Source organism: Gloeobacter kilaueensis JS1, assembly GCF_000484535.1.
In the GTDB taxonomy this organism is placed as follows: Bacteria; Cyanobacteriota; Cyanobacteriia; order Gloeobacterales; family Gloeobacteraceae; genus Gloeobacter; species Gloeobacter kilaueensis.
Map to the genome: position 1 here is coordinate 230,687 of NC_022600.1, position 226,283 is coordinate 456,969.

The window sequence follows — 226,283 nt, forward strand, 5'->3', positions numbered from 1 at the left end:
CAGGGCGATTACAGATGGAACCACTGCTGATGTCCAGGCTGTGACTGAGGAGCGATCGCTCTTCAGTTACTTAACACCCGCTTTTCGTTGGATTACAGGCGTATACGGACACTAAGACTTACGCAGAAACCGGGTTTCTCTCAAAGTGGTAACGCGCAACTCATTTTTTTATTGGAGCCTCACAACCATGCAATATTCTAAAAGACGCACAAGATGGTGGGTTTGGTGGCTGAAGTGGTGGGTGGTTGCCGGCGCGATCGTGTTTATCTTGATGGTTTTTAGTGAACCGCCCCAGCTTTGGTTCTGGTTAGTCACATTTTTCGCACTGCTTATATATTCCATTGAACGCGCTATCAATGAGTAAGGTTTGGATACTCAACGCTCACTGATAATCAAACAGGGACTGAAATTTTCCCTCGGTGCTGCTCTGCTAGGGAGCTTCTTTTGGCATCGGGGAGATGTACTGGATAACTATGTTTATCCTACTTTTGGCTATGTCTCTGTCCTGATTGAACCTGCCGCTGGAGGCGCAATTATTGCAGGCTTGGGGCGGGTTGGCGGCAGTGCCCTGGGGGGATTCATCGCTGCTATCTTACTGAATTCCTTTGGTCTCTATGGTTCAGGCTTGTTTATCATTCCATCAATCACCTACATCCTATCTGCTTTCATTTGTGAAACCTATCGCTGGCAGGCAGCCTATTCTCAAGCAACATTGATTGGAACGCTGATTGCAATGAGAGCCGTTGGCACATCCGATCAGCAAGATATATGGTTGTATCTAAAATCGCGTCTCATTGATAACTCGATTGGTGTTGCTGTCGGAATTGCCGTAGCACTATTGTTTTGGCGGCAGGATACGCGCACTGAGTTAAACAAAAACTTGAAACAATTTTTGCAAAGTGTACCCCGTTTGTTTCAAGGCATCGTGAATCAGTATGCCATGCCTCTCCAGTTGAAGAGTACGGAAAACAATCATTCTCCCGTTCTTCCCGCCGACCTGCCGCTGTCCTCTCTGCTCAACCAGCTGACAAAATCCACTCAAGCCAGCCTTGCGACTTTAACAAAAGCAGCATCTGAATTTCAGAGTCAGAGATTGGATGAGGAGAATTGGAGTGCTATCTTGGCAAGTCAAAATCAACTTTCTCGGCAGTTGGGAGATATGTTGGCGCTGGCTGATCAAGATCAGCAAACATTAACGCGTCAGTTTAGGACTGAACTGAATCAGTTTGCTCAGCATCTGACAGAAAGCTGCAATCGCTTAAGCACGATCGCCAATACATCCCATGATTCTGATGACGCTCTTGCTGATCTGGAGCAAGACTTAGCCATTATCAAAGATAAACTCAATCACCTGCGCTCCACTGGAGAAATTAGCCAATACAGCACCGCCGAAACATTGCAATTCTTTCAATCGCTCCAGCTTCTCACCCAATTTATCCAGGGGTTGCGATCGTTGCAAAATCGACTCCTCCATAAACAGACTGTTGCTACCCACCATCAGCGAAGGAAATTATTGACCTTTCCGAAGCGCACGCCTATATCGATGAGGCGAGTGATTGAAATTGTGGGTTTGGGCATGGCGATCGGTATGATAATCGCGATTATTCACCATATCGATTTTCCCTATCCTTCTGCCTATGAGCAAGCGTCTAAAGTGATTACTGTTGCCCTAGTTATAACACTCGTTCAACCGACACGGGGACGGGCGATCGCGCTCAGTCTGGTTGCCGTCATTGGTTTTTGGCTCAGCCTTTTCTTGATCTATCTCCTGGGGATTTCCTTTGGCTATAATCCCATCACTGCCTGTGTGGTTTACTTTTTCATTTATGTTTGCTGTGCCACACTGGGATTTACCCCGATTGCTCGCGTGGGTGCCATTATTGCAGCCGATTGGCTCTCAAAAGACATTTTCCCTTTCTTTTATCAGGGACTGGCAGCGGTGGCAATTGCCATTCCCTGTGGCGTGTTGATTGCCTTATTGATTACAACCGTGTTCATGGGTGGCTCTGCTGCCAATGAATTAGAAAAGAGTTTTGCTCAAACCTTTAAGCAACTTGGACAACTGTACCAGTCTCTGTTGACAACGTATCTTCAAGGTGTAACCCCATCCCCAGAAACCACTCAACTAAAAGCAACCCTTGCAAAGACGCTTGCCCAACATCCAATGGGTTTAAAGATCGCGGGTCTTGAGGAAGGTTCAGGTGGATTGGCGACCAGGCATAAAAATCTGTGGAACTTCTTGCTGGGTTGCGAACAAACGCTTTTTGCCCAACTGGGAACGTTGGCAGATGAGTTGCAACAACCGATGCCAGATGCAATTCGACAACAGTATTCATCAGAACTCCAGGCGATCGCCCAACAAACGGTCAATGCGTTTGATCAACTATCGGCAATGATTACGGCTCCAATGCTCCTACAATCTTCTCAGACAGCATCCTTAGTCCAGAAAATTGAGTCGATTGAACAGCAGCTTTTGAGTCAACGGGTTGAAAGTCGCAGCTATCCCCTGGAGCAATTAATCGCGTTCAGTTCAGCCTTTATGACGATGAAAGCGATCGCCAGTAATCTGAACCAAATCAGCCATACGTTGCCGGTCTACTAAAGAAGGATATTGAATGGTGTCCAACTACTTCGTATCAAAGCATCACTCTTCGGGAAGGCAGCAAACCGCCAAATTTTGGGCTCATTAGGATGGGTTGGATTCTAGATAGGTAGAACACCACCCAGAGAGATTACCATAGAAATTCAGTCTAAGATGCATAACGGATAATGCACCCAAGGAGGTGAGATTGCCCGAGTTTCGTGGCTACCCTTAGTAGACTTGGAACCGAGGAGGAGTCCATACCACCTAAATCTCATCAGCAATACACCGACGAACAAAAACAACAGGCCATCCGGATCGCTCTCGAATCCGACAAATCAGTCTCCCAGGTCGCTCAAGACCCCGGTATCAGGCAGACCGCCCTCTGCCGCTCGTTGCGTATCCCATGAGCTAGACAGGGGCAGCATCATTCAGGATGTAATGAATGGGTCATGCTAAGCCCTCTTTTGATTTCTGCTGTGCGGCATACGCCTTGCCAGCCGACGTGAGCCGATATTTCTGCAAGCGGCTGTTTGGGCTATTGGGGATGGTCATTTCCACTAATCCCGTAGTCACTGCTCCCTGTTGATAGTTCTTACGAAAGTGCTTTTCGTCTTTTAGCCCGAGTACAGCCATGATTTCCCTCCGACTCATTTCGCCATTCAATACGGACAAGAGCCTAGCTACTTCGGGGGTGACTTCGGGGGTGACTTCGGGGGTGACTTCGGGGGTGACTTCCCCGATGGGGTTCTTGGATGTTAACCGCTGAATGACCACACGGAATTGGTTGGCGGCCACATCGTCAATCAGTTCAATTGCAGGCCAGTCATGCAAGGCGCGGGGGATGCCCGTACCCAGCCCGCGATAAGGCAGAATGTGTACAGCGTGTCCGGTGAGCGTCGGGTTGCGGCGGTTAGCGGCTCCATGGCGAATAGCTTCAGTATTCAAGCTGTCGGGCAAGTGGCCGGGACTGATGATTTCCACCCGGTCGGCAAATATCATCAAGCGGATCGAGGCGCTGGTGAAATAGTCACGGTGGATCAGCGCGTTGACCAGCAACTCTTCCAGCGCCTGTTCCGGGATTTCCAACTGCCCCGATGTGTTGAAGCCCCGCTTGCCCTGCACATGATGCAGGTTGCGGCGGATGAAGGCAAAGCTGCGCCGGTATTGCTCCAGCAGCGTGCCATCGATGTCTTCGTTGTCCAAGTAGTGCGTATCGTGCAGCACTGTGCCGGGGAAGGCCACGGCCTTCACTTCAAAAGCCGGACGGTAGCGTTGCGGGTGCTTGCCGAACAGCAGCAACCCGGCCAGGTTCAGCTCATGCCCGTTGCCCAGACTGAGGTTTTGCAGCACCTGCTCCAGCGTCTGCCTGGTGAATTCCGTGCTTTGGCCAGAGCGGCTGCTCAGATAGGTTTGGAATACCCTCTCGTCAATGTCCGCCGCCGAACTGCCGGCAACCGGTACCACGTCGGCATAAACCAGCCCGGCACGCTGGAATATACGTTGAAGTTCCTCATGGGCCGTCACGTGCCGTTTGTCAGACCCGTTCTTCACCCACACCCGCCCTTGCAAGTCCATGTAGGGTTTGTTTAGGCCATCAGGTACCGTCATCACAATTACGATGCCATGCTTCGCCGTCTGTATGTTCTCGGTCAGCGGATGTACGGACGGGCGTACATTCTGACTAGCGGCGTTGCTGAGCAACTGGTTTATTCGCCGCACCGCTGCGGCATCTAATCCTGTGATGCTGCCGTCATCGGCCACGCCGATAAACACCTGACCGCCGCCACTGTTAGCAAGGGCAGCGAGTTCGGCGGCTACACTGTCAGCATTGGTAATATCGCGCTTAAATTGCTGGCAGCTATCTTCGCCGCGCACTAGCACTTGCTGCAGTTCTGCCTCATTCATTGTGCTTATAACAGCTGCGCCGTTCCGGTCGGCACTCCTGCATCATGGCTCATAAGTAGCGAAGGTACGGTATTGGAAGTCAAACGGGCTTCTCAACTCTGATAGCGGGCCACTACCCAGCCAGGCACGTCCTCCCATGCTCCGGGTCGAAGCGCTCACCCTTTCTCACCACTGCCCAGGGTCGTTAGCCCCAACGACACCCAGACGATGTGTAGCAGTCTGCGTGCCGCTCCTCGCTGTCTTCCTGGTGGTGACCGTTCCCATTGTCGGAGTGCGCGCCGCTATGGTTGGAGTCGATCACGATCGCCATGCTGGTGGTGCTCGCCGCCGGTAGCGGCCTCCGGCCTATTCGTCGGTCCCTGGCCCGCTTCCCGCCCCCCGCCGCAGTCTGCCTGCTTGCTACCGGCACCACCGGGCGATCACGCCTACCCTTGAGCTGCTCACCCTGCTCGTCCTGCGCACGCGTGGCCAGCCAGATTGCCCCCGTCGCTCTGCTCATCATCTTTCGCTGTCATGATCGAAGCGGATTTTGATCGACGCTGCAGCTCGTCCACGTCGCTGCCCTGGATCTGGCCGCCGGCCCCCGGCCCGCTACTCGTCGTCTCCCAGCTGTTGACGGTCGCCGTCTTCGCGGTGCTCGCCACCGTCGATTCGGATCTGCCCGGTCCTGCTGGCCGACTTCCTGTCCCGCTGCTCACTGGTCTGCTCCCTACAAGTTGGTCCAAAAATTTGGAGGCAGACCAGGAGCACTATCCGATGAGAACCCCAGATTTTTCTACGATGAGCGCTGCCCACCGTCTGTCCTCAGGGATTACAGACCGGGCAATGCATCGGTTGAGCAAATTCCTGGCCTCCCGGAAAGTGTTCTTCCTGCTCGAAACCACAGCCTTTACAGCCATAAATGTCAGTTAAAAGCAGCCCGGTCGGCGTGAGGCACCACTCGCAGGGCAGCCCCTGCCGCCTGCGGACAACCCTAAAGCCCGGCAGACCGCAGCGCGGGCAGCAGGAGCGGACCTTTGCGATCAGATCGTGGGTGGCCTGGGCAATGTTGGCCATGCGCGTCGGATTGTAGAGTGCCCGCATGTCTGTCTCCAGGCGCACCTTGATCCTGCGCTGCAGTTTCTGCTGGAGTACTGTCAGCAGATGCTCTGTCTCGACGATGCCCTTGACGCACTCAGATTCACCGAAGACGACCAGGCCATGCTCTGGGAAACCCGCTTTGTTCGCAAACAGCAGCGCTTCTTTGAGGCTTGTGATTTCCTGCTGGGCGTAGTTGGTCTGCGTCGTCAAAGACTCGCCCACGATCTCGATGCTGTTCTCGGCGTCCAATAGCAGCACCATCTCGAGATTGGCCGCGAGAAACGGGCACTCCGGATGGGGGCCAAAGCTCCCCTCGCTCGCCACCGCCAGCGTTGCGCCCGTGACTGTCAGGGCTTTTTGCGCTTTGAGGCGGGCGGTCTCCCGCTGCGAGCCGGGGCGGTTGACTTCGCGGGTGAACGTTCCCAGCCAATCGGTGTCGAAGTCCGGAGGCACGACGACGTCGATGCCCAGCTCTTGCTTGAGGATTGGCTGGATGACCTGCTCCTTGCGATGCATCGTGGCGAGCACCGCCAGCCTGTCTTTGAAGAGGTTCTGATCGTGGCCCATCGCTGCGCGCCGCAAGTCGTCCAGAACCCAGTTTATGTCACAAGATTGCATCGGCCATGCGCGTTAACTGCGCTCTTGAAAGCGATCTGCCAGGTGGCCTGAACGTGTTGATCGCCTCGATCAGTTGCTGCTCGTGAAATACAGGCACAGCGGTGCTGTAGGCCAGAACATCGACGCCAGCGCCTTCGATCGCAAAGCGGGCCCGGTCGGGAAAGAGCACAATGCCCTTGATAAAAACCTCGAAGCCCTGTTTGGCAAAAAAGTTCTTGAGGGCCAGCACCTGAGCGTCGCACTGCTGGAGTGGATTGTTGCCACGGCTGGATTTGATCGGATCGCCGGTGCTGGTGCGCCAGACATTGTTGAGATTGCCCTCGATCGTACCGGTGTAGCTTTTGCCCTCGATCACAAAGACGCCCCGGTCGCACAGCAGCACATTGTCCAGGCGCAGGATGTCGTTCTTGTAAGGAACGCTCACGCCGGTCAGTAGAATGCCCTCGACGGTGAGCTGGCTCACGAGCAACCTGCCAACCTGGGCATCGTAGGGATCGGGATTGCTCACCCGGTGCTCAAGGCGGACCTGTTCGCGGTTACGGTTGTCAGGCCGCCAGGCCGGATTTTTAATCGCGACGGTTTTCCACTGCCAGCGATATGCCTCTTGAAACCATTCAAACGGACCTCCCAGAAGACAGACCGCCAGCACTAGCCCCACCACAGTCAGGTAGAGGTAGGCGACGGGCAGCGGCGGGACGGCGGTTTTCAAAAACAAACGAATCCCCCCAGCGGTGGCAGCGATCAAGGCTGCTCCACCCAGATTTAAGAGATACAACCGCAAAAAGAGCTTCGAGGGCTGCAGCAGCGTCGCCCCTACACCGAGGAGAAATACCCCCCCTGCCAGCGGAGCAAGCGGCAACCTGAAGCCGGAGGGAAAGGTATAAAAACCATTCAAATTCAGCAGCAAAGCGCTGATGCGCGTACCGCCCTGCCAGGCCAGTGCCCCCCACTCCTTGAGGTAGACCGCCTGAAACCACCCGGCAATCCAGAGCAACAATCCGCCGTACAGCGACAGGATGGCTGCCAGAAAGACCAGTGCCATCGAAAAGCGGGCCAGAGCAACCAGCGACTGCCCCAGAACGTCGCGCAATCGCCCAACGAAGCGCCTCAGCATCGCTCCTACCTTGCGTGCGTGCGATCCAGCAGCATCTGCACTGCTCGTCTTGAACTCTGCCTCACTTTAGACGATGGTGCGGTCGAACGGCAAAATGTGCCTGCATACCGCGACATGATCTCAATATTTGATTGGGCGCGGGGAGACACAGGGATTGGAGAGGCGCGCCACAGGCCATCCCCCGCGAAAAATATCCGTATCGGAGAACACGTAGGTGGCCCGGCGGCCCCCCAGGCATTGCCAGGATCTTTGAGTGAGGTAGCGCACCCGGTCCACCTGCCAGCCTGCTGCCACCGCAACGACATCGAGCACCGCCTCCAGGGAGGTGCGGTTGTGTAGCCGCAGCTGCAGATGCACTTCTCGCCTTCCAGCCGCCGCTGGGCGGATGATCCGTCCTGGCTCGATGCGCTCGAAGTTGCCCTGGTAAAGAAGAATTTCTGAACGGTTGCCGATATTGTCGCGCAGCCTCGCGGTGCTCACGGCCTCGTCCAGATGGCCTTCGCGGTTGATGGTTCGATAAAATGTCTCGATCGTCCTGTCGATAGCCTGAGCGGTGCTCAGGCGATTGGCCGGGGGCCGGGCGGGCCGCCTGGAGGATAGAGCCTGCTGCTGCAAGGCTGGCAGGCTTTGGGAAAGGGGCTGCTGCGGCCACCAGGCTACCGTCACCACCACTACCAGCGCTACTGCCGTCACAAGCCAGTTCAATGTGTCGGCGGTCGGCAGCGCGAGCTGCCAGTGCGTCCTGCGCGCGTACCAGGGCAGTGGGCGCGTTGCTGGGACAGACATTTCCGGAGCGTTTGGGGGCAGTACTGAGCTGCGCTCGGACGTATTGCTGCTGCTGGTTTTGCTGATGACCGTCTTTTGTCTGGCTGCCGGTGTCGGGCCAGGTACGAGTTCTTTGGCAGGGGTGGGCGTCGAGGATGCGGGGACAGTTGGAGTGGCTGCCGGTGCAGGGGCCGCCTCGATCGTCGGAGCCGGTGCCTGGGGGAGCCGCGCTTGCAGACGGGTATAGCCTTTGATTCTGCCGCACCAGATCTGGCCTGTGCGGTCTTCGAGCAGACACTGCACGCCCTCTGCCAGTTCCGGCTCCTCCAGCTTCTGCCAGCTCGCGCCCTTGGAGCGATATAAACCGGCCTCGGTTCCGCAAAGCACGTCACCCGCCCGGTCAGCCAGGAGAGCCTGAATGCGCTCTTTGATCGCCGTTTTTTCCCAGTGGCCACCGCTGCTGGGCCGGCGCAGCAGACCACCGCTGGTACCGCACCAGAGATCGTCCTCAGAATCCAGGAGCAGGCAGGTAACGTTGATATCAAGATAAATACTTTCGTAGCGATGACCGTCGAAGCTGGCCAGCCCCGCCTCGCTGCCGCACCAGAGCAACAGTTCCTGACCCGGCTCCTGCCGCAGAGCGTTTATCGGCAGATCGATGGTTGCCTCGATTGTGCGCCACGCGCCTGCCGTGCCTCGTACCAGACCGCGATTGGTGCCGCACCAGAGATCGTCCCTTTGCTGGAGCAGGCAGCGCACATCCTGGCCCGCCAGCTTTTCTACCGCCTGCCAGCTACCATTGTTCCATTGCAAAAGACCGATGCTTGTCCCGCACAAGGGTTTGGTGGATTGTTCGCTGGCAAGCAGGCAGTGAATGTTATCGGCGGGAAAATCGTCTTCGCGCACGAATGCCGAGTCTTGCCAGTAAAAAAGCCCGTTGTCTGTCCCGCACCAGATCTGGCCTGTGTGGTCTTCGAGCAGGCACTGCAGGTTTTTGATCATGTTGCTACGAGCTTCCCTTTCTGGTGGATCTTCAACCGTCCCCCCGCTCCATCGCTGACAAACAGCGCTGGCCGGACCAGACTCGTAATGTAGGAACCACTCCCTTCGATCTCAAAGGCTGCCTCCACCATCTCAGTTTCGACCGAGAAGCTGGGATCAAGATAAATCTCGTACAGCCCCTCTTCTGGAACGGCATAGAAAATACCATTCGTATTTGCATAAAGAAAAACCTGTTCGCGAACCCGGTACACTTCGATATCCAGGGACATCTCGATGAGCGAAGGCCAGCGCTTTTGTATTTCTTCTTTGATGACGGTATTATTTCCTAGTGCGAGAGTTCGATTATAAAATCCCACCCGTTCGCGGGTGGCGGGTTTGATCGGCGCGCTATCCTGGCGGCTCACAAAAGCGGGAGGCGCAAAGCTGCTGGAGGGGCGCTGGGGAGGCAGGGCCGTCGGTGGTGGGTAACTTGTCTGGGTTGGAGAATTGCGCAGGCTTTCTACCTGGGCCTGCACCTGCTGCAAACCCTGCTGGAGTGTCCGGAGCTGCTGATTGAGCCCGTCGATGTCCAGCTCCTGCCTTTTGGTGACGCCTAGAGCCTGTTGCCCCTGGGCAGCTAGCCTTTCACCCTGCTTGTTGAGCCGCTCGCTGGAGCGTTTGAGCGCCTCCAGGCGTACGAGGGCGACGACCAGAGCAATGCCCAGGAGCGCTTCCACCCCAAACGCGATGTAGATGAGCCAGTCTGGAGCGCGGCTGAGGGCCGTCTCGGGGGCTGTTGGTTTGGCAAGCACTGCCTGGATGGCAGCGCTCATCAGTAGCAGGCTCCCGGCGACAACGAGGACTTTGCCGTTGCTGGGTTTAATCATCTTCCTCCTCCCAGCCAGCGCTCCGCTTCGACTTTTAACAGTGCCTTCAATGCCGTGATAAACAGCGGTTTGACGACGATCGAGTGAGGGTCTTGCTCCTTGTATTCGTTCAGTTCGTCCTGCACAATGTCGCGAATCGACTGGGCAACCTCGTTGAAATTCACCGGGCTTGCCAGGCTTTCTTTGGTGGCTGCATAGGCGTTATAGGCCGCGACAAAGCTGCGCAGATGGGTAAAGTCCTCGGGAACGCTCAAGCCGGCAGCGAGAACTTCGGGCTTGAGATTGCTGCTCCAACCGACGATGGTGCCGGAGCCATCGATGCTATCTTCACCCGCCAGTTCGATAATCGCCTCCTCTTCTTTTTTGAGGGGGCGCTCGGACTTTAATAGCCCGTAGGCCACTTCCGCCTTGGGCTGGGAGCTGATGCGCAGATCCAGCCTGCCCTGGCCGCCAATCTCAGCTGCTGTGCGCAGCACACTGGTAAAAAGTTCGGTCTGCTTTGTGTTTTTGTTAAAAGCTCTTCCCAAACTCAACCAGTTGAAGATCCGCGCCCCATTGCCACCTACGCAAAGATAGGGCAACTCGTCGCTCGTCCATTTTTCTTCCTGTCGCAGGCGTCTCAATAACAATCCTGCGTAAAAAACCAGCCCTGACAGTCCCAAAGCAAGCAGATGAATAAATTGATACAGCGGTTCGCCAGGGCGCGAGGACGCAAGCAAGATCGGTAGCTTCTTAAACAGATCCTCCCGCTGTGAGGCGCGGAAGAGGGAGACTGCCTCGGCATAGAAACTGCGATCTTTGTTGACATTGGAAAGTTGCTGCGTCCACTCGGAACCAAAAGCACCTAATGTCGCCGGGTAATGGCGCAGTAGATCAAGAAAGATGCTTTCTCCAGCGAACTTGATCGAAGATTGCTGCAGAAGCACACTATTGTTCCAGATCGAGATATCGGAAGTCCCACCGCCGATATCGATGCAAACGGTGCGCACCAGTGAAACGCGCTCTCCGTGTTGAAAGTAGCGTGCGGCTGCCTCGCTCTCGGTCTGGTAGCGCAGGTCGGCAACAGGCACGTTCAACCGCTCCGTTATCTCCTCCCAGATATTCCTCAAGGAGGCTTCTGAGAAGCTGGAGAACGCACTCGGATAAGAGATAGACCAGCGGATAGCCGAGGCTCCCCGCTCAACGGCGTAGGCCGCGCTCTGAGCGGCAAGCTGGATGAGAAAGCCACCGATCAATGCCTGATCTTCTGACCATTTGAAGCCGGAAGCAATGCCGTTGCGCTTGAGATCGTTGAGCATGGCCAGTGCCGGCTTGACGTAGCGAATGTTGCCCTGCCAGAAGGGCCAGTTCTGCGAAGCTCCGCTGTCGGGCCGAAACAGGGTCGGGAAGGGCCGCTCCGGCAAGAACGGCGGCAAGAAAAAATTCGTGAGTCGATCGCGCTCCGAGTCACCGATAGGAGTGATCTGGAGAAGCTGGTCCGACCAGGGAAGTGGACTCGGTTCATCGCCGGGGGCGGCTTGAACGTAGACGTGGGTGGCGGAGGTGCCAAAATCGACGCCCAGCGACCAGATGCTGCCGTTCGATTCTTTAAATTCCAGCTCCTGCAGCAGCAGGCAGCCTACTTCCAGTTCCTCGCGCCGCTCCGGCAAATAGGCGCTGCAGACAAAAGCGGTGGGCGGTGCCTCCAGGCGCGTCACCTCCCGACGGTCGCTCTCGCCGCGCTGGAAACTGCGGCAGTTTGCTTCTAGATCCAGCGGCACACCGGCAATACGGGGCCGGGCAACAAAGATGTCCTGGGGGCGGCGCAGGGCTGCGTCGTAGTAAGTGTAGTACAGATGCCAGTGTTCCGAGCGAAAGTGGGGCCAGATCTCCAGCACCGGAAAGTTGGAGCGGCGGTCGATCGAGTTGGCGTCGTAGGTATGGCGCACCGGAAAATCTCGCGCCTGCCCATCGGGACCGGCCAGCGGCAGGCGCAACTCGACGGTGATCGCGTTGTTTTTTTCTGGAAAGAAACTGAGGCGCTTCTCCAGTTCAGGAGCGCTCAGATAATCGAGCAGTTCGCTCGCGATAGGCAGAATCGGGATGACCGGACGCTGCTCGTAGGTGAGGTTGCGCTGCCCCTCGACTTCGCGGACGCCTCGAAATGGCTGGTTTGAGCTAATCAGTAACAGCCGTTCGCTAAAGAGCATCGCTGCGGTGCGCCACTCAGCGTTGCGCAGCACCTCCTGGCCCAACTGGCGCAGTTTGTCTTTGTCGCCCCGGCGCACCTCCTGCAGGGCAGCAAAGTCGATGCTCGCTAAAGTTTCACGGCCAAAGAGGGGAACTTCGCTGGGTTTGACGCGCCAGTACTCGGCGATGGTCGGATCGACGATGAGCAGGCCAATCGGCGCTTTGAGGCCCGGAGTGGTCACCAGTCGGGCGGCGGACTCCTCCAGGCTCACCTCCCGCGCCCGCAAGGGTTTATCAAGATAGGTATAAAATCCTGTGTTCAGGCCCAGAAAACGATTGCTGAACTCGTGGTTGACCGGCGGCGAATTCAGGCTTTCGGCAAATTTTGAAAGTTGACCGCCCAGCCGATTGAGCAAATCCCCGGCCTCTCGACCACTGATCGCCGGGTGGGCGTTCAAGTTGGTCACCAAAATCACCAGCCAGTGGGCCAGGGCCGCTTTCTCGGTGGCGGTCAAAAAGGGCACCGGATCTTGCAGCCCTGCTTCGGTGGCCCAACTGACCCGACTGTCGAAGCGGCCCCGGCAATCGGCGGCAGTGCAGACGAGGGTAGTCGGCGAGGTGATGCCCACTGCCCTGCCCCTGTAAGTAAAGATATACAGGTTCGTCCAGGGGGTATCTTCTGAGAGCTGTCTGCGCGGAAGCAGGCGGGTGGCCGCCTGCACGAACGCCGGTGCCCGGCCCAGGTTGGCCGCACTCGCCGGCAGTTCGAGCGCCTCGGCCTTAAAATCGAGGCCGCGCACTTCCCGCAGAGCAAGCAGGGCCAAAAGCCCCCGCCACTCGCCCTGGACCTGTTTGTGCAGCGGGTGTCTGCTATCCAGCAACGCCAGCTCAAACAGCAGTGGCCTGGCCCACAGATCCGGAATCGAGTCGATCGAATGCTCACCGGTAAGAAGGCCAGGTACCTTGATGCTGGTGGCCACCTGGCCCAGCAGACCGTCGGTGGTGGCTGACCATTGGGCCGGAGGCACCGCCGGTACTCTGCCGGTGGCGCTGTCCAGTTCCGGTAGCAGGGGAACCGCGTCCCCAGGAGTGGTGTTGTTGGCTTGCATCGTCATTTCTTTTTGCTAGCTGGGACGGCATTCGTAGTACAGAGCGTGCAAAAAGCGGCTAAGACCGCTAAGCGAATCGCTGCCCGGTCGCGGGCGGTTGCGCTGATCGAGGGCACCTGAGAGGCTGTCGAGGGTCGGGTTGGGGGCATTGAGACCCGGATAGACCGTAAAGTTGCCGGTGTTGAGCAGGTCGATGCGCAGGCCGCCTTCGAGCTTCTGCAGATCCCTCAGCCAGACCAGCAGGAGATCGCAGTAGGAGCGCACCAGCTTCGCTGTCCGTTCGTCTTCTTGAGAAAGGCCCCTGGCAAAAAATTCTTTGCTGTACCAGCGCGTCCAGCGCAACTCTCCGTTGCCTAAGATCTGCCGCTCGAGCTTTGGATAAAAGTAGCTCGAATAGGCATAAGCAAAGCGCAACAGGTTGGCAAGTTTTGCGCGCAACTGCTCACCGTCCGGGATGCTGTTCCACGACAGGCCGGTACCGGGAGCACGGGCGGTTATATACGTCTGGCCATTCGCTTCTGCTGCATTACTAAAAAAGTGCAGGGCTGCCGCTGCCGCGTACAGCTCTAAAAAGTGGGGAGGATTGCGCTGCTCTTTGGAGCCTAATCGGTTGAAGCCCACCGACGGCTGATCGTCGCTGCCCAGCAGGTAGAGCGCATCGTAGACAGGTTGAGTCGTATCGCCCAGTCGCGCCTGGTAGTAGTTGAGGGCAGCCTGGGAGCGCAGCAAAAATTCGTCCGCCCGCGCCTGCAATCGCGTCGGATCTTCGCCCGGCGGAAAAGAAAAGTACGGCAAAAGCAGCCCGCAGCCGAGGCGGTACTGCCGCCGCCGGTCCGCCAGAGCATCCGCCAGTAGCCGCGCCAGGGTCGGCAACCCAGCCGCCCCAGTGCCACCAAAGATCGATCCGACCAGAAAGATCCGCGCCTGGTTGTCGTTGCGCAGCCGCTCGCCAAAAAACTCGCGCCAGGGCGGCTCGCCTAATAGATCGACCGCATCCGCCAGCACCGCTACGCCGATCGAAGGCCGGCCCAAAAACCCCTGATCGAGGGGAGCGGTCTTTTCTTGCTCACTGTAGAGCACATCCATCAACCGGGCCGCTGCCGGATGCTGCTGGCTCAGGTATTCATACTGAAACAGGTCGCGCAAGACAGGCCGCTGCTCGCTACTGAAGGGCGACCAGACGCGGGGGGTGGCAGGGCGAATCTGGGTCTGCAACAACTGGGCAGTGCTGGATTTAAGCGGCGCGGCGGCGGCCAGGTACGCTTCGAGGGTTTGCAGCGTGCGCTCAAGACTGCCGTTGGCCGTGTCCGGATCGACCAGCAAAACATTGAGCGGCTGATCGAGGGGAATGGCTGCCGCCAGATGGATGAGCGCTTCGACGCACTTGGCTCCTGTGCCGCCGATACCGACAATGTAATAGCTCAAATCGCCCTCCTTACTTGCGCATCAGTTGCCAGCCCGGCGGTATGCAGGCCAGAGTTGCCGGTGGACCAAACAGTGTGGGTGCATAATAGACCAGCAAAAAATTCAGAAAGTACAACCCATAAGCGCCCCACTGATTTTGCGCGGCGGGCAACAAAAATACCGCAGGCACGATCCCAGCCGCGAGAGCCAGCAGCGCCAGGATGTACCAGAGGGCGACGATGCCGCCGGTGACAATCTTCCAGACAAACTCGCCCATCAGATACCAGAACAGGGCGAGGCTGGAACCCACGAACACTCCGACCAGCCCCCAGGTGCGAAAATCCTTCAGCCAGCCTGCGAGAGTAACGCGGCCCGAAGGTCGGATCCAGGCGGACGATTCGAGAAGCGACGGCCAGAGCAGGGCGGTGAGAAACACGGCCACAGCCGCACCGCCGATGATCCAGATCAAGCCCGAAACCTTGTTCACCTGCCCTTTACCTCCGGATGTAAAAGTACATTGAGAGATCGCTGCCGGCATTTTCGTTGAGCGCCACCGCCGCCAGACTGCGCAGAAATTGTTTGAGATGGAGGGTGCGGCTGGGTTCGTTGACGGCATCGTCGGTGTTCCAGCTATCCCACCAGCGCGGAAAAGTGTTCAGTTCTGGATGGGCAGCAAGGGCAAAAAAATAGTCAGCGCTCTGCTCAGAATTTAAAGCTTTTGTCTCAACCTGCACCGCCACTCCGAGGGGCCGGCTGGGTGGGTTGTCCTTCGCAGCGGTCTCACAGCTGCCCGCATCGGTGCGCACCTGGACCACTTCCGCCGGTAGTGGCCTCGGTTTGGTACCGGTGGGCACGGCGAGAACCTGAGCGCGCCAGTCGCCTCCCACCTCGGCTGCCAGCGCGTAAGGCAGCGGTTCCACCTGCCCACAGGCTTTGAAGGTGGCAGTTGGTGGTTCTCCCTGCAGCCGAAACCAGTAGGTGCGCTCGTCTTCGAGCAATCCCATGTCGATGAGACCGCCGTCGCCAGCTTCCACCGCCGGTGCTTCGCTAAAAAAATTGACTCGCGAGCGAAAGGGCCGGGCCGTAAAGATCAAAAACTGGGCCTGCTTTTGAAGGTTGCTGTCGGCCTGGTTGATCCCATCGAAGTAGTGGGCCACATCGACGTAGCTCCCGAGTACCAGGGCGTAGACGGGCCGGTTGGCACGAATGGACTTTTTGGCTTGCTCGGTGTCGAGATCGAAGACCACCCCGTCGAAGGCACTTTCGACGCCGACGATGCCCACGACCCAGCCTTTTTGGAGATAGCGGTTCTTCAAAAGACGAATCAGGCTCGTGACGTCGGTGTCGCGCTGGAACAAGTCCGTAACGATCACCCCCAGTTGACCTGATCTGGACGGCAGGTAGCGGTCGTTGAGCACCTGCTCAAGCTCAGTGTATAGACCAACACCTTTATAAAAATCCTGGTTTTTCCCGGCCAGGACGTTCAATCGCCGCTCGGAGGGAACCGCCGCAACACTGGTTCCGAACTTAAAGCTCTGTCTTTGGACCTGGGGAAACTGCTGCAGGCCGTCTTCGAGGGCGCGCAGCAACTGCTGATAGCGGGTAGTGGCCCCGGTGGCATTCACAAAGCCGCGCATCGAATCGGTGCCATCCACAAATAAACGGGCCTGCAGATTCTGGGAGGCTTCTGCCCTTTGAAAACTGGCTAAAGCCTGACAGGCACTGCCGCCGATTAAGCCCTGGGCACAGGGGGCTGGGGGCGGCGGCGGGCTGGAGCAGGCGGCAAGCAGAGTAAGCAGGGCAAGCGGCACAATTGGAATTTTCAAGTGGACAGGTGCGAGCGCAGCAAAGTAGTCCAGGTATAACTTTCGCCGCTGCATCGCTGACAGAATTTTAGAAAGGATTAACAAAAATATGTATCTCGTCGCCGCTCTGGCAGGTGTGCCATCTCGCTTTCAAGCCTGCCGGAAGTCTTCAAGCAGAGCTTTGGAGACGAGAAACATGCAATTTTATGGCAAAGAGCTGTCCAGCAGTTTAGGGTCAAAATAATCCAGCGCATCGATGAGCATCTCCTGCCCGGTCACAGTCAAAAAAGCAGCCCCCCGAAAAAGCTCCCCCTGCCCGTCGCGCAGTTCGATGCGCACCATCGCTCCGCCGATCTCCCCCGGCACCACCCGCAGCGTCCCAAGGTTGCCGACTTTGAGCAGTCGATCAAAGTCGGCATCGCTATGCAGCCGGGCGCGCATTCTGGGGCCGAACCACAATTGCAGCCGGGCAGTATCCCGGTCTGGATCATCGAGCATCTGGTACAACTCGACGATGCGTTTGCGGGCAGCTTGCAGCGCGTCGGTGCTGAGGGGCGGCAGCTTCAGCAGGCGGACGGTGTTGAACAAACGGTCGCTGCTGGTGGGCAGGCCCGTATCGGTGCGGTAGGAACGCCGATCCGACTGGTGCATACTTGCCGAATCGAAGCCGTCGATCTGCCACTGGTTGAGTACGGGAATCAGGCGCAGGCGCAGGATGCGGGGGAGGGTGCTGCTGGCAGGGCGAGTCTCGACAGCATAATTAAAATCCTCGCCCGGCAAATAGCGCCCGTTGAGCAGTTTTCCCAGGCCGCCGGGAGCGATGGGAGCGCTGCGGCCTGCGACAAATTCGTTCTCGATTTCGTCTCGAAATTCGGCACTGAGCAGTCCCGCCGCCCAGCGGCCTTGATCGAGCTGCAGGAGAAACTGTTTGACCAGCGCATACTTTGGATCGCCAGCTTGAGCAGCGCCAGGTCGAGGCGAAGACGCCCGTCTGGGGGTGCGGCGGGTTGTAATGGGGAGGGCCGTGCGGCGAGTGGCAGCCGGGCGCGACGGCGCGTAGTCAGGCGCGATCGGAGCCGCAATCTGTGCCTGGCCAGGCTGGACGAGCGCCACAATCCACAACAGCACCAGCAGCCATCTTCCCATCGCGCCTTGACTTCCTGCCTGCGGCTTGCTCTGATAATTGGAGAAATACAGAGACTACCAGCCGTTACGATAACCCTGATGGTTGTCTGTTCGTCAGGGCGTAGACCACGGATTTTTTGCAGGTCCGGTTCTCTATCTTCGCGATCAAGGCGCACGGTGAAAGTTGTCCTCGAACCCAGTGTCTACGTCGGTAACGTTCCTGTGCGCTGCACCGTCTGCAGCGGTCGGGTTCACCCCCTGCGCCTGCGCGGCAGGCAGCATCTTCTGGCGATTATCTACAACGACCGGGGCAAAGTCTGCGGTGAGCTGTGCCGCGACTGCCTTGCTGCCGGCCCGGAGGCGATTCGCCAACAGTTGCAGGAGCGCCTGAATGCTCTGCAGGCGAGTGTGCAACAGCTGCAGGAACTGGTAGCGGAACCGATCGATCTGCCCACGGTCGAGCAGGAATTTCGGCAATATATGTGACAGCTGGTCTTTATAATCAGCGGTACAGGTCAATCACACCTGTGATGTTTTGCTCGCCCACTCCCTGGGCAAGTGCGCTGCTCTACCCGAGCCGGGCCTATCTACCCGGCAAGGTGCGTGCGGCCATCAATTTTTTGCGCCAGCACCTGGGGCAGGGCAAGTATGTGGACGAAGCTCAATAAGCAGCAGGTTTTGGGCTGGAGTTTTGAGTACTTCTAAAACCGTCCCCACCCCTCCACACCCCCCCTGCCCCCCGCTCTCCTCCCCTGCCCCGCCGGGCAGAGGAGAAGAGGGGGGGTTCACTGTCACTGGGCTGCAGGGGGGATAAGCGAGGACAATCACGGAGTCTGGCAGGAGCAGTGGCAGGCGGGATGGGTGGAGTCAGTTGCAGCCTCGTCTTGTTTTTCTTTTGCTGCAAGGGACGTAGGGCTGCTTGGAGCTGACGTTTAATGGCCTTCGGCTACTTAGCTCTTCGCAAAGGTTCGAGAAAGCAATTATTTTTATGGGCTTAAGCAGGTGGCAGCGAAGCCTACATGGTCGCGGCGAAATTAACAGCAGCCGGGTTGATCGCTGAAGCAACCGCGAACAGCTTTGTCTGGAACTGCAGCCAGCGCTGAAGAGATTGTCCCAGCCCGGTCCCACCTGTTTTGCATAAGTTTCGACGCTCAAATCCATGATCTTTCAGGCGCTGACTCCATTGAGAGTCAAGCCCGAAAGGATACCCCCACACTTGGAAAGGAAATTGACGTGGAAGACGAAGAAGAACAGCAAAGCTGGAGCAACCTGGATGAGGAGGAATCGGCCAGCGATTGGCAGGCAAAAGCGAGTGCGACCGCTGGTGAATCTGAAGCGGATTCGCAAATAGAACCATCAGCTCAGGAGTACGAAGACGAAACCTGTTGCGAAGAAGGTTATGCCGCCGGGTACGGGTACGAACAGACTGCGCAAGATTGGGACGGCGACAGTGAGGCGGATCCGACTGGCTTCTGGGAAGGAGAAAGTGTAGCGGCAAGTGAATCAGATGCCGGTTACGAGGAGCCATACCAGGCAGATGGGTACTCAGCGGATGTCTGTTATGAGCAAGAAGACGATCCCGGCCAGGATGTATACGGACAAAGCGAGCGAACAAGTTGGTCTGAGCCGAGCGCATCGCAAAGCAGTGAATCGGGCGATACGTTCGACACCGTGAGCAGTGAGGAGACAACTGCCTACGAGGCGGATTCTGCCTCCGAAAGCGAACCTCACGAGGAAGGTAGCTGGTGGGATCGGCTGGTCGATTCGGGCGAGAGTGCGATCTCCGATCTGGCCCACGGTGCGGCGGACGTGGTTTCGGACATTCCTGTGCTGGGGGATATCGCTGAGACGGCTGCGGACGGAGTGGAGCAGATTGCCCAGTTCGACGGGGGCATCCTCAAAGGTGCCGGTACCTTCGTCGGCGGTGTCGTCAACATGGTCGAGCATCCGCTTCAGACGGCCCAGGGTCTGGAGGCGATGGCCGAACATATTCCAGGCACTGGCGATCTGTTGCGGACGGCCCATGCCGGTATCGCTGCAGCGATCGACGGTGAGGATGTGCTGGGGGCGGTGACGGAGGCCGCTAACCCGATTCAGTCCCTGCAAGACGATCTGTCCTTCTGGGGGCAGGTGGGCGGGAAGATCCTCGATCCCTACGCCCAGGAAATCGACCAGGGCAAGTACGCCGAGGCGGCGGGCCGGGCGGTCTTCGACATCGGCGGCATCGTCCTCAGTGCCGGTGGCGGCGCAGCGGCAGAAGGCGCAGTGGACGCCGGAAGGTTGGCGGTCGGAGCCGGTGAGGCGGCGGAGGCGGCAGCGACGGCTGGTAGAACCGCCGAAGGCGTGGAGGCGGCGGCAACCGCTGCCAGGACGGTGGAGGGGGGTGAAGCGGCAGCGACGGCTGCCAGAACCGCCGAAGGGGTGGAAGATGCGGCCCAGGCGTCGAAGGCCACCGAAGGAACGGGTTCTTCTGCCGGAGCAGCCCAGGCAGCCGAAGGGAGTGAAGCAGCGGAAGAGACTGCCCAGGCGGCAGCAGGGGGCGGCGGCTCCGGGGGCAAAGGTCCCGGTGGACCGGGAGGCGATGGCCCCGGTGGTGGCGGGGGTGGCGAGCCGGGTGAGCCCGGCGGTGGGGAGTCAGGCCGTTCCGGCGGTGAAGGGCCGGAAGGATCTGGCGGCGATGGTCCTGGTGATGGCCCGGAGAATCCCGGCGGCGAAGGCGACGGCAGCACGCCCAAAGAAGAACCAGAAAAGCCGGATGTCGGCACCAAGGGCAGCAGGCGCAACCCGGATGGAACAAGAAAGCCGCCCGACGACCAGCTCGATCAGATCCGTGATAAAGCTGTGCGGGACCAGCGCGCCCGGCGGCAGGCGGATCTCGAAGGAAGCGACGAGGCCGAAGGTGCAGGCACACCGGATCTCGACAAGATGGGCAAGTCGAGGCAGATTCTGCGGGAGAAGCTCAAACCCCACAACTACGATCCGGACGACTGGGAGTAATCTCAGTCGAGGCTGCGCCAGAAGTACCAGCTCGCCACACTGCAAAAGGGATGCCACGGTTCAGCGATGGCAATCACCTGTTTGGGCGTGGGCAGCTTCTCCAGGCCGTAGGCCAGCTGGATGCCTTTTTGGACGCCCAGATCCGCTTCGGGTAAGACGTTGAGCCGTCCGAGCCGAAAGAGCAAAAACATCTGGGCCGTCCAGCGCCCGATGCCCCGCACCTGGGTGAGCGCCTCGATGATCGCCTGGTCTTCGAGCCCGTCGAGCGCTTCGATCGACAGTTGCTCGGATTCGACCAGCGCTGCGAAGTGCTTGAGGTAGGAGAGCTTCTGGCGAGAAAGACCGACGCTGCGCAGTTGGGCTTCTTCGCTCGCGGCCAGTTGGGCCGGCAGCGGTGGACCGCCGTAGAGCGCTTCTAAGCGCCGGTGGATCGTGGCGGCGGCTTTGCCGGAAAGCTGCTGATAGACGATCGCCCGTACGATCGCATCGAAGTGCGTTCCTGTATTGCGCACGGTAAGCTGACACTCGCCGACCCGCTCGATCACCCCGGCCAGCACCGGGTCCGCCGCCTTGAGGTGGTGGACGGCTTCGATGAGCGCGCTCGCAGTGCTACTCGTCATCGACAAAGATCCGATCCAGTCCCCAGGCTTTGAAGACCGATTCGCAGGTGTCCTCGATCTGCTCGACGATTGGGCTGAAGTGGAGATCGACCTGGCCTAACACCTCATCGACGCCCTGCTCGAAGCTGTCCATCACCCGGTCGATCGTCTTGAACGCCTCGCCGATGCCCAGCGGATCGACCGGCAACGGCATCACGCCCTGGGGCGGAAAGGCCCACCAGCGGCCACCGAGCACCTGATCCGGTTCATCGACCCAGCACGGCTCGCTGTAGCCGTTCTGCCTGCACCACTCTTCGAGCCACCAGGGAGTCTCAGCCATGATTCTCCCCGCGCACGTAGGCGTGGATCGTCTTGTCGCCGATGTCGCCGGGCACCGGGTAGAAAAATTTGCGAATCGTCACGAGCAACAGCGCCAGGGCGCAGGCGGCAAAAAGGCCCGTCCCAACTGCCGGTGCCAGCATTCCGCCCAGATAGCCGAGGATGAGTACAGGCAGGCAGAAGGCGACCAGCGCCGTCTCCCACCAGCCAAAGCAGAACGATTCTTTGATGCAGATACCGGTGAGGGCGGCGAAGACGAACCCAGGAGCAAGGACCGTGAGCGGATTGGCCGCTACCAGTTGGGCGATCGGAGCCCCGAGCGCAAACGAAAGGGCGACGCTCGCGGCCACCCCCACCGCCCACAGCGCCCACAGCGCCCGATGCAGGGCAAGCATGTAGATGTGGATGGTAAAGAGGGCGACGGCCAGAGCGGCGGCAAAGAGGGCAAACAGCGCACTGACCAGCCACGGCGAGCCGCCCGCGATCACCGCAATTCCTGCAAGGGTGAAGCTTATCGCCATCGCCAGCAGGGCCAGCCGATAGGTGAGCACACCCCGGCGGTCGGCAACGGTGATCTGATAGGTGCCAAAGCGGCCAGTAAACACTTCCGAGGCAGTATCGACGGTCATAGTCCGCGCCAGGTGAACGTTCGCACCGCAATTCTAGCTTTCTTGACAGCTCAATCTATAGCGGGTGGGCAGACGGTCTGTCACTGGGCGTACCGATGGAGGAAGATAAAATGTAAAGGATGAACAGGGAAAGACGGTCTCTATGACAGCCCTCTGGCGGGAGATGCGGCGGGAACTTGCAGCCTGGCTGGGTTCTGTGAAGCTGGCAATTGTGCTCTTTTTGGCTATCGCTGCTGCGAGCATCACCGGTACTGTCATCCCCCAGGGCGAATCGCTCGGCTTTTATCAGCAAAATTATCCGGAGGCAGGTCAGGGACCGGTGGTCTGGGGCTTTGTCACCTGGCGCTTTTTGCTCGGGTTGGGCCTGAACGATGTCTACCGCAGCTGGTGGTTTGTCGCGCTGTTGCTGCTACTAGCCGCCAATCTCACCACCTGCACCTTCCGCCGCCAGCTGCCGATGCTCAAGTCGGCGCGCAACTGGAAGTTTTATACAGAACCCCGCCAGCTCACCAAGTTCGCCCTGCGCACGGTCTTTCCGGCTGAGGGCAATGGCCTTTTAGCCGAGCAGTTGCGCGCCGCCCGCTACAAGGTCCACGAGCAAGACGGCCTGCTCTATGCCCACAAGGGCGTGGTAGGCCGGGTCGGCCCGATCGTCGTCCACGCCAGCCTGCTTTTGATCATGGCCGGTGCCCTGGTGGGTGCCTTTGGCGGCTTCAAGACCCAGAGGCAGGCGATGCCCGGCCAGAGCTTCGATCTGATCGACGTCGATCGTTCGCGCCTGTCGCTGGCCCGCACGCCCGACTGGAAGGTGCGGGTAAACCGCTTCTGGATCGACTACCGTCCCGACGGTTCGGTGGAGCAGTTCCACTCCGACCTCTCGGTCCTGAGCCCGACCGGCAAAGAACTCAAGCGCAAGACAATCTCCGTCAACGACCCGCTCGTCTACGACGGCGTCACCCTCTATCAGGCCAGTTGGGCGGTCGGTGCCCTCAAATTGCGCGTCAACGACAGCCCCCTCATTGCCATCGACCTCGTGCCGGTCAAAGCGCCCAACAATCAAGAAGCCTGGGGCCGGGCGATTCCTTTTGACCGTCAGGGCCGGGTGGCGCTGCAGGTAGTGACGCGGGGCCTGCAGGGCAGCCTGATGCTGTTGCCCTTCAACGCCCGCAGCGGTGAACCGATCCGGGAGGGCATCGCCCCGGCCAGGGTCGGAAGGCCCGTCACAGTGCTGGGCCAGCGCCTGGTCGTCGAGCAACTGGTCGGCCAGACCGGCATCCAGATCAAGGCCGACCCCGGCATTCCCCTGGTGTACACCGGTTTTGGACTGCTGATGATCGCTCTGGCGATGAGCTATCTTAGCCATTCGCAGGTCTGGGCCATCTACCAGGATGGCCGCCTGCACGTTGCCGGGCGCACCAACCGGGCCCAGCTCAGCTTCGAGCGCGAACTGGTCCGTCTGGTAAATGCCGCCCAGTCTCCAGCCATCCCGCTCGCACCGGGCACCTTATCCCCTGCCCAGGAGTAATAGATGAATACAAGCCAGCTGGTCAGCATCCAGGTTCTCCTCGACAACGTTGCCTTTGCCGCTTTGATGGTGGCCACCGCCCTCTACTGGTTGAGCGCCGCTTTTCGGCGCGTGCCGCTGTTGCACGAATTGGGGACGGGAGCGGCGGCGGTCGGAATGCTGAGCGTTACCGGATTGCTCACCGCCCGCTGGATCGAGACGGGCCATTTTCCGGTGAGCAACCTCTACGAGTCGCTGTTTTTTCTGTGCTGGTGCGTGCTCACCATGCATCTATTCGCCGAGAGCTTCGCCCGCCAGCGATTGGTGGGCGTGTTCACCCTGCCGGTCGCCCTCGGCATGGTCTCCTTCTCTTCTTTTTATCTGCCGGCGGCGATGAAGCTGGGCGGGCCGCTGGTGCCGGCGCTCAAGTCCAACTGGTTGATGATGCACGTGAGTGTGATGATCTTGAGCTATGGCGCGCTGCTGGTGGGTTCGCTCACCTCGATCGCCTACTTGATCGTCACCTGGAAGCAAAAAGATCTTGAGCTAAGGGGCAGCTCGGTAGGCACCGGCGGTTTTCAAAAAGCTGAGTATACGGCGGCGGTCAGCTTCAGCACCACCGGCGACGGCACCGCCGTTCTGGCCGGTGCGCCGGTAACGGACGCGGGACTGCGCCGATCGAGCCTGGCTGAAACCCTCGACAACGTCAGTTACCGGCTGATTGGCCTCGGTTTTCCGCTGCTCACCGTCGGTATCATCGCCGGGGCGGTCTGGGCCAACGAAGCCTGGGGTTCTTACTGGAGCTGGGATCCCAAAGAAACCTGGTCGCTCATCACCTGGTTTATCTTTGCCGCTTACCTGCACGCACGGATCACCCGAGGCTGGCAGGGGCGACAACCGGCGTTTCTGGCGTCGGTAGGCTTTATCTCGGTCTGGATTACCTACCTGGGCGTCAACTTTCTGGCCCAGGGGCTGCACAGCTACGGCTGGCTGTTTGGCAAGTAGTTTCCGCACGGGAGTGGCGCGTGACGAGTCCCAATTCCACCGAGCAACGACCGGTCCCCTTCGCCCTGCCTGGCTGGCTTAAAAGCCAGCGGCAGAATGTCCAGACCGTCGCCCTCGCCGTTCTGCTGGCGCTTTTTATTCGTTCCTTCGTCGCCGAAGCGCGCTACATTCCTTCCGGCTCGATGCTGCCGACGCTGCAGGTCGATGACCGGCTCATCGTCGAAAAGCTCAGCTATGAATTTCAAAGGCCCGATCGCGGCCAGGTGATCGTCTTCATGCCGCCCCGCAGCACCCACATCGAACAGGCGTTCATCAAGCGGGTGATTGGTCTACCGGGCGATACGATCGCCGTCCACAATGGCCGGGTGATCGTCAATGGCCAGCCGCTCAGCGAGTCCTACATCGCGGCACCCCCCAGCTACGAGATGCCCGCCCGCCGGGTGCCTCCTGGCGAATATTTCGTGATGGGCGACAACCGCAACAACAGCTACGACTCGCACCTGTGGGGCTTTTTGCCCCGCGAGAACGTGATTGGCCGGGCGCTGTTTCGCTTCTGGCCTCCTGAACGCATCGGCCCGATCTCTTGAACAGGATCGACGTCGAGCGCGCCCGCCGGGAGACCCCCGGCTGCGCCAACGTCCTGCACTTCAACAACGCCGGGGCAGCGCTGTTGCCTGAGCCGGTGCTATGGGCCGTCAGCGCCCACCAGCAGCGGGAGGCGGCGATCGGCGGCTACGAGGCAGCGGACGAGAGCCGCGAGGCGATCGAGCACACCTACGGCGCGGTCGCGGGGCTTATCGGGTGCAGCTCAGAAGAAGTGGCGATCGTCGAGAACGCCACCCGCGCCTGGGACATGGCCTTCTACGCGCTGCGCTTCGCACCGGGAGAGCGCATTCTCACCGGCGTCTCGGAGTACGCGAGCAACTATATCGCCCTCTTGCAGGTGGCTCGGCGCACCGGCGCGGTGATCGAGGTCATCCCCAACGACGCGGACGGCCAGATCGCGATTGCGGCCCTCGAACGGGCGATCGACGAGCGCACGCGGCTCATCGCCCTCACCCACGTCCCGACCAACGGCGGCCTCGTCAACCCCGCCGCCGCCGTCGGTGCGGTGGCCCGCAAGGCCGGGGTGCTCTATCTGCTCGACGCCTGCCAGTCGGTGGGACAACTCCCCATCGACGTCGAGCACATAGGCTGCGATCTGCTGTCGGCTACGGGCCGCAAGTACCTGCGCGCTCCTCGGGGAACGGGCTTTCTCTACGTGCGCGCCGGGCTTTGTGCGACCCTTGAGCCCCCTTTTCTCGACCTGCGCGCTGCGCGCTGGACGAGCGCCGACACTTACACCGTCCGCCCCGATGCCCGCCGCTTCGAGAGCTGGGAGTCGAACGCTGCGCTTAAAATTGGCCTCGGGGTGGCGGCTGATTACGCGGCGAGTTGGGGCATAGAGGCTATTGCAGAGCGGATCGGCGCGCTGGCAGCCAGACTGCGCAATGGCCTTGGGGCGATCCGGCGCGTCGAGGTGATGGACCTGGGGCGGAGGCGCTGCGGCATCGTCAGCTTTCAGGTGGCGGGCATCGCCGCCGAGACCATCAAGCGCCGCCTGCGGGCCCAGGGCATCAATGCCAGCGTCAGCGACAGCCACTCGACGCTGCTCGATTCTGAGGCGCGGGGACTGGGCAATCTGGTGCGCGCCTCCGTCCACTACTACAACACCGAGGCAGAAGTCGAACGCTTTTGTGAAGCGCTTTCTGACTTGATAGACGCCGACTATGGCCCGGCTGATTGACTCGAACCTGGGGCTGGCAACCAAAGATAGAAAACCGCAAAAACGGTAACATTGGCAAAATTTTTCAACGAGTCCTGTCATTTTTTATAAAAGATACATCCGGGGATGGAGAAACATTTTTATCTCAATCGGGCATCTTTTTTCTACAATAGAAGTAATAAGGCTCCGCTCGATCCCGAGCTTTTTAGATTTGGTGTAGGAGAGTTGCCCAGCGTAAGAGGGTGAGGAGAGTAGGTGATCCCCATTTGCGACTCTCGTAGGAGGACCATTAAAAATGTTTACTCCAGAAACTTTTTCTGACAACAGGCCGATCCACGCGCCGGAGCTTTTGCAGACCAGTTTTGAGCGCCTGTGGTTGGAGGCGACCGAATCTCTCGATCAGATGATTGCTCTTAAGGTTGTGCAACTGGTGCGCCAAACTGTCGAAATTACCTATGCGATCGGCTATACCGACGGACGGCACACCTGTTTGAACCTGCCGCAGCTTACTTAGCAGTAGGCGCGGCGGTTGCGCTTGCAATCGTTTCTCTGGTGAGCGATACCAGGGGCGGGCTATCCTGGAAACAAACGCCCATTTGAAGGAGCACTCGCTATGACCTCTGCCACTCCGCCGCGTACCCGTCTGACGCGATTGGGCCACATCGCCGTGTGTGTGCAGGATGTCGAGCGGGCGGTCAAATTTTATACCGCCCTCGGCATGGAAGTGGCCTGGCAGGACGACGACTGGGCCTTCGTCAAGGCAGGCAGCGACGGTCTGGCGCTGCTTGGCCCCAAGTATGCCGCCGCCGGGCCGCACTTCGGCTTTGTGCTCGACGACGAGGCGGCCCTTGAGCAGTACTTCGCCCAGCTCAAGGCCCAGGGAGCGACGACCACGACCATCCATGCCCACCGCGACGGCACCAGTTCGTTTTACGCGCGGGATCTCGACGGCAATACGTTCGAGTTTCTTGCCCCCCGCACCCCAGAAGCGGCCCATCTGCTCGGCTGCGCCTGAGCGTTTTTCGGACATAATTGAGCACAGGCTGGGATCGCGGCACTCACTTCCCGATCCAGCAAATGCTCGGAGGGACAATGCTCAAAGGGTCGATCCTCTATCAATTGCGCGAGCAACTGGGCGCGGACCCGCCCTCCTTTGGCGTCTATTACAAGAACACCCTGGTCGCCCTCTGCCACGCCCTCGAAGATCACATCCTCAGTTGCGGCAGCCCGCCGCTGGTGCTCACTGCCTTTCAGCGCGGCAAGTGGTACGCCCAGGAGGCCAAGCGCTACCGGCAGATTGCCCAGCACAGCCGCGAAATCTTGATCATGGCAGTGCCGGACGCCGGGTTCCTGCAGCCGGACAACCCCGCCAACCTGCTGCAGCTGTCGCTCGACGAAGCGGACCCGGTCGCGGCGGAGTGGCACCTGCTGATTCTTGCCCCCAATTATGCGGCGATGGTGATGTGCCAGGAACTCTCCGATCGCGACTACGGCGAGGGCAACCTGCCCCAGCAGGATCTGGAGCGCAAATTCTACGGTTTCTGGACCTTCGAGGAACCGCTGGTGCTGCAGGCGGTCCGGATCGTCCTCGAACACGTCCGCAGCTACGATCCGGATTTAAGTGAGCGGCTGAAGGCCCAGGCGGAGGCGATTGTCCGTGAACCGGCGGCGACGCGCACCGATCTGAGCGGCGTGGTCGCCCGCGTCGTCACCTACCTGCAGACCAGCCAGCAACAACTCATCAACCTGAGCAAGCCCGCCGCTCCGGTCTGGGAAGCAGGCTCTGACCGGCTTGGAGGCAACCTCACCGCCAATCGTCTGCAGGCTTTTTTGCGCATGGCTCAGCGCATCGACGCAGGCGATCCGAGCAATCCGGATGCCTCGCTGCAGGTAAGCAACCTGGTCGAAACCCTCGGGCAGCTCATGCACCTGCCCTTTGGCCGCCTGAGACGGCTTCGCCTTGCCGCCCTGCTGCACCGCATCGGCCTCTCGGAGATCCCGGCGACCCTCATCGACCCCGATAGCCCCGCCACTTACCAGGCTTTTGCCCAGGCCGCCCAGTTCGGTTGCGAGCTGTTGCGATCGATGAACGAGCTGCGCACCGTCGCCCGCATCGTCGAACACCAGTGCGAGTGGTGGGACGGCAGCGGCGCACCCGAACACCTGGCAGGCGAGGAGATTCCGCTCGAATCGCGCATCCTGGGGCTGGTGAGCTACTTTCAAGAATGGCTGGTGCCGCGCGGCGAGAGGCCCGCCTGCACGCCCGCCGAAGCCCTCGCCCTGTGCGAAGCTGGAGCCGGTTCGCGCTGGGATCCGCAGCTTCTGGAGCACCTGGCCAATCTCGTGCGCCTGATGCAGGCAGGCATCTTGATCGAGCCGGGCCGGCCCCAGGTGAGCACCAGCCAGTGGCTGTTACTGGCCACCGATGCTCCGTCCACCAGCGCTTCGTGAGGCAGCATGGACAATCTAGAACAGATCAAAGCAGGACAGTGGCAGGATCTGCGCGGAGCCAACCTTGACGGCACCGATCTCGCTGGGGTCGTGCTCGATCAGCTCAACCTGGCCGGGGCGAATCTGGCCGGAGCCAACCTGGCCCAGGCTGTCCTGCGCTGCGAACTGTGGGGAGCGAACCTGGTCGGGGCGAATCTGGTAGAGGCCGACCTGCGCGCCGCCAACCTGCGGGGGGCGAACCTGATGAGTGCCACGCTCCGGCAGGCGACTCTCAGCGGGGCGAATCTGGCCGGAGCCAGCCTGGTGGGCGTCGATCTAAGCGGCGCAGACCTGACAGGAGCCGATCTGCGCGGAGCACGCCTCAGCGGTGCCAACCTGGCGGGAGCCGATCTGACCAACAGCGATCTGAGCGGCGCAGACCTGGAGGGGGCGAATCTCGAAGAAGCGAACCTTGCCCACGCCCTCATCGCCGCCACCAACTTCAGCAATGCCAATCTGCTCTGCGCGGTTCTCACCGGCACCGATACCCATAGCGCCATCTGGCAGGATGCCTGCTTGATCGGCACCCTGCTCGACGGTCAGGCAGATTGACCGGGGCATTGAAGATGAAAACCCCGATCGGCGAGATTATCAAAAATGGGGTTCTTTTCGACATGAAGAACTGGCGGGAGGGAACTCCTGATCCCGAGCAATTGCCCCAGGCTGTGGAAGCGCTTTTTGAGATTCTTACTGAGCGCCGGATCAACTATCTTATCTTTTAGTGGGCGGGGTAGCTCTGCTCAGCTACATCGATGGCCGCAACACCCAGGATATCGACTTTATTTTTGAAAGAGAAGCGCTAAGTAGACGAAGGCCATTAAATGTCAGCTCCAAGCAGCCCTACGTCCCTTGTAGCAAAAGAAAAACAAGACGAGCCTGCAACTGACTTCACCCATCCCGCCTGCCGCTGCTCCTGCCAGACTCCGTGATTGTCCTCGCTTATCCCCCCTGCAGCCCAGTTACAGTGAACCCCCCCTCTTCTTCCCTGCCCAGCGGGGGCAGGGGAGGAGAGCGGGGGGCAGGGGGGGTGTGGAGGGGTGGGGACGGTTTTAGAAGTACTCAAACTCCAGCCCAAAACCTGCTGCTTATTTAGCTTCGTCTACTTAAAACAAATCCTGGCCGGTATTCAGCACCGTATCCAGAGAAGCCAGCACAATTTCACCAGCAGATAAAGGTCGGACCATAAGGGGCCCCCAGCCCCCCGGCTTACAATTTTGGTGGTGTATCCCAAACTTCCAATAGCCGCAGGGTGTGGCCGTCGTCTAACTTGGAGCGCAGGTTTTCTACGTCTGCCCAGGTATCAAAGTCGCCCTGCATGGGCAACAGTCCGGCGCTCAAGTCTAGCGCCCGGCAGCGGTCGAGGGTTTTTGTCAGTAACTGATCGGTGGACATCGGCATATCGATAAAGAGGGGCTGGTAGGTGTTGAGGCCCACCAGACAATAGCCGCCGTCGAGGGCAGGGCCAAGGACGACCGGGTGCTCTACGAGCCGTTCTGCGGCCTTGCGAAGATAGGCGCTGCCCAGATGGGGGCTGTCGGAGCCGATGCACAGCAGTGGACGATGTTGACTCAGCACGAAGCGCACAGCGCGGTCGAGCCGTTCTGCCAGGTCTACGCCCTGCTGCTCGAACAGGCACACATCCTCTGGACAGTGGCGATCGAACCAGAGGCGCGGGCCGCTGTAGGCGAGGTAGCGATGGGCAGGCAGGGCGCGCACGAGGGTGAGGGTGTCCAGCAGCAGCGCCTCGTGCAGACAGGCGGCCTGCATTGGAGTGAGCGGCGGACACAGCCGCGTCTTCACCCGGCCCGCCTCGGGAGCCTTGGCCATAATGAGGATGGCGATCATGGTTGGCGATGTGTCCGGCGTCTCCATCATTATTCCTGTCTTAAACGAGGCCCGTTGTCTGGAGCGGACGTTGCGAGTGTTGCAATGGCTCGAACCGCCCGCTTATGAGGTGCTGGTGGTCGATGGCGGCAGCAGCGACGGCACCCCAGCCCTTGCCCGGCAGGCCGGGGTGGAGGTGATTACTGGCTGTGGCCGGGGCCGCTCGATTCAGATGAACGCTGGAGCGGAGGCGGCGAGCGGCGAAATTCTTTGCTTTTTGCACGCCGACACCTGGGTACCGGACGATCTGGTGGCGGTGATCGAGGCGACGCTTAAAGACAGGCGCGTCGCCTGCGCCGGCTTTATTTCCCTGATGGTGGGAGCTGAGAGCACGCGCTGGGGCATATCGCTGCACAACTACTTAAAGACGTACTACGCGCCGCTGCTTTTTCGCCCGCTGCTGTTCTGGCGGGGATTGCGTCTGCTGTTTGGGGATCAGGTGATTTTTTGCCGCCGCGCCGATTTTTGGGCCGCTGGTGGCTTCGATCCCCAGATTGCGATCCTGGAGGAGGCGGATCTGTGCCTGAAGCTGGTGCGCTTTGGCCGCATCCGCCAGATCAATCGGATCGTCCAGAGTTCGGACCGGCGGGTGGCCCGCTGGGGATCGATCAAGGCGACGGCAATCTACATGGCGATCGGTTTTTTATGGGGCATAGGCGTCTCACCGGCGTACCTGCAGACGTTCTACCGGGATATTCGATGACGACGGGCGGTTTGGGCTTCGCCGATCTGGAGGACTGGTATAGGGGGCCCCTTGGCGGGCGCTACCTGGAGCGCTGCTGGCAGGTGGCCCGAGAACTGCTCGAACCGCTGGCTGGAATACAAGTACTCGACGCCGGTTGTGGAGCGGGCCACTACAGCGAGCGGCTGGTAGAAGCGGGCGCACGGGTGCAGGGGATCGATCCGGACGCTGGGCTTGTGAAGCAGGCGCAGCAGCGCGTTCCCCAGGGCCAGTTCACCGTAGCCCCGATCGAACAGTTGCCCTTCGAGCCGGGACCATTTGAGCGACTGCTCTGCAGCAACGTCCTGGAATTTGTGGCCGACCCGGTAAGGGCTCTGGCCGAACTGCGGCGGGTGAGCCAGTCGAACGCCTGGGCAGTTGTGATCGTGCTTGCCGAACACAGCCTCTGGCAGTGGCAGCAGCAGCTTTTTCGGCCCTTCAGTACCCATCCGTATTACCAGGGACAGTTCTTCAGTGCGACGCGGCTCGAACAACAGAGCCGGGCGGCGGGCTGGCGTCTGGAGAAGTTGTTGCCGGCGGTGCAGTTCCCGCCCCTGCCCGTTGCGCCCCTACTTGATTGGAGTGAAGGCCATTTTGCCAACGCCTGCTGGGTGGCCCGTCTATGTACCGATTGAGGAATGCGCTGTGCTGGAACCGCCGATAGATACCTACGATCGGGCGCTAATCGCCAATGTCCATCCGCCCGACTGGGTGAACCCCGCGCCCGCCGACCGCTACAACCTCGTAGTCATCGGTGGTGGGACCGCCGGGCTGGTGGCGGCGGGCGGCACCGCTCTCCTGGGGGGCAAAGTCGCCCTCGTCGAGCGGGACTTGCTGGGCGGCGATTGCCTGAATACCGGCTGTGTGCCCTCCAAGACGCTGATTCGAGCCGCCCGCGCCGCCGCCGATGTGCGCGACGCCCACCAGTACGGAGTGAAGGTACCGGCGGGGAGTACGGTCGATTTTGCTGCGGTCATGGAGCGGCTGCGGCGGGTGAGAGCCGAGATTAGCCCCCACGACGCCGCTGCGCGCTTCCGCGATTGGGGAGCGGATGTCTTTTTGGGTGAAGCGCGCTTTACCGGCCCGGAGGCCGTGCAGGTCGGCGCGGTCCAACTGCGCTTTCAAAAGGCCATCGTCGCCACCGGGGCGCGGCCCGTCAGACCCAGGATTGAGGGACTGGCGGAGGCGGGCTTTCTCACGAGCGAAACGGTCTTTTCACTGCGGGAGCGGCCCGAGCGCCTGGCAGTGATTGGCGGCGGTCCGCTTGGCTGTGAGCTGGCCCAGGCATTTGCGCGCCTGGGTTCCCAGGTTGTGCTGTTGCATCGTCGAAGTCGCCTGCTCGATCGCGAGGCGGCTGAGGCAGCCCAGATCATCGAGGAAACCTTTGAGCAGGAGGGCATCCGCCTGCTTCCGGGCTGTGAGATTCTGCGGGTGGAGCGGACAGCAGATGGCAGGGTAATTCACTACCGCACAAGAGCGGGTACGGCCCAGGTGACAGTAGATGCGATCCTGGTCGGGGCTGGCCGCACCCCGAACGTCGAAGCGCTCGATCTGGAAGCGGCAGGGGTGGACTACGACCGTGAGGGTGTGAAAGTAGACGATTTTCTGCGCACGACGAACCCGCGCATCTACGCCTGCGGCGATGTCTGCCTCGCCCAAAAATTTACCCATCTCGCCGACGCCACGGCCCGCATCGCCATCCAGAACGCCCTGTTTTTGGGACGGCAACGGCTGAGCAGGCTTGTCATCCCCCGCTGCACCTACACCGACCCGCAGGTTGCGAGCGTCGGCCTGCCGTACCAGGAGGCACTGGAGCAGGGTTATGCCATCCAGACCCTGCGCGTCCCGCTAGAAGAGGCGGATCGGGCTCTCACCGACGGCGAGGTGGCGGGCTTCGCCCAGGTTCACCTGCACCAGGGCAGCGACCGCATCCTGGGAGCGACGATCGTCGCCCGCGAGGCCGGTGAGATGATTAGCGAAATCACCCTGGCGATGGTAGCGGGCCGGGGTCTGGGATATCTGGCAAAGGTGATCCATCCCTACCCCACCCAGGGGGAGGTGATCCGCAAGCTGGCGGATCTGTACAGCATGGAGCGCCTGCAGCGCTTCCGCAAGCTGACCGGGGGTTGGCTCAGCTGGCTGCGCCGCCGGTGAGAACCGGCATTTCAGAGCGCGCCTGATCGAGATGGCGGTCCAGCAGCGACTCGCTCAAACCCGTGCGCAGGTGCTGCCAGGGCAGCGTTGCGCCGTCCGGCCACTGGGCGTGGACGTAGTAATCGAGGGGCGGCAGCTGGCCTTTGAAATCTTTGAAGGCGCGGCGAAAACTCCCCAGGGTGCTGCCGTAGTGGCGGGTGCGCTCCAGCACCTGGGCAACGCGCCTGTCTCCCCGCGAAAGGAGCGCCTGGATTACCGACCAGTTGTAGCTCTCGGGCCGAAAGTCGATGCCCTGGGGCCGGAGGGCTTTTTGCAGCGACTGTAGTTTTTTTTCTGCTTTTGGATCGACGCCGTAGCGCTGAAAAGGCGTGTGGGCCTTGGGCACAAAGGTGCTGCAGCCAAAGCTGAGGCGCAGGCGCGGATTTTGCTTTTTAAGCCGAACCAGCAGTTCCGCCGTCGCGTCGAGGTCGCTCTGGATTTCGCCTGGAACGCCGCACATGCCGTAGAGCTTCAACCCCTGCAGCCCGGCAGCGGACGCGGTGGCAGCGGCGCTAAAGATTTCGTCGTTGCTGAGCTTTTTATTCACGATCCGGCGCAGGCGCTCGGAGCCACTTTCGATCGCAATCGTCACCGACTGGCTGCCGCGTGCGGCCAGGGTGCGGCAGAACTGGGGGCTGAGGGTGTTGGTGCGCACCGAGGAGACGCTGAGCCGCACATCGGCGTGTTCCGGGCGGGCCAGATAGTCGATGATCTGGGCAAACTGCGGATGCTGGGTAACGGACGCTCCCAACAGGCCGAGGCGGTTGGTCACCTGCAATCCCTTTTCGATCGCAGGCAACAGTCCGGTTTCGACATTTGCGCTCCGAAAAGGCAGCGTCAGATAACTCGCCAGACAAAAGCGGCACATCTCCGGGCAGGAGCGCGCCACCTCGACCATAAAGATGCCCGGCCAGGCGCAGCGCTCGGTCACCACTGCCGAGTGCGACAGTTGCCCGCCCCGAAAGGTGCGCCGCTCAAGGGTGGCTGGAATTCCCTCTACAACTGGCTCGATCCGCGCTTCGCCCTCCCGATAATCCCCCTCATAAAAAGCAGGCACGTAGACGCCCGGAATCTGGGCGAGGCGCAGTAACTTTTGCCGGCGCGAGGCGGTGCGCACCTGCTGATAAGCGGCAATTACCTCGGCAATCAGCTCCTCGCCATCTCCGAGCAAGAAAAAATCAAAAAAGAGGGCAAACGGTTCCGGATTGGCCGTAAAAACGGGGCCACCGCCGAAGACGAGCGGGTGCTCTTCCTCGCGCTCCGCTGCCCAGACAGGAATGCGCTGCTTTTCTAATAGAGCGAGCACATTGTCGTAGTCCAGTTCCCATGAAAAAGAAAAGCCAAACAACTCTGGCCGGGCCGGCAGCGTTTCGTGAATATCGGTAAAAAGTCGCGCCACCTCGACGCCCGGACAACTCGCCAGCAGCCGCCAGACCACCTGGTAGCCAAGGCTCGTGATCCCGATTTCGTAAGTATTTGGAAAGGCAAAGATGACCGGAACCGCGTCCGCGTCTCCAGCCGGCAGATCAAAGAGGCGAATTTCATCGGCGAACACCCCAAGATCCTAGCATCGGTCGGTAGCGAGTCCTCGTAGAGCCAAAGGTGAAAAGTCTTGCAAGAGCGCTTGACAAATAATTTGGCAGCGAAGGATACTGTTTGAGTCCTGAGCGTGCAGGTTTCCCAGATGTTAACGACGTCAAAATCTGCTTTTGTTCTAAAAAGAGCCTTGGCTGTTGGTTTAGCCATGAGTCTGCAGCTTCTTCAACCACTTTCATTGAAAGCGCAGAGTAATGATCTTTCGCTTGGGCAGGCATTTAACATGGGGGACATTACTGCCCCTAAGCGTTTTCGAGGAAATGTTGGATATGGGCGCACCAATCTCTGGCAGTTCAGCTTGCCTACCAATACCAATCAAGTCACAATCACACTCTCTGATGCAACCGAGTTCATAATGGCAGAACTTTTTCAAGACACAAACAACGATGGACGACTCCAACAGGAAGAAATCCTCTTTCAATGGGATAGGAACAATCCATCAATTACCTCTGATCTCGAGGCCGGAACTTATTACATTGTTACTAATAGCAGCAGCGGGAGAACAAACTATCAAATTACTCTGACAGGTGTTCCCAGACCTGCTGTACCGGCAGAAACACCCGGTCAAGAGTTAGCATCCGCTCTGGATTTGGGTAAATTCTCTGGAGTAACAAAGGTAACAGGTTTTGTTGGAAAAACCCATCCTCTCAGTTTTTATCGCTTTACTGCTGAAACCAACCTCGATAATTTTACGATGACGTTCTCGGGTTTGAACGCCTTGAGTACCTATATTTCAGCACTACTCTTTCGGGATTCAAACAACGATGGGCAGTATCAGCAGCAAGAAAGGCTGCTTTTTATTGATCGCAATAATCTTTCTTCTTCAACGGCTCTCGAAGCAGGCCCTTATTACATACTGGTTGATCATGGTTCTAGTAATTCTAATTACCAGTTGACACTGTCTGCAACCTCCCGGCCTGCATCCACCGCCGCTCCTGGTGCGGATCCTGAAACTGCTTTGAATCTAGGAACCTTGGGACGAACCGTGAAGATTACTGGGTATGTTGGGCAAACTCACCCAGTTAGTGTTTATCGTTTTCAACTATCTAGAGCCAGGAAGAACTTTTCCATTTCACTTTCTAAAACGTCTAGGTACATTGATATAGGTTTGTATCAAGATCGAAATAGCGACGGTCAGCTTCAACAAAATGAAAGATTGCTGGGCTTCGGTCTAAACCCATCTGCCTCGAGCGGCACGACAGGTAGTTTGCCTGTTGCACCTGCTGGTACTTACTATATTCAAGTTAATGCTGGCATAAATAACAGCAACTACCTTCTAACAATTGCACCTTGAAGTATTAAGGGACAGGATAGATAGCTACTCATCCGGCAGGTCGAAGAGAACTGTGCCCATGTAGCGCTCTGCCCAGTCTTCGCCAAAAGCTTTGACCAGGATGCGGCGGGTCTTGTCGTTTTTTTGTTGTTGCTCGCTGTAGTGGCGATGGCCAGAACGAATCTCAGCTTCTATTTCGGCGCTCACTGGTTCAGCTTGATTGGCCTGCTCGCAATAAAAGCGCAGGTACGCCTGGGAAATCTCGATAAATAGATCGGCTTCCGACTGGTTGACCAGGCGCGTAAACAGGCAGCGCGGCGAGAAGATCGTTCCCCAGGGGGGCAGATTGCGCAGTTCGCTAAAGCCATTGCGGCGCTGGTATGCGGGTTTGAGTCCTGAGAGGTACGGCTCGCCCAGCGGACCGCGCACGGGGGTGAGGTCGATGATCGCGGCACTCACGACGTGGGAGTTGGCGACGATGTCGGTGCCCAGGATCGGCAATTCGTACTGCGGACGGGGGTACATGACGCAGTGCAAAATATCGAGATCGCTGCCGACGGTGGCCAGCTCCAGGTGCAACTTGCGAAAGACACGGCTTTGATAGCAGCGGTTGGCGATCGTCAGCCGGTCGCCTTCGAGCTGGCCCTCGACGAAACCGAGATCGGCTGGCAGATGGTAAGGTTCCAGCTGCAGGTACGCCCCCCAGGTTGAAACCAGCAGATCAGCCAGTGAGCTGACCAGCGGGTGCAGGGGTTTGATCGTCTTCGCTTCCATCGCCATCGGTCGTAAACTCCGGTTGCATTCTGACATCTCGCTGCCGGCTGGGCCTAGAATTGGGGCAGCCTGTTCGCTAGTAAGCTCTGTTCTTCTTATCTTGAAGGATTATGCCTGAAACTTCATCTATGTTCGGGACGCTCTCGGGTGAATTTACCGAGCGGGCGCGGCGGGTGCTCGATGCGGCTCGCGAGGAGGCCCAGGGACTGGGCTACCAGTTTGTCAGTACCGAACATCTGCTGCTCGGGTTACTGGTAGAAGGCAGCAGTGAAGAAGCCCGCTTTCTGGTCGAAAAAGGCATAGTCCTGCCGGAGACGCGCCAGCTCATCGAGCGGATGATAGGCCGGGGACCGGGCTTGATCCCCAAGGAGATGCCCTTTACCCCGAGGGCGCGCTACGCCTGGGAGATCGCCTACGACCAGACCGAGCAACTCAAGCACTCTCACATCGACACCTGTCACATCTTCTTCGGATTGGTGCGCGAATGTTTGTTTGCAGGCAAGCGGGGCGGCGGGGCGGCGAGCGTCTTCCGGCACTTTGGCGTCGATCTGCGCGAATTCGAGGAACGTTCGCTGGTGCTGATGCGGGCCTTCGGTAGCGGAACGGGTGTCCCGGCTGCTGTGAAGAACCTGGGCAACGAGCGCATCGACGATGGGGCAGTCTCCGAGACGCTTACCGTGTTCCATGCGCCGGTGCCCGTCCCCGGTGAGGTTATCAGTTCACCGCCGGAACTGGCAGCAGGAGAAGTCCGCGCCCGGCTCATCGCAGCTCTGCTCAGCTTTGTCGAAGCGCACAAGCTGGGCAGCGTGGCGAGCAACGCTCCGATCTATGCAGGCAGCGATGTGCTGATGGTCGATGTGCTCTATTTTGGGCGCGAGCGCCGGGCCGGTGGCCGCTATCGTCTACCGGACCTGGCGGTGCTGGTGGCCGAGCCGCAGGCCGATCGCGCTCAGTCGGTGGCTGTATTGAGCGCCAAACTGCAGCTGCTATTCGAGCTGGGCGTTCGCTATGGCCTGCTTATCGATTCAGAGGGCGAGACTGTCAGGATCTTTGCTCCCCAAAAAGCCCCGGTTCTCCTCCAGGGCGAACAGATGCTGCAGTTGCCGGAACTGTTGCCAGGCTGGCAGATTCGCATCGATCAGCTCTGGTCCCGCGCGCTATAGCACCTGGCAGCATAGAGCGGTCACTCCTCCGAAGGAAGTAATTCATCCGGGGGAACTTGATCTTTGCGCTGAACCCCCTGCTCCGGGGCTGCACCTAAACGTAACGTGAACTGAGATGAAAGGTTGCCCATTGCGTGGGCTGCCTGACATCGAGCCGCAAAAAATAGCAGGAGACGATCGTATGATTCGCCAAATTGCCACCGCTGTGCTGGTGACGGTCTGCACCTTCGGGGCAGCAGCGCTGGTGTCAGCCCAGACGGAGACAACGACGACGCCCAACGGCACCCAGGTAACCGAGGGTCCGAACGGCGGCAAGGTGATCGAAGGCCCGAATGGCGGCAAGGCTTACACCGGCCCGAACGGAGGAACGATTTATTCCGGCCCCAGAGGTGGACAGGGCTACGTCGGCCCTGAAGGGGCCAGGGGCTACACTGGCCCGAATGGCGGCCAGGTGCGGGTCGGCGAGGAGGGCCGCAAGTACTACAACGGCCCGGCGGGTACCCAGGTCTACTCCGGCCCGCGCGGCACGGTAGTCGAAGGAGCACGGGGCCGGGAGCGCCGGATCCCGCGCTAACTTCTGCTAATTGCCTGGCGTCGAGGCACTGCCTGCATCGGCAGGTGGTGCCTTCTGCACCTGCCAGATATTGGCGAGGATGCGGCCAGTGTAGGCACTTTCGACGGCGCTGAAGCGGCCCTCGCGCACGTCGGTGCGGATGGCAGCGATCGCCAGAGGGCGGACCAGTTCGATGAGCGGTTGCTGGGCTACAAGGAGTTGCTCGCGGCGCATCCGGCCCGCCTGGGGATCGGGCGCATCGAAGGTGGCGTCGATCTGGCGTTCCCAATCGCTCGCCCGCCAGTCCTTGCGATCCGAAGCTGGCAGGTTAAAAAAATGCCAGGGCGAGTCGCTGCGCCAGAAGCGATCCCCGACGCGGGGATCCGCTCCGAGCGTCTTGAGATCGACGACGGCGGCCTGCCACTGTCGGGTTTTTAAGATCCGGTTGCGCAGTGCCAGCTTCGGGAGAGGCCGAATCGTAGCGCTCAGCCCGACAGCTTTGAGTTGCTCGCCCACGCTATTTGCCAGCCGCAACTGGAGAGGATCGTCGCCGTTGACGACAAGTTCAAAGGCAGGTGGCTGACCCTGGCCCGGCTTGAAACCGGCGGCTACGAGTTGCGCTTTTGCCTGCTTGGGATCGAACTTTCCCTGGCCCGGTTCGCCGGTGGCAAAAAGCGCGTCCTGCACCAGTTGCCTGCGATCGATGGCAAGCGCCAGAGCGCGCCGAAGGGCGGTGCCGGCAACCCCGTCGCCTGCGGTAGCCGGTGGGTTGAGGTTGAAGGCCAGGTAGACGGGCGGTTCGGTGCCGCCATTGACCAGCACAAAGCGTCCTTTGCCCTGGGCCGCGCTCAAAGAGGCGTAATCTTCGCTCACCAGTCGGTAGGCGTCGCTGGTGCCTGAGCGAAAGCGCGTCAGGGCCGCAGCCCGGTCCGGCACGATTGCACAGGTAATTGCTGCCAGGTAAGGCCCTCCGGGCTGCCGCCAGTAGCGGGGGTTGGCGGTGAGCTGCAGGTTCTGGCCGGGCGTATAACGGCTTATCTGAAACGGGCCACTTACAGGCAGGCTGGTGGGATCGGTGTCGAGCCCCCAGGCGGCCAGCGGGTCGGTTCTATCCTTAAAGGCGTGCGCAGGCAGCACCGGCAGCGTCAGGTAGGCGGCAAAATCTGAATCTGCACGGGGCAGAACAAATTCGACGCTCTCATCATCGATGGCGCTCATCTTGAATTGAAGATCCAGACTTCTCTGGGCGCGGCGGTCCCGGTAGACGCGGCTGTAGCTAAAGACGACATCGGCAGAAGTGAGCGCTGCGCCGTCCGACCAGACCAGGCCCGGTCGCAGGTTCACCCGATAACGGCGTCCCCCTTCGAGTGTCTGAAAACCGGTTGCCAGGTCCGGCTGGAACTGGCCCTGCGCGTCCACCATGAGCAACCCGGCAAACAGCAGACCGCTCACCTCAAGAGCGCTGCCGGTGCGGGCGAGGGCCGGATTGAAGGTCGCCGGATCGCCGGTGAGCGTCAAAGCGAGAATCCCTCCGCTTACCGGTCGGGTCGAAAGGGGGATAGCAGAGCTGCAGCCCGCCAACAGCAGAGCGGCAGCGAGGGCGAGAAACGGTCGCATAACGAGGAAACTTATCACACTTCAAAACGTCGAAGCGATCAGCGCTCCGCCGGGTATCGCCTCGCGGACCTACAATGGCAGGTAATCCCGGATATTTGCAATGCTTGAGCCCCGCAGAAGTACTGTTCTTGCTCCCCACTCCCTGCAGGCCAGGGCGGTGCTGACCGGATCGCTGGTCGATATCGGCGGTACCATTCATGCCCAGATCGTCACCAGTTTGCTTGCGGGCCTGCTCGCCACTGCCGGCGGCATCAGCGTCGAGGCCAGCTTTGCTTTTTATTTGATCAATCTGGTAAGCGGCCTGTTCTTCACCGGGTTCGGGGGCTACACTGCCGCCCGCACTGCCCGCTACCAGCCGCTCCAGCACGCCCTTTTCACCGGGCTGATTTCGCTGGCGGTCTCAGTGGCTCTCACCATCGGCACCCCCGGTACCTTCGTACTCTCCTGGCCGGTGCTGCTCGGCTTGCTCTCGGTCGTACCGATTGCCCTTCTGGGCGGCTGGCTTGCCCAGGCAGAGCGCGAAGTTTAAAAGCCCGTATCGCCCGGTTGGGTACGCACGATGAGCTCCGCCTCCCGCTGGGCAGCTTCGAGCGCCTGGGCAGGGGTGCGCACGTGCTGCAGTGCCTGCTCGACCGCCTGACCGAGCGCATCGGAAATCTGGGGGTAGGTCGGGTCGAGGGGGCGGTTGTGCCCGTGGGGCAACTGGTCTAAAAACACCTGCAACTGGGGATTGCGCTTCAAGAATGCCCGGTAGGACGGGGAACGGGCTGCCTCGATCGTTACCGGCAGATAACCTGTGCCGGTGGCCCAGGCGCTTTGAAATTCGGTGCTGAGAATGTACTTTGCAAACTGCCAGCTCGCCTGCTCGCGCCGGGCACTGGTGCGCATCAAAAACAACTGCTCGCCGCCGATCGAAGTAGCGGCCACCGCCCCCTGGGGCAGGGGAAAGATGCCGTACGACATCTGGTTTTGCGCCAGCTCCCTGAGGGTCCAGGGACCGCTCACCTGCATCGCCACCCGCCCGGCAAAAAAATCGTCGAATAGATACCCTTGCTCCGGCTGCGAGAGGCTGGCGGCGGGCCGGCTCGGGTCTAAAAAGCGCTGCCAGTAGGTAAGGGCGGCCACACCGGCCCCTGAGGCGATCTGGGGCTTTCCCTGCTTGAGCAGCTCGCCCCCCGCTCCCCAGTACCAGGCGAGCCAGTTAAAGACCGTCCACTCGCCCTTACCCAGGGGCAGCCGAAAACCGTAGCGCTCCGGGCGACCGTCGCCATTTTGATCGACGGTGAGTTTGCGGGCCAGATCAAAAAAAGCTTCCCAGGTGCGCGGAAAAGTTTTGATCCCGGCAGCAGCGAAGAGCCGTTTGTTATAAAAAACCGCGAGGTTGTTGGTGTCGAAGGGCAAGGACCAGGTCTGGCCCCGGTAGCGGGTGGCCGGAAGCAAGTTTGGAAAGACCTGGCCCAGAACCGGTTCGCGGGCCAGGTAGGCGTCGAGGGGCACGATCGCGTCGGCTTTGACCAGCTGGCCGGTGAGGGTAGCGTTGTACCAGAGCAGGTCCGGCGGCGAGCCGCCGATCACCGCCGCCAGGATCTTCGGTATCTGCTGATCGGGCTGACCGGCATCGACTGCCCGCACATGGATATCCGGGTGCCGCCGGTTGAAGCGCTCGACGAGTCCTTCGAGCACGATCCGGTTGGCCTGGGGATTGGCCCCGTGCCAGAACACCAGCTCGATCGGGCCATCTGCAGGCGGCGCTTTTTGACAACCGGCCAGCAGCAGCCCCAGGGCTGTGAGCAGGAACACTCCCCGCTGCCGTCTCACCCGTTTAACTCGCGCTTAAAAAACTGCAGCGTCCGCTCCCAGGCATCCTGGGCGGCGGTCAGATTGTAGCGGTCCGTCCGCGCCGGGTTGACAAAGCCTGCCTTCACGTCCGGATAGACCTTAAAGTCGTAGGACTTGCCCGCTTTTTTGAGGGCCGCCTCCAGTTCGGACACTTTTGCTATCGCCGCCACCTCCTGACCGGCGTAGTTGCCGAGTACCGGTGCGTCCAGGTTGAGCACCCGGTCTAGCGGGTCGAGGTTGGCTCCATAAAAGACGGCGACGGCGGCGATGTCGGGGTTCTCGCTGGCGTAGGTGAGGGCCTTGCCCGCTCCCCAACCGAATCCCAGAATGCCGAGCTTGGATTGGGGTCCGACCAGCTTCTCAAGGTAGGCGTAGCCCAGATCCAGATCGCGCAGAAGCTGGGTATCGTTGATCTTTGCACTCGCCGCTGTCGGGTCCGCTCCGACAGCCGCCGTTCCTCCCAGCCGCGCATACGGATCGGGGGCGAGGGCCGCATAACCGGCTGTTGCCAGTTGGGCCACTGTCAGCTCGACAAAACTGCTCAGCCCCGATTCTTCTGCCACCACCAGCACCCCCGCGCGCGGATGCCCCACAGGCAGTGCCCGGTAAGCTTCGATCGCCCTGCCCTCACCGGCAAAGCGAATCAAACTCGCCTGCGGTGCCGGTGTCGCTGTCAGCCCGCGCTCAAGAACCGTCCAGAAGCTACCAGTTGCGATCAGATGTCTGAGAAAATTTCGCCGCTCCATCTCTCTTGCTGCCCTCACTGCCGCCTCTATTATCGGCCAGGCCGCCAATCAAAAATCTCGTAATAGTGATAATCGTTATCGTTTTATTCGTGCTTAAAAGCGCGGGTTATTAACCTTCGATTAACCTGCCCCCTTTACAATCAGCTGGGGTTGAAGCGAAGCGATCTGCAAAGACCGGAACGCGGGCCGGGATCGACCCTGGGCCACGGGTTTCTCAGAATAAACAGGCAGCTACACCTGGCCGCGACGAGGCAGGTAGTGAGTTGTTCTTGACAGTACATTTGCCAACTTAGGGAGAAGCACGATGAAACGTCTCAAGCAGCTGTGGAGCCTGGGGTTCCTGGCAGCGACTGTCAGTCTGGCAGCCACACTTGCAGCCGGACCGGTTCTTGCCGGTACCGACGACGACACCCAAAAGAATAATGTCGCCCCGGTGCTCGGCACCCCGCCATTTTCGGACAATCCGACCAACGCCAGTCCGACGGTGGGCCTGCGCATCTTCCCGCCCACCAACACGACGCTCATCAAGGGCCAGCGCTTCGATCTGCGCGTCGAGACCCAGGTGCCTTCCACCAACGGTGCGGCCCCTGTCCTCAAGAGCCTGACGATCAACGGCATCGAGGCGAGTGGTGCCTTTAATCGGCGAATCACAGCCCAGGGCCTGGGCCTTGAGAGCGGTACCCCCTCGGTGGCTGGTCTTTATGGAGCCTCGGTGCGCAACCTCGCTTTGCCGATAGCGGGAACTTACGTCGTCAAGGCTGTTGTGACCGTGGACGGCGTCGATTACACGATCTCCAACCAGTACACCGTCAGTCCGTTTTCTCTCAAGCCAGGGATCAAGCACGTCGTCTTCTTCCTGGGCGATGCGATGGGCCTGCCGATTCGCTCCGCCGCCCGGATTCAGGGCAAGGGCATCTTCGAGGGCCGGGCAAAGGGACGGCTGAACATGGACACGATGGACACCTACGGCCTGGTTTCCACCGCTTCGTTTGACAGCGTGATCACCGACTCTGCGCCGGGGATGACCAGCTACGTGAGCGGCATGAAGCAGTCCAACAATGCGCTCAACGTCTCGGTAGACAACACCCCTGAAAATAACCTCGACAACCCGCGCATCGAGACGCTCTGGGAATACATGAAGCGCAACTACGGTTGGGCGACCGGCGTCGTCTCCGACGCTTTTATCACCGATGCCACCCCAGCCGCCGAAGCAGGCCACAGTCGGGCCCGCTCGGCCCGCACGGCGATTGCCCAGCAGTTCCTCGATTACTACGTCGATAGTGCCCCGAGCGGTACTCCGGCCCAGCCTGCGACGGGCTATGTTGGCTTGAGCACCCTCACCCAGCCCCTCGATGTCATCCTCGGGGGTGGCGCGGTGGACTGGCTGCCGGTAAACGATCCGACCTTGAGCAGCTTCTATCAGTACGCTGCCGGCAAGGGGCGCGCCGACGGTCTCAACCTGTTTAGCGTTGCTACAAGCCTCGGCTACTCCGTCGTCAAAGACAAAAATGAGCTGGCCGCTGCCCCAAACAACAAGTCCATTCTGGGCATCTTCGTCGGCGATGTTCGTCCAGGTAACGCGCTGGGCCTCGACAGTATCCCCGGCGTGCTCGATCGGCTGGTGGCGCGCGGTCAGGCGACGATCGGCGGTCGCACGGCAAGCGATCCGTCCACTGGACTCAGTGTGGCCCCACCCGTCGGTACCGGTTGTGGAGCGACGGTCCAGACCTGCTTCGCCAACATTCCATCCAAGCCCGAACTGGTCGCCAAGGCGATCGACGTGCTCAACGCCAAAAACCCGAACGGTTGGGTGCTCCTCGTCGAGCAGTCGCAGACCGACAAACTCGCCCACCCCCTCGAATACGAGCGGGTTGTCTACGAGGCGCTCGAACTCGACAACACCCTCGGTTTCGTCCTCGACGGCCAGGCAAGCGACAACCAGACCCTGACGCTCGTGAGCGCCGACCACGCCCAGCCTGAGACGATTATCGGCATCACCGTACCCAGCGCCCTAGACGGCCTGCCCGGTTATTTCGGCAATCCGAGCGGGACGGACCCGATTACCCCCGGTGGCTGCTTCAGCAACACCCTCAGCAGCGACAGCACCAGCGGTGCCCTGACGCTCACGGTGAACGGCTCCGGCACCACCACCAAAGCCTGCGCCCTGCAGGATGCGATCGGGACTTTTAACGACGGCACCTTCCCCACCTACGTCGATGCCAACACCGACGGCTTCCCGGACGATCCGGATCCGACGGTGAAGCTGGTGCTCGACGACGGCGGTCGCCCGACCTACACCCAGGACTTTCTTACCAACCCGATTCCCCTCAGTCCGGGCGGAACCACTGCGGCGGTCCCCAACCCCAGCCGCGATCCGAACGGCCTGCTGCTCACCGGCAACATGCCGACGACGAACGTCTCGCCCATCAGCAAGAACGAGGGCAACATCGGCGTCGCTCCCCACTCCGGCGAAGATGTGGTGCTGAGCGCCAGCGGTCCGAACGCCTTCCTGTTCGGCGGCACCTACGAGAACACCGACGTGCTCGTGCGCATCGCCCAGGCCCTCTCCATCGGTACGACCAACTTCGGCAGCCGTCGTGCCCTGCTGCGCGACGCCAGCCCCAAGAATGCACCGGCGGTGAGTCCGGAGCAGCTCTTCAGCCGCTGGGAGAAAAAGTAGTGCGGGCGCACGGACTGGTGCTGGCGGGCCTGGGGCTGTTGCTGGCCCTGCCTGCCCAGGCTGAGACGGTCTACGGACGGGTCTTCGAGACGCTCCAGGGCAGTGTCTTCACCGGCGCAAAGGTGATCTTGCTGAGCAATCCGCCCCAGCAGACCACCACCGACGGCCAGGGGCAGTACTGGTTTCGGGATGTCAAACCGGGCGCTTACCTTGTCCGGCTTGTGATCGCAGGCCGGCCCGAGATCACCGGTCGGGTGATCGTCCATCGGGGTACGACAATCGCCCACCTTGATCTCAGCAAGATCGGTACCCCCGGCAGCGAGGACGAATACTGAGCGATGCAAGCGGACGCGGCGGGGCCAGTACTACCGGCCCCGCCGCTTTTTGTTGGTCGAGGTAGCTAAAACGGGATGTCGTCGTTGTCGGGCTCCGCCACCACCGGCGGTCGCTGGGCAGGACGGGAGGCGGGGCGCGCCGCAGCAGGAGTGCCGTTGGTAACAGCAACTGGAGCGGGGCTGGCAGAACCTACGCTCGCGCCGGTTGCACCCGCGTAGATTCGGCGGGCGACCAGTTCGGTCACTTTTTCTTTGGTGCCGTCGGGCTTGTTGCGCGTCTCCGCCTGCAGCCGGCCCTCGATAATCACACCATCGCCGTGATGGAAATTTTTGCTCACTTCCTCCGCCAGATTGCCGAAGGCAATAGCCCGAATCTGGTAGTCCGCTTCCTCGGGACGGCCCGCGCTGAAACTGACGATGACAGACAGGCAGGCAAGCCCGTCCTGGGTGAAGCGCAGTTCCGGCTCAGACTGGAGGGTTCCCATCAAAGCAATGGCGTTCATCTGATTACTCCTCTTCTCGAACAGTGAGAAACTGGATCACTTCTTCGCTGATGCGAAAGGACTTTTTCAGTTCTTCTACTGCCGCCGCTGGGGCAGTGTAGTTCATCTGAATATAGATGCCCTCTTTGCACTTTTTGAGTTCGTAGGCCAGCCGGCGCTTGCCCCGGTGCTGCGTCTCGATCTCGGTGACGCCCTGATCGTTCAGGATCGTCTGGTAGCGCGCAATTGTCTGGTCGATCGTCTCCTCCGGCAGATCGGGGCGGAGGATGTACATGGTCTCGTAGCGTCTGGACATTTTGATCGCTCCTTACGGTCAATAGTGGCTCCCCACCTTCTGGGGAGCAAGGAACACTTTCATCACGGTAACAAAAAGCGGTCTGTGCCGCGAGAGCAGCCTGCTTAAAAGCTGGTACCGTGAGTGAGAACATTTTTTGATCGGCCTCCATGAATTTATCGCTTATCCTCGATCGCCAGGTCCAGCTTCGCCCCGATGCACCGGCATTTTTAAGCGCTGAAAAGTCCCTCAGCTTTATCGAACTGGCGCGCGCAAGCGCCGCTGTGGCGGGTGGTCTGGCCGGTTTGGGAGTGATGTCCGGCGATCGTGTGGCGGTGATGCTGCCGAATGTGCTGCCCTTCCCGATCGCTGCCTTTGCGATCTGGCGGCTGGGGGCACAACTGGTGCCGGTCAACCCGCTTTTTAAGCCCCAGGAGGTCCGCCACCTGCTCGTCGATAGCGGAGCGCGGGTGCTCATCGTCCTTGAACAACTGCTGCCTGCTTTAGGCGAACTGGTGGCCGAGTTGGGCGTGCAGGTGGTGAGCGTCGGCGGTGAGAGCGGTACACCGTTTATCCATCTTTTTGCTGCGCCGCCTCTGGCAGAGCCCGCCGCCATCCAGCCCGAGGACGTGGTGGCGGTTCTTTATACCAGCGGCACTACCGGCAGGCCCAAAGGCGCAATGCTCACCAGCCGCAACCTCGATTACGACTCCGAGGCGTGTGCCCTTACCCTCGAAATTTCCCCGGCGGACCGGCTGTACCTGGTATTGCCGCTATTTCACGCCTACGGAATGACCATCGGTCTACTCGTCTGTACCCGCAACGGCGGCAGCGTGTTCTTAGAGCCGCGCTTTGCGCCGCTCCTGGCGCTGCAGCACCTCAAGCAATTCGATTGCAGCGTGTTTTTGGGTGTGCCCGCCCTGTTTGCCGCCCTTTTAGGCGCAGAGGGCAGCTCACTGCAGGCGCTGCGCTTTTGCATCAGCGGCGGCGCGCCGCTGCCGGTATCGCTGCTGACCGCCTTTGAAGCCAAATTCCAGACGGTCATCCTCGAAGGGGACGGGCCGACCGAGTGCTCGCCGGTCACCGCCGTCAACCCTCTGCGGGGCGTGCGCAAGACCGGCTCGATCGGCCTGCCTCTGGCAGGTCAGCAGATGGCGATCCGCGACCCGGAGACAGGAGCGTTTTTGCCCGACGGCGAGGTGGGTGAAATCCTCGTGCGCGGTCCGAACGTCTTCAAGGGCTATCTCAACCTGCCCGAGGAGACTGCCGGCGTTTTCTTCGAGGACTGGTTGCGCACGGGGGATCTGGGCTACCGCGACAGCGACGGGTACTTCTACATCGTCGATCGCCTCAAGGACCTGATTATCGTCGCCGGGCTCAACGTCTATGCCCGCGAAGTAGAAGAAGTACTGCAGGCCCATCCCCAGGTGCGGATGGCCGCCGTCGTGGGCGAGTTCGACGAGTTGCGCGGCGAGGTGGTCCACGCCTTTGTCGAAGCCGTCGGCGATCAAGACTTTCCCGATGCCCAGGAGATCATCCGCTACTGCCGCGAACGGCTCGCCGATTACAAGTGCCCCCGGCGGGTAACGGTGCTCGCTGAGTTGCCGCGCTCGACCACCGGCAAAATTCTCAAGCGCGTCCTCAAAGAAGGCTTCAAGGGCCACCCGGCTACCTGATCCTACCGCTCCACACTGTCTATTAATAAACTCCGATTTCTTTACCTAGAATCTGGCCAATCAGTCGTGCGCGTCGCTGCTGGCGGCGTGTGGGAGTCACCAGGAGACAGCGATGGGCGAAGAGCAAGAGTATTTTTCCGATGACTACGCACCCGGCGAAGAAGAGGAGTCCTACGACGGGGATGGCGAGCAAGTCGCCGATGCCAGCGGCGACGAGGAGCCGTTGGAAGCATCTGAATCAGAGTACGCTCTGGCCGACCAACAGGGCACAGAAGAATACGATTCCGGTTCTGAAGGAGAGTTCTTCGATAGTCCGCTCACCTTTTTGCCGGACGGTGAGCAGGACAGCGACAATCCGGACGACAGCTACGGGCTTTTGACCACCTTCGATAGCGATCAAGACGACAATGGCTCTTCGTTATTGAATACCTTCGATCCGCAGACCGACGAAGGTTTCGGTAGCGCTGAGCACCCCGAAGACCAGCCCTTTAACTTGAGCCCAGCCGAGGAAGAGAATGGGTCAGAGCGAGCACCGGGCTTCAGCGAGACCCGCGACGCGGACGGCAATATCACGATCACCGGCACCGACGGCGACGACAACCTGCGCGTCAGCCAGCACACGAGCACGATCGACCTGGGCTCGATCAACCTCTTCGGCAGCGAGATCGACCTCGGTCAGATCAGCATGGTAGACGGCGTAACTGTTACCGACGGCGAAGGGCGCAGCCGCGACTACCTGGGCGACGCGGCCAACCGTCTGTCGATCCACGGCGGCGACGGCGACGACAACCTCCAAGTCGATGCCAACGTGCGCAACAACATCGGCCTTTTCGGCGATGGCGGCAACGACGTGCTCACCGGCGGTGCAGGCGACGATGTCATAAAAGGCGGCGACGGCAACGACACGATCGCCGGTGGAGCCGGGCGCGACTACATCGAAGGCAACGCCGGGGATGACAACATCTATGGCAACGAGGGCAACGACATCATCTACGGTGGCCGGGGCAACGACAACCTCAACGGCAACGAAGGGGACGACTACCTCGAAGGGGGCAAAGGCGACGATTTTGTTACCGGCAACGAGGGCAACGACACGGTCTCCGGCGGTCGCGGCAACGATGAACTCTGGGGAGCCGAAGGCAACGACGTGATCTACACCGGCGAGGGCAACGACCGCGCCTTCGGTTCGGCGGGCGACGATCGGATCTACGCCGGAGCGGACGACGAAGTAGATGGCGGTGCCGGTACCAACGATATTCAGCGCATCGAATTTGGCGGCGATCTCGGCACCCGGCTCAACTTCGATCGCAACGTCGATGTCGATGGTGACGCCGTTACCGACCGCCCACTTACCGACGAAGAGTACGACGAATTTCGTGACCGCGTCGAAGATGACATCGACCAGCACCGCTCCTCGCCCATGGGCCAGCAGATGCTGCGCGACTACGATGCGAGCGGCCACGACGTCACCTTCCGCCGCATCGACAACGACAACGGCTACGCCGACTGGGCCAACCGCCTCAACCCCAGTGCGCCGCAGCCCATCCTCGGGCCGAACGGCGAACTTGGCACCGGCCAGGATGTGACAATTGGCTACAACCCCAGCTTCGCCCCGATCCTCTCCGGCAAAGAAGAAACCCCCAACGAGGTGCTGCACCACGAGATGTCCCACGGCTGGGACATGCTGCGGGGAATGCTCCAGCGCGGCACTTACACGGGCAGCGACGAGGCGCAACCGGTGCCCAACTCCGAACGCCAGGCAGTGGGTTTACCTCACACCGGACCGGCCTTCGACAACGACCTCAACCCCTCCACGCCGCCCCAGAACGGCAACCCGGACTACGCCACCGAGCGCGGTTACAGTCAGGAATTGGGCCGCAGCCTGCGGCCCAGCTACAGCGGCAGCTTCGAGGCGAACGGCCCCGGTCCTAGCCGCTAGTTGCCAATAGCAGGCGGTCAGGACTGAGCGGAGGAAGCTGGCCGCCTGCTGTCTGTTTCAGGAGAAACCTTCGATGCGATCGTTCTGCTTCAGCAGCATCGCCGCCCTGCTCACCCTTTGCTGCAGCCCGGCGATGAGTCATTCCAAGCCATTCAGGAGTTTTCAGATGAACGAACAAGCCCTTGCTCCGAAGCTGGATCTACAGCTGAGTGTCCGCAAGGAGGGCAATCAGGTGGTGCTGGGCTACCACTTTACCAACGGCGACGAGCAGCCGGTCGTGCTCGTCAACTTCGTCGCCGAGGCAGGGCTGACCCCTGAGACGGACCTGCAACCGGTCTACGTCGAGCCACAAGCAAAGGGACTGGTGACGGTGAGCCAGCGTGCCCTCGAAGAACCGCAACCGCCCCTCTCGATTCGGCCCCTGCACAGCTACCTGCTGGTTCCAGCCGCAAAAAGCCACGATGTCGAGTTGCGCCTCGCCCTGCCGCTGGCGCGCCGCGCTCCCCGGCTGGGCGAGGTGGCCAGAGCGATTTCGCCTGCTCCCACCCGCCTGCAGCTGTGTCTGGGAACGGTTCCCCTCGCTGCGCTTGGAACGGGCCTTGCCCAGCAACTGGTCGCCGGTGAGCTGAAGATCGCCCCCATCAGCCCTACCCTCGCCCAAAAACAGCACCGCGTCTGCAGCAACACGGTGGCCATCGATTAACGCCGACAGAAGCGCTTGCTTTCGAGATGTTATCCTCTGGCAAGAAAAAGCGTTTGGGAGCGGGTCCATGCAGGTTGCAAGAGCGTTGGTGCCGGTGCTGGCCGGTTTGCTCGCAGGCGGTGCAGTCTCTGCCGCACCAGTGCCGGTCGCTGGGCAGGTCAAAGAGGTGGCGGAGCGGCTGACGGGGATCATGGCGACGACGCAGCAGTCGCTCGCCGATCCCAAGCGGCCAGACGTGCGGATGACGACCTGTGGGGTGAGCCTGAGTGGCGCTGCTCCGTCGGCGATCTATCTCTACCAGGAGCAGGCGATGTCGAAGGAACTGGGGGATCCCTATCGGCAGCGCCTGCTGCGCATCGCCCCCAGCCCGGATGGCCAGGCGGTCGAATCGGCGGGCTTCAAACTGGTCGATCAAAAGGCTTTCAGCGGTTTTTGCAACAAACCTCCTGCCGAGCGGCTCGTGCCCCAGGCCGCCCTCGATACTGCCCCTACCTGTGTGGTGCTTATCCAGCCAGAAGGAGAGAACTATCGAGGCAAAACCCCCGGCGACGGTTGTCCGACCAGAGTGCGGGGAGCCGAGCGGATCACCAACGAGATCGTGCTCTACAAAGACGGCATGGATACCCAGGATCGCGGTTTCGATGCCCAGGGCCATCAAGTCTGGGGGGCAAAAGAACAGCCCTACCAGTTCCGGAGGCTCACTCCCTGAACCAATCAGAAAGAACGCAGCGCAAGCCGCTCTCTATACTGGATACTGAAACGACCTGTCTTTGAGGACACGGCCTATGGTTTCCGAGCACAACAGCCTCCCACAGGACAGCGCCAACGGCAGTCCTGCCCCAGGCTCGGAGGAGCAAAAAGCGTCGGTCCAGCAGCGCATCGACCAGGCAATCCACGAGGCGGCCCGCAAACTTGAGCAGACGGCTGAGCAGTTCGAGCGCATCGGCTCCCAGGGCAGCCGCGCCAGCGAATATTCGCAAAAAGTGGCTTCCCAGCTTCGGTCTGGAGCGCGCCTTCTTGAGGGCACCCAGACGGAGAGCCTGCTGGATGAGACCCGCACCCTGGTACGCCGCCACCCGATGGCCAGCCTGGGCGTTGCCTTTGGCGTGGGCTTCGTCGTCGCCCGGCTGCTCAGGCGCTAGGAGGCAGCCGTGCAAAGACCCGCCGAGCCGAGCCTCAAAGAACTGATCGCCGAACTGGTGGGCCAGTTCGAGCGGCTGGTTGCCCAACATATCCAGCTGGCGCGCCAGGAGTTGACCGCCGATGGCCAGAGGCTCGCTTTCTGGGCCGGTGGGGCAGTGCTCGGGCTCCTGCTGCTGGTGCTCGGGCTGGCCTTCGTCGGCGTCGCTCTGCTCGTCTGTCTACAGCTGGTGCTGCCGGTGTGGGCAGCAGCGATCGCCGTCGCTTCGCTATTTTTGCTGAGCGGTGCTGTAATTGCCAGTGGCTCGCTGCGCAACCTCAGGCGCAACACCGCAGGCAGAGCCCTCGAAGAAGCCCAGGAGACGATTACATGGCTGACACGCAGGAAATAAGCGTCGTGACCAACGGCAAACTCGCGGCAACGCCGGCAGACGAGCTGCCCCTGAGTGAAGCGGATCTGCAGCGCACCCGCGAGCGCATCGCCCAGACTGCCACCCAGATCGAGAAGCGGGTCAAAGAAGACCTCAACTGGCGCACCTGGGTGGGCCGCTACCCCCTCACGGCGGTGGGTCTGGCAGCAGCAGCCGGGGCTCTCGTCGCCATGGGCCTGCCCGATCGCCGCAACAAAAATCGAACTGGCGAAGCGGCGATCGTCCGGGAGGCAAGCAAAAATTCGCTGCTTGCCACCGTCGTCTCGACGGTGGCCACGATCGCCCTGCGCGAAGGGATCAAAGTCGTCTCCGAGCGCCTGCTGGGCGAATCGAACCGCGAAAAGAATTAGCGGGCCGCTGCTTCGAGGGCGGCGATCTCGAACTTGTAGACTTCGATTACCGGGTTGGCGAGCATCTGGTCGCAGAGGCGATCGATCTGCCGCCGCGCCTCGGCATCGTCGGTGGCCTCCAGCTCCAGTTCGATGTATTTGCCTATACGAACGTTGGAAACGCCGGTGTATCCCAGCTGCTGCAGCCCCGAACGCACAGCGACGCCAGCAGGATCGAGAACGGAGGGCCGCAGCGTCACTCGAATCGTTGCTTTGTAGTACATATCCCACCTGCCTTGCCTGGCTGCCAGGCCGATCTTATCGCAACTTGATACTGCGCAGATATACTGCTTTGAGCAGCGGGAGGAAGTAGCGATGGTAGCAGATCTGGCGGCAATTGTTCTGGCGGCGGGCAGGGGCACGCGAATGCGCTCGTCCCTGCCGAAGGTGCTCCATACCCTTTCAGGCCGAACGATCCTCGAGCGGGTGCTGGCCAACTTAGAAGCGCTGGCGATCGAGCGCTGCTACGTCGTCGTCGGCTATGGCGGCGAACAGATCGAAGCGCACCTGGGATCGCAGTCTCAGGTTCACTTTGTCGAGCAGGCTGAGCAGCGGGGAACGGGCCATGCCGTGCAGCAGGTGCTGCCGTATCTAGCAGGCTTCGGCGGTCAGGTGCTAATCCTCAACGGCGATGCGCCCCTGCTGCGCCCCGAGACGCTGCGGGCCCTGGTCGAGGTCCAGCGCGCCAGTGGTGCTGAGGCGACGATCCTCACAGCCCGGCTGGCAGATCCGACAGGCTATGGCCGCGTGTTCTTGGGCGACGACGGCTGCGTGCAGCGGGTGGTCGAGCACCGCGACTGCAGCGACTTCGAGCGCCGCAATCCGCTCATCAACGCCGGCATCTACTGCTACAGCTGGCCCCACCTGGCGGCGGTGCTGCCCGACCTGCGCCCCGAGAACGACCAGGCGGAATTGTATCTGCCTGACACGCTTGCTCTGCTCGCCCAGGTGCGGGCTTTTGAGGTTGGCGACGCTCAGGAAGTCTTTGGGATCAACGACCGCGTTCAGCTCGCTGAAGCGGGCCGCATTCTCAACGAGCGCACCCTGGCGCGGCTGATGCGTGCCGGAGTGACGATCGTCGATCCGGCGAGTGTGACCATCGACGAGACCGTCGAAGTGGCCCCGGACGCAGTGATCGAGCCGCAGTCCCATCTAAGAGGTAGAACCCGCGTCGCCGCCGGTTGCCGGATTGGCCCCGGCAGTCTGCTGGAGGATGCCGTCATCGAAGCCGGCGCAGAAATCTTCTATTCGATCGTGCGCGGCTCACAGGTGGGGCCGGGCACGAGCGTCGGGCCTTACGCCCACCTGCGCGCCGCCAGCGAAGTAGGCGCGCACTGCCGGATCGGCAACTTCGTCGAGATCAAAAATACTACCGTCGGTGCCCACACCAACGCCGCTCACCTGAGCTACCTGGGCGATGCCAGCGTGGGTGAACGGGTGAATTTTGGGGGCGGGACGGTTATTGCCAACTACGACGGGCGCGACAAGCACCGCACCGAGATCGCGGACGGCGTGGGTACCGGAGCCAACTCGGTGCTGGTTGCTCCCCTCAAGCTCGGTCCCGGCGTCTACGTCGCCGCTGGTTCTACGGTCACCGAAGATGTGGCCGCCGGAATGGTGATCGCCCGCCCTCGCCAGCAGGTCAAGCCCGACTGGCAGCCCAGATGGCAACGCGACACCTAATCGAGCAGCTTCGCCAGATCCCAGCTTTCAAGTTGACCAAGACCGGGCTCGTAGGTCAGATCGTACTTGAGGGGGGTGATCGCGATGTAGCCCTCGCGCACCGCTACCACGTCGCTGTCCGCTGCCTCCGCCGACTCGATCACCTCGCCGGCCAGCCAGTAGTAGGTAGCTCCGCGCGGATCGGTGCGCTCGATGAACTGATCGCGGTAGCGGCGCATCCCGAGCCTGCAGACCCGGCTCCCTAAAATCTCGCTCTCCGGCAGCGCCGGCACGTTCACGTTCAATAAAAATGTCTCGGCGAGAGGCCGCAGCGAAAGGGCGCGCACCAGGCGGCAGACAAAGCGGGCGGCGGGCAGAAAATCGAGGTGGCTGCGCCCTGCCAGCGAGACAGCGATGCTCGGCAAACCTTCGATCGCCCCTTCCATCGCCGCCGAAACGGTGCCCGAATAGAGCACGTCTGAGCCAAGATTGGGCCCCCGGTTGATCCCTGAGATCACCAGATCGGGCTTCTCGCCAAGGAGAGCGTCGAGCCCGAGCTTTACTGAGTCCGAAGGCGTTCCGTTTACGGCCCAGGCGGCCAGACCGGGCGCAAAAAGATCGCCGAAGGGCTCAGCGCGCAGCGGTTTGTGCATGGTGAGGGCGTGACCGGTGGCGGAGCGCTCGCGGTCCGGACAGACCACCGTCACTGCATGTCCCGCCTCAAAAAGGGTATTGGCCAGGATGCGGATGCCCTGGGCGAGAATACCGTCGTCGTTGCTGACAAGGATTCGCATGGGTCCATTATTTCATCTCGCTCATTGCGCCGCTGGAAGCCCGTCTACTAAAACGCCTTAACCTGTTCTTAATCAAATACCGTTACCCTGGTGGCGCTCAGTGTTTACGACTGTGCTGGCAACAGACATTCCCCAGATAAAAGGTTAACGAATCCATGCAGACCCACAAATGGACCCGCAGGGCTTTCGGCGCGGTGATTGCAGCGGCGGCACTCGCCTCACCTTTGATGACGCAGATGGCGCTTGCCCTCACTCTCAGTGGGGCCGGTGCCACCTTCCCGCAGCCCCTCTACGAAAAGTGGTTCTTTGAGTACAACAAAAAAAATCCGGACGTCAAGATCAGCTACCAGGGCATCGGTAGCGGCGGTGGGATCAACCAGTTCACCAACAAGACCGTCGATTTTGGCGCTTCCGACGCGGCGATGAACGACGAGCAACTGCAAAAGGCGGGCGGTGCCCAAAAAGTGCTGATGCTGCCGCTCACCGCCGGGGCCGTCGCCGTCACCTACAACCTGCCGGGTGTCAAATCTGGTCTCAAACTCACCCGCCTGGCCCTGGTCAACATCTTCCTGGGTAAGATCACCAAGTGGAACGATCCGGCGATCGCCTCGGTCAACCGCGATGTCAAGCTGCCGGATCTGCCGGTGGCCGTGGTGCGGCGCTCCGACGGTTCCGGCACAACGTTTATCTTCACCAACCACCTCTCGGCGATTAAAGGCTCCGATTGGGGCGACAAAGTGGGCAAGGGCACCTCGGTCAACTGGCCCACCGGCATCGGTGCCAAGGGCAACCAGGGTATCTCCGCCCAGGTGCAGCAGACGCCCGGTGCGATCGGTTACGTCGAGTACGCCTACGCCACCGAGAACAACCTGCCGGTCGCCGCTGTCGAAAACCGCGAGGGCAAGTTCGTCCTGCCCTCGGTGCCCGCTACCAAGGCGGCCCTCGATGGTACCAAGTACCCCGAAAACTTCCGCGTCTTTATCGAAGATCCCGACGGTCCCGCTTCCTATCCGATCGTTGGTCTCACCTGGCTATTGGTCTATAAGGACAATGCCGACAAGTCGAAGGCTGCCGAGATTGGCAAGTTCGTCGACTGGGCACTTACCGAGGGCCAGCAGTACGTCGAGCCCCTCAAGTACACGCCGCTTCCTCCCGCCCTCGCGGAGCGGGTGAAGAAGGCCGCCGACCAGATCAAGTAACCAATCGGTTACGATCGCTACCGTCATCCAGTCAGGGAGTTTATGCAGACACAACCGACCAGTCAAATCCCCCTCGCCCAGGATCTCAAATCCGGCGGTGGAACGTTCCAGGCCGATACCCTTGCCCGTGGGCTTTTTCAGGTAGCGGCTCTGGCGGTGGTGGGCACTCTTATCTGGATGACGGTGGTGATCGCCATCAACGCGATGCCCGCCATCTCTAAATTTGGCCTCCAATTTCTGGTCAACACGACCTGGGATCCGGTTTCAGAAGAATTTGGTGGCCTGAGCTTCGTCTTCGGCACGATCGCCAGCTCCCTCGTCGCCATGCTTCTGGCGGTGCCCGTCGGTCTTGGGATCGCTATTTTTTTGACCGAAGACTTTCTACCGGAGGGGCTGCTCACCCCGATCGCCTTCATGGTCGAGCTGCTTGCGGCGATCCCGAGCGTCGTCTATGGCCTCTGGGGCATCTTTGTCATGGTGCCTGTGATTCGGGTGGTCGAGACGTTTCTCAACCAGTACTTTGGCTGGATCAAAGTCGGTGACAAGTCGATCTTCGGCACGCCCTACGGCCCTGGCCTGCTCACCGCCGGGGTGCTTCTGGCGATTATGATCTTGCCTACGATCGCTTCGATCAGCCGCGACGTCCTCAAGGCGATCCCCCGCAGCCTGCGCAACGCCTCGCTTGCCCTCGGGGCGACCCGCTGGGAGACGATCTTCAGAGTCATGTTGCCGGCGGCCTCCTCGGGGGTTGTCGGTGCCTGCGTGCTGGGTCTGGGCCGGGCCCTGGGCGAGACGATGGCGGTGACGATGGTGATTGGCAACACGCCGCAGATCGACTGGTCGATCTTTGCTCCTGCCTACACGATCTCAGCCCTGCTCGCCAACGAATTTGCCGAGGCCAACACGCCTGTACACATTGGTTCGCTGTTTTTTGCCGGGCTGCTGCTTTTTATCGTGACGCTGCTGGTCAACATCTTCGCCGAACTGTTCGTGCGCAAAGTTTCGCTGGAGCGCCAGTAAATTTCCATGACAGCTACAGCTTCTTCCAGACCCGCGTCGGACGATCTCACCCAGCCGCTTGAGGTTGGGCGTTCGCTTTTTAATAGCGGCATGACGGTCCTCTCGGCGATCTTCACGCTGCTTGCGATCGTCCCGCTTTTTTCGGTGCTCATCTACGTGCTCATCCAGGGCTTTTCTTCCCTGAGCCCGGCTATCTTCACCGCACTGCCGGCCCCCGCCGGCAGCCCCGGCGGCGGGTTCGGCAACGCGATCGAGGGTACGCTGCTCATGGTCGGGATCGCCACTTTAATAAGCGTTCCCTTCGGTGTGCTCTCGGGCATTTATCTTTCGGAGTACGCCCGCGACGCCGGAGGGCTCATCCAGGCGATTCGCTTCGGGGTCAACGTTCTGGCAGGCGTGCCGTCGATCATCATCGGCGTCTTCGCCTACGGCGTCGTGGTGCTGTCCACCAAGACCTTCTCGGCCTACGCCGGCGGTTTTGCCCTGGCAATCTTGATGCTGCCGATCATCGTGCGCACCACCGAGGAGGCGCTCAAGCTGGTTCCCTGGGAGTTGCGCCTGGGCTCGCTCGGGCTGGGAGCCAACCGCTTCAATACGATCGCTCGCGTGATTGTCCCGGCGGCTCTGCCGGGGATCGTCACCGGTGTGATGCTCTCGGTCTCGCGGGCCGCCGGTGAGACGGCCCCGCTGCTATTTACGGCTCTTTTTAGCCAGTACTGGGTAGAAAAGCCTGGGCAGCCCACAGCGTCGCTGGCGGTGCTTATCTTCAACTACGCAACTACCCCTTACAGAGATCTGCAGCAAAAGGCGTGGGGAGCTTCCCTGTTGCTGCTCATCCTGGTGCTCATCATCAGCATCACCGCCCGCTTTGTCTTCCGGCGTCGTTTTTAAGTTCACCAAGGACTCAGTGTTTATGAACAGCGACCAACTGCAAGCAGATCCTACCGGCACCAGAGTCGGTATCGCCTACAAAGTCCGCAACATGGCCTTCTTCTACGGGGGCGTTAAAAAGGCTCTCGACAACATCAACGTCGATCTCGCTTCCAGGGCGGTGACGGCGATCATCGGCCCTTCCGGCTGCGGCAAATCTACGTTTCTCAAGTCGCTCAACCGCATCGCCGAAGCGGAGACCAAGGTGCGCATCGACGGCCAGATCGAGCTATTCGGTCAGAATATCTACGATCCGGTCGTCAACCTCACCAGGCTGCGCCGCCGGGTCGGCATGGTCTTCCAGCGGCCCAACCCCTTTCCGATGTCGATCTTCGACAACATTGCCTACGGGCCCCGCGTCTTCGGAATGAAGGGCAACCTCGCTGAAATCGTTGAATCGAGTCTCAAAAAGGCCGCCCTCTGGAACGAAGTCAAGGACAACCTCAAAAAATCGGCCCTGGGCCTCTCCGGCGGCCAGCAGCAGCGGCTGTGTATTGCCCGCTCGCTGGCAGTCAACCCCGACGTGCTGTTGATGGACGAGCCCTGCTCGGCCCTCGACCCGATCGCCACCCTGCGCATCGAAGAATTGATCGAGTCGCTGCGCGAGCAGCTCACGATCATCATCGTCACCCACAACATGCAGCAGGCTGGTCGCTGTTCGCAGTACACCCTGTTTTTTAATACCGACGAGAGCCGTATCGGCCAGCTGGTCGAAGCCGGGCCGACCCGCGATATTTTCTTCTCACCCAAGGACAAGCGCACCGAAGATTACATCACCGGTCGCTTTGGCTAGGGGCACGCGGATGGGCCAGCTCACAAATGCGGCGCAGACCCTGGGGTGCCAGGGGCCGGTGGTTTAGCGCCGCAGCCGCACTGCGGTGGCCCACGAGCACCTGCACGATCTGAGCGTCTGCGCCGCCAGCGAGCAGGTGGGCTATGTAACTGTTGCGCAGCAGCTGGGGCGAGAGGCCGTAGTGGCCCAACCGCTCCTGTAGGGCACGGGTACTGAGGGGGCTTCCCCGCTGCGAGAGAAAAAGTGTGTCCCAGCGGCACTTCCCCAGCAACGCGGGGCGAGCAAGGCGCACGTAGTTGCTCAAGGCTCTATAAAAGGGCGCATCGAGGGGGATCGTCCGCGCACCGACCCGCCAGAGGGCAGCGGCAAAATCGAGATCTCCCAGGCGGCTACCGGCTACCTCCGCCAGTTGCAGACCGCCGGCGTAACAGGCCAGCACCACTGCCCGATCTCGTAGACCGATGCGATCCCCCGGCAGTCCGGCGAGCACCTGGGCAATCTGCTCCGGTTGCAACTTCTCAGGCAGCACAGCCACTGTCCCAGCTAGGTCAGAACCTTGTGGGTATGGGAGTGCTGCTTGATATTGTCGCTGTCGCTCACCGTGCGCTCAGCCCCCAGGATACGACGGAAGGCGGGATCGTACTGGAGCTTGAAGGCACCTTCTTCAGCGCTGCAGACCGTACCGGACGGCACCAGCCGCAGATGGGGCTTGGCCTTGTAGGTGCGGGTGGCAGCCTTGACGCGTGTGGCAAAATCGCGGCAGGCGTAGCTGTCACTGCCAAAGATATCTGCAGGGAGGAGCGGATGTTCGCCGTCCAGCACCTCGCCCAGGGTCGCAGCGTAGATCTTCTCAAAGGATGTCCGGATGCCCCGCCCCATCGCCTCAAGAGCCGTAGCGGGGATCGGTTCGGCAATGCGCACCGGATCGGTTTTGCCGTCGGCATTTTTCTGGTAGCAAAGGGCAACGCCTACCACGACGTAGTCCAGGCCGTTGATCTCAGACAGTTGCTGAATGTGGCTCACAGGTCGCCTCGCTGCGGGTCGGGTGCGAACAGGTCGAGTCTAGCACCTCTAGATAAGCTGGCTTTAACGCGCCAGTCCTACTCCACGGCTCATGCGGTAGGTGAACTCGCTGACCGAGGGATTGGGTAAGTGGGGATGCACCGTACCGGTGGTGCGCTGCCAGTCCTGCTCGGAGGGCAGACTGGCTCTCAAACAACCCGCGCCGTCCTGGCGAACCAGCATCCACATCTTGCCGTGCTCGCCGCAGAAAAACTCCTCAATCCAGGCGGTGCTATCGACGTAGTCACCCCGACTCATCAGCGCCGCTGCCTGTTTGCGGTGCATGCCGGTGCTCTGGACCATATCTGTCAACTGCGTGTAGAACAGGCGGTGCTTCTCGCTACCCAGCCGCCATAGACGAGAGTCGCAGTGAGGACAGTCGAAGCGCTGAACCTTTCCTCGCTTGCTGCGCTTACCAGACATAGAATCACCTCTGGCCATACCCTAGGAATGCAATTCAATGAACACCAAAGCAGTGGCTATCAGAAAGGGGGTTTAACGCAAACTACGATAGGTAAAAGAAATATGACCGATTAGCTTAGAGATAGAGACAAAAATCAGTGAAATGATGCATCTGCACCGACCCTGATTGTAAACGCACTGAACCTGATTGTAAACGTAGCTGCTCGTACTTTCTTGAGGACTCCCATATATTGATGAAGGACGACAGCCCCTCCTGCCTGTCATCTCTCTTTCGGTAGAGAAATCGCCCGTTGCTCTGCTTTTGGCTGACGGCAGAGGCGTTCGAGCCGCCGCGAGCTGTCCCAAAATAAATATCTCCGAAGACAGATCAGCGCCTGGGGTTCGTCAGATTAGTCTAGGGCGCATGTACCTACTGCTCAGTAGCTTGTCTGACATAATTAGCGGTTGTGTAGGTTCCCTGTCTACCTTTTTGCTCTTGTGTTCCTTGATGCCGAATCGCGAATGAAGATGAGCTAGAGAACCTTCTTTGAGGATGAGACGATCGAGCTTGAGTGCCCAGATTCTAAAACCAGCAGATACCTATGTGCGAAAGTAGTGCTGAGGACTGATCCCAGTTCTTCAGTTTGCTAGCTGCCGTAAATCGCGGCGATGTAGCACTGGATTCGTACTTGTAAAGAATGGCTGCTTTGTGCAAAAATGTTATCTGTGATACTGAATGTGGCTGGTTCACTCGTTAGCTTATTTACACAACGTCATGTTTTTTAGGCGCAGGGGCCAGGGAAGCGAGCCACTCTGCAACTGACATTCTTCCAACGCAGTTGAGCCCTGGGGGGCCTTGGTTCTCTGCAAATAGGCGATGAAGCTGAGATCGATCGAGAAGACACCTTTGAGTGCACTCGACCGGTTTCTGGGAGGAGCTTTTGTGCGATAACGCTCAGGTTCCTGCTCTGGCTGACGCCTGCTCGCCTCCAGGTAGCAGGTCCAGCCCGTATTTTTTTTCGAGGTCCGCTATGGCATCTTCAAAACCACTGTCCATTCTTCGACGCACGCTCCGCCTGGGTATGGCCGGTAGCCTTTTGTGTACCGCGCTAGCCGTACCAGGTATTGCTTCCACCCTTAGCGCTTATGACCGGGTAGCAGTCAACGTCGTTAATGGCGATGAATTCAGCTCCGATGCTGCGGGCTACCTCGTCGGCACCGATGGCAACATCTTTGTGCCGCAGTTGGGCCGCGTTCCGGCTGCCGGGCGCGAAGAGGCAGATTTGCAGGAGGAGCTGACAAAGCGTCTGAGCGCTTACCTGCGGGTGCCGGATGTTACAGTCCGCCTGGTATCGGTAAGTCCGGTCAATGTCGATGTAAGTGGCGCTGTTTACCGACCCGGATTGGTAACACTCAGTACAGGTACAGGAAGTGGAAATCTTGGTGCAAGCGCCGGTGGTGCCTCTCGTACGGTCTACAATGCCATTCAGGCTGCTGGTGGTGTCAGGCCGGACGCTGATCTTGCTGGTATCGAACTTGAGCGCGATGGCAAACGTACCCGTCTTGCAGTTGGGCAGGACATGCCGGTTATCAACAGCGACAAGATTATCGTCACTAGTCTTGGTCCTGGGCACTACACCACGAACAATACCCCCAGCCAACTGGCCCCGACCACAATCACTGTTTACGTATCTGGCCAGGATGTTCCCAGCACCAACGGCCCGCTTCAGCTCAAGCCGGGAACGACGGTCTCCGGTGCTCTGAGCGCCGCTGGAGGGGCAGGTGGAAACTTCTTGAAGGGAGATCGCGTAGTGTCGCTCATCCGCACCGATCCGGTTACTGAAAAACGTATGAGTCAGGAAATTCCAATCGGTCAGGTCATAGATGGTAGCAACGACCCTAAACTGGTCCAATACGATCGAGTCGTTGTTCAGGCGGGTCCATCTGCGAATGCTTCCGGCTTCCTGCAGTTTTTGCAACCGATCCTCAATCCTCTCGTATGGTTGTTCCGCTAGCACCTGCTTATTTGCCTATCTAGAACGAGGCTTTTGCGTATGAGTACCCTTGCTATAGCGCGCAGACATCTACGTCCCCTGCTGATCCTAAACGGCGCGATTTTGACGACGGCGATCGGTATCGCGCTGTTTTTTCCAAAAAGCTGGACGGCCACAACCCAGCTGATCCTCCCGGATACAAGCAGCAACCTCAGTGCCAGCCTTGGTCCTCTGGGCAATCTTCAGCAGCAGGGTCTGACATTCTCAACCGAACTGAGCCCGACGACAATCCAGTCCAATATCTTACTAAGCGATAGTGTGCTGCGTCGGGTTTGGCTAAAAGATCCCGAAAAGCAAGAGAAGTTTCCGCGCTTAGAAGACTATACCAAGCTCTTCAAAAGCAAAATCGAAGACCAATCGACGATTGTTCAGGTGCAGGTGAAAGGCTCAAGCCCTGAGATAGCCAAAAATAGAGCAAATGCGCTCCTGCAGTCCTACCAGCGGCGTCTCAACGAGCTACGTCTCGACGATGCCAGACGCCGAGATCAATTCAGCCATGAAGAGTTGGAGCGGGCAAAGCGGACGCTGCAACAGACGCAAAGTGAACTCGCTAGCTATCAGCAGACCACGGGGCTTGTCAATGTCGATGAGCAAACGCGGGGACTCGTCGAGACACTCAATACTTTGCGCTCCTCTGCAACCCTGGCCCAGGCTCAAGCAAAAGCCGCAGAAGATCGATCCAGAAGCCTTGAGCAGGCGGTCGGCATGGACTTGCGACGTGCCACCTCGGCCTTGAGAGTGGGTGAGGACAAGGAGTACCAATCTTTGCGCCAGAAGCTCACCGACATCGAGACTCAACTCGCGCAGGCGCGCGGCATCTACACAGAAAAGAACCAGCGTATTCAATCTCTGCTGCTCCAGCGCGAAGAATTGCTGTCCAAAATCAAGCTTCAGCTAAGCAAGCTCGTACCGGATAGCGAAAAAGTTGACACGACCCTGGGAGGCAATACTTATCGCGACTCCCGCATCGATTTGATCTTGCAGCTCATTCAGGCGCGCTCGGAGGGTCTTGCTCAGAACAGTCAGGCAAATCAGATCACTGAAAAAATTGATAGTATCGACAGTCAGTTGCGGACAATGGCACCTCAGCAGAGCAAATTGCTCGAACTGAATCGACGCTATGGAATAGCGGAGGGCGTCTACAAGGCTATGCTCGCCCAAGTGCAGCAGGCAAAGATCAACGCCTTTGACACCTACCCAAATGTTCAGGTTCTCGATCCACCCGCTGTCGATCCCAAGCCCAGTCCAAGGCTCTTCTTGATTGTTCTGGGCGCACTTCTGGCGATGATTGCCGGTAGCGTTGCCCTGGCGCTTCTGCTCGAGCGGCGCAATCCATTGCTTGCGAAGCGCGATATCGAGGTCACTGGTCTACCGGTGCTGGCTCGTCTGCCGAAGTTCAAAGACAACGAACTTATCGCTACAGCTGAGGAGTTTTTGCAGCTCGCCTCAATTGTGAGCTTGATGCCTCTTGAAGGCCAGCGCCTGATGATTACCAGCTCTACCTTTGGCGAAGGAAAAACCACCGTAACCCTTGGTCTAGCACGAGCACTGCGTTCGCTTGGCTTTCGAGTTTTGGTCGTAGATGCAGATTTCCGTCAGGCGGGCCTCGGTCGCTTGCTTCAGGTGAACCAGGGCAACGAGCCAGTCGCACTGGCTCCCTCGCTCAACTTCCTGCCAGCAGGACAGCCTGACGGTGACGCGAGCATTGGCGAACATATCGTCAAGGGCAATTTCACCCGCCATCTCGACAGGCTCAAGCAAGAAAACGGCCACGACTATATTCTTATCGATACTGCTCCAGAGCAGTTGGTGGCTGAGACCAAGCTCATCGCCGCTGAAATTCGCAACGTCCTTTTTGTCGTACGGCCTGGTACGAGTGACCGTGATATGGTCAACAGCAGCCTTGAAACCCTGAAGCGCTGTGGTGCCAACATCAACATTGTGATTAACTCCAGCGAGTCACCCAAGGATGCCTACGCCTATCGCTATGGTCGGTCGTCTCAATCAGTTTGACCCGGGTCTAATGACCCTTTAAGCAAGGTAAGCCAATGGAACAATCACTGGATATCAGCAGGGGGAGAGTTGGTACATTCCTATCAACCTGGCGAAGTCTGAGCTTTGCCGAGAAGACAGTCAGTGTGCTCATCGTCCTTCTGCCCGTCTGGTGGTTCATAGGCTTAGACTACATCTATCTGCCTCTACTTCTCGGAGTTGCTGGTTGCGAACTCTGGCGATACGGACGCATTCGTCTGGGTCCTCCACGCCCTGAGATCTTGGCGTTTCTAGCCTTTGCCGCATATGTCGTGATCAACGCCAATGTTCAGGGAGACAAAATCACTGGTCACAGCATTCTGTCCCCACTTTTGCAGTGGGGCGGTGGAGCGTTGTTGCTCTGGTATATTCAGAGCAATGGTATCCGTGTTCGCCTCAAGGTCGTCCTCTGGGCGATGGCTATTTTGATCTCCGAGATGCTGCTTGTCTGGGCATTTGGTCAATTTGTGTTGGGTGAAGAAACGGTACCTATCGTACGTTCACTTACTGGCTATCTACTTGACAAAGGCGAGCGTTATGTTGAAGGAGCAGGCTCGAGCAATTACCTTCGTCTGCTTGATTCAGCAAATGGCAGCAACTTTTTAGGTAGGGGACGGTTCACGGCGTTTATTGGACATCCGGAATTTGCCGGGCAGGCTCTAGCTTGCGTGTGCCTGCTGGCTTTAAGTGGCGGTGGATCCTGGCTATTGCTGCTGGGCTCCTCAAGCTTGTTTTTGCTGCTGCTTACAGGGACTCGCTCGGCACTTGTCGGACTAGTTGTCGTAGTTGCAATCCGCTACTTCTTTAGTGTTAGCAAGTTAGGTGGTTTAGCAACGCTATGGGGTCTAGTAGCGATCATCAGCTTTTCTGTATTATCAATCCCACCGATTACTGAAACTATTGTTGACTCCTTCAGTGGAACTGTTCAATCGACCGGAAATTTCAGACGCAGATCTACAGAGGTGCGCCAACTTATCTACCAGAGAACAATTGAGCGGCTAGGTGAATCCCCACTGTTTGGTCATGGCGTTCCAGGGCGAACAGTCCTGCCTGGATACGCTCCAGCCCAAATCGGTAGCCATAGCTTTATTCTTGGCTCCCTGTTTTACTGCAGCGGAATCGTGGGAACCATCTTGTTCGTTGCCTTCTGGACTTTGTTTACAGGATGGCTGTGGCAGACGCGTTTTGACCGCCCAGATTGTGCGGTACTGTCCATTTTGATGTTTACAGGTATGTCAACGGTCGTTGCCTTTGAAATTTCCCGCATGTCCATAATCCTGCTGTTTGTCATGATAAGCGCTGCCAGAGACATGTCTACGCAAGACAGGATATAGAGGGGGATACTGTGATAGGAACAATAATGCAAGATACAGAGCAAACTTTGCAGCCGCTCGTTAGTGTCATTCTTTGCAATTATAACTATGGCAAATATATCGGCCAAGCGATCGAGAGTGTTTTAGGGCAAACCTATCAAAATTTTGAGCTGATTGTGATCGATGATGCCTCCACTGATAATTCTGCAGAGGTAATTACTTCCTATCGAGACAAACTGCAATTTATCGGTCTCGAACGTAATTCTGGGCAAGGTGCAGTCTTTAACATCGGCTTGCGGCAGAGCAAAGGGGAAATCATCTGTTTTCTTGATTCGGACGATTATTTCCATATCCAAAAATTACAAAAAACTGTACACGCTTTTCGCGTTCACCCTGAATGGGTTCAAGTTTCCCATGCCTGGACGTCCGTTGATTCAGAAAATAGGATTACTGGTAGTGGAACAAAGAGTTTTGTACAGGGTGATGTCCGCAGAATGCTTTTGAAGTGGGGACGTTATCCCTGTGCCATTACTTCTGGCTTATCATATCGCCGTTTCGCCCTTGAAAAAATTAGTCCTATTCCTGATCGAAGTGTTATAGTTGCTGGCCAACCGTACAATAATGGCGCAGACTGCTACATGGTGGCTACCGTGCCGTTTTATGGCCAAGTTGGTTATATCAATGAGGCTCTAATGTTTTACCGCGTGCATGGTAAGAATAGACGAGCATATACAGACGACTATAGCTATCCTGTTCAAGGCTGCCGTGCAATAGGTGAAATTATTAACGCGGAAGCCGAGAAGCACGGTTTTGGTGAGCGTTTTGACCTTGAGAACGACGGAGACTATCTCTCACTACAAGCGTTACAGCTCAATCAACCGTATCCTCTTTGGAAGATGATTGTCTTAACCTTACAAGAGGCGATTGACTGCAACGTTCAACCAAGGGATGCTTTGGAGAGATTGTTGCGACGGGGAATTTGTGCGGCTTCACCTCGAAATGGAAAAGATGTTATACGTCTTGGACTGCGTCGGTATTTGCGCTCCAGACTTGCAGCCAGACAGTATGATGCGATTGATGGTACTCCTTCCTCACACTCTTGAATACCGATAATTTGTGAGCACAGTTGTGTGATTGCTCTTCGTAGATGGTTGATCTCTGTAGCCCAACTATTACCCCTTCACGATCATCTTGCCCTCGGCAGCCTCTGGTTGATTGGTGCTTTTGCCTTAACCAAGGGCTCCCAACTGATCACCCAGATTCTCTTGTCGCGGCTGCTGGTGCCCAGCGATTTCGGACTGTGGGCGATGGTTCTTGTCTTTTCCAGCTTCTCAATGCTGTTTCGCGACAATGCGATTGCAGCAGTGCTGGTGCAAAGGGGACTCAAAGACAAGTCCTTGGTAGATGCGGTCTATAGCCTCGGGATCAATGTTTCCATAGGGCTGTTTCTGCTGCAGGCGCTTGCCGGTTATCCACTGTCATTGTTCTTCCACGAGCCACATCTGTGGCTGCTAACGGCTTTACATGGAACGATCTTCCTGCTCGGCGCTGGTGCTGGCAGCCACGACTCTGTGTTGTTGCAACAGATGCGTTTTAAGGAGATTGGTATTTGCGATACGCTTGCTGGAGTTGCGCGACTGTTAGGAGCGGGGCTCTGTGGTCTCTGTGGTGGCGGGGTATGGGCATTTTTAGCTGGTGAGATTGCTGCTAACGCTACCGATGCAATCTCTCGACGGGCCTTCAGTGGTTATCATTTCCACTATTCTCCAAAAATTAACCACGAAGCGATTCGGGAGGTGCGCAGTTTTATCGCTGGTATCTTGAGCATCAACCTTGCCGTGCAGTTGAATACCAACGGCGACAATGCTGTTATCGGACGCGTGTTAGGCTCGCAGGCACTCGGCTATTACAACGTCGCTTATCAGTTGGCGATGGTACCCGTCTTCGTGGTCGGAAAAGTTAATCGCGTTCATTTCTCGGCGCTGTCGGCAATGTTGCCTGCTGAGAGACAACCTTATCTAACTGGTGCCCTAGAAAAATACTCTCTGATTGCGGCTCCAGTTTGTGCTCTTGGCTTCGTGCTGGCTCCCTGGCTCATCCCATTTCTTTACGGTCCAGATTGGGTACATGCTGTGATTCTCTTTCAGCTGGTTCTGGGTTTTGCCTATGTGCGGGGGCTCATGTCGATTCTTGGAACCGCCCTCAATGCCTTTGGAAAACCAGGTATCAACGCTCTGATCAACTGGGCACTGGTGCCGTTGACCATTCCGGCATTCATTCTTGGAGCCTGGCTGGGAGGGACGACGGGTGTCGCTGTCGCTGTCGCTCTGGTGCTGGGAATCGTTGCAGCGATCTGGTTCTGGTACGCTGTTGGCCGTGTTTCTCAATGGTCACTCTGGCTGCTGGCTAAGCCTGTGCTTTTTCCGACAGCCGCTGCCGCTACTGCTTTGTTTTTAACCGAGTGCTTGTCCCTGCAGATAGTTGCTGCTGCCACACTATTTAGCGTGCTTTATCTGCTGTTTGTCGCCGTTTTACTTTCGCGTTTCTCCTCGTTGAATCCTGCAAAATTCTTGTTGTCCAGTCAACGTCACTAGTTCCTATTCTTTGACTAAAGGTTAGAACCTATGGACACCACTACACCAAAAGTTGAAGCTCGTAGCCTTCAGCTTCAAATAGTCAGTAAACGTCTGGTGGACCTTGTCGGTTCACTATTTGGATTGATACTGCTTGCTCCTGCATTTGTCGTGATTGCAATACTGATCCGTACGGATTCACCGGGGCCAATCTTCTTCCGCCAGAAGCGCATGGGCTTGAATGGACAGCACTTTCAGGTTTTAAAGTTCAGGACGATGGTGGTGGATGCCGAAAACCAACTCGTTCGTCTCGAAGCGCTGAATGAGTCGGAGGGGGGCATTCTCTTTAAGATGAAAAATGACCCACGCGTCACCCGCATTGGCGAATTCCTGCGTCGGACCAGCATCGATGAGTTGCCTCAACTGATCAATGTTCTTCTTGGCGAGATGAGCCTGGTTGGCCCTCGACCGCTACAGGAGCGAGATTGTGAGCGCGCTCGCGGGCTTGTCGAGCAACGCAAGCTGGCCTGCCGCCAGTCCGTACTTCCTGGGATGACCGGTCTGTGGCAAATCCGGGGCCGCAGTGAGTTGAATTTTGACCAGATGCTTCAGCTGGACCTGGAGTATGTAGACCGCTGGTCATTGTGGCTTGATCTCTATATTCTCCTGCGCACGGTTCTTGTCGTGCTTGCCAGTGAGGGGGCTTATTAAGCTTACGCGGTCATTTAGCTTCAGCTAAAGAGAGGCACAATGCAGGTAATTGCTCGGAAGGCGACACGCAAGTCGCCCGTACTGACAATTTTTTATCAGTTCAATCCCTGGGGCAACAGCATCGGCGGTATCCAGACTGTCATTCGGACCTTTGTAAAGTATGCGCCACCAACGTTTGATATCCGATTGGTAGGTGTAGGCGAGCAAGGTTCTACACCTGTGCACACCTGGCAAGAACGTGAACTAGAAGGGCGGCAGATTCACTTCCTCTCCCTATTCAACCTCGACGAAAGAAACGTTAATTTCCGCAGCCGTAGTCGCATTCCTCACAGTGTTCGCTACACTGCCGCCCTATTGGGACGTGATTACAGTTCCGATTTTCTACATTTCCATCGAATCGAGCCAGCAGCTCTGACCCGGCACTGGCCAGGAGTAAAGACGCTCTTCATTCACAATGATATCCGCCAACAGATGCAAACCAACCACCGCAACGCCATGTTGTGGCAGCAGTGGCCAGGTGCATACTATCTGTTTGAACGTGCTTTAGTTGGCCAGTTCAACCACATCTATGCCTGCAACAACGCAGCTGTTCATCTATATCAACAACTCTATCCCCGCCTAGCAGCCCGCGTACAGTACTACAGAAATACTGTTGACAAAACTGTCTTCTATTGTCCTAGCTTACAGGAGCGTGAGCAGCAAAGGCGGCTACTTAGCACCCGCCTCAACCTTGCAGAGCAAACCCGCTTTGTACTGTTTGCCGGGCGGCTGCATCCTCAAAAAGACCCCCTGTTGCTTGTACAGGCTTTCGCCATCTTGCCGCCCGAGTTAAAGGTGCATTTGCTGATCGCCGGTGAGGGTGAACTTCAGCAAGAATTGCAAGAAGAGATCGTCAAACTCAACCTACAGGGGCAGGTCACCCTTTTAGGTAAAGTCAATCAGCCGGAACTCGCAGCGCTCTATCGTCTGGCGAGTGTCTTCGTCCTCACCAGCGCCTACGAAGGTTTACCACTTGCGGTACTCGAAGCCCTTGCTTCCGGCACACCCGTTGTGAGCACACGCACGGGTGAGACACCAAACTTCTTGAGCCCAGCCAGTGGTGAACTGACTACCGAGAGAACTGCAGAGGCGGTTGCTGCGGCTTTGATGCGTGTTATCTCTTCTCCGGAAGCGTACCCTTCCAGCGCTTGTACGGAAGTTGCCCGTCCTTACGAAGCTGAGAGCGTGGTGCAATCAGTTTTCGCTGACATGTGGGCGTGCTGGGAAGGGAGCCTGATTGGGCAGGCTCGTTGATTCTGAAACGTTGTCAACTCTTTTAGGGGAAACCTGAATTATGAGGATTGCTGTTATTGGTGTTAAGGGACTTCCAGCAACCCAGGGAGGAATCGAGAAATTCTGCGAAGAGATCTATCCGCGCATGGTCCGTCTGGGGCATTCAGTAGATCTATTCGGTCGCATTTCTTATACAGACTCTCCCTGGGGGCATCACTACTTTGAAGGTGTGAGGGTCTTTTCGCAGGCCAGCATCCCATTCAAGGGTCTGGATGCCCTCTTTAGCTCTACCCTTGGAGCGCTTTCAGCTAGCTTGAGCCAGTATGACATCGTGCATTTCCATGCTCTGGGACCGGCTCTGCTGTCGTGGCTGCCGAGTTTTCGCTCTAGGCGCGTCGTCGTCTCTGTACAGGGTCTCGATTGGCAACGGGCAAAATGGGGAGCTTTTTCCAGCAGAATGTTGAAGCTCGGAGAACTTGCGGCTGTGAACTACAGCGATGGGCTGGTCGTCTGCTCCGAGGATCTGCGCTCGTATTACAAGCAACAGTACGGACGTGAAACTATATATATTCCTAATGGACCAGGCAGTTTTCCTCCGTCCGACTCCAAGGGCCATTTCGTTCACTCACACGGCCTTGAGCCAGGACGTTACGTTATTTTCCTGGGTCGGCTGGTTCCGGAGAAGTGCCCTGATCTTCTCATTCGCGCCTTTCGTTCTCTGGCCCCCGCCGGTTGGAAGCTCGCCATCGTTGGCGGCAGCAGCGATACCGATCGCTACAGCCAGGAGTTGACCCAGCTTGCCGCTGCGGATCCGGCTGTGGTCTTCACAGGCCGTCTACAGGGGGTCGAGCTAGGCGAAGTGCTGCGCAACGCAGGTCTATTCGTGTTGCCCTCCAAGGTTGAGGGGCAACCTCTGGCGATGCTCGAAGCGATGCAGGAAAATGTGCCGGTGCTGGCCAGCGACATCCCGCCCCATCAGGAATTACTGGCCAGGGAGCGTGGCTTGCTGTTTCGGACAGGCGATCTTGAAAACTTGATTGAGCGCCTCGGTTGGGCAATCGACAATCAAGAGATGCTGGCGCGCATGGCCGTGCGGGCCAGCGCTTACGTCCAGGAGCACCACAGTTGGGATAAGATCACCGCCGATTTGCTCAAGGTTTACTGGACGCTGCTCAATGCCTGGTCCAAACCGGTGCCCTGGACCCATTCTCCTGCCGAGGGTCCGCGGACTGCAGCGGCCAGTTTAGAAAGTTCCCAAAGAGTGGCCGCGCTCGACCTTCGCAAGACCACTGTTGTTGGTGAGAGAGGAGTGGCAGAGTGAGGCGATTGCTCGTTGGCTTGCTTCTGGGCCTGGGAATTTTCGGTAGTGTTTGCTCGGCCCAGGTTGCAACCGACCCTTTTCCTCCAGATGTCTCCTCTGCCCATCGTCGCGGTTATGTCCAGGACATGTCTCCCCCATCTGGTTGGAGTGCAATTACCTGGTGGGGTATTGCTTTGCAAGATACTAGACAAAATGCGACTAGCACCGTCGAAATTGACTACGTGCGGCTATACTGCACCGTCGATGGCAGACGCACGCAGCTCAGCGAGACAAAGAGTGCATTGGGTGGAGGGCTGTACCTCCGCTCTCCCTGGTTTGGCAACAACGATTATCACGAGCCGATGCCAATGCTCCCGCAAACGGCAAGCAATCAGGGCTCTATATCCTTCCATCCCAGCGATCGTCCCGATCGCATCTGGCATTTCTGGTCCCCTGGCAAACGCCTACAACTGCCCGCAGGTCAAGTCAGCAACTGCGGCCTAGAGGCTCGACTACGGCTAAGTGGGCCGGCGCTTGCTCAATTTGGAGTCGATTTTTGGCGCGATCCCCAGGCGCGGTGGGCAGGCCATGAGGTCAACAACCATGAAGCAGGCCGCAGTCAGTGGCTCTTTGCGACCTCGCCCCCAAGCTGGCAAACTCTTACTTTTCCTCAGAATTTTTGAGGCAGCTCAATCTATATGCTTTCTTCTCAACTGCTGGCTGCTGAGGGCCGAACGCGTCCTTACCGGGTAGTGCTTATCCATCCAAGTGCGGGTGTGAACTGGAGCGGCGGCTCTGAGACCTTCAGTATTGAGATGGCCAGGCGGTTATCTGAGTACTTCGAGGTCGAGCTTCTAAGCGGTGGCCCCTGTGGTGCCTGGAGCACCCGCAGTGGCGGTGTTCCGCGCACACGTGCCTGGAGCGCTTTTCGCCATCCCTTGCTCGTTCCGCTCTGGCAACGCTTTACCGATATTCCTGAAATCTGGTGGGAACACCTTACCAATTATTTTCCCTGTTTATTGCATCTGCTCAAACAACCAGCGGACCTGATTTTTCCGAACGATGGCGTAGGCGGTCTGGCGGTGGCGTGGACAGTTCGGGCTCTCGTGGGCACTCCCATGCTTTACACCGAACACTGCGGCCTTCTCCATGATGGTCGCATTCTCGCCCGCAACCTCGCCTTTCAGCCGGATCAGCTCGTGGTGTTCTACGACGAGATGGCACGTTTTGCCCGCAGCAGGCGGCCCGAGCAGGCTGTCAGCGTCATTCATAACGGGGTGGACACAAGACGTTTTTCGCCGGAAGGAGAGCGGGTTGAACTGGACCTGTCTGGCCCAGTCGTACTGTGCGTGGCCTCTCTACGGCGCGATGGCCATAAACGTCTGCATCTGGCTATCGAAGCGATGGCAAAAGTACCTGAGGCCAGCCTGCTCATCTGCGGCGACGGCCCTGATCGGACGTATTACGAACAACTTGCGAGCGAGAAGATAGGAGCCGGGCGCTATCGCATCTGTACTTTCCCCTTCGAGCAGATGCCCGCAGTCTATAGAGCCTGTCATGCCTTTACTCTCCCTTCGATCGACGAACCTTGTGCGCTCTCTCAACTGGAGGCACTGGCCAGTGGTCTTGGGATCGTCGCAACCGACGATTCATCGCGACGACAAATCGTCGGTGAAGGCGGCCTTCTCTGCGATGTAACCGATAGCGATGCCTACGCCGAATGCTTGAGACGGATACTGAGCAGTGAATGGAAGGACAAAGCCGTTCGAAGCGCAGAACGCTTTAGCTGGGATCGACTCGCGCTCGTATACCGGGATGTTATCGTCCAGACAATTAGCCGAAAAAATTCCCGCTTCAAGAAGCGGGAGACCGATTGAGGTTTTTGGTGAGTTCAAGGGAAGGAGACATCCTGCCAGTCTGGAGAAGCAAAGTACCAGTTGCTCACTCCCATCTGGTGGTTGTTCACATCCAGTCCTCCGTAGGAGGCAGTCGAGTTGATCCAGTAGTCTGCGCCAATCTGCACCAGCACCGGACCGGTAATCTTCAAGCGGCCCTTCACCGAGCAACTGCTCACCGTGTTCGCCGCAAAGGATGGACGCGGATAGGCCGTTCCATAAAAATGCCAGACTTTGTCCGCTGCCGTGGTCGGTGTAAATGTCGTCGAGTTGTTGGCGGCGTTGTAGCTCCAGGGCATCGGGTCGTGGGCGTCGTTGTTGCCGTACCAGGGGTCGCGCACGTAAAGACCACCTGCCATTGTTCCCTCGTCGTGCTGCATCAAGGTATTCTTGCCGCTCACGACGCACCACAGCTCCATGTAGTCGATCTCCACACTGCCTGGACTGCTCGGCTGGTTGGTATCGACGATCGACTGGCCCCAGTAGGTCGCAGACGTCCAGCCGGACGGGGCAGATGTCGGGCTATCGACATAAGCCGAACCGCTCGGCACATCCGCTGGTACCCCGGCGTCCGGCAGGGTAAAGTTCTGGCTGGTGCTCACCTGGCTATCGCCCATTGAGAGGGTGATAGGTCCACTTCTGGCGGTAGTAGGAACAGTTGCTGTCACCTGGCTGGAGGAGTCCCAGGTGTACTCGCCATAGGCCGGGTTGCCGTCTGCTCCTTGAAAGGCAACGCTGGTAACGTTGATGAGGTTAGTGCCTTTGATGACGACCTGGGTGTAGATGGTGCCGTTAGTGGGTGAGAAACTGCTGATGCTGGCAGGGGCACTGCTGAAGGAGGAACTGCTGGTGGCGGTGCCGGTGCTGGTTTTGACAGTGACGGGTCCACTGAAGTTGCCGGTGGGTGTGGTGGCTGTGATCTGGTTGGTGGAGTTGATGGCGTAGGTGAGGTAGGTGTTGCCGACTTTGACGGAACTGGCACCGTTGAGGTTGGAGCCTGTGACGATGAGTTGGGTACCGGGAGGGCCGCTGGTGGGTGAAACACTCGTAATCGATGGTGTCGAACCACCGACGCTAAAAGGCGTCGAACTGTAAGCCTTGCCTACACTGCTTTTAGCTATGATGCTGCCAGTCGAGGCATCGCTGGGAAGGGTGGCGGTAATCTGGCTGTCGGAATCGACGGAGTAAGTAGCATAGCCGTCGCCGAACTTGATGGAGCTTACAGCGTTGTAAAAGCCTGCGCCCTTGATCACAATCTTGGTGCCAGGCCAACCGCTGCTGGGTGAAAAGCTACTGATGTAGATAGGAACGTTGAAGCTGCCGCTGCTGCTGGTCAAAGAACCATTGACGTTGACAACGATCTTACCGGTAGTAGCGTTATTAGGCAAAGTAGCAGTAATCTGGCTGTCAGAATCGACGGAGTAGGTAGCGTAGCCGTTGCCAAATTTGACAGAACTAGTGCCGGTGTAAAAACCGGAGCCCTTGATCACAACCTTGGTGCCGGGCATCCCGCTGGTGGGTGAGAAGCTGCTGACCGTGGCAGCTTGTGCGAGAGCCACAGAGGGAAACGCTACGAAGGAGAAAGTCTGGATGGAGGCAGCCGTTGCATTCAAAGCGAGCAAAGCAGCAGCACATACAGAAACTTGATGAAGCGCAGACATAAATGACCTCTAACGTGAATGTGGGTGGATGCAATCGTGTGCGCATTGCAAAATTTGCCCTGGCGATGCGCGCAGGAGCTTTAAGCAAATGAGGAGATTAAGCCCCCAATGCGAAAGTAACTTTCTTCACACAACTGATTTGCGGTGAAGAGAGTTGCTTATGTTAGACACCTTTGGACGGCAGGAGTAAGCATAAATTCGCAAGCGATGAGTCAACATAATAAGGAAGAATGCTACGACAGCAGCAATCCCCATTGGCTTGCTTAATCGTCCATAAAATTTCCAGGGGGAATCGCAATGGAAATTAGACAAAGGCTTGAATTTTACAGGAAGGTGCAGCGGGGGATGAGGGTTACATAATTTGTTAGGGATGGAAAGGACACTTCTACGAGGAAGCTACCACATTCCTGGATTCCTTTGCCAAAATTCCTATAAATGTGGTAATTATTGTTTCGGAGAACAATCCGGTTAGTTCGCGGCTTTGCAGATTGAGAGTCAAGATTTCATGTATTTCCCCCATAATCTGAAAGAGACAGGCCGACCATGAAAAGCGTTGCAAGAATGGTGAATGTTAGCAGTAGGTATCTTCGAATCATTCGCGAAGTATTTGTTACAGCTAGCGAAATTCGATCACAGCCCAAAAACTGCCTGACCAGTAACGGATTTGAGGTTGTTCATGAATTCCTCCCTCAAGACACCTGTAGCGAATATATTGCACTCGCTCAGAAGTACCTGCACGGCTATAGCTACATCGTCCCTGCTCAATTCTACGAAAACTTAGCAAATGATTCCAGCAAATGTTTCGTGCATTACCGATCAGAAATCAAAGACGTTAATAAGGGAATGGTGCAAATCATTAATGCCCAAAAGCTAGATAGCCGGATTTCACAGTTGCTGACGACTGTCCAGAAGATACTGGAAGAGCGCACAGGTGAGGCTATTCATCCGCTTGGAGCAATTATTCAGCTCGATCAGCCTGATACAAAAACGAAGCGCCGATTACACACCGATGGAACAGAACCTGGGTATAAAGCGTTTATCTATCTTACCGATGTTGGGAGCACTAAAGACGGACCATACACTGTCATTCCTGGGTCGCATCGCCACATCCTGCGCAAACTTATCAACCTGTTCTACGTGCGCTGGCGCACCCTGAATTGGCGCGGCGAAAAATTGAACCGCTCGGACATGTTTGGAGATATGTTACTATTTTATAACGACGAGCAGAGTCTTCCCAATCTTGGCAATGCTGGTACAATGACATTGACGAACCAGCTTATTGTTCATCGGGGAGGGCTGAATGAAAATCCGAGATGGGCTTTGATTCTTCACTTTATCCCCAAAGCTTATTGGGATGGTAAACCCTTCTCCATGTGGTTGAGGGAAGTGGAAATGAGCAACAACCTCGTGCCAGAAACTTTGAGAGTTTCACTGCCTTAAAAAGCAGATGAACGACAAGGAGAGAGTGTTTCCTGTGCAATCTCTCCTACGCCAATTACTCAGTACCAACATTGCCGAAGATGTGGAGGTTAGTATGCGCAAGACGATGATCGGTGTTCACCGCAATCTTGGATTAAGGTTACTTGCTCTTAGCTTGGGATTGGTTCCCGGACTCAGTCAACCTGCCATGGCTCAGGCTTCAGGAGCATTAACAGTAAGTACTCCCAATTCAAGTATCGTGGCTGGACGGGTGGTTTTCTCTACGACCAATGAGCAAACCACTGCCTCGAAAACTGTGACGATCGCTAACAACGGCTCTGCCCCACTGACGATTACTGGCATCAGTACTGGTAATTCTGCTGAGTCAGTCAATGGCCCCTCCGGCACTTCCACTAATTACCAACAGGCAGGTTCTTTCCAGCTGCTTAATCTGCCTGCACTACCTCTTGTTCTCTCTCCTGGTGGGAGCTACAGCCTATCCATCGCATTTGCCCCTCAAAGGGTGGCGACGGTCAGCTCGAATGATAGCCCTACCCATACAATTAATGGAGAAAATTACGCGACACTCACAATCACGAGTGATGATTCTGCAAACCCGAGTGCCAAAGTTCAACTTGCGGGATTAAACGCTGCAGACTATCAGGGAGTGAATGAGCCATCAATCGCTGAGATAACGAGGATTTTCGGTTTTGGTACGTACATCGGCAACGAGAAAGATTATAATCCGGCTAGCATCCCGATGGGAGAGCAGATCTACACTCCTTATTTGCTTAGAGCGGATACAAGTAAATCCGTATTAATGTGGCCGCTCGCAGCATACAGCTCACCTGGCACATCTCCCCATGGTTATACCAACTTCAACGCTCAAGCAGGCAGTGGGGGCAATTCGGGCTTTTTCTACGCTCTGCCTGGCGGTAGCAACCCAAATGGTGGTGAAAACCAGAAGCTTTTGCCAAACATTACAAAGGACAATGGTGCGACTATTCTAGTCCCGTCTACGAGTAACGTCGGTCAAAATCCGACCAAAGCCTTCAACCTCGTCGTCGATGGTACTTATACCGACGCTGCTCTCAACTCTCCTGACGATCCGATTAACTGGCGGCTTTTCCCTTTGCGCGACGTAAATGGGCGGATTATTCCGAACAGTTGGATTGGGGCAGTGGATCTTGGCAATACTCTGCCTACCCCGAGTAACAATGGCAAAAACTACGATTTTCAGGATGACTTTTACCTGATAGCCAATGCGAAACCTTCCAACTCGGCCCTCAACCCTTTCACCGCTGGTCCGAATCCGGGTTCATCGAGTGTCAAATTGTTCTTCCAAGGTCCAGTTTCGGGGACGTTAGCCGATGCCAATGGTCAGGGTACTGGTTTTACCAGCACTCAGCGCAACAAGAACGACACCTTTACCAGTACACCTTCCTATAACCCGAGCCTGCTAAGACTCGATCCAACAAGTGGTAGCGGCATACTCTATATCACTACAACTAGCGGTAGCCCTAGCGGTACCACCAATACGCTTGTGAATGGCTTGCAACTAGCCTTCAACGGCCAATCGGCACCTTTTACGGCTACAGGTACTCTTGCTGGTCCCCTAACCCAGCTGACAACTCCCTATCAGCAGGGCGGGATCTTTCTTGGGCCAGACCAGGACAACTACATCAAACTGGTGGCGTACGCCCAGGGCAGTGGCAAGGTGGGAATTGCCTTCGTGCAGGAGAAGGCTGCGGTTGCAACGACGCTTGGTACAGTCACCCTATCCAGTCCTTCAACTATCAAGACGCTCCAGTTATACCTGCTGGCCAATCCGAGTACTGCAACAGTGACTGCAGCTTACCGGGTCATCTCAACCTCGGGTTCAGATTCAGGACAGCTGAACCTACCAGGAAGTGTCACCCTCTTCGGCGCAGATGTGGGGCGCTACTTTGACCCGAGAAGTAAAGCTGGGATCATTGCCTACAGTACGAATGCTGCCGCTGTCCAAATTGCCTACGAAAATTTCCAGATTCTGCAGACAGCTCCCTAAACCCATTCATCTACGAGGAGGAAGTCTATGAAAGCCTTCATTCTTGCCGCTGGCAAAGGCACGCGGCTGCGTCCCTTCACTGACGCCTTACCCAAGCCACTGATGCCTGTGCTCAATAAGCCGGTGATGGCCCATATTCTGAATCTGTGCCACAAACACGGCTTTGATCAGCTCGTGGCGAATCTGCATTATCGGGGCGAGAAGATCAGCGCCTTTTTTAGCAACGGTGCCGATTATGATGTTTCTCTGCAGTACTCATGGGAGGAGCAATTGCTGGGCACTGCCGGTGGAGTGCGACGGCAGGCGGACTTTCTGGCAAACGATACCTTCTTGGTGATCTCGGGGGATGTTATGACAGACATCGACCTCACCGCCTTGCTAAAGTTTCATCGTGAAAGCGGCGCTGTCGCTACTATGGCCGTCAAGGAAGTTGGCGACCCTAGCCGTTTTGGCATCGTTGTGACAGAGACAGACGGACGGGTGACACGTTTTCAAGAAAAGCCTGCCCGTGGTACAGAACAATCGCGTCTGGCAAACACGGGAATTTATGTCTTAGAACCCGAGGTGTTCAACTGGATACCGCCGATGGCCTTCTTCGACTTTGGGAACGACCTGTTTCCAATGCTGGTGGCAAAGGGAGCACCCGTCTACGCCATGCACACCGACGCCTACTGGTCAGATGTCGGCACTCTGGGTCAGTACCTCTATACCCACTGGCAGTTGTTGACCCATCCGGGCACGAAGGAGCGAATCGGCAACAATACGCTCATTGAGCCAGGGGCAGTTGTCTCTGAGCAGGCTCTAGTTGGCAGTAACTGCGTAATTGAGGCTGGAGCACGGGTGCTTGGTTATAGTTGTGTGAGCAACTCTTGCGTCATCCGCTCTGGAACTGTTGTATGCGATAGTGTTGTCTGGACAACGGAACAATTCGCCCACATTCTCTCCGGCGAACTGGTCCGCTCGATTTGGGGAGATGGAAAACAGGTCTCTCTCGACATGCCAAATTTGTGATTCTTGATTCCTAAACGTATAAACCCAGCGATGAATCTACGCCAGAAAGCTGTAAAGGGAGTAGGGTGGTCTGCTGTCCAGAATTTCGGGAGTCAGGCTGTCGGCTTATCAGTCTACTTGATCTTGGCTCGCCTGCTCGGGCCGGAAGTGTTTGGACTGGTGGCCCTCGCCAGCATTTTTGTGGCTTTCGTACAGGTCTTTCAAGATCAGGGCCTTAACGAGGCCATCATTCAGCGTCAGAAGCTGGATGAGTTGCATCTGGATACAGCTTTCTGGACCAATTCTGTTATGGGGCTGCTTCTGACGCTTTTGGGTGTCATCGGCAGCAGTTGGGTGGCCCTGTTCTTTCGTGAACCACGGCTCAGTCCAGTGATCTGCGTTTTGTCCCTTGGGTTTGTCATTGGTTCTCTAAGTGCAGTTCAGCAGGCGATCCTCACCCGCGACTTTGCCTTTAAGGCGCTGGCGGCTCGTTCACTCAGTGCAACCTGCTGCGGTGGTGTGGTCGGCATCGCTATGGCTATAGCTGGCTTCGGCGTCTGGAGCTTGGTTGGTCAACAGTTAACCAACCAGTTCATTGGCCTTGCCATGTTATGGCGAGCAAGCCCTTGGCGTCCGAAGCTGCGCGTCTCCCGTAAACATCTGGGTGAATTGCTCGCTTTTGGCGCGAATGTTACAGGCTACAACCTGTCCAACTTTTTCAATCGTCGTTCCGACGATTTCTTAATTGGTTACTTTCTTGGCCCTGTAGCTCTAGGTTACTACAGCATCGCCTACCGTATCTTGACGGTAATGGTTCAGTTGCTCACGACAACAACGACACAGGTGGCATTGCCTGCATTTTCACAACTCCAGCAGCAACCAGAACGATTGCGCTCGGCCTTTTATACGGTCACGCAGTTTACTAGCTTGATCTCTTTTCCGATTTTTCTTGCTGTCGCTGCGCTAGCTCCAGAACTGGTCGCAACCCTTTTTGGCAGCAAATGGACAGCGAGCGTTTCTGTTATGCAGGTGCTCTGTCTCGTCGGCATTCAACAATCTATATTTTTCTTTAACAGTACGGTCTTAATGGCAATGGGAAAGCCATCCTGGCGTCTGTGGCTCAATTTGTTGAACTCTGCCTGCGGGGTGGTTGCCTTTGCTCTGGCAGTTCGTTGGGGTATTGTAGCAGTGGCAGCAGCCTACGTTCTGCGCGTCTATCTGCTCTCACCTTTTACGTATTGGGCAGTTGATCGGCTCATTCACTTGGACTGGAAAATGTATCTCCGTCAGTTTCTCCCGGCTCTAGCTGGCTCAATAGCGCTACTTCTGGTCATTACAGCGATCAAAAGCATTGTCAGAGAGTCATTAATCCCTTACCAGTTGCTGCTAATCTGTAGCGGTGCCAGTTTGGGTACTTATCTGTTTGTTCTGCGCTTCAGTTCCCCCAACTTGTTCAAGCGTATGCTCGACACCTTACGTCTGTTTCTGCCAAGGGCTGCAGCACGGGTTCCCTAGCTTCAGCGGCACGCTACTTGCGATATGCGTCTGAGAAAGAATCGATTGAGGGAAATTGAGATGGTCAACGTAATTTCCTTAGACTCAAATCAACTTTCAACTTTCCGAACCCATCATCACTTTGAGCATTACGGAGAGTTTCACGATCTTGATGAATTTGCAAAGTACTCTCACTGGGCTGCCTTGAACAATGCAAAAGTGTACATCCTCGGTAATGGATCGAATACGCTCTTTACGGCTGACACGATTCGTGCGCTGGTGCTTAAAAATTGCATCCCCAAATTACTGAAATCACTTCCTGATAACAGGCTTGAGATCAGCTCAAGCGTACAAATCAATGATGTCTTGAACTACTGCTATCAGCGCTCTCTCACCTCCTTTTATTATCTGGCGTCTGTACCGGCGAGCATCGGAGGAGCCTTAGCCATGAATGCTGGACGTGGCAGGAGTCATAATTGCACCATCTACGATTTCGTCGAGAGTGTAACGTTTTTCGACGGAGAGACAGTAAAGACCCTCAAGAACGATGAAATTGCAAGAGGCTATCGCAAAACAATCTTTACAGGGATGCACGAGAAGCTGATCTTGAGCGCAATTCTACAATTTGAGAGAACGGAATTTGGGATAAGCCCTATTTCAGAGCGTCGCCAATTTGCAAAAGAGCACCAAGACAATACTCAACCCAATTGCGGTACGGTTTTTAAGTCTGCCTGCTATCCCATCATGGATCGGCTGCGCGGCATACGGGTTGGAGAGGCACAGTTTTCCCAGAAAACTAGTAACTGGATTCTCAACAAATCTGCGAGCAGCAGGAATATCATGCGCTTGATTGCAATTGCCAAGTTACTGCATCTGGTTACATTCAGGAAGATTGAGCTTGAAGTAATTAGTGTCAATTAAGTTATCTATTGTGAAAGTAACAGAGTCAGCTCAAACCCACCCACAGGAATGCCAGTCATGAAAGTAGGAATTCTGACATTTCACCATACGACTAACTATGGTGCTATGCTTCAAAATTACGCATTAGCTAAAACAATTGCAGCTATGGGATTTGACGTTGAGGATATAGATTACCGTCCCTACAGAGCAGTTCGATACTACCTGAAGGAGAATTTTTTACCAGGCCGTCCACTACTTAGCAATCTGATTAAGTACTGGAAAATGAGCGAGTTTAGAAAAGCCCATATCAAGCTCAGCAATTCTACCTGTTACACTCGCGAAGGTCTGCAACGGTATCGTCGAAATTATGATGCCGTCATCTGTGGTAGTGATCAAGTCTGGTGCATCGATTCATTTCGCAGATATGATCCCTCCTACTTTCTCGATTTTATCGACCAACAAGCAACTCGCAAGATAAGCTATGCTGCCAGTGCTGCCTGGACCACCACCTTTGGGCAACATAAGCAAAAGACGGCGAATTTGCTGCGCCACTTTTCTGCTATTTCTGTCCGCGATGCGAATACTCGACGGCTTGTTAAAGAGGAATGTGGTCTCGACGCACCTTGCGTTTTAGATCCGACCTTTTTGGTGAACTACGATGAGCTCTTGGCCACAAATACTATCCCCCAAAAGAGCCCATACCTGCTTATTTATAAAATGGGACCAATGCAGAGAGACGAAGAGAAGTTCATTCTAGAACTCGCTCGTTCTAAAAATCTGGAGGTTCTTTCTGTTGGATATTCCCATAAAATCGCTACTAGAAGAAATTTTATCGGGATTGGACCTCAAGAATGGGTAAATTACTTTGCTAATTCCCAGTATGTGTTTACCGATTCCTATCATGGAACCATTTTTTCGATTATTTTTAGAAAGCCCTTTAATGTTTTCGTAGACACTACCAAGGCAACCAAGACCGGTGATTTGCTCCTCGAATTAGGATTGACCGACCGGATTTTCGGTACTGGAGCCACTACTGACCAAGTGGACTATACCTTTGCGGCTGAAAAGTTGGCCAGGCAAATTCAGTTGTCCAAGGCATTTTTATCTCAAGCGTTAGCGGATGTTTCTCAAGTCGCCATCCTCGAATCAGGTGGAAAGATAAACATCTCTGGCTGAGTGGTCTTCTCGTTTATAGAGTGCGTGAAGCGTCAAAAGTTATAAGTACTATGGCTGCGATTAAATCTCGAGCAATCAAATGGGCGCGCTATGCCTCCAGTTTTTTACTCGATGGAATAGATTTTCTACATCGTCAAATGCTGGCCGGACGAGCACAACGCACGCTTGCTCGATTGCAGTCCTGCGGCGTCGGTGTTCGTGTCCTTGGAAAGTTGTACGTCTCAGAGCCAGAGGCTGTCGCTATCGGAAACAATGTCCACATTGGTGACAACGCCTACTTCAGAACAGAGGGCGGCCTGACGATCGGCGACAACGTTCATATGAGCCGCAACGTCACTATATATACAACTAATCACAACTTCACAGGTGCTGTCCTGCCTTACGACAATACTGACTTGCTAAAGCCGGTCACTATTGGCAAAAATGTCTGGATCGGCATGAATGTGTCAATTGTATCGGGTGTCCAGATTGGCGATGGTGCGATCATCGGCATGGGAGCCGTGGTGACACGGAATGTTCCTGCTCTCGCTATCGTTGGCAATCAGCCGATCCGTGTTCTCAAGCATAGAGATGCGGAGCACTACGAACAGCTAGAGCAGGCGCGCGAATACGGTGGTGTCAACGGCAAACCTTTAGCAAGAACGAATGTGCAACAGTTTGAGCCTAGTGCTGCGGATGCACAGATGTTTTTTGTTGCTACTGCCGAAGGGACGAGTAGCAAGATGATACATAATCTGCTTACTCAGCTGCCTGATGTTACCTGTATACACGAAGGAAGACCTCAGCTTGTGCGGCTTGCAACAGAGTTGGCCCACGGTTTGAAGCAAAAAGAGCAGGTTAAAGAAGAATTGAGGGCTCTCTACTGTAATAGCAGTGTTTTTTCGGGTTACTTGCACGGCGAGATCGATCACAAGTTGTGTCAGCTAATCGGCGTTTTGGCGGAATTGCTTCCGGCGGGTAAGATTATCTGGTTGATTAGAGATGGTAGGAACGCTGTAGCTTCAACCTGGACAGAGGGTTGGTTTTCCTGCGAAGAAGCCGAGCAGATCGTTCCAGTTAACTATAATTCTGGCAATCCAAAGCTACGGTGGATCAGCTATCGTCTGGATGGGGCAAAGTGTGGTTGTTTCAGTGAAGAAGAGTGGAATCGGCTGTCTACTTTTGAGCGCAACTGCTGGTATTGGTCCTACAGCAACCGAGAAATCGAGAGGCAACTTTCTTCACTTCCTGCTTCGCGAAAGGCGTTCTTTCGGCTAGAGGAACTGCAGACACAGCTCGGTAATTGGCTCACTTTTTTGGGACTTCAGCAACAGCAGGATCTATCTTTGATCGCACCAACCCAGGGCACTGGTGCTCCGGGCTGGCAGAGTTGGCAGGCAGATCAGATCGCTGCTTTTGAACGCCAGTGCGCTGGGGAGATGGACCGCTGGTACCCTGGCTGGCGACGAGGGACTCCCTGGCAGGTGGGTCATCCATCAAAAGCAGAACCGCTCCCGTCCTGATAGAAAGCGGCCACAGAATTTTGCTCTGTAGCCGCTTTATGGGATGTGTTTTTTCTCGATTTTAGGGGAAGGAGACATCCTGCCAGTCTGGAGAAGCAAAGTACCAGTTGCTCACTCCCATCTGGTGGTTGTTCACATCCAGTCCGGCATGAGGAGCGGTCGGGTTGATCCAGTAGTCTGCGCCAATCTGCACCAGCACCGGACCGGTAATCTTCAAGCGGCCCTTCACCGAGCAACTGCTCACCGTGTTCGCCGCAAAGGATGGACGCGGATAGGCCGTTCCATAAAAATGCCAGACTTTGTCCGCTGCCGTGGTCGGTGTAAATGTCGTCGAGTTGTTGGCGGCGTTGTAGCTCCAGGGCATCGGGTCGTGGGCGTCGTTGTTGCCGTACCAGGGGTCGCGCACGTAAAGACCACCTGCCATTGTTCCCTCGTCGTGCTGCATCAAGGTATTCTTGCCGCTCACGACGCACCACAGCTCCATGTAGTCGATCTCCACACTGCCTGGACTGCTCGGCTGGTTGGTATCGACGATCGACTGGCCCCAGTAGGTCGCAGACGTCCAGCCGGACGGGGCAGATGTCGGGCTATCGACATAAGCCGAACCGCTCGGCACATCCGCTGGTACCCCGGCGTCCGGCAGGGTAAAGTTCTGGCTGGTGCTCACCTGGCTATCGCCCATTGAGAGGGTGATAGGTCCACTTCTGGCGGTAGTAGGAACAGTTGCTGTCACCTGGCTGGAGGAGTCCCAGGTGTACTCGCCATAGGCCGGGTTGCCGTCTGCTCCTTGAAAGGCAACGCTGGTAACGTTGATGAGGTTAGTGCCTTTGATGACGACCTGGGTGTAGATGGTGCCGTTAGTGGGTGAGAAACTGCTGATGCTGGCAGGGGCACTGCTGAAGGAGGAACTGCTGGTGGCGGTGCCGGTGCTGGTTTTGACAGTGACGGGTCCACTGAAGTTGCCGGTGGGTGTGGTGGCTGTGATCTGGTTGGTGGAGTTGATGGCGTAGGTGAGGTAGGTGTTGCCGACTTTGACGGAACTGGCACCGTTGAGGTTGGAGCCTGTGACGATGAGTTGGGTACCGGGAGGGCCGCTGGTGGGTGAAACACTCGTAATCGATGGTGTAGGCGTGATGAAGGTAAAAGGCGTGGAACTGGAGGCTTGAGCGATGCTGGTTTTGACGACGATGTTGCCGGTTGTAGCGTTACTGGGCACAGTGGCCGTAATCTGGCTATCAGAGTTAACAGTGTAAGTGGCATAGCCGTTGCCAAACTTGACAGAGTTGGTGCCGCTATAAAAGCCTGCGCCCTTGATGACGACCTGGGTTCCTGGCAAACCACTGGTGGGTGAAAAGCTGCTGATATTGGCAGAGACCGTGAAGCCACTGCTGCTACTTATATAAGAGCCACCAATGTTGGCAACGATGTTGCCAGTTGTAGCACTGCTGGGCACAGTGGCCGTAATCTGGCTATCAGAATCAACAGTATAGGTGGCATAGCCATTGCCAAACTTGACGGAGCTGACGCCGTTATAAAAACCGGAGCCTTTGATCGCAACCTGTGTACCCGTCGAACCATTCGTTGGAGAGAAGCTGCTGATCGTGGCAGCAGTCTGAGCGAGGGCAGAAGACGGAGGAAGATTGAAGGAGAAAGTCTGGATGGAGGCAGCCGTTGCATTCAAAGCGAGCAAAGCAGCAGCACAGACGGAAACTCGATGAAGTACAGACATGGATGACCTCTAACACGAAGGTAGATGCAAATAGACACACGAAAACCGCGTTGTTCTGATGAACCTTCTGGTATTCAGTGAGTTCATTCAGCAGGATTGGGCAAAGCTAATAGTTGCTCTGGCCATCGGTTAATTGATGGGCTTTCGTCTCGGTTCTTTTGTTATTCGTATTCTGCAATCTGAAACATGATAGACACTACCGTCATCCGACTAACTTTAGGGACTCATAAAATTCCTGGCAGCTATCCGCCTGGTTAGCTCCTGCAAGCCCAAACTCTGCTGCAGAAGGGTACCGATACAGCCCAAATAGGACAGCCACCTGGCCAACCATCAGCAATGGGTCGGCATCTCGGGTGAATCTCTCAGGTGGCAGTTCTGGCTTCTACCGTTCCATCCGTCCAGCGTCCGTATTATCCTGGTGAGAATTGCTCACTCAGTCACAGCGACTCCGGAACAGTGGCTCAAAAGGAAGGAGATGGATACGTGAGAAAGGCTTTGATCACAGGCATAACCGGCCAGGACGGCTCGTACCTCGCCGAGTTCTTGCTTGAAAAAGGCTACGAGGTACACGGACTGCGCCGCCGCTCCAGTAGTTTCAACACTGGCCGCATCGACCATCTCTATCTCGATCCCCACCAACCGGAGGCACGCCTTTATCTGCACTACGGCGATCTATGCGACGGCACTGGCCTGCGGCATCTTGTTGAGCAGATCCAGCCGGACGAGGTCTATAACCTGGCCGCCCAGTCCCACGTCGCTGTCTCCTTCTTGCAGCCTGAGTACACGATCGAGGTAAATGCCACCGGCACCCTGCGATTGCTGGAGGCGGTGCGCGATCTGTGTGATCGCAGTGGCAGGCAGGTGCGCTTTTATCAGGCGGGTACCTCGGAGATGTTCGGTTCTAGCGCGCCTCCCCAGTCGGAGATAACACCCTTTCACCCCCGCTCACCCTACGCCGTCTCGAAGGTGGCAGCTTACTGGCAAACGGTCAACCACCGCGAAGCCTACGGCCTGTTTGCCTGCAACGGTATCCTGTTCAACCACGAGTCGGAGCGGCGCGGCGAAACGTTCGTCACGCGTAAGATTACTCGGGCTGCCACGCGCATCAAACTCGGTCTGCAGGAGCATCTGTACCTGGGCAATCTCGGTGCACGGCGCGATTGGGGCCACGCCCAAGATTATGTACGGGCCATGTGGCTGATGCTGCAGCAGGATGCCCCGGACGACTATGTCGTCGCCACCGGTGAGTCCTACGCAGTGTCGGACTTTGTTGAGCGGGTATTTGCGCGCCTGGAACTCGACTGGCAGGAGCATGTGCGGGTAGATCCGCGCTACTTTCGACCGGCAGAGGTGGAGTTTTTGTGGGGCGACCCGGCCAAAGCCCAGCAGCGTCTGAACTGGCATCACCACGTCAGCATCGATCAGCTAGTAGAGCGGATGGTCACCAGCGACCTGATGCTTGCCCAGCGCGAGAAAGTACTAAAAGAAGCAGGTGTGCTCGGCTCTGCGACTGGTTCTGCTTATATGTTCTAAGGAGGAAATGCCGGTGAGCGATGCTTAATGAGGGGTCTAAGCGATGAGCGAGCTTCAAGATCAGCGAGCCAAAATTTATGTTGCTGGCCACCAGGGTCTGGTAGGCAGTGCAATTTTGCGCCAATTGAACAAACTTGGATTTTCAAATATTGCGACCCGCACCAGCCACGAACTGGATCTGCGCGATCAGGCTGCGGTCAACACTTTTTTTGAGGCGGAGCGACCAGATTATATTTTTTTGGCAGCGGCTCGCGTCGGCGGCATTCTTGCAAATAGCACGTATCCGGCCCAGTTCATCTATGACAATTTGATGATTGCGACCAATGTCATTCATGCAGCCTGCGTCTACAAAGCTCGCAAGCTGCTGAATCTTGGCAGTAGCTGCATCTATCCAAAACTGGCACCGCAGCCGCTCAAAGAGGAATACCTGCTGACAGGACCACTGGAACCGACCAACCGCGCCTATGCCCTGGCCAAGATTGCAGCCATCGAGCTTTGCGATCACTACCGCACCCAGTATGGCTGTAATTTTATCTCGGCAATGCCCACCAACCTTTACGGCCCCGGCGACAACTTTGATCTCCAGTCCTCCCACGTTCTGCCCGCGTTGATGAGTAAGATCGTTGCTGCTAAACACGCTGGCGCAGCGGCAGTGGAAATTTGGGGAACAGGCCAACCCCTGCGGGAGTTTCTGTACGTCGATGATCTTGCGGATGCTTGCATCTTTTTGATGAAACACTTCGACGATCCTGGGCCAATCAACGTGGGTACCGGGGTCGATCTGAGCATCAGGAATCTTGCTGAACTGATCTGCGAGATCGCCGACTACGGCGGTGAGCTGGTCTTTGACAGCAGCAAGCCGGACGGCACACCGCGCAAGTTGATGGACGTCTCACGGCTGACAGCGATCGGTTGGCAGGCCAGAACGAGCCTCCGTGAAGGCATTCAAAAGACACTGGCGTGGTATTTGTCGGAGCACAGGCTCTCAGGACTACTATCAAAAACTTCCTGATCGGGGTGGCTCACTGTCGAGCTGATGATTCTGGTTGTACGAGCTTTGTGCAATACGGCAACCAGGATCGCGCTCAGCCTGAATGCGCGTACCGGCCCACTTGAGCTTTTCGCGCAGGGTGCGGAAGTAGGAGTGGCGCTCCTCAAGGATGACAAGACGCGCCGGATGGCGGGCCGCTTCGATGCGCACCGTCTGGCAGGGATGGATGGCTGCAGCGAGGGTGCCGTCGCTCCAGAGCTTGATGTTAAGGTCCGGGTCGTAGAGGGGGGCAACTTCGATGATCCCGGTAGCCGGTAGGACGACCGGGCGGCTCGACAACGAGAGCGGGCAGATGGCCGTGATCGTAATCGCCTCCAGCGAAGGAGCGACGATCGGGCCGTTTGCCGCCACGGTGTAGGAGGTGGTGCCAGTCGGGGTTGAGATGAGCAGGCCGTCGCCGTGGACCTGATCGACCACTTCGCCGTTGATCGCAAGCTCAAGGATGATGCTGGTGAGACGACTCTCGCCTGCGATCTTGAGGCAAAATTCGTTGAGGCAAAAAAACGGTTGCCACTCCGGCAGTGGAGCCGCACCGGTGAGCTGCGACTGCAACATCATTCGCTTTTCGATCTCGTAGTCACCTGCGAGCAACCGCTCCCAAAAAGGCGGCGTCAGCACCTCCGGCGGCTGGGTCAAAAAGCCCAGGTGGCCGCCGACGTTGACCGCCAAGATCGGCACATCGACCGTCGAGAGGTGCCGAGCGGCAGCCAGAGCCGAACCATCGCCTCCCAGCACGATGGCCAGATCGATCTGGCCATCGGTGGCGTCGAGAAAATCAGGATAAGGGTTGCAGCGCGGACCGGCAGGCCCGGTGTACACCTGACAGCCCGCCCGCCTGAGTAGCGCCTCGCACTGCTCAGCCTGGGCTTTGCTGCGCGCATCGTCGCCCCGGTAAGCGATCACCACCTGATCAAAAAAAGACATGCAGAGTTGGCCTCAGTTGCTGCATTAGGTAGCCCTTAACACAGCATATCCAACCCGGACACGGGTGTACTGGGACGAGACACCCTTCTTGCAGGATGAACGGCGAACAGTACCTCAATCATCCGATGTTCGGATTACTCTATCTCATCTGCCCGGCAGGGGAGGGAGCGGCGCTGTATTCGACGCTCTACACCCAGCAGATGTTTTTTCTGGTCGTCACGGGCGCAGCCCCTTCCTTTGAACCTGTGGGCCGCGAGCAGGCCCGCCGGGTGGTCGAGAACCGGATCAAACTCTTGCGCACCCTCAAAGGCGGCTACGACGAACTTGAGCGTCTCAGCCAGTTTCAGCAGCGCCACTTTTAGACAAAGCGGGCGAGCAATTCGCCGGTCTGCCAGGCGGTGTGCTCCCAGCTAAACTGAGTAGCGCGCACCAGACCCCGCTCGCGCAGTTCGGTGCGCAGGCCGGGTTCAGTCAAAATGCGCTGCATCGCGTCGGCAATCGCCTCCACCCGGTAGGGATCGACCAGCAGGGCGGCACCGGTGGCAATCTCGGTCAGCGAAGCAAGATTCGAGGTGATCACCGGTGTGCCGCAGGCCATCGCCTCCAGGACCGGTAGCCCGAACCCTTCCCAGAGGGTCGGGAAAAGCAGCGCCTGGGCGGATTCGACCAGGGCCGGCAGCTGGGCGTAAGGAACGTAATCGAGAAAGCGAACGCGCCTCTGGAGGCCCAATCGATCGATCTGGGCCACCAGGGGCGGTCTTTGGCGCAGATCCTGGGGGCCTGCGATCCAGAATTCGTAGTCGTCTGCCCGCAGACGGGCGAACGCCTCGATCATGCGCGCCAGATTTTTGTGGCGGTCCTGGCGGCCCACGTAAAGAAAATAGTTGCCCTGATCCAGCCCACGGGGATAAAAGTGCGCCGCGTCGTGGGCCAGTGCGATCGGCGTGATCTTGTGGGCAGAGATGCCGTAGAAGCGGATGATGTCGCTGGCAGTCGCCTTTGAGTCGCACAGGATATGCTCGGCGCGCTCCAGCACGCGTGGCACGTAGTACTGGAAGTAGCGCGTCAGCAGAGACGGGAACGGCCCTGGAAAACGCAGCGGGATGAGATCGTGGACGGTGACCACCGAGCGGCACTGGGCACTGAGGGGACTTTCTGGCAGCGGTGAGAAGAGCAGATCGGCTTTGAGAGCCCGGTAGAGCGCCGGCAGGCGGGTCTGCTGCCAGCCCAGGCGCGCCAGATGCCCCCAGCGCCCGCCATCGGAGGCGAGAAAGGCCGGTACGGCACAGCAGGGATATGGCTCGACCGCTCGGGGCGAAAACAGCGTCACCAGATCGCCCCAGTCGAGGTGAGCGAGCAGATTGAGGGCGTAGGTGCCAAGACCTGTCGGTTTCTCGGGCAAAAAGGCCAGGTTGATGCAAAGATGCGCCCTGACCATTACCCATCAATCCGGTCATGGACATCGCAAGCGACTGGCACGGCTGGTCCCTCAGGCATGAATGAGGTCGGGGAAGACCTGCTGGACAGCCGGATGTACCAGCCGGCCATGGGCAATATTGATGCCCAGCGCCAGGGCCGGATCGTGGTCGGTGGCGGCTGGAAAGCCGAGTTCTGCCAGCTTGACAACGTAGGGCAGCGTGGCGTTGGTGAGCGCCTGGGTGGCTGTCCAGGGCACCGCCCCCGGCATATTCGGCACGCCGTAGTGCAGGACACCCTCGTCGATATAGACCGGCGCGGAGTGGGAAGTAGGCCGCAGCGTCTCCACGCAGCCGCCTTGATCGACGGCGACATCGACGATCACAGAGCCACTGCGCATCCGACGCACCACCTCGCGGCTCACCAGCTTGGGGGCGCGCCGCCCGGTGACGAGCACTGCCCCGATGAGCAGGTCTGCCCCCGGCACGACCTGCTCGATCGTCTGGCGGGTGCTGAAGAGCAATTCGACGCGCGAGCCGAAGAGATCCTCAAGGTAGGCCAGCCGATCGAGGCTGACATCGAGGATCGTTACCCGTGCTCCCATCCCGACGGCGATGCGGGCCGCCTCGGTGCCGACGATGCCGCCGCCTAAGATAACGACGTGACCAGAGGCCACCCCCGGCACGCCACCCAGGAGCACGCCCCGGCCTCCCTGCTGCTTTTCGAGAAAGCGCGCACCGAACTGAACGGCCAGACGGCCAGCGATGGCACTCATCGGCGTAAGCAAGGGCAGCCGTCCGTCGGCCAGAGCCACCGTCTCGTAGGCGATGCAGGTGGTGCCTGACTGAAGCAGCGCTTCGGTCAATTCGCGGCTGGCTGCCAGGTGCAGGTAGGTAAAAAGAATCTGGTCCTTGCGCAGCAGAGGGTACTCGGCTAGCAGGGGCTCTTTGACCTTGACGACCATCGGCTGCTCGTAAACGGCGGCAGCGTCGGGGGCAATCTGGGCTCCCGCTTCGATGTAGTCTTGATCGCTAAAGCCAGAACCGATCCCCGCCTGCGTCTCGATGGCAACCCTGTGGCCATGATCTGTAAGGGCGCGCACCGCTGCTGGCGTGAGGCCGATGCGAAATTCTTGATCTTTGATCTCTTTTGGAACACCAATGTGCATGGAGGGACCGTTAACTCAAGGTATCTTTGAGAACCGTCCGGGCTGCCAGATGCTTGAGGGTCGTCTGCAGAATGTCGATCTCGCGCTGGAGGCGCTGGGAAGTGTTCTGCAGTTCCAATAGAGCCTGTTGCTCTTCTGCGGCACCGTAGAAACTTCCCCCGATCCAGTAGGAAAGTTCCAGAGGATCCTCCGGCAGTGTCGGCAGCGGGATGGGCTTCTCCATCAGCTTACTGGACAGGCGCACCACATCGGCGAGAAGTTTCTTTGCCTCGAAACTCAGCGCCGAGAGATCCGACTCCAGGGGCTCATCTTCTAACCACTGTACAAGTCCGACCCGATAGGGCTTCTGGCGGGTATATTCGAGCACTCTGAAACGCTTGACACCCACGGTCATCACGTTCATGCGGTGATCCGGCAGGCGATCGACCTGGGTGATCTCAGCACAGCAACCCACCCGCGCCGGCTGCCTGGCCTCTCCATCCCACAAGAGCACCCCGAAGCGGCAATCGGTGTCGAGCACCGTGTTCATCATCATCCGGTAGCGCGGCTCGAAGATATGCAGCGGCAGGGGGCGTCCTGGAAACAGCACAACATCTGGCAAAGGAAATAGCGGCAGCTCCTGGACGGCGAGTGAGAATGAAAGACTCATTACTGACCAAACTCCAAACGGGCTTGCTGGACCAGTTCGACGGTGACGAGGTCCGCCCCGCTGGCACGGGCCAATTCCTCGATGCGCAGACGGGCCTGGGAGCGGACGAAAAAAGGAATGTTCCGCAGCTTGACAAGTGCCTGCGGCGTCCAGCGCAGCTCGTCCATCCCCCCTACATTTTTCTCTTCGAACAATTCAGGATGCACGTCTTAGCCCTCCTGTGTTCCTTCATTCTAAACCCCTGTTACATTCTCGAAACCGGACCCGGTGCGCCCCCGCCTCCGTCCTGATGACAAACGTCCTCAAAAGCCCTAAAATAGAGAGCAAGACGCCAAAGACATAAAAATTGCCAAAAACATCGGCGGGCTGAAGAGCGGTTGTAGGCGGATTCTGCCCGCCCGCCACCCGGTGTTCCTCTTGCAGGCGGTTGACGCCGGTGGGCAGGCCAAATAAAGTGTTCCATATCCGATATCCGCAGCTTCGGGCACTAGATGCGGATTTTCGATATTTCGGATAGGCAGCATTTGAGGAGCACACGCTATGGCGATGGATGGGGCAGGAAGCCTGGAGCAGCAGATGGTGCTTTCGGAAGCCCAGAAGGCGGTGCTTCAAAAGTATCTCGTCGCGGACGAGCACAGCTGGGAAGAGGTCTGTCGGCGCGTCTCGCGCTTTGTGGCCAGTGCAGAGAAAACGCCTGAGCTGCAGCGCGAGTGGGAGCAAAAGTTTTACTCGGTCCTGGCACCGATGAAGATGATTCCGGGCGGCTCGATCCTGGCCAACTCCGATCATGGCACCCACGGCCTGCTCAACTGCTTCGTGCTCTCCGCCGAGGACAACATTCAAGACATCGCCAAACTGGTCACCGACGCCATCCTCACCACCAAGTTCAGGGGCGGCGTCGGCATCAACATCGGTGCAGAAGGCCAAAAAGGCTATATTCGTCCCAAGGGCTTCCCCTTCGCCGATGGCAAGGCGCTCGGGCCGTGCGCCGTTCTGGACATGATTTCCGAGACTTCCAAGAAGATCACTACCGGAAATAAAAGTCGCAGAGGTGCATTTATGTTCTCAATGCACTGGAAGCATCCGGACGTGCAGGAATTTGTTCAGGCAAAGACCCAGTCGGTAATGGACGCCCAGGCCGCCCGCCAGTTACTCGAACAGATGGCGGAGCTGGTGGTCGATAGGAGCCTGAGCGACGAGCAAAAAAATGCCCGGCTCGCTCAGATTCGATCCGAACTCGGCACCGCCTGGAAAGAAACCCACCTCTCGCCCCAGGGCACGCGGGACCGGCGCTGGCACAACGCCAATATCTCCGTGCAGGTGGACGACGAATTTTTTGAGCGGCTCGATGCGGGCGATCCAGCGGTCGTCGAACTGTGGGACAAAATTGCCGAATTTGCCCACGACACCGCCGATCCGGGTCTCCTGCTAAGTGACAACGCCAGGCGGCGCTCGCCGCTAAGAAATTTCATTACAACTACCAATCCTTGCGGCGAAATTTGGCTCCCTCCGAACTCTGCCTGCAACCTCGGTTCGATTGTGATCTCTCGATTTGTGTATCACACCGAGCAGGGCGCACAGCTCGACTGGGACGATCTGGGCCGGACGATCGAGATTTCGACGCGCTTTCTCGACGACGTGCTCGATGTCGCCGAATTTGCCACCCCGGCCCAGAAGCACAACGTCCGTCAGGTCTTTCGCCAGCTGGGCCTGGGGATCATGGGTTGGGCGGACTGGCTGAAGGTGCGCCGCATTCCCTACGACTCGCAGCTGCACCTGCAGGAGATCGACCGTGTGGGCCGATTTATTGCCGAGCGGGCCTACCGCGCCTCCGAGGCACTGGCAGCCGAGAAGGGTACCTGCGGCATCTGGGATGCGATCAAGGACGTGCGCACCGGCAATCCCTTCGAGCGCTGGACCGACGCTGCGGGCAACTTTTACAGCGGCGATGAGGCAGCAAGGGTAAACCTGCCGCTCACCCAAATGCCCCGGCGCAACTCGACGGTTCTGTCGATCGCTCCTACCGGTTCGATTGCCCAACTGGCGGCCTGCTCCTGGGCCTTCGAGCCCGACTTTGGCCTCACCATCTGGAAGCAGGTCTACGTCGATGCTTCGCGCTCCCAGCAAAATTGGGTACAGATTCTCAGCCCCTACGTCGAGGATTTGCATCTGAGCGAAGCCGATCGCGATCTGGTGCTCAAGACCGGCTCCCTGCAGGGGACAGCCTTTGCTCTTGCCCAGCCGGAGGAAGCAGCGGCCTTCAAGATCTCGCGCGAGATTCCCTGGCAGTGGCACGTACTGGCCCAGGGCCGCTGGCAGCAGTGGGTCGATTCGTCGATCTCAAAGACGATCAACTGCAGCGGCGAGACCACCGTCGAAGAGATCAAGGAGATGTACCGCTTTGCTGAGCGCAACGGCCTCAAGGGGATCACCGTCTACCGCGAAGGCACCCTCGAATCGGAACCGGTCAAGATCGGGGCGATCGAGGATGACAAACCGGCGATCATCCTGCCCACCCAGATAAGCAACAACGGCAACGGCAACGGCAACGACCCGATGCTGCCCCGGCCCTTCCTGGCGGGCGATGTCAGGCCGGCGATGCTCGACGAGGAGGTGTCCCAGGCGGCTTCGCTCATCGGCATTCACTACGATGACGGGCCGATGTACCTGAGCGAGCAAGCGCCGATCGATGACTGGACCAGCAGCGAGTTCAAGGGCGGCTGCGGCGGCGGTGTGCTGCACTACCAGATCTGGAGGCGCGAGAACGGTCGCAGGCTGCTGGTGGTGCGCAGCGACTCCTACTCCCAGTGCTTCATCAAAAATTGAATCCCCGGCCCGCCTGGAGCTGATCTGGAGCCTCAATTTTGTCCGGTTAGCTTGGTATGCTTGGATCTTGGATGCTTGTCGCCCAGGGGGCGGAGCTTTCAGATTCACGGTGCGTGTCTACCGGCTACAGGAGGGCCAATGGAACTCGGATCTGTCACTCATAAGGAATTGTTCTGTCGCAGCATCATCGATACGCACAAGCAATACGATCCACTGGAGATGCCCTGGCCGGAACTGGACGAGCCGGCCCTTGAACTGGTGCGCAGCATTCCTTTTTGGGAGGAAGCACTCTACCGCGAAATTCAGGCGGGCCGCCTGGTGAGCGCCTATGCCGAGACTGTAGACGATCCGCTCGTGCGCGAGGCGATCGCCATGCAGGGCGTCGAGGAGACCCGCCACGCCCGCTTGATCGAGGGGCTGATGCGCACCTACGACATCAAAGTTCGCCTGCGCCCGGTCGAGCCACTGCCTGCCGACCTCGAAGACGCTTTTATGGCCCTCGGCTACGAGGAGTGCCTCGACTCGTTCTTTGCCTTCGGCATGTACCGTCTGGCCGCCGACGCCCATATCTTTCCTGAAAAGATCTTCGCTATCTTCAACCAGCTCATCGACGAAGAAACGCGCCACAACCTCTACTTCATCAACTGGGCTGCCTACCACCAGATTCGCACGGGCCAGGGAGCAGAAATCATCCGTTCGTTGCGCTCGCTCTGGTACTACGGCCAGGCGCTGACCCGGCTGGTCAGCGGCTTTGCAAGCGGGACTGCCAATTCACCCGGATTTACCGCCCACGGCATCTCATCTTTTGCAATCGACCTGACTCCCGAAAAATTCATCCGCACCTGCCTCCAGGAGCAGGAGCTGCGGATGACAGCCTTCGACAGGCGGCTGTTGCGCCCCCAGCTGATGCCGACTCTGGCCGGGCTCGCCTCTCAGCTTCTCTCACTGTGGCCCTCCCCCCAGCCCCACTCCAGATCGGCGTAGAGGACCCCTGCAGCCCCACCGCAACCTTGTCTTAATCTTCCCTTCAACGAATCATTACCTTTAGCTATTACGCTAGCAGTAGTGTGCGAGGAGAAGAGATGCTCCAAGCGATCGCGTTGGCCTGGTTGTTGCTGGTTATCGGTGATGGCGTTTCTACTTTCTGCTATCACGTTCCTGAACACGTCCTCGGTCGATTGCACGTCCAGGTCCACCACGCCCCGCGCAAAAACTTTCGCCACTACGCGGTGCTATCTGGAAAACCGGTGGTAATGCTCGACGGCATTCTCGGGGCATTGCCCTACCTGCTGGTGGCGGCAGTGTTCTGGCCGCTGAGCGGGCCGGGGGTGCTTCTGGGTCTGGCCTTCGGGCAATTTCACGTCTGGTGGCGGCATACGACGGCCCTGGGCTGGCAGACGCCCAGAGCAATTGCAAAGCTGTGCGGCTGGCTTGGGATCACCACACCCGAGCAGCACTGGCAGCACCACTGCAACAGCTATACGGCCTACGGCGACATCTTTACCTTCTTTGACGCTCCCGCTCGCCTCTGGCTGAGGCAACTGCGGCGCTGGCGGCTCAACCGACGGCGCTACTTTTTTGCTGGTTGAAGCGTATCCAGACCGCTGGGGTAAAAGGCAAAGGCTCCGGCAGCGGCCAGGGCCAGCATTCCTGCCACGGGCCCGACCAACTGGATGCCGAGGGGATGGGCCGGGGTATAGCCGAAGGTGGCCTGCAGCCAGCCGAACTGGGCTGCCGCCAGGCCGTAGCTCACCTTGATCAAAAAACCCTGCAGGCCAAAGAACAGAGCGGCCCGCCCCTGGCCGCTGGGCAGGCTGTCCTGCTCGGCCTGCTCGGCCACCAGCGGATTTTGAACGGCACTCAAGATGCCCAGGGGTAAACCGAGGGCGGCAAAGATGAGCGAGGCCCAGCCCGTGGGAGAAAGCCCGCCCACCGACTGGCCAATCGTCGCCAGCAGCGGCAATAGACAGGCAAACAGGACGAGCGCCACGAGCATGATCTGCCGTTTGCCCAGCTTCGGCGTGAGGACGCGGGCAGCGAGCACAGAGAGGAGCGTCGTCGCAAACAAGATGCCCAGATAGGTTGCTGCCGCCTCCTTCGGCTGGCCCAGTAGAACGGTGACAAAGTACGTCGCTCCCGTGCGCACCATCGAAAAGCCCAGCCAGAAAACAAACAACATCGCCACCAGAGCCCGGAAGCCCCGGTTGCCCAGCAGGATCGTCCCCATTTCTTTTAAGGCCAGTCCCCCCGCTGCCACCGTCGGCAATTGCCGCACCGAAAGGGCACAGAGCACCATGACAGCGACTGCGCCACCGACAAAGAACAGGGCCGTCACCGGCAGGCGGCCTCCCAGGTACTTGAGGGCGATGCCGGAGAGCACCTGACCCACCAGTACCGCCACCAGAATCAACAGCGCCTGGGTGTTGGTGAGGCTGACCTGCTTGCCGGGGCTCTCGGCCATAGTCGGGATGAGGCCCAGGTAGGGCACGATAAAGCACGCCTGGCCCACGGTCATCAAAGGCAGCAGACCAAAAAGCCAGACGCCGATCCCCCCGCCTGTCTGAATAAATTCGGGAAGCCAGAATAAACCCATACCCACACCGCCGAAGACAATCGCCCCGAGCGCCAGAAAAAGCCAGGGCCGCCCTGATCGCGCTGCCCAAAAACCGACCAGCGGATTGGCCACCGCCTCCAATACCCGTGCGGCCAAAAAGGCATTGCCAAAACTCTGGGGATCGACGAGCCCCGCGCCCCGCTCCACCGGCGGCACGAAGAAGATTGTCAGCCACGTCTGCAAAAAAGCGTCGGCCACCGTGTAGCCGAAGACCCCCAGCAGGTAGGGCCAGATCGATAAACGCACCGGAGCGCTCATGCTCTCAGAATGCCCCGATTTCACCTCGATCGCAGTCGGGAAGACGACAACGATATATAAAGTATGTCTTATTCTCAGCCGTTCTGCAAAATTTTCCTCAACAGCATCTAAACATTATTAAAGTTCACAAAAAATTTGCTCACGCTGCGTCCGATTAACCCTTGCGGTAGATGGCGCACAGGCGATTCGGTTTGCTGATCTGCGCCTTGAATAGAAAGTTTGCCGGAACGTTGATCACGACGTACTCGCTGGACTTGTAGTAGGGCTCGAACTCGCGGGCCATGCCGTAGGGTGTCTGGGGGCTGTAGGGCACCGGCTGAAAAAGTAACTCCGTAAACTGCACCGCCGGTAAGCCGGTCGCAGCACAGATCTGAGCAGAGAAAGCCTCACCTGTGAGCAGGGCAAAGAGGGTCTCTTTTGCTTCCGGCTCCAGGACAAAGGCTCCGTCAAAGTGCATCGGACGCAGGTTCATGGGCTTATTCTCAGCGCACTGTTATCTTGCCACGGGTCTGAGGAGCAGACCAGATCTGCCGTTTCGTTGTACCGCCCAATCTGGCAATGCCGTTAGCCTGGAGGGACGTAGGGTTTGTGCGATGGGCCGCTGGCAACTGCCTAAAATTCCAACTGCGCCTTTTTGTCCCTCCGAGATCGAGGGGACGGTTTCTGTGCCGGAAGGGGCGAATACCTGGCAGCGCTTTTTGGCCTTTCTGGGGCCGGGCTATCTGGTGGCGGTGGGCTACATGGACCCCGGCAACTGGGCCACCGACATTGCCGCCGGATCGCAGTTCGGCTATGGGCTATTGTCGGTAATCTTGATTTCAAACTTTATTGCGGTGCTGCTCCAGACCCTCAGCGTCCGCCTGGGACTGGCCACCGGCCTCGATCTGGCCCAGATGTGCCGGGCCCAGTTTCCGGCCCGCCTCAACTTTGTGCTCTGGGTCTTCGCTGAGATCGCGATTGTCGCTACGGACCTGGCGGAGTTGCTGGGAAGCGCCCTTGCGCTCAAATTGCTCTTTGGCCTGCCGCTTGCCTGGGGAGTCTGCCTTACTGCCCTCGATATCGTCGTCGTTCTCGCTCTGCAGAGCCGGGGATTTCGCTGGCTGGAGGCGATGATTATCGGCCTCATCGCCACGATTGGCCTGTGCTTTATTGCTGAGATCGTCCTTGCAAAGCCGGACTGGGGAGCGGTGGCGGCGGGTTATCTTCCCCAACTCAGCATCGTCGAAAATCCCGGCAAGCTCTACCTCGCCATCGGTATCCTGGGGGCGACGGTGATGCCCCACAACCTCTACCTGCACTCCGCCATCGTCCAGACCCGTGCCTGGGACAAGGACAAGCGCGAGGCGGTGCGCTTTGCGACGGTCGATTCTACCATCGCCCTCTTCGCTGCCCTGCTCGTCAACTCGGCGATCTTGATCGTGGCGGCGGCCAGCTTTCACTTTCGGGGCTACCAGCAGGTGGCCGAAATTCAAGATGCCTATCGCCTCCTGGCACCGCTACTGGGCACCGGGGCAGCGAGCTTTTTGTTTGGCCTTGCCCTGCTCGCCTCTGGCCAGAGTTCGACTTTTACCGGTACCCTCGCAGGCCAGATCGTCATGGAAGGATTTCTCGATCTGCGCATTCCCTGCTGGCTGCGGCGGCTGTTGACCCGTGCCCTCGCGATCATTCCCGGCCTGTGCGGCATCTTGATCTTTGGCGAGGGCAGCATCGGCAAGATGCTCGTGCTCAGCCAGGTGATCTTGAGCCTGCAGTTGCCCTTCGCTGTCTTTCCGCTGTTGCTTTTTACGGCGAACCCGGCTTTGATGGGCCGCTTCACCAGCCCCGCCTGGATACAGGCGTTCGCCTGGATGGCCGGATTCGCCATCGCCGGGCTGAACGCCTGGCTTTTGATCCAGATTCTGTTTGTCTCGAATCCGGCTGTCTAGGAAATCCCCTGATCCTTGCCCTGACCCAACCGAAATCAGGCGCAACGACCGGCTGAAGTTGGTGAGTTTGGCCACCCCTTGCCCTGGGACGAAGGGGCAAAGGGAGGGAGCGGACGATGATTTATCGGTTTCTGAGACTGCCTGGTTCTTATAGAATCCGACTTTTTGGAAAATCCGAAGTTGGCAGATGAAGACTGTTTGCTCTGGACCAGGGTTTTAAAAGATTCATCAGCCTGGACAGTGGTTGAGAACGTATGGCAAAAACTTTATCTATGCCTCAAATTCTGGAGCTGTTTCTACCGGAATGCGTACTACCAAATACTGAGGCGGCAGCAGTCCTGGCGGACAGAGAATTATCTCACACTATCGACGGATGTAAGCGCAACAACTTCTCGTGAAGCTGGAAAGAGAACGAATTTTGCTCCCAAAGCCAGGAGGTTCTTATGGCAATCGGTACAAGCGATACCGTTGCAGCCCATGGCAATCATCGAGTCAGTATCGAGATTGCCGCGCCTCCAGAGCTTGCCTACGCACTCTGGACGCAGTTTGAAAAATTCCCCCGCTATTTCCGTCATATAGAGGCGGTAAGAGTGGATCCGAGCAACCGTCTGCTCCAGCAGTGGACCGGCAAGTTTCTTGGCACCAGCCAGACCTGGAACGCCGAAATTACCAACCTCACCCCCAACCGGATCATTGCCTGGCGCTCGGTAGACGGTTTCGAGAACAGCGGCTCGCTCACCTTCGAGCGCAACGAGGCGACCGAGCCCGCCGGTGAGGGCACGACGACGCTGACCCTCCAGATTGGCTACAACCCGCCCCTGGGCTTTCTAGGCGATGTGGCGGAGGCCGTCTGGTACAAGCAGCGCTTCGATGAAGCACTAGAAGAAGACCTTTCGCGCTTCAAAGATCTCTGCGAGGCACTTTATGCGCGCATCCTCGCCAGACGCGGCGAGGGCGACTCGCTCGACGCGGCGATGCAGGCGACGTTGATCGACGAAGGCATCCCCGAGCAGGCTTTGCCCAGCAAGATCGAGCGGGGCGAGTACGAGATGAACCACATTCCGTATCCGGGGGTGATCACGACGACCGAGCTCGGCAACCGGCTTGCCTGGGGCGAAGTCGCCTTTACGATCCTCGATGTGCGGCCCCTCGAGTACTACCAACAGGCCCACATCCAGGGCGCTTCCGCTGCGCCGCTGGAGTCGCTCGAAGAGCGCATCCAGCAGATTACAGCCCCCGAAACTTCCGGCTGGGACCGCCAGATCATCGTCTACTCCAATCGCGGCGACGGCTTGAGCGCTCTGGCCGCCGAGCGGTTGCGTGCCATCGGCTACAGCCGCGTCTTCGACTACGTAGACGGTTTTGAAGCCTGGCGCTCCACCCACGGACCGATCGAGACCCAGACCACCGGCCAGATCCCGAGCAAGGGCCTGCCGGAGCGCTCGGACTATCTGGAGCGCGTCACCGCCGCTCCGAGTGTCAACGACAACCCGATTGTCGGTGGCAGCGAGAGTGAGATGAGTCAGGAGAAGGTCTCGCCCAAATTTGCCGGGGGCGTGCCGGGGGCGCGCATCGCCGAGCAGCCTGCCAAGAGCGAGGAGCAGGTCCTGCGCGAGGCGGCCATGCATGAGCGGACGAGCGAAGAACTCGACCCGCGCGAGGACGAAGCAGCTGGCCATCGCCAGCAGAGCTGACCGCCTCTGGAGCTGCCGCCCGGAGGACAGGTCAATCTTCCGGGCGGTTTTGCTACTCCAGTCCTGCCGCCATCAGGCATTTAATCACGTAGGGGTGCAGTCCCTCTGGGATCGCCTGCACCCACCGATATTCCAGGTGAAAGCCGTCCAGCACCGGCACCGCGTTCGCCTCCACCGGATAGAGAAAAAAGCAGCTATTGATGCTGTGGATCGCAATCCCAGAAGGACCATCCGGGAAGATGGTCTCGGCTGTGTGGATGATGGGTCCGACGTGGCAATCGATGCCGACTTCTTCGAGCGCCTTGCGCCGGGCGGCGTCCTTCATCATCTCGTCCTTGAGCACCCGTCCGCCGGGTACCCACCACTGGCCCATCGCTGGGGGCACCTTGCGCCTGACGAGCAGGACCGCGCCCTGGGCGACGATCGCCACGTCCACGCAGGCGATGGGCAGGTTGGACAGGATCTGATCGTAGAGCGGCTGGGGAATATAGGGCCGTTCGGTTTTAGCAGGCGCGGCCTTCGGTGGAATACGCTTCATAGATAGACAAAACACTGCTGGACAGGCCATTGTCGCGGCAATCGCCTCTTCCCGTCAAGGGAGCCACGGCAGTAAAGATTTTTCTTGCTATACTGAGCGCATTGCGCATGCACTGTTGGCTAGCAGCGCGAGGAGTGCTAATCTCATTCCCGCGCTGTTTTCATGGGCATGGCGATGGAGTCGGAAATGCAAAGTTTGTGGCGGACCCTCGAGCGCCGGACGCTGGCGGCCAACCCTTACTGGAGCTACTGCTGCGATCGCTACCTGGCTCCAAATGGCGAGGCGAGCGACTATTACTACGTCCATACGCCGGGTTCGGTCCTCGCTGTGCCGCTCTTCGACGCGCAGACGGTGCTGATGGTGCGCCAGTACCGCTATTTGAACGGGCGCACCAGTCTCGAATTTCCGGGAGGCGGCTGTAAGGCGGGGCGCACACCGCTCGCCTGTGCTCAAGACGAATTGCAGGAGGAAACCGGCTATCGGGCCGCTCACTGGCAGGAACTGGGCGGCTTCAACCCCTGCAAGGGGCTCACCGACGAGTGGTGCTCGGTGTACCTGTGCCGGGATTTGCACGCTGCTCCCCTCGCCAATAGCGATCCTTTCGAGATCACTGCTGCTGAGGTGGTGACGATGGCGAGCATTCCCGAGCGCATTCGCGGCGGGGATATCTGGTGCGGGATGACGATCGCCGCCTGGTACCTGGCGGGTGCTAGTCTTTGAAGGCGGCGAGGAGCCGGGCGGCCACCGGGTCGAAGAATGCTGCTTGTTCGCGGGGGTACTGCAAAAAAAGATTTTTGAAGACGCCGTCTTTATAAATCATCTTGCGATGAAAGCACCAATGGCCCTCGAAACCGGAGACGACGAAGGCATTGTCCTTGAGTTCTTTGGCGGTGACGACCCGGTGGGAAGCGGTGTCGCTGCGGCCCGCCTCGCGGTACTCGATTTTGAGCGTCGTATCGAGCATGGCGCTCGTAAAGCCCCAGACGCGCAACTCCGCTTGACCGTCGCGAGTCACAAAGCGTTGGCCAGTGCCATTTTCTGCCTCGCCCAGAGGCACGAACAACCCTCCTGGGTAGCTTAGACAGAAACCAAAACGGCTGTTGCAGTAGGTTTCGGTCCGCTGAGTACCCGGCGATGCCACTTGGGCCGAGACGGCGGCAGCACAGACGAGAAGTGGTGCCAGAAACACCGAAAACTTTCTCACAAGCGATCTACAGGCAGGATCGTCGTCTATTGTTAGCACAGCGGCGGGTGGGCTCTGCATCTGGATAGACAGCAGCGATAGGAGCGGCAGCACTGCGTCCCTTGCAGCAGAAGAAAAACAAGACGAGCCTGCCACTGACTCCACCCATCCCCCCCGCAGCCCAGTTACAGTGAACCCCCCCTCGTATATTGCTATTGGTTCCAAGGTAGCGGTGAGGACTGTGCCCCCCCTTGCGGCTTTGACCGCGTGGAAGAGATTGTCCCCCGCTATCAAGGACCGGCAAAGCTGAACCGTATCGAGTGGCACTGACCACGTATCACGAGGCTAGACTTTTGCCGTCCTGCGGAACTTGCCTACCTCCTCTGAAGCTTCAACTGGAGACACTCATGCAGCGAGACGGTTCACAAAACGACTATCAGCTATTTGTCGGTATTGATGTGGCGGCACTCACTGTCACTGCCGCCTGGCTGCTCACCCACGCAAAGCCTACCGCTGCCATCACACTGCCCCAAACCCCCGAAGGACACTGCCAATTGGCCGAACGCTTACTCGCCGTCTGTCCCACCGCCGCTGAGGTGTTAGTGGTCATCGAAGCCACAGGCTCCTACTGGATGCGACTGGCCACATTTCTGGCGCTCAAAGGTTTTGCCGTCAGTGTGGTCAACCCCGCTCAGTCTCATTACTTTGCCAGGGCACTGCTCAAGCGTTCCAAAAGCGATGCGCTTGATGCCCAGACGCTTGCCCAACTCGCTGCCGCCCTGCAACCTGGTCTTTGGCAGCCGCCGCCTGAGATTTATTACCAACTCCAACAGCGCCTGCAGCATCGCGATGCCTTGCTGCAGCAACGCCAACAACTGCACAACCAGTTGCACGCTCTGCGGCAATTTCCGTTGGTGGTGGCGGCGGTACAAGCGAGTCTGGAGCAGTTGAGCCACACCTTCGATGAGCAGATTGCGCAGATGGAAGCTCAGCTAGAAGCGCTGCTCGCCCAAGACTCGCTTTGGCATCAAGCTGCAACCAAGCTGCGCACTATCAAAGGCATTGGGTCTGTCACCGCTGGGTGGGTGTTGGTGAGTACCCTCAACTTCGGCTGCTGTGCAACGGTGGAAGCGGCGGTGGCCTACGCGGGTCTCGCTCCCCGCTCCCACCGTAGCGGCACCAGCCTTCATAGACCAGAGCGCATCGGCCATGCAGGCAATGCCCGCTTACGCACGGCGCTGTATATGGCGAGCTTGAGTGCGATCCGCTGCAATCAGCAGATTAAAAGCTTTTACCAGCGGCTACGAGCAGCCGGTAAACCGGCAAAGGTAGCGCTTTGCGCTGCGGCTCGCAAACTCTTACACATTGCCTGGGCGGTTGTGAAAACAGACACGCCTTTCGATGCAGAGCACGGCAGGTTGGTTTGCTTGCAGTAGGGCGGAGGAAGAGAAGAAAGGAGGAGGCTGCTTGACTCTCAATACCGTATCTCTTCTCCTCTGCCCGGCGGGGCAGCCCCCCATTCGGGGGGCAGGGGAGGAGAGGGGGGGCAGGGGGGGTGTGGAGGGGTGGGGGACGGTTTTAGCAATACCCAAAAGCGCAAAAGAACAACCAACTCCCAAAAAGCCCGCTTCCCCCATCCAGCCCAAAACCTGATGCTTTTTTCGCTTCGTCTCCTTAGCAGTGAAGGTTAAACGTCGATGCTTCTGACTGAGAACGAAATTAATGCTGCAATAGAGACAGTAAAAGCTGCATTTCCCAACCTCAGCAATTGGCAGTACCAGAACACAGTGAGCAGCGAGTGCCCTGGATTCTCCCTGTGGGGCCAGTTCGTCCTCAAGCCTGATGGGCCCTGGACTAAAGACTTCTTCATCACATTCTATATCTACCAAGTCCAATGGCGTGGAAGCCTGACGGTAGGCCAACATGCTTACTTCTGGTCCAGCACGGAAGAGGGAGACTCCTACTTACTGAACACAGAATTGTGTGATTCTCTTGAAACAGCTATCGCAGCGCTCAAAGCAGAAATTTCCAGGCTTTTTGCAGCCTTCCTGGCTCTATAATCTGCGATATGATTTTCGGCTTATCAAGCGCTCCTTGTAACTCCTGACGTCCCGCGCAGCGATAGGCCACCCACCCCAGCGGTGAGCGTCTTGGGCGAACACCTGTGATGCTACGCCGATTCGGGCTTGGGCAGGGAACTGGGCAGGATGAGCAACTCGGAGGTCGAGCGCTTCTCGACCATCTCGCGGGTGATGATGCATTCGCGGATATCGGAGCGCGAGGGGATCTCGTACATCACCTCGAGCATCAACTCCTCGACGATGCCGCGCAGGGCACGCGCCCCGGTCTTGCGCCGGAAAGCCTCTTGGGCGATGGTCTTGATCGCCTCGGGCTCGAAGGTGAGCTTGACCGCGTCCATGCGCAACAGGCGCTGGTATTGCTTGAGCAGGGCGTTTTTGGGCTCGGTGAGGATAGCGATGAGCGCCTCCTCGTCGAGGGGTTCGAGCACGGCGATGGTCGGGATGCGACCGATAAATTCGGGGATGAGGCCAAATTTGACCAGATCGTCGGGTTCGAGCGCCTTGAGCGATTCGACCAGGCGCTTTTCACGGTTTTGGGGTTCGCCGCCCGCCTGAACAAAGCCCATGGCGCGCTTGCCGCTGCGCTGCTCGACCACCCGCTCCAGGCCGACGAAGGCACCGCCGCAGATAAACAAGATATTCGTCGTGTCGATCTGGATGTATTCCTGGTAGGGGTGCTTGCGCCCACCCTGGGGAGGCACGTTGGCGATCGTGCCTTCGAGCATCTTGAGGAGCGCCTGCTGGACACCCTCGCCCGACACGTCGCGGGTGATCGAGGGGTTCTCGGACTTGCGGGCAATCTTGTCGATTTCGTCGATGTAGATGATGCCGCGCTGGGCGCGCTCGACGTCGCCGTCGGCCACCTGCAGGAGCCTGAGCAGGATGTTCTCGACGTCCTCGCCCACGTAACCCGCCTCGGTGAGGGTGGTCGCATCGGCGATCGCAAAGGGCACATCGAGCAGATCGGCGAGCGTCTGGGCCAGGAGCGTCTTGCCGCAGCCAGTGGGACCGATGAGCAGAATGTTGGACTTGGAAATTTCGACTTCGTCGCCGTTTTCTTCGAGCTTGGAACTGAGGCGCTTGTAGTGGTTGTAGACGGCCACCGAGAGGATCTTTTTGGCTTCCTGCTGGCCAATCACGTGCTGATCGAGGAAGGACTTGATCTCCTGGGGCTTGGGAATTTTTTTAAGGGACGGCTCGCGGCGGCGCTCGCGGGAACCGGCTTTGACCTTGGCTGGTTGCGGCTGTGGCTGGGTCGCCCCTTCAAAGAGTTCTTCGTCGAGAATCTCGTTACACAGTTCGACGCACTCATCGCAGATATAGACCCCAGGCCCGGCAATCAGCTTGCGGACTTGCTCCTGGGACTTGCCGCAGAAGGAGCACTTGAGATGGGAGTCGTACTTGGGCATGGGGCCGCCTTGGTTGCAAGGGTTTACTGAACGGGAGGCGATTCGCCGGGTGCGGGTGACTCCACATCGCTGTTGTCTGCTTCGCCGGGCGAAGAGACAGCCTCGGAGGAGAGGGAGGGATCATCGCTGGGGGCCGCTTCTGCCGTCTCCGGCGAAAGCACCTCTATTGTAGAATGCCCGGCGAGCCAGTCCAAAATCTTCTCTGTGAGCATTTCCTCACGGGCAAAATCGGCGAGCGCCTGCTCGGAGACCGGCTCATCGAGATCGGCGCGCAGTTGCTCGACGCGCTCACTTACCTGGGATTCATCGACCTGGAGGTTTTCGAGGCGGGCCACCTGGGCGAGGGCGAGGGTGCGCTTGAGGCGATTTTCAGCGTCGCCTCTTAAAGTCTCCCGCAGCCGGGGCATGTTCTCTTCGGTGAAGATCCGGCTCGGATCGATGCCGCGCTGCTGCAGGTCGCGGATGCTCTGCTCGGCGAGAAACTGCACTTCGCGGTTGACGAGCGTATCGGGCAGATCGACGGTCGTCTGCTCGACGATCGCCTTGATGATCGCCGCGTCGCGGTTGGCGCGGGTCTGCTCGGTGGCCTGCTCCTGCTGCTGCTTTTCGAGAAATTCTCTTAACGCCTCAAGCGAATCAAATTCGCTGATGTCGCTGGCAAAATCGTCGTCGAGGGCAGGCAGGTCTTTGATCTTGAGGTCTTTAAGCGTCACCTCAAAGCGCGCCTCGACTCCCGCCAGTTCTGTCTGGGGATAGTCCGCCGGGAAGGTGAGATCGAGGGACTTGCTCTCGCCGATATTCATGCCGACGATGCCCTCGGTAAAGCCCGCGATGAGGCGGCCCGGCACCAGCTCGACTTCAAAATCGCTGGCTTTAGCTCCGCTAATCTCGCTGCCGTCGTCTCTGCGGCTGCCGCTAAAGTCGATGATCGCCGTGTCACCCGCCTCCGCCGGGCGGTTTTCGACCGGCACCAGCACCGAGCGCTGCTCGCGGTAGCGTTCGAGGGTGGCATCGACACTGGCCGGGTCGTAGGGCACCTCTTTGTACTGGATGGTGAGGCCGGTGTAGGTGCCCAGCGTCACCTCCGGCTGGACATCGACGGCGGCGTTAAAGCTCAAGGGTTCGCCCGGCTGGTAGCGGCCCAGCAATTCCTCGAACGAGTCGCGCAGTTGCAGGTTCCCCAGCGAGGCGATCGATTCTTGTTCGATCGCTTCTTTGATCGAGGAGTCGATGAGATTTTCGAGGGCAAGGGCTTTGAGGCGCTCCTTGCCATAAAACTGCAGCACCAACTGGCGCGGCGCTTTGCCGGGGCGAAAGCCAGGAATGCGCGCCTTGCGCACGTAGTCGCTCACCAGTTTTTCGTAGGCTTGTTTGGACTTGTCGCCTTCGACTTCGACGAGCAGGCCCATCTGGGAGCGCGGGAGTTTTTCTTGCGTAACTTTCATCGACTCAAAAAATATGAAGGACGGCGGCCAGCAGGCCAGACAGAGGCCCATTGTACACGCTCCATTGCCGCGCTGCCGACTGCGCAGACGGGGACGAAGCTGCAGCAAGACGAGGTTAAGATCGACAGCAAAGCATTTTAAGCACAAGAGCAATGGCAGAGAACGAGAGTGTAACCGAGAACTCCCAGCCGCCCGTAACGGCGGCAGCGGCGGCCCCGCCCACCGGCGATCCGGCGGGAACAGCAGGCAGCGACATCGACCAGGCTGCCCAACTCGAACAACTTGCCGCCACAAACACCCAGCTGCAAGAAAAGCTGGGCGAGCAGGAGCAGAAATATCTCAGGCTGCTGGCCGACTTCGACAACTTCCGCAAGCGCACCCAGCGCGAGAAGGACGAACTCGGCGCGTTCGTCTCCGCAAGGCTACTGCAGGAGATTCTGCCGGTACTCGACAACTTCGATCGGGCCCGCACCCACGTCCAGCCCGAAAACGAGCGCGAAGAAAAGCTACACAACAGCTACCAGCAGGTCTACCGCCAGTTTCTTGCCATCCTCGAAAAACAGGGCGTCCAGCTCCTTGAGGTGGTGGGCCAGCCCTTCAACCCGGCTCTGCACGAGGCGATCCTGCGGGAGGAGTCGAGTGAAGTGAGCCAGGAAACGGTCGTCGCCGAATTGCAAAAAGGCTACAGCCTGGGCGAGCGCGTGTTGCGCCCGGCGATGGTCAAGGTGGCCGTACCGGCGCACCCGGCCTGATTATGCTGGAGCGGTGTAGCGCCTCTGGATCGCCTCTAAGATCCGCTCGCGGCTTTGAGCGGCATCGAGGCCGGGTTCCGATTCGACTTGGGCCACCTCGTCGGCCAGATCCCGGTCCTTGATCGCCTCGCCAAACCAGCGGGAGTAATCGTGAGCCTGGAGGTGAAACAGCCAGGTCTCATCGTCGATGCCCTGGGCAAGCTGGCCAAAGAGGACCAGATTCTGGGCGCGCAGGTTGAGGCGATTGTCGGGGCCGCGAAAATAAAAGCTCTTGTCGGTGCCCAATTCCCCCTCCGCGTACTTGCGCAGGTGGCGGCGGCGCTCCATCTGGGGCGGCTTGATCTCGAAGCGCTCGGTTTGGCCGTCGCCGGTGCGGTGCCAGGCGAATACCTGCCCCGGCTCCAGTTTTTGGGGCTCTAGATCGGGGGGGACGCGGCCAATCGCCTCACAAAAAGCGCCGATCGTCCGTTCAGGCGTCTGACCGACGGCAAAGACGCTATCGACCGGCAGCAGGGCCGCCGGTGAGACGCTCTCCGGATGGACGGTGACCAGGATCATGCCCTTGAGCGCCTGGGGCAGGGTCAGGGTCGCCGGATCCCAGGTGGAAGGAAGCAGGTGGTGCGCCTCATCGACGACGATCCAGTGGGGCCGGGCGGTCTGGACGCGCAACTGCTGCAGTTGCGGCAGCAGGTCCGCAAAGAAGGCGGGCCGATCCGCGAGTGGAATACCGAGGAGGTTGACGACGACGTTGTGATCGGGCCGCTCAAGCAATTCGAGGACCTTTTCTGGTACCGGCGGCTGGTGGCTGTCGCCGATCACGAGTGCCCCCTCGAATTCGGCGTAGTCGCCCTCCGGGTCGATGATGCAGAACTGGTAACCGCGCTCGACCAGTCGTTCGAGCATCCCGGTCGTAAAAGTCGTCTTGCCGCCGCCGGAGGTGCCGGCGAGCAGCACGCTCGTGCCGTAGGGTCTGAGATACACTTCTGAGCCGTCCTCGCGGTTGCCGAGCAGGATGTCGTGGCGGCTGATCGAAGGCTCGATATCGGCCAGATCGCTTTCTACCAGCCGCTCGATAAGTTCGATCACCCCTGCCCCCCGCGCGCCCCCGGTGACAAAATCTGCCAGATCCTTGAGGGCCGGCAGGGCGTTGGCGACGGCGACGGCGCACTCGCAGGCGCTCAAAAAAGCGTGGTCGTTTTCGGCGTCTCCGACACCTGCGACGTTGTGAGGAGAAAGGCCCAGTTCTGCTAGAGCCGCCGCGAGGCCGCTTGCCTTGTTGATCCCGGCGGGCAGGACCATCACCGCCCCCTTGTTGAAGATCACCTGCAGCTCAAGGCCCAGGTCGCGGATCGCAGCGAGCACCGCCGTCTCGTTGGGCTCCCAGGTGGCCACAATCACATGGCCCACCGACAGCGGCGAGACGTTCTGTTCTTTGAGCCGCTCGACAAAGGCTTCCGGCGGCGCAGCGGCCAGCGGCACCGCCTCGCGGCTGGCAGGCCGATACAGAAGCGCCCCATTTTCGGCTACCACCCGCTCAAAAAGTTCGAGGTGCGGAAAGGCGCGTTCGAGATCCTCCAGTTCGCGCCCGGTCACCAAGAGCAACTTGCGACCAGAATTGCGCAATTTTCGCAGCGCCTGGAGGGTAGCTTCGTCCACGCGGCCATCGGCAGCGAGGGTGCCGTCGTAATCGCAGGCCAGAGCCAGGTAGTGCATAAAAGGTCCGCCTTGGGCTCAGACAGTGCCCTCAGTGTCCGATGACAATCTGGCGAAGCGGATGTGTCCAAGGAGAGATTCGTGCCCGGTTCCTACCACCGACAGACAAGCAGGCGGCGCGGTCTCTATCGGAATGTAGCTCCGGGGCGAGTTGGGAGGACTCTACAGTGTTGGGCGTAGTGATAAAAAGGCGGCACCGATGCCCGAGAACGATAAGCAGCCCGGTCTGGCGGAGCAGGCACTCAACAAGGCGGCAGAAATGGGCCTGACGAGCCAGTTGCGCGACGTCGAGAAGATGGACGTGGCGATCAAGACCAATCCCCTCAAGCTCATCCAGGGAGAAGTCGAGGCGGTGAGCGTCGAGGGCGAAGGGCTGCTGATGCAAAAGGATCTGCGCGTCGAAAAGCTCGAAGTGCAGGCGGGCCGCATCTCGATTAACCCCCTCGCCGCCGCCCTGGGCAAGATCGAACTGGAGCAGCCCACCGAAGCGACCGCCCGCGTCCTGCTTACCGAGGCCGATTTGAACCGCTCGCTCAACTCCGAGTACATCCGGGGGATGCTGCAGAATTTGCAGATCGAAGCCGAGGGCAGAGCGCTCAGCGTCGATGTCCAGCAGGTCGAAGCGAAGCTGCCGGGCGAGGAGCGCCTCTGGATGCGCTCGCGCCTCTCCATCCACCAGACAGGCGAGACCCAAGAAGTCACCTTCACCGCCCGTCTGGTGCGCTCGGGCAATCGGATCGCCCTCGAAGACATTCAGTACCCCGAAGGCGGCGATCTTTCGCCCGAGCTGACGGCTGGACTGCAGGTCAAGGCGAACGAACTGGGCAACATCAGCAACTTCGAGCTGGACGGGATGTCCCTGCGCCTCCAGACGCTCGAAGTGCGCCGGGGTGAAATCGATCTTACCGTCGAGATCTACGCCGAGCAGTTTCCGAGCTAGTTAGAGTCCCTGCTTCTCCGCCTCGTACTCCTGGACTTTTTCGACCTGCTTTTTCTTGAGAACGAGCAGCAACTGGCAGACGAAGGCCGCCGCCAAAAAGGCGATGAGCCAGGTCACCCGCTGCGGATCTTGAAGCACGATGTCGCCCTCCTCCTGACCAAAGCCACCGACGTTCGGGTCGTTGGTGAGGGGGTCGCCCGCCTTGAGCTTGGCTCCGACTTTGAGCGTCTCCAGCAGCTTCGGTCCGGGGGGAATATTGACGACGGTCGGCTTTCCCTTCTCGTCGGTGATCGTCACCCGCTCGCCGTTCTCGTACTCAAAATCGACCGGTTCGGTGCCGAGGCCGTACTGGAGCTTGGCTGTAACCTTGACGCCCTTTTCGATGTTGGCCACGGTACCGGCGACGGGGCTCGTGTACTGGGCATTGTTGCTCGCAGTGCCGTTGGAGTAGACCTGGCCTCTGCCCCGGTTCGCCCCGACGTAGAGCGAGTACTTGCCAAAATTTACCCGCTCCTCTTTGCTCACGCCCTTAGCGTTCGGATCGGGCGCTTTGATCGGGACGATAAATTCCTGGTCTTTGACCTGGTCGGAGCCGATCTGATTGATGATGTAGGTGGTCGGGTGCTCCTTGAGCTTTTCGGGCTTGTCGGCGTAGAGCTGTACGGCGGGGTACTTCTCCATCGCCTCCTTCGCTTCTTTGTCCCACTCTTTTTCGGGGGCGAGGTTAAAGCCCTTCGGCAGCTGAATATAAGCGCCCAACTGCACGACTGCCGGGCTGCCGTCTGCGCCGACTTCCTGGACTTTGGGATCCCAGGGCACCTTGACTTTGAGATTAAACACCTGCCCCGGCTCGACCGACTGCGGAAACTCGACCTCGGTCTGTTTCAGGCCGAGGTGACAGTTCGAGCAGACAATTTTGCCCGAGGCGTCGCGCGCCTCCGGGTAGGCGGCGGCGAACGCCGGCCAGGCTGAAGCCTTTTGAGGCACACTCCACAGGCCCGCCGCCGCAACCAGGGCCCAGGCCATCCATTGCTTTTTCATTGCATTCTCCACCCGAATCTGCGTCGCTTACTTCTTCCAGTACGGATCTTTGTTGCACCAGAGATCCGAGCAGCGAAAATCCTGCTCGGTCCAGGGCGAAAAGACGACATGGTTATCCTGGACCGCTGCCTTGACCAGGGCAAGGGGCATCGGGGCCGGACCACGGTGCAGGCTACCGTCGGCATTGTACTGTGAACCGTGGCAGGGGCACTTGAATAGCTGCGCGCCAGTGTCCCAGGGTACGACACAGCCAAGGTGGGTGCAGACGGCGTTGATGCCGTAGTTGGCGATCTGCTTGTCGTTGATGACGATGTAGGTCGCATCGCCGCCGTTGACATCGATGCCGAGACTGATCACCCGGTCGATGGGAGCAGAATCGGCGAGGAGCTTATCGACGGCGATGTCTTTGCCGGCGCGATCTTTGGCTGTCGCCCCACCGCCGCCGCCCGAACTGGAAGGCGGCAGAAAATACTGAACAACTGGATAAAGGGCGGCAAGGGTCGTAGCCGCGATCGCCCCGCCCGTCACGTACGAGAGCAGCTGGCGGCGGCCCATCGAGATCTCTTGTGCTGCAGATTCGCTCATGGTTCTCCCTTTAAGGAGTGTGCTGTAACAAAAGGACTTGAAAAGATATTAACGACTGATCCCCGAGATTGCGAACAATTGCTTAACAGAGATTAACATTTCTTTGCATGAGCACTCATGGCGGGCCGGTGCGGCCAGGGGAGCGGGCCTGCGAGGTTAAGATTGCAGAGTAGCGACCGGCGGGTGGGCGGTGAAAAAGGCACTGGTGGTTCTATCCGGCGGGCAGGATTCGACGACCTGCGCGGCTCTGGCCTGCCGGCAGTTCGACGCGGTGTACGCCGTTACCTTCGAGTACAACCAGCGCCACGCCATCGAGCTTGAAAGTGCCCAAGCCGTGAGCGAAGCGCTGGCTCTAGCGGGACAGGAGGTGATCCGACTGGGCCCGGTGCTCAAGGGTACCAGTCCCCTCGTGAGCGACGCCCCCGTTGGCGAGTACGATTCGCCCGAGCAGTTGCCCGGCGGTGTGGAGCCGACGTTTATTCCTGGGCGCAATATTTTGTTTCTCACCATCGCCGCCAACCGCGCCTACTGCCTGGGCTGCCGCGACATTTTTATCGGCGTCTGCGAGGCAGATTTTGCCGGTTACTGGGACTGCCGCCAGCTTTTTATCGATGCGATGGCAAAGGCGCTGGGAGAGGGCATCTACGGCGATCCGGCGGCCCTGCGCATCCATGCGCCCCTGATGCATCTGAGCAAGGCTCAAACCGTCCGCCTCAGCGCCGAAGTGTTGGGCGAGCGCTTCGAGGAGGTGCTGGAGCAGACCCATACTTGCTATCAAGGAATAAGAGGCGGCTGTGGCCGATGCCACGCCTGCATTCTCCGCGACCGGGGTTTTCGAGAAGCGAAGATTGCCGATCCGATCTGGAAATATCGAAAAGAGCCGATAAAACTGTGAATACATCCACCACACCGATTTTGAGCACTGCCACCCAGAGCCTGCTTGTCCAGGAGTGCTTTGGCCCGACGATCCAGGGCGAGGGCTACTGGGCGGGGACGCTGGTCGATTTTATTCGTCTTTATGGTTGCCCGGTGGGCTGCCCCTGGTGCGACACCGGTTACGCGGGCGGTGGCTCCCACCTGCCCTGCGAGCGGCGAACGATAGGCGAACTGGTTGCCGCCCTGCAATCGCCCCGCACGGTGATCTCGGGGGGTGAGCCTTTTCTCCACGCGGGCATCGTCGCCCTCGTAGAAGCGATCGGCAAAAGTGGCCGGGCCGTCTCGATCGAGACTTCCGGCGCGTTCTATCAGCCGGTGGCCGATTGGGCCTGGGTGACCCTCAGTCCCAAGCAGCACCTCTCGCCGCGCTACCCGGTGCGGCCTGAAATCTGGCAGCGGGCGAATGAGGTCAAGATCGTGATTTCCACGGGCGAAGAAGTCGAGTACTACCGCCCCTACCTGCTGCCCGGTGTGCCCGTCTCGCTGCAGCCGGAATGGGAGGAGCGCGAGCGCACCCTGCCTCTAACGCTCTCGCTGCTCAGGAACTATCCCCGCTACCGGCTCTCGGTCCAGCTGCACAAGTACATTCAGGTGCCCTGATGGAAGCGCCCTACCTGACGGTAGTCGCCCCCGACCGGCAGGTATATCCCGGTACGATTCGCTATGAGTACCGGATCGCCGCCGGTTTTCGTCGCCGCCACGCCAACCCGCCCCTCTGGCACGACCGGCACGAGCACGAATTTACCGTCACCCTCGAACTGGCTGCCTTCCGTCCGCCCACCGGTCTTTACGGCCTCGACATGGTTGCCCTCGAAGAGCAGCTCAAGCGCTGGACAGCCGCAATACCGCCTGTGCTCAACGATTGCCCGCTCTGCCCCCACGGCACCACCGAGGAGCTGTGCCACTACTTTGCCTCGCTGCCCCTCGAAAGCCACGTTCAGCTATTGGCAGTGAGCGTCGCCGAATCGCCGGAGCGGGTGACAATCTTGCGGCTGGCCCACCCGGACCGCTAGCGGACACGCCTGGTAGATTGGCACTTTCGGGCAGAAGAACTGTATGGAATTTCGATCTTTCTGATACACTCTTCTGTGGCCCTCCGGGGCTGCCCTTCAAAACTGTGAGGAGTAATACATGTTTGTGCCTAAGGCTGGCCTTTCGGGCCAGGCGCTCGTTTTGGCTGGCATCCTGACTGTGAGCATCCCGATGGCAGCGCTGGCCCAGAGCGCGCCGCCCTCCGCCTACCAACTGGGACGCCCACTCTACATCGACATTAAAGGGGGTGCCGCCTTTCCCACCGCCCAGAGCAGCAGTGGGTTCCGTTTCGCCCCAGATACAGGCTTCAACGTCGGCCTGGCGGTCGGTTATCGCTTCTCCAACAACCTCCGCGCCGATCTGGAATTTTCGTACTTTAACTCGAACGTGCCCGGCACTCGGGGATTTGTTTTTGGCTCGCTGGGGTTTACATCCGGACCGCCGGTGTTCGCACCGCTGTCCCCGATTACGACCAATAGCAAAGCCGAAAATTTTGCTGGTCTGGTGAACCTCTACTATGACTTCGACACCGGTTCTGCGATTCGGCCCTACCTGGGTGTGGGCATCGGCTACAGCAGCTTTAACTACACGGGCAGCGGCAGCTTCAGCCAGGGGCTATTTGCCTACCAGGCCCGCGCCGGAGTGAATTTTGGCCTCTCCCCCGAACTCGAACTGCTTTTGGGCTACCGCTTCTTTGGCACCACCTCGATCACCTTCCCGGCAGCTGCCACAGGTTTCGGTACAGCGATCGATGTTGGGGGCCAGGCCATTCACAACGTCGAACTCGGACTGCGCTTCAATCTTTAGGTGAACGGCCCGGCTTTTCTGCTACGGTCCTCGCCATAAAGCATGTACTCAAACTGTCAGGATTTAGGCAGTTGGCGTCCCGTTCCTCAAGCTTTTTTGCTGGCATTTAGCAAAATCGAAGACGCTGCATGTCCTGCAGCGTCTTCGATTTTGTTGAGGGAACAACCTCTGGGACAGGACTATGCCTGTTTCTATTTTGTTGATAGTGACGGTAATCTTTGCGAAAGATGCGATTTACACCGGTTATTTAAATTCAGGATGCTATAACTACAGTGCGTAAAAAAATCCATACGCATTGTTTTAACTTTTAGTAGTTACTTATGACCTCTGATTCACCTTCTGAGCCAATCGATGCCCAGGATACTCTCTTTGTAGAAGAGCAGGACGATTCTCCGTTTCCGGTCGCCGGGATTGGCGCTTCGGCAGGCGGCCTGGAAGCGTTTACGGAACTGGTCGGGGCGCTGCCTGCTGCCACCGGTATGGCCTTTGTTCTGGTCCAGCACCTGTCGCCGGATCAGCCCAGTTTGCTGCGGGACATTCTGGCGCGGACGACGGAGATTCCGGTTCTGGAAGTAACGGACGGGATGGCCGTCGAGCCGGACCACATCTACGTGCTGCCCCCGAACCGCCAGATGACGATCGCTGAGAATACCCTGCGGCTATTTCCGCGCCAGCGCACGCGGGGCCGGTTTATGCCCATCGATGCCTTTTTTATCTCCCTGGCCAAAGAGCGGGGCCGCAAGGCAATCGGGGTCGTACTTTCCGGCACTGACGGGGACGGCTCGGTGGGACTTGAAGCGATCAAGGCCGCCGGGGGCATGGCCTTTGCTCAGGACGAACAGTCCTCCCAATTTACAGGAATGCCACTATCAGCGGCAGCGACGGGCCACGTCGATTTCATCTTGCCGCCGGCGGCCATCGCCGCCGAACTGGCCAGGATCGGTCACCATCCCTACCTGCACCGTCCGGTTCTCAACCGGACGAGGGCGAGCAGCGACGAGCAGTCCCTCAGCGCAATCGTCCGGCTTTTGCACAATGCCACCGCTGTCGATTTTAGCGAATACAAGCGGCCCACCTTCCTGCGGCGCGTCCTGCGGCGCATGGTGCTGCACCGACTCGAGAACCTCGACGATTACGTGCGCTTTCTTGAGCAACACCCGGAGGAGGTGCTCGCCCTCTACCGCGACGTGCTCATCAACGTCACCAGCTTCTTTCGCGACTGGGAAGCGTTCGATGGCCTCAAAAGCTCGGTGTTTCCGACCATTATCGAGCGCAAACCGCTCGATATACCGATTCGCATCTGGGTGCCGGGGTGCGCCACCGGCGAGGAGGTCTACTCGATCGCTATCTGCCTGTACGAATATCTCGAGGACAACAAAGTCAAGTCCACCGTGCAGATCTTTGGCACCGATATCAGCGAGTTGTCCATCGAGCAGGCCCGCTCCGGAGTCTATCAGCCCGGTCAGGTAAAGGGGTTGTCTCCTGAACGGATGCAGCGCTTTTTTATCCAGCACGAAGGTGCCTATCAGGTCGCCCAGCACCTGCGGGAGATGTGTGTCTTTGCCCGCCAGAACCTGATTGCAGACCCGCCCTTCTCGCGGCTGGATCTGATTAGCTGCCGCAACGTGCTGATTTATTTTTCGCCTGCCCTGCAGCGCAAGGCTCTTCTTACCTTTCACTACAGCCTCAAACCGGACGGTTTTTTGTTGCTCGGCAGCACTGAGACGCCGGGCGATTCTTCGGGTCTATTTACCCAGATCGACCGCAAACAAAAACTCTACGCCCGCAAGCTCGTCCCCTCGCGGCTGCCGGTCGAGATCATACCCAACACCGCCCTGGCCACCGTGCCGAGCAGCGAGCGGCGAATAAGTGACGAGGTTGCAAGCGACTTTAACCTCCAGCAGGAGGCGGACCGGCTCATCCTCGATCGCTACTCGCCCGCCGGGGTAGTCATCAACACAGACCTCGACATCCTGCACTACCGGGGCGAGATCGGTCCTTTTATCAAACCGGCAGCGGGCCGGGCCAGCCTCAGCCTGCTCAAGCTGGTGCGCTCCGAGTTGCGGCCCGAACTGCGCACCGCCCTGCACCAGGCAAAAAAGCAGTTGCTGCCGATTCGGCGCGAGGGGGTGACGCTGCGCGACGAGAACCGCAGCCGCAACATCCGCATCGAGGTCATTCCCTTCAAGTCCGCTACCCGCGAGAACTATTTTCTGGTGCTCTTCGTCGATGAGCCGCTCATCGAGGCTCCCGAGCCGCCCGTTTCGAGGCCGCGACGCCAGAATCAGCAGGAGCAGCGGATCTTGGAGTTGCAACAGCAACTTCTGGCCAAAGAAGAGTACCTGCGCTCGACGGTCGAAGAACTGGAAGCGAGCAACCAGAGCCTCAGGGTCGCCAACGAGGAGATTCTGTCGAGCAACGAGGAGTTGCAGAGCACCAACGAAGAACTGCAGACCGCCAAAGAAGAGATCCAGGCGGCCAACGAAGAGCTGAACACGGTCAACGACGAATTGCAGCGCCGCAACCACGAATTGTCCCTGGCGAGCAACGACCTGCAGAACCTGCTTGTGAGCACCCAGATTCCGATCTTGATGCTCGACGGCGGCCTGCGCATCCGCCGCTTCACACCACCGGCAGGTGTCCTGTTTAACTTGATCCCGACGGATCTGGGCCGCCCGCTGCGCGACATCAACCACCAGCTCAATATCAGCGATCTTACCGAGCAGATCGCCAGTGTGATCTCTAGCTTGAGCCCGCTCTCGCAGGAGGTGCGCGACCAGCAGGGCCACTGGTACGAGCTGCGCGTCCGGCCCTACCGCACCCTCGACAACAAGATCGAAGGGGCAGTGCTGGTGCTGATGGACATCGACGGGCTCAAGCGCAGTGCCGAAGAGCTGGCCACCGCCCGCGACTACGCCGAGGCTCTCGTCGATACGGTGCCCGAGCCGCTTCTGGCCCTCGACACCGACTTGCGGGTGCTCAGGGCGAACCGGGCCTTCTACGACGAACTATTTTGTGTGCCCCAATTGATCGAAGGCCGCCTGCTCTTTGAGATCGGCGACGGCCAGTGGGATCTGCCTGAGCTGCGCGCCGGGCTTGAGAGCCTGGTCCAGAACGAAGGCCAGATGGTGGATCTGGAGATCGAGGGTGATTTTCAGGGCGTCGGGCATCGGGTGCTCGTGCTCAACGCCCGGCGCACGTCCAGGTCCCAGGGCGAAGGGTCGCAGATCTTGCTCGCTTTTAGCGATATCACCGTGCGCAAGCGCCTGGAGGCCGAACGCGCCCAACTGCTCGATATCAGCGAGACCGCCCGCCGCGATGCGGAGCAAGCCAACCAGGCAAAGGACAACTTTCTTGCCACCCTCAGCCACGAACTGCGCACTCCCCTCAACCCGATCATCGGCTTTGCCCAGTTGCTGCTGCGCAGGCCGGATCTCCCAGCGGAGATGAGCCAGGCGCTGCAGGCGATCGAGCGCAACGGCAGACTGCAGGCGCAACTCATCGATGACATGCTCGATGTCGCCCGCATCGAATCAGGACGATTGCGCATCGAGCGGCGAGCGATCGAGATGGCCGCCATCGTCAGGACTGTCGTCGAAGGATTGCAGGCGAGCGCAACCGCCAAGGACCTCACCATCGAGACCGAACTTGAACGCGAATGCCCACTCTTTGCCGATCCGCTGCGGATGCAGCAGATAGTCTGGAACCTGCTCACCAACGCGATCAAGTTCACCCCAGCCTCGGGGCGGATCACCATTCGCCTCACGCAGGACGATCGGCAGGTGCAGCTACTGGTGCGCGACACGGGCATCGGTATTCAGCCTGAATTTCTGCCCCAGGTCTTCGAGCGCTTCCGCCGGGCCGACACCTCCACGACCCGCCGCTACGAAGGGCTGGGATTGGGGCTATTTCTGGTGCGCCACATCGTAGAGGTCCACGACGGTTCGGTAAGGGCCGAGAGCGACGGCGAAAATCTGGGCAGCACGTTTACGGTGATCCTGCCCCGCTACGATGGTCCCCTCTGATCCTTACCCTGCGGCTTCAGCCCATCAGTTTTTGCAGCTGAGCAAAGGCAAGGCCGTCGTCTATGGCACGGCTGGCGGTGGGGATCGCTTCTCTTAGGGACGGGCTGAAGCCGGCTTCGGCGAGTAAAAAGGTGCTATTGAATATCGCAGCGCGACGCAGGGGGGTATCCTCGCCTTTGAGCGTCGCCATCATGAGGCCGCGCAGGCGCTCCAGGTCGTGGCCGTCGCCGGTGAGAGCCAGATCGTCGTCTGCCAGATCAAAGTCACCCGCCACCAGGCGAAAGGTTTCCGGGGCAGCCAGATCCGAACGCCAGCGCACGCCCAGGTTGGGGTGAAAGAGGGTGCAGTTCATCGAACCCTGGACGCCCCGAATCAGGGTAAGCGCACTCTGAGCGCGCAGTTGGGCGGTGGCGACAGCGAGGGTGATCGTCTCGCGGTGGGTGTAGCCAATCACAGGCAGGCCCAGGCCCACCGGGTTCCAGAACAGTTCGGCGGTGGCAAGGGGCGGGCGCTTGCCAATCTCGTCGCGGTAGGTCTGCAGCTCAAAAGCTTCCGGAAAGTGGGCGGGCAGGTACACCCAGCCGATCGCGGTTTCTTTGTACTGTTCGCTTAGCTCCTGACTATCACGAAACAGATCGATCCCCAACGCAGCGAGCAGATCGAAGCTGGTGAGGCCGTGCTTGGGGGGCATGTCGGTGCTGCCGTGCAGGACGACGCCCAGACCGAGGCTGCTTACGATCAAGGCGGTGAGGGGGGTGATGTTGGCGAGGCGGTCCTGACCGTCGTAGGGGCTGCTCAAGATCACCGGGCCGGGAGCACCGGGGGCAACGCTCAAGGGCCGGGCCACCGCGTCGAAGGCATCGAGGATGCCCGCCAGTTCCTCCGGCGTCGGGCGCTTGATCCGGTGGGCAATCAGAAAGGCACCGGCCTGGGCGGGAGTCGGTTCGCGGTCTAACAAAAGCCGCATCGCCCGGCAGGATTCCTCGCGGCTCAGGTCGCGGCCCGTCAGACGACCGGAGCCAATTTTTTTGACGAACTCGCGAAAGACGGCGCTCATCAGCCGGCGAGGGCAGAGCGCTCGGCAAGCCAGCTTTCGGCCCCGGCGCGCACCCAGCGCTCGAAGGCGGCGGGCAGGTGCTCGGCCACCAGTTGCCGGAAAGCGGCGACCACCGGCACCTGGTAGTTGTCCTTGCGGCAGACCAGCTCGACGGTGCGGCTCAGGCGCGGTTCCTCGATCCGGGCGATGGCCAGATCACTGTTCAGGTTCTGCACGGCACACAGGGGCAGAATCGCTACTCCTACCCCCTGGCGGACCATCTCCTTAAAGGCTTCGAGCGTGTTCAGTTCGACGGCGACCTCGATCGAGACGCCAATGGCACGAAAGTGTTGTATCAGGGCAGTGCGCATCGCGTAGCCTTCGCGGAAGACCACCTGGGGATAGGCGGCCACCTCCTGCAAGCGGACGCGGGCGCGGCGGGCAAGGGGATGGCGGCCCGGCAGCAGTGCTACCAGTTCCTCCTCATAAAGAGGTGTGCTCACCAGTTCCGGCGAGTGGATGGGACCCATCAAAACGGCCATGTCCACCAGCCGGTCCAGGAGCACCTTGGTGATCCGCTCCGAGCCGAGGGAGGTGAGCCGGAGCTGCGTGTCGGGATAGCGCTCGCGGAAGACGGCCAGAATCGACGGCAATAAATAGGTGTTGACCGAGTGCAGCCCGGCGATGCAGATTTCGCCCCGATCGGGGCGCAGCAATTCGCCGATCGCCTCGCGGGCCTGCTCCAGGTCGCGGTGGGCGCGGCGGGCGTAGGGCAAAAAGCACTCGCCCAGGGGGGTGAGGGTGGCCCGACGCCCGGTGCGGTTAAACAAAGGACCGCCCAGCTCGCTTTCGAGGGCCATGATCTGCTTGCTCAGTCCCGGCTGCGAGACGCCGCACTGCTCGGCGGCGAGCCTGAAACTGCCACAGCCATTAAGAGTCAGAAAATACTGCAACTGCTTTGAATCCACACCCTGTTACCCCAACACGCGGTCCCCTGTGCATCAGACGATACCCGGCTGTCGGGAGGGCGAATGTATCTGAGGTTACGTAATATTACTCAGCTGTAGATGCCTGTCGAAGGCTTGATTGCTGCCGGTTATCGAAGCGATAGCGGTTCGCTTTCGTCGGCACAATTTTGTGCGTTTGCACACACTTTCTGGGGAAGGGGAGCGGTTTTTTGGAACAAAGCCGGATTGAACGGGAAGGAATCGTGGCAAACCCGATCGAAAAGATCAAAGAAGAAAAGCCGGGGCTGGCGGTCAGGGCAGAGCTGGACGAGTTGGCCCGCCTCGGTTGGGAAGCGGTGAGCAAGGGGGATCTCGAACGGCTCAAGTGGATCGGCTGGTTTTTTCGCAAGAAGACCCCTGGCCGCTGGATGGTGCGCCTGCGGGTGCCGGGGGGAATTCTCACTACTTCTCAGATTCGGGTAGTAGCAGGGATTCTCGCCGCATTTTCGGACGTACAGCAGTGCGACATCACCACCCGCCAGAATATCGAGTTGCGCGGCCTGTGCCTGGAGGATAGCCCTGAGATCCAGCGGCGGCTGGAGGCGGTGGGGCTGAGCACGGTGCAGTCGGGCATGGACAACGTGCGCAACGTCGTCGGCTCACCCGTAGCCGGGCTCGATCCCCACGAACTTATCGACGTGCGGCCCCTGGTGCAGCAGATTCAAGATGCGATCACAGCTGGCGGCGAGGGCAGCTTCGAGTTCAGCAACCTGCCGCGCAAGTTCAACATCTCGATCACCGGCGATCGCGAAAATTCGGCCCACGCCGAGATCAACGACATCGGTTTTCTACCGGCCTGCCGGGAGGGCCAGTTGGGCTTCAACGTGCTGGTAGGGGGCGTGCTCAACTCCCAGCGCGCCACCCCGGCCTTGCCCCTCGACTGCTTCGTGCTGCCCGATCAGGTGGTGCCGCTGTGTCTGGCGATTCTCAGGGTCTACAGCGACTACGGTCCCCGCGAGGCGCGCACCCGCGCCCGGATGATCTATCTCATCGAAGATTGGGGAATCGAAAAATTTCGCGCCGAGGTGGAGGCGGCGGCAGGTTTCTTGCTCACTCCGGCGGCCAGCGAAGAATTTATCGACTTTGCCAGGCGCGATCACATCGGCGTCTGGCCCCAGAAGCAACCGGGGTTCTTCTTTGTCGGCCTGCACGTGCCGATCGGGCGGCTCTACGCTCCCCAGCTTGCCGAGCTGGCCCGCCTCGCCGAGCAGTATGGCGAGCAGGAAGTGCGCCTCACCGTCGAGCAGAGCCTGCTCATCCCCCACGTCCGGGCGGAGCAACTGGAATCGCTGCTGGCCGAGCCACTGCTACAAGTTTTCTCCCCCGAGCCGGACCCGCTCCTGAGGGGCCTCGTTTCCTGCACCGGTGCCCAGTTCTGCAATCTGGCGATTATCGAGACCAAGGAGCGGGCGCTGAAGCTGGCCCATGTGCTTGCAAGCGAACTGGAACTGCCCCGGCCCGTGCGCATCCACTGGTCAGGGTGTCCCAATTCCTGCGGCCAGCCGCAGATTGGCGACATTGGCCTGATTGGCACCAGGACAAAAGTCGGTGGCCAGAGCGTCGATGCGGTACACATCCTGATGGGGGGCCGGGTCGGGGCTGATGCCCGCCTGGGGGAGGTGGTACAGGAGAACGTGCCCTGCGACGAGCTGGCCAGTGTCCTCAAGGGTCTACTGATCGAGCACTTTGGAGCCGAGGAGCGCTACCCTCCGGCCCTGGCAAGCTGAAGGAGCGCGTCAACAAAGGCAGACATCCGGTCGGCACAGCCCCTGTTATGATCTGGCTGGCCAACCGCGAGTGCCGCGAGAATCTCGAAGGGACGTTTGCCATTACCGGCATTGGCGTCGCTCGCGGCAGTACGGACGAGTACTTTTTCAGCCAGATCTTCTTGAACGAGCAGTTAAGATAGCCTCGGAAAGTCTCAAGACAGCGGGGCGCAATGCGGGCGAAAAAAGTGGTGCTTGCCTACTCGGGCGGTGTGGATACGAGCGTGTGTATTCCTTATCTCAAGCACGAGTGGGGCGTCGAGCAGGTGGTGGCTCTGGCGGCGGATCTGGGCCAGGGCGAAGATCTCGAGGCGGTGCGCCAAAAAGCGCTCGCCTCCGGCGCGGATCAGGCGATCGTTCAGGACGCCCGCGATCAGTTCGTCTTCGACTACGCCTTTGCCGCCCTGCAGGCCAACGCCCTCTACGAGGGGCGCTATCCGCTGGCCACGGCCCTCGCCCGGCCATTGATTGCCCGCCTGCTCGTGCAGTGCGCCCACGCCGTCGGCGCGGACGGCGTCGCCCACGGCTGCACCGGCAAGGGCAACGACCAGGTGCGCTTCGACGTGTCGATCGCCGCCCTCGATCCCAGGCTCAAGGTGCTCGCTCCAGCGCGGGAGTGGGGCATGTCGCGGGAGGAGACGATCGCCTACGGCGAGCGCTACGGCATTCCGGCCCCGGTCAAGAAAAAATCGCCCTACTCGATCGACTTCAACCTGCTCGGGCGCTCGATCGAGTGCGGCATCCTCGAAGATCCGTGGGCTGAGCCGCCGGAGGAAGTCTACGCGATGACCCGGCCCATCAACCAGACGCCGGAGGAACCCACCTACGTAGAGATCGACTTCGAGCGCGGCATCCCGGTCAGCCTCGATGCCAACCCGCTGGAGCCGGTGAAGCTGGTGAGCGAACTCAACCGCCTGGCGGGCGATAACGGCGTCGGTCGCATCGACATGGTCGAAAATCGGCTGGTAGGGATCAAATCCCGCGAGATCTACGAGTGCCCGGCGGGCGTCGTGCTCGTCCTCGCCCACCAGGCGCTGGAAGCACTCACCCTGCCTCGGGAGGTGACAAACTACAAGCGCGGCATCGAGGACACCTACGCCCAACTGGTCTACAACGGCCTCTGGTACAGTCCGCTGCGCGGTGCCCTCGACAGCTTCATCGACTTTACCCAGAAGCGGGTGAGCGGCACGATCCGGGTGCGGCTGCACCGGGGGACCGCCACCGTCGTCGGTCGCAGGAGCACCTACTCGCTCTACGACCCGGACCTGGCCACCTACTCCGAGGGTGACAGCTTCGATCACCGGGCTGCCGAGGGCTTTATCTACGTCTGGGGACTGCCCACCCGCGTCTGGGCCAGGCTGGACAATCCGTAGCGGCTGCTACTGGCGCGGATACTGGGTCTTGACAAAGCCAATTTCGTAGAGCTGCTGGTAGGCTTTTTGACCCAACTCGCGGGTCGGGTTCTGGCTGGTGGTGATCCGCACCAGCAGAGGCACCGCCAGCTCGGGCTTGCCCTGGGCGCGGTGGATCAAGGCGAGCTGGTAGGTCGCCTCGTCGCGGCGAATCGCTGCCTGCAGCGCCAGTTGCTTTTCTTCGTCGGCGATGCGGTTGTCGATCCCGGCAAAGGACTTGGACAGTTGCTGATGAAAAGTCGAGATCTGGTTGAGCATGGTGAGCGCCTCCTGGTTGCGGGAGATCGCCTCGGTAAAGCGGCCATCTTGAGCGGCCTGCTGGGCATTTTTAAGAAGCTGATCGGCCCCAGAAAGACTGAGAACGCTGCTGGTCTGTTCGAGCTGGCGGTACTTGCTGCCGTCAGGAATCGAAGGGGCCGTCGCAGGTTCGGAGGCCGTGGTCGTACCGGGATTTTGCTTGAGGCCGCCCGCCTGTTGGGCTCCGGCTGCCGTCGCCCCCAACAGGGCCAGGGCGAAAAAGAAAGTCCCCACCTGGGAGAATGTTCGCATGGGGTGATTCCTTGAAACTTCTGTATCTTACCACCCCACCCGATCGCCCCCTGGCCATCTCCCCCAGCAAGGAGCCGCCAGAGGCAACAGTCCTGCAAATTTTGGCAATAGATTGTGATGACTCCTCTGGGCCTTGCAGGGCTCAAATCTAGTGCTGGCGGCAATTACAGGCATCTTAAATAATGTTAAGCGAAGCCTGTATGTTTTTGGGCTGGCCTATAATGCAGCGTAACTGCGTATGCTCTTTGGTCGATTTTGGCCATCATCATCTGTCATCAACAGATCCGAAAGAGCAAACGTCGGGGTTCTCATTCCGAAACCGGGCAGTGCCGGTCTTACCGGTAGTGCCTCAAGCAAGGAGATCCTCAATGTCTACAACGCCGCAGGAGCGAGAGAAGCCCGTAAGGGTTCTCGTAGACAACGACCCGGTACCTACCTCCACCGAAAAGTGGGGCAAGCCGGGTTGGTTCGAGCGGAACCTGGCTCGCGGACCCAAGACAACCACCTGGATCTGGGATCTGCATGCTCTTGCTCACGACTTTGAAACCCACACCTCCGACAAGGAGGAAATTTCCCGCAAGATCTTCTCGGCTCACTTTGGCCACCTGGCGGTGGTCACTGTGTGGCTGAGCGGCATGTTCTTCCACGGTGCGAACTTCTCCAACTTCAACGCCTGGATGCTCGATCCGCTCAAGCTCAAGCCCAGTGCCCAGTTTGCCTGGCCGGTCTTCGGTCAGGAGATCCTCAACGATCCGGGCACGGCGGCAAAAGGCTTCGAGCACGGCGGTCTGGTGTTGACCTCGGGGCTGTTTCACCTGTGGCGGGCGGTCGGCTTTACGACCACCGGCCAGTTGCAGGTCATGTCTTTTGGCCTTCTGGCCCTTGCGGCGATTTTCCTGTTTGCCGGTTGGTTCCACTACCACAAGCGCGCCCCCAAGCTCGAGTGGTTCCAGAACGTCGAGTCGATGCTCAACCACCATCTGGCGGGGCTCATCGGTCTTGGTTCGCTCTTTTGGACCGGCCACTTGATCCATGTCGCGCTGCCGGTCAAGGCCCAACTCGACGCCGGTATCGCCCCGGATCAGGTCAATCCCTTTTTGGGGCTCGACTACGCGGCGATGGGCAAGTACTTCCCGAGCGGCTTTGGACCCAACGGCGGCTTAGGGGCGTTCTTTACCCTCAACTGGGGCCAGTTCAAGGACTTTTTGACCTTCAAGGGCGGCCTTGAACCGGCAACCGGTGCCCTCTGGCTCACCGACATCGCCCACCACCATCTGGCGCTGGCGGTGCTGTTTATCGTCGCCGGGCACATGTACCGGACCAACTGGGGCATCGGCCACTCAATTAAAGAGATGCTCGAAGCCCACAAGGGTCCGCTCACCGGCGAAGGGCACAAAGGTCTCTACGAGATCTTGACCACTTCCTGGCACGCCCAGCTGGCGATCAACCTGGCGATCGTCGGTTCGATCACGATCATCGTCGCCCACCACATGTACGCGATGAATCCCTATCCGTACATGGGCGTCGATTACGCCACCCAGATCTCGCTGTTTACCCACCACATGTGGATTGGCGGCTTCTTGATCGTGGGGGCGGGGGCGCACGCGGCGATCTTCATGGTCCGCGACTACGACCCGGTGCAGAACCAGAACAACCTGCTCGATCGCACCCTGCGCCACCGCGATGCGATCATCTCGCACCTCAACTGGGTCTGCCTGTTCCTGGGCTTCCACTCGTTCGGACTCTACGTCCACAACGACACGATGCAGGCGCTGGGCCGTCCAAAAGACATGTTCGCCGACTTTGCCATTCCCCTGCAGCCGGTCTTCGCCCAGTGGGTGCAGGGCATCCACACGGCGGCAGTCAATGGCCTCACCGGCGCGCCGGGCGGTGTCACTGCTCCCTGGGTCACAGATACCAGCTACACCTGGTACGGCAGCCTGCTGCCCACCGCCGGTGCAGCGGCGATCCAGGCCAATCAGGTGCTGGCCCTCGCCAACGGCAAGATCGCCGCATCTCCGATTCACCTGGGCACGGCGGACTTTATCGTCCACCACATCTTTGCCCTGTGCATCCACGTCACGGTGCTCATCTTGCTCAAGGGCGTGCTCTTTGCCCGCTCCTCGCGCCTCATCCCCGACAAGGCCAACCTCGGTTTCCGCTTTCCCTGTGACGGCCCTGGCCGGGGCGGCACCTGCCAGTCCTCCGCCTGGGACCACGTCTTCCTTGGGCTCTTCTGGATGTACAACACCATCTCGGTGGTGATCTTCTACTTCAGCTGGAAGATGCAGTCGGATGTCTGGGGGACGGTCGCCGACGGTAAGGTCTCCCACATCATCGGCAATACCGACGTGTTGCTCGGTGCCGACCAGACGATCACCCTGTCGCAGTTTGCGGCGAGTGCGGTCAACATCAACGGCTGGCTGCGCGACTTTTTGTGGGCGCAGGCTTCGGCGGTAATCAACTCCTACGGGGGACCGCTCTCAGCCTACGGCCTGCTGTTTTTGGGTGCGCACTTTATCTGGGCCTTCTCGCTGATGTTCTTGTTCAGTGGTCGCGGCTACTGGCAGGAACTCATCGAGTCGATTGTCTGGGCGCACAACAAGCTCAAGGTAGCCCCCGCCATTCAGCCTCGCGCTCTGAGCATCACCCAGGGCCGGGCGGTCGGTGTGGCCCACTACCTGCTGGGAGGGATCGTCACCACGTGGGCGTTCTTCCTGGCGCGATTCCTGGCCTTGCCATAGGGAGTGACATCAATGGCAACACGTTTTCCAAAATTCAGCCAGGACCTTGCACAGGACCCGACCACACGTCGCATCTGGTACGGCATCGCCACCGCCCACGACTTTGAAAGTCACGATGGGATGACGGAGGAGGCGCTCTACCAGAAGCTGTTCGCCACCCACTTTGGACACCTGGCGATCATCTTCTTGTGGTCCTCGGGCAACCTGTTCCACATCGCCTGGCAGGGCAACTTCGAGCAGTGGGTAGCCAACCCCACCACCGTCATTCCGATCGCCCACGCGATCTGGGATCCGCACTTCGGTGCCGGTGCGGTCAAAGCCTTTACCCCCGACGGGGGGGCCGGACCGGTCAACGCCGCCTACTCGGGGCTGTACTACCTCTACTACACCCTCGGGATGCGCTTCAATTCGGACCTCTACGAAGGTTCGATCTTCTTGATGATCCTGGCGACGATCTTCTTGCTCGCGGGCTGGCTGCACCTGCAGCCGCGCTTCCGCCCGTCGCTGGCCTGGTTCAAAAACGCCGAGTCGCGCCTCAACCACCACCTGGCGGGCCTGTTTGGCGTCTCGAGCCTCGCCTTCGCCGGTCACATGATCCACGTCGCCATCCCCGCCGCGCGCGGTGTGCGGGTCGATTGGAGCAACTTCCTCTCTGTCAAGCCGCACCCTGAGGGGCTCGCCCCCTTCTTTACCGGCCAGTGGGGGCACTACTCCGACCCGCAGTATGGTCCGCCGATTCTCACCTTTATCGGTGGGCTCAACCCGGCCACCCATACGCTCTGGCTCACCGACATCGCCCACCACCACCTGGCTATCGCCGTGATCTTTATCATTGCGGGCCACATGTACCGGACCAACTTCGGCATCGGCCACTCGATCAAAGAGATCCTCGATGCCCACAAGGGACCGCTTACGGGTGAGGGGCACCGGGGCCTCTACGACACGATCAACAACTCGCTGCACTTCCAGCTCGGTCTGGCCCTCGCCTCTCTGGGTGTCATCACCTCGCTGGTCGCTCAGCACACCTACGCCCTGCCGGCCTATCTCTATATGCCGCAGGACCACACGACGATGGCGGCCCTGTACACCCACCACCAGTACATCGCTGGTTTCTTGATGGTCGGGGCCTTTGCCCACGGGGCGATCTTCTTTGTGCGCGACTACGATCCGAAGGCCAACGAAAACAACGTCCTGGCCCGGATGCTCGAGCACAAGGAAGCGTTAATTTCGCACCTGAGCTGGGTGAGCCTGTTTTTGGGCTTCCACACCCTGGGTCTTTACGTCCACAACGACGTGATGCAGGCGTTCGGTCGCCCCGAAGATCAGATCCTCATCGAGCCGGTCTTCGCCCAGTTCGTCCAGGTGCAGTCGGGCAAGATCATCGAGGGCATCCCCGCCCTCTTTGGCGGTATCGGCGTCACCGCTCCCAACCTGGTAGCCAACGCAGGCTGGTTGCAGTCGCTCAACGCCAACGGCTCGCCCATCTTCCTGCCCATCGGCCCCGGTGACTTTTTGGTGCATCACGCCATCGCCCTGGGCCTGCACACGACGACCCTGATTCTGGTCAAAGGTGCCCTCGACGCACGCGGTTCCAAGCTGATGCCCGACAAAAAGGACTTCGGCTTTGCCTTCCCCTGCGACGGTCCTGGCCGGGGCGGCACCTGCGACATCTCCGCCTGGGATTCCTTCTATCTCGCCATGTTCTGGATGCTCAACACGATCGGTTGGGTGACGTTCTACTGGCACTGGAAGTGGATCTCGATCTGGGGAGACAACATCTCCCAGTTCAACAACAGCTCGACGTACCTGATGGGTTGGTTGCGAGATTATCTCTGGGCCAACTCTGCCCCGCTCATCGGCGGTTACACCCCGGCGGCGGGCACCAACGCCATCTCGGTCTGGGCCTGGATGTTCCTGTTCGGCCATCTGGTCTGGGCGACCGGCTTCATGTTCCTCATCTCCTGGCGCGGCTACTGGCAGGAGTTGATCGAGACCCTGGTCTGGGCCCACGAGCGCACCCCGCTCGCCAACCTCGTCCGCTGGAAGGACAAGCCGGTAGCGATGTCGATCGTTCAGGGCCGCCTGGTCGGTCTCGCCCACTTCACCGTGGGGTATATCCTGACCTACGCTGCCTTCTTGATCGCTTCGACAGCCTCCCTCTACCCGAGGTAAAGGCGCAGGTCAGCGACTAAAAAAGCCCCTGGTTTTTGCCGGGGGCTTTTTGTTGGGATCTGACGGCCTTCAGGCGAGGGGACTGGAAAGGCTGCTGGTCTTGAGGGGCACCAGATTGCCGTGCTGGGTAAGGCCAAGCAAGATCGATTCGTTGGTGCGGATATTGTTGCCGGTGAGGGCGCAGCGCTGGTCTTGATGGGCGGTGGCCACGATCGTCGTGCGAATGTCGGCGGCGCTGATGCGAATGTGATAGTCACCAGATTTTTCGCGCACGTAATTCCAGAGGATTTCTCTGACCAGAGCCTGGTAGCCCTGATCGCCGGAGAACTGCTTGAGCTTTTCTTTTAACTCGCGCTCCAGACGAATGCTGGTCACTTCCATTTCGGTGGTGGAGGTGCGCGGTAGTGCTTGCATGGTAAGACTCCTTGGCTCGCGGAAACGACTGTAGTACCCGTGTAGTATAGCTTTTCTGGCTTTGGCGCGCTACTGGTTGCGCAGCCCGGCAGGCACGATCCAGTGCTCGGCCAGATCGAAGCCGAACTGGACGACGAGGGCGAGAGCTGCCGCCGGGATCGCTCCACTGAGGAGGGTGGCATTGTCGTTGAGGGCGAGGCCGGTAGCGATGCGCTCGCCAAAGCCCCCCGCGCCGATAAAGGCGGCGATCGTGGCGGTGCCGACGTTGATCACCGCCGCTGTCTTGATCCCAGCCAGGATCGTCCGGGAGGCGAGGGGCAATTCGATGAGCCGCAGGCGCGCAAGAGCCGGCAGGCCCAGGGCCATGCCCGACTCGCGCAGGTTGGGCGGAATATCGGTGAGCCCCGCGTAGGTGTTGCGCACGATAGGTAAGAGCGAGTAAAGAAACAGGGCGACCAGGGCGGGAAGGGTGCCGATTTGCTGCAGCACCGGGATCAAGAAGGCGAGCAGGGCGAGCGAAGGAATGGTCTGGATAAGCCCGACCCCAGCCAGGATCGTCTGGGAGAGGGCGGGGCGGGAGGCGGCCAGGATACCGATGGGCACACCGGCGATGACGCCAAATAAAAGCGAGACAAAGACGAGCAACAGGTGCTGGAAGGTGAGGCGGCCAAAATCCGGCCCAAATAATTGAGCGATAAAGCCGGTCGCAGCCGGGTCGGGGGCACCGTTTCCAAGAAACTGAGAGGCAATCGCAGCAAAAGATTCGCCGCGCAGTTCGGCGTCGGCGTTCATCTGGATCATCTGTCGGGCGCTGATCTTGCCTTCGAGCTGGCCGATGGCTGCCCAGGCTGCCGGTAACCGCCGGGGGAGATCCAGCCGGTAAAGGAGCACCGCCCCGTAGGCCGGAAAGAAGTGGCGGTCGTCTTCGAGCACCCGCAGGTGATAGCGCTCGATCTTGGCGTCGGTCGAGTAGATGTCGATTACATCGATCTGGCCGGTGGCAATCGCCTCGTAGGCGAGGCCGTGCTCGATGGCGCGGGGCTGGGCGTTCAGGCCGTAGACCCGCCGCACACCGGGCCAGCCGTCCGCCCGGTTCAAAAATTCCTGCGACAGGCCGAATTGCAGTTCGAGATGGCGGCTCAAGTCTGTGAGAGTACGGATGCCGAGCTTTTGGGCCTGCTCCTCGCGCATCGCGAGGGCGTAGGTGTCGTCAAAGCCAAAGGGCACCGCTGCGCCCAGGCCCAGGGGGGCAAGCTGGCGGTTGAGGGTGGCCAGACTTGCCGGAGCCGTGTTTTTGAGGATCTCGCGGTCGATCGTGCCGGTGTACTCCGGGTAGAGGTCGATTTCTCCGGCCCGCAGGGCAGCATAAAGAATGCCCGTATTGCCCAGCCCCTGGCGGTGAATGGCCTGGGTCCTGCCCGGACCTTCGGCCTGGGCACGGACGATCTCCGCCAGAATATAGGACTCGGTGAAGCGCTTGGAGCCCACTTTTAACGGACCTTCGGCCCAGGCAAGGGGCTGGAGGACGAGCAAGAACAACCAGACGAGCCGCAGGGTGCGCACAGATCAACCGTCCGGTGGCAGCAGGTCGGGGCGGCGCTCGCGGGTGCGAGCCAGTTGCTGCTCGCGCCGCCAGCGCTCGATCTGGGCATGGTGACCGCTCAGGAGCACCGGCGGCACGGACCAGCCTCGAAAACTAGCCGGGCGGGTGTACTGGGGGTATTCGAGCAGATTGTCTTCAAAACTTTCGGCGGCGAGGGAGCGCTGGTTGCCGACGGTACCAGGGAGCAGGCGCACCACGCCGTCGATGAGGGCGAGGGCCGGGATCTCGCCGCCGGTAAGCACAAAGTCTCCCAGGGAAATCTCGTGGGTCGCCAGGTGCTCCCGTACCCGCTCGTCCACGCCTTCGTAGTGGCCGCAGACGAGTACCAGTTGTTGAAATTCGACCAGCGACTTGAGGAGCGGCTGGCGGAGGGGCACGCCCTGGGGAGTCAGCAGGATCACCGCACGGGGCGATTCGACCGGCAGCGACTCGACCGCCGCAAATAGCGGCTCCGGTTTGAGCACCATTCCCGCTCCGCCGCCGTAGGGCGTGTCATCGACGGTGCGGTAGCGATCGCCGGCAAAGTCGCGGGGATTGGTGAGCGCAACGCTTACGATCTGCTGGGCAACCGCCCGGGCGAGCAGGCTGGTGGTGAGGGGCGTCTCAAAAAATTCCGGAAACAGGGTCACGACATCGATTCGCATCGCACCGACCGGGACTTACGATCAAATTATGATAGCGAATCCTTTTAATCCACCCCAGCCGCTCGTCATCGATCCCCTGCTGCGCAGCTGGCTCGCCGAGGACTGGGGCCGGGGCGACCTTACCTCCGAGACGCTCTTTAACGAGCACAACCCGCTCGTCACCGGCCAGATTCTCCTCAAGGACACCGGCGTCATCGCCGGGCTGCCCATCGTCCAGCGGCTCTTTGCCATCGTCGATGAACGGGTGCGGATTGCGCCGGTGGTGAGCGAAGGAGCGGCCATAGAACCCGGCACGATCGTCGCTGTGCTCGAAGGGCCGGTGCGCTCGGTGCTGATGGGCGAGCGGGTCGCGCTGAATCTGCTCCAGCGGCTGAGCGGCATCGCGACTCAGACGCGCCGCTACGTCGAGCGGCTGGTCGGTTCCACCGCCCAACTGGTCGATACGCGCAAGACGACGCCGGGACTCAGGCTCCTTGAAAAGTACGCCGTGCGCGTCGGCGGGGCGCTCAACCACCGCTTTGGCCTCGACGATGCGGCGATGATCAAGGACAACCACATTCTTGCCGCCGGTGGCATCCGCCCGGCAATCGAGCGGCTGCGGGGCCGGATTCCTTTTTTGACGCCCATCGAGGTCGAGACCGAATCGCTTATCCAGGTGGAGGAAGCCCTCGCCTGCGGTGTGCAGGTGATTATGCTCGACAACATGCCCCTTGAATTGATGCGGCGGGCGGTCCTGCTCATCCATCGCCGCGCCCTCACCGAAGCGTCGGGCAACATCACCCTCGAGACGATCGCTGCCGTCGCTGAGACTGGCGTCGATTATATTTCCACCAGCGCCACGATCACCCGTGCCCCCTGGCTCGACATCAGCCTCGATCTCACCCTTTAGGGCCATCAAGAACGATCCAGGGAAAGTAGGGCGTCTGGCAACCAGCACCGATCGAAACGAGCCTGAGGGGCAGTTGGCTCGTTCGCCAGTAGGCTACTGGGGGGCAATCTTGAAGATTGTTCCGAGGCTCGGAAGATCTGAGGTGCCCAGGGTCGTGCCGTAGAGGTTGCCCTCTGCGTCGAGCAGCAGGGGGGCCACTGGATAAGCGCCCTGCAGCTGAAAATTTTCGATCGTCGTCAAGGACTGGCTACTGGTATTGAATTTGAAGGCGGTGCCCAGGCCACTCACACCGCCCCTGAGGGTAGTGCCGTAGAGATTGCCAGTGCTGTCTGCGATCAAGGTGGCGTAGGGGTTGGCTCCGCTCACACCGTCGAAGGTATAGAGGGGCGTCAGTTTGCCCAGCAGCGAGAGCTTGTAGAGGATGCCGACGCCACCGGCCCCACCGCTGATCGTCGTGCCGTAGAGATTGCCCTTCGGATCGCGCACCACCCCGCCGTAGGGTTTGGACCCGTCGCTGCCGTCGAAGGCATAGAGCACCGAGAGCACTCCGCTTGGATCGAGCTTGAAGATCGTGCCGTAACCGGGACCGCCTCCAGCGGTGGTGGTGCCGAAGAGGTTGCCGTTGCTGTCGAGCAACAGCCCCGCGTAGGGGTTGGCTCCAGTCGGTCCATCAAAAGAATACAGCGTCGTCAGCTTGCCCTTGAGCGTCAGCTTGAAGATCGTCCCGAGGCCAAAGGCTCCGCCGCTGTAGGTCGTGCCATAAAAGTTGCCGACCTTGTCGCGGATGAGAACAGAACTGGGCTGACTGCCGTCGGAACCCTGGAAAACATGGACGACCTTAAAATTGCCGGCCCCATCGATCTTGTAGAGGACGCCGTTGGCCTTGGGGCCGCCGCTGGTGGCCGTGCCGTAGAGGTTGCCCGAGCTATCGATGAACACACCGCCGTAGGGAACGGCACCGTCGCTGGTACTGAAGGAGTGCAAAAGCGTATACTGACCCGCAGCAGAAAGCTTGTAGACAGTGCCGAGGTTCTTGCTGCCCCCGACGCTGGTCGTGCCATAAAAGTTACCCGCCCCGTCGCGGGCAAGACCGGCGTAAGGCAGCGCTCCGTCGCTGCAGAACGCGCCCGAGGTCTGACTGCAGAAGGTGTAGGAAATGCTCAGAGTCTGGGCAATACTGGCGCTCTCCCCGGCAACCAGCAGCAGGCCAGTGAGCATCAGAGTCGAGAGCGAGGCACAGAACCCTCTGACGTGCTGTGCAGGCTTGGACGGAAGCAGGAGGCTTTTCATGAGGGAGACCTTGATCGTGGCATCGGGATTATAGAGAGTACATCCAGCCAGCGCAAGTGAGCTGCATCACACGTCCTAAAAAATCTTGATCGAGATCGCAAAACACCTCCGACCGAGAAGAACCCTCAGCGCCAGACCTCGACGGCGACCGTGCCTGTAAATCCCGCCAGAGGGGGCTGGGGCTTGTGGACCTCGACGCGCACGGCGCTGAGCCGTTTATCGAGCTGGCGCAGGCGGCAGGCAATCCGCTCGGCCATCGCCTCGATCAAGGCGAACTGCTCCTGCTCGACGATCGAGCGCACCAGGGCGATCGCTGCGGCGTAGTCGAGGGTGTCATCTAAGTTGTCGCTGGTACTGGCCTCTTTAAGATCCATCTGCAAGTCGAGATCGACGATGAAGCGCTGGCCCAACTGGCGCTCCTCGGCAAAGACGCCGCTGTGGCCGTAGGCGGTAATGCCGCGCACGCGGATGCAGTCGGCCATCGCCTAGCTCGGAAAGACGAGTTTGTTGCGGTGGTGACTTGCCACCGACTCGACTAAGCCCAGGGCCGTAAAACAGGTGATCAAGAACGACCGGCCAAAGGTGACAAAGGGCAGCGGAATGCCTGTAACCGGAGCAAGCCCGATCGTCATGCTGATGTTGATCACCGTCTGGAACAAAAGCATCGTGAACACACCGACCGTAAGCAGCGAACCAAAGTCGTCGGAGGCGTTGCGGGCGATCACGATGAGCCGGAAAAACAAGCACAAAAATAATCCCAGCAACACCAGCGCCCCGACAAAGCCCCACTCCTCGCCGAGGGCCGAAAAGATAAAGTCGGTGTGCTGCTCGGGGATAAAGTTGAGCTGGGTCTGGGTGCCCTGAAAAAATCCGCGCCCCAGGACACCGCCCGCTCCAATTGCGATCTCCGACTGGAGGATGTGGTAGCCGGAGCCGAGCGGATCGCCGCTTGGATCGAGAAAGACGACCAGCCGCTGCTGCTGGTAGGGTTTGAGCAGGTGCCAGAACATCTGGCCGAGGCCGCCTGCGAGCAGATTGGCTGCTCCCACCGCAAGCGCACTCCACCAGCCCCAGCTGAGGGAGCGCCAGGCAAGCAGAGCCATCGCCAACCCCCAGCCCAGCCAGACTGGCAGCGACAGGGCGTAGAGAACGGCGGCAACCAGCGGCGAGGCGAGGACGATGAGCCAGCTCGCCCGCGCCCCGCCCCAGTAGAGCATCCCCAGGGCAATCGCGCCAAAGACCAGAGCCGTTCCCAGATCCGGTTGCTTGAAGACAAGTAAAAAGGGCACCGCCAGCACCGCCAGCACCAGCCAGATCTGGCGGAAGCGGCGAATGGGATAGCGATGGAGCAATGCCGCCAGGGTCACGATCACCCCGAGCTTGGCAAACTCGCTGGGCTGCAACTGGATGCCGCCCAACTCGATCCAGCGCTGGGCTCCTTTGGCGGAGCTACCGACGAAGAGCACCCCGAGCAGCATGGTGCAGGCAGCAGCGTAGATCCCCCAGTACCAGCGCAACAGCCAGCTATAGCCAAAGCGCGACAAAAAAAGCGTCCAGCCGATGCCCACCGCACCCGTCGCCAGCTGCGCCTTCCACTCGCTGCCCTCCGGGCGGGTGCTGAAGATCGTGAGCACCCCCGTCGCCAGAAGCAGCACCGCGAACAGTAACAGCCAACCGTCGAAGCTGCGCAGAAACTTTTGAGCCGAGCTGAACCAGCTGTTCCAGGGCAGTTTCAGTTCCATAGGGCGGCTTGTAAGAGGACAACCACTTCAAGACGGTGTTTTTTGTAACTCCGGCTTTTCTTCGGGCAGGATTGCGCCAGTGACCGGGCAGACCTGCAGGCAGATGCCGCAGTCGATGCAGGTCGAAAAATCGATCCAGTACCAGTTGGTACCCTTGGCGTTTTTGCCTGGTCCTTGATCGATGCAGGAAACCGGACAGGCATCGACGCAGTCTGCAACCCCTTCGCAAACATCGGTGACGATCGTGTGGGGCATCGCTCGTTTCTCCCTCTCGCTCCATTCAGTATAGGACGGGCCTACTCCTCGCCCCGGATCTCCTTGACGATGCCATCTTCGAGGAGAATCTCGACGTTCATCTTGGCGACGAGATTGTCTCCGGGCTGGACATCGAAGTAACTCTCGACCTGCCCCTGGACCACTTCTTGATCCATCTCCCAGGCAGTGACCTGCGAGAGTTGCTGCAGGAACTGGTTTTTTTGCTGCAGGAGCTGGTTTTTTTGTTCGTTGACCTGCAGGCGAACGTTGTCGATCTGACTTTTGGCCTCGGGACCGAGGGGCTTGAGGCTGGTGCGCTCAATCTCAGCTATCGCCCGTTTGCCCTGAAAGTCGAGCTGCTCAAGCTGGCGGTCTGCCTGAGAAAGAAAACTCTGCAACTGTGCCATCATTTCGTCTTTCAAGCGAGCGGTCACGATCGCCTTGATGGTCACGTTGCGCTTGATGTTGAGCTTCATTGAACTCGCTACGGTAAAGTCGCTTGCGTATTTTACGCCTTCGCCCGGTCAATGTCGATCGACGCCCGGCGCTTAAAAACAGCCTTAATAGAGAAGAAGCACTCTGCAGATAGGACCCTGGCAACGATCCTGCGCGACTGGAGCTTTCGCTACGCCCCGCTGTACGAGGCGATCACCTGGCTTGCGGCGACTTTGGCGGGCGGGCAGGCGTATTTTCGACGGGCCGCCTGGCAGGATCTGCCCCTCGACGAGCGCTGGCAGGTGCTCGATCTGTGCTGCGGCCCCGGCAGTGCGACGCGCTATCTGGCCGCCACCGGAGCGCAGGTGACGGCCCTGGACGCTTCAAGGACGAGCCTCCGCTACGCCCAATCGCGCCTCAAAACCGTTCAATTTGTCTGGGGCCAGGCGGAGAGGCTGCCCTTCGCCCCGGCCAGCTTCGACCTGGTACACACCAGCGTCGCCCTCCACGAGATGGAGCCAGGGCAACTGGAGGCGATTTTTCAGCAGGTGTATCGGGTTCTCAGGCCCGGCGGCTCCTTTGTGTTCATCGACTACCACCAGCCGACCAACCCGCTTTTTTGGCCGCCGCTGGCGATTTTTTTGTGGCTCTTTGAGACCCATACCGCCTGGCGGTGGTTAAGAGCAGATCTACCGGCTCTGCTCTCTGCTGCCGGAAACTGGCGAGCTCCCCAGAAGCGCCTGATCGCCGGTGGCAGCCTGCAGATTGTGCGCATCGAAAAGGGCCCCTAGCTTACGGCCTTTTCCAGTTCCTGCTGGTCCCACAGTTGGCGGTACGCGCCGCCCCGGCGCAACAGTTCAGTGTGGGAGCCGCCCTCGACGATCTGGCCTCTTTCCATGACCAGAACGCGGTCGCAGGCGGCGGCGGCGCTCAGCCGGTGGGTGATCAAGATGAGCGTGCGCTGCTGGTCTTCGAGGCGGTCCAAGATCTCTTCGGCGGTCTGGTTATCGACGCTTGAGAGCGCGTCGTCGAGCACCAGGACCGGCGCGTCCATCAAGAAGGCGCGGGCGAGGGCGACGCGCTGGCGCTGGCCGCCGGAGAGGGTAATCCCCCGCTCGCCCACCAGGGTCTGGTAGCCCCTTGGAAAAATGTCGATCTCCTCGTGGATGCGCGCCTGACGGGCAGCTGCCACCACCTCGGCGTCGGTAGCGGTGGGACGACCGTAGCGGATATTTTCGGCGACGCTGGTGCTAAATAGAAAGCTCTCCTGGGGCACGTAGGCGATCGCCTGACGCAGGTCGTTCAGCTTGAGGCTCACCACGTCGATGCCGTCGAGGAACACCTGGCCGGGCTCGATCTCGAGCAGCCGGGGCAGGGCGTTGGCGAGGGTCGATTTGCCGGAGCCGATCGTGCCGACGATGGCGACCGACTCGCCTGCTGCCACCTCGAAGGTGACGCGGTCGAGGGCGGGCCGCTCGCTGCCGGTAAACCTGTAGCTCAAGTTGCGCACGGCGATTGCACCCTCACTATGGCCCAGGGGCACGGCATCGGGAGCTTCCACGATCGTGGGCGGCACCGAGAGGATGCTTTCTACCCGGTCGATGCTCACCTGACCGCGCTGGTAGGTGGTGATCGTAAAGCCGAGCAGAGCAGTCGGAAAGACCAAGCGCTCGATGTAGATGGCGAGGGCGGCAAAGGCACCGAGGCTGAGGCTGCCCTCCGCGAGGCGAGGGCCACCGGCCCAGAGCAGCACCAGCAGACTGCCGCTTGCCAGGCCGCCCAACAGCGGAAAGATGATGTTGCGGCTGAGGGCGAGGCTGAGGTTGGCTCTGAGCAATTCGTCGTTTTTGGTGTCGAAGGCGCGGCGCTCGTTGTCTTCTTGGGCGTAGACCTTGATGAGCGAGATACCGCCCATGTCCTCTTGAATCAGAGAACTGAGCCGGTCCAGACCCTGCTGGACAGCGATCTGCTCGTTGCGCAGCCGGTCAGAAAAAAGCCAGACCGCCCCGAACATCAGCGGATAGACCAGAAGACACAGCAACGTGAGCGACCAGTCGAGGCTCAGCATCACCGGCAGGGTGAGCAGGTAGGCAAACAGGGTGTTGATGATGCTCAAGATCGCAAAGCCCAACAGACGCCGGACATTCTCGACGTCGCTGGTGGCGCGGTTGATGAGGTCACCCACTGGATTTTGGGCAAAGTAGGTGGGCGACATGCGCAGCAGGTGGGAGAAGATCTTTTCTTTGAGGTCGAACTCGACCCGCCTGCCGATACTAAAAAGCAGCACCCGAGACCAGACTCGAATCAAACCCATGACCGTGGCAAGCGCCAGGATCGCAAGGGCGTAGAAGAGCACCCCCTGGTAGCGCAGGTTGTGGCCCAGATCGTCGATCGCGCCTTTGATGAGCCACGGGATCACCACCCCGAGGCCGTTGGTGACAAAGAGCGAGAAGATACCAAGAAAAAGTCGGCCCCGGTGCGGGCGCAGATAACTGTAGAGGTGGGCAAAGGAAGCTCTGGCCATATGTCAAGCTTATCTTGGGGAGCCTGTTGCTGTTAAACCTGTTGCCTTCAGCCTGTGGCCATCACGCGCTCGATCGCCCAAATTAACGACCGCATCCGCGCCGGTACGGTGCGGGTGATGACGGCGGCTGAAATCAAAGCAGCGCTCAAAAGCGCCGACGTCGAGGCGGTGGCCGCCGAAGTCGATGTGATCACTGCCGGCACCTTCGAGCCGATGGAATCTTCCGGGGCCATCCTCAACCTGGGCCACACCGATCCGCCGATTCGCCTGGCGCGGGCCACCTTGAACGGCGTCGAAGCCTACTGCGGCTTTGGAGCAGTCGATCTGTACCTGGGGGCGGCCCAGCCGGGAGAAAGCCTCGACTACGGCGGCGGCCACGTCATCGCCGATCTGGTGGCAGAACGGACAGTGCGGCTGCGGGCGACGGGCTGGCCCGCCGACTGCTACCCGCGCCGCGACTTCGAGAGCCTGATCCGCCTGGATACGATCAACCAGGCGTATCTTTTTAATCCGCGCAACGTCTATCAGAATTTTATCGTCGGCGTCAACGGCGGCGATCGGCCCCTGCACACCTACCTGGGCACCCTCCAGCCCAGGCTCGGCAACGCCGTCTACGCCTGCCCCGGTGCCCTCAGCCCGCTGCTCAACGATCCGCTCTTGCGCTCGGTGGGCATCGGCACCCGCATCTTCTTGGGAGGCGGCACCGGCTACATCGCCTGGGAAGGAACCCAGCACTTTCCGCTGCAAAAGCGTTTGCCCAACGGTACGCCGGTCGGTCCTGCCGCCACCCTCGCCCTCATCGGCGATCTCAAGCAGATGGATCCGGCCTGGGTGCGCGGTTGCCGCTTTTACCAGTACGGCCCTTCGCTGATGCTGGGTGTCGGTATTCCCCTGCCGGTCTTTGATGTGGCCGTCGTCGCCGCTGCCGGTATCGACGACAGCGAGATCGTCGCCCCGGTCATCGACTTTGCCATTCCCCGCCGCGTGCGGCCCACCTTTGGTCTGGTCAGCTACGCCCAACTTAAAAGTGGCCAGATCACGATCGCCGGTCAAAAAGTGCGCACCGCACCCCTCGCGAGCCTGGCGCTCTCGCAGCAGGTGGCCCAGACTCTCAAGCAGTGGATTGCGGCGGGCCGCTTTTTACTGACAGAACCGGTGGCCGCCCTGCCGGAGGAACGGCCTCTGCTGGCGCAGGAGCAGCAACTGCTGCGCTGAACTTTGCGCTTAAGCCGATTGTCTGGACCCAGATGAAACGATTAACCTGGATGGTCAGATGCACGAGTTTTTGCACCCGTATATGCTGTATACTGCCGCCCCCAGAGGCAGGATGGTATCTTCATGAAGAGCGTCTTCCCCCCCGTCCAGGCTCCCATCTGTCCCAGCGCTTCTGAAAAAAAGAGAACGATATGCTTTTGAGGGAGACTACGGAGGTGTTCAACCTCCTCAGCATCGGTCAGCGCGGTGTTGGTAAGACTGTTTTTCTGGCTGGTAGCTACACCGAACTGCGTACGAGCGGTATAACCGATTCCAGATTGCCGCTCTGGTTCGATTGCAAGGACAGCCAGTCGCAGCAAAATATCGAAAAGATCCTGGGTTATATCGAGCGCACGGGTGCCTACCCGCCCGGCACGATGAAGATCACAGACTTTGACTTTCGCTTAAAGCGCCGGGGGCTGATGCGCCCGGTGACCCTGTGCGATTTTCGGCTGCAGGATCTGCCCGGCGAGAGCTGCCACATCGCCAATCCCGCTTTTCGGCAGATCGTGCTTGGCTCGCACGGCTGCTGCGTGTGCATCGACGGTTACGCTCTCATCCACAGCGACACCTACCTCGACGAGTTGCGCGACGTGCTCGTCCAGGTGCTGTCGATCGCTTCACTGGTCCACCTCAACGGCCTCAAGTACGCCTTTGCCCTGTTGCTCACCAAGAGCGACCTGCTCGGTGAGATACCCGACAGCGAAGCGCAGATCCGCCAGAAGTTGCAGCCGCTCACCAACCGCCTCGATGCGATCGGCAGCAACTATCAGATCTTCCGCACGGGCGTCCCCCTCGTCCACGAGGGCGAAGGGGTACGACTGGCACCGTCGGGGGCCGCCGCACCGCTTTTGTGGCTTGTGCTGGAATTGAACAGAGCCCACAATCCGGGCGTGCTCGGCTCTCTTTTTCGGCTGGTGCGCAGGCTATTGCCCCGGCGTCTGCAGGGACGCTCCGAAAGCCCGCTGCAGAATCTGTTTGGCTCAACTGCCGCCTCACAGGATAGCTAAATTTCGCCATGGCTTCGCTGCTTGGTCAGCTCGTCTACACCAGCTTTGCTGCGGTCGGTTTTCAGACGCTGGTGAGTCCCAACGTTCCCCAACACGCAAAGCAGGCGTTTGGCGAGCAGATCGTCCCCAGGTACTGGGATCCGTATGTGCCCCGGCCCCTGGGCGAGTGCAGCGTCTATATTCTCCAGTTGGCCCCGGAGGAGTGTCTGTTTGGCTGGCTCTACAGCGACGGCGAGGACGATTTGGGCCGGGGCAGCGTCCCCTACTTTTGCTGCTACTACCACCGGGGTGCCTTCGATGCCGGGCGGCTGGATACGGTGCTCGCCTGCCTGCACCGGGGACCGGTGCAACTGCCCGATCGCCATCGGCCTCCGCCGGTGCTCGCCGCCCTGCCGGCCCCCGATCTGTGGAGCTATGCGCCGGTGCGGCCAGGAACAACGGTGAGCGCCCAGCAGCGCGAGGGGCTCCAGCAAGCGCTGCAACAGCGCCAGGCGCTGCACCTGTTTGCCGGGCCAAACTCCAGCCCGGCAACAGTCTCACTGGACATGGGAGTTTGCGGGCGGCTGGCAACTGCCCTGGCCGATCACCTGGGACCGCTGGCGGCGGTGATCGTCCGGCAGACGGTGACCCGCGCCGCTCAGCTCAGCGATCCCCAGCAGCGCCTCCAGCAGGTCTACCGCGATCTGGCCGCCGAAGTCGCGGACTCGAGCGCCGCTGCTGCCTTTCAAGCGGAGATCAGGCGGGTTCTCAGCCTGGAGGTGTAGGTGTTGCCTGGCCTGGGGGACTTGAGGCTGTGGTAGAGCCGCCGGCTCGTCAGCACCAGCACCACCAGCCAGATGCCGTAGTGCAGCCAGGGCAGATGGCGGGTGACCGGCACCCCGGCAAAGACAAAGAAGGTATTGATCGAAAGGCAGTTGGCGACGGCGATGAGGCGGGGACGGAGGGCGGTGGCGCGTTCGCTCTGCCCGGTACTGGCAACGCGCTCGATAGCGGCAAATAGAGCGTAGCTTGCGAGCATAAATGCCACCAGCACCAGGGCAGCGGCGGCGAACAGCGGCAGCTGGGGTAAAAAGAACAATCCTGGCCCGCCCAACCTTGCCAGGACGTCCGGTTCGCGGGTCCAGGCGGCAGAAAAGTAGTACTCCCAGTTGCCCCGGTGCAGGTAGTACCAGGCGTAAAAGCCCGCCACCAGCCCCGGATAGCTGTAGTAAAAGCGAATAGCCGCCGGTTGCTGACTGGTTTTAGCCAGCCCTCTTGTCGCATCGATATCGGTGCAGGGCAGCACACAACCGCTGCAGCGGTTGCACATCGAGTTGTCGGGGTTTTTGGCCGGCGGCCTGCGGACTGCCGGTTCTGCCTGCGGAGCCGCAAAGACTGTCTCGACCGGGGCGAGCGGGCAAAAGTAGTGGCACCACGTCCTGCCGCCGTAGCGGGCATTGACGGCAAAGGCGGCCACAAAGAAACCGACGATCGCCGTTGCCAACAGATAGGTGTTGGCGTTGACGAACACAATGCGCACCAGCAGGCCCGCCGCCAGCAGCGCCAGTTGCAGATCCAGCCGGTGGCGCTCCAGCCAGCTTTCCCGTAGCGAGCGGGTGCTTTTTAGCCCGAGCCGCCCCGGCAGGCCAGAGAACCAGGCGAGCGGACAGAGTTTGCGCCACGGATAATAGCCCCCTACAAAAATAAACAGCACGATCGAGAACACCCCCATCCAGGTTGCCAGAGGAGCAAGGGGCATCCAGCGATTCGTAAGCTCAGGATGGACAAGGGAAAAGTAGCGGCCATAGGGGCCAGCCAGTGGTTCAAGGCTTAAAAGCATCAGGCCGCACAGCGCCAGTACAAAGACCCATAGCTGGGCGATCCGCAGGTGCGGACGAAAACGGTCGAGGATCCAGTTCATCGCTACATCTCCAGCAGTAGTAGCTGCGATTCCTCCAGGAGCAAAAAGGAATCTGCTGCACCTGAGTATGATTGCAAAAGTTTAAGTGCTGAAGATGTGCCTACGGATACCCTGCCAATAGCGGGGATTGCGGCGCACATTCCTGGCAATGGGGATTGCCAGTTTCGGCACTGACAGTAGAAAATGAACTCGCCTTCTTCCCGTATCTATGTTGAGAGTGTCCAGTTGCTTCTATACAGATAATCTGTAGAGTCTTTTCAGCGTCAAAGTCTTGAGAGTAAGGGGGAAAAGTGCTCTCAGCTTTCAAAAGCTGTATCCAGCTCGCTGTTGCCTCCGGTTGCCGGCTCAATCTGGTCCTGGCTCTGGTCGTCGGCATCGGGTGGCTGGTGGGCGGGGCGGTAGAGGCGGCCCCGGCGGCGCGGGCGGCGCGCACGCCCGATATTGCCCTTGTTGCTTCGGTGGCGGCGGTCGAAGACGTCCCGGTGGGGCAGTTTCGCTACGGCGGCTCCACCGCCTTCGCCCCACTGCGCAGCGGTGGCCTGATGCAGGCGATCGAGCGGTCCCATCCTGGCTTTGCGCTGCGCTACAGCGAGCCCCCCGGCGGCCATGAACCCGGCTCCGCTGCGGGGATCGCGATGCTGCTTGCCGGTCAGATCAGTCTCGCTCAGGCTTCCCGGCCCCTCGCCCCCGAGGAGCGCGCCCGTGCCGAGACCGCTGGTTTTGCCCTGAGGCAGGTGCCGGTGGCGATCGACGCGATCGCTTTTTTTGTCCACCCGGACCTGCCCATCGCCGGTCTGTCGCTCGATCAGTTGCAGGCAATCTTCGCCGGTCGCCTGCGCAACTGGTCCCAGGTGGGCGGGCCGAACCTGGCGATTGTGCCCGTCAGCCAGGCTCCCCGCGCCGCCGATCTAGTAGAACGGTTGCTGCTAAAAGGCGATAGCCGTCTGGGCCGCAGCGTCCGCCTCACCCGCGACATCACCGAACTTATCCGTCAGGTTGCCACCCAAAAAGGTGCCATCGGCTTTGCCAGTGCCGCCGAAGTGCTCCCCCAGCGCTCCGTGCGGCTGATTGCTCTGGGGCGCTCCCACTCGCAGCAGTACGTGCTGCCTTTTGATGCCGCAGCACCGGGTCGGCTTAACCGCGAGGCCGTGCGCAGCGGTACCTATCCCCTCACCCGGTTGCTGTCCGTCGTCATCCGCAAGGACGGCAGCCTCGCGGAGAAGGCGGGCATCGCCTACGCCAATCTGCTGCTGTCGAGCGAGGGACAGCGATGGATCGAAAAAACCGGTTTTGTCGGGGTTCGCTAACGACGTATTTGCAGGTAAGACGATGGCCAGAACGCACAGGCTGGGAAATATCTTCAACCGTATTTTGCTGCTCATCTTTGGTGGGGCGATCGTCGCCTGCGCTGCGATCTTCTCGCTGGTGCTGCAGCGCAACGCGGAGGCAGAACTCGCCTCGAAGGCGCTGTTGTTTCTTGACAGCATGAACGCGGTGCGCAACTACACCAGCAACCAGGTCAAGCCCCTGCTGGAGCCGCAACTGGGCGAGCAGTTTTTGCCCCAGGCGATCGCTGCCTACTCTGCCCGCTCGGTCTTCGAGAGTCTGCACGCCAAAAAAGAGTACGCTGACCTCACCTACAAGCAGGCGACCCTCAACCCCTTCAACCCGGCCAACCAGGCCGACGGCTTTGAGGCGGATCTGCTTGAGCGCTTTCGCACCGAGCCCGCGAACAAGCAGCTGAGCGGTTTTCATACCCGCGAGGGCGCAGAAGTTTTTTATGTCGCCCGGCCCCTGGTAGTGACCCAGCCGTCCTGCCTTGCCTGCCACGGCGACCCGCAAAAGGCACCGGCGAGTCTGATCGACCGCTACGGCAGCGAGCACGGCTTTGGCTGGAAGCTGGGCCAGACAGTCGGGGTGCATATCGTCTCGGTTCCAGCTGGGGTACCGATCGCCACGGCCCGCCAGTCCTTTTTCTGGTTCATCGGGATCGCGGCGGTCGTGCTGGCGGCGGTGATAGTGGCGATCAACCTGCTGCTGAAGCGCACGGTCCTCCGGCCCCTGAGCCAGATGACGGCGGCAGCCGAGCAGATCAGCAAGGGCAGGCTCGACTTTGAAATGGAGAGCACCGCCAGCTTCGAGATGAAGGCGCTGGCGGCGGCCTTCGAGCGGATGAAGCGCAGCGTCGTGCGCAGTATGCGCCTTTTGCAGTCGGTCCACTACGACCGGGGCCGGGCGCTGCTGGCGGCGGGCGACCTCGACGGAGCAATTCAGGAGCTGTACAACGTATTGAACGTCGATCCTGACTGCGTTGCGGCGCGGGTGGACCTGGCTCGTGCCCTGGTCCGCCAGGGCCGTTCACAAGAGGCGATCGCGCAGTACAACGAGGCGCTGCGGCTGGCCCCCGAAGATCCCCACATTCATCTGGAGTTGGGAGCCTTGCTGCTGGAGCAGGGCGAGCAGGCGGTCGGCCTCAATTCGCGCTCTTAGCGGCAATCGCTTCGACTTCGACTTTGACCCCCCGAGGGAGGGCAGCCACCGCGACGCAGGAGCGGGCCGGCAGGTGTTCTGTGAAGAAGCTCTGATAGACGCGGTTGAGCCCGGCAAAATCGTCCATGTCGGTGAGAAACACCGTCACCTTGAGCACGCGATCAAAGTCGGTCCCCGCCGCGTTTAACACAGCCTGCAGGTTGGTGAACGCCTGGGCCGCCTGCTCCTCGATGCCGCCGGCGACGATTTCGCCGGTAGTGGGGATCACGGGAATCTGACCGGCGGTGAAGACCAGATCGCCAAACAGGACGCTCTGGGAGTACGGCCCCTGATTGCCTTCACCGCGAATCGTCTGCACGGACTACAGACGAACGAGGCGGTGGGCCGCAGCGACCGCTTCGACGATCGAGCGCACCTGGGCGATCATCGCCACTTCGTCGCCCAGGCGATTAACCGCCGTGCCGATGCCGACACCGGCAGCGCCGCTGGCGAGCGCCATCGGGACAGTCACCGCCGAGAGGCCCGAGGCGCAGAGCACCGGAATCGAGACGGCGCGGGCAATCTCGTAGGCGGCGGCCAGGGTCGGGGCCGCCTTTTCGATGAGGCCCAGGGTGCCGGGGTGGGTGGGACGGCTCGCCGTCCCGCCCTCGGTCTGGATCAAGCTCGCTCCCAGCGCTTCGAGTTGCACGGCCAGATTGACCTGCTCGTCGAGGTTGAGGGTGTGGGGCACAGTTACCGAGAGCAGCACATTGGGGCCGAGCAGATCCCGGCTGCGGCGGGTAAGGTCGATCACCTGCCGGGCCTCAAAACGAATGCCCTTTGCATAAAAACTGTCGAAGTTGCCGATCTCGACGCAGTCCGCTCCGCTGCGCACCGCCATGAGCAGATCCTCTGGCTCGATCGCCGAGACGCACACCGGCAGCTCGGTTGTGCGGCGCACCAGGCGAATCAGCTCAGCGTCACAGGCGATATCGACGAAGGTGGCTCCTCCCTGCTCGGCGGCGCGCACGATCTGCACGACGCGCCCGCTGTCAAAGTTATCGAGCCCGGCAATAATCTTGACGGCTCGTCTGGCCGCAAAAGCCTGCTGGAGGATAGCAACCATCGCTTTATGCTCCTGTGCAAAGTCTGGGCCATTGTAATTGATCTGCCGAAATCAGAGCAATAATGGGGGGAGCCGACCGTTCGCATAGCGGGCTTTCAGCCAGGGAAAGTGGGTGTGCTCTTGACACTGCTACTGTTGGTAATGGTCATCTGTCTGGGGGTGCAATTTTTTGTCATCCAGCAGACGCTCAAGCAGACGGACCAGCAACTGGAGGACATCCAGCGCACGATCGCCCAGACGCGCCAGGCACCGGGCACCCACCCCTATTGCAGAAACTGCCGCTTCTACGGAGCGAACCGCTATATTGTCTGTGCGCTGCATCCTGAGGGTTGGTCCGAAGCGGAGGAGCGCTGCATCGATTGGGAAGAGACCACCGCCTGTGATCAATCGCCGCTTCGCAAGTAGCCGCTGCCTGCTCCTGCTTGCCCTGTTCTGGGGTCTTATCGCCTTGTCCGCCCGCGCCGCCGAACCGCTGCAACCCGTTATCGACCGCTACATCGAATCGCTTCCTAAAGGCTACGGTGCCCGCGCTGTCCTCACCGCCCAGGCTGTCTGGCAGGGAGGTCGAATTGTCCTCACTGGTCAGGCCCTCACTGAGCGCGACCGCCAGGCCCTCAAGAGCGCCCTCGCCCGCCTCGGGCCGGTGGAGAACCGCATGGAAATTTTTCCGTTCGCCGAGATCGGAGAGCACGCCTGGGCCGCCGTCCGATTGTCCGGAGCCGACCTGCGCGCTGCGCCCGACGACAAGAGCGAACTGGTCTCCCAGGTCTTGCCGGGCGACGCCCTCAAGGTGCTGGGACGCACCGATGACAGCTCCTGGTTCAAGGTCTTGCGCGAGTGGGACGGCTACGTGGGTTGGATTCGCGCCGATCGGATTGTCCTTTGGAGCCGATCGGAGCAGCAGAACTGGCAAAAGCAGCCCCACCTGATGGTGCTCGAAAATCTGCCCGCCGTCCCCGAACTGCCGCGCGGCAGTATCGTCGCTCGCACCCCAGCCGAAGCGCCGATGGTGGCTGCCGCCGCAAAATCCGCCCTCGTCGTCGCCACCGCCGAAGGCCAGAGCTACACCCTCCCGGAGCGCGCACTGCGACCCATCAGCCCCACCGACGCTCCGAGTGCGGCGCGCATCCTGCAGTACGCCCGCGCCCTGCTCGCCGACCAGCCCACCCGCTACCTCTGGGGCGGCACGATCGGTCGCGCCCTCGACTGCAGCGGCTTCAACCAGACCGTTTATCGCCTTGCAGGCGGCACCCTGCCCCGCGACTCCTACCAGCAGCAGGCGGCAAGCCGTCCCATCGCCCCGACCCTGGGCGACTGGCAGCAACTGCAGCCGGGGGATCTGCTCTTTTTTAGCGAGAAGGGTAACCGGGCCACCCACACCGGCATCTACATCGGCGGCGGCCACTTCATCCACTCCAGCGGCCACAACAACGGCATCGCCGAAAACAATCTGCTCGGCAACAGCGAGTACGAACAGCTCCTGCGCCGGATCTACTTCGGTGCTGGAAGGGTGCTCTCGTCTACCCCCTGACGCGGCTGGCAATTTACTGGCCGCTCTTTGGGATCGAGGGTGATATCGAAGCTGAGCGCCTGACTTTGCAGCTCCGGCGACGCGGGCAATCCTGCAGCCTGCAAAGCCCGCAGCGCTTCGAGGAGCACCCGATCTTGAGCCTGCCCGCCCGAGAGGATGGTCCGTACAGAGGCAAAATCGATCTCGGCCTTGCCGTGGTTCCAGCTCAGCGGCACCGCCAGCATGGTGATGTCCTGCGCTTCAGATGGCAACTCGAGAAGCCCGTCCAGCTTTCGGCAGAGTTGCTGGCCGTAGATAGCCATGCCAGAATCCGTGCTCGCGCCGCGTACCTGAGAAGACATGGGGTCCATCGCCAGTAGACTCGTCGGAGCAGATTTTTGGAGAACTGGCCTGGGGGGAGATGGCAGCTTTGTCCGGGCGGGAGGAAACTTCCGGCTCACCGTGCGCGGCTCAGACTGGTGGGGAGCGAGAGACTTACCGGCAGGTGACGGAGCGGGTGGAACGGGTTCCTTGACCAGCGGCTGGGGAGCAGGAACTGTTCTAGATGGAAGCTTTTGCGCAACCGTAGGCGAATCGGTGGGTCCGGGAGTGAGAATTTTCCAAATAGCCACGGCTACCAGCAAGCCCGCCGCAACCGCTCCGCTGACGAGTAACGTTTTGGAGCTGGGCGAAGAAGCAGGCTGGGCCATCCACTCCTCCCAGGCAGCATCGGCTCGCTGGTCCGCTGTGCTCGTGGCAGAACGCACCCGGCCCTGCCAGTTGCTGCGGCGCAACCATTCGCCCAGTACCTGTTCGCTGATGCCCTCCGGTTCCTCGCTCTCCTGCTGTGCATGAGCGAAGGACTGCGATTTCGGCTCCGTCCCCCCGTGAGCTTGACCTGGCTTAGAACGCCATAGACCCCGACAAAAGCCCGAATCCCCGCACTCGTCTTGAAAGTGAGGGCCGAGCCGTGTAGCCAGATTCTGCCCGATTCTTTGGAGCGATCTGGTGATAGAGGGCTGCGTGACACCTAGCTCTTGGGCAATTTTCACCTGGGGTTTGCCGTGCAGGTAGACTTCCTCCAGCAACCGCTGCTGTTTCTCGCTCAGGGCGGCCACAGCTTTCAAAAACCAATCGCGGCACTGTTCGCTCAGCAGTTCCGCCTGTGGATCGCTATCAGGAGACGGAACCGTATCGCCCAGGGTGAGAACTTTCTCAGCCGGAGCGTCGTCCTGCTCGAAGGGCTTGTCCAGCGACCAGGGAAAGGTAAGAAAGTCTTTCTGCATTCGCAAGAATTTGCCTTTGTCCGTCTTCAGCTGACGGCGACCATAGTTGGCGCTGGCCTGGCGTTGAAGATCGGTATAAGCGCTCCGCAAGATGCATTCGCTCAGCCAGGTGCAGAAGCCGGCTTTACCGGGATCGAACTGGGGTAGCCGCTCGTAGACCAGGATTAAACTTCGCTGCAAAAAATCCTCTTTGTCGAAAGCGTAGTCGCGCCCCTGGAGGTACTGGCGGCAGGAAGCCCGCAGGAGACTATCGAATGTGCTCAGCCCAGCCCGCTTGATCTGGCGCTCTAGCTCCTGACGAGCGGAAGCCTTCTGGTTCTGACAGGCAAGATCAAAAGTCTGCCTGCGGGCCACAAGCGGCTGCAGGCGCAGGGCGAGATCCTGCAAAACCTGAGCGCGGGAGGGGGAAGATCTGGCGAATAGATTCATAGCCTGGGGATCGAGCGTCGCAGTCAAGGCGGAACCCTCAATGGCAATAGCGCCCCTGCTGGGGCAGACACTGTTTTTATCAGTGGCGACCTGCCGCCAAAAATTAACCTCAGACTACAAGAATTTTCTGACTGGCCCCAGAAAGCCCCACAGGCAGCTTAGACAGAGCTTGCATAAATAGCCCAAGTGGCTCATTAAGCTGGCTAAAAAGGGTTGCTCGGCAGACCATGTGCGTCGTAAAGAATCTCATCGGGTGGGCGCGGATCTAAAACAGGAAGCGCCGTACTCCTTGTGCTGAGGGCAAGCAATCGTCTTGCAATTCCCTGGCGGCGTCTACGAGTCTGGCCACGCATCCTTTCTAGTCGCTCTTCGATAGCCTGGGTGACTGCCTGGGTCACACTCTCCCCGGTGAGGCGACTCAGTTCAGTCGCCATCTGATAAGCTCTGTCGCTTTTAATATTGAGCTGCTGCATACTGATTTTTCTACTTTCTACCTTCTAGAGTACCAAGCTGAATAGCAGCCTGCAGCCGAAAATGAGCTTCAGACTACAAGAATCTTTTGAGCGGGTTTAGGAAACTATACAGATAGCTTAGATGGATCTTGCATAAACAGTCCGCTCGGCTCATATCAAGTGACGGAGTGTAGTTTCTGGGCCAGCCATGCCCCGGAGAGCCTTTGTGATGCAACATCACTGTCGTCTGATTCTTTGTGCAGGATTATCACTGTCGAGCGCTCTTTGCCTCTTGGTAGCAGCAGGTCATCCCGTGCAGGCCCAATCTACTACTGTCCCATCTGCAGAAACTACTCCTACACCAACTGAGGCGGACAAACTGTCAGACCAAGCAGGACAATTGGTGAAGCAGGGCAAGTATGTGGAAGCTGTGACCCTGGCTCAGCGGGCTTTGAAATTGAGGCAGGAACAACTGAAATCACCGCACAAGCTGATCGCTGATAGCCTGCGGTTGATAGCAGCCCTATATTTTGTGCAAAAGGATTTTGGTCAGGCACAACTCTTTGCCCAGCAGGCAGTGACAATGCACGAGCAAGTGTTGGGCCCAGAGCATCCTGAAGTCGCCAAAAGTCTTAATCTTCTAGGAAGTATATACCATGCTTCTAGCAACTATGAACAAGCAGAATTGATCCTCAAGCGAGCACTAGCGATTAGAGAAAAAGCTTTCGGACCAGAACATTCTGAGACGGCTGCTAGTCTTAGCAATTTAGCCCTTGTGTACCATACCTTCGGTAACTATGGCCAGGCAGAGCTTCTATACAAGCGCGCTCTTGCTATTCATGAAAAAGCCTTTGGGCCTGAGCATCTCACCGTGGCTTCTATCATTAACAACTTAGCCAATCTGTATCGAGATCTTGGTAACTATAAACAAGCAGAATCATTGTTCAGGCGTGCTCTAGCAATTCGAGAAAAATTTCTTGGGATGGAACATCCTGAGATCGCTATAGCTCTTGGTAATCTGGGCACTGAACTTCGTGCGTCCGGCGACTACCATAAAGCAGAACCATTGTTCAAGCGTTCCTTAACCATTTTGGAAAAGAGCCTTGGACCGGAGAGTCCTGATGTGTCTTATGCTCTCGAAAATTTAGCAGAGGCGTATAGTGACCAGGGTGATTTCGCTAAGGCAGAGCCATTATTCAAGCGTGCCATCGCTATCCAAGAAAAATCTCTTGGTCCAGAGCACTACGTTTTGTCCACTGTACTTATGAGCCTGGCTTCTAATTATGTCAGTATAGGTAACTATGAACAAGCAGAGTCACTCTATCTGCGCGCCATCGCTATTCGGGAAAAAGTGCTGGGTCAAGAAAATCCCGAGGTAGCTACCTCCCTGCAGAAAATCGGTCTTTTTTATCTTGACAGGCAGGCTCACCAAGCTGACCCATCTTCCCAGGTACCTTTGGAGTCTCTAACGCGCAGCCTTGAAATTCAAGAGAAAAACCTGTCGCTCAACCTTAGTCTTGGTGTGGAAGAACGAAAACGCGAGTACCTAAGCACTTTCCGTGATAGTACCGACATTGCCATTGCTGCTCATCTGCAATCGGCCCCCAAAGATCCTGCGGCTGCCCGGCTTGCCCTGGAAACGATTCTGCGTCGCAAAGGTCGTCTGCTCGATCAACTGAGTAACACTCTGGCTCTGTCTGCTCTACGTCAACGCTTAGAACCGGCACAGCAAACTCTGCTCAATCAGATCGTTGCCAATCGCGCTCAACTAGCCAAGCTCATTTACAAACAAACCGCTACTGAAAACCTCGATGCCCAAAAATACCAGGCCGATGTCAGTCAGGTACAACAACAACTCAAACAACTGGAAGACCAACTGGCCATTCGCAGTGCTGAGTTTCGTTCCCAGCGACAGCCTGTAACTCTTACTGCTGTCGAGGAAAAGCTACCCGCTGATGCGGCCTTGCTCGAATTAGTGCGCTACCGTCCCTTGAACTTTGCTGCCATTAAACTCACTGAGCGCTTTGGGGCTGAGCACTACGCTGCCTATGTGCTCCTGCCCGACGGAAGCATTCAGGGAACCGACCTCGGGGAGGCACAGAAGATTGATCAGATGGTGAGCGACCTGCGGCAGTCCCTCAGTTCACCCAGCAAGTCAATCAGGGCAGTTCGCGCTCAGGCCCATCAGCTATACGAGCAGATTGTCCAACCGCTGCAACCGTTTCTGGGTTCAACTCGCCATCTACTCATCTCGCCTGACAGCTCGCTGCATCTGCTGCCGTTCGCTCCTTTAGTCGATGGGCAAGGACACTACCTGATCGAAAAGTTCACCCTTACTTACATCAACTCTGGACGCGACCTTCTGCGCGTAGCCGAAAGCTCGACCACTGCCCAAAAGCCGCTGATCCTGGCGAATCCGAGTTTCCAGAGCGCCAGATGGCAGGTGGCAAGCCGAGCTGCTGCAGGTGATAGCTCGCGCGGCAGTGACGACAACCCGCGCTCCGTTGAACTAGCAAAGTTGTTGAGCTTCGAGCCTTTGTCCTGGACGAGCACAGAAGCGAAGGCCGTGCAGTCGATCCTGAATTTACCAGATGATCGGGTGCTCACCGGTGAACAGGCAACTGAAAATGCGCTCAAACAGGTGCATGGACCGGCGCTGTTGCACATTGCCACCCACGGCTTTTTCTTTCCCGATGCGCGCCGCGTGGATGGCCAGCCGATCGAAAATCCGCTTTTGCGCTCGGGCCTCATCCTGGCAGGAGCCCAGAACCGGGCCAGTGGTGGAGAGGATGGCATCATCTCCGCCCTTGAACTGGCTGACCTCGACCTGCGCGGTACCCAACTGGTCGTACTGTCAGCCTGTCAAACCGGTCTGGGAGAGGTGAGCAGCGGAGAGGGTGTCTACGGCCTGCGGCGGGCATTAATCCTTGCAGGGGCGCGCAGCCAACTGGTGAGTCTGTGGCAGGTAGCGGACAAGGCCACAGCCCAACTGATGAGCGGCTACTACCAGAAGCTGCGAACAGGAGCGGGACGGAGCGAAGCGATGCGTCAGGTGCAGCTGCAGTGGCTGCAATCAGCCTCCGGATCGCTACTGCACCCGTACTACTGGGCTGGATTCATCCCATCGGGAGACTGGCAACCGCTGCCCGCGTCCACTTTTCACGGAGCAGCCAAAAAATCATTGGGCAAGAAGGTTAATTTCGTTGCCAATGTAGATAACTAAAAACAGAGACACAAGACGATTGGCCTTGCCAGCAGGGAGCCAGTCTTCTTTCCTTTTCGTTCAGCATACTACTGAACGAGCGGGAGTCATTGTGTCTGTTCAAAGATTCGCTTGAAATACGTTCCCTTCCTACCTGCCGCAAAATACCGACTCGAAATATCAGAGGAGAAGAATCATGCGTACCCTCATAGCTTGCCTGACTGCTACCCTGTTTTTGCCAACGGTAGCCTTTGCCCAGACAACTGCTACAGCCTACGCTGAAAGATCCGAAGTTGTGGCAACTGGCAAAACAATTCAACTTTTTGGTGTACCAACTATCAGCGCTGATGGTGAAACGCAATACTTTGATGTAACCGTTACCCTTCCCCTGACGAGTGGTGGTACATTCGGAAACAAAGCGACTGTCAAGTCAGTCCGTTCACCAATAGTCGATACCACAGAGTTCATACCAGGTACCTACACTTGGTCGAACGCAAGCTATACATGCAGTGTCCTCGCTTCGCCTTTCGGTGGTAGAACAGAGTTTGATATGACTTGCACAGAGTCTTCTGGACTGGTTCAACTGATAGCGACGTGGTACACCGGTCCTATCGCTGGCAATCCATACGAAGCAGAATTGACTCAGGCAGGTCTCAACACATTGTCTGGCAATGACCAGTACTCGTGGGGTAGAGTCAACCAGTACAACACTACTATTCTCGGCTGCTTCAATTCGCCAGATCTTTTTGGAGCGCGGCAGATTGGCAACACGTTGACTTTGACAAACTTTGGTTCGAATACCATCGTTGATTGTCAGGCAAACTTGAACAAAGCCCCTTAGTTCCTGTCTTCTGTGAGGCTACTGCGGCTACTTCACACTCATTTCCCAACCACTGAGCGTGAGTTTGTGAGCAGCTCAACTCTATCTGGACGAGATTGATGCACTCAAACTCTTGTCCGGGTAAGCAACATTTTTTCGCAAATTCGAGGAAGAACAATGAATACTCTCCAGAGAATGGCAGCTCCTGCTGTCCTGTTGATTCTGGTCACGCCTGTTCAGGCACAGATGTTGCGCTCGGCACCCGCGCCCCAGTTAAAAACCAGTCTCCAGGCTTCTCCCCAAATCACGATGATTCCTGCAGGTACCCAGGCCAACCTGATCGTGCTTTTGAGCCCAGGAAGTACGTTACCGCTGATGGAAGATCGACCGGTGACAATTGCTGTAGGTGGTCAGATTGGGGAAGTGGCGTTGCCCCAGGGAACGTTTCTGGTCGGCAAGCTGACCCGTGCAGAGGATTCCAAAGCAATTCTGCACTTCGAGAGCCTGCTTGTCGGTAATCGTATTTACACGGTGCAGGCGACCAGTGCCCCGCTCGATGCTCAGATGGTCTATGACCGGGCAGCCGCTCAGCAAGCTCAAGCCAGAGCGAATGCAGTCCAAAGCCAGGGACAGACAACCAATGCGCTGATTCAGACGGGTACGACTATGGCCCATGCCGTCGGTGGTTTTGGGCTCGGTTCGCTCTTTGGTGCGGTAGGCTCGCTCGCCGGCTCTGCCCAGCAGGCCCAGGCCAACAACGAAGCCGCCCGGATTGCTGCATCGGCCCAAAAGCTGTCCGCTTCCGTGACGGCACTGCAGACATTGAGCGTTCAGTTCCAGAGTGAAGTCGATCTTAAACGTCCGTTTGCAGAACTTCCCTCCAGCATTCCGCCAACTGCCGGGTACATGCCGGGCGCTCCTCCACCCGGATATCCACCTGCTGTCAATCAACGCGAATGATGTGCTGACCGACTTCGCGCAGGGTGAGGCTCTCGCCACCTATGAATCCGTAGCGCCAACGATGCAGCTGTTAAACTACCGGGGATTATCGGCTGGGAAGCGGTGCGTACCGACCACATTTTCTACAAACTCTTGCGGGCTTTTCCGGAAACGCTCTTTGTCCTGGCAGGTACGTTACCTCCAGCAGCGGGCGAATACCGCTTCGACTCCGTGGAGGTAAAAGAGACGGCATTGCGCATCGATGGCGTCCTGGTGCCCTCCTCGACCAATCAGCCCTACTACTTTGCTGAGGTGCAGTTTCAAGCGGATAAGGACATCTACTGGCGATTGTTCACCGAACTGCTGATGTATATGCGCCAGTCTGCGCCAGAAGGTGACTGGCGGGCAGTACTGATTTTTCCCAACCGCACGCTGGATGTGGAGGCACCGATGGCCTTGAGTACTCTGGCAATGGACGAGCGTTTAGTGCGAGTGTATCTCGACGAGATTGCCGTGGAGGAGGACGGTCCGCTGGGCCTGTCGCTGGTTGGGCTGGTTGTCGAGGAGGAGCGAACTTTGCCCGGACGGGCAGGACGGTTGCTGGAACGCGCCTGCAGGCAATTGCCCGCAGGGGAAACCAGAAGGCAGGTGCTCGAATTGATCGAGACTATCATTGTGTACAAGCTGCGGTACGGTCCAGAGGAGCTTCGAGCGATGTTCACCCTCGATGAATTGGAGAACACTCCCTACGTGCAGGGACTGAAGGCAGAGGCCAGACATAAAGCGGAGCGAGAAAAAGCGTTGTCTTTGATCCTCCGTCAACTTGCCCGACAGGTGGGTGCTTTGGCACCTGAGGTCAGTGAGCACATCGACAAGCTCTCGGACAGCCAACTCGATGCCCTGGCCGAAGCTTTGCTCGGTTTCGGCTCGGCGGCAGATCTGCAAAGCTGGCTCGACAGGCAGCTGCCCGGCTGAGTGCGGCAATCCAGCCCGGTTCTCTAAGAGTCCACGTACTGCTCAAGCAAGGCTTTTTGTTTGTAGCGGCGCAGTTTGCGCAGGGCTTCGACCTCGATCTGGCGGATGCGCTCGCGGGTAAGGTCGAAGCGCTGACCGACCTCGCGCAGGGTAAGGCTCTCGCCCCCTTCGAGGCCGAAGCGCAGGGCGAGCACCTGCCTCTCCATTGGCCGGAGCATCTTGAGGGCGTTCTGCAATTCTTCGGCTAGAGCGTTCTGCACCATCTCGTCGAAGGGCCGCTCCGCCTGGCCGTCCTCAATCATCTCGCCCAGGGAAATGTCACCTTCGCCGCCGACAGTCAGGTCCAGCGAGACCGGCTGGCGGGCCATTTCCTGGATGCTGCGCAGTTTTTTGACCTTCATCTCAAGGCGGGCCGCCAGTTCTTCGTCGCTCGGTCGCCGCCCCAGTTCGACGGTGGCGAGGCGCATCTCGCGGCGCACCTTGCGCACCTTCTCGACCATGTGGATGGGCAGGCGGATCGTGCGGGCCTGGTTGGCGATGGCGCGGGTGATGCTCTGGCGGATCCACCAGGTCGCGTAAGTCGAAAAGCGAAAGCCTTTTTCGGGATCGTATTTTTCGGTAGCCCGCATCAGGCCGATGTTGCCCTCCTGGATCAAATCGAGAAAGGGCAGGTTGCGGCCAATGTATTTTTTGGCGATCGAGACCACCAGCCGCAGGTTGGCGTTGATCAGCCGCCGCTGGGCCCACAGGCCCTGGCGGACCGCTTCGATGAGTTCCTCGCCCCTGCGGCCCATAAATTCGGCTACCTCCTCCTCGGCGGGAGGCCGCATCAGACGGACGGTCAACTCCTCGCGCGCCGCGTCGATGGCAAGTTTGGCCTGAATGAGCCGGGAGAGGCGAATTTCATCCTCCGCGCTCACTCGCGCAATGCGACCAATTTCGTTGAGATAGAGATCCACCAAGTCGTCGCTGCGCTCGAGCGCCTGCCGCCCAGAGCCAGTCTCCTCGCGCTCCGCTTCGCCCTCGAGCAGGTAGTCCTCTCGCTGGTGCTTCCCTCTCACCTTTGCTCTCCCCGTTTGCGTCTGTGTCTTAAGGTTACGGAAAACCCCAAAATCGATGTGAACGAAAATCGATCATCAGCTAATATTTTTTTATGGTTACAAGTGGGATCTGTCTGGTCAGAACCTGCTCAAGTTTCGCTCATAGCCTTTCCTGGTTTATCGATTATCGATCATGGCTCAGGCAGACGTGACAAAATTTGGTACGCCCGTCCGACCGACCAATCTGATTGGTCCCCAGGTGCGCTACCTGCGCGAGCGGCTGGGACTGACGCAAGATGAGCTGGCTGGGCGGTTGAGCCGCTACGGACTGGAGCTGGACTACGTCAAAATTGGCCAGATCGAAAACGGCAAGCGCCGGGTGATCGACTGGGAGCTGGTGGGCTTTGCCCGCGCCCTTGGGGTGTCGGTGGACTGGTTACTGTACGGCGATGAGGGGAGACTTTAAGCGATGAACGTTGCACTGCCACTGGGACGCTTCGATCTGTTCTTGCAGGCAGGCCGCCTGCTGTCGCACCACCTGGCACGGGCCGGGGGGATTCAGGCGCGGGCGTTCGAGACGGCCCTCGCGCTGCAATATTTTCGGGAACTGGTGCCGGTGGTCGGCAGCGAACGGGGCATCGGCCTCGACGAGGTGGCAGGCCGCATCTGCGACGGCATGTACCGCAAGAGCGACGGGCGGTTGCCCCGTGGACCCCAGGGCGAAGACCTGATCTGGCCCCTGCTCAACCTCGACCGCGACGGGGTGCCCCAGCCGCTGTTGCCCCAGACCAGCGAGCAGTCCGATTTTCGCTGGCACAAGCTGTGCAACGGCCAGCGCGGCATCGGCTGCCACGCGGCGGCGCTGCACTTCTGGCAGGACAACAGCTTTATCGAGAGCGACCGCGATCTCTGCCCGTTTCGGGTCTACGACGGCCAGACGCCCCTGATGATCGATCAGGGCCGCCAGAAGTGCGGCTTCGACGGCAATCCCTGCGGCTGGCAACCGGGGCTGCCGAAATTTTTGCAGGTGCTGGGTCCGGGCCGCGACGCGCAGCTGAGCCGCGTTCCCTGGACGGTGCGGATGTGGCAGGCGCTGGTACCGCCGGAGGCAGCGCTGCCGGTCTATCCAGTAATTGCCAGTCTGTATTTTGCAGCCCCCCACCTGGTCCACGAGCGGCACAGCATTACCCCCGAGCAGTTCCGCGCCGACTTCGGTTTCGACGAGGAGGTTTTTGCCGCCCTTTTTAACGGCAATCGCGACCAGCCCCTGAACCGCCACCTGCTCGAATCGATCGATGCTCCCCTGCCAGATACACCCCTGACGGCGGCGCAACTGATGCTGCCGGTTTTGCCGCCGGAGCGCGAGCGCAGCCGACCGACGGGTGGACGGCTGGTGGTCGATCCCGACGAAAAGCCCCGCTACGCCCGCAGCAACAAGTCGAGCGGCATCTCCCAAGATCCGCTCCTCGCTGAGCGGCGGCGGCGACGCCAGCTGGAGCGCACCGCCCGCCACGACGAGACGCTCACCCAGTTTCGCCGCTGGTTCCGCCTGGCCGGCAAAGAGGTGCGCGAGGACACCGATACGTTCGACTTTCTGGCGATCGACGAAAATCTGGTGCTGCTCGCCGAAATCAAGATTCTCGGCCAGCAAGATCTGGCTGATGCCATCCAGGAGACGGTGGGCCAGTTGCTCTATTACCGGCGCTTTGCCCTGGCTCCCTGGCGCGAGGAGGGCTATCCGATCGCGATGGCCGCTGTCTTCGAGCGCCCGCCCTTCGGCGAATTTGTCGATTTTCTGCGCGAGGTGAATATTCATACCTACTGGATCGGCGAGGATCAGCACATCGACGGCCCCGAGGAGAGCCTGGCGCTCATCCGGGCGCTGGGGGTGCAGGTGCGCGCTGACCCCGAGCTGATGCGCGGCTGAATCAACTTTGCAGTGCCAACCAGGCCCGCAGGACTTCGGCTACCGACCAGGCTTGGGCGATGCAGCCACGGGGAATAAAAGGCGGTTTGCCCTCGAAGATCTCGCTCACACTGCCCAGCCCCGCGTCCAAAAGGTGCCGGGCAATCGGGTCTAAAAAAGATAGCGCCAGTAGTGGGTCGCCGTAGACGCGCCGGTGGGCGAGGGCAAATGGGCCGAGTAACCAGGCCCAGGCGGTGCCCTGGTGGTAGGCGCTGTCTCGAGAACGCTGATCGCCCCGGTAATGGCCGATGTAGCCCGGCTCATCCGGAGCGAGGCTGCGCAGCCCGGAGGAGGCCAGCAGAGCGCGAGCGCAGGTATCGACCACCCGCCGCTGCTGCTCGGGGGTGAGCAGAACCTGGGAAAGCGAGACGGCAAAAAGCTGGTTGGGCCGCAGGGCCGGATCGTTGCCGTCCGGTCCGTCGAGCACATCGAAGCAATACCCCCGCTCCGCATTCCAGAAGCGCTGAAAGCCGTCTAAAGTCCGTTCTGCCAGCGCCTCGTAGCCGCCGCCGGGTTGGCTCAATTGTCTGGCAAAATCGGCCATCGTGCGAAGCGCACTGTACCAGAGGGCGTTGATCTCCACCGGCTTGCCGGTGCGCGGCGTCACCACCCAATCGCCCACCTTTGCGTCCATCCAGGTGAGCTGCACGCCGGGTACACCGGCGAAGAGCAGGCCGTCTGTCGGATCGAGGCAGATGCCGTAGCGGGTGCCCCGCTCGTGCCAGTCGATGATCTGCTTGAGGACCGGGAACAGTTCACTAAGGAGCGGCAGATCGCCGGTTGCCTCAAAGTACTGCTGCAGTGCCTCGAAGTACCAGAGCGTTGCATCGGCGGTGTTGTACTCGCCCTCGGCGGGCGGTGAGCTGTCGTCTAAGAAGCGATTGGGCAACATCCCCCGATCGACGAAGCGGGCAAAAGTGCGCAGGATCGAGCGGGCGACGGCGGGCCTGCCGGTCGAAAGTGTCAGGCCCGGCAGGGCAATCATCGTGTCGCGGCCCCAGTCGCCAAACCAGTGGTAACCGGCCAGGATCGTCTTTCCCTCAGGCTGGTCCGGCAGTGGCCGATCGACGATGAACTGATCGGCGGCGAGGACGAGCTGGCGCACCCAGACCGGGGCAGTCTTCCCAACAGGATGGGCGGCCTCGAAGGCGGCGAGCAACTGCGCCTCGTGGGCCTGGCGTTGCAGGAGCGCGTCCGTACCGCACGGGTGGGGTTCGGCTGTGAGGCTGGCGCTGAAGGTGAGGGATTCGCCCACCGCCAGAGTTGCTTCAAAGCTCGCGGCGTGCAGGTGATCGTCGAGCGGCTCCAGGCCGCGCTCCTTTTCGGCAGCGAGATAAAATCCCCGGTTCCAGACTCCAGAAATGTCTACCTCGCCCCGGTCGCAGCGCAGGTAGAAGGGCTGGGCCGCCGCAAAAGCGGTCACCTTTACCCCGCCCTGGCTGGGCTCGATCGCCATCTGCCAGTTGTTTGCCTGGGTGCGGCTATGAAAGTCGCGGTAGTTGACCAGAGCCCGCAGCGAGAGTGAGAGAGGACCAGCGGTGGCGCGCAGGAGCGTGTAGCGCACGAAGGTCGTATCGGAGCCGGGCGGCATCCAGATTCGCTTTTCGATGAGCGCGTCGGCAAGGGCGAACTGCCAGACCGGCACCGTCCCTTCGAGGCGGAACTGTTCGATAAAGATCTGGCCCTCCGGCTGGAGGCTGCCGTCCGCCCAGCGGTTGGCAAAGAGCGGAAAGTCAGCCCCGTCGTAGCGGCAGGTCGCATCCAGCTTGGCCAGAAGCACTGTCCGACCCAGGGGCGGCGACCGAGCGGCGACCAGCAGGCCGTGGTAGCTGCGGGTGAGCACACCGGCCACCGTGCCCGAGGCGTAGCTGCCCGTGCCCCCCGTCACCAGCCATTCGCGGCAGCTGGCGCTTTCGATCGTTCGACAAATTTCTCGCCCCAGCCGCATCGCCATCGCCCAGCTCTTCTTACTTTATTTATCCGGATCCGAGATTCGAGCGGATGTACTGGCAGATTGTCATCCACCGAACGTGTATACCGGTGCGTGCAAAGATATGCTTGAGCGAATTCCGCGCCGACCTGCCGCAACGTCTTTGATTTGATTCTTTCGGCATCGCCATGAAAAGTCCGATCGATCAGCTGATCGCCGGTGCCCTGCGCTCGCGCTACCTGACGCTCGCCATCGCTGCTGCCGTGCTGGCAATTGGGGTAGTGGCCTGGCGGCTGTTGCCCCTCGAAGCCTATCCGGAACTGGCCGACCCGCAGGTGCGGGTGATCACGCTCTATCCGGGCAAGGGGGCCGAAGAAGTTGAGCGGCTCGTGACGGTGCCCCTCGAAAAAGAACTGAACGGCATCCCCAACCAGACGGCTCTAAGATCGATCTCGCTCTATGGCCTGTCGGTGGTGACCACGGTCTTCAAGGACGGCACGCCCACCAACGTCGTGCGCCAGCAGGTGCTGGAGCGCATCGCCGGAGCGGATCTGCCCGACGATGCCCGGCCAGGTCTGGAGGCGGACGTGGGTTCGCTCAGGGAAATCTACCGCTACACCCTCCAGAGCCGCTACTACACGCCGATGGGCCTGCGGGCGATCCAGGAGTGGGAACTCGAAAAAGCCTTCCGCCAGGTACCGGGGGTGATCGATGTGGTGAGCCAGGGCGGACCGACCAGAACCTACCAGGTCAACGTCGATCCTGAGCGGCTCCGGGCGCGCAACCTGACCCTCCAGCAGCTCTACGACGCCCTTGCTGCCGCCAACGCCACCACCGGCGGCGGCTTTATCGAAAAAAACGGCCAGGCGTTCATCGTCCGTGGCCTGGGTCTTTTGCGCGGCACCGCCGATATCGGCGAGGTGGTGATCGCCACCCAGGCCGGTACGCCCGTGCGGGTGCGCGACGTGGCCACCGTCACCATCGGTCCCCGCCCCCGCCGGGGCCAGGTGGGCCTGGGTACCTCCGACGACACCGTCGAAGGGATCGTGCTGTTGCGGCGCGGCGAGAATCCGACGCGGGTGCTCGAAAACCTGTACGCCAGATTGCCTGAGATCCGCTCGCGCCTGCCGGGCGGCGTGCAACTGGTGCCGCTGTACGATCGCTCGACGCTCATCAACCGCACCCTCACCACCGTCGGCGAAAACGTCGCCACCGGCATCGGCCTGGTGCTCGCCGTGCTTGCCATCTTTTTATTCGACCTGCGCTCGGCCCTGATTGCCGCCTGTGTGATCCCGATCTCGCTGTTGTTTGCCTTTATCGGTCTCAACCTGTTTGGGGTACCGGCCAACCTGCTCTCGCTGGGGGCGATCGACTTTGGCATCCTGGTGGATGGGGCGGTAATCATGACCGAGAACATCGTGCGCAAGCTCTCCGAGGAGGGCAAGGGCTTCGACGTTGCAGGCAGGCTCGCCCTTCTGACCCGTGCGGCGACCGAGGTGGGCCGTCCGGTGCTCTTCGGGATCGGGGTAATTATCGTCACGTTCTTGCCGATCTTTACGTTCGCCGGTGTGGAGGGCAAGCTCTTTCGTCCCCTGGCGACGACGATGGTCTCGGCTCTGGTCGGAGCTGGCCTCGCTGCCCTCACCGTCATTCCGGTACTGTGTTCGTTTTTTCTGGTGCAAAAGCCCCTCTCCGAGCGCGAGAGCCCGGTGGTGAGCTTTATCCGGCGGCTCTACACCCCGGCTCTCAGCGGAGCCCTCGCCGCTCCCTGGCTGGTGCTGGCAGCGGCGGCAACCGCCTTCGTCGTCGCCGTCTCGCTTTTTTTGAATCTGGGCAGTGAATTTTTGCCGCACCTCGAAGAAGGCAATATCTGGCTGAGGGCGACGCTCAAACCCGGCAGCATCACCCTCGAACAGTCGGTCAAGGTCGCCCGAGAGGTCCGGCTAATTCTCAGCAAATATCCGGAGGTAATCAGTGCCCTTTCTCAAGAAGGTGGACCCGACGACGGCACCGACCCGGCCCGCTTCGCCGACCACGAATATCTCATCGACCTCAAGCCCAGCCGCGAGTGGCGCTCCCAGTTCCACCGCAACAAGGACGAGCTTATCACTGCGATGCGCCGGGAACTGGAGACGATTCCGGGTGCAAATTATTACTTTACCCAGTACATCCAGACCACCCTCGACGAGGCGCTCTCCGGCGTGCAGGGGTCGCTGGTGGCCAAGATCGCCGGGCCGGATTTAGCAAAGCTTGAGCAACTGGCGGGCCGGGTGGGCCAGATCATGAACCAGACGCCGGGGATCGTCGATGTGATCGTCGATCCGCTCTTAGGCCAGCCGCAGTTTGCGATCGCCATCGACCGCGCCCAGGCGGCCCGCTACGGCCTCAACGTCGAGGATCTGCGCAAACTGGTCGAGATCGCCGTCGCCGGTAAGGCCGCCACCGAGGTGATCGAGGGCGAGCGCCGCTTCGATCTGGTCGTCCGCCTCTCCGCTCCCTTTCGATCGAGCGAGCAGGCTCTGGGTCGCGTGCTCATCGATACCCCAGGCGGTGCCAAAATTCCGCTTTCCCAGGTGGCCTCGCTGCGGGAGGTAAACGGAGCCACCCAGATCTGGCGGGAGGCAGGTTATCGCCTCGCCACAATCCGCGCCAACGTCCGGGGCCGGGATCTGGCAACGGCGGTGGCCGATGCCCAGCGCCGGGTCGAATCGACGGTGACGTTCCCGGAGGGCTACCGGATCATCTGGTCGGGCGAATTTCAGCGCCAGCGCGACGCGAGTGCCCAGCTGGCCGTCGTGCTGCCGCTCACGATGGCGGTGATCCTCTCGGTGCTCTGGTTTGCCTTCCGGCGGGTGCGCTCGGCCCTGGTCGTCTTTGCGGTGGTGCCCCTCGCCTCGATCGGCGGCGTGCTGGCGCTGTGGCTGAGCGGCACTTACTTTTCGATCTCGGCGGGCGTCGGCTTTATTGCCCTTTTTGGGATCGCCGTCCAGGACGGCATCTTGCTCGTCACCTTCATCAACAAGCTTCTGGCCGCTGGGCTGGAGCGCAAGAAGGCCGTCTATGAGGGAGCGCTCCTGCGGCTCAGGCCGGTGCTGATTACCGCTACGGTCGCTTCGCTGGGCCTGGTACCGGCGGCCACCTCCAACGAGATCGGTGCCCAGACCCAGCGGCCCTTTGCCCTCGTGATTATCGGTGGTCTGGTGACAGCGACGATCACGACTCTCTTTGTTTTGCCTGCGCTCTACCGGTTGTTTGCTCCCCAGACTCTGCCGCAACCGGCGGGCCGTCCCCGCTCCGCCGTGGAGGTCGCCTCCGAATGAAACGGGTTCTTGCAGTTATTGCCGCTCTGCTCGTCGCCGGTTGCAGCGCCCAGGCCGAAAATCCGGCTCCAAGGCCCGTCGTCGCCACCGCCGGTGGCCCGGTGCGCGTCCGCCTGGACCCCGCCCAACTCGCCCGCGCCCAGATCACCACCGCCACGGCCCAAAAGCGCCGCCTGGGCCTGCAGGTGCTGACCGGCGGCCAGGTGCAGAGTGCCGCCAACCGCACGCTGCAGGTGGCGACGGCGGTCGATGGCCTCATCGAGCGGGTGAACGTCCAGGCGGGCGACCGGGTGCAGGCAGGCCAGGTGCTGGCGGTGCTCAAATCCAACGACGTGAGCCAGATCGAATCGGAATTGATGCAGCAGGTGCTCGAACTGCAGGCCGATCGCCAGCAGGCGGTCGTCCAGGTAAACCTCACCAGGAGCCAGCGCGACCGCGAGCGCAAGCTCTTTGACGATCGCATCGGCTCGCGCGCCGACTACGAGGTGGCCCAGAGCGAGTACCAGAAAGCCCTCGCTGCCCTCACAGGTATCGACAGCAAGCGCACTGCCCTCATCACCGCCACCGCCGAACGGTTGCGCCTGCTCGGGGCACTGCCGGGCGAAGCGGTGCGGGTCGTGGGCGAGCGGCGCGTGGACGACCGGGTTTATATCCGCGCTCGCCGCAGCGGCATCGTCACCGAGCGCTCCGTCAATCCGGGCGAACTCGTCGATGCCGACGACAGCAAACCGATGTTCGCCGTCGCCGACCTGAGCGAAGTCTGGCTGGTGGGCCAGGTCTTCGAGCAGGACATCCCGAGGGTGCATACGGGTCTGCCGGTGAGCGTGCGCATCGATAGCTACCCCGGCAAAACCTTTACAGGCCGCCTCGACTACGTGGCTGCCGCCCTCGACCCGGATACCCGCACCCTGGCGGTGCGCGCCACGGTCTACAACCGCGAAGGCAGGCTCAAACCCGCCATGTTCGCCCGGATGACGATCGCCACCGGCAGCGTGCAGGTGCTCTCGGTGCCCGCCGAAGCGGTCCAAAAAAGCGGCGAAATCTACGTCGCCTACGTGCCCGTAAGCGGCGACACCTTCGAGGAAAGACCGCTCAAACTCGGTCGCACGATCGGCAACTACGTGGAGGTGCTTGCGGGCCTCAAGCCCGGCGAGCCGGTCGTCGTCCGGGGCAGCCTCCAACTGCAGGGCCAGGCCCAGCAACTGGCCAGCTAAGATCTTGCTCCCACAAATTTATACTGGTAGACTTAAGTCAATTGAGCTTTCAAAGGCAATCTACGATGCTTTCGCTCTTGCTGCAGATTGGTCTGGTGCTGGTCGTCCTGGCGGTGCTTGGCGTCGCCTTCAAGATTCTGGTGCTGCCCCTGGCGCTGCTGGCGGGGCTTGTGGGCTTTGTGCTCCACAACGCTCTGCCGATTGCAATCGTGGGCGGCATCGTCTGGTGGATCGCAAGCAAGCAGCAGAAGCGGCTGCCTGGGGCATAATTCAGCCACGTTGTTGTGCGTAGGGTGTCGGGAGAAAAAACTCCCGGCACCTTTTTGCAGGGCGAGAAGCGGCGAATTCTTGACAGTACCCAGAAAAGAGGCGGATGGTGGAGTCGTCTGGCCTGCCATGTGCTGTGATCGCCTCGCGTTCGCCCCAACTGCCTCCGGCTCGCCCCTACTACACAGGAGCCGGTGCCACCCACGCGCCCCCGGATATCTGCGCGCTCGTCGTGCTCACTGCCCAGCATCTGGCCTCCACCGGCATGATCTTGCGCACGGGAGTAGACAAGGGAGCCGATGCCGCCTTTGCTGCCGGGGCGGGTGAACGGCGCGAGATTTATGCCCCGCACACGGGGGCAGGGGGCTATAAAGACGGCATCGTGATTGGCGACGCCGAGGTGATTCAGCAGGCGGTGGCAGTCGCTGTCGGTCTGCATCCGGACTGGCGGAGCTACAACGATTTTTCGCGGCGCGCCCACCTGCGTCGGGTCTTTCAGATGTTGGGCAAAGATCTGCGTACCCCTTCGGCGTTTCTTATCTGCTGGGCACCCACCGAAGATGGCGTGGTCGAAGGCAGCGTCCGCACTGCGGTGGCCCTGGCCCACGAGCGGGCGATCCCCGCCTACAACCTGCACGAGCTGACTACCCGCACCCGATTTCGAGAACGGCTCGAAGAACTGCAGCAGGTGCATTGGTAGCAAGCTGAGCTTAGTTCATCCTTAAGCCGTTCCAACCGCGCCCCAGCCGTTCGCTAAGATCGGCGTATAGCGAATAAGAGATAGAAATCATGGCTGACAACCCACTGGTCCAGCTCCACGATTATGGCCAGAGCGTCTGGGTGGACGACCTGCGCCGCGACATGATCACCACCGGCGAGCTGAAGCACCTGATCGAGAGCGAGGGCGTGCGCGGCCTCACCTCCAACCCGGCCATCTTCGAGAAGGCAATCGTCGGTAGCGCCCTCTACGATGCCCAGATCCGCGCCAACCAGACCAGACCAGTCAACGACATCTACGAAGAACTGGTAATCAAAGATATTCAAGACGCCGCCGATCTGTTCCGGCCCCTCTACGAGAGTTCCGGTGGCGCGGACGGCTACGTGAGCTTAGAAGTCTCGCCCTACCTGGCCCGCGACACCGAAGGAACGATCAAAGAGGCCGAGCACCTCTGGCAGCGGGTAGATAGGCCAAACTTGATGATCAAGGTGCCGGGCACCAAAGAAGGAATTCCCGCCTTCGAGCACCTGATTCGTTCGGGCATCAACGTCAACGTCACCCTGCTTTTTTCGCGCCACGCCTACGCCCAGGTGGTCGATGCCTACCTGCGGGGGTTGGAGGCCCACGAAGGGCCGCTGGGGCGCATCGCCTCGGTGGCGAGTTTCTTTTTAAGCCGCATCGACACGGCTGTTGACGACCTGCTCACCGCCAAAATCGAGCAGACGGACGACCCGGCGGTGCAGGAGCGGCTCAAAGCCCTCGAAGGCACAATCGCCATCGCCAATGCCAAGCTCGCCTACGCCCACTTCAAAAACGTCTTCGAGGGCGAGCGCTTTGCCGGACTCGCCGCGCGCGGCGCAAAGGTGCAGCGCCTGCTCTGGGCGAGCACCGGCACCAAAAACCCGCAGTACCGCGACGTGCGCTACGTCGAAGAACTGGTGGGCCCGGCAACAGTCAACACGATGCCCCCAGCGACGCTCAAAGCCTGCGCCGACCACTGCGAGCTGCGCCCCAGCCTCGAATCCGGCGTCGAGCAGGCCGAGGGCACCCTCGCTGAACTCCAGGCCGTCGGGATCGACCTCGATCAGGTGACCGACGACCTGCTCACCGACGGCCTCGCCAAATTCACCGGCCCCTACGACAAGCTCCTGGCGAGTCTCCGGGCTAAGACCGAAGCGGTCACCGCCAGCTAGTCATGCTCCGCCGCCTCAAAATCGCCGGATTTGCCGCCGGACTTGCGGATGAGCCGCACCTGCTCTATCACCATGTCCTTCTGCAGGGCTTTGGCCATGTCGTAGAGGGTGAGTGCCGCAATCGCGGCGGCGGTGAGCGCCTCCATCTCGACGCCGGTCTGGGCCTGGGTTTTGACAGTCGTCTGGACTCGAAACCCAGGCAATTCCGGTGCGGGCACGATCTCTACCTGCACCGCCCCCAGCGGCAACGGGTGGCACAGCGGAATCAGATCGCTGGTGCGCTTGGCGGCCATAATCCCGGCGAGGCGGGCCGTGGAAAGCACATCTCCTTTTGGAGCGTTGCCTGTCAAGATCGCCTCAAAGGTGGACTGCTCCATCCGCAGGCGCGCCTCGGCCACCGCCACCCGCGCCCCGACGGCCTTGGCCGTCACATCGACCATCCGGGCCTCACCGCCAGTGTCAAGATGAGAGAGCGGCTGCATCGGCAAACTCCGTCAGAGCAGTTTTATCCTAGCGACAACCGTTCTGAGCATAAATACTTAGTAAAATAAAAAAGAGCTTCCCGTCCAGGAGAATCGAATCCCTTGTTCTACCGATTGTCTGAGCAGTACCGCTACTTCGTTCGCGACTTGATTGTCAATTTGCAGGCGCTGGCGCTGGTCATGGAGCGCCGTGGCTATCTGGTCTCGTGCTACACCTGCGGCGAGGAGGCCGAAAGTGCCAGCCTCATGGTCAGCATGGGCGGCGGGGCGATGATGCGCTTTCTGGTCTCCGATCAAGGAATCGTCTGGACTGAGATCTATGATGATTCTGAACTTGTTCGCATCGAGGGGGCAGAGGCGATCGCCAAGCTGCAGGAGCTGGCGGATCTGATCAAGCAGGGGCTGCTCGAACCGGACAGTCCGCTTCCATCGAGCCTCAGCTTCCTATAATAGAGGGGTTCCGGTTTCAGGAATTTTGGGCCATGAGTGGCAATGTCTGGCTTATTTTGATCCCGCTCGGGCTGCTGGTGCTCTTCGTGCCGACGGTGCTTTTTTTGCTCTTCAAAAGTGGTCAGCGCCTGTTCTAACCGATCCGCAACGGCCCGACGATCCGGCGCGGTCTGGCCCCGCGTCGGTGTGATCTGACTACACAGCAAGCAGAACTTTGTCCAGCAGTAGCGACAGATTGGCAGGCTTTGATAAGATGCGGATGGCCTGCGGCGTTGGTGAATGCCGATAAAGTTGTCGATCGTAACTACGTGCGATTGGGAACAGCCAACGGCTGGCGGTGAGCAAGCCGGGCATCTTAATCAGATGATTTCCGGAGACTCTAAAGCCAGTGCGCCCGTTCCCACCTGGTTTACCAGAGGTCGCATACTGAGGTAAAACGGCGTTGCGGGTCAATTGAGCATTTGTGACAGCCTGGGCTGTGCCCTCACAGATAAACTGGGGGCACAGACGGTCTTATAACAGGGTGCTTCGATGAGCAGGTCGGGTCGCAAGAGCTTTGTCTACTGGCTGTTCGGTGAGCGCGCCGGTCGCGTCGTCGTCGGTTTTTGGAACTGGCTATGGGGCCGACCGGTCGAAGAGGGCGGCAACATGTCGGTGAAGGTGGCCGAGCAGGCTTACCGCGACATCCAGGCGTCGGTGCAGCGGTTGACCGAGGCGGTCGCCACCCAGGTGAGCGCTTATCGCCGGGCCCAGCAGCTCTATCAACAAAAAGTCAAAGAATACCAGAGCTACGAGCAGCAGGCTCTCACCGCCAAAAAGCAGGACCGCCTGGACCTGGCCCGTCAGGCGCTGAGCAAGGCGCTCGCCATCGAGCAGATTCTGCCGGAGTTGCAGGAGCGGGTCCAGAAGGCCGAAGAATATGCCAACGCCGCCCGCGCCCGCCTCGAAAAAGAACAGCAGCAACTCGAAGATTACAAGTCGCGCCTGCAGAACCTCAAGGACCTCAACGAGATCAACAACGCCCTGGCGACGATGGCCCAGGTGAGTAACGAGTACAACATCGACTCGGCCCGCTCCCAGTTCGAGGAAGCCAACGCCGCCGTCCAGCGCAAAAAGTTTCAGGTCGAAGCGCTCAACGAACTGAGCGAGAGCGCTTCGCAAAAAGCGGAGGACGAACTGAAGCAACTCTCCGCCGACAGCGAACTTGATCGGCGGCTCGAAGCGCTGGGCCAGCCCTCCAATCCCCCCTTGCAATTACCGGTGCGCGAAAGCGAACGCCAGTCCGAACCGTGAAAATTCCCCCGATCGTCTACATTCTGCTCGTCGTCCTGCTTGCCGGCGGCGGCTACTACCTCTACAGCAACAAGCTTGGTCCCTTTGCCCCGGCGGGCGAAGAACAACTGACCAGTGCGCCCACGACCCAGACCCGCCCCAGCGACGGTGGGCCCGCCCCGACTGCCGACCCGTCCGCCCAGAGCGGTACCTTGCACATCGACGGCAGTACGAGCATGGTCGTCATCAACAAGGCTCTGAGTATCGGCTACCAGCAGCAGGTGCCCGAGGTGGAGGTGAGCTATAAAGCCAACGGCACCAGCCAGGGCATTGCCGCTCTCCTCGCAGGCCAGGCTGAGATCGCCGCTGCCTCCCGGCCCCTCAAGCCCGAAGAAGCCCAGCGCGGCCTCAAGGCGGTGCCGGTCGCCGTCGATGAGATCGCCGTCGTCGTCGGCGTCAAAAATCCCTTTCAAGGAAGCCTCAGCACCGGACAGCTCGCCGATATCTTCGCCGGGCGCACCACCAACTGGTCCCAGCTCGGGGGAGCGAACCGGCCCCTCAAGGTGATCAACCGCAACCCCGACAGCGGCACCTACGAATTTTTTCAGAAGGTGGTCCTGGGCGGCGCGCCCTTCGGCACCGGCTCCAACGTCACCACCCTCAGCCGCGACGAGACGACGCCTCTGTTGCGCGCCCTCGGCAGCGACGGTATCGGCTACGCCACCGTGAGCCAGGTGCGCCGCCAGAAGACCGTGCGCATCGTCGCCATCAACGACCAGCTTCCCGGCACAGACAACGAGGACTACCCGCTGCGGCGCAACCTCTACTACGTCTACAAGGATCCGCCCAGCCCCCTGATCAAAGCGTTTATCGATTACGCCCTCACAAGCGACGCCAAAAGCGCCATCCGCCGCTACGGCTTCTAAAAACTCTGCCTCTGGATCGATCCCCAAGATCTTGACCTTGTTGTTAAGTATTGTTACAACTTACTTAAGAAAGTTTGCGAGAGCAGGGAGAGCAGGGAACGATGGCGGTCGAAAGCGAGGGGCAGCGCACACTGGAGACCTATTTGCTGAGCAGTGGCATCGTCAACCGCCGCGAGCTGGAGCTGGCCAAGAAAGTCCAGCGCTCCCGGCAGGGGCCGCTGCTGATTTTGCTCTGGCAGTTGAGCTTTATTTCTCTGGGTGAGCTAGGGGCGCTGCTCGATTGGAACAGCCGGATCCCTGCGGTCTGAGGGCGCTAGGATAGAAGCGTGCGTTCACTTTAAGCCATGCTGATCCGGCCCGTTCAATATCGCGACCTCGACTCGGTGCGCAAGCTCTACGACGAGACCGCCGAATGTCTGAGCTTTGTCGATCAGGGTATGTTGCAGCCGCTTAGAGGCATTCATCGCCTCTACGGTCCGGTAAAGCTTCTGGGGCTGTTTCATAATCCAATGCAGCATGTCTTCTGCCTGCACGTCGCCCAGCTCGACGGTCAGGTGGTGGGCCTGGTGCAGGTGCGGCCCCGCAACGCCGAGCGCACCGCCTGGCAGGTCGAGCATATCGCCGTCGTGGGCGAGATGCGCGGCCAGGGCGTCGGTACCCAGTTGCTCAGCCACATCTTCGAGTACTATCGGCGCGAGGCGCGCAACTGGATGGTCGAAGTCAACATCCACAACCGCTCTGCCCTCGCCCTCTATCGCCAGAATGGCTTTCAGTCGCTGGCGCAGCTGTGTTACTGGCAACTGTCGCCGGCGATTCTGGCGGAGCTGGCGGGCTGTGAAAAGCCGCCCCTCAACTTTTTCAAGCCCGTAAGTAACGCCGATGCCGCCTTGATGTGTCAGCTTGAATCGGCGACGATGCCCCCCATCGTGCGGCATCTCTACGACCGCCATCCGAGCGACTTTCATCGCAGCCTCGTGACCCGTTCCTTCGAGGCGGTGGTCGGTTCGTTTACCCAGACAGCGCGGGTGGCCCAGTTCGTCTTCGAGTCCCAGCGCAAGGCGGCGATCGGCAGCTTTGAGCTGACGCTCTCGACGACGGGCCTGCAGCCGCACCGGGCCAACCTGCTGGTCCACCCGGCCTACACCTGGCTGTATCCGCAGCTCGCCATTCAGATCGCCACGATCGCCCAGCACTACCCGGCCCAGGCGCTGCACGTCGTCTCCACCGACTACCAGCCCGAGCGCGAAGAATTCCTGCGCTCGATCGGTGCCGAAGAAGTCGAGCGCAAGTTACTGATGTCGCGCTCGATGTGGCGCAAGCAGCGCGAGTCGCGTAATCTCTTAGAAGGGCTGCAGCTATCGGAGATGCTGCCGGGATTCTCGCTCGGCAAGCCGATGCCGGAGCCGTTTCGCCGCTCGGAGTCCAACCGCGAGCAGGAGCCGCCTGCCAACACGGGCTGGCAATGACAGCAGTTACGATTGCGCTGCCCAAAGGTGCTCTGCTCAAAGAAACGGTCCTGCGCCTGCAGCAGCTGGGCATCGACTTTGGCGCTTTTTTAGAATCTTCCAACCGCCTGCTGCGCCTGAGCGACCGCTCGGGCCGCTACGAAGGGCTACTGGTGCGCGCCCAGGACGTGCCGGTCTACGTCGCTTACGGCCAGGCGCAGGTGGGGGTGGTCGGCTTCGACGTCTTGCAAGAAAAACAGCTGCCGGTGGCCCAGGTGGCCGACCTAGGTTTTGGCTACTGCCGCATGTCGGTGGCCGTCAAGGGCGACAGCCCCTACCGCCAGGTGCAGGATTTGCCCGCCCACTGCCGGGTTGCCTCCAAGTTCGTCACCTGCGCCCGGCTTTACTTCGATGAGCTGCAACTGCCCGTCGAGCTGATTTCTCTTTATGGCTCCGTCGAACTCGCTCCGCTTACCGGTATGGCCGAGGCGATCGTCGATCTGGTCTCCAGTGGCCGGACCCTGCGCGAAAATGGCCTGGTCGAAATCGCCACGATCTACGACAGTACCGCCCGCCTGATCGCCCATCCCCTCAGCTATCGGCTGGGACGCAACGGCCTGCACCCGCTGTTGCAGCAGATCCAATCGCTCAGTGCGACCGGCTCAGGTGCATCCAGAACATCATGACGATCCCCGGCAGGCTCGCCAGGCCAAAAAGCAACAGCCCGAAGCAGATGAGCCGATCGATCAGGCCCACCACCGCACCGGTGTGCTGTTCGACCACTGCCTCGAAGCGATCGTTGTCCCAGGTGAAGGTCTCGTCGGTGCTGGAGGTAGGAGTGTCGGAGGCGGAACGCATAAACTCTGGTCAAGAAAACTTCTATCCTTAACTTGTAAAATTCATCCAGCCAATCGACCTTTGATCTTTATAAATATTTAGAAAACTTTATTCTCTGCAGTGCTGAGGCGCTCACGGTCCCGTTTTCTCAGGATAATAGAGCGAGAATTTTTGGACCGCTATGGCTGCTCAGACCTATTCCTTCGATATCGTCTCCGATTTTGACCGTCAGGAGTTGCTCAACGCGGTCGATCAGACCCTGCGCGAGGTCAAAAGCCGCTACGACCTCAAGGACACGCGCTCGGAGGTGCGCCTCGACGAAGAGCAAATCGTGATCGATGCCGCCAGCGAACTGAGCCTGGAGGCAATCTTTGACATTTTGCGCACGAAGGCTGCCAAACGCAATCTGTCTCTTAAGATCTTCGCACCTGAGAAAATCGAGACAGCTGCCGGCAACCGGGTGCGGCAGGTGATTCGACTGCAGCGGGGGCTCAATCAAGAACTGGCCAAAAAAATTGCCAAACTCGTTCGCGACGAAAGCAAGACAACAGTCCAGATTCAAGGAGAGAGCGTGCGCGTTACCAGCAAGAGCCGCGACGAATTGCAGGCGGTGATCCAGTTGCTGAAAAATCAGGACTATCCGGTCGCTCTGCAGTTCGTCAATTACCGTTAGTGCCGCCGACAGCCAGGGATGTTGCGAGTCATAAACGACGATCGACGGATGGGTGTAGGATAGACCGATAGCACCTTTCCGACTGTTCAAGCACCCCATTCCATCGCTGTCGTTCTTTGTAAGTTATGGCCTCCGATACGGATAAGCTCCCCCCCGAGTCTGCGAACGAACTGGATAAAATCTACGTCGAGATTCAACAAAAACTCAGACAGCAGCGCGGACAGAAGCCCGCAAATCCAGCGCCGATCCCCCCAGAAGGCGGGGAGCCTGCGCCTGAGGTAGCTGTCCAGCCAGTCGATGAACTCGATCAAATTTACGCTCAGATCCAGGAAAAGCTGCACGAGCCGCCTCAAAGCAGCGAACTCGATCAGATCTACGCCGAGATCCAGATGAAATCCAACCGACCAGGACCAAAGCCCCAGAGCCGCCCGGCGCTCACTCCCCGGACGCGCCCGGTCGATTTGCCGGTGGGTAAGCAGGGCGAGCGCTGGAGCGAATCGCTGGCGGTGCGGCCCTTTTCGCTGGCAGGCTGCGTGCGCGAGCAGTTCATCGCCCAACTATCGCCCCAGCAGCGCTCGCAGCTGCTGACAGCCGCCGAATCGGCTCTCGGGAGGAGACAGCGGGTTTTGTTTGAGACGCTGCTTTTGGGCTACGTGGTGGCCGGTGGCGAGCTGCCCCCTGCCCCGGCCAGCGCCGTAGCGAGCTGGCAGGAACTGGTGGCCTACCTGACGGAACTGCTGGAAGTGCCGGCTTGATGCCCGCCGCTGGCGCTTGTCCTGCCTGCAATGTATCTTAATAGACGGAACTTTTGCAGGTGGCTTGTGCAGCGACGCAGATTGCTGGCGGCTCTGGCGCTGGCAGCGCTCTGGCCGGAGGTGGCCCAGGCGGCGGGTGCCCAGCCCCAGTTACTGGAATTTTGGGCATCCTGGTGTCCTGTCTGCCGACACATGGAACCGACGATGGCGGCTTTGAAGCAGCGCTGGGGCAAGCAGGTAGCCGTTCGCATCGTCGATGTGGACGATCCGGCCAACGCCGCTTTGTTGCGCCAGTACCGGGTGGTGGGGACGGCAACGTTTGTGCTGCTCGACGGCCAGGGCAAAGAAGTCTTCCGCGACAGCGGCGAGATTCCCCAGGCGGTCCTTGAGGCGCAGTTCAAAAAAGTTCTCCAAAGTAGCTAGGAAACCTGACTCGATGTACAAAAAGCGCTTTCTATCTCTGGCCCTCGCCCTTGCCCTCAGTCCCCTGACACCCCTTCTGGCCGCTCCCGAGCCCGGCCAGCCCGCTCCCGATTTTGTCCTGCCGGTGGCGGCGGACAAGAGCGTTTCGCTCAAGGACTTTCGGGGCCGGTGGCTGGTGCTCTACTTTTATCCGAAGGACATGACCAGAGGCTGCACGATCGAGGCGCAGCGCTTCCAGCGGGATCTGAGCCAGTACAAACAACTGAACACGGAAGTGCTTGGGGTGAGCGCCGACGCCCTCGACTCCCATAGCCTGTTCAGCAAAAAAGAAGGTCTCACCTTCCCGCTCGCCTCCGATGTCGGCGGTAAGACAGCGAGAGCCTACGACTCCTGGTACGGCACAGGCGATGTGGGCAGAGCCTCCCGCAACACTTACCTCATCGACCCGACAGGCCGGATTGCGAAAGTTTTTACCGGCGTCGATCCGACCGGCCACAGCGAGGAGGTGCTCGCTGCCCTCAAGCAGGCCCAGGTGGAGGCAAAGGCGCGCTGATGAGCACGACGCCCCTCCAGGAACGCTTCGACGAGGGCATCCGTCGCTACGAGGCGGGCGAGAGCCCGGCGACGCTGTTGCCGCTATTTCTTGACATTGCCCAAAAGCAGCCCAAGAATGGCCCGGCCCTCACCTGCCTGGCCTGGCTCTATCTACTGGCAGCCGACGCACCGAAGGCGCTCAAGGCGGCCAAACAGGCGGTCAAACTTGCCCCCGCCGACGCCCAGTCCCACGTCAATCTCGCCCTGGCACTGCTTGAAACGGGCCAGAAGGGCGTGCGCGAGGCGATCGAGCGCGCCCAGCAGATCGTTCAGATCGACGGCGAGCAGGGCAAAGAAGTGCGCAAAAATTGCGAGGAAGGTCTGGTGCGCCGTCCGGACTGGAAGGCGATGCTCAAGGTGCGCAACTGGCTCTTCGAGAGCTAGCAGCCGGCCTCCGCTATCGTTAAAGGACGCACTCGAGAAGGACCAGGCATGCTGCGCTTTTTGACCGCCGGTGAATCCCACGGGCCGGGGCTCACGATCATCGTCGAAGGAATGCCCGCCGATGTGCCGCTTTTAGCCGCCGACATCGACCGGGATCTGGCCCGCCGCCAGGTTGGTTTTGGGCGCGGTGGCCGGATGAGCATCGAGACCGACCGGGCCACGATTCGAGGCGGGGTGCGCCTGGGCCGGACGATGGGCTCGCCCATCGCCCTTACCCTCGAAAACCGCGACTTTATAAACTGGCAAGTTCCGATGTCGGTGGCACCGGTGGATCTGGACGACCCGGAGGTGGCAGCCCAACTGGAGGCCAAAAAAATCACCCGCCTCCGCCCCGGCCACGCCGACTATCCCGGTGCGATCAAGTACGGGCTCACCGACGTGCGCAACATTCTCGAGCGCTCCAGCGCCCGCGAGACGACTTCCCGCGTCGCCGCCGGGGCGATTGCCAAGCAACTGTTGCGCCAGTTCAACATCCACGTCCACTCCCAGGTCGTCGAGATTGGCGGTGTGGGGGGCGACGCACCGCTGCGGCCAGAATTGCCCGATTTTGCTGAGTGGAAGGCGCTTTTTGAGCAGGTCGAGCAGAACGACCTGCGCTGCCACCCGGCTCTTTATGAGCGGCTGCGCGAGCGGATCGTCGAGGCGGCCAAAGGCAGCTACACCCTGGGGGGCGTCGTCGAGGTGGTCGCCTACGGCGACATTCCGGTGGGTCTTGGCTCCCACACCCACTACGACCGGCGGATCGATGGCCTGCTTGCCGGGGTGCTGATGTCGGTTCACACCGTCAAGGCGGTCGAGGTGGGCATCGGCACCGCTGCTGCCCGCACGATTGGCGCGGAGGTGCAGGACGAATTTGTGAGCGTGGATGGGGAGATTGCCCGCACCAGCAACCACGCCGGAGGGATCGAGGGCGGCATGACCAACGGCCAGCCGGTGCTGTTGCGCGCCTACCTCAAACCTTTGCCGACGATGCGCAAGCCGCTCAAGTCCGTCGATCTGGTGAGCGGCGAGAGCTTCGAGGCCCACTACGAGCGCTCCGACACCTGTGCGGTGGCCGCCGGTGGCGTGATCTGCGAAGCGATGGCGGCGATCGTGCTCGCTCAAGAACTGCAGCGCAAATTTGGCGGCGACTCGCTGGGGGAGATGCTCCGCCACGCCGGGCGCTCCCCATCGTAGAGTCAGCCAGCCTGCTTCTGGTAGGATGCCCCCATACGACGGGCTGGAGAGAGCATGGATTCCCAGATACGCAGTGTGCTGCCAAAGACGGACTTCAACCGGCGCTCGTTCGTGGTGACGAGCATTGCCGCCGGATTTGCCCTGGCGGTCCTGCCGGTGGGTGCGGCGACGATCACCACCGATACGACGGGGCTGGTAGCCGGTGAAGTCAAAATTCCAGTCAAAGGGGGCGAGATCCCGGCCTACCGGGCACTTCCTGTGAACGGCGGCAACAATCTGCCGGTGGTGCTCATCGTCCACGAGATCTTCGGCGTCCACGAGCACATTCAAGATCTCTGCCGCCGCTACGCCAAGCTCGGTTATTACGCGATTGCCCCGGACCTCTACGCCCGCCAGGGCGATGTCAAAAAGCTCACGAGCATCCAGGATATCGTGACCAAAGTGGTGAGCAAGACGCCGGACGAGCAGGTGCTCTTAGACCTCGATGCGACGGTGGCCTATCTGGCGGGCAAGGCCAACACCGACAAGCTCGCCGTCACCGGTTTTTGTTGGGGCGGCAGAATCGTATGGCTCTACGCCGCTCACAATCCAAAAGTAAAGGCCGCCGGTGCCTGGTATGGGCGGCTGGTGGGCGATACCGATCCCAACCATCCCGAAAATCCGATCGATATTGCTTCCAAGCTCAAGGTGCCGGTGCTGGGCCTCTACGGCGGCAAGGACCAGGGCATTCCCCTCGCTTCGATCGAGCAGATGCGCAGGGTGCTCAAGGAGGCGGGCAACCCGTCTGAGATTGTCGTCTACAGCCAGGCTGAGCACGGCTTCAACGCCGACTACCGGCCCAGCTACAACCCCGAAGCCGCCAAAGATGCCCAGCAGAAGCTACTGGCCTGGTTCAAGAAGTACGGGGTGGCCTAGCGCAGGCGCGCTCCCGTCTGGGGGTCAAAGGCGACCGCCGAAGTCAGATCGAGGCTGACCGGTAGGCTGTCGCCCACCTGCCAGCGCACGTTGCCGGGGGTGCGCAGGCTCGCGGAGGTATCCCCAAGGGTGCCCTGGACCACCGTCTCGTTGCCGAGCGGTTCGATGAGTTCGACTTTGAACACTCCCTCGGGTCCGCCCGGTGGCTCTCCGGCGACGATCGCTTCTGGCCGCACCCCGAGCCAGGCGTCCTGTCCTGGGAAGCGTTCTAAAGCCGTGCGCAGAGGGCCATCCGGCTCCAGGCACGTATCCTGCCAGTACCAGTCCGCCTCCAGCCGTCGAATCGGCAGCAGGTTCATCGGCGGATGGCCGAGAAACTGGGCGACCATGACGTTTGCCGGATCGCAGTAGATGTCATCGGGTGTGCCCACCTGCTGCAGGCGGCCCTTCGCCATCACGACGATCCGATCCGCCAGGGTCATCGCCTCGACCTGGTCGTGGGTGACGTAGATCATCGTCGTGCCCAGGCGCTGATGGAGCCGCTTCAGTTCGCTGCGCGTCTGGTTGCGCAGTTCGGTGTCGAGGTTGGAGAGCGGTTCGTCGAGCAAAAACACCTGGGGATCTCTCACCAGCGCCCGCCCTACGGCCACCCGCTGCTGCTGGCCGCCCGAGAGTTGGGCGGGCTTGCGGCTGAGGAGCGCCTCCAGCCCCAGAAGCTCTGCCATCTGCTGGACTTTGATCTGCCGTTCTCTGGCTGGGGTGCCGCGCATCCGCAGACCGAAGGCGAGGTTGTCGGCGACGCTCATATGCGGGTAGAGCGCGTAGTTTTGAAAGACCATCGCCACATCCCGCTCGCGAGCAGTCACGAACCGCTCCGCACTCGCCACCAGCTGCCCGCCAATGTAGATTTCACCCTCGTCGATCGTCTCCAGGCCGGCGATCGAGCGCAGCAAGGTCGATTTGCCGCAGCCCGACGGACCGACCAGAACCAGCAGTTCTCCCGCTGCGATCGCCAGATCGATCTGCTGCAGCGCCCGGTACTGGACGTAGTTTTTGCCGACGGCGACGAGTTTGACCTGTCCCACCGCTCTTGCCCCGTGGAAATGTTCGTCCGTTTCATTCAGGATAGACGTAGCCGAGCAACCGCCTGCCATGCACTTTTCTGCTACCCAGAAGCTGCAGTTCGAGTTGCGCTCCCGACGCGACGGCGGCGAGTCGATCGCCCTGCCTGCCAAGGCGCGCTGGCGCGAGGGGACGCTGCTCTGGAGCGAGATCGTCTACTACACCGGCGAGCAGGCTGAAGCCCTGCGCTCCGCCGCCGAGCGGGTGCATCTGCTCGACGCCCTGCCGCCTGCGGTGGGCCTGCTCATCACCCCAGAATTCGAGGCTCACGGTCGCCAGCTCGCCCTCGACATCGATCAGCAGGGCTACGGCGGGCTGGTGCGCTTTGAAGATCTCGTCAGCGAGGACACCTACCTGCAGGTGGTGCTGGGGGAGGGGCTTTTTCCGCTTATCGTCCGCGAAGAAGAACTCAAGCACTTCTGGACAGAATTGACCCTGCGCTGTGAGAGGCACTTTCTGGCGGTGGCGAGCCAGCACGGCTGCTTTGGCTACTGGGAGTCGGATCTGGCCATCAGCCGCAGTACCGGAGAAAGATAGTTGAGTGCCCTCTACGAGCAGGCGAACCGCCGCCTCGAATCACTGCTCTGCCGTCCTGGCCCGATTCGACCGGCGATCGAAGGTGGGGCCGAACTGGTGACGGCGACGCGGGCTCTGCTCGACCGGCTGGGCGCTCCCGATCGGGCCTTTCGCTGCGTACTGGTGGGGGGCACCAGCGGCAAGGGTTCCGTCGCCGCCCTGCTCGCCGCTTACCTGCAGGCAGCAGGCGTGCGGGTGGGCCTGCACACTTCCCCTTACCTGCAGGTCGCCACCGAGAAAATCCAGATCGACGGCCTTTATATCCGAGGCGAAACCTTTGCCGAACTGGTCGATTGGATCTGGCCTGAACTAGATGGCTGGCGCGAACCGGGCAGCCTCCGTAAGCGCAGCGGAGCGGTCTCCCTGGTTCTCGCTGCCGAGGCGATGCGCCGCGCCGGTGTCGAGGTCGGCATCTTCGAGGTCGGTAGCGGTGGCCGCTTCGATCCGGTAAACGCCCTGACTGCCCAGGCGGTTGCCATCACGGGCGTCGGCCTCGATCACCTGGCCCTGCTGGGTCCGGCCCTCAAGGACATCGCCTGGCACAAGGCCGGACTGATCAAAAGCGCTGCCCCAGTCATCACCGCTGCCCACGGCCTGCCCCTCGCGGTGATCGAGCAGGAGGCCCAGCGTTGGGGAGCCACTATCCAGCAGGTTGCACCGGATAACCGACTGCTGGCCCAGGCGCTGTTTGCAGCCCTTCACTCCGGAGCGATTCCAGTCATCCCGCCCGAAGCGGGCAGGCTGCCTGGCCGTCTGGAGCCGATGGGCCTGCGGGCGCTGGTCTGGCTCGACGCCGCCCACAACAGCGAAAAACTCGCCTACCTGGCCCGTCAACTGCGGGGCCGCCCCACCGTTGCCCTCTTCGGTAGCCTCGCCGGTAAACCTGTCCGCCCGATGCTCAAGATCCTCTCGCGCCTGGCCCGCCAGTTGGTTCTCGCTCCCGTTACCGTCCAGGGTAAATTGTCCGCCGACCCGGCTCAGCTGGAATACGAAGCGCGCGGTCTTTTCGATACTGTCTACAGGGCCCCTTCCCCGGACGCGGCCCTTGCTCTTGCCCTGCACCTGCGCCAGCCGGAGCAGATCGTGCTGGCGACCGGATCGCTTTATCTGGTAGGTCAACTCCGTTCCCGCTGGTATCCGCCCGAGCGCGTTCTTCTTGCCCGGCACAGCTGGCCCGATGCCAGTGGTAATATCGAGGGGCGAGCGGGCAATTAGCTCAGTTGGTAGAGCGCCTCGTTTACACCGAGGATGCCGGGGGTTCGAGTCCCTCATTGCCCATGAACCTCAAACCTGCCTGTGAAGCAGGTTTTATTGTTTGAGGGAATATTAGTACTGTAGTCTATCGCGGAACATCCGTCCTCAGATTGATGCATATTGAGACGTATTTGAACGGATTAAAGCGTATTATTGGTATGGAATTGGTACGGAATTGACTTCCACGATGCGCAAAGCTGGGAAAGGAAGCGTGGTTATCGAAGCTGTGGAAGGTCGGCTCAGGCTGCGTTGGCAGGCGGGCGGCAAGCGCTATGCAATGGCTCTAGGACTGCCTGACGGTGTGGTCAATCGCAAAATGGCCCAGGTGAAAGCCGGGCAGATAGAGGGCGACATTGCCACGGGCAACTTCGATGCCACCCTTTCTAAATACCGTGCGCCCACAGCCACTGGTACGGCAAAGCGTACCAAAATCGTTTTGGCAGTCGAACTATTCGATCGCTTCACCGCGTACAAAGCAAAGTTCCTTGACCCGCGCACCATCGAGAACTACCTCGCTATCCGTAGCTTGCTCGTCCGGTTCTTTGGCGAGAAGCCAGCAGCAGACATCGACCAGGCGAGTGCAGAAAACTTTGCCCAGTGGCTTGTAGAACAGGCCGGGGTCGCTCCACGTACTGCTCGCGAGAAGCTTTGGCTTATTAAATCTGCCTGGAAGTGGGCGATGGAACCAATTCGAGGCATTGTGCAGGTCAATGTCTGGGCAGAACTGCCGGGCCGGGTGAAGGTACCTCCCAAGCAGCGCCCGCGCCCCTTTAGCAAAGAAGAGATGGCCCGGATTGTGGAGGGCTTCACGGCTTCTTCTTACTATGCGCACTACACCGACTACGTTCGCTTCTTGCTCGCGACCGGCGTGCGGACTGGTGAAGCGGTCGGCTTGCAGTGGAAGCACGTCGCTGCCGATTGCAGCTGGGCGTGGATCGGCGAATCGGTAAGCAAGGGAGTGCGCAAAGCCACCAAGACGGGCAAGGCCCGCGTTCTACCGATGACCGCTGCTCTGCAGGCGATACTTCTTTTGCGCAAAGGGGCCGGTGTCGAGCCCGAAGCGCTGGTCTTCCCGGCTCCAGGTGGCGGTCCCATCGACGCGAACAACTTCCACCGCCGCGCCTGGATGACCGTCCTGGGTAGCCTGGGCATTGACCCACGTCGGCCCTACAACTGCCGCCATAGCCTGGTGAGCAACGCTCTTGATATGGGCATGAGTCCGCTCGATGTGGCTGCTCTCACCGGCCACAACGTCCGGACGCTCTACACCTTCTACGCGGCGAACGTGAACAGCCGTCCCCGACTGCCGGAGCTGTAAGGGTCTCAGCAGCTTTTCAATAAGTGGTAAGGCAAGGGTCTAGTAGACCCTCATTTAGCCATTCTGCTGTTCAAGTGCCCAAAGGGCAAAATGTCTCAAATTGAACAGGCGTAAGGGTTTGAGCAGTTTTTCTTTAGAGAAAGGAAGCAAGAAAGTGACGGACTGGCAGTCCGTCACTTTGCTATTTTGCAGTTCAAACACCCGAGGCGCAAAAGCCTCAAATCAAGCAGGTGCAAGGATCTCAGCTTGCAGAGTAAAAAGCGGCGCATTACTCTTCTCAGTCCGAATAGGCCAAAAATAGGCAACATTTAAGTAACGTATTGGATTTATTGCTTCTACGAAACTACCACTGAGAAAGGTTTTTAGCGATTCAATTGCGCAAAACTCGAAGTAGTTTTTAAGCAGAATTTAGGAAGGCAGCGATATTTTAGTTTTTCTAGAACCTGCTCAGGGCAAATAATTGACCCGATTCTTTGAGTTGATACTGCTTTGTAGACAATGCCCTAGCGCGCGATATCGTGAGCCAATTAGTAACTTCTTCAATATTTAGCTATTTGAGTGTTGATTTCTGACAGGATCTGCCTTAAAGTCGGAATAGAAGGGGAAAAATAAGCTCAAATCAATAGATAAGAGCTGCGATAAGCGAGTTTAAGCCAGGAGGCTCAAATTGAACGCGGATTTCTTGCCCGGCGAACGGGCAGCGGACGCTATTGGCCTGCCACACCGCCAGCTAAAGCAATTTCGGCTGGAAGGGAAATTTCTTCCGGGTATTCACTACGTTGCTTTGAGCCGAAAAGCAATTCTCTACTGCGTGCCTTTGATTCGGGACTGGATCGCCAACCAAAACGACCCAGAAGCCCACCAGCGGGCAATAGAGGTCTACCGCAGCGCCCTGCTCGGCAATCAAAAGCGCCCGGTTGGAAGACCGAGAAAAGTCAGTGCCTAAGAAAAGCCCGCCGGGTTCGTCACCCGGCGGGCTTTGAAGTTCAAAACTCTACAGAGATGATAACCGTGCCGCCTTCAATCCGCCGCCGTCCTCGATACCGCCCAGCGCCGCCACTGCCGCCATATCTTGATCGGCTTCTGAATCTTCCCTGGACTGTCGCCAACTCGCTCGCCGTAGACCGGTGGCTTGCCTACGTCGCCGCTGAGGGCTTCGAGGGGGGTGTGCGGTGACTCTTCGTTCTGGCCCCGATCGCCCCTGTCCTATTTGCGCCGATATCGAGCCTCGCGGGCGCTGCCTGCTCGCGGGCGACGGCAGCGTCACCTGTATCCACGGTGAGCAGTATCGGACCTCGCCGCCAGACGGTTGGCGCTGGGTCAAGTCTGCTCAGCAAGGAATGGGGGGCATCTTCGCCCCGACAACTGGCCAAAATGGCCACAGAGCGCCAGCCAACAGCCGCCGTGTCGTCGCCACCCACGTCTACGAGGACACTGAGGGCAAGCCCGCCTATCGTGTTTGCCGGACAGACCCAAAGGGCTTCTTCCAGCAGCGATACGCTGGCGGTACCTGGCAGAACGGTATGGCCGGTGTCGATCGTATCCCCTACCGCTTGCCGGAGGTGATCGCCGCTGATCTGGTCGTCGTGGTCGAAGGCGAGAAAGACGTAGACCGCGCCTATGCCTCCGGCCTGATCGATCTCCTATCGGAGCAGACCGGCCTGAAAGTCGCTGCTACCTGCAACGCCCAGGGGGCCGGGAAGTGGGGAGCTGGCTGGGGGGTGAAGTACTTTGCAGGCAAACAGGTCGTAATTCTGCCAGATAACGACGAGCCGGGCCAGCAACACGCCCGCCAGGTCGTGGCCGATCTCACCGGTCACGCTCAGGCGGTCGCCGCGCTCAACCTGCCTGGCCTGCCGCCGAAGGGCGATCTGTCCGACTGGCTCGATTCTGGCCGGACGGCCCCGGAAGTGGCAGCGCTGATCGTCGCTGCGCTGGAACACCCCGAGCGCGAGCAGCAAAGCAGGCCATCCGCTTCCGCCTTCAGCCTTGCCGACGCCCTTGATACTGGCGAGTACACGCCGCCTCACGAGGAAGCGATCGTCGAGCGAGTGCTTCTGGCTCGATCGGTGACGATCCTCAACGGCCCGCCGAAAGTCTTCAAGACCTGCGTCGCTACCTATTTGGCCGCCTGCATTTCCAAGGGAGAGCCGTTCTACGGCCTCGCCACCAGGCAGGCCCGCGTCCTTTACGTGGCAGCGGATGTCGATCACGCCCGGATGCAACGCCAGCTGGACGTGATCGATCCTTTCTGGCGGCAGCGCAAGCAGATCAGCCTGCCGATCCTGGAGAAGCTTCCAGCGAAGCGGCTGCGGCTGCCGATGGACGGCGAAATTCTGGCAGATCTACTGAGAGCATCAAGGGCCTCGGTTCTCGTCCTGGACACTTTCCGGCGAGTGGTGCAGGACGGCCTCGACCCGGACAAGAACAAGGATATATCGATGTTCATGGGCTGGCTGGTTGCCTTCGCCCAGCAGCACGGCGTCGCCATCTTGCTCATCAACCACACCAACAAAGGTGGTAGGCGGGTGAGCGGCGCGGGTGCCTTCGAGTCTGACTGCCAGATCGAGGTGCTGCTCAACCGGGTGCGCGAGAAGGACGCTCCTCGTCGGCAGTTTCTCTGGTTGCGGCCTGGGGTTACTCGCGTCCGTGAGTTCGAGCCCATCTTCCTGATACCGCCGGTGCCCCGCGAGGACGACGACGGCCATGCACCGCCTGCCGCACCACTTCAGGAGCTGGGGGCAGTTGGCCGGGTGGCGATCGTCAACCCCTATGACGACGACGGCGAAGGGCAGCAGGGCACCCTCGCAGGTAAAGCGCTCGAACTGCTCAAAGAGCGGCCTGGCCACTGGTTCTTTACTCGTCAGGTTGCTGAGGCGCTTGACGTCGCTGATAATCACGCTCGCAAAGAACTGGGTAAGCTCCTCAGCGCGGGACTTATCGAGAGGCAAGGTGGGGCTACCACTCCGGCTCAATGGCGCGCACCTGCACTCGCACCTTCTGAAATAGGGGTGCGAGGTGCGGGTATTGAGTCCCTTCGTATCAATACCCGCACCTCGCACCCTCAAATTACAGAGTGCGAGCAAGTAGATAAACGAGCTGCAGTTGCCCAGCGCGAGGGATCCTGCCTTCGACACCGTGCCACCGGCAGAATCTGGCGAATTGCCAGAGTCACCTTAGAGGAAGTCCACCTGATTGCGGACGATACTGGTGAGCCCTGGCCGGGCGGCGCAATTGAACTTGCCGCGTTATCTCAGTTCGACGTGTTGGAGGTGCAGCATGAACAACCAGCAGCAGCTCAAAGCTGAAATCCGAGCTGTTATCCAGCACTTGGGACTCAACCCCGTTGAGGTGCGGCAGATCATCCACCGCTTGGGCCTACCTGCCGACAGGAGCCGACACACCCGCAAAGACTGCGCCCGGTTGCTTGCCGTTCTTCAGGTCTGCCGGCACTCTCAAGTTCCACAGTCGGCCAATTCTCCCAGGCCACCTGCCAGCCCACCGCCGCCACCATCCCACAATGACGAACCGGCGGCCCTCGATGCCGAGCTAGCCATCGAACTTGCCGATCGCCGCTATTTCCAGGCCAACCCGACACTCATGCGCCTCCTTCGCCGCCCTTACCCTTGCGAGCGCTGCTGCGAGCGTTGCACAGATGTTCTGCGCGAGCGCCGGGCGGACGGCACCCTCGCCAAACATGTGTTTCACCAGCTGCAGGAACCGAGATGAACCCCACCCCAGACATTGAACTGGCCGACCGGCAACTGTTCGACACCTTTCCCAACATCAGCCACCTCATCAAACCCTCACCTCACTCAGACGAGCCGCCTGCTCCCGCGCCCGAGGTGGCTGGACGCGGCTTCATTGTCGTTGAGCGCCTATCAGATGGCTCCCTGCACGCCTTCGCTGTAGCGTCCCCCCTGGACTGCCTGCAGGGACATCAGCCGCTTGCCGACATAGATCGCGAGTGGCTCACCTGCTACCTGCTGCGTCAGGCCCGCCAGGCTTCCACCACCAGCAAGCGCGCTCATCGTCGAGGCGATCTTGACCAGGCCCACCAGCTGGCTACCCTGGCCCGGCAACTCTGGCGCTGTGCTGTCACCTTGAGGAACACCCCATGACTCTCATCAAACCTGACCCCATTTACGATCGCTTCCCACCCCGCAAAGAGGTGGTTACTCCTAGTGGCATCGTCGCCACTGTCGTCGGCCACCGCTACAACCTCCGGGGACTGGTAGACCTCATCCTGGTCGAACTGCCGGACTCTGCCAGTAGCCCTACGGGTGGCTCTCGCACCTGGTTTAAACCAACTAACCTTACTCCTGCACTCACCCCAGTTAGAAAGCCCGTCACCAAATGGCGGTGATTTGGCGGCAAAAATGGCGGCCCTCGCCAGGCCAAGCTGAACACATACCCTCTCAATGGAGATATCTATCATGACAAACTTCAGTAATCTACCGCCTCAGGACAGCTCAACGTCCTATAGAACCTGGTGTCTTTTCCATGCCCACGAAATGCGCAAGGCAGTAGAGCGCATTCAGCAGATTCTTTCTGACTACTCGTCGAACAGTCAATTCGTCCCGCCTGCAGGAACGGATCTGAATAACCTGTTGACCAACTGCAGTACGTTGCACAGTTTCACAGACCAGGTTATTCAGAGGTTCAACGGTTAACGATGAGCCGCCCTCCCATAGATCCGCAATTGCTCGCTATCATCCGTGGCGAGTACGAGTCCGGCAACTTCAGCTATGCCCAGCTTGCTCAGGCGCATGGCATCGGAGCGCGGACGATCGAGCGCTACGCTCGCAGAGGAGGATGGGCGAATACAAAGCAGCGATTGCGCGGTGAGGTGGCAACTCGTCTCACCGAAGCGCTGGATAGTCGGGCTGTCCAGCGGGCCGTAGACGATGCCCTCGACGGGCTCGCGCTGCATGATCAGTTGCTCGCCACCCTCCTGCCGCATCTGGAAGCAGCAAAGCCCAAGAGTCTGGAAGGATTGACCGCATCCATCTTGCAGGTTCTAGGCAGTCGAGAAGCGCTCCTCGAAGGCAGGAAGAACACCAGCCAGGGCGAGCAGCCCGGTCTTGAGCTGGTACTGATAACGCCACCTACCCGTTCTGAGAACGAGGATGGTGCGACGCAGAACGAGAACGACGAAAACGACAAAGATGAGGCGGCAGCATGAAGCGCATCGAGCTACTCGCTCACCAGATGGAATTCTGCGCAGACATGAGCAGCCCTTACATCGCGATGTGCGCGGGCTTTGGTTCGGGCAAGACCCGCGCCTTCGCCATCAAGCACATCCTGCTTGCCAGTCGCAACGTCGGGTACATAGGAGCAGCCCTTACACCGACTGCTGCAATGGCTCGGGATCTGGTGCAGCCAACCCTGGAAGAGCTGCTGGAACTGGCCGGTATCGACTTCAAATATCGTGCGTCGCCCCTGCCTGAGTACGTTCTGTACTTCCCCAATGGCAAATCCAAGTTGCTCGTGCGGTCCTTTGAGAACTGGCGGCGCTTGCGCGGTCTCAACCTTGCCTGGTTCGGAGTAGATGAGGCAGACACCGTTAACGCGGATGTTGCCGATGCTGCCTGGAAGACGATGATAAGCCGGGTGCGCGTCGGCCCCGTGCGTCAGTGCTTCGCCACCAGTACCCCCGAGGGCTTCAGGTGGATGTGGCGCACCTTCGAGCGCGACGCCCGCAATCCGGACGGTTCTCCCAGAACAGACCGGCGGCTGGTGAGGGGTCGCACCTACGACAATCCCTTCCTGCCTGCGAGCTATATCGAATCGCTGGAGCAGAACTATCCACCGGCGCTCATCAAGGCATACCTCGAAGGCCAATTCGTCAACCTGACCAGCGGACAGGTCTACAACGCCTTCGATCGCAAGCTCAATCACTGCCCGAGCCAGCTTCGACTGAACGACCGCCTGCACATCGGAGTGGATTTCAACGTTGGGGCCACCTCGGCCATCGTGCATATCGTCATCGGCCTGGATGATGGCCGGTGGGTAGGCTACCGACCACAGACCAACAGAGAAGCACTCTCAACAAAGTGGGAGCAGGCCCATGCGGTGGCAGAATTTCAGGGGATGACCGACACACCAGCGCTGATAGCCGCGATCAAACAGCGCTTTGGTACTTACCTGACGGGCCGGCAGATAGTTTGCTACCCGGACGCTGCAGGAAACCATACCGACGCGACCAACGCCAGCGAGTCGAGTCTTTCGCTTCTGCGGCAGGCGGGGCTCATGGTGGATGGCCCATCGGCCAACCCGCTCATCAAAGACCGAGTGACAGCGATGAATGCGATGTTCCTCAATGGCCAGGGCATCCGGAGGTACTACGTCAATTCTCAAGCATGTCCGCTCTACGTCGAAGCTCTTGAGCAACAGGCATACGACCCGAAGACGGGCAAGCCGGATAAGCAGAACGGCCACGATAACCGGGGAATCGATGCCGCCGGTTATTTCATCAGCTACCGATATGAGGCGCGAGAGAGAAAAATGCATTCAGTTTCTTTATCACTAGTGCATGGAAGGAGATAAAAGTATGGCAGAATACAGCATCTATCTCAAACTGCAGACCAGCGAGTACGCCGGAGCGGTCGGCGCGGCAACTCGGCAGCTGTCGGGTCTGAACGATGCGGCCACAAGGGCGGCAACAGGGCTGGACGACAACACTGCTGCAGCCAGAGCGCGCACTCAAGCAGCACTTGGCACCGTTGCTTCTCTCAAGCAGGAGATCGCCGCCCTCAAAGAGCAGCAGTCCGGGCTGCAGGCGGGCTCTACTGCCCTCAAAGAGAACCAGGCGCAGATCCGGGCTTTGACCGCTGCACTCAATCCGCTCCAGACCGAAGAAAGGACGGTGGCGGCAGCGGCAAAAGAAGCGGCAGCTGCACAGAAAGAAGCGGCCAGGGTAACGGCTGAAGCCATCCGCTCACGAGCGGTTGAGGCGCGGGCAGCAGCACAGGCAGAAAAAGAACGGCAGGCAGCAGAGAAGCTCGCTGCCCAGACGGCGCAGGGGACCGTCGGTGCCATCAGGGCCGAAATCGCCGCCCTCAAAGAGCAGTCGCTCACCCTGCAGGCCGGTTCTGTCGAACTGAGGCGTTACCAGCGGCAGATCCAGGAACTGAATGCTTTGATCGCCCCTCTCAAATCCAATGTGGGCGCTCTTGAGGCGGTGTTTGCGGGCCTGGGTGGCTACATCGGTCTTTTGGGAGTCGGCCAGGCTGCCGCCACCCTCCTGCAACTCGGAGAAGCCCAGACCAAGGCCGTCGCTGTCCTCTCGACAGTCAGCGACGACGCAGACGAGCTGCGCTCCCGCTTTGAAGCGCTCAACATCCAGCAAGGCGATCTGTTCACGACGACCGAAAGCCTGACGGCGGCTTACGAGGCAGTCTCTGCCGGATTCTCCAGCGCCGCAGATGCAGCGAAGATCACAGCAAGCGCTCAGCTTCTGGCGAAAGGCGGTCTGGGTGGCAGTGCTGAGGCGGTGGGGCTGCTCTCGACCGTCCTCAATGCCTACGGATTGAATGCCGACAGCGCCGCCAAAGTCACGGACATCCTCGCCGGGGCCATCGCCTTCGGACAATTGAAGGCGAAAGACCTCTCCGCCAGCCTCGGCAACGTTATCCCGATTGCCGCCCAGTCTGGCATCAAAGTTGAAGAACTGTCAGCGGCGATCGCCATCCTCTCGAAAGGGGGTGTCAACGCCTCGCGCTCGACCGACGCCCTACGCCAGGCAATCGCTGCTCTTCTGGCTCCTGGCCCCCAGGCAAGCAAAGTGCTGGCTGAGCTTGGACTGCAGAACATCGATCTGACTCTCAAAAACAAGGGGCTGGCCGCCGCCTTCGATGAGCTGTCGAAAGCGACCGGCAACAATGTCAAGGAACTGCGCCAGATCATCCCCGATGTCACCGCCTTGACCGGCATCTTGCCGCTCGTCACCGATCGAGGCAAGGAACTCAAAGAAGTAACAAAGGAATTGGGCAGCACCACCGGCACAGCTGCCGAGCAGGCCAGGAGGGGCGCGACCACCTTCGAGCAGTTCGGCACTGCCGCGAGCAACGCCGCCACCCGCATCGGCAGGTCTATAGAATCGCAGCTCAACGGACCGCTGGGAGCAGCAATCAGGCTGCTCGATGACTTCGTAGCCCGCGAAGCCGGCCTTGAGAAACTGCAGGAACTCAGAAAGCTCAATCCCGGTATTCAGATAGCTGGTGATGATGTGCGCTCGCTGGCCCTGCCCCCGCCACGCCCAGATGTACTGAAACAAGACCTCGAAAGTCAGGAAGCTTTCGCAGGCGCTCTGCTTAGCACCCCAAAAACTGAACAGTTGAAAAACACCCTGAGCCAGCTCAAGGATGTCAAGGCCACTCTCGACGGCATCAAGAACGGGAAGTATCCGGCGGACGCTGAAGTAGTCAAGTACTTTCAGCACGAGGCGAGCGGACTCAAGAAGTATGCTGACCTTCTCAGGGCTGAGATTGATCTAGACAAGCTTGGCAAAGGAGGTGGTGCGCAGGGTTTTGCTGCTGGTACCGTTGGGGCAATACGAGACAAAATCTCAGACCTGCGCAAAGAAGTTGCAGGACTGGCCCCCGGCTCAGAGAAGTGGAAGAAGGATCTTGCGAACATTCATAGGCTCGAAGCGTCGATCGCAGACCCTTTTACTGCCCAGCTCAAAGAGCAGAACAAGGAGTTGCGGGAGCGCGAGGCGGTCACAAAACGCCTTGCCAGAGAGCAGGAAGCGCTGAATGCTCAGCTCCGCCAGGCGCTCTTCGGCGGCGTGCCGACCCAGGGTGTCTCTGCCCTAAGAACCTACGATGTGACCCAGGCTGGGGTGGCGAGCGCCGCCTTCGGACCGTCGGACCCCCAAAACAACAACTTCGCAGATGCGCTGCGCAACACCGCGCTCCAGCGACAGGACGACCTCGAAGCGGCCAAAGAGACTTTGAAGACCTTTGAGCGGTTGCGCGACACCTTTGCGGAGGACACCGCTACTCTGCAGGGCTTCAAGTCAGAGCTCTATGCCCTCTACGACCCGCTCGCAAAGCTCGACGAAAAGCAGGACACTGCGGAGGCCCGCGCCAAGGAACTGAAGGCGACCGCCCAGGGTATCGCGAGTAGCTTGCTCGGAAGCAGTCAGAGCATCGCCGGTGGCCTGACCAGCATCTTCCAGACTTTCGAGAATGCCGCACTCTCTGCCCTCACCAAGGTAGAGCAGAAGCTCATCGGCGGACCTCTGGAGAACTTCATCGAGAGTCTTTTGGGGCCACTGTTCGGTGTCGGCGGTGGACTGAACCTGTCCGGCGTGGGCATCGACCTGGGCGGCGGCGCGGCGGCGGGCAGTCTGTTCCCGACGGCAACCGGCATTGATGTGAGCGGCGCAGGCTTTGCTGACATCGCCGGACTGAAAGCCGCAACGGGTTTTGCCATCCCAGCGGATCTGGCCGTACCCCACTACGCCAGCGGGGCGATGGGCATTGACCAGCCCACTCTTGCCATCGTTGGCGAAGGCGGCGAGCCCGAGGATATTGTCCCTCACAGCAAGCGCCTCGGCTACGCTCAATCGTTGCTCGGCGGCGGGGGACGACTGGCCGGGACCGGCGGGGCCACTGTCCAGGTTTTCAACATCAACATCGCTGGAGACGACAACAGCCAGCACAACGAGGCCCACGGCCTCAGCGCCCAGGAGTTCGTGAAGCAGATTCAGGAGCAGCACATGGCGGTGGCTTCAGCCAACATCTATGCCGCTCGCAAAAGTGACAAGATCCGCCAGGCTCTGGCGGGCACACAGACACGGGCCTAACCGTGGTTGAACTTACATAAGGAAAACAAATCCATGTCTCAAATTAACGACCTGATCCAGAAGCACGGTACTGCTTCCAGCATCGTCACCGTCACCGGTGAAGCGTTCAATCCTTACGCCGCCGCATCCGTTGACCAGATTGCTCAGGCAGTCCTCGAAGCGGAGAACCCGGCTCTGGCAGTGGCCCTGCAGCAGCTGGCCGACCCGACCAGTAACCCCTACTCACAGGCCGGGTGGAATCCTGCCGCTCAGCGTGCTCTCGAACAGGCCAATCCCCAGAAAGCTGTCGCGCTTTTCAAGGGTGCTGGGGAAAAAGCGGACCCGTTTCCTGCCGAGGATACAGCCCGGCAACATCGCCTCAGCCAGGAGCACCCGGAAATCTACAAAGCCCTCAAATCAGAACACGAACTGCGCACGGGCAATCCCTGGCTACCAGAAAGCAACAACCTCACCCATCAGGCGATGATTGAAAGCCAGAACCCCGAGCGGGCGCAGCAGTTGAAGAAGCAAGCCGAGCGCACCATCCTGGATAGGCAGGTAGCAGCTATCCACGAGCAGCAGGCCAAACAGAATGCAGAGGCGGAGGCGCAGATACGGAGGCTGCAGAACAGGTAGGGTAAGAGTCCAGGGGGGATAGGGCAGACCAGAGAAGCAGGCGGGACAAGTTGCCCCGCCTTTTGTGTTTATCAGGAGGCTGCGCATAACTGGGTCATCGACAACCAACTTGCGCGAAGAAATCTTGCCCCCGACCAGGCCCGATTGCTTCGAGGGCTGAGGTATCTGGCGGAGAAAGAGGCGGAGGGGAGGCCCGAAAAACGTGCTCAACTTGAGCACGTTTCTGAGCCACAAAGGACCGCAGAAAGATTGGCTGATCAGATGGGCGTGTCGCGCTCAACTGTAGAACGCGATGGAGCTTACGCCAAGGCCGTGACGGCTATTGCTGAGGCGACTGGCAGTACACCCATGGAGCGCTCTACTGCTGGCCGTTCTGCTCGCCGCGCTGCTGGAGGATGTCGAGTATCCGCCGGTTCTCCGTCTGCAGCCCCCGGATGTAACCGGAGTTCTCATCGACTCGCACTACTAAGGCGTCGAAACGCTCGATAAGGTCGTCAGCCACATCGACCAGGCCAGCAATGGCATTGACTGCCATATTGTTTGCCTGAGCAACCTGGACCGTTAGATCTGCGATCGCCCGGCTGTTGGCCTCTGTTTGCTCTGTCAGTCGGTCGATGCGCCTGTCGGTCGCCGCTTGCTGCCGAATGAGCACTTCGAGGGCGGTCTCGATGCGATCGAGCCTGCTGCCCTCTCCAGAATCTCTCTGTCCGTTGCCGGCGGTCATCCCTGCCCTCCCTGGTCCTCAGCCGCCTGGGATTCTTCAATGCGGTACAGATCAACTGGGGCGCACCGGAGCGCCTTGCACAACCGGTCAAGCCGGACGAACCATTCAAGGCCACTACGCCCGGTTTCCCAGTTGGCGATCGTTGCCTCTGTGACTCCCACAAGATCGGCGAGCTGTCGCTGGGTCAAATTTGCGCCCTTCCGCAGCTCGGCAACATTCGACATCGGTAGCATCCCCATGATTTCTTATATCAAGATTCTAGCCTAAAATTCTTTGCCTAAAATGCTTGACACCCTAAAGAATTTTAGGGAGAATAGGTATGTAAAGAGAGCGGCCCGGACGGCAATCAGGAACCGCTCTCCAACCCCGAAAGGAGTCATCTATGATGATCGCACAGTCCAACAGCCCGTACACCATCGCCGCTGCAGCGCGGATACTCGGTGTTGCGGCCACTGCCATCCGCGAGGTGCGCGGAGCCTTTAACTGTCTGCTGGTGGTCTTTCGTCACCAGCGCGCCCAGTTTGTGAGCACCGCCGCTTTCCTGGCCGACTTTGAGACTCAGCCCATCGTCAACGCCGCCAAGCTCCCCGGCGAGGTCCATCCTCAAGGCAACAACGCCTACCTCATCCGGGGAAGCAAGGGCGACCTCTACGCCGTAGATCTGAATGCCGGTTCCTGCGACTGTGCGGACCACATCTTCCGAGGCCGCCGGTGCAAACACATCGTTCTCGCCGCTGCCTACGCCGCCGTCGAAGCGGTCGGAGTGGACGAGCTGGCCACCGCACCCGCCAGCCGGTAGGGGAGGACAGACATGCAACCGCAATTCATCAAGCTGGGCGAGCGCATCGTCAACCTCTCCCACGTCGTCAGCATCGACTTCTACACCGGCAACAAAGGCAATCTGCAGGCTGAGGTCTTGACCACAGGATTTTGGATTATTGGAGGCAAAAACTACGAGCCGAACAAACTGATCTTCGACGGAGCAGAGGCCAAGGCTCTGAGCCTCTACTTCGATTCAGAGATAGCGCCTGCGAGCTTTATGGTCGATATCACCCATCTAGCCGACTTGCACGCCGAGCAAGAGCAGGAAGCTTATCAGCATCTGCGGCAGAAGGCCCGCCAGCTTTTCGGACGCGACCCCGAAGAGGAGGGCAAGGACGTATGAACTCCCTCCACCCCGAGCCGCTGGTGAGCCGCTACAGCCTCACCGTCACCTACGCTGATTGTCCCAGCACTCCCATCGTCCAGTTGCTCACAGGCCACGCTCTGGCCCGGCAACTGCCCTGGCTTGCGACCTTTGTCGGCACTCTGTTCTATGCGGATGTGACCGTCGATCTCACCCGCTACCAGATCGAGCCGGTGATCGATGCTGACGAGGAGCGGCCCGTCACCCCCCGGCCTGCACGCCCTCTCGCCGCTGTCCGCTAACCGCCACAGCGCTTTTGCCGGAGTAGCGCCCGGCACCGATTCAGGAAATACAGCCATGCTTGAAACAAATTCCGAAGAAAAGTTTCGCCTTCATCTGGGACCGCTTGTGAGACAGATTGAAGAGCAAACCTGGCAGGCAAGTCTTCTTCCCTGTCTGCTCGAAGTTCTCGCAAAGGGCGCTCCCAAAGTTCACAGCGACACAGTGGGCCATGCCCTTGCCGTCCTTGCCGGGGTGCTGCAAGACGACCTTAACAGCCTGCACGAAGACGTGCGAGCACTGAGTAAGCTTCTGGAGCACGGTTAACGATTGCCCCTGCTCTCCGCCCCCGGCCTCCTGGTGCCATCCAGGACACGGGCCGTTGTACCAACGGCCCCGAGGCACGCCGGGGCTTTCTATTGTCCATTCCTCCACACACACTACGCGCACACGAACCTATGAACCTCGTACAACCGCTCGCCGTCCCTTCCCGCCTGCAGACGCCCAGGATGACCGACATCCTTGAACTGGGTCAGATGCTCGGGCCTGCCATCTGGAACCTGCGCCGCTTCTGGTGTCCGGTCGGCCCCACATTCTCTCATTGGTGGGACGCTCTGCACGAGCTGGGCCACTTCGCTGTCAAGCCCGATGGCTACATCGCTGTCTGGGCGAAGCATGGCAATCCCGGCGGTGTGCCGAACATGAACTGGATCCGCACCGAGGCGGGTGTGCGTCTTCTGCCCAATCACTCTCCCCTGGATCCAACGCCCGACGAGTGGGGAGTGCGGGCCTGGTGTCTGCAGGTGCTCACTGCCTTCGACTGGAAGAACCCGGTCAACTCGGCTGAGTGGAGCGAGGCGAGCGATCGGGAGCAGGACCGAACGGGCTTGTGGAATCCGCGCCTCACCACCAATCCGCGCAACCCCTTCGCCCCCAGTGGCTACCGGCAGTTGGAATTGATGGGCATCGACGTAGCCGGCGGGCAGTTTCGCCCGACTGTGGAAGTGATGAGCGCCGGGTGGCAGTTGGGCCTCACCTGGCAACTGCCATCGGCAGAGTAGACATAGCCTTTCTGCGGTCGAGAGCGGTAATCATCGCCTCCCGCGCCCTGCCGCACCCTGCCGGACACAGTTCGGTACGGAATTGGTACGGTATTTTTGCAATTTCCGCTGTAATGCAGTCACCGCAAAGGTTTCAGACGATGGAAATCCTCGTTTACACCGAGGATGTCGGGGGTTCGAGTCCCTCATTGCCCATATTACCTAAAGCCGCTCAGCAGGCGGCTTCCATTGTCTTGGGGCAAGGATTTCCGGCTTCTCTAATTATCTGTTGTGCTGTGTCCATTCGCACTCACTCGCATTCAAAAATCCTGATTCGTGGGCTAAATTGGTGCGAAATTTGGTGCAATGGGCCGGAGGAAGACACCCGCAGGCACCGTGGCGGTATTACCTGTCACTGGTGGGACGCCCTGCACGAGTTGGGCCACTTTGCTATCAAACCCGATGGCTACATCGCTGTCTGGGCAAAGCATGGTAATCCCGGCTGTGTGCCCAACATGAACTGGATCCACACCGAGGCGGGGGTGCGGCTGTTGCCCAACCACTCCCCGCTGGACCCGACGCCTGACGAGTGGGGAGTGCGGGCCTGGTGCCTGCAGGTGCTTTCTACCTTCGACTGGAAGAACCCGGTGAACACATCTCAGTGGGGTGAAGCGAGCGATCGGGAGCAGGACAGAGCGGGCTTGTGGAATCTGCGCCTCACGCAATCCGCGCAATCCCTTCGCCCCCAGTGGCTACCAGCAGCTCGTGCTGATGGGCATCGAGGTGGCCGCCGGGCAGTTCCAGTCAACGGTGGAGGTGATGAGCGCAGGCTGGCAGTTGGGCCTCACCTGGCAACTGCCATCAGCAGAGTAGACATAGCCAACGAGCGGTTGAGAGCCACCGGCCTCCCGCAACTGGCGCACAGCCCATGCCTGCGCCATGGTGCGAGCTTTCAGCTGTTCCGTGATGGCACAACTATGCTGGAACAAAGCCGAGGCCGGAGGCAGCGCGGGAGTCTACTTATGCAGGCATTCATGTTCACAGCGATTGTGGGAGCGGATAGGTGCGTGCAACTGCCGGGGGAAGTGCCCGAGGGGCAGGCTGAGATCGTCGTGTTGGTGCGCCCTGCCACTGGGCCAAAAGATGCACAGGTTTTGCAGGAGTGCCTAGACGAATTGGAGCACAGCAAACTGCCGCGCAGATCAAAAGAGGAGATCGACCAGAGCCTTGAACTCGAGCGCAACAGTTGGGACTGAGCGGTGGCGAAGATCTACCACGTTTGTTTTTTCAGTGACGCTATTGCTGGGCCGGGTTCTCAAGCGGCTGGCCCTGGGGCAGAGGGCGCGTAAAGCGGCGGGTGAACCAGGTTTGCCAGTCATCGATGTAAGTAAAGAGCACCGGGATGACGACCAGGGTGAGCAGGGTGGAGGTGAACAGGCCGCCTACGACGGCGACGGCCATGGGAGAGCGAAATTCGGACCCGGCTCCGATCCCGAGGGCGATGGGCAGCATTCCCGCAATCATGGCAATCGTCGTCATCAAGATGGGCTGCAGGCGATCGATGCCCGCCTCCAGCAGCGCCTGCTTGCGAGAAAGACCTTCCTGGTTGCGCAGGACCAGGGTGTACTCCACCAGCAGAATTGAGTTTTTGGTAACGATGCCCATGAGCATCAAGATGCCGATCAGGGCCGGTAAGACCAGGGCTTTGCCGGAGACGAGAAGACCGATGAGTGCCCCGCCGATCGAGAGGGGCAGGGCCGCCATGATCGTGAGCGGATGGAAGAAGTTGCCAAACAGGAGCACCAGCACCGCGTAGATGAGCAGCACCCCGAAGCCAAGAGCGGTGCCGAAGCGGGCGGAGACTTGATCTTGAAGATCGACGTCCCCTGAACGCACCAGCCGCACCGAGTCGGGCAGGTGCTCCATCACGGGTAGCGCGTAGATGCGCTTCAGGGCAGGCCCGAGCTGAAGGCCGTCGAGGTTGGCCTCGATCGAGATCTGCCGGGAGCGGTCGTAGCGGTCGATCTGGGCGCTGCCACTGCCGACGCTGACCTCGGCGACGGTCTCAAGGGGCACACTGCGCCCGGCGGCTGTGTCAAGGCGCAGGTTGCGGATCACCTGCAGGTCGTTGCGGTAGCGCGGGTCGAGCTGGACGCGAATCGGGATCTGGCGCTCGCCCAGGTTGAACTTCGCCAGGTTGGCGTCGATGTCGCCCAGGGTGGCAATCTTAGCGGTCAGACCAATCTGCTGCACCGAGACGCCCAGATCGGCGGCCTTTGAAAAGCGCGGTTGAATCAGCAGTTCCGGTCGCAGCAGGCTCGCGGTGCTGCTCACGTTCGCCAGACCCGGCAGAGTCCGCATCTGGCTGTTGAGTTGCTCGGCGGTGTGCTCGAGGATAGCCCTATCCTCGCTCGTGAGGATGATCGAGACTTCCTTGCCACCGCGAAAACCCACCGAAAAGCTCAACCGCGCCCCCGGCACACCGGCCAGCAGAGGCCGGATCGCCTTCTCGAACTGCTGCTGCGATAACTGGCGCTCGTCTCGGGGCTTGAGGTTGATAAAGAGCGTCGCAAGGCGCACCTCCCCTTGATCGCCCACCGAGTAGAAGATGTCCCTGACCTCGGGCCGCCTGCCCAGGGTACGCACGAGGGCGAGGGCCGTCCGGTCGGTCTGGGCGAGGGTGGCACCGGGAGGCAATTCCAGCTTCAGAATCGACTGGGCGCGGTCGGTGGTGGCAAGAAAGCCCGAAGGAATCAGGGGGGCGAGTAACAGGGTGCCTGCGAAGAAGGCAAAGGCAGCAAGCAGGGTCGCGATCCGGTGCGCCAGCGCCCATTCGAGCACCCGGCGATAGGCGCGGACATACCAGCTGGCCCGCTCGGGCGTCGGCAGAGCCTTGAGCATATAGGCGGCCATCAGCGGTGTGACCAGGCGGGCGACTAAAAGCGAGAAGAGCACCGCCGCCACCACCGTGAAGCCGAACTGGCCAAAGAACTGGCCGGGGACGCCGCCCATAAAGCCCACGGGCACAAAGACGGCCACGATCGTCATCGTCGTCGCCACGACTGCAAGGCCAATCTCGTCGGCGGCGTCGAGGGCGGCCTGAAAGGCTGTCTTGCCCATCTTGATGTGGCGGACGATATTCTCGATTTCGACGATCGCGTCGTCTACGAGAATCCCCACCACCAGCGCCAGCGCCAGCAGGCTGAGGTTGTTGAGGCTGTAGCCTAAAAGCTTCATCACCGCGAAGGTGGGAATTGCCGAGAGGGGCATCGCTGCCCCGGCGATAAAGGTGGCCCGTCCGTCTCTTAAAAAAAGATAGACGACCACGATCGCAAGCACTCCCCCCAGCCAGAGCGCTTCTACCGAGGCGTCGAAGTTTTCGTGGACGTAGCGCACAGAAGTCGAGACCAGTTCAAAGCGCGTATCGGGAAATTGCTTCTCAAGTTCGGCGATCTTTTGCTGGACGCCCTCCTCGACTACCACCTCCGAGCTGCCGTTGGCGCGCAATACCGAGAAGGCGACCACCGGACGGCCACCCATCCGGGCAATCTGGCGCGCTTCGGCGGTAGCGTCGGTGACGCTGCCCAACTCACCCAGGGCGATGCGCCGTCCCCCAGAAAGGGCAATTTCGGTGCTGCGCAGTCCTTCGACCGTGAGAGCGCTGCCCAGGGTGCGGATCGTCTGCTCGCGGCTGCCCACCTCGCCCCGGCCCCCCGGCACGTTCAAATTCAGCTCGCGCACCTGGCGGTTGACCTCTCCGGCGGTGATACCGAGGGCAAACAGCCGATCCGGGTCGAGGTCGATTCTCACTTCGCGGTTCACCCCGCCGACGCGCTGCACCTGCGAGACGCCATCGACGGCGAGCAGGGCGCGGTTTACCTCGTCATCGACAAACCAGCTCAGCTGCTCGACGGTGCGCCGATTGGAGGCGACCGAGTAGATAAGAAGCGGCCCACCGACAAAATCGACCCGCCCCACCACGGGCTCGTCGATGTCTTGAGGCAGATTGGAGCGAATCTTGGTCACCGCGTCGCGCACGTCGTTGACGGCCCGGTCGGTGTTGGTGCCCAGGACAAATTCGACCGTCGTCGTCGAAATACCGTCTTTGATTGTCGAGCGCAGGTGCTCGACGTTTTCGATCCCAGCGACGGCATCCTCGACTTTGCGGGTCACCTGGCTTTCCAGCTCCGCCGGGGCGGCTCCTGACTGGGTGATTGTTACCGAAACCGTCGGGACATCGACGTTGGGATTCTCGTTGATCTGCAACTGGCTGAAGCCCAGACTGCCCGCCAGCACCAGGGCGATAAAAAGAACAGCCGTGATAATCGGGTTGCGGATGGACCAGGCGGAGAGGTTGCTGTTCACGACGCCCCTCCGATCACCCGTACTGGATCGCCATCTTTGAGATAACCCGCTCCGGAGAGGACCACCGGCTGCCCGGCCACCAGGCCCGAGCGGATCTCTACCTGCCCATCGCGCCGCTCACCGGTAATCACTTCCCGGCGCACCGCCTTGTGTCCCTCGACGACAAAGACAAAGGGCCGGGCGTCCTTGTAAAGCACCGCCGCCTCCGGAACAGCGAGCGCTTCGGCGGTACCCAGTTGCAGCAGACCGCGCACGAACATGCCGGGATGCAACCGGGGGCTGGCCGGCAAATCGATGCGCACCTGGGCGTCGCGGCTCTGGGCGTCCACCGCCGGGGCAATCTCGCGCACGCGGGCCTGGTAGGTCTTCTGCGGCTCGGCGTCGGTACGCACCTGCACCGGCTGCCCGGTTCGGATCGCTGTGAGATGCACCTCCGGCACCTCCGCCTGCAATTCAAGGCGACCGTCGCGCACGAGCATAAAAAGCGCCGAGGCGGCTAGAGGACTCACTACACTCCCCAGCTTCGCCTGCCGCTTGCTGATGAACCCATCTGCCGGAGCGACGACCCGCGTCTGGGCAAGCATCGCCTGCAGTTCCTCCAGGTGAGCCTGGGCGCGGGCCAGATCGCTTGTCGCCACAGCGATGGCCTGGAGGGCGGCGCTCGTGCGCGCCTGGGAAGTATCGGCAGTGGTGCGCCGTGCCTCCGCTTCGAGGGAGCTAATCGCCCCCTCTTGCACCAGCGCCTCGAAGCGGTTGCGGTTATTCATCGCCTCGCGCTCCTGGGCCCGCGCTTCCTGATAACTTGCCTGCTGCTGGGCAATGAGAGCCCGGTTGCGGGCGATGTCCGCTTTTACCTGCCGGATCTGTGCCTGCAGGGGCCGGTCGTTGAGCTGGGCCAGAAGTTGCCCCCGCCGCACGTGCTCCCCCTCCTGGGCTGCGATCCGCTCGATGCGCAATCCGGTCGTCTCAGCACCGATCGGTAGCTCGTCCCAGGCGGCGATCGAGCCTGTAACCAGCAGTGTTCTTGGAAAAATTGCCCGCCGCACCGGCTGAACGGTGATGCTCTGCCCCGCTGGAGCCGAAGAAGCGACCGGTGCTGTCTTTGCTCCTGGCCGACTCAGAGCCCAGGCAAGGGCGACGAGGGCAACCAGACCGGCCCCCGCCGCTCCCCGCACAAGCCAGCTTTGCCCCCTGGTTGCACCCTGGCCATTTTCCACCGCCCCAGCCTGGGGCGGCACATCGACTTGTTGAAGAGATGGACGCATTCCCGCTTCTCCCATTGCGAAGTAGCCGCCCGGCCCGTAGCCTGCGGTGGTCGTTATCCAGTTGCTAAAAACAGTCCTGCCCGACAGCAGGGATTAATACAAGCAAAAGCTCACATTCGCAGAATATGAGTTGTTGCTCGTATTTGTCAAGGGCGATAATCTGGAGACATGAGCGCTCAACAGACAAAAACAGCGGCGATGCGCCGCACGCCCCAACAGGAGCGGGGCCGCCAGCGGGTCGATGCCATTCTCGACGCGGCGGCGGTCGTCTTTGCCGAAGTTGGCTATGAGGCAGCGACCACCAACGCCATCGCCGCCCGTGCCCACACCTCGATCGGTTCTCTCTACCAGTTTTTTCCAGACAAGCTCGCGATCTTCCAGGCTCTCGACGAGCGCTACTGTGAGCAGTGCTACGCGCTGAGCGCAGAGGTCTTTTCTCCCCAAAAGGCGCGCCTGCCCCTGGCTACAATGATCGGCGAACTCATCGATGCGTTTGCCGGTTTCTATGCCCAGCCAGGTTTTCGCGTCGTGCTCACCCAGAATCCGACTGCCCGCTTCAATCCCTGCGAGGAAGACAAAAGCCTCAAGCAGGAGATCGTCCGGTTGCTCGCGGCACTGCTCTCGGCGCGCAACCCAAAGCTGCCTCCCGAGGAGTGCGACCTGCTGGCCGATGTTTGCCGCCGCATCGCCACCACTTTATTGCTGGCCGGTGTGCTCGGCGACGAGGCGTACCGCCAGCAGATGATTGCCCAGACCAAGTGCGTGCTCGTCGCCTATCTTGAACCCCATCTGGAACCAAAAAACACGACATCCTCTGCCTGTCCAGACGGGATCGATCGCCGCTAAAGGGGCTCTTCAGTACTTCAAGGAGGCGAAAACCTCGTGATAGGGTACCAGTCCTGCAACCGCATGACTGATCTGTCTTGCAACGCGTGGGTTTTGTTTCATCAGCCAGATCAACACCGTATTCATCAGTGAAAATCTTCTGAACGCTTTAATTTTTAGACCCGCTCGCAGGTCCGCCTCAAAACGAGATTGATAAAGATACTGCCAGTTTTTTGCGGCGGCGGCTGGATTCGCACTCATATTGATTGCCTGGGAAACATACAGCCCGCTTAATATGGCATTTGCGATGCCTTCCCCGGTCAGGGGGTCAGTCAGATTCGCAGCATCGCCAATCTTTAGAATATTGCGCTCGCTGACGCGGTTCCCTTTTTGAGCGGTCGCCAGCGGATAAACTTGAGGAATGTCCCGGTGAACAGCCTTACTCAGCAGATGGCAAGCCTGGCGATTGCTCCGGATGAATTGCTCGAACAGACGAATCACATTGATAGTAGTCTTTGGCCGGTCATCCAACCAGACCCCCAGCCCGACATTAAATTTTACATACTCCCCCTGGGTGGAAACCGGAAAGATCCAGCCATAGCCGGTGGCACCCAGGTGTCGATCGAAGTGGATCTGCGCTTCCGTCAGGTCCAACTCCAGTCGCTCCTGACGGCGGAGCGTCCAGTAGGCACGAATAGCAATTGCTGTCACCTGTCCTGCATAAACTCCGCGCGCATCGATTAAGTAGTCGAACGTTTCAGACAGGTGCTGAAGCTGGGGAGTGTGTTTGTGAACGAGCTGAACAAGGGGAAGGCAACCTGCACTAAGTGCTTTATCGTATAAGAACTGGTCAAAGAAGACACGAGGAATGCAGTACGCCTCCAGGGTCGTCGCTTCACTGTGGGAAATCTGATTGGAAACCCCCAGAAAAAAATGGCGAATTGGGGCGTATTCAGCAAGTTGTCGTCTCAGATCTTGAGGATAGATACCCATCGTAGAGAGAGCCTGAACGGATTCGAGGCTGATTCCATCCCCACAAACTTTATCTCTTGGAAAGGCGCTCTTATCGATCAAAGTCACCTCATGCCCACTTTTGGCAAGGTGATAACCGGCTGAACAACCGGCTGGGCCTGCTCCGACAACCGCGATCCTGGCCATGTCACTTTCCTACTGTGTTGAATGGGAGGCAAGCAAACCCTGCTGAAAGAAAAAGGAAGCGGGACTGCCGTCCGGAATCAATCGTGTTGCAATCTTTTGAACCGCTCCTTGCTTACTTACTTTCTCGCTTGAAAGATAGACTCCTAACAGCGCCTGGGGGATCAGTTGATGAAACTGGCTGTGCGGAAGGGAGGCAACACTTTTTGTCGCCTCCTCGACAAACTGCTGAAGACGGGCTGTTAGCTCGTCCTCACTGCTGTAATAGAAGCAAAAATTCAAGTCGTTGTTCATGCGATCTTCTTCCTGATCGATCAAATAATCTAATAAAATATGCAGCCCTTGGACCCAGGGAAAATAACTGTTTTTTACCTGCATTGTCAGTGTTTCAGGAAACTCTTGATTGAACGAGTAGGATATAAGACAAAAAATTCCTAGAGTCGAGCCCGCGCAGGCGCAAAATTCATACCAGCTAAGTTCTGGGAACTGTTTATGGTGTAAAGAAAACCAGGCTTTTAAGCGTGGAATGCGCTCTTCAAGCTTAACGTGCTTGTTGATCTGCAATTCGCAATAATAGCTCGCCAGTTCGTGCAGAGTTGGAGCAACTTTTGAGTAGTTCAAAGTATTCGACAAAATAATTTGACAGTCTTTGACCAGGCTGATCAAATAATTACCATCATCTTGGTCCCTGCGGAAGCGATAGTAATTTGATAGTTCTGCGCTGGGAGTGAGCGCATGCAAAATGGAGCCATGCAGGGCTCGAAAATCTTCTGGATCGAGGGAATTGCTGCGGTCGCACAGATTGTCCAGATAGTCGCTGATCGTCTGGTAGGCCACAATAAAGCGGACCGCTTCCTGCCAGTCTCGATTGGCAAGCAATCCGTAGATCGCTCCCCCCTCACAGTGGAACTGCTTGGCTTCAAGGCTGGCGAGCGCTTGTTTGCGCAGCTCCGGGTTGGGTATCTGCCGGGCTTGTAGCAGCCAGCGATTCAAGCAGCGCCGGACCAGGGGCAGCACCTTGTCGTGCATTTGTGACAAAAACGCCCAGGGGGAATCAGGAATATCCATAGAAGAGGAATTGTATAGCGACTCGATCACCTATAAAAAGGGCTGCAACGATGCTACGAAGGAGCAGAAGCTTCAGCCTCTCCACAAATGCTGATTTATAGTCAATAGCGGGAAGTGCAGGGGCAGGTTGCCTAGATCTCGATTTTTGGACGCAGGTAGGCCCGCAGGGTGGCGACGCGGCGAAAACCGATGCGTTCGTAGACTGATAATCCGTCTGGGCTTGCCTGCAGAGTCGCACTGCCCATACCTTCATCTCGTGCGGCGGCGATCACCGCAAGCAGCAACCGACTCGCCAGGCCACGACGGCGGTACTTGGCTTCGGTGGCGACGTACTGGATGCTCAGGTCGTCGCCGAGCGTAAAGGTCAGGGCAACACTGACGAAGACACCGTCCACGCGCAGGCCGTGGGTGCGGATGCGCTCGTCTTGCAGCGCCCCGACGAGTTGACTGAATAGCCCGCTCTGCTGGCCGTAGGCGCGCTCGTTGATCCTGCCCAACTCCGCAAGGGGCGGTGCCTCTACCAGCGATGCTCCACCCTCGAAATTCAGTGTCGGGTCATAGAGGGAGATGCCCAGACACGGCATCGCGATCTCAGCTTTTTCGACGCGCCCCGGCGCGGCATCGGCGACAGTCCACAGGCAGTGAGGCAATCTGGGTTCGTCGGTGGGCGGGACTTTACCCAAAGGCACAACCGCCCCATCAAACCAGGGATTATCGGCTGCTGCGTCGATGCGTGCCCCCACCGCATCTGGCCGGCGCACCTCCGCTTCAGGACCGATGCCCCAATACCCGAGTGCTGCAACCATCTCGCCGAAGCCATAGATAGAGCGGCGAGCCAGTTCTGGGTCGTCTATCACGTTTGGTGCCTGCTTCTTGCTCTGTTTTGAGGTAAGCATCTGCTGGAGGCGGCCAGTTCCCACGCGCTGCCCCATCCTGGTGTCCCAAAGGGCGGAGTTGTCTGAACGGCTCTGTCTGAGCACCCATCAGAAAGTAAGGGCACCAGGCACTTAACTGGTAGTAAAGATAACTTCATGCAGCGTCTTTTGATACTCGTTGTCGGCTAGATCGAGCATCTCACCGAACAGAGGAGCAAAGGGACGGTTGCTGTCCATCGCGGTAAACTCTTCCAGCGAAGTCCAGTGACCGTAGTTGATACAGCGCCAGCCATCGAGGCTGCGGTGGGCCTGGGTGGTGATCAAGCCTGGCTGGTGGCCCACCAGACCCAGAGCCTGCTGAAAAAGTTCGACAAAGCGGGGCTGGTTTTCGGGCCGTTTCAGTTTGAAGATGCCAAAGTTGATCAACCCGGCCATACCGGCAAAGGGTTTGAGTACGCTCCCGGTAGGCTCTTCGCCGAAGATCTCAAAAAGATGGGCATCGGGTGGAGCAAAATCGGCGAGGGGCTGACTGGCTATATAGTGAGCAGCACTTGCCCACTGCAGATAGCTGGTCACCCGCAAACCGTCGCGGCTGCGATGGACGATCCCGGCGACAAAACCCGGCTGGGTCTGGAGGGTCGTCTCGATACGAGCAATCACCTGCTCCACCAGTGCCGCCTGCCGCTCCGGCTCGACGGTAAAGACAGCAAATTCGGCTGGCAGATCGTTGCTTCTTGTGATCGTAGGCATACCGATTCTCCTGGTTGGGAGCATTCTTGCACGGTAGGCAGCTTTGCTCCCTATCTTTTGGGTGGGCTCTTTGCTCCTATTTTTGTTGAAGAAATTTCTTGGCCCCGATAGTGTGTTTGCGGTGCCAGGAGCTTTATACAAGCCTCATATAAGTCCTACCTGAGCTTCATATTTTTGGACTTACCCGGCTATAGGGTTGAAGTAACCCGATCGCCCTTCCTATATTTCGGCAGTTACCCACTCTTTGATGAGGGCTCCCCCCTTTCCACTCACCGAGGTCCAAGATGGAATACGATTTTTACTACGGTGTGGTTGAAGCGTCCGATGCAGCGTACATCATCCACGTCGAGTCGCTGCTCACAATCTGGATGTTTTTTACCTGTGCTGTCGGTCTACCCTCGATTGCCCAGCCCGTTGGCAGTCTGTAAAACAAAACGCTCAGCCCTGCTGAAGCCGTCCCAGATCCGCTTACCCTGGTAGCAGGTCGTGTTTGTGCAAACGCACCTGTGCAGTCAGATCCGCCACTAAAGAAGAACCCTCTGCTCGCCCTGCCCTTTGAGCCGGCCCTCGCATCGCTCGGGGAAGATTACTACGATGTCGTGGCCGCCGCAGAATTTCCTGTCCACCATTTGCGCTTTCGCAACGATGCGCTCCTGCCGCTGTTGAATCTCGATCCGGCGGCGGTGAGCGACGCCGATTTTATCGAGGCTTTTGGCCACTTCGAGGGGCAGGGACCATTTTTTGCCCTGCGCTACCACGGCTATCAGTTCGGCGAGTACAACCCGTTTTTAGGAGACGGTCGCGGTTTTCTCTACGGCCAGGTGCGGGGAAGGGACGGCGAACTGTACGATCTGGGCACAAAGGGCTCCGGTACGACGCCCTACTCGCGGGGTGGGGATGGACGGCTGACCCTCAAAGGCGGCGTGCGCGAAGTGCTGGCAGCCGAGGCGCTGCAGGCTCTGGGCGTGCGCACCTCGCGCACCCTGAGCTTGATCGAGACGGGAGAACGCCTGTGGCGCGGCGATGAGCCGAGTCCTACCCGCTCCTCGGTGATGGTGCGCCTGAGCCGCTCTCACATTCGCTTCGGCACCTTCGAGCGGTTGCACTACCTGGGGCGCAAGGATCTGATTCGGCAGTTGCTCGATCATGTCATCGCCTGCTATTACCGGCCTCTGGTAGACGAAGCGGATCGCGACGCCCTTTTTTATGAACAGCTCGTCGAGCGCGTCGCCGAACTGGCGGCCCAGTGGATGGCTGCTGGTTTTACCCACGCCGTCCTCAACACCGACAACATGTCGATTACCGGCGAAAGCTTCGACTACGGCCCCTACGCCTTCATCGATCTATACGACCCGGACTTCACCGCCGCCTACTTCGATCCCTATGGCCGCTACAGCTACGGCAATCAGCCCCTCATCTGCAAGGTCAACCTCGAAGCGCTGCAGATCCCGCTGGAGACGCTGATCCCAGGCGAAAGGATGCAGGCAAGCCTCGGGCGGTTTCAGGCTTTCTACGAGCGGGCCTACTCGCGGCGGATGCTGGCCAAACTGGGCTTCGAGGCGCTAGAAGCAAGCCTGGCAAAAGATGTGCTCGCCTCGACGCTCGCTTACCTGCAGGCGGCACGGGCTCCGTACCACGCCTTTTTTCTCCAGCTCAGCCGCAACTTCTGCCCCGACTGGTCCACCGAGGCAGAGTCGATCTTACCTGAGTGGCGGCCTGCCGCTGAGGCAGAATTTTTGCAGTGGCGAACGCTATACCAGCAGGCACTGCAAACTTTGCCACCGGCTGAACTGGACGCGGTGGCGGAGCGATTGAGAGAGCACAACCCTTCGACCGTCCTGCTGCGGCCCCAGATCGAGAATGTCTGGGCTGCGATCAGTGAAAACGACGACTGGGAACCTTTTTTGACCCTCGTCGAGCGCCTGCAAGACCCCTTCGATCCCCCAAACACCCATGAGCGACAGCGATAGCGAAGCGATCCGCACCGTGATTCAAAAGCAACTGGCTGCCTTTCAGCAAGATAATGCCGAGGCCGCCTTTGCCTTTGCCGCCCCCGAAATCCAGGCAATGTTTGCCACCCCGACGGACTTTTTGAACATGGTAATTAGCTCCTACCGGGCGATCTACCGGCCCCGCTCGGTCCTGTTTGAAGATCTGGTGCTCGTGCGCAACACGCCCACCCAGCCGGTGCTGTTGCTGGACACCGATGGCAGCGTCAAGCGAGCTGTCTACATGATGCGCAGGCAGGCCAATGGCGAGTGGCGGATCGGCGGCTGCGTGCTCCAGCCGGTGCGCTAGGACTGCCAATCGACGTAGTGGCGCTTGCCGTGCGCCCGGTAGAGCCTTTTGCCGACGTGCGGATAATCAGTAATGTCAAAGTCGCGCCGCTCACCGCCCACGAGACAGACCAGTTCGCCCTCGAACGGATTGGCGAGGGTGTGGGGCAGCGAAGGGGTGTTGAAGCCCAGAAAATCCCCCGGACCTACTTCGATCTGCTCCTCACCCACATGGGCGACGCCACGCCCAGAAAGAATATAGACAAATTCTTCCTCAAAGTGGTGAAAGTGAAACTCGCTGCTCGCACTGCCCGGTTCCAATCGCACCAGATGCACCCCGAGCCGCTGCAGCCCGAGCGCGTCTCCCAGCGAGCGGGTGTGACGGATCGCCGCCGGGTTGAGGGGATGAACTCGAACGGTTTCGCTCAGGGCGGCAATTTCAGCGCTGCTGAGATAGTGTCTCGGCCTGTCGCTCATCAACTCGTCCTCGTTGTTGTGCTTTCCAGGTGTTTCATGCCGATGCTTAGCTTTCAACTCTACCCAAGATCTAACCGCCAGCCCAGAGCACTGCAACTTGCATTAGCAGTTTAGCTAGAACTGCGTTATTCTTTTTCTGGTCCTTTTGCCAAAGTGAGAGTGCGATCTCTTCCCATGCTAAGGCAGCCAAGGTTCAGGGTCAGACTTGCTCTTTGTAGGCGGCATGTGATTGCAGATAATCCATAGGTACAGTATGGTTGCGCACCAGCAATTGATCAACAAATCAAGCGAGAAAGAATCGTAGATAAAAAGGAGTAGACGATCGATGATGAGAATCTTTGTACCATTCATCACCCGCCTATTACTTGGTACAGGTGCATCAGCTTTCCTGATGGCAACTCAGATGACTGTCCGTGCTCAAACTACCAATACAGCTACCGGTGAGGGAGCACTTTTCTCAAACACCACTGGCTTCGCCAACACGGCCAATGGTTACTCTGCACTTTTCTCTAACACTACCGGCAGCTCTAATACGGCGGACGGTGCCTCTGCTCTTTACAACAACACCACAGCCAGCTACAACACAGCCAGCGGTGCCTCTGCTCTTTACAGCAACACTACAGGCGACCATAACACGGCTATTGGTACGTATGCACTTTTCTATAACACCATCGGTGCCTTCAATACAGCTGTAGGCTTCAATGCACTTGATTCTAATACTACTGGTAGCTTTAACACAGCCACTGGTGTCGGTGCGCTCTCACTGAATACTGCTGGCTACTCGAACATGGCTAGCGGTTACGAGGCGCTCTTCTACAACTCTACCGGTAACTTCAACACGGCTATAGGTACTAATTCGCTCTACAGAAACACTACGGGCACGCGCAACATTGCCTTGGGCTATGGAGCAGGCTACTATATCAGTGTTGGCAGCAACAACATTCACATTGGCAATAGTGGTTCATCCAGTGATTCGAGGGTAATTCGTATTGGCACGGCAGGTGGTCAGATCCGTACCTTCATCGCAGGCATCTCGGGTTCGACAGCAAGCGGTGGGGTGCAGGTGTTCATCAACTCTTCGGGTCAATTGGGTACTCTTACCTCTTCCAAACGCTTCAAACAAGACATCCATACTCTCGATTCAATCAGTAATAAACTGCTAAAGTTGCGACCGGTCTCGTTTCGTTACAGGCAGGCAGCGGAGGACGGCACACATCCTGTGCAGTATGGATTGATTGCCGAGGAAGTGGCGAGGGTCTTTCCGCAACTAATAGAGTACGATAAGCAAGGCAAACCCTTCACCATATACTATCACTTGCTGACGCCGTTGCTGTTGAGTGAACTGCAGAAAGAGCATCAGCAGAATGTCTCTCAGCAAGCAGAACTAGCAAGTCTCAAAAAGAGGGATATGCAGCAACGAGCAGAGCTAGCGAGTCTCAAACAGCAATTTGTTGCCCAGCAACAACAACAGCAACAGCAGGCGGCTCAGATGGCAGCACTGCAACTGAAACTCAGACGGTTAGACCTGTTTGTACAGGCAGCGAATCTTGACGTGCGCCTGTCACAAAAGTAAAATCCCGCTAGAAACTGCTTCTGAGGCCAGCGGTGAAGTTGATGGGCGGTGCGCCGTTGCCGTAGTTGCGCTCGTAGCGGGCACTGGTGAGGTTGTCGATGTAACCGGTGAGGGTGAGGTTGCGCGTCAGGGGCACCTGAAAAGAGAGATTCAGCGTCGCGTAGCCCGGCAGCAGTGTGCCGGGAGGAAGCGCGCCGATATTCTGGATGAACCGGCCCGTGCTCGGGTTGACGACGAACTCCTCGCCCTCGACATCCGGATCGACGGCGAAGCCCGGACCGATGTGCAGCGGATCGACCGAGCGGTAGCCCTGGAAGTTGACAAACAGCGCCGCCCGCCAGCCGGAGGGGTTGTCGTAGGAGACCCCTGCCTGGCCGCTATGGAACGGCACCAGCGGGTACTGGGTGTTGTTGTAGACGTCTTTGAAACCCTGGCCGATGCGGGCATCGGTGTAAGTTTCGGTGGCAAAGACCGTCCAGCGGGGCACGAACTGCCAGGAAGCGCTCAGCTCGAAGCCGGAGGTGCGCACCTCCGGAAAATTGACGCGCACCCGGTCGTTGACCGCGTAGCCGTAGAGCGCCTGCAACTGGGCATCGGCGGCGTTGCCCGACTCGATCAGTTCGTAACCCAGCAGGTTCTGGATGTCGTTGATAAAGTAGCTCATGCGAATCAGGCTGGTGCGGCTCGGCTGCCAGTCGAAGCCCACGTCCCAGGTGGAACCTTTTTCCGGCTCCAGTCCCGGATTGCCCTTGATCTCGCCCACGCCGAACAAATCGTTGAAGTTAGGGGTCTTGTAGACCTTGGTGAACGTGCCGCGCAGGCCGAATTCGGGCGTCACCTGCCAGCGCACGCCGATGCTCGGATCGATCGAACCTTGAAAGTCGCGGTTGAAGTTGCGGCTGAAGGCGCTGTTGCCAAAGGAAGCGCGCAACCCCGCCGTGAGCGTCACGTTGTCGGCGGGCTTGAAAGTGTTGAGGGCAAAGAAGGACGGCCTGCCAATCGTCGCCTCGTAGTTGAGGGAGACCTGCCCTTCGCCGGCAGTGACCGAGTTGCCGCCTTCTTGAATAAAGTCGAAGCCGTAGGAGAGGTTATAGCCCGGTGAAATCTGCCAGTCGTGCAACAGGCGGGCGCTGAAGACGCTGATGTCGGTCGCATCGCCCTCGCCAAAGGCAAACTCGGTGGTCCGCCCGCGATCGTAGGCGACGCGCACCTGGAGGTTGGACTTTTTGTCGGCACCGAGCTTGTGGTTGAAGGTGGCAGCCGCACCGTAGTAATCGATGAAGATACGCGGCACCAGTTCCTCGTTCAGCCCGAGGGTGTTAGCGGAGGCGGTGCGCACCCCGAGTTCCGGGTGATTGGGATTAAAGAATGGAATTGCCTGGCGCGTGTCTTCGAGGGCGAAGAGGGTAATCCCCCGGCCCCCCTGGCGGTAGTACGAGTTGAAGCTCAGGGTGCTATCGGGATCGATGTCCCAATCGAGGTCAAAGCCGTAGGTAGAACTATCTACCGCTCCACTCTTGCGAATGCCTGAGATCGTAAAACCTGGCCGGTCCACCTGATAGTAGTAGTCCGAGGCCGTCTTGAAGGTGGTGGCGTAAACGTCGAAGCGCAGATTGTCGCTGATCGGACCTCCGACCCGCACCCGGTAATCGCTGTAGCCGTAGCTGCCAAAGGTGACCTCAGCACTGCCCTCGAAAACTTTGGGCGGTCGTTTGGTAATCACGTTGATTGCCCCACCCACCGCCGTGCTGCCGTAGAGGGTCGTCGCCCCACCGGTGAGCACCTCGATGCGATCGATCTGGGCCACCGGCAATTCGTTGAGATCGACGTGCTCCTGGTTAAGGTTGTTGATCGAGCGGCCATCGATGAGCAATGCCGTGCTGGTAGTGGGCAGGCCGCGAATAAAGTAGGTGCTGTGTACGTCCGCGCCCTGGCCGAACATATTGCTCACCACCCCCGGCACTCCCCGTAGAGCGTCGCCCACCGTGCGCGCCCCTTTTTGCTCGATCTCCTTTTGATCGATGACGTAGACCGAGCCGGGAATCTCGCGCACCTTCTGCTGGCGGAGCGTACCGGTCACCGTCACCGTGTCGAGGACATAGCTGGGTTCGCTCGCCGCAAGCTGGGTCGTCGCTGAACTGCTTCTGGGCACGGGGGCCGCCTGGGGCGAAGTGAGATCCTGCGCCATCAGATCTTTTGCCTGCAAATCAGCCTGGCGCAACTCCTGGGCGGTGGGCAGGGCAAAGCCCGGAAGGGCGGTGAGCACAATACCTGCCACGGGCAGACCGATTGCCAGCAGCGAACGGGAAATACAAACAGGCAGGCTGGACACGGAACACTCCTTCACGGTGAAGCGGGATATCCAGAAATCCCGAGCGCGCAGCCATCGTATCAGTAATAAGACTGATTATCAATCTTCTTATAACACCCATTAGCGCGATGCCTGTTCAAAACTGCTCCCACCTGCAACTGCTCCTGCCAGACTCCCCGATTGTCCCCGCTTATCCCGCCTGCAGCCCAGTTACAGTGAACCCCCCCTCGTATATTGCTATTGGTTCCAAGGTAGCGGTGAGGACTGTGCCCCCCCTTGCGGCTTTGACCGCGTGGAAGAGATTGTCCCCCGCTATCAAGGACCGGCAAAGCTGAACCGTATCGAGTGGCACTGACCACGTATCACGAGGCTAGACTTTTGCCGTCCTGCGGAACTTGCCTACCTCCTCTGAAGCTTCAACTGGAGACACTCATGCAGCGAGACGGTTCACAAAACGACTATCAGCTATTTGTCGGTATTGATGTGGCGGCACTCACTGTCACTGCCGCCTGGCTGCTCACCCACGCAAAGCCTACCGCTGCCATCACACTGCCCCAAACCCCCGAAGGACACTGCCAATTGGCCGAACGCTTACTCGCCGTCTGTCCCACCGCCGCTGAGGTGTTAGTGGTCATCGAAGCCACAGGCTCCTACTGGATGCGACTGGCCACATTTCTGGCGCTCAAAGGTTTTGCCGTCAGTGTGGTCAACCCCGCTCAGTCTCATTACTTTGCCAGGGCACTGCTCAAGCGTTCCAAAAGCGATGCGCTTGATGCCCAGACGCTTGCCCAACTCGCTGCCGCCCTGCAACCTGGTCTTTGGCAGCCGCCGCCTGAGATTTATTACCAACTCCAACAGCGCCTGCAGCATCGCGATGCCTTGCTGCAGCAACGCCAACAACTGCACAACCAGTTGCACGCTCTGCGGCAATTTCCGTTGGTGGTGGCGGCGGTACAAGCGAGTCTGGAGCAGTTGAGCCACACCTTCGATGAGCAGATTGCGCAGATGGAAGCTCAGCTAGAAGCGCTGCTCGCCCAAGACTCGCTTTGGCATCAAGCTGCAACCAAGCTGCGCACTATCAAAGGCATTGGGTCTGTCACCGCTGGGTGGGTGTTGGTGAGTACCCTCAACTTCGGCTGCTGTGCAACGGTGGAAGCGGCGGTGGCCTACGCGGGTCTCGCTCCCCGCTCCCACCGTAGCGGCACCAGCCTTCATAGACCAGAGCGCATCGGCCATGCAGGCAATGCCCGCTTACGCACGGCGCTGTATATGGCGAGCTTGAGTGCGATCCGCTGCAATCAGCAGATTAAAAGCTTTTACCAGCGGCTACGAGCAGCCGGTAAACCGGCAAAGGTAGCGCTTTGCGCTGCGGCTCGCAAACTCTTACACATTGCCTGGGCGGTTGTGAAAACAGACACGCCTTTCGATGCAGAGCACGGCAGGTTGGTTTGCTTGCAGTAGGGCGGAGGAAGAGAAGAAAGGAGGAGGCTGCTTGACTCTCAATACCGTATCTCTTCTCCTCTGCCCGGCGGGGCAGCCCCCCATTCGGGGGGCAGGGGAGGAGAGGGGGGGCAGGGGGGGTGTGGAGGGGTGGGGGACGGTTTTAGCAATACCCAAAAAAGTAATCAGAGAAACGACTACCCCCCAAAAAGCCCGCTTCCCCCAATCCAGCCCAAAACCCGATGTTTTTTTGCTGCATCCACTCAGGACAGATTGTCCGCCTGATCGCGCCACCACCAGCGCAGGGGCAGGTAGACCAGCGGTGCCCAGAGGCTGCTAATCAGGGCAGAACCGAGGGCGACCCACTGGTGGTGCGACCAGATTTCAGCGATGGCGATGTGGCCCATGATCGAGTACTGCAGCGCCATGCAGGTCTCCGAGAGCACCGCCATCGCAAAGGTGATGAGGGCCACCGAGATAAAGTCCTCCTGGATGAAGCGCTGTTTTTCGAGGCGGGCAGTGAGCACGGCGGCAAGGGCCAGACCGAGGGCGTGGGTCGGACGGGCCATCGTGATGCCGTCCTGGGCCCAGCCCATCGCCAGACCCGCCACCCCTGCCATCAGGGGCGTGCGCCGGATGCTGAAGCAGACGATCCAGATGAGCGGCCAATCGACGCTGATGCCGGCTATCGCCCAGCCCGGAACCGGAGCAAACAGGGCCAATAGCGCGCAGATGGCCGAGAGGAACGTACCGATGCCATTAACGATCTGGCGGGACAGGGAGGGTTGCATCGGGATGCTCCGGCGGGGACTGGGTGGTATCGGCGGGAGCGCTGTTGCCTGCGGGCGCTGTGGGCGGCGGATTGTTGCGGCTGGACCCTTCGTTATTTGCCGATGGGGCGAGGGGCTGGGGGGCGGAACGGGGTACTAGAGTCCCACTGCGCCTGGGAGGGGCGGCGGGCCGTCGCTCGGCTGGGGAAGCGGGCGTTTTTTCGGACACAGCAGGTTTCTGGTCGGGCAGTTTGCCGCCGCGCAGCGTCGTCGCTGCTGGCCGGGCTGGAATTTCAAGCGCAGCACCCGCATCGCTGCCACTCTTGGTGGGGAGCGTGGTTGCAGCAGGGGTGCTGCTCGGGGCAACCGCCGGTGCGGCTGGAACCAGCGTCGGGGGCGGGGGTGGAGCGGGTGTGAGTTGCACGGGGGCCACACCGGGGTAGATCTTGACCCACTCCAGGCGATCGAGGGGGGCAACGAAGGCGATCTTGACTTTTGGAACGGCCTGGTTGCGATCGACAGCCGTAACCCGTCCCACCGGCAACCCCGAGGGAAAGCGCGAACTGAGGCCGCTGGTGACGATGAGTTCGCCGGCTTTGAGGGGCGGCTGCTCAAAAAATTCGACCGTCGCCGGATCGCGGCGGTGGCCCTGCAGGATGCCCATCATCCGCGAGCGCACCGCCATGACTCCCACCTGGGAACCGGGATCGCTCAACAGCAGCACCCGCGAGGTGTAAGCGCCCACCTGGCTCACCTGACCCACCGCCGCACCGTTGCCGGTGACGACCGTGGCACCGACGGCGATGCCGTCGGCTGAGCCCCGATTGAGGAGCACCTCCTCCCACCAGTGATCCGCGCTGCGACCGATCACCTGAGCGCTCACTGCACCGCTACCCAGTCTGTCGTCTATTTTGTGCAGGTTGCGCAGCTGGCGGTTTTCGTAGAAGAGCGACTCCAGGCGGGCCTGCAGTTGGGCGAGTTGTTCGTCGCGCAATTGACCCGCTGTCGGAGCCGGATAGATAAAAGGAGAAGCCAGCAGGGCAAATAGATCGCTCAGCATCGCCCCATCGGTGCGCCGCACCCACCAGGCCGCACCGAGGGCGAGCACCGCTGCCAGGGTGACAAGACCAAATCGCAACCACCATCGCCTGAGCTTCTCGACCACAGCCCTCCCTCTTAGCGGTCGCTCAGGCGCTTGATACTGCTGCTCACCACCCGCTCTAAGCGGGCAAAGTTTTCGAGCACCTGGCCGATGCCGAGCACGACACAGCGCAGCGGATCTTCGGCGACGTAGACGGCTACACCGGTTTCGTCGGAGACCAGATCGTCGAGTCCTTTTAATAAAGCCCCGCCACCGGCCAGCACGATGCCGCGATCGGCAATGTCTGCCACCAGTTCCGGCGGTGTGCGCTCGAGGGTGCGCTTGATCGCCTCGATGATCGCCGAGAGCGGCTCGCTCATGCACTCGCGAATTTCTGCCGTATGGACATCGACCGTCCGGGGCAGGCCAGAGAGCATGTGTAGCCCCCGCACCTCCCACTTGTCCCCTTCGTCGCGTCGGGCTGAGGCGGTGCCAAGCCGCATCTTGATCTCCTCGGCGGTGCGCTCACCGATGACCAGGTTGTGGACCTTTTTAAGGTAGGTGGCGATCGATTCGGTAAGCTCGTCGCCCGCCACGCGCACCGATTCTGAGACGACCGTGCCGCCGAGGGCGATCACCGCCACTTCGGTCGTACCGCCGCCAATATCGACCACCAGGCTGCCCGTCGGTCCTGTTACCGGTAGTCCTGCGCCGATCGCCGCCGCCACCGGCTCGTCGATGAGCCGGACCTCGCGCGCCCCGGCCCGGATCGCCGCCTCCATCACCGCCCGGCGCTCGATGCCGGTGATGCCGCTCGGGATGCCAATCACCACCAGCGGTGAGACCAGATATTCGCCGTTGTGAATCCGCTGGATGAAGTGCTTGATCATCATCTCAGCTAGATCAAAGTCGGCTATCACTCCGTCGCGCAGGGGACGAACCGCCTGAATCGTGCTCGGTGTGCGACCGAGCATCTGCCGGGCCGCTTCGCCAAAGGCGAGGGGCTTGCGGGTCTGCTGATCGAGGGCGACCACACTCGGCTCAGAGAGGACCGTGCCTCGGCCAGCCACATAGATCAGTGTGTTGGCTGTACCCAGGTCGATTCCCATGTCTCGGGAAAACCGACTGAAAAGGCCCACGCCCCCTTCCCCCTGCACACGACTCGTTGGGGATCCTAACACAGCCGATTGTCAAAACTGATTAAGGGCCCTGCCGAAATACACGTTCGACCACTTCGCCGGATTTGCCCATCTGGCCAAGGGATTGATCGTTGAGGGTGAGTAACACCCCACCGGCGTTTCCGGCCCTGACGCTCAGCTGCTTCTGGGCCTGCCAGTCGCGCTTCGTTCCCTGGGGCAACTCGCCTTCAAAGGCTTTGCGACCATCGGCGACCACCCGCACCCAGGAGCGCTCCTTGAGCGCTATCTGCATCTGCAGTCCTTTTGGAAGCGCCGCAACACTGTCGGTTGTCTGAAGGGGGGTCGAGGCGGTCAAAAGTGATGGGGTGCTCTCAGGAGTGGCGGCGGGAGCAGTCACCACTGGGGCAGGTTTGATCGCGGTGGGCGAAGCTTGCCTGACTGGGGGGGCGGACGGTGTTTTTTTGGCCGCAGGGGCGGGCTTTTTGACAACGGGGGCCGGTGCGGGCGGCCTCGCCGTGAGTGGAGGTTGCTGGGCGCGCTGCAGGTACGAGAATCCGCCTGCGGCGACGAGCACCAGCGCTCCATACAAGAGCCAGGCGTGGAAGGGGCGCAAAGTCGGCTTGGTAAGCGAAGCGCTCGCCCGCTCGATCGGAGTCGGGGTGACGGCAGGCGCTTCAGCCGGGGGCGGTGGCTGCAATTCTTTAAGGAGCGCCGCACCGTCGAGATCGACCAGATCAGAGTACTTGCGGATGAAGGCGCGCACGTAGACCGGTTCGGGCAGATACTCGGACTTGCCATCTTCGATGGCGAGCAGATAGCGCCTGGGGATGCGGGTGCGCTCCGCCACGTCATCTACCGACAGACCGCGCTCCTCGCGCTCTTTTGCCAGCAATTTTCCTACTGATTTGAGCGAGTCGGATTGAAAGTCAGCACTCATAGATCGGATGTTCCAGTAGCTTGTAGTTGCTGGATTTCGTTCTCGCTCAATTCTCGGAAGTGGCCTGCCGGTAAATTGCCCAGGACAATGGGGCCAATCGCAATCCGGTGCAGTTGCTGGACGGGATAACCGAGAAATTCGGCTACCTTACGAATCTGACGGTTTCGCCCTTCGACCAGAATAATCTCAACAAGCGTGGAATTGTTAGTCCGTTCACAAACCTGTACCGAAGCCGGCAGCGTTTTTTGGCCCTCAAGCAGCACACCGGCTCGCCAGCGTTCGAGGGTCGTCGCCCCAGGGTGGCCAGCCAGCCAGACGCGATAGGTCTTGGGCAGATGGAAGCTCGGGTGGGTCATCCGAAAAGTGAGCGCACCGTCGCTGCTGATTAAAAGTGCGCCGGAGCTGTCGTAGTCGAGCCGACCGACCGGATGGAGGCCCTGGCCCGTCCGCCAGGCCAGCGGCAATAGATCCATGACGGTCCGTCGTCCCCTCGGATCGAAGCAGGTGGAAAGCCAGCCCACCGGTTTGTGCAACAGCAAGTAGCGCAGGGGCGGCTGATCGCTCAGCAACTGCCCGTCCACCTCAATCCGGTCGCAGGCCGGATCGACGCAGGTGCCCAGCTGCTGAACGACCGCGCCGTTGACGCGCACCTGACCCGCAGCGATCAGCCCCTCGGCCCGGCGGCGCGAGGCGATACCATGTTCAGCCAGGAGCTTTTGAAGGCGGATTGGTGCTGCCATTGCTGCCGCTGTTGAAAAAACCTAACTGGTAGCTGTTGGCATCTTCGGGGGGGGTGTGAACCAGGATACATTCAAACTCGCGGGCCAGGTTGTGGACTTCCCGCAGATCCTCTTCGGACCAGATCGTCCAGCTGCCGCGCAACTCGTCGCCTACCCGCACCTCGACACGGTTGCCGATGATGTACATGATCCGCTGGCGCTGGGTGGCACCGTCCGCCTTCTGCTCCAGCACACCCTGCGGGTCGAGGCCCAGAAGCCGCATCGCCACCAGAAGCCTGGGCAGAGCCTCGCAGATCTTCTGGCGGGCCTTCTCGGGGTTGCTCCGCAGCCAGGCAAGCTGAGCCTCCAGCACCTCCTGCTGCAGGTACTTGAGCGCTTCAAGGGGAGACTTGGTCTGGTAGCGCTGGCTCTCCCAGATCCTTTCCAGCGCCTCCTGCAGATCCATAGGCTACGGCCGATAACCCTAGAGAACTTCCCTATCTTCGTCATCCAGACGCCCACATCATAACCGCTTCGACCCTAAAAAAGGGGCTGCTCACTCAAATTCCCCCCGCGCTGACCCGGTTTTGTAAACAACAGATGAGCCATTACTCGCGCCGACCATTACACTTGTAGGTAAACAAGTGGGTTCTGTGATGGCAAAGAGCGGCTGGTGGATCGGTGGACTGATTGCTTTGATGGTTGCCTGCCCGGCTGCACAGGCACAGGTAACCCTACCCCAGCCGCCCGTACCGGTGGTGGATCTGGCGGAGCAATTGACACCCAGCCAGCGCCAGCAGCTCAGCGATAAAGTGAGCGCGCTTGAGAAAAATTCTGGCTTCAAGGTGCGGGTTCTCACCCAAAAGATGAATTCTCCTGGTCGGGCGGTGCGCTCCTACTGGGGACTGGATGACCGCTCGATTCTGGTCGTGCTCAACGTGCTTGAGAACAATCCGCTCGATTTTAATGTCGGCCTCGACGTGCGCCAGAAACTGCCCCGCGTCTTCTGGCAGGAACTGCAGGGCCGCTACGGTAATCAGTTCTATGTTCAGGACAATGGCCGCGCCAGAGCCCTGATGGAGGCGATCAACGCCATCGATGTCTCGATCCGTCAGGGGGGCCGCGCCTCGGTGCCAGGCATTCCCCGCGAGCACTGGCTGTTTACGTTTGTGCTCTCAATTTGTGGTGGTCTGGTGGCAGGTTTTGCCAGCCACGGTCGGGAGGGCGAATTTTTTAGCTGGAAGGGATTTTTGATCTCTTCGCCCATGTGGTTCATTCTCTTCATCGCCTTTGGTCTGGGACCGGTGCTCACCCGCACCTCGGATCTCGCCCTCATCGCCCAGAACTTCGGTGGCTTTTTTGCCGGTGGCCTGACGGGCTTCTTGATTCCGACGCCCAAGCGCGAACGGCGCGATCCAAATCTTTCCGAAAGCTGAGAGCGACTGCACATTCGCCCGTTGAGTGCTAGCCTTGACCCATCGCGACGTTCAAGGCGGCCTATGTGCATCTGCGTCAACTGCGCCTACGTGGATCGCTGTCAGACCTACCACACGGTCGAAACCGTTCACCAGCAGCCTCACCTGAGTGAAGAGCCCGACTTCGAGCCTGTGCATCCGCTCATCAACGTCAACCTCTACGACCACGGGCAGGGAATGGAGTGGGATGTCGTCGGCTGCGAGAGCTTCACCGAAGAGACCGGTCGCTGGGCAAGGCTCAGGCCCGGAGAGCTGATCCCGACATAGAGCACCGATGTTTACCTCCCCTGGACCGATTCTCGTGCAGATTGGCGGCTTCGCTGTGCGCTGGTACAGTCTGCTCATCCTCACCGGCATCGTCGCCGGTACCCTCGTCGCCCAGCGCCTCGCTCCAAAGCGCAGCGTCAACCCGGAAGTCTTCTCGGACTTGGTGGTCTGGCTGGTGGTTGGCGCGATTCCGATGGCGCGGCTGTACTACGTCATATTTGAATGGCACCGCTTTGCCGCCGAACCCTGGTGGAAGGTCTTCGCGATCTGGGAGGGTGGCATCGCCATCCACGGCGGCATCCTCGGGGGGTTACTCGCTGCCTGGCTGTTCTGCCGCCGCTACGGCTATTCGCTGCTCACACTGATGGATCTGGTCGCTCCCGGCCTGATTCTGGGCCAGGCGATTGGTCGCTGGGGCAACTTTTTTAACTCGGAGGCGTTCGGAGCACCCACCGACCTGCCCTGGAAGTTATTTATTCCTGAGCCGAACCGGCCACCGGGGCTGGGGGAGTTTGCCTTTTATCACCCGACATTTTTGTACGAATCGCTCTGGGATCTGGGCGTATTCGTGCTGCTGCTGTTTGTCTTTTATCGCGTTCGCCCTCTGGCCACCGGCAGCATCGCCTGCATCTACGCGATCGCCTACAGTCTGGGCCGCTTCTGGATCGAGGGGCTGCGCATGGACTCGCTGATGGTCGGTCCCCTGCGCACCGCCCAGCTGGTGAGCTTGCTGGGCATCGCAGCAGGCAGCATCGGCCTGTGGTGGCTCAATCGCCGCCGCGACGCCCAGGTGGGGGAAGTCAGCCAGAATTAGCCCGGCTCATCGGGGGCAAAACCGGGGATCGGCTGGCCAAAGGTGAGGACGTAGCCATTCGGGTCTTTGATCGTAAATTCGCGCATGCCGTAGAAGGTATCGTGGGGCGCTTTGAGCACCGAGACCTGGGGGTGAATCTTTTGATGGAGCGCCTCGATATCTTCGACTTCGAGGTAGAAGGTCAGCACACCACCGGGAGCGCGGTCTTTAAAGATAGACAGCTCATCGCCGAGGTTCGCGCGCTCCTGGAACATGATCTGAATATCACCCAGCTTGACCATGCCCCAATCGAAGGGAGCCTGCTCAGGGAGGACCATCACCCGCTGAAAACCCAGAACTGTCTCGTAAAAATCGAGGGCCGTGCTGACATTATCGACACCTAAATTGGGAGTGAGGCTCTTGAACATGGTGTACTCCTTGATAAGAAGTTACGCAGAAAGTTAAGGAACAGCGGGCAGGGCGACGGGCAGTTGCTTGGCCATGTCGATAAATTTGCGCCACTCCTCGACGCTGCCGACCCGTTCAAAGCGCGGACGCAGATCGCCTTTGGCGTCGGAGAGCAGGTAGCCCAGAGCCCGCCTCGCCTTGGAGAGATTTTCGACTTTCTCGAAGCACTCCTGCACGATGCCCTCGACGCCCGGACGGCGCAACAGATCCTCAAAGAGCCAGTGCAGCTGCTTGTCGCTGAGCTGGGCTGTCTCCTTGGCAATCGAGGGGGGTGGGGGATTGTCGCCGGACCCAGCGGCCTGGGAATGGCTCGCCTCGTAGGCGGCGAGCATCTGGGCACGCACGGCGGCAGGTTCGCTGAAGCGCCGCCGGTGGCTGTCGTAGTCGCCCCAGACTTTGGGCAGCGTATAAAGAAAGCGGCCCAGGCCGTACTTGACGGCGGCGCGCTTGAAGGCGTCGGAGTAGGCTGCCTTGGCATCTTCGCCGAGGCCGACGTCGCACTTGGTCACTTCGTGGCCGCCGGCCACGACGACGGTCAGGCGACACTCGACCACCCACTCGGAAGGGGTGGACTGCAGGACGTGGTAGGTGTCGGACCAGTTGTGGGGACCGCAGACATCGTCGAGGCGCTGGGCCACGTCGCGGGCCTCAAGGTAGGCAACGGCCATCGCCCGGCTCTGATCGGAGCTGAGCGCCTGGGCCTTGATCTGCACTT

General features: G+C 59.6%; 220 protein-coding genes, 2 tRNA genes and 1 other RNA gene (2 of these 223 running past the window's edge). 139 read left to right on the plus strand and 84 right to left on the minus strand.

Annotated elements, in window-relative coordinates; all coding sequences use genetic code 11:
- The 3 genes from GKIL_RS00985 to GKIL_RS25810 all read left to right on the plus strand — a co-directional run.
- On the plus strand, positions 1 to 115 hold the end of the coding sequence (locus GKIL_RS00985) for an NHLP bacteriocin system secretion protein (RefSeq protein WP_071824768.1). Its footprint begins 1,403 nt before the window's first position; the window shows 115 of its 1,518 coding nt (coding positions 1,404-1,518); its start codon lies beyond the left edge, outside the window; the stop codon is at positions 113 to 115.
- Between the two features lie 252 nt (positions 116 to 367).
- Positions 368 to 2,602: an aromatic acid exporter family protein gene (locus GKIL_RS24410; RefSeq protein WP_023171460.1), complete on the plus strand. Its 2,235-nt coding sequence runs from the start codon at positions 368 to 370 to the stop codon at positions 2,600 to 2,602.
- Positions 2,603 to 2,802: 200 nt separating this feature from the next.
- Positions 2,803 to 2,991 (plus strand): transposase, encoded by a 189-nt coding sequence (locus tag GKIL_RS25810; RefSeq protein WP_071824769.1) that lies wholly within the window; start codon positions 2,803 to 2,805, stop codon positions 2,989 to 2,991.
- 40 nt (positions 2,992 to 3,031) lie between these two features.
- On the opposite strand, the gene GKIL_RS00995 is transcribed toward GKIL_RS25810, so the two are convergent.
- The 12 genes from GKIL_RS00995 to GKIL_RS01045 form a co-directional block, all read right to left on the minus strand.
- Positions 3,032 to 4,489 (minus strand): Fic family protein, encoded by a 1,458-nt coding sequence (locus tag GKIL_RS00995; RefSeq protein WP_023171461.1) that lies wholly within the window; start codon positions 4,487 to 4,489, stop codon positions 3,032 to 3,034.
- Positions 4,490 to 4,673: 184 nt separating this feature from the next.
- Complete coding sequence (locus GKIL_RS25115) at positions 4,674 to 4,991, minus strand: hypothetical protein (RefSeq protein ID WP_041243639.1); 318 nt, start codon at positions 4,989 to 4,991, stop codon at positions 4,674 to 4,676.
- Positions 4,930 to 5,187, minus strand: a complete 258-nt coding sequence (locus tag GKIL_RS24415; RefSeq protein WP_144080288.1) for a hypothetical protein — start codon at positions 5,185 to 5,187, stop codon at positions 4,930 to 4,932. Before GKIL_RS24415 ends, GKIL_RS25115 begins: the two co-directional genes overlap by 62 nt.
- Positions 5,188 to 5,293: 106 nt before the next feature.
- The gene (locus tag GKIL_RS01005) at positions 5,294 to 6,136 is read right to left on the minus strand and encodes a DUF6671 family protein (RefSeq protein ID WP_023171463.1); all 843 of its coding nucleotides are present in this window, start codon (positions 6,134 to 6,136) and stop codon (positions 5,294 to 5,296) included.
- Between the two features lie 37 nt (positions 6,137 to 6,173).
- On the minus strand, positions 6,174 to 7,301 hold the full coding sequence (locus GKIL_RS01010) for a nuclease-related domain-containing protein (RefSeq protein ID WP_023171464.1): 1,128 nt from the start codon (positions 7,299 to 7,301) through the stop codon (positions 6,174 to 6,176).
- A 120-nt stretch (positions 7,302 to 7,421) separates the two neighbouring features.
- On the minus strand, positions 7,422 to 9,068 hold the full coding sequence (locus GKIL_RS01015; protein WP_023171466.1) for a ligand-binding sensor domain-containing protein: 1,647 nt from the start codon (positions 9,066 to 9,068) through the stop codon (positions 7,422 to 7,424).
- Complete coding sequence (locus GKIL_RS01020) at positions 9,065 to 9,934, minus strand: hypothetical protein (protein ID WP_023171467.1); 870 nt, start codon at positions 9,932 to 9,934, stop codon at positions 9,065 to 9,067. Before GKIL_RS01020 ends, GKIL_RS01015 begins: the two co-directional genes overlap by 4 nt.
- Positions 9,931 to 13,218: a hypothetical protein gene (locus GKIL_RS01025; protein WP_041243640.1), complete on the minus strand. Its 3,288-nt coding sequence runs from the start codon at positions 13,216 to 13,218 to the stop codon at positions 9,931 to 9,933. Before GKIL_RS01025 ends, GKIL_RS01020 begins: the two co-directional genes overlap by 4 nt.
- A gap of 9 nt (positions 13,219 to 13,227) precedes the next feature.
- Entirely contained in the window at positions 13,228 to 14,637 is a 1,410-nt protein-coding gene (locus tag GKIL_RS01030; RefSeq protein WP_023171469.1) for a hypothetical protein, read from the minus strand.
- 10 nt (positions 14,638 to 14,647) lie between these two features.
- Positions 14,648 to 15,103 carry a hypothetical protein gene (locus tag GKIL_RS01035; protein WP_023171470.1) on the minus strand — a complete coding sequence of 152 codons (456 nt, stop codon included), beginning with the start codon at positions 15,101 to 15,103 and terminating at the stop codon, positions 14,648 to 14,650.
- Between the two features lie 7 nt (positions 15,104 to 15,110).
- Positions 15,111 to 16,442 (minus strand): hypothetical protein, encoded by a 1,332-nt coding sequence (locus tag GKIL_RS01040; RefSeq protein WP_187293868.1) that lies wholly within the window; start codon positions 16,440 to 16,442, stop codon positions 15,111 to 15,113.
- A 183-nt stretch (positions 16,443 to 16,625) separates the two neighbouring features.
- Entirely contained in the window at positions 16,626 to 17,567 is a 942-nt protein-coding gene (locus GKIL_RS01045; protein WP_023171472.1) for a hypothetical protein, read from the minus strand.
- A 156-nt stretch (positions 17,568 to 17,723) separates the two neighbouring features.
- Here GKIL_RS01045 and GKIL_RS01050 point away from each other — a divergent pair, with 156 nt between their 5' ends.
- The 3 genes from GKIL_RS01050 (at position 17,724) to GKIL_RS25125 (ending at position 20,543) form a co-directional block, all read left to right on the plus strand.
- Positions 17,724 to 18,032, plus strand: a complete 309-nt coding sequence (locus GKIL_RS01050) for a hypothetical protein (RefSeq protein WP_023171473.1) — start codon at positions 17,724 to 17,726, stop codon at positions 18,030 to 18,032.
- 44 nt (positions 18,033 to 18,076) lie between these two features.
- On the plus strand, positions 18,077 to 18,214 hold the full coding sequence (locus GKIL_RS25120; RefSeq protein WP_023171474.1) for a hypothetical protein: 138 nt from the start codon (positions 18,077 to 18,079) through the stop codon (positions 18,212 to 18,214).
- Positions 18,215 to 18,779: 565 nt separating this feature from the next.
- Entirely contained in the window at positions 18,780 to 20,543 is a 1,764-nt protein-coding gene (locus GKIL_RS25125) for a hypothetical protein (RefSeq protein ID WP_023171475.1), read from the plus strand.
- A 2-nt stretch (positions 20,544 to 20,545) separates the two neighbouring features.
- Here the strand turns inward: GKIL_RS25125 and GKIL_RS01060 are convergent, their stop codons facing one another.
- The 3 genes from GKIL_RS01060 to GKIL_RS01070 are packed head-to-tail and all read right to left on the minus strand — an operon-like array spanning position 20,546 to position 22,110.
- Positions 20,546 to 21,163 carry a DNA-3-methyladenine glycosylase family protein gene (locus GKIL_RS01060; RefSeq protein WP_023171476.1) on the minus strand — a complete coding sequence of 206 codons (618 nt, stop codon included), beginning with the start codon at positions 21,161 to 21,163 and terminating at the stop codon, positions 20,546 to 20,548.
- A complete protein-coding gene (locus tag GKIL_RS01065) occupies positions 21,153 to 21,482 on the minus strand; it encodes a hypothetical protein (protein WP_023171477.1) in 330 nt (109 codons plus the stop codon). Before GKIL_RS01065 ends, GKIL_RS01060 begins: the two co-directional genes overlap by 11 nt.
- A complete protein-coding gene (locus GKIL_RS01070) occupies positions 21,475 to 22,110 on the minus strand; it encodes a DUF2301 domain-containing membrane protein (RefSeq protein WP_023171478.1) in 636 nt (211 codons plus the stop codon). The genes GKIL_RS01065 and GKIL_RS01070 overlap by 8 nt, the downstream gene beginning before the upstream one ends.
- Before the next feature lie 142 nt (positions 22,111 to 22,252).
- Between GKIL_RS01070 and GKIL_RS01075 the strand changes: the two genes are divergently transcribed.
- The 9 genes from GKIL_RS01075 to GKIL_RS25130 all read left to right on the plus strand — a co-directional run bounded on the left by GKIL_RS01075 (position 22,253) and on the right by GKIL_RS25130 (position 29,596).
- The gene (locus tag GKIL_RS01075; RefSeq protein WP_023171479.1) at positions 22,253 to 23,635 is read left to right on the plus strand and encodes a cytochrome c biogenesis protein; all 1,383 of its coding nucleotides are present in this window, start codon (positions 22,253 to 22,255) and stop codon (positions 23,633 to 23,635) included.
- Positions 23,636 to 23,638: 3 nt separating this feature from the next.
- Complete coding sequence (ccsB, locus tag GKIL_RS01080) at positions 23,639 to 24,619, plus strand: c-type cytochrome biogenesis protein CcsB (protein WP_023171480.1); 981 nt, start codon at positions 23,639 to 23,641, stop codon at positions 24,617 to 24,619.
- 20 nt (positions 24,620 to 24,639) lie between these two features.
- On the plus strand, positions 24,640 to 25,206 hold the full coding sequence (gene lepB / locus GKIL_RS01085; RefSeq protein ID WP_023171481.1) for a signal peptidase I: 567 nt from the start codon (positions 24,640 to 24,642) through the stop codon (positions 25,204 to 25,206).
- The gene (locus GKIL_RS01090; RefSeq protein ID WP_023171482.1) at positions 25,203 to 26,405 is read left to right on the plus strand and encodes an aminotransferase class V-fold PLP-dependent enzyme; all 1,203 of its coding nucleotides are present in this window, start codon (positions 25,203 to 25,205) and stop codon (positions 26,403 to 26,405) included. Before lepB ends, GKIL_RS01090 begins: the two co-directional genes overlap by 4 nt.
- A 274-nt stretch (positions 26,406 to 26,679) precedes the next feature.
- Positions 26,680 to 26,898 carry a hypothetical protein gene (locus tag GKIL_RS01095; protein WP_023171483.1) on the plus strand — a complete coding sequence of 73 codons (219 nt, stop codon included), beginning with the start codon at positions 26,680 to 26,682 and terminating at the stop codon, positions 26,896 to 26,898.
- Positions 26,899 to 26,997: 99 nt separating this feature from the next.
- Positions 26,998 to 27,399 carry a VOC family protein gene (locus GKIL_RS01100; RefSeq protein WP_023171485.1) on the plus strand — a complete coding sequence of 134 codons (402 nt, stop codon included), beginning with the start codon at positions 26,998 to 27,000 and terminating at the stop codon, positions 27,397 to 27,399.
- A gap of 77 nt (positions 27,400 to 27,476) precedes the next feature.
- The gene (locus GKIL_RS01105) at positions 27,477 to 28,835 is read left to right on the plus strand and encodes a DICT sensory domain-containing protein (protein WP_023171486.1); all 1,359 of its coding nucleotides are present in this window, start codon (positions 27,477 to 27,479) and stop codon (positions 28,833 to 28,835) included.
- Between the two features lie 6 nt (positions 28,836 to 28,841).
- Positions 28,842 to 29,426 (plus strand): pentapeptide repeat-containing protein, encoded by a 585-nt coding sequence (locus GKIL_RS01110; RefSeq protein WP_023171487.1) that lies wholly within the window; start codon positions 28,842 to 28,844, stop codon positions 29,424 to 29,426.
- A 14-nt stretch (positions 29,427 to 29,440) separates the two neighbouring features.
- A complete protein-coding gene (locus GKIL_RS25130) occupies positions 29,441 to 29,596 on the plus strand; it encodes a hypothetical protein (protein ID WP_023171488.1) in 156 nt (51 codons plus the stop codon).
- A gap of 484 nt (positions 29,597 to 30,080) precedes the next feature.
- On the opposite strand, the gene GKIL_RS01120 is transcribed toward GKIL_RS25130, so the two are convergent.
- Entirely contained in the window at positions 30,081 to 30,719 is a 639-nt protein-coding gene (locus GKIL_RS01120; protein WP_051382576.1) for a TIGR04282 family arsenosugar biosynthesis glycosyltransferase, read from the minus strand.
- 10 nt (positions 30,720 to 30,729) lie between these two features.
- Here GKIL_RS01120 and GKIL_RS01125 point away from each other — a divergent pair, with 10 nt between their 5' ends.
- Genes GKIL_RS01125 through GKIL_RS01135 form a run of 3 tightly spaced genes read left to right on the plus strand, consistent with a single transcriptional unit; the run spans position 30,730 to position 33,633 of the window.
- Entirely contained in the window at positions 30,730 to 31,461 is a 732-nt protein-coding gene (locus GKIL_RS01125; RefSeq protein ID WP_144080449.1) for a TIGR04283 family arsenosugar biosynthesis glycosyltransferase, read from the plus strand.
- Positions 31,458 to 32,114: a class I SAM-dependent methyltransferase gene (locus GKIL_RS22055; RefSeq protein ID WP_023171492.1), complete on the plus strand. Its 657-nt coding sequence runs from the start codon at positions 31,458 to 31,460 to the stop codon at positions 32,112 to 32,114. The genes GKIL_RS01125 and GKIL_RS22055 overlap by 4 nt, the downstream gene beginning before the upstream one ends.
- A 10-nt stretch (positions 32,115 to 32,124) precedes the next feature.
- A complete protein-coding gene (locus GKIL_RS01135; protein WP_023171493.1) occupies positions 32,125 to 33,633 on the plus strand; it encodes a mercuric reductase in 1,509 nt (502 codons plus the stop codon).
- Here the strand turns inward: GKIL_RS01135 and GKIL_RS01140 are convergent.
- A complete protein-coding gene (locus GKIL_RS01140; protein ID WP_023171494.1) occupies positions 33,611 to 35,227 on the minus strand; it encodes a B12-binding domain-containing radical SAM protein in 1,617 nt (538 codons plus the stop codon). The genes GKIL_RS01135 and GKIL_RS01140 overlap by 23 nt on opposite strands.
- Positions 35,228 to 35,356: 129 nt before the next feature.
- On the opposite strand from GKIL_RS01140, the gene GKIL_RS24420 reads away from it, so the two are divergent.
- Positions 35,357 to 36,562: a hypothetical protein gene (locus GKIL_RS24420; RefSeq protein WP_023171495.1), complete on the plus strand. Its 1,206-nt coding sequence runs from the start codon at positions 35,357 to 35,359 to the stop codon at positions 36,560 to 36,562.
- A 24-nt stretch (positions 36,563 to 36,586) separates the two neighbouring features.
- Here the strand turns inward: GKIL_RS24420 and GKIL_RS01145 are convergent, their stop codons facing one another.
- Positions 36,587 to 37,321: a phycocyanobilin:ferredoxin oxidoreductase gene (locus GKIL_RS01145; RefSeq protein WP_023171496.1), complete on the minus strand. Its 735-nt coding sequence runs from the start codon at positions 37,319 to 37,321 to the stop codon at positions 36,587 to 36,589.
- 122 nt (positions 37,322 to 37,443) lie between these two features.
- Here GKIL_RS01145 and GKIL_RS01150 point away from each other — a divergent pair, with 122 nt between their 5' ends.
- Entirely contained in the window at positions 37,444 to 38,478 is a 1,035-nt protein-coding gene (locus tag GKIL_RS01150) for a Uma2 family endonuclease (protein WP_023171497.1), read from the plus strand.
- Positions 38,479 to 38,659: 181 nt separating this feature from the next.
- Complete coding sequence (locus GKIL_RS01155) at positions 38,660 to 39,052, plus strand: collagen-like domain-containing protein (RefSeq protein ID WP_023171498.1); 393 nt, start codon at positions 38,660 to 38,662, stop codon at positions 39,050 to 39,052.
- A 6-nt stretch (positions 39,053 to 39,058) separates the two neighbouring features.
- Here the strand turns inward: GKIL_RS01155 and GKIL_RS01160 are convergent, their stop codons facing one another.
- The gene (locus tag GKIL_RS01160; RefSeq protein WP_023171499.1) at positions 39,059 to 40,648 is read right to left on the minus strand and encodes an ABC transporter substrate-binding protein; all 1,590 of its coding nucleotides are present in this window, start codon (positions 40,646 to 40,648) and stop codon (positions 39,059 to 39,061) included.
- Between the two features lie 100 nt (positions 40,649 to 40,748).
- Between GKIL_RS01160 and GKIL_RS25135 the strand changes: the two genes are divergently transcribed.
- Positions 40,749 to 41,177 carry a hypothetical protein gene (locus GKIL_RS25135; RefSeq protein WP_023171500.1) on the plus strand — a complete coding sequence of 143 codons (429 nt, stop codon included), beginning with the start codon at positions 40,749 to 40,751 and terminating at the stop codon, positions 41,175 to 41,177.
- Here GKIL_RS25135 and GKIL_RS01170 read toward each other — a convergent pair.
- The gene (locus GKIL_RS01170) at positions 41,174 to 42,448 is read right to left on the minus strand and encodes an ABC transporter substrate-binding protein (protein WP_245595890.1); all 1,275 of its coding nucleotides are present in this window, start codon (positions 42,446 to 42,448) and stop codon (positions 41,174 to 41,176) included. The two genes, GKIL_RS25135 and GKIL_RS01170, sit on opposite strands and share 4 nt — an antisense overlap.
- 14 nt (positions 42,449 to 42,462) lie before the next feature.
- The gene (locus GKIL_RS01175) at positions 42,463 to 43,233 is read right to left on the minus strand and encodes a dienelactone hydrolase family protein (RefSeq protein ID WP_023171502.1); all 771 of its coding nucleotides are present in this window, start codon (positions 43,231 to 43,233) and stop codon (positions 42,463 to 42,465) included.
- A 304-nt stretch (positions 43,234 to 43,537) separates the two neighbouring features.
- On the opposite strand from GKIL_RS01175, the gene GKIL_RS22060 reads away from it, so the two are divergent.
- A complete protein-coding gene (locus tag GKIL_RS22060; protein ID WP_023171503.1) occupies positions 43,538 to 45,913 on the plus strand; it encodes an alkaline phosphatase in 2,376 nt (791 codons plus the stop codon).
- Positions 45,913 to 46,248 carry a carboxypeptidase-like regulatory domain-containing protein gene (locus GKIL_RS01185; RefSeq protein WP_023171504.1) on the plus strand — a complete coding sequence of 112 codons (336 nt, stop codon included), beginning with the start codon at positions 45,913 to 45,915 and terminating at the stop codon, positions 46,246 to 46,248. Before GKIL_RS22060 ends, GKIL_RS01185 begins: the two co-directional genes overlap by 1 nt.
- A 65-nt stretch (positions 46,249 to 46,313) precedes the next feature.
- Here GKIL_RS01185 and GKIL_RS01190 read toward each other — a convergent pair whose 3' ends face one another.
- Positions 46,314 to 46,751: a single-stranded DNA-binding protein gene (locus GKIL_RS01190; protein WP_023171505.1), complete on the minus strand. Its 438-nt coding sequence runs from the start codon at positions 46,749 to 46,751 to the stop codon at positions 46,314 to 46,316.
- Positions 46,752 to 46,755: 4 nt separating this feature from the next.
- Positions 46,756 to 47,046 (minus strand): 30S ribosomal protein S6, encoded by a 291-nt coding sequence (gene rpsF / locus GKIL_RS01195; protein WP_023171506.1) that lies wholly within the window; start codon positions 47,044 to 47,046, stop codon positions 46,756 to 46,758.
- A 149-nt stretch (positions 47,047 to 47,195) separates the two neighbouring features.
- Here rpsF and GKIL_RS01200 point away from each other — a divergent pair, with 149 nt between their 5' ends.
- The 7 genes from GKIL_RS01200 (at position 47,196) to GKIL_RS01230 (ending at position 53,264) form a co-directional block, all read left to right on the plus strand.
- The gene (locus GKIL_RS01200; protein WP_023171507.1) at positions 47,196 to 48,701 is read left to right on the plus strand and encodes a long-chain-fatty-acid--CoA ligase; all 1,506 of its coding nucleotides are present in this window, start codon (positions 47,196 to 47,198) and stop codon (positions 48,699 to 48,701) included.
- A gap of 112 nt (positions 48,702 to 48,813) precedes the next feature.
- The gene (locus GKIL_RS01205; RefSeq protein ID WP_023171508.1) at positions 48,814 to 50,640 is read left to right on the plus strand and encodes a M91 family zinc metallopeptidase; all 1,827 of its coding nucleotides are present in this window, start codon (positions 48,814 to 48,816) and stop codon (positions 50,638 to 50,640) included.
- A gap of 166 nt (positions 50,641 to 50,806) precedes the next feature.
- Positions 50,807 to 51,343: a hypothetical protein gene (locus GKIL_RS01210; protein ID WP_041243642.1), complete on the plus strand. Its 537-nt coding sequence runs from the start codon at positions 50,807 to 50,809 to the stop codon at positions 51,341 to 51,343.
- 67 nt (positions 51,344 to 51,410) lie between these two features.
- The gene (locus GKIL_RS01215; RefSeq protein ID WP_023171511.1) at positions 51,411 to 52,052 is read left to right on the plus strand and encodes a chromophore lyase CpcT/CpeT; all 642 of its coding nucleotides are present in this window, start codon (positions 51,411 to 51,413) and stop codon (positions 52,050 to 52,052) included.
- A 76-nt stretch (positions 52,053 to 52,128) separates the two neighbouring features.
- Positions 52,129 to 52,485 (plus strand): ElaB/YgaM/YqjD family protein, encoded by a 357-nt coding sequence (locus GKIL_RS01220; protein WP_023171512.1) that lies wholly within the window; start codon positions 52,129 to 52,131, stop codon positions 52,483 to 52,485.
- 9 nt (positions 52,486 to 52,494) lie between these two features.
- Entirely contained in the window at positions 52,495 to 52,875 is a 381-nt protein-coding gene (locus GKIL_RS01225) for a phage holin family protein (protein WP_023171513.1), read from the plus strand.
- Positions 52,854 to 53,264: a hypothetical protein gene (locus GKIL_RS01230; protein ID WP_023171514.1), complete on the plus strand. Its 411-nt coding sequence runs from the start codon at positions 52,854 to 52,856 to the stop codon at positions 53,262 to 53,264. Before GKIL_RS01225 ends, GKIL_RS01230 begins: the two co-directional genes overlap by 22 nt.
- On the opposite strand, the gene purS is transcribed toward GKIL_RS01230, so the two are convergent.
- On the minus strand, positions 53,261 to 53,527 hold the full coding sequence (gene purS, locus GKIL_RS01235; protein ID WP_023171515.1) for a phosphoribosylformylglycinamidine synthase subunit PurS: 267 nt from the start codon (positions 53,525 to 53,527) through the stop codon (positions 53,261 to 53,263). The two genes, GKIL_RS01230 and purS, sit on opposite strands and share 4 nt — an antisense overlap.
- A 91-nt stretch (positions 53,528 to 53,618) precedes the next feature.
- Here purS and glmU point away from each other — a divergent pair, with 91 nt between their 5' ends.
- Entirely contained in the window at positions 53,619 to 54,986 is a 1,368-nt protein-coding gene (gene glmU, locus GKIL_RS01240; protein WP_023171516.1) for a bifunctional UDP-N-acetylglucosamine diphosphorylase/glucosamine-1-phosphate N-acetyltransferase GlmU, read from the plus strand.
- Here the strand turns inward: glmU and surE are convergent.
- Complete coding sequence (gene surE / locus GKIL_RS01245; protein WP_023171517.1) at positions 54,983 to 55,759, minus strand: 5'/3'-nucleotidase SurE; 777 nt, start codon at positions 55,757 to 55,759, stop codon at positions 54,983 to 54,985. The two genes, glmU and surE, sit on opposite strands and share 4 nt — an antisense overlap.
- Positions 55,760 to 55,914: 155 nt before the next feature.
- Between surE and pstS the strand changes: the two genes are divergently transcribed.
- From pstS to pstB, 4 genes are read left to right on the plus strand one after another with little or no spacing between them, the layout of a single operon-like run.
- Complete coding sequence (pstS, locus tag GKIL_RS01250) at positions 55,915 to 56,958, plus strand: phosphate ABC transporter substrate-binding protein PstS (RefSeq protein WP_023171518.1); 1,044 nt, start codon at positions 55,915 to 55,917, stop codon at positions 56,956 to 56,958.
- A gap of 42 nt (positions 56,959 to 57,000) precedes the next feature.
- Entirely contained in the window at positions 57,001 to 57,978 is a 978-nt protein-coding gene (gene pstC / locus GKIL_RS01255; RefSeq protein ID WP_023171519.1) for a phosphate ABC transporter permease subunit PstC, read from the plus strand.
- Between the two features lie 6 nt (positions 57,979 to 57,984).
- Positions 57,985 to 58,869, plus strand: a complete 885-nt coding sequence (gene pstA, locus GKIL_RS01260; protein WP_023171520.1) for a phosphate ABC transporter permease PstA — start codon at positions 57,985 to 57,987, stop codon at positions 58,867 to 58,869.
- A gap of 22 nt (positions 58,870 to 58,891) precedes the next feature.
- Positions 58,892 to 59,701: a phosphate ABC transporter ATP-binding protein PstB gene (gene pstB, locus GKIL_RS01265; RefSeq protein WP_023171522.1), complete on the plus strand. Its 810-nt coding sequence runs from the start codon at positions 58,892 to 58,894 to the stop codon at positions 59,699 to 59,701.
- On the opposite strand, the gene GKIL_RS01270 is transcribed toward pstB, so the two are convergent.
- The 3 genes from GKIL_RS01270 to GKIL_RS01280 form a co-directional block, all read right to left on the minus strand.
- Positions 59,682 to 60,236 carry a tyrosine-type recombinase/integrase gene (locus GKIL_RS01270; protein WP_051382578.1) on the minus strand — a complete coding sequence of 185 codons (555 nt, stop codon included), beginning with the start codon at positions 60,234 to 60,236 and terminating at the stop codon, positions 59,682 to 59,684. The two genes, pstB and GKIL_RS01270, sit on opposite strands and share 20 nt — an antisense overlap.
- Positions 60,237 to 60,244: 8 nt before the next feature.
- Positions 60,245 to 60,724 carry a hypothetical protein gene (locus GKIL_RS01275; protein ID WP_023171523.1) on the minus strand — a complete coding sequence of 160 codons (480 nt, stop codon included), beginning with the start codon at positions 60,722 to 60,724 and terminating at the stop codon, positions 60,245 to 60,247.
- A 63-nt stretch (positions 60,725 to 60,787) separates the two neighbouring features.
- Entirely contained in the window at positions 60,788 to 61,186 is a 399-nt protein-coding gene (locus GKIL_RS01280; protein WP_023171524.1) for a hypothetical protein, read from the minus strand.
- 1,010 nt (positions 61,187 to 62,196) lie between these two features.
- On the opposite strand from GKIL_RS01280, the gene GKIL_RS23180 reads away from it, so the two are divergent.
- The 9 genes from GKIL_RS23180 to GKIL_RS01325 all read left to right on the plus strand — a co-directional run bounded on the left by GKIL_RS23180 (position 62,197) and on the right by GKIL_RS01325 (position 74,296).
- Positions 62,197 to 63,180, plus strand: coding sequence for a polysaccharide biosynthesis/export family protein (locus GKIL_RS23180; protein ID WP_023171525.1), 984 nt, complete (start codon positions 62,197 to 62,199; stop codon positions 63,178 to 63,180).
- Between the two features lie 39 nt (positions 63,181 to 63,219).
- Positions 63,220 to 65,232, plus strand: a complete 2,013-nt coding sequence (locus GKIL_RS01290) for a GumC family protein (protein WP_023171526.1) — start codon at positions 63,220 to 63,222, stop codon at positions 65,230 to 65,232.
- A gap of 35 nt (positions 65,233 to 65,267) precedes the next feature.
- Positions 65,268 to 66,584: an O-antigen ligase family protein gene (locus tag GKIL_RS01295; RefSeq protein ID WP_023171528.1), complete on the plus strand. Its 1,317-nt coding sequence runs from the start codon at positions 65,268 to 65,270 to the stop codon at positions 66,582 to 66,584.
- Positions 66,585 to 66,610: 26 nt separating this feature from the next.
- Positions 66,611 to 67,666 (plus strand): glycosyltransferase family 2 protein, encoded by a 1,056-nt coding sequence (locus tag GKIL_RS23185; RefSeq protein ID WP_023171529.1) that lies wholly within the window; start codon positions 66,611 to 66,613, stop codon positions 67,664 to 67,666.
- Positions 67,667 to 67,693: 27 nt separating this feature from the next.
- Complete coding sequence (locus GKIL_RS01305) at positions 67,694 to 69,157, plus strand: oligosaccharide flippase family protein (RefSeq protein ID WP_023171530.1); 1,464 nt, start codon at positions 67,694 to 67,696, stop codon at positions 69,155 to 69,157.
- Between the two features lie 30 nt (positions 69,158 to 69,187).
- On the plus strand, positions 69,188 to 69,847 hold the full coding sequence (locus GKIL_RS01310; RefSeq protein ID WP_023171531.1) for a sugar transferase: 660 nt from the start codon (positions 69,188 to 69,190) through the stop codon (positions 69,845 to 69,847).
- Positions 69,848 to 69,886: 39 nt separating this feature from the next.
- Positions 69,887 to 71,140, plus strand: coding sequence for a glycosyltransferase (locus GKIL_RS01315; RefSeq protein WP_023171532.1), 1,254 nt, complete (start codon positions 69,887 to 69,889; stop codon positions 71,138 to 71,140).
- A gap of 40 nt (positions 71,141 to 71,180) precedes the next feature.
- Positions 71,181 to 72,440, plus strand: a complete 1,260-nt coding sequence (locus GKIL_RS01320) for a glycosyltransferase family 4 protein (protein WP_023171533.1) — start codon at positions 71,181 to 71,183, stop codon at positions 72,438 to 72,440.
- Between the two features lie 755 nt (positions 72,441 to 73,195).
- Positions 73,196 to 74,296, plus strand: a complete 1,101-nt coding sequence (locus GKIL_RS01325; RefSeq protein WP_245595891.1) for a glycosyltransferase — start codon at positions 73,196 to 73,198, stop codon at positions 74,294 to 74,296.
- A gap of 14 nt (positions 74,297 to 74,310) precedes the next feature.
- Here GKIL_RS01325 and GKIL_RS01330 read toward each other — a convergent pair whose 3' ends face one another.
- Positions 74,311 to 75,873, minus strand: coding sequence for an IPT/TIG domain-containing protein (locus GKIL_RS01330; protein ID WP_187293869.1), 1,563 nt, complete (start codon positions 75,871 to 75,873; stop codon positions 74,311 to 74,313).
- 645 nt (positions 75,874 to 76,518) lie between these two features.
- Between GKIL_RS01330 and GKIL_RS01335 the strand changes: the two genes are divergently transcribed.
- Genes GKIL_RS01335 through GKIL_RS22065 form a run of 7 tightly spaced genes read left to right on the plus strand, consistent with a single transcriptional unit; the run spans position 76,519 to position 85,503 of the window.
- The gene (locus tag GKIL_RS01335) at positions 76,519 to 77,415 is read left to right on the plus strand and encodes a phytanoyl-CoA dioxygenase family protein (RefSeq protein WP_023171537.1); all 897 of its coding nucleotides are present in this window, start codon (positions 76,519 to 76,521) and stop codon (positions 77,413 to 77,415) included.
- Positions 77,416 to 77,422: 7 nt separating this feature from the next.
- Positions 77,423 to 79,441, plus strand: coding sequence for a hypothetical protein (locus tag GKIL_RS24040; protein WP_023171539.1), 2,019 nt, complete (start codon positions 77,423 to 77,425; stop codon positions 79,439 to 79,441).
- Positions 79,442 to 79,468: 27 nt separating this feature from the next.
- A complete protein-coding gene (locus tag GKIL_RS01345; protein ID WP_023171540.1) occupies positions 79,469 to 80,452 on the plus strand; it encodes a nucleotidyltransferase family protein in 984 nt (327 codons plus the stop codon).
- Positions 80,453 to 80,482: 30 nt separating this feature from the next.
- Positions 80,483 to 81,946 (plus strand): lipopolysaccharide biosynthesis protein, encoded by a 1,464-nt coding sequence (locus GKIL_RS01350; protein ID WP_023171541.1) that lies wholly within the window; start codon positions 80,483 to 80,485, stop codon positions 81,944 to 81,946.
- A 60-nt stretch (positions 81,947 to 82,006) separates the two neighbouring features.
- On the plus strand, positions 82,007 to 82,846 hold the full coding sequence (locus tag GKIL_RS01355; protein ID WP_023171542.1) for an FAD-binding protein: 840 nt from the start codon (positions 82,007 to 82,009) through the stop codon (positions 82,844 to 82,846).
- A gap of 57 nt (positions 82,847 to 82,903) precedes the next feature.
- Positions 82,904 to 84,001, plus strand: a complete 1,098-nt coding sequence (locus GKIL_RS01360; RefSeq protein WP_023171544.1) for a polysaccharide pyruvyl transferase family protein — start codon at positions 82,904 to 82,906, stop codon at positions 83,999 to 84,001.
- A gap of 50 nt (positions 84,002 to 84,051) precedes the next feature.
- Entirely contained in the window at positions 84,052 to 85,503 is a 1,452-nt protein-coding gene (locus GKIL_RS22065; protein WP_081705140.1) for an acyltransferase, read from the plus strand.
- A gap of 61 nt (positions 85,504 to 85,564) precedes the next feature.
- Here GKIL_RS22065 and GKIL_RS01370 read toward each other — a convergent pair whose 3' ends face one another.
- Positions 85,565 to 87,232 carry an IPT/TIG domain-containing protein gene (locus tag GKIL_RS01370; RefSeq protein ID WP_023171546.1) on the minus strand — a complete coding sequence of 556 codons (1,668 nt, stop codon included), beginning with the start codon at positions 87,230 to 87,232 and terminating at the stop codon, positions 85,565 to 85,567.
- A 483-nt stretch (positions 87,233 to 87,715) separates the two neighbouring features.
- Between GKIL_RS01370 and gmd the strand changes: the two genes are divergently transcribed.
- Positions 87,716 to 88,765 (plus strand): GDP-mannose 4,6-dehydratase, encoded by a 1,050-nt coding sequence (gene gmd, locus GKIL_RS01375; protein ID WP_023171547.1) that lies wholly within the window; start codon positions 87,716 to 87,718, stop codon positions 88,763 to 88,765.
- A gap of 43 nt (positions 88,766 to 88,808) precedes the next feature.
- Positions 88,809 to 89,777 (plus strand): GDP-L-fucose synthase family protein, encoded by a 969-nt coding sequence (locus tag GKIL_RS01380; RefSeq protein WP_023171548.1) that lies wholly within the window; start codon positions 88,809 to 88,811, stop codon positions 89,775 to 89,777.
- Here the strand turns inward: GKIL_RS01380 and GKIL_RS01385 are convergent.
- Positions 89,763 to 90,740 carry an NAD(+) kinase gene (locus GKIL_RS01385; protein WP_023171549.1) on the minus strand — a complete coding sequence of 326 codons (978 nt, stop codon included), beginning with the start codon at positions 90,738 to 90,740 and terminating at the stop codon, positions 89,763 to 89,765. The genes GKIL_RS01380 and GKIL_RS01385 overlap by 15 nt on opposite strands.
- A 95-nt stretch (positions 90,741 to 90,835) precedes the next feature.
- Here GKIL_RS01385 and GKIL_RS01390 point away from each other — a divergent pair, with 95 nt between their 5' ends.
- Positions 90,836 to 91,102 carry a PipX family protein gene (locus tag GKIL_RS01390; RefSeq protein ID WP_023171550.1) on the plus strand — a complete coding sequence of 89 codons (267 nt, stop codon included), beginning with the start codon at positions 90,836 to 90,838 and terminating at the stop codon, positions 91,100 to 91,102.
- Here GKIL_RS01390 and GKIL_RS01395 read toward each other — a convergent pair.
- The 4 genes from GKIL_RS01395 to GKIL_RS01410 are packed head-to-tail and all read right to left on the minus strand — an operon-like array spanning position 91,099 to position 94,140.
- Complete coding sequence (locus GKIL_RS01395; RefSeq protein WP_023171551.1) at positions 91,099 to 92,178, minus strand: glycosyltransferase family 4 protein; 1,080 nt, start codon at positions 92,176 to 92,178, stop codon at positions 91,099 to 91,101. The two genes, GKIL_RS01390 and GKIL_RS01395, sit on opposite strands and share 4 nt — an antisense overlap.
- Before the next feature lie 51 nt (positions 92,179 to 92,229).
- On the minus strand, positions 92,230 to 93,324 hold the full coding sequence (ald, locus tag GKIL_RS01400) for an alanine dehydrogenase (RefSeq protein ID WP_023171552.1): 1,095 nt from the start codon (positions 93,322 to 93,324) through the stop codon (positions 92,230 to 92,232).
- Positions 93,325 to 93,334: 10 nt separating this feature from the next.
- Positions 93,335 to 93,973 (minus strand): LON peptidase substrate-binding domain-containing protein, encoded by a 639-nt coding sequence (locus tag GKIL_RS01405; protein ID WP_023171553.1) that lies wholly within the window; start codon positions 93,971 to 93,973, stop codon positions 93,335 to 93,337.
- Positions 93,973 to 94,140 (minus strand): PCP reductase family protein, encoded by a 168-nt coding sequence (locus GKIL_RS01410; RefSeq protein ID WP_041243650.1) that lies wholly within the window; start codon positions 94,138 to 94,140, stop codon positions 93,973 to 93,975. Before GKIL_RS01410 ends, GKIL_RS01405 begins: the two co-directional genes overlap by 1 nt.
- A 409-nt stretch (positions 94,141 to 94,549) precedes the next feature.
- Here GKIL_RS01410 and GKIL_RS01415 point away from each other — a divergent pair, with 409 nt between their 5' ends.
- The 3 genes from GKIL_RS01415 to GKIL_RS01425 all read left to right on the plus strand — a co-directional run bounded on the left by GKIL_RS01415 (position 94,550) and on the right by GKIL_RS01425 (position 98,388).
- Positions 94,550 to 96,799 carry an adenosylcobalamin-dependent ribonucleoside-diphosphate reductase gene (locus GKIL_RS01415; protein ID WP_081705349.1) on the plus strand — a complete coding sequence of 750 codons (2,250 nt, stop codon included), beginning with the start codon at positions 94,550 to 94,552 and terminating at the stop codon, positions 96,797 to 96,799.
- Positions 96,800 to 96,937: 138 nt separating this feature from the next.
- Complete coding sequence (locus GKIL_RS01420) at positions 96,938 to 97,783, plus strand: hypothetical protein (protein WP_023171556.1); 846 nt, start codon at positions 96,938 to 96,940, stop codon at positions 97,781 to 97,783.
- A 98-nt stretch (positions 97,784 to 97,881) separates the two neighbouring features.
- A complete protein-coding gene (locus GKIL_RS01425) occupies positions 97,882 to 98,388 on the plus strand; it encodes a sterol desaturase family protein (protein WP_023171557.1) in 507 nt (168 codons plus the stop codon).
- Here GKIL_RS01425 and GKIL_RS01430 read toward each other — a convergent pair.
- Together GKIL_RS01430 and GKIL_RS01435 are read right to left on the minus strand one after the other, a co-directional pair.
- Entirely contained in the window at positions 98,370 to 99,659 is a 1,290-nt protein-coding gene (locus GKIL_RS01430) for an MFS transporter (protein ID WP_187293870.1), read from the minus strand. The two genes, GKIL_RS01425 and GKIL_RS01430, sit on opposite strands and share 19 nt — an antisense overlap.
- Positions 99,660 to 99,825: 166 nt before the next feature.
- Entirely contained in the window at positions 99,826 to 100,143 is a 318-nt protein-coding gene (locus tag GKIL_RS01435) for a hypothetical protein (RefSeq protein WP_023171559.1), read from the minus strand.
- Positions 100,144 to 100,264: 121 nt separating this feature from the next.
- On the opposite strand from GKIL_RS01435, the gene GKIL_RS01440 reads away from it, so the two are divergent.
- Both GKIL_RS01440 and GKIL_RS22070 read left to right on the plus strand, forming a co-directional pair.
- Entirely contained in the window at positions 100,265 to 101,596 is a 1,332-nt protein-coding gene (locus tag GKIL_RS01440; protein ID WP_023171560.1) for an Nramp family divalent metal transporter, read from the plus strand.
- Positions 101,597 to 102,039: 443 nt separating this feature from the next.
- Positions 102,040 to 103,290, plus strand: a complete 1,251-nt coding sequence (locus GKIL_RS22070; protein ID WP_023171561.1) for an SRPBCC family protein — start codon at positions 102,040 to 102,042, stop codon at positions 103,288 to 103,290.
- 52 nt (positions 103,291 to 103,342) lie between these two features.
- Here the strand turns inward: GKIL_RS22070 and GKIL_RS01450 are convergent, their stop codons facing one another.
- Positions 103,343 to 103,828, minus strand: a complete 486-nt coding sequence (locus GKIL_RS01450; protein ID WP_023171562.1) for an NUDIX domain-containing protein — start codon at positions 103,826 to 103,828, stop codon at positions 103,343 to 103,345.
- Positions 103,829 to 104,014: 186 nt separating this feature from the next.
- On the opposite strand from GKIL_RS01450, the gene GKIL_RS22075 reads away from it, so the two are divergent.
- Positions 104,015 to 104,548 carry an NUDIX domain-containing protein gene (locus GKIL_RS22075; protein ID WP_187293871.1) on the plus strand — a complete coding sequence of 178 codons (534 nt, stop codon included), beginning with the start codon at positions 104,015 to 104,017 and terminating at the stop codon, positions 104,546 to 104,548.
- Here GKIL_RS22075 and GKIL_RS01460 read toward each other — a convergent pair.
- A complete protein-coding gene (locus GKIL_RS01460) occupies positions 104,538 to 105,017 on the minus strand; it encodes a hypothetical protein (protein WP_051382588.1) in 480 nt (159 codons plus the stop codon). The genes GKIL_RS22075 and GKIL_RS01460 overlap by 11 nt on opposite strands.
- 401 nt (positions 105,018 to 105,418) lie before the next feature.
- Here GKIL_RS01460 and GKIL_RS01465 point away from each other — a divergent pair, with 401 nt between their 5' ends.
- Entirely contained in the window at positions 105,419 to 106,447 is a 1,029-nt protein-coding gene (locus tag GKIL_RS01465) for an IS110 family RNA-guided transposase (RefSeq protein WP_023171280.1), read from the plus strand.
- A gap of 261 nt (positions 106,448 to 106,708) precedes the next feature.
- The gene (locus GKIL_RS01470) at positions 106,709 to 107,071 is read left to right on the plus strand and encodes a hypothetical protein (RefSeq protein WP_023171565.1); all 363 of its coding nucleotides are present in this window, start codon (positions 106,709 to 106,711) and stop codon (positions 107,069 to 107,071) included.
- Between the two features lie 110 nt (positions 107,072 to 107,181).
- Here the strand turns inward: GKIL_RS01470 and clpX are convergent, their stop codons facing one another.
- Entirely contained in the window at positions 107,182 to 108,501 is a 1,320-nt protein-coding gene (gene clpX / locus GKIL_RS01475; protein ID WP_023171566.1) for an ATP-dependent protease ATP-binding subunit ClpX, read from the minus strand.
- 23 nt (positions 108,502 to 108,524) lie between these two features.
- Positions 108,525 to 109,946 (minus strand): trigger factor, encoded by a 1,422-nt coding sequence (gene tig, locus GKIL_RS01480; protein WP_041244210.1) that lies wholly within the window; start codon positions 109,944 to 109,946, stop codon positions 108,525 to 108,527.
- 152 nt (positions 109,947 to 110,098) lie between these two features.
- On the opposite strand from tig, the gene grpE reads away from it, so the two are divergent.
- Entirely contained in the window at positions 110,099 to 110,698 is a 600-nt protein-coding gene (grpE, locus tag GKIL_RS01485) for a nucleotide exchange factor GrpE (protein WP_023171568.1), read from the plus strand.
- Here grpE and GKIL_RS01490 read toward each other — a convergent pair whose 3' ends face one another.
- Entirely contained in the window at positions 110,699 to 112,411 is a 1,713-nt protein-coding gene (locus GKIL_RS01490; RefSeq protein WP_023171570.1) for an HAD family hydrolase, read from the minus strand.
- A gap of 199 nt (positions 112,412 to 112,610) precedes the next feature.
- Between GKIL_RS01490 and GKIL_RS01495 the strand changes: the two genes are divergently transcribed.
- A complete protein-coding gene (locus GKIL_RS01495) occupies positions 112,611 to 113,351 on the plus strand; it encodes an LmeA family phospholipid-binding protein (RefSeq protein ID WP_023171571.1) in 741 nt (246 codons plus the stop codon).
- Here the strand turns inward: GKIL_RS01495 and GKIL_RS01500 are convergent, their stop codons facing one another.
- Both GKIL_RS01500 and petC read right to left on the minus strand, forming a co-directional pair.
- A complete protein-coding gene (locus GKIL_RS01500; RefSeq protein ID WP_023171572.1) occupies positions 113,352 to 114,392 on the minus strand; it encodes an apocytochrome f in 1,041 nt (346 codons plus the stop codon).
- A gap of 27 nt (positions 114,393 to 114,419) precedes the next feature.
- On the minus strand, positions 114,420 to 114,977 hold the full coding sequence (gene petC / locus GKIL_RS01505) for a cytochrome b6-f complex iron-sulfur subunit (RefSeq protein ID WP_023171573.1): 558 nt from the start codon (positions 114,975 to 114,977) through the stop codon (positions 114,420 to 114,422).
- Between the two features lie 190 nt (positions 114,978 to 115,167).
- Here petC and queC point away from each other — a divergent pair, with 190 nt between their 5' ends.
- From queC to GKIL_RS01530, 5 genes are all read left to right on the plus strand, one after another.
- Positions 115,168 to 115,872, plus strand: a complete 705-nt coding sequence (gene queC, locus GKIL_RS01510; protein ID WP_041243651.1) for a 7-cyano-7-deazaguanine synthase QueC — start codon at positions 115,168 to 115,170, stop codon at positions 115,870 to 115,872.
- Positions 115,869 to 116,513 carry a 7-carboxy-7-deazaguanine synthase QueE gene (locus GKIL_RS01515; RefSeq protein WP_023171575.1) on the plus strand — a complete coding sequence of 215 codons (645 nt, stop codon included), beginning with the start codon at positions 115,869 to 115,871 and terminating at the stop codon, positions 116,511 to 116,513. The genes queC and GKIL_RS01515 overlap by 4 nt, the downstream gene beginning before the upstream one ends.
- Positions 116,513 to 116,926, plus strand: a complete 414-nt coding sequence (locus tag GKIL_RS01520) for a hypothetical protein (protein ID WP_023171576.1) — start codon at positions 116,513 to 116,515, stop codon at positions 116,924 to 116,926. The genes GKIL_RS01515 and GKIL_RS01520 overlap by 1 nt, the downstream gene beginning before the upstream one ends.
- 118 nt (positions 116,927 to 117,044) lie before the next feature.
- Positions 117,045 to 117,752 (plus strand): outer membrane protein, encoded by a 708-nt coding sequence (locus GKIL_RS22080; protein WP_023171577.1) that lies wholly within the window; start codon positions 117,045 to 117,047, stop codon positions 117,750 to 117,752.
- A gap of 320 nt (positions 117,753 to 118,072) precedes the next feature.
- Positions 118,073 to 121,777 carry a chemotaxis protein CheB gene (locus tag GKIL_RS01530; RefSeq protein WP_023171578.1) on the plus strand — a complete coding sequence of 1,235 codons (3,705 nt, stop codon included), beginning with the start codon at positions 118,073 to 118,075 and terminating at the stop codon, positions 121,775 to 121,777.
- A 16-nt stretch (positions 121,778 to 121,793) separates the two neighbouring features.
- Here GKIL_RS01530 and GKIL_RS01535 read toward each other — a convergent pair whose 3' ends face one another.
- Together GKIL_RS01535 and GKIL_RS01540 are read right to left on the minus strand one after the other, a co-directional pair.
- A complete protein-coding gene (locus GKIL_RS01535) occupies positions 121,794 to 122,834 on the minus strand; it encodes an anthranilate phosphoribosyltransferase (RefSeq protein ID WP_023171579.1) in 1,041 nt (346 codons plus the stop codon).
- The gene (locus GKIL_RS01540; protein ID WP_023171580.1) at positions 122,834 to 123,781 is read right to left on the minus strand and encodes a LysR family transcriptional regulator; all 948 of its coding nucleotides are present in this window, start codon (positions 123,779 to 123,781) and stop codon (positions 122,834 to 122,836) included. Before GKIL_RS01540 ends, GKIL_RS01535 begins: the two co-directional genes overlap by 1 nt.
- Positions 123,782 to 124,023: 242 nt before the next feature.
- Between GKIL_RS01540 and GKIL_RS01545 the strand changes: the two genes are divergently transcribed.
- From GKIL_RS01545 to GKIL_RS01550, 3 genes are read left to right on the plus strand one after another with little or no spacing between them, the layout of a single operon-like run.
- On the plus strand, positions 124,024 to 125,547 hold the full coding sequence (locus tag GKIL_RS01545) for a ferredoxin--nitrite reductase (protein WP_023171581.1): 1,524 nt from the start codon (positions 124,024 to 124,026) through the stop codon (positions 125,545 to 125,547).
- A 47-nt stretch (positions 125,548 to 125,594) separates the two neighbouring features.
- Positions 125,595 to 125,729, plus strand: a complete 135-nt coding sequence (locus tag GKIL_RS25700; RefSeq protein ID WP_023171582.1) for a CAP domain-containing protein — start codon at positions 125,595 to 125,597, stop codon at positions 125,727 to 125,729.
- Between the two features lie 30 nt (positions 125,730 to 125,759).
- Complete coding sequence (locus tag GKIL_RS01550) at positions 125,760 to 126,959, plus strand: argininosuccinate synthase (RefSeq protein WP_023171583.1); 1,200 nt, start codon at positions 125,760 to 125,762, stop codon at positions 126,957 to 126,959.
- 6 nt (positions 126,960 to 126,965) lie between these two features.
- On the opposite strand, the gene GKIL_RS01555 is transcribed toward GKIL_RS01550, so the two are convergent.
- Complete coding sequence (locus GKIL_RS01555; protein ID WP_023171584.1) at positions 126,966 to 127,547, minus strand: hypothetical protein; 582 nt, start codon at positions 127,545 to 127,547, stop codon at positions 126,966 to 126,968.
- Between the two features lie 368 nt (positions 127,548 to 127,915).
- Between GKIL_RS01555 and psaA the strand changes: the two genes are divergently transcribed.
- Both psaA and psaB read left to right on the plus strand, forming a co-directional pair.
- Positions 127,916 to 130,291, plus strand: coding sequence for a photosystem I core protein PsaA (gene psaA / locus GKIL_RS01560; RefSeq protein WP_023171585.1), 2,376 nt, complete (start codon positions 127,916 to 127,918; stop codon positions 130,289 to 130,291).
- 12 nt (positions 130,292 to 130,303) lie between these two features.
- Positions 130,304 to 132,463, plus strand: a complete 2,160-nt coding sequence (gene psaB / locus GKIL_RS01565; RefSeq protein WP_023171586.1) for a photosystem I core protein PsaB — start codon at positions 130,304 to 130,306, stop codon at positions 132,461 to 132,463.
- Between the two features lie 69 nt (positions 132,464 to 132,532).
- Here psaB and GKIL_RS01570 read toward each other — a convergent pair whose 3' ends face one another.
- The 3 genes from GKIL_RS01570 to trmD form a co-directional block, all read right to left on the minus strand.
- Entirely contained in the window at positions 132,533 to 132,877 is a 345-nt protein-coding gene (locus tag GKIL_RS01570; protein WP_023171587.1) for a hypothetical protein, read from the minus strand.
- Between the two features lie 69 nt (positions 132,878 to 132,946).
- Positions 132,947 to 134,440: an ABC transporter permease/substrate-binding protein gene (locus GKIL_RS01575; protein WP_023171588.1), complete on the minus strand. Its 1,494-nt coding sequence runs from the start codon at positions 134,438 to 134,440 to the stop codon at positions 132,947 to 132,949.
- A gap of 3 nt (positions 134,441 to 134,443) precedes the next feature.
- Positions 134,444 to 135,124, minus strand: coding sequence for a tRNA (guanosine(37)-N1)-methyltransferase TrmD (gene trmD, locus GKIL_RS01580; protein ID WP_023171589.1), 681 nt, complete (start codon positions 135,122 to 135,124; stop codon positions 134,444 to 134,446).
- 28 nt (positions 135,125 to 135,152) lie between these two features.
- Here trmD and nadC point away from each other — a divergent pair, with 28 nt between their 5' ends.
- Positions 135,153 to 136,013 carry a carboxylating nicotinate-nucleotide diphosphorylase gene (nadC, locus tag GKIL_RS01585; protein ID WP_023171590.1) on the plus strand — a complete coding sequence of 287 codons (861 nt, stop codon included), beginning with the start codon at positions 135,153 to 135,155 and terminating at the stop codon, positions 136,011 to 136,013.
- 93 nt (positions 136,014 to 136,106) lie between these two features.
- Here nadC and GKIL_RS01590 read toward each other — a convergent pair whose 3' ends face one another.
- The 5 genes from GKIL_RS01590 to GKIL_RS01610 form a co-directional block, all read right to left on the minus strand.
- Entirely contained in the window at positions 136,107 to 137,303 is a 1,197-nt protein-coding gene (locus tag GKIL_RS01590; RefSeq protein WP_023171591.1) for a choice-of-anchor tandem repeat GloVer-containing protein, read from the minus strand.
- 125 nt (positions 137,304 to 137,428) lie between these two features.
- Positions 137,429 to 137,785: a dihydroneopterin aldolase gene (gene folB, locus GKIL_RS01595; RefSeq protein WP_023171592.1), complete on the minus strand. Its 357-nt coding sequence runs from the start codon at positions 137,783 to 137,785 to the stop codon at positions 137,429 to 137,431.
- Between the two features lie 3 nt (positions 137,786 to 137,788).
- A complete protein-coding gene (gene rodA / locus GKIL_RS01600) occupies positions 137,789 to 139,045 on the minus strand; it encodes a rod shape-determining protein RodA (RefSeq protein ID WP_023171593.1) in 1,257 nt (418 codons plus the stop codon).
- Between the two features lie 27 nt (positions 139,046 to 139,072).
- Positions 139,073 to 139,300, minus strand: a complete 228-nt coding sequence (locus GKIL_RS01605; protein WP_023171594.1) for an indolepyruvate ferredoxin oxidoreductase subunit alpha — start codon at positions 139,298 to 139,300, stop codon at positions 139,073 to 139,075.
- A gap of 41 nt (positions 139,301 to 139,341) precedes the next feature.
- The gene (locus GKIL_RS01610) at positions 139,342 to 139,776 is read right to left on the minus strand and encodes a YlqD family protein (protein WP_023171596.1); all 435 of its coding nucleotides are present in this window, start codon (positions 139,774 to 139,776) and stop codon (positions 139,342 to 139,344) included.
- Positions 139,777 to 139,827: 51 nt separating this feature from the next.
- On the opposite strand from GKIL_RS01610, the gene GKIL_RS01615 reads away from it, so the two are divergent.
- Positions 139,828 to 140,526 carry a class I SAM-dependent methyltransferase gene (locus tag GKIL_RS01615; RefSeq protein ID WP_023171598.1) on the plus strand — a complete coding sequence of 233 codons (699 nt, stop codon included), beginning with the start codon at positions 139,828 to 139,830 and terminating at the stop codon, positions 140,524 to 140,526.
- Here GKIL_RS01615 and GKIL_RS01620 read toward each other — a convergent pair.
- On the minus strand, positions 140,523 to 142,259 hold the full coding sequence (locus GKIL_RS01620; protein WP_023171599.1) for an ABC transporter ATP-binding protein: 1,737 nt from the start codon (positions 142,257 to 142,259) through the stop codon (positions 140,523 to 140,525). The genes GKIL_RS01615 and GKIL_RS01620 overlap by 4 nt on opposite strands.
- A gap of 117 nt (positions 142,260 to 142,376) precedes the next feature.
- On the opposite strand from GKIL_RS01620, the gene GKIL_RS01625 reads away from it, so the two are divergent.
- From GKIL_RS01625 to GKIL_RS22085, 3 genes are all read left to right on the plus strand, one after another.
- Positions 142,377 to 143,474 (plus strand): homocysteine biosynthesis protein, encoded by a 1,098-nt coding sequence (locus tag GKIL_RS01625; RefSeq protein WP_051382916.1) that lies wholly within the window; start codon positions 142,377 to 142,379, stop codon positions 143,472 to 143,474.
- Positions 143,475 to 143,689: 215 nt separating this feature from the next.
- Positions 143,690 to 144,523 carry a hypothetical protein gene (locus tag GKIL_RS01630; RefSeq protein WP_051382593.1) on the plus strand — a complete coding sequence of 278 codons (834 nt, stop codon included), beginning with the start codon at positions 143,690 to 143,692 and terminating at the stop codon, positions 144,521 to 144,523.
- Positions 144,524 to 144,531: 8 nt separating this feature from the next.
- On the plus strand, positions 144,532 to 145,287 hold the full coding sequence (locus GKIL_RS22085; RefSeq protein WP_023171603.1) for a DUF8082 domain-containing protein: 756 nt from the start codon (positions 144,532 to 144,534) through the stop codon (positions 145,285 to 145,287).
- Here the strand turns inward: GKIL_RS22085 and GKIL_RS01640 are convergent.
- Positions 145,248 to 146,423: a hypothetical protein gene (locus tag GKIL_RS01640; protein WP_023171604.1), complete on the minus strand. Its 1,176-nt coding sequence runs from the start codon at positions 146,421 to 146,423 to the stop codon at positions 145,248 to 145,250. The two genes, GKIL_RS22085 and GKIL_RS01640, sit on opposite strands and share 40 nt — an antisense overlap.
- Before the next feature lie 290 nt (positions 146,424 to 146,713).
- Here GKIL_RS01640 and GKIL_RS01645 point away from each other — a divergent pair, with 290 nt between their 5' ends.
- Both GKIL_RS01645 and GKIL_RS01650 read left to right on the plus strand, forming a co-directional pair.
- A complete protein-coding gene (locus tag GKIL_RS01645) occupies positions 146,714 to 147,730 on the plus strand; it encodes a PstS family phosphate ABC transporter substrate-binding protein (protein WP_023171605.1) in 1,017 nt (338 codons plus the stop codon).
- 22 nt (positions 147,731 to 147,752) lie between these two features.
- Positions 147,753 to 148,913, plus strand: coding sequence for a c-type heme family protein (locus GKIL_RS01650; protein ID WP_023171606.1), 1,161 nt, complete (start codon positions 147,753 to 147,755; stop codon positions 148,911 to 148,913).
- Here GKIL_RS01650 and GKIL_RS01655 read toward each other — a convergent pair.
- Both GKIL_RS01655 and GKIL_RS01660 read right to left on the minus strand, forming a co-directional pair.
- Positions 148,897 to 149,271, minus strand: a complete 375-nt coding sequence (locus GKIL_RS01655) for a RidA family protein (RefSeq protein ID WP_023171607.1) — start codon at positions 149,269 to 149,271, stop codon at positions 148,897 to 148,899. The two genes, GKIL_RS01650 and GKIL_RS01655, sit on opposite strands and share 17 nt — an antisense overlap.
- 3 nt (positions 149,272 to 149,274) lie before the next feature.
- Complete coding sequence (locus GKIL_RS01660) at positions 149,275 to 150,018, minus strand: DUF561 domain-containing protein (RefSeq protein WP_023171608.1); 744 nt, start codon at positions 150,016 to 150,018, stop codon at positions 149,275 to 149,277.
- 114 nt (positions 150,019 to 150,132) lie between these two features.
- Between GKIL_RS01660 and GKIL_RS01665 the strand changes: the two genes are divergently transcribed.
- Together GKIL_RS01665 and GKIL_RS01670 are read left to right on the plus strand one after the other, a co-directional pair.
- A complete protein-coding gene (locus GKIL_RS01665) occupies positions 150,133 to 150,423 on the plus strand; it encodes a hypothetical protein (RefSeq protein ID WP_023171609.1) in 291 nt (96 codons plus the stop codon).
- Complete coding sequence (locus GKIL_RS01670; RefSeq protein WP_023171610.1) at positions 150,398 to 151,549, plus strand: C40 family peptidase; 1,152 nt, start codon at positions 150,398 to 150,400, stop codon at positions 151,547 to 151,549. Before GKIL_RS01665 ends, GKIL_RS01670 begins: the two co-directional genes overlap by 26 nt.
- Here the strand turns inward: GKIL_RS01670 and GKIL_RS01675 are convergent.
- Together GKIL_RS01675 and GKIL_RS25815 are read right to left on the minus strand one after the other, a co-directional pair.
- Complete coding sequence (locus GKIL_RS01675; RefSeq protein WP_023171611.1) at positions 151,510 to 153,270, minus strand: sigma-70 family RNA polymerase sigma factor; 1,761 nt, start codon at positions 153,268 to 153,270, stop codon at positions 151,510 to 151,512. The genes GKIL_RS01670 and GKIL_RS01675 overlap by 40 nt on opposite strands.
- 176 nt (positions 153,271 to 153,446) lie before the next feature.
- Entirely contained in the window at positions 153,447 to 153,716 is a 270-nt protein-coding gene (locus GKIL_RS25815) for a type II toxin-antitoxin system VapB family antitoxin (protein WP_023171612.1), read from the minus strand.
- 382 nt (positions 153,717 to 154,098) lie between these two features.
- On the opposite strand from GKIL_RS25815, the gene GKIL_RS01680 reads away from it, so the two are divergent.
- From GKIL_RS01680 to GKIL_RS01690, 4 genes are all read left to right on the plus strand, one after another.
- Positions 154,099 to 156,918: a CHAT domain-containing tetratricopeptide repeat protein gene (locus tag GKIL_RS01680; protein WP_023171613.1), complete on the plus strand. Its 2,820-nt coding sequence runs from the start codon at positions 154,099 to 154,101 to the stop codon at positions 156,916 to 156,918.
- 175 nt (positions 156,919 to 157,093) lie between these two features.
- The gene (locus GKIL_RS24430; protein WP_023171615.1) at positions 157,094 to 157,738 is read left to right on the plus strand and encodes a hypothetical protein; all 645 of its coding nucleotides are present in this window, start codon (positions 157,094 to 157,096) and stop codon (positions 157,736 to 157,738) included.
- A 174-nt stretch (positions 157,739 to 157,912) separates the two neighbouring features.
- Positions 157,913 to 158,677, plus strand: a complete 765-nt coding sequence (locus tag GKIL_RS01685) for a hypothetical protein (protein WP_041243654.1) — start codon at positions 157,913 to 157,915, stop codon at positions 158,675 to 158,677.
- 102 nt (positions 158,678 to 158,779) lie between these two features.
- Positions 158,780 to 159,631, plus strand: coding sequence for a DUF2887 domain-containing protein (locus tag GKIL_RS01690; protein WP_023171617.1), 852 nt, complete (start codon positions 158,780 to 158,782; stop codon positions 159,629 to 159,631).
- 23 nt (positions 159,632 to 159,654) lie between these two features.
- On the opposite strand, the gene GKIL_RS01695 is transcribed toward GKIL_RS01690, so the two are convergent.
- Positions 159,655 to 160,692 carry an RNA polymerase sigma factor, RpoD/SigA family gene (locus GKIL_RS01695; protein ID WP_023171618.1) on the minus strand — a complete coding sequence of 346 codons (1,038 nt, stop codon included), beginning with the start codon at positions 160,690 to 160,692 and terminating at the stop codon, positions 159,655 to 159,657.
- A gap of 172 nt (positions 160,693 to 160,864) precedes the next feature.
- Here GKIL_RS01695 and GKIL_RS01700 point away from each other — a divergent pair, with 172 nt between their 5' ends.
- Together GKIL_RS01700 and GKIL_RS01705 are read left to right on the plus strand one after the other, a co-directional pair.
- Entirely contained in the window at positions 160,865 to 161,137 is a 273-nt protein-coding gene (locus tag GKIL_RS01700) for a helix-turn-helix domain-containing protein (RefSeq protein ID WP_023171619.1), read from the plus strand.
- 3 nt (positions 161,138 to 161,140) lie between these two features.
- On the plus strand, positions 161,141 to 162,598 hold the full coding sequence (locus tag GKIL_RS01705) for a hypothetical protein (protein ID WP_023171620.1): 1,458 nt from the start codon (positions 161,141 to 161,143) through the stop codon (positions 162,596 to 162,598).
- Position 162,599: 1 nt separating this feature from the next.
- Here the strand turns inward: GKIL_RS01705 and GKIL_RS01710 are convergent, their stop codons facing one another.
- A complete protein-coding gene (locus GKIL_RS01710) occupies positions 162,600 to 164,591 on the minus strand; it encodes an amylo-alpha-1,6-glucosidase (protein ID WP_023171621.1) in 1,992 nt (663 codons plus the stop codon).
- A 164-nt stretch (positions 164,592 to 164,755) separates the two neighbouring features.
- On the opposite strand from GKIL_RS01710, the gene GKIL_RS01715 reads away from it, so the two are divergent.
- From GKIL_RS01715 to tal, 5 genes are all read left to right on the plus strand, one after another.
- Positions 164,756 to 167,887, plus strand: coding sequence for an efflux RND transporter permease subunit (locus GKIL_RS01715; protein ID WP_023171622.1), 3,132 nt, complete (start codon positions 164,756 to 164,758; stop codon positions 167,885 to 167,887).
- Positions 167,884 to 169,101, plus strand: a complete 1,218-nt coding sequence (locus tag GKIL_RS01720) for an efflux RND transporter periplasmic adaptor subunit (protein ID WP_023171623.1) — start codon at positions 167,884 to 167,886, stop codon at positions 169,099 to 169,101. The genes GKIL_RS01715 and GKIL_RS01720 overlap by 4 nt, the downstream gene beginning before the upstream one ends.
- A gap of 65 nt (positions 169,102 to 169,166) precedes the next feature.
- On the plus strand, positions 169,167 to 169,370 hold the full coding sequence (locus GKIL_RS01725; RefSeq protein WP_023171624.1) for a hypothetical protein: 204 nt from the start codon (positions 169,167 to 169,169) through the stop codon (positions 169,368 to 169,370).
- Positions 169,371 to 169,474: 104 nt separating this feature from the next.
- Entirely contained in the window at positions 169,475 to 170,068 is a 594-nt protein-coding gene (locus tag GKIL_RS22090) for a hypothetical protein (RefSeq protein ID WP_023171625.1), read from the plus strand.
- An 89-nt stretch (positions 170,069 to 170,157) separates the two neighbouring features.
- Entirely contained in the window at positions 170,158 to 171,279 is a 1,122-nt protein-coding gene (gene tal / locus GKIL_RS01735) for a transaldolase (RefSeq protein WP_023171626.1), read from the plus strand.
- On the opposite strand, the gene moaC is transcribed toward tal, so the two are convergent.
- Entirely contained in the window at positions 171,276 to 171,761 is a 486-nt protein-coding gene (moaC, locus tag GKIL_RS01740; RefSeq protein ID WP_023171627.1) for a cyclic pyranopterin monophosphate synthase MoaC, read from the minus strand. The two genes, tal and moaC, sit on opposite strands and share 4 nt — an antisense overlap.
- Before the next feature lie 102 nt (positions 171,762 to 171,863).
- Between moaC and GKIL_RS01745 the strand changes: the two genes are divergently transcribed.
- The 7 genes from GKIL_RS01745 to hisG all read left to right on the plus strand — a co-directional run bounded on the left by GKIL_RS01745 (position 171,864) and on the right by hisG (position 176,540).
- Positions 171,864 to 172,211: a DUF1815 family protein gene (locus GKIL_RS01745; RefSeq protein WP_023171628.1), complete on the plus strand. Its 348-nt coding sequence runs from the start codon at positions 171,864 to 171,866 to the stop codon at positions 172,209 to 172,211.
- A 258-nt stretch (positions 172,212 to 172,469) separates the two neighbouring features.
- Positions 172,470 to 172,666, plus strand: a non-coding RNA gene (ssrS, locus tag GKIL_RS23195) — 6S RNA.
- A 76-nt stretch (positions 172,667 to 172,742) separates the two neighbouring features.
- Complete coding sequence (locus tag GKIL_RS01750) at positions 172,743 to 173,504, plus strand: PspA/IM30 family protein (RefSeq protein ID WP_023171630.1); 762 nt, start codon at positions 172,743 to 172,745, stop codon at positions 173,502 to 173,504.
- On the plus strand, positions 173,501 to 174,409 hold the full coding sequence (locus GKIL_RS01755; RefSeq protein WP_023171631.1) for a phosphate ABC transporter substrate-binding protein: 909 nt from the start codon (positions 173,501 to 173,503) through the stop codon (positions 174,407 to 174,409). Before GKIL_RS01750 ends, GKIL_RS01755 begins: the two co-directional genes overlap by 4 nt.
- A gap of 101 nt (positions 174,410 to 174,510) precedes the next feature.
- Complete coding sequence (locus GKIL_RS01760; RefSeq protein WP_023171632.1) at positions 174,511 to 174,717, plus strand: DUF2949 domain-containing protein; 207 nt, start codon at positions 174,511 to 174,513, stop codon at positions 174,715 to 174,717.
- A gap of 36 nt (positions 174,718 to 174,753) precedes the next feature.
- Entirely contained in the window at positions 174,754 to 175,875 is a 1,122-nt protein-coding gene (locus GKIL_RS01765; RefSeq protein ID WP_023171634.1) for a GNAT family N-acetyltransferase, read from the plus strand.
- Entirely contained in the window at positions 175,872 to 176,540 is a 669-nt protein-coding gene (gene hisG / locus GKIL_RS01770) for an ATP phosphoribosyltransferase (RefSeq protein ID WP_023171635.1), read from the plus strand. Before GKIL_RS01765 ends, hisG begins: the two co-directional genes overlap by 4 nt.
- Here the strand turns inward: hisG and GKIL_RS01775 are convergent.
- Positions 176,503 to 176,712, minus strand: a complete 210-nt coding sequence (locus GKIL_RS01775) for a hypothetical protein (protein ID WP_023171636.1) — start codon at positions 176,710 to 176,712, stop codon at positions 176,503 to 176,505. The genes hisG and GKIL_RS01775 overlap by 38 nt on opposite strands.
- 160 nt (positions 176,713 to 176,872) lie before the next feature.
- Between GKIL_RS01775 and GKIL_RS01780 the strand changes: the two genes are divergently transcribed.
- The 7 genes from GKIL_RS01780 to GKIL_RS01810 all read left to right on the plus strand — a co-directional run bounded on the left by GKIL_RS01780 (position 176,873) and on the right by GKIL_RS01810 (position 181,671).
- The gene (locus GKIL_RS01780; RefSeq protein WP_023171638.1) at positions 176,873 to 177,364 is read left to right on the plus strand and encodes a YajQ family cyclic di-GMP-binding protein; all 492 of its coding nucleotides are present in this window, start codon (positions 176,873 to 176,875) and stop codon (positions 177,362 to 177,364) included.
- A 125-nt stretch (positions 177,365 to 177,489) separates the two neighbouring features.
- On the plus strand, positions 177,490 to 178,119 hold the full coding sequence (locus tag GKIL_RS01785) for a hypothetical protein (protein ID WP_023171639.1): 630 nt from the start codon (positions 177,490 to 177,492) through the stop codon (positions 178,117 to 178,119).
- Between the two features lie 66 nt (positions 178,120 to 178,185).
- Positions 178,186 to 178,542: a thioredoxin domain-containing protein gene (locus GKIL_RS01790; RefSeq protein WP_023171640.1), complete on the plus strand. Its 357-nt coding sequence runs from the start codon at positions 178,186 to 178,188 to the stop codon at positions 178,540 to 178,542.
- 13 nt (positions 178,543 to 178,555) lie between these two features.
- Positions 178,556 to 179,095 carry a peroxiredoxin gene (locus GKIL_RS01795; protein ID WP_023171641.1) on the plus strand — a complete coding sequence of 180 codons (540 nt, stop codon included), beginning with the start codon at positions 178,556 to 178,558 and terminating at the stop codon, positions 179,093 to 179,095.
- The gene (locus GKIL_RS01800; RefSeq protein ID WP_023171643.1) at positions 179,095 to 179,520 is read left to right on the plus strand and encodes a Zn-dependent protease; all 426 of its coding nucleotides are present in this window, start codon (positions 179,095 to 179,097) and stop codon (positions 179,518 to 179,520) included. Before GKIL_RS01795 ends, GKIL_RS01800 begins: the two co-directional genes overlap by 1 nt.
- 51 nt (positions 179,521 to 179,571) lie before the next feature.
- Entirely contained in the window at positions 179,572 to 180,756 is a 1,185-nt protein-coding gene (aroC, locus tag GKIL_RS01805) for a chorismate synthase (protein ID WP_041244230.1), read from the plus strand.
- Between the two features lie 54 nt (positions 180,757 to 180,810).
- The gene (locus tag GKIL_RS01810) at positions 180,811 to 181,671 is read left to right on the plus strand and encodes a dienelactone hydrolase family protein (RefSeq protein ID WP_023171645.1); all 861 of its coding nucleotides are present in this window, start codon (positions 180,811 to 180,813) and stop codon (positions 181,669 to 181,671) included.
- Here GKIL_RS01810 and GKIL_RS01815 read toward each other — a convergent pair.
- Entirely contained in the window at positions 181,668 to 182,756 is a 1,089-nt protein-coding gene (locus tag GKIL_RS01815) for an ABC transporter ATP-binding protein (protein ID WP_023171646.1), read from the minus strand. The two genes, GKIL_RS01810 and GKIL_RS01815, sit on opposite strands and share 4 nt — an antisense overlap.
- 67 nt (positions 182,757 to 182,823) lie before the next feature.
- Between GKIL_RS01815 and GKIL_RS01820 the strand changes: the two genes are divergently transcribed.
- The 13 genes from GKIL_RS01820 (at position 182,824) to GKIL_RS01885 (ending at position 196,370) form a co-directional block, all read left to right on the plus strand.
- Positions 182,824 to 183,330, plus strand: coding sequence for a hypothetical protein (locus tag GKIL_RS01820; protein WP_023171647.1), 507 nt, complete (start codon positions 182,824 to 182,826; stop codon positions 183,328 to 183,330).
- Positions 183,331 to 184,584: a bifunctional folylpolyglutamate synthase/dihydrofolate synthase gene (locus tag GKIL_RS23200; RefSeq protein WP_023171648.1), complete on the plus strand. Its 1,254-nt coding sequence runs from the start codon at positions 183,331 to 183,333 to the stop codon at positions 184,582 to 184,584.
- Positions 184,575 to 184,647, plus strand: a tRNA-Val gene (locus tag GKIL_RS01835). The genes GKIL_RS23200 and GKIL_RS01835 overlap by 10 nt, the downstream gene beginning before the upstream one ends.
- Before the next feature lie 187 nt (positions 184,648 to 184,834).
- Entirely contained in the window at positions 184,835 to 185,941 is a 1,107-nt protein-coding gene (locus GKIL_RS01840) for a tyrosine-type recombinase/integrase (RefSeq protein WP_223173799.1), read from the plus strand.
- A gap of 667 nt (positions 185,942 to 186,608) precedes the next feature.
- Positions 186,609 to 186,887, plus strand: a complete 279-nt coding sequence (locus GKIL_RS01845) for a hypothetical protein (RefSeq protein ID WP_023171650.1) — start codon at positions 186,609 to 186,611, stop codon at positions 186,885 to 186,887.
- Between the two features lie 226 nt (positions 186,888 to 187,113).
- A complete protein-coding gene (locus GKIL_RS22095) occupies positions 187,114 to 189,249 on the plus strand; it encodes an AAA family ATPase (protein ID WP_144080292.1) in 2,136 nt (711 codons plus the stop codon).
- Positions 189,221 to 189,670, plus strand: coding sequence for a hypothetical protein (locus GKIL_RS01855; protein ID WP_023171652.1), 450 nt, complete (start codon positions 189,221 to 189,223; stop codon positions 189,668 to 189,670). The genes GKIL_RS22095 and GKIL_RS01855 overlap by 29 nt, the downstream gene beginning before the upstream one ends.
- Positions 189,667 to 190,062 (plus strand): hypothetical protein, encoded by a 396-nt coding sequence (locus GKIL_RS01860; RefSeq protein WP_023171654.1) that lies wholly within the window; start codon positions 189,667 to 189,669, stop codon positions 190,060 to 190,062. Before GKIL_RS01855 ends, GKIL_RS01860 begins: the two co-directional genes overlap by 4 nt.
- Positions 190,059 to 190,307: a hypothetical protein gene (locus GKIL_RS24435; protein WP_023171655.1), complete on the plus strand. Its 249-nt coding sequence runs from the start codon at positions 190,059 to 190,061 to the stop codon at positions 190,305 to 190,307. The genes GKIL_RS01860 and GKIL_RS24435 overlap by 4 nt, the downstream gene beginning before the upstream one ends.
- A 309-nt stretch (positions 190,308 to 190,616) precedes the next feature.
- Positions 190,617 to 191,126 (plus strand): hypothetical protein, encoded by a 510-nt coding sequence (locus GKIL_RS01870; RefSeq protein WP_023171657.1) that lies wholly within the window; start codon positions 190,617 to 190,619, stop codon positions 191,124 to 191,126.
- Positions 191,123 to 192,490, plus strand: a complete 1,368-nt coding sequence (locus tag GKIL_RS01875) for a phage terminase large subunit (protein ID WP_023171658.1) — start codon at positions 191,123 to 191,125, stop codon at positions 192,488 to 192,490. The genes GKIL_RS01870 and GKIL_RS01875 overlap by 4 nt, the downstream gene beginning before the upstream one ends.
- A gap of 4 nt (positions 192,491 to 192,494) precedes the next feature.
- Positions 192,495 to 195,755 (plus strand): phage tail tape measure protein, encoded by a 3,261-nt coding sequence (locus GKIL_RS22100; protein ID WP_023171659.1) that lies wholly within the window; start codon positions 192,495 to 192,497, stop codon positions 195,753 to 195,755.
- Between the two features lie 33 nt (positions 195,756 to 195,788).
- The gene (locus tag GKIL_RS01885) at positions 195,789 to 196,370 is read left to right on the plus strand and encodes a hypothetical protein (protein ID WP_023171660.1); all 582 of its coding nucleotides are present in this window, start codon (positions 195,789 to 195,791) and stop codon (positions 196,368 to 196,370) included.
- A 358-nt stretch (positions 196,371 to 196,728) separates the two neighbouring features.
- Here GKIL_RS01885 and GKIL_RS01890 read toward each other — a convergent pair whose 3' ends face one another.
- Both GKIL_RS01890 and GKIL_RS25820 read right to left on the minus strand, forming a co-directional pair.
- On the minus strand, positions 196,729 to 197,094 hold the full coding sequence (locus GKIL_RS01890; protein ID WP_023171662.1) for a hypothetical protein: 366 nt from the start codon (positions 197,092 to 197,094) through the stop codon (positions 196,729 to 196,731).
- Entirely contained in the window at positions 197,091 to 197,333 is a 243-nt protein-coding gene (locus GKIL_RS25820; RefSeq protein WP_041243658.1) for a helix-turn-helix transcriptional regulator, read from the minus strand. The genes GKIL_RS01890 and GKIL_RS25820 overlap by 4 nt, the downstream gene beginning before the upstream one ends.
- A 143-nt stretch (positions 197,334 to 197,476) precedes the next feature.
- Between GKIL_RS25820 and GKIL_RS01900 the strand changes: the two genes are divergently transcribed.
- The 8 genes from GKIL_RS01900 to GKIL_RS24445 all read left to right on the plus strand — a co-directional run bounded on the left by GKIL_RS01900 (position 197,477) and on the right by GKIL_RS24445 (position 200,795).
- Positions 197,477 to 197,893: an SWIM zinc finger family protein gene (locus tag GKIL_RS01900; RefSeq protein ID WP_023171664.1), complete on the plus strand. Its 417-nt coding sequence runs from the start codon at positions 197,477 to 197,479 to the stop codon at positions 197,891 to 197,893.
- Between the two features lie 12 nt (positions 197,894 to 197,905).
- A complete protein-coding gene (locus tag GKIL_RS01905; RefSeq protein WP_023171665.1) occupies positions 197,906 to 198,259 on the plus strand; it encodes a hypothetical protein in 354 nt (117 codons plus the stop codon).
- Positions 198,256 to 198,522 carry a hypothetical protein gene (locus GKIL_RS01910; RefSeq protein WP_023171666.1) on the plus strand — a complete coding sequence of 89 codons (267 nt, stop codon included), beginning with the start codon at positions 198,256 to 198,258 and terminating at the stop codon, positions 198,520 to 198,522. Before GKIL_RS01905 ends, GKIL_RS01910 begins: the two co-directional genes overlap by 4 nt.
- Before the next feature lie 55 nt (positions 198,523 to 198,577).
- On the plus strand, positions 198,578 to 198,826 hold the full coding sequence (locus GKIL_RS01915) for a hypothetical protein (protein WP_023171667.1): 249 nt from the start codon (positions 198,578 to 198,580) through the stop codon (positions 198,824 to 198,826).
- Between the two features lie 131 nt (positions 198,827 to 198,957).
- A complete protein-coding gene (locus GKIL_RS01920; protein ID WP_023171668.1) occupies positions 198,958 to 199,560 on the plus strand; it encodes a hypothetical protein in 603 nt (200 codons plus the stop codon).
- A 130-nt stretch (positions 199,561 to 199,690) separates the two neighbouring features.
- Positions 199,691 to 199,755: transfer RNA gene (locus GKIL_RS01925), tRNA-Val, on the plus strand.
- 450 nt (positions 199,756 to 200,205) lie between these two features.
- Positions 200,206 to 200,412, plus strand: a complete 207-nt coding sequence (locus tag GKIL_RS24440; RefSeq protein ID WP_144080293.1) for a hypothetical protein — start codon at positions 200,206 to 200,208, stop codon at positions 200,410 to 200,412.
- 161 nt (positions 200,413 to 200,573) lie between these two features.
- Complete coding sequence (locus tag GKIL_RS24445) at positions 200,574 to 200,795, plus strand: hypothetical protein (RefSeq protein ID WP_144080294.1); 222 nt, start codon at positions 200,574 to 200,576, stop codon at positions 200,793 to 200,795.
- Positions 200,796 to 200,835: 40 nt separating this feature from the next.
- Here the strand turns inward: GKIL_RS24445 and GKIL_RS01935 are convergent, their stop codons facing one another.
- Both GKIL_RS01935 and GKIL_RS01940 read right to left on the minus strand, forming a co-directional pair.
- Positions 200,836 to 203,904, minus strand: coding sequence for an efflux RND transporter permease subunit (locus tag GKIL_RS01935; protein ID WP_023171669.1), 3,069 nt, complete (start codon positions 203,902 to 203,904; stop codon positions 200,836 to 200,838).
- Positions 203,901 to 205,169, minus strand: a complete 1,269-nt coding sequence (locus tag GKIL_RS01940) for an efflux RND transporter periplasmic adaptor subunit (RefSeq protein WP_023171670.1) — start codon at positions 205,167 to 205,169, stop codon at positions 203,901 to 203,903. Before GKIL_RS01940 ends, GKIL_RS01935 begins: the two co-directional genes overlap by 4 nt.
- Positions 205,170 to 205,337: 168 nt before the next feature.
- Between GKIL_RS01940 and GKIL_RS01945 the strand changes: the two genes are divergently transcribed.
- The gene (locus GKIL_RS01945; RefSeq protein WP_051382605.1) at positions 205,338 to 206,015 is read left to right on the plus strand and encodes a TetR/AcrR family transcriptional regulator; all 678 of its coding nucleotides are present in this window, start codon (positions 205,338 to 205,340) and stop codon (positions 206,013 to 206,015) included.
- 9 nt (positions 206,016 to 206,024) lie between these two features.
- Here the strand turns inward: GKIL_RS01945 and GKIL_RS01950 are convergent, their stop codons facing one another.
- The 4 genes from GKIL_RS01950 to GKIL_RS01965 all read right to left on the minus strand — a co-directional run bounded on the left by GKIL_RS01950 (position 206,025) and on the right by GKIL_RS01965 (position 209,842).
- The gene (locus GKIL_RS01950; protein ID WP_023171673.1) at positions 206,025 to 207,152 is read right to left on the minus strand and encodes an FAD-dependent oxidoreductase; all 1,128 of its coding nucleotides are present in this window, start codon (positions 207,150 to 207,152) and stop codon (positions 206,025 to 206,027) included.
- A gap of 9 nt (positions 207,153 to 207,161) precedes the next feature.
- Positions 207,162 to 208,217: a tetraprenyl-beta-curcumene synthase family protein gene (locus GKIL_RS01955; protein ID WP_023171674.1), complete on the minus strand. Its 1,056-nt coding sequence runs from the start codon at positions 208,215 to 208,217 to the stop codon at positions 207,162 to 207,164.
- A gap of 131 nt (positions 208,218 to 208,348) precedes the next feature.
- A complete protein-coding gene (locus GKIL_RS01960) occupies positions 208,349 to 209,149 on the minus strand; it encodes a GNAT family N-acetyltransferase (protein WP_023171675.1) in 801 nt (266 codons plus the stop codon).
- 75 nt (positions 209,150 to 209,224) lie between these two features.
- Positions 209,225 to 209,842 carry an antibiotic biosynthesis monooxygenase family protein gene (locus GKIL_RS01965; RefSeq protein WP_023171676.1) on the minus strand — a complete coding sequence of 206 codons (618 nt, stop codon included), beginning with the start codon at positions 209,840 to 209,842 and terminating at the stop codon, positions 209,225 to 209,227.
- A gap of 284 nt (positions 209,843 to 210,126) precedes the next feature.
- Between GKIL_RS01965 and GKIL_RS25140 the strand changes: the two genes are divergently transcribed.
- From GKIL_RS25140 to GKIL_RS01975, 3 genes are all read left to right on the plus strand, one after another.
- Positions 210,127 to 210,270, plus strand: coding sequence for a hypothetical protein (locus GKIL_RS25140; protein ID WP_023171678.1), 144 nt, complete (start codon positions 210,127 to 210,129; stop codon positions 210,268 to 210,270).
- Between the two features lie 78 nt (positions 210,271 to 210,348).
- Entirely contained in the window at positions 210,349 to 211,812 is a 1,464-nt protein-coding gene (locus tag GKIL_RS01970) for a protein adenylyltransferase SelO (RefSeq protein ID WP_023171679.1), read from the plus strand.
- Positions 211,796 to 212,140 carry a DUF4864 domain-containing protein gene (locus GKIL_RS01975; RefSeq protein WP_023171680.1) on the plus strand — a complete coding sequence of 115 codons (345 nt, stop codon included), beginning with the start codon at positions 211,796 to 211,798 and terminating at the stop codon, positions 212,138 to 212,140. The genes GKIL_RS01970 and GKIL_RS01975 overlap by 17 nt, the downstream gene beginning before the upstream one ends.
- On the opposite strand, the gene GKIL_RS01980 is transcribed toward GKIL_RS01975, so the two are convergent.
- Positions 212,137 to 212,595: a cupin domain-containing protein gene (locus GKIL_RS01980; RefSeq protein WP_023171681.1), complete on the minus strand. Its 459-nt coding sequence runs from the start codon at positions 212,593 to 212,595 to the stop codon at positions 212,137 to 212,139. The two genes, GKIL_RS01975 and GKIL_RS01980, sit on opposite strands and share 4 nt — an antisense overlap.
- Before the next feature lie 325 nt (positions 212,596 to 212,920).
- On the opposite strand from GKIL_RS01980, the gene GKIL_RS22105 reads away from it, so the two are divergent.
- On the plus strand, positions 212,921 to 214,168 hold the full coding sequence (locus GKIL_RS22105) for a tail fiber domain-containing protein (protein WP_023171682.1): 1,248 nt from the start codon (positions 212,921 to 212,923) through the stop codon (positions 214,166 to 214,168).
- A gap of 7 nt (positions 214,169 to 214,175) precedes the next feature.
- Here GKIL_RS22105 and GKIL_RS01990 read toward each other — a convergent pair whose 3' ends face one another.
- Complete coding sequence (locus tag GKIL_RS01990; RefSeq protein ID WP_023171683.1) at positions 214,176 to 216,500, minus strand: TonB-dependent receptor plug domain-containing protein; 2,325 nt, start codon at positions 216,498 to 216,500, stop codon at positions 214,176 to 214,178.
- A gap of 411 nt (positions 216,501 to 216,911) precedes the next feature.
- Here GKIL_RS01990 and GKIL_RS01995 point away from each other — a divergent pair, with 411 nt between their 5' ends.
- Entirely contained in the window at positions 216,912 to 217,940 is a 1,029-nt protein-coding gene (locus tag GKIL_RS01995) for an IS110 family RNA-guided transposase (RefSeq protein WP_023171280.1), read from the plus strand.
- 242 nt (positions 217,941 to 218,182) lie between these two features.
- Here the strand turns inward: GKIL_RS01995 and mreD are convergent, their stop codons facing one another.
- The 6 genes from mreD to GKIL_RS02025 form a co-directional block, all read right to left on the minus strand.
- Positions 218,183 to 218,710, minus strand: a complete 528-nt coding sequence (gene mreD / locus GKIL_RS02000) for a rod shape-determining protein MreD (protein WP_023171684.1) — start codon at positions 218,708 to 218,710, stop codon at positions 218,183 to 218,185.
- A complete protein-coding gene (gene mreC / locus GKIL_RS22110; protein ID WP_023171685.1) occupies positions 218,679 to 219,854 on the minus strand; it encodes a rod shape-determining protein MreC in 1,176 nt (391 codons plus the stop codon). The genes mreD and mreC overlap by 32 nt, the downstream gene beginning before the upstream one ends.
- 11 nt (positions 219,855 to 219,865) lie before the next feature.
- On the minus strand, positions 219,866 to 220,909 hold the full coding sequence (locus tag GKIL_RS02010) for a rod shape-determining protein (RefSeq protein ID WP_071824773.1): 1,044 nt from the start codon (positions 220,907 to 220,909) through the stop codon (positions 219,866 to 219,868).
- Between the two features lie 61 nt (positions 220,910 to 220,970).
- On the minus strand, positions 220,971 to 221,846 hold the full coding sequence (locus tag GKIL_RS25705; RefSeq protein WP_023171687.1) for a helix-turn-helix domain-containing protein: 876 nt from the start codon (positions 221,844 to 221,846) through the stop codon (positions 220,971 to 220,973).
- Entirely contained in the window at positions 221,843 to 222,586 is a 744-nt protein-coding gene (locus GKIL_RS02020) for a pseudouridine synthase (RefSeq protein ID WP_023171688.1), read from the minus strand. The genes GKIL_RS25705 and GKIL_RS02020 overlap by 4 nt, the downstream gene beginning before the upstream one ends.
- Positions 222,549 to 223,031, minus strand: a complete 483-nt coding sequence (locus GKIL_RS02025; protein ID WP_023171689.1) for a hypothetical protein — start codon at positions 223,029 to 223,031, stop codon at positions 222,549 to 222,551. The genes GKIL_RS02020 and GKIL_RS02025 overlap by 38 nt, the downstream gene beginning before the upstream one ends.
- Before the next feature lie 190 nt (positions 223,032 to 223,221).
- On the opposite strand from GKIL_RS02025, the gene GKIL_RS02030 reads away from it, so the two are divergent.
- The 3 genes from GKIL_RS02030 (at position 223,222) to lgt (ending at position 225,121) form a co-directional block, all read left to right on the plus strand.
- A complete protein-coding gene (locus tag GKIL_RS02030) occupies positions 223,222 to 224,001 on the plus strand; it encodes a TPM domain-containing protein (RefSeq protein WP_023171690.1) in 780 nt (259 codons plus the stop codon).
- 63 nt (positions 224,002 to 224,064) lie between these two features.
- On the plus strand, positions 224,065 to 224,307 hold the full coding sequence (locus GKIL_RS02035) for a Ycf34 family protein (protein ID WP_023171691.1): 243 nt from the start codon (positions 224,065 to 224,067) through the stop codon (positions 224,305 to 224,307).
- 7 nt (positions 224,308 to 224,314) lie between these two features.
- Positions 224,315 to 225,121, plus strand: a complete 807-nt coding sequence (gene lgt / locus GKIL_RS02040) for a prolipoprotein diacylglyceryl transferase (protein WP_023171692.1) — start codon at positions 224,315 to 224,317, stop codon at positions 225,119 to 225,121.
- Here the strand turns inward: lgt and GKIL_RS02045 are convergent.
- Together GKIL_RS02045 and GKIL_RS22115 are read right to left on the minus strand one after the other, a co-directional pair.
- Positions 225,118 to 225,528, minus strand: coding sequence for a bleomycin resistance protein (locus GKIL_RS02045; RefSeq protein ID WP_023171693.1), 411 nt, complete (start codon positions 225,526 to 225,528; stop codon positions 225,118 to 225,120). The genes lgt and GKIL_RS02045 overlap by 4 nt on opposite strands.
- A 33-nt stretch (positions 225,529 to 225,561) precedes the next feature.
- Positions 225,562 to 226,283: the 3' portion of a Rad52/Rad22 family DNA repair protein gene (locus GKIL_RS22115; protein WP_023171694.1), read on the minus strand. The gene runs 49 nt beyond the window's last position; 722 of the gene's 771 nt are visible here — the last part of the coding sequence; its start codon lies beyond the right edge, outside the window; it ends in the stop codon at positions 225,562 to 225,564.

Coding starts and splice junctions, on each gene's coding strand:
- GKIL_RS01650 (WP_023171606.1), top strand. CDS start 147,753: ATGGCCAGAACGCACAGGCTGGGAAATATCTTCAACCGTATTTTGCTG.
- GKIL_RS01345 (WP_023171540.1), top strand. CDS start 79,469: ATGAAAGCCTTCATTCTTGCCGCTGGCAAAGGCACGCGGCTGCGTCCC.
- pstC (WP_023171519.1), top strand. CDS start 57,001: ATGCAGACACAACCGACCAGTCAAATCCCCCTCGCCCAGGATCTCAAA.
- psaB (WP_023171586.1), top strand. CDS start 130,304: ATGGCAACACGTTTTCCAAAATTCAGCCAGGACCTTGCACAGGACCCG.
- GKIL_RS01200 (WP_023171507.1), top strand. CDS start 47,196: ATGAATTTATCGCTTATCCTCGATCGCCAGGTCCAGCTTCGCCCCGAT.
- GKIL_RS22105 (WP_023171682.1), top strand. CDS start 212,921: ATGATGAGAATCTTTGTACCATTCATCACCCGCCTATTACTTGGTACA.
- GKIL_RS01075 (WP_023171479.1), top strand. CDS start 22,253: ATGACAGCCCTCTGGCGGGAGATGCGGCGGGAACTTGCAGCCTGGCTG.
- GKIL_RS01205 (WP_023171508.1), top strand. CDS start 48,814: ATGGGCGAAGAGCAAGAGTATTTTTCCGATGACTACGCACCCGGCGAA.
- ccsB (WP_023171480.1), top strand. CDS start 23,639: ATGAATACAAGCCAGCTGGTCAGCATCCAGGTTCTCCTCGACAACGTT.
- surE (WP_023171517.1), bottom strand. CDS start 55,759: ATGCGAATCCTTGTCAGCAACGACGACGGTATTCTCGCCCAGGGCATC.
- ald (WP_023171552.1), bottom strand. CDS start 93,324: ATGCACATTGGTGTTCCAAAAGAGATCAAAGATCAAGAATTTCGCATC.
- GKIL_RS01750 (WP_023171630.1), top strand. CDS start 172,743: ATGAGCAGGTCGGGTCGCAAGAGCTTTGTCTACTGGCTGTTCGGTGAG.
- GKIL_RS01780 (WP_023171638.1), top strand. CDS start 176,873: ATGGCTGCTCAGACCTATTCCTTCGATATCGTCTCCGATTTTGACCGT.
- GKIL_RS01550 (WP_023171583.1), top strand. CDS start 125,760: ATGCGGGCGAAAAAAGTGGTGCTTGCCTACTCGGGCGGTGTGGATACG.
- GKIL_RS01020 (WP_023171467.1), bottom strand. CDS start 9,934: ATGATTAAACCCAGCAACGGCAAAGTCCTCGTTGTCGCCGGGAGCCTG.
- GKIL_RS01390 (WP_023171550.1), top strand. CDS start 90,836: ATGAACGGCGAACAGTACCTCAATCATCCGATGTTCGGATTACTCTAT.
- GKIL_RS01280 (WP_023171524.1), bottom strand. CDS start 61,186: ATGTCTGGTAAGCGCAGCAAGCGAGGAAAGGTTCAGCGCTTCGACTGT.
- GKIL_RS01765 (WP_023171634.1), top strand. CDS start 174,754: ATGCTGATCCGGCCCGTTCAATATCGCGACCTCGACTCGGTGCGCAAG.
- lgt (WP_023171692.1), top strand. CDS start 224,315: ATGTTTACCTCCCCTGGACCGATTCTCGTGCAGATTGGCGGCTTCGCT.
- GKIL_RS24445 (WP_144080294.1), top strand. CDS start 200,574: ATGTTCACAGCGATTGTGGGAGCGGATAGGTGCGTGCAACTGCCGGGG.
- GKIL_RS01625 (WP_051382916.1), top strand. CDS start 142,377: ATGACGGCGGCTGAAATCAAAGCAGCGCTCAAAAGCGCCGACGTCGAG.
- grpE (WP_023171568.1), top strand. CDS start 110,099: ATGGCAGAGAACGAGAGTGTAACCGAGAACTCCCAGCCGCCCGTAACG.
- GKIL_RS01145 (WP_023171496.1), bottom strand. CDS start 37,321: ATGGCGATGGAAGCGAAGACGATCAAACCCCTGCACCCGCTGGTCAGC.
- GKIL_RS01900 (WP_023171664.1), top strand. CDS start 197,477: ATGATGATCGCACAGTCCAACAGCCCGTACACCATCGCCGCTGCAGCG.
- rpsF (WP_023171506.1), bottom strand. CDS start 47,046: ATGTCCAGACGCTACGAGACCATGTACATCCTCCGCCCCGATCTGCCG.
- GKIL_RS01875 (WP_023171658.1), top strand. CDS start 191,123: ATGAAGCGCATCGAGCTACTCGCTCACCAGATGGAATTCTGCGCAGAC.
- GKIL_RS01920 (WP_023171668.1), top strand. CDS start 198,958: ATGAACCTCGTACAACCGCTCGCCGTCCCTTCCCGCCTGCAGACGCCC.
- GKIL_RS22060 (WP_023171503.1), top strand. CDS start 43,538: ATGAAACGTCTCAAGCAGCTGTGGAGCCTGGGGTTCCTGGCAGCGACT.
- GKIL_RS01700 (WP_023171619.1), top strand. CDS start 160,865: ATGGCTCAGGCAGACGTGACAAAATTTGGTACGCCCGTCCGACCGACC.
- GKIL_RS01855 (WP_023171652.1), top strand. CDS start 189,221: ATGAACAACCAGCAGCAGCTCAAAGCTGAAATCCGAGCTGTTATCCAG.
- GKIL_RS22090 (WP_023171625.1), top strand. CDS start 169,475: ATGGTGGAGTCGTCTGGCCTGCCATGTGCTGTGATCGCCTCGCGTTCG.
- GKIL_RS01610 (WP_023171596.1), bottom strand. CDS start 139,776: ATGAAGCTCAACATCAAGCGCAACGTGACCATCAAGGCGATCGTGACC.
- GKIL_RS01810 (WP_023171645.1), top strand. CDS start 180,811: ATGGATTCCCAGATACGCAGTGTGCTGCCAAAGACGGACTTCAACCGG.
- GKIL_RS01100 (WP_023171485.1), top strand. CDS start 26,998: ATGACCTCTGCCACTCCGCCGCGTACCCGTCTGACGCGATTGGGCCAC.
- GKIL_RS01720 (WP_023171623.1), top strand. CDS start 167,884: ATGAAACGGGTTCTTGCAGTTATTGCCGCTCTGCTCGTCGCCGGTTGC.
- GKIL_RS01555 (WP_023171584.1), bottom strand. CDS start 127,547: ATGCGAACATTCTCCCAGGTGGGGACTTTCTTTTTCGCCCTGGCCCTG.
- GKIL_RS22100 (WP_023171659.1), top strand. CDS start 192,495: ATGGCAGAATACAGCATCTATCTCAAACTGCAGACCAGCGAGTACGCC.
- GKIL_RS01530 (WP_023171578.1), top strand. CDS start 118,073: ATGACCTCTGATTCACCTTCTGAGCCAATCGATGCCCAGGATACTCTC.
- GKIL_RS01905 (WP_023171665.1), top strand. CDS start 197,906: ATGCAACCGCAATTCATCAAGCTGGGCGAGCGCATCGTCAACCTCTCC.
- GKIL_RS22070 (WP_023171561.1), top strand. CDS start 102,040: ATGGCAATCGGTACAAGCGATACCGTTGCAGCCCATGGCAATCATCGA.
- GKIL_RS01155 (WP_023171498.1), top strand. CDS start 38,660: ATGATTCGCCAAATTGCCACCGCTGTGCTGGTGACGGTCTGCACCTTC.
- GKIL_RS01660 (WP_023171608.1), bottom strand. CDS start 150,018: ATGGTTGCTATCCTCCAGCAGGCTTTTGCGGCCAGACGAGCCGTCAAG.
- trmD (WP_023171589.1), bottom strand. CDS start 135,124: ATGCGAATCGATGTCGTGACCCTGTTTCCGGAATTTTTTGAGACGCCC.
- GKIL_RS22085 (WP_023171603.1), top strand. CDS start 144,532: ATGGCTTCGCTGCTTGGTCAGCTCGTCTACACCAGCTTTGCTGCGGTC.
- tal (WP_023171626.1), top strand. CDS start 170,158: ATGGCTGACAACCCACTGGTCCAGCTCCACGATTATGGCCAGAGCGTC.
- GKIL_RS23185 (WP_023171529.1), top strand. CDS start 66,611: ATGCAAGATACAGAGCAAACTTTGCAGCCGCTCGTTAGTGTCATTCTT.
- GKIL_RS01045 (WP_023171472.1), bottom strand. CDS start 17,567: ATGGGAAGATGGCTGCTGGTGCTGTTGTGGATTGTGGCGCTCGTCCAG.
- petC (WP_023171573.1), bottom strand. CDS start 114,977: ATGAGCGAATCTGCAGCACAAGAGATCTCGATGGGCCGCCGCCAGCTG.
- GKIL_RS01520 (WP_023171576.1), top strand. CDS start 116,513: ATGGAAGCGCCCTACCTGACGGTAGTCGCCCCCGACCGGCAGGTATAT.
- GKIL_RS01490 (WP_023171570.1), bottom strand. CDS start 112,411: ATGCACTACCTGGCTCTGGCCTGCGATTACGACGGCACCCTCGCTGCC.
- GKIL_RS02045 (WP_023171693.1), bottom strand. CDS start 225,528: ATGTTCAAGAGCCTCACTCCCAATTTAGGTGTCGATAATGTCAGCACG.
- GKIL_RS01105 (WP_023171486.1), top strand. CDS start 27,477: ATGCTCAAAGGGTCGATCCTCTATCAATTGCGCGAGCAACTGGGCGCG.
- GKIL_RS01980 (WP_023171681.1), bottom strand. CDS start 212,595: ATGAGCGACAGGCCGAGACACTATCTCAGCAGCGCTGAAATTGCCGCC.
- folB (WP_023171592.1), bottom strand. CDS start 137,785: ATGGCCGACTGCATCCGCGTGCGCGGCATTACCGCCTACGGCCACAGC.
- GKIL_RS00995 (WP_023171461.1), bottom strand. CDS start 4,489: ATGAATGAGGCAGAACTGCAGCAAGTGCTAGTGCGCGGCGAAGATAGC.
- GKIL_RS25130 (WP_023171488.1), top strand. CDS start 29,441: ATGAAAACCCCGATCGGCGAGATTATCAAAAATGGGGTTCTTTTCGAC.
- GKIL_RS01760 (WP_023171632.1), top strand. CDS start 174,511: ATGGCGGTCGAAAGCGAGGGGCAGCGCACACTGGAGACCTATTTGCTG.
- GKIL_RS25700 (WP_023171582.1), top strand. CDS start 125,595: ATGATCTGGCTGGCCAACCGCGAGTGCCGCGAGAATCTCGAAGGGACG.
- GKIL_RS02020 (WP_023171688.1), bottom strand. CDS start 222,586: ATGGCAGCACCAATCCGCCTTCAAAAGCTCCTGGCTGAACATGGTATC.
- GKIL_RS02035 (WP_023171691.1), top strand. CDS start 224,065: ATGTGCATCTGCGTCAACTGCGCCTACGTGGATCGCTGTCAGACCTAC.
- GKIL_RS01290 (WP_023171526.1), top strand. CDS start 63,220: ATGAGTACCCTTGCTATAGCGCGCAGACATCTACGTCCCCTGCTGATC.
- GKIL_RS01190 (WP_023171505.1), bottom strand. CDS start 46,751: ATGAACGCCATTGCTTTGATGGGAACCCTCCAGTCTGAGCCGGAACTG.
- GKIL_RS01725 (WP_023171624.1), top strand. CDS start 169,167: ATGCTTTCGCTCTTGCTGCAGATTGGTCTGGTGCTGGTCGTCCTGGCG.
- GKIL_RS01120 (WP_051382576.1), bottom strand. CDS start 30,719: ATGATCGCCATCCTCATTATGGCCAAGGCTCCCGAGGCGGGCCGGGTG.
- GKIL_RS01440 (WP_023171560.1), top strand. CDS start 100,265: ATGGGCCGCTGGCAACTGCCTAAAATTCCAACTGCGCCTTTTTGTCCC.
- GKIL_RS01615 (WP_023171598.1), top strand. CDS start 139,828: ATGTCGATCGACGCCCGGCGCTTAAAAACAGCCTTAATAGAGAAGAAG.
- GKIL_RS25115 (WP_041243639.1), bottom strand. CDS start 4,991: ATGATGAGCAGAGCGACGGGGGCAATCTGGCTGGCCACGCGTGCGCAG.
- GKIL_RS01360 (WP_023171544.1), top strand. CDS start 82,904: ATGAAAGTAGGAATTCTGACATTTCACCATACGACTAACTATGGTGCT.
- pstA (WP_023171520.1), top strand. CDS start 57,985: ATGACAGCTACAGCTTCTTCCAGACCCGCGTCGGACGATCTCACCCAG.
- GKIL_RS01940 (WP_023171670.1), bottom strand. CDS start 205,169: ATGCGTCCATCTCTTCAACAAGTCGATGTGCCGCCCCAGGCTGGGGCG.
- GKIL_RS01535 (WP_023171579.1), bottom strand. CDS start 122,834: ATGAGCGCCGTCTTTCGCGAGTTCGTCAAAAAAATTGGCTCCGGTCGT.
- GKIL_RS01335 (WP_023171537.1), top strand. CDS start 76,519: ATGAAAAGCGTTGCAAGAATGGTGAATGTTAGCAGTAGGTATCTTCGA.
- clpX (WP_023171566.1), bottom strand. CDS start 108,501: ATGCCCAAGTACGACTCCCATCTCAAGTGCTCCTTCTGCGGCAAGTCC.
- GKIL_RS01095 (WP_023171483.1), top strand. CDS start 26,680: ATGTTTACTCCAGAAACTTTTTCTGACAACAGGCCGATCCACGCGCCG.
- GKIL_RS01950 (WP_023171673.1), bottom strand. CDS start 207,152: ATGGCCAGGATCGCGGTTGTCGGAGCAGGCCCAGCCGGTTGTTCAGCC.
- GKIL_RS01425 (WP_023171557.1), top strand. CDS start 97,882: ATGCTCCAAGCGATCGCGTTGGCCTGGTTGTTGCTGGTTATCGGTGAT.
- GKIL_RS01350 (WP_023171541.1), top strand. CDS start 80,483: ATGAATCTACGCCAGAAAGCTGTAAAGGGAGTAGGGTGGTCTGCTGTC.
- GKIL_RS01785 (WP_023171639.1), top strand. CDS start 177,490: ATGGCCTCCGATACGGATAAGCTCCCCCCCGAGTCTGCGAACGAACTG.
- GKIL_RS01945 (WP_051382605.1), top strand. CDS start 205,338: ATGAGCGCTCAACAGACAAAAACAGCGGCGATGCGCCGCACGCCCCAA.
- GKIL_RS01025 (WP_041243640.1), bottom strand. CDS start 13,218: ATGACGATGCAAGCCAACAACACCACTCCTGGGGACGCGGTTCCCCTG.
- GKIL_RS01975 (WP_023171680.1), top strand. CDS start 211,796: ATGAGCGACAGCGATAGCGAAGCGATCCGCACCGTGATTCAAAAGCAA.
- GKIL_RS01910 (WP_023171666.1), top strand. CDS start 198,256: ATGAACTCCCTCCACCCCGAGCCGCTGGTGAGCCGCTACAGCCTCACC.
- psaA (WP_023171585.1), top strand. CDS start 127,916: ATGTCTACAACGCCGCAGGAGCGAGAGAAGCCCGTAAGGGTTCTCGTA.
- GKIL_RS25820 (WP_041243658.1), bottom strand. CDS start 197,333: ATGGGGATGCTACCGATGTCGAATGTTGCCGAGCTGCGGAAGGGCGCA.
- glmU (WP_023171516.1), top strand. CDS start 53,619: ATGGTAGCAGATCTGGCGGCAATTGTTCTGGCGGCGGGCAGGGGCACG.
- GKIL_RS25705 (WP_023171687.1), bottom strand. CDS start 221,846: ATGAGTGCTGACTTTCAATCCGACTCGCTCAAATCAGTAGGAAAATTG.
- GKIL_RS24435 (WP_023171655.1), top strand. CDS start 190,059: ATGACTCTCATCAAACCTGACCCCATTTACGATCGCTTCCCACCCCGC.
- GKIL_RS01470 (WP_023171565.1), top strand. CDS start 106,709: ATGCTTCTGACTGAGAACGAAATTAATGCTGCAATAGAGACAGTAAAA.
- GKIL_RS01500 (WP_023171572.1), bottom strand. CDS start 114,392: ATGAAAAAGCAATGGATGGCCTGGGCCCTGGTTGCGGCGGCGGGCCTG.
- GKIL_RS01005 (WP_023171463.1), bottom strand. CDS start 6,136: ATGGGCCACGATCAGAACCTCTTCAAAGACAGGCTGGCGGTGCTCGCC.
- moaC (WP_023171627.1), bottom strand. CDS start 171,761: ATGCAGCCGCTCTCTCATCTTGACACTGGCGGTGAGGCCCGGATGGTC.
- GKIL_RS01705 (WP_023171620.1), top strand. CDS start 161,141: ATGAACGTTGCACTGCCACTGGGACGCTTCGATCTGTTCTTGCAGGCA.
- GKIL_RS24420 (WP_023171495.1), top strand. CDS start 35,357: ATGTTAACGACGTCAAAATCTGCTTTTGTTCTAAAAAGAGCCTTGGCT.
- GKIL_RS01890 (WP_023171662.1), bottom strand. CDS start 197,094: ATGACCGCCGGCAACGGACAGAGAGATTCTGGAGAGGGCAGCAGGCTC.
- GKIL_RS01385 (WP_023171549.1), bottom strand. CDS start 90,740: ATGTCTTTTTTTGATCAGGTGGTGATCGCTTACCGGGGCGACGATGCG.
- GKIL_RS01110 (WP_023171487.1), top strand. CDS start 28,842: ATGGACAATCTAGAACAGATCAAAGCAGGACAGTGGCAGGATCTGCGC.
- GKIL_RS22075 (WP_187293871.1), top strand. CDS start 104,015: ATGCAAAGTTTGTGGCGGACCCTCGAGCGCCGGACGCTGGCGGCCAAC.
- GKIL_RS22080 (WP_023171577.1), top strand. CDS start 117,045: ATGTTTGTGCCTAAGGCTGGCCTTTCGGGCCAGGCGCTCGTTTTGGCT.
- GKIL_RS01955 (WP_023171674.1), bottom strand. CDS start 208,217: ATGGATATTCCTGATTCCCCCTGGGCGTTTTTGTCACAAATGCACGAC.
- GKIL_RS01915 (WP_023171667.1), top strand. CDS start 198,578: ATGCTTGAAACAAATTCCGAAGAAAAGTTTCGCCTTCATCTGGGACCG.
- GKIL_RS01685 (WP_041243654.1), top strand. CDS start 157,913: ATGGCAGCTCCTGCTGTCCTGTTGATTCTGGTCACGCCTGTTCAGGCA.
- tig (WP_041244210.1), bottom strand. CDS start 109,946: ATGAAAGTTACGCAAGAAAAACTCCCGCGCTCCCAGATGGGCCTGCTC.
- GKIL_RS01465 (WP_023171280.1), top strand. CDS start 105,419: ATGCAGCGAGACGGTTCACAAAACGACTATCAGCTATTTGTCGGTATT.
- GKIL_RS01070 (WP_023171478.1), bottom strand. CDS start 22,110: ATGACCGTCGATACTGCCTCGGAAGTGTTTACTGGCCGCTTTGGCACC.
- hisG (WP_023171635.1), top strand. CDS start 175,872: ATGACAGCAGTTACGATTGCGCTGCCCAAAGGTGCTCTGCTCAAAGAA.
- GKIL_RS02030 (WP_023171690.1), top strand. CDS start 223,222: ATGGCAAAGAGCGGCTGGTGGATCGGTGGACTGATTGCTTTGATGGTT.
- purS (WP_023171515.1), bottom strand. CDS start 53,527: ATGTACTACAAAGCAACGATTCGAGTGACGCTGCGGCCCTCCGTTCTC.
- GKIL_RS01405 (WP_023171553.1), bottom strand. CDS start 93,973: ATGAGTCTTTCATTCTCACTCGCCGTCCAGGAGCTGCCGCTATTTCCT.
- GKIL_RS22065 (WP_081705140.1), top strand. CDS start 84,052: ATGGCTGCGATTAAATCTCGAGCAATCAAATGGGCGCGCTATGCCTCC.
- GKIL_RS25815 (WP_023171612.1), bottom strand. CDS start 153,716: ATGCAGCAGCTCAATATTAAAAGCGACAGAGCTTATCAGATGGCGACT.
- GKIL_RS01710 (WP_023171621.1), bottom strand. CDS start 164,591: ATGGCGATGCGGCTGGGGCGAGAAATTTGTCGAACGATCGAAAGCGCC.
- GKIL_RS01570 (WP_023171587.1), bottom strand. CDS start 132,877: ATGCAAGCACTACCGCGCACCTCCACCACCGAAATGGAAGTGACCAGC.
- GKIL_RS01150 (WP_023171497.1), top strand. CDS start 37,444: ATGTTCGGGACGCTCTCGGGTGAATTTACCGAGCGGGCGCGGCGGGTG.
- GKIL_RS01315 (WP_023171532.1), top strand. CDS start 69,887: ATGCAGGTAATTGCTCGGAAGGCGACACGCAAGTCGCCCGTACTGACA.
- pstB (WP_023171522.1), top strand. CDS start 58,892: ATGAACAGCGACCAACTGCAAGCAGATCCTACCGGCACCAGAGTCGGT.
- GKIL_RS01590 (WP_023171591.1), bottom strand. CDS start 137,303: ATGAAAAGCCTCCTGCTTCCGTCCAAGCCTGCACAGCACGTCAGAGGG.
- GKIL_RS01160 (WP_023171499.1), bottom strand. CDS start 40,648: ATGCGACCGTTTCTCGCCCTCGCTGCCGCTCTGCTGTTGGCGGGCTGC.
- GKIL_RS24430 (WP_023171615.1), top strand. CDS start 157,094: ATGCGTACCCTCATAGCTTGCCTGACTGCTACCCTGTTTTTGCCAACG.
- GKIL_RS01435 (WP_023171559.1), bottom strand. CDS start 100,143: ATGAACCTGCGTCCGATGCACTTTGACGGAGCCTTTGTCCTGGAGCCG.
- nadC (WP_023171590.1), top strand. CDS start 135,153: ATGATAGCGAATCCTTTTAATCCACCCCAGCCGCTCGTCATCGATCCC.
- GKIL_RS01820 (WP_023171647.1), top strand. CDS start 182,824: ATGCACTTTTCTGCTACCCAGAAGCTGCAGTTCGAGTTGCGCTCCCGA.
- GKIL_RS01620 (WP_023171599.1), bottom strand. CDS start 142,259: ATGGCCAGAGCTTCCTTTGCCCACCTCTACAGTTATCTGCGCCCGCAC.
- GKIL_RS01775 (WP_023171636.1), bottom strand. CDS start 176,712: ATGCGTTCCGCCTCCGACACTCCTACCTCCAGCACCGACGAGACCTTC.
- GKIL_RS01015 (WP_023171466.1), bottom strand. CDS start 9,068: ATGATCAAAAACCTGCAGTGCCTGCTCGAAGACCACACAGGCCAGATC.
- GKIL_RS01065 (WP_023171477.1), bottom strand. CDS start 21,482: ATGGCTGAGACTCCCTGGTGGCTCGAAGAGTGGTGCAGGCAGAACGGC.
- GKIL_RS01965 (WP_023171676.1), bottom strand. CDS start 209,842: ATGCCTACGATCACAAGAAGCAACGATCTGCCAGCCGAATTTGCTGTC.
- GKIL_RS01310 (WP_023171531.1), top strand. CDS start 69,188: ATGGACACCACTACACCAAAAGTTGAAGCTCGTAGCCTTCAGCTTCAA.
- GKIL_RS24040 (WP_023171539.1), top strand. CDS start 77,423: ATGAACGACAAGGAGAGAGTGTTTCCTGTGCAATCTCTCCTACGCCAA.
- GKIL_RS22055 (WP_023171492.1), top strand. CDS start 31,458: ATGACGACGGGCGGTTTGGGCTTCGCCGATCTGGAGGACTGGTATAGG.
- GKIL_RS01370 (WP_023171546.1), bottom strand. CDS start 87,232: ATGTCTGTACTTCATCGAGTTTCCGTCTGTGCTGCTGCTTTGCTCGCT.
- GKIL_RS01410 (WP_041243650.1), bottom strand. CDS start 94,140: ATGGACGAGCTGCGCTGGACGCCGCAGGCACTTGTCAAGCTGCGGAAC.
- GKIL_RS01800 (WP_023171643.1), top strand. CDS start 179,095: ATGAGCACGACGCCCCTCCAGGAACGCTTCGACGAGGGCATCCGTCGC.
- GKIL_RS01640 (WP_023171604.1), bottom strand. CDS start 146,423: ATGAACTGGATCCTCGACCGTTTTCGTCCGCACCTGCGGATCGCCCAG.
- GKIL_RS01230 (WP_023171514.1), top strand. CDS start 52,854: ATGGCTGACACGCAGGAAATAAGCGTCGTGACCAACGGCAAACTCGCG.
- GKIL_RS01605 (WP_023171594.1), bottom strand. CDS start 139,300: ATGCCCCACACGATCGTCACCGATGTTTGCGAAGGGGTTGCAGACTGC.
- GKIL_RS01320 (WP_023171533.1), top strand. CDS start 71,181: ATGAGGATTGCTGTTATTGGTGTTAAGGGACTTCCAGCAACCCAGGGA.
- GKIL_RS01295 (WP_023171528.1), top strand. CDS start 65,268: ATGGAACAATCACTGGATATCAGCAGGGGGAGAGTTGGTACATTCCTA.
- mreD (WP_023171684.1), bottom strand. CDS start 218,710: ATGCAACCCTCCCTGTCCCGCCAGATCGTTAATGGCATCGGTACGTTC.
- GKIL_RS01415 (WP_081705349.1), top strand. CDS start 94,550: ATGGTGCTTTCGGAAGCCCAGAAGGCGGTGCTTCAAAAGTATCTCGTC.
- GKIL_RS01960 (WP_023171675.1), bottom strand. CDS start 209,149: ATGGGGCAGCGCGTGGGAACTGGCCGCCTCCAGCAGATGCTTACCTCA.
- GKIL_RS23180 (WP_023171525.1), top strand. CDS start 62,197: ATGGCATCTTCAAAACCACTGTCCATTCTTCGACGCACGCTCCGCCTG.
- GKIL_RS25135 (WP_023171500.1), top strand. CDS start 40,749: ATGCTTGAGCCCCGCAGAAGTACTGTTCTTGCTCCCCACTCCCTGCAG.
- GKIL_RS01795 (WP_023171641.1), top strand. CDS start 178,556: ATGTACAAAAAGCGCTTTCTATCTCTGGCCCTCGCCCTTGCCCTCAGT.
- GKIL_RS01355 (WP_023171542.1), top strand. CDS start 82,007: ATGGTCAACGTAATTTCCTTAGACTCAAATCAACTTTCAACTTTCCGA.
- GKIL_RS01220 (WP_023171512.1), top strand. CDS start 52,129: ATGGTTTCCGAGCACAACAGCCTCCCACAGGACAGCGCCAACGGCAGT.
- GKIL_RS01380 (WP_023171548.1), top strand. CDS start 88,809: ATGAGCGAGCTTCAAGATCAGCGAGCCAAAATTTATGTTGCTGGCCAC.
- GKIL_RS01860 (WP_023171654.1), top strand. CDS start 189,667: ATGAACCCCACCCCAGACATTGAACTGGCCGACCGGCAACTGTTCGAC.
- GKIL_RS01995 (WP_023171280.1), top strand. CDS start 216,912: ATGCAGCGAGACGGTTCACAAAACGACTATCAGCTATTTGTCGGTATT.
- GKIL_RS01885 (WP_023171660.1), top strand. CDS start 195,789: ATGTCTCAAATTAACGACCTGATCCAGAAGCACGGTACTGCTTCCAGC.
- GKIL_RS01870 (WP_023171657.1), top strand. CDS start 190,617: ATGAGCCGCCCTCCCATAGATCCGCAATTGCTCGCTATCATCCGTGGC.
- GKIL_RS01395 (WP_023171551.1), bottom strand. CDS start 92,178: ATGGTCAGGGCGCATCTTTGCATCAACCTGGCCTTTTTGCCCGAGAAA.
- GKIL_RS01060 (WP_023171476.1), bottom strand. CDS start 21,163: ATGACGAGTAGCACTGCGAGCGCGCTCATCGAAGCCGTCCACCACCTC.
- GKIL_RS01175 (WP_023171502.1), bottom strand. CDS start 43,233: ATGGAGCGGCGAAATTTTCTCAGACATCTGATCGCAACTGGTAGCTTC.
- GKIL_RS01215 (WP_023171511.1), top strand. CDS start 51,411: ATGCAGGTTGCAAGAGCGTTGGTGCCGGTGCTGGCCGGTTTGCTCGCA.
- GKIL_RS01010 (WP_023171464.1), bottom strand. CDS start 7,301: ATGCTGAGGCGCTTCGTTGGGCGATTGCGCGACGTTCTGGGGCAGTCG.
- GKIL_RS02025 (WP_023171689.1), bottom strand. CDS start 223,031: ATGGATCTGCAGGAGGCGCTGGAAAGGATCTGGGAGAGCCAGCGCTAC.
- GKIL_RS01210 (WP_041243642.1), top strand. CDS start 50,807: ATGAACGAACAAGCCCTTGCTCCGAAGCTGGATCTACAGCTGAGTGTC.
- GKIL_RS01495 (WP_023171571.1), top strand. CDS start 112,611: ATGCCCGAGAACGATAAGCAGCCCGGTCTGGCGGAGCAGGCACTCAAC.
- GKIL_RS01450 (WP_023171562.1), bottom strand. CDS start 103,828: ATGAAGCGTATTCCACCGAAGGCCGCGCCTGCTAAAACCGAACGGCCC.
- GKIL_RS25140 (WP_023171678.1), top strand. CDS start 210,127: ATGGAATACGATTTTTACTACGGTGTGGTTGAAGCGTCCGATGCAGCG.
- GKIL_RS01420 (WP_023171556.1), top strand. CDS start 96,938: ATGGAACTCGGATCTGTCACTCATAAGGAATTGTTCTGTCGCAGCATC.
- rodA (WP_023171593.1), bottom strand. CDS start 139,045: ATGGAACTGAAACTGCCCTGGAACAGCTGGTTCAGCTCGGCTCAAAAG.
- GKIL_RS01715 (WP_023171622.1), top strand. CDS start 164,756: ATGAAAAGTCCGATCGATCAGCTGATCGCCGGTGCCCTGCGCTCGCGC.
- pstS (WP_023171518.1), top strand. CDS start 55,915: ATGCAGACCCACAAATGGACCCGCAGGGCTTTCGGCGCGGTGATTGCA.
- GKIL_RS25120 (WP_023171474.1), top strand. CDS start 18,077: ATGTTTTGCTCGCCCACTCCCTGGGCAAGTGCGCTGCTCTACCCGAGC.